Annotated in this window: 190 protein-coding genes and 5 pseudogenes (2 of these 195 only partly in view); 96 read left to right on the forward strand and 99 right to left on the reverse strand. The window is 74.7% G+C overall.

The genetic code is table 11. The features are described 5' to 3' along the window. On the forward strand, positions 1-1,081 hold the 3' portion of the coding sequence (locus ACGH2B_RS25330) for an aminotransferase class I/II-fold pyridoxal phosphate-dependent enzyme (protein WP_399094294.1). It extends 431 nt beyond the left edge of the window; the window shows 1,081 of its 1,512 coding nt (coding positions 432-1,512); the start codon falls outside the window, past its left edge; its stop codon occupies positions 1,079-1,081. A gap of 64 nt (positions 1,082-1,145) precedes the next feature. After that, positions 1,146-2,141, forward strand: coding sequence for an SDR family NAD(P)-dependent oxidoreductase (locus tag ACGH2B_RS25335; protein ID WP_399094297.1), 996 nt, complete (start codon positions 1,146-1,148; stop codon positions 2,139-2,141). 133 nt (positions 2,142-2,274) lie between these two features. Here ACGH2B_RS25335 and ACGH2B_RS25340 read toward each other — a convergent pair whose 3' ends face one another. The 5 genes from ACGH2B_RS25340 to ACGH2B_RS25360 all read right to left on the reverse strand — a co-directional run bounded on the left by ACGH2B_RS25340 (position 2,275) and on the right by ACGH2B_RS25360 (position 6,177). Further along, positions 2,275-2,769, reverse strand: coding sequence for a peptidylprolyl isomerase (locus tag ACGH2B_RS25340; protein WP_399094300.1), 495 nt, complete (start codon positions 2,767-2,769; stop codon positions 2,275-2,277). A gap of 69 nt (positions 2,770-2,838) precedes the next feature. Continuing rightward, positions 2,839-3,186 (reverse strand): ArsR/SmtB family transcription factor, encoded by a 348-nt coding sequence (locus ACGH2B_RS25345; RefSeq protein ID WP_399094303.1) that lies wholly within the window; start codon positions 3,184-3,186, stop codon positions 2,839-2,841. A 253-nt stretch (positions 3,187-3,439) separates the two neighbouring features. After that, on the reverse strand, positions 3,440-3,889 hold the full coding sequence (locus ACGH2B_RS25350; RefSeq protein ID WP_399094306.1) for an ATP-binding protein: 450 nt from the start codon (positions 3,887-3,889) through the stop codon (positions 3,440-3,442). A 114-nt stretch (positions 3,890-4,003) separates the two neighbouring features. Further along, the gene (locus ACGH2B_RS25355) at positions 4,004-4,879 is read right to left on the reverse strand and encodes a RimK family alpha-L-glutamate ligase (RefSeq protein WP_399094310.1); all 876 of its coding nucleotides are present in this window, start codon (positions 4,877-4,879) and stop codon (positions 4,004-4,006) included. Between the two features lie 221 nt (positions 4,880-5,100). Further along, positions 5,101-6,177 carry a TerD family protein gene (locus ACGH2B_RS25360; RefSeq protein WP_399094313.1) on the reverse strand — a complete coding sequence of 359 codons (1,077 nt, stop codon included), beginning with the start codon at positions 6,175-6,177 and terminating at the stop codon, positions 5,101-5,103. A 208-nt stretch (positions 6,178-6,385) separates the two neighbouring features. On the opposite strand from ACGH2B_RS25360, the gene ACGH2B_RS25365 reads away from it, so the two are divergent. The 3 genes and pseudogenes from ACGH2B_RS25365 (at position 6,386) to ACGH2B_RS25375 (ending at position 8,147) form a co-directional block, all read left to right on the forward strand. Beyond that, complete coding sequence (locus ACGH2B_RS25365) at positions 6,386-7,042, forward strand: cytosine permease (protein WP_399094316.1); 657 nt, start codon at positions 6,386-6,388, stop codon at positions 7,040-7,042. A 65-nt stretch (positions 7,043-7,107) separates the two neighbouring features. Further along, a pseudogene (locus ACGH2B_RS25370) lies at positions 7,108-7,239 on the forward strand (Asp/Glu/hydantoin racemase); the annotation flags it as partial. Between the two features lie 191 nt (positions 7,240-7,430). Next, complete coding sequence (locus ACGH2B_RS25375) at positions 7,431-8,147, forward strand: hypothetical protein (protein WP_399094319.1); 717 nt, start codon at positions 7,431-7,433, stop codon at positions 8,145-8,147. A gap of 215 nt (positions 8,148-8,362) precedes the next feature. On the opposite strand, the gene ACGH2B_RS25380 is transcribed toward ACGH2B_RS25375, so the two are convergent. Further along, on the reverse strand, positions 8,363-9,820 hold the full coding sequence (locus ACGH2B_RS25380; RefSeq protein WP_399094322.1) for an APC family permease: 1,458 nt from the start codon (positions 9,818-9,820) through the stop codon (positions 8,363-8,365). Positions 9,821-10,594: 774 nt separating this feature from the next. Here ACGH2B_RS25380 and crcB (ACGH2B_RS25385) point away from each other — a divergent pair. Genes crcB (ACGH2B_RS25385) through crcB (ACGH2B_RS25395) form a run of 3 tightly spaced genes read left to right on the forward strand, consistent with a single transcriptional unit; the run spans position 10,595 to position 11,795 of the window. Next, positions 10,595-11,080 carry a fluoride efflux transporter CrcB gene (crcB, locus tag ACGH2B_RS25385; protein ID WP_399094325.1) on the forward strand — a complete coding sequence of 162 codons (486 nt, stop codon included), beginning with the start codon at positions 10,595-10,597 and terminating at the stop codon, positions 11,078-11,080. Then, complete coding sequence (locus ACGH2B_RS25390) at positions 11,077-11,421, forward strand: DUF190 domain-containing protein (RefSeq protein ID WP_399094328.1); 345 nt, start codon at positions 11,077-11,079, stop codon at positions 11,419-11,421. Before crcB (ACGH2B_RS25385) ends, ACGH2B_RS25390 begins: the two co-directional genes overlap by 4 nt. Continuing rightward, positions 11,418-11,795 carry a fluoride efflux transporter CrcB gene (crcB, locus tag ACGH2B_RS25395; RefSeq protein WP_399094331.1) on the forward strand — a complete coding sequence of 126 codons (378 nt, stop codon included), beginning with the start codon at positions 11,418-11,420 and terminating at the stop codon, positions 11,793-11,795. The genes ACGH2B_RS25390 and crcB (ACGH2B_RS25395) overlap by 4 nt, the downstream gene beginning before the upstream one ends. Positions 11,796-11,876: 81 nt before the next feature. Here crcB (ACGH2B_RS25395) and ACGH2B_RS25400 read toward each other — a convergent pair whose 3' ends face one another. The 13 genes from ACGH2B_RS25400 to ACGH2B_RS25460 form a co-directional block, all read right to left on the reverse strand. Beyond that, entirely contained in the window at positions 11,877-12,458 is a 582-nt protein-coding gene (locus ACGH2B_RS25400; RefSeq protein ID WP_399094334.1) for a TerD family protein, read from the reverse strand. Between the two features lie 196 nt (positions 12,459-12,654). Then, positions 12,655-13,986: an NADase-type glycan-binding domain-containing protein gene (locus ACGH2B_RS25405; protein WP_399094337.1), complete on the reverse strand. Its 1,332-nt coding sequence runs from the start codon at positions 13,984-13,986 to the stop codon at positions 12,655-12,657. Then, positions 13,983-14,555, reverse strand: a complete 573-nt coding sequence (locus ACGH2B_RS25410) for a phage tail protein (protein ID WP_399094340.1) — start codon at positions 14,553-14,555, stop codon at positions 13,983-13,985. The genes ACGH2B_RS25405 and ACGH2B_RS25410 overlap by 4 nt, the downstream gene beginning before the upstream one ends. Then, positions 14,552-16,510 (reverse strand): putative baseplate assembly protein, encoded by a 1,959-nt coding sequence (locus ACGH2B_RS25415; RefSeq protein ID WP_399094343.1) that lies wholly within the window; start codon positions 16,508-16,510, stop codon positions 14,552-14,554. Before ACGH2B_RS25415 ends, ACGH2B_RS25410 begins: the two co-directional genes overlap by 4 nt. After that, positions 16,510-16,968: a GPW/gp25 family protein gene (locus ACGH2B_RS25420; RefSeq protein ID WP_399094346.1), complete on the reverse strand. Its 459-nt coding sequence runs from the start codon at positions 16,966-16,968 to the stop codon at positions 16,510-16,512. Before ACGH2B_RS25420 ends, ACGH2B_RS25415 begins: the two co-directional genes overlap by 1 nt. After that, positions 16,968-18,905, reverse strand: coding sequence for a VgrG-related protein (locus tag ACGH2B_RS25425; protein WP_399094349.1), 1,938 nt, complete (start codon positions 18,903-18,905; stop codon positions 16,968-16,970). The genes ACGH2B_RS25420 and ACGH2B_RS25425 overlap by 1 nt, the downstream gene beginning before the upstream one ends. Beyond that, entirely contained in the window at positions 18,902-19,633 is a 732-nt protein-coding gene (locus ACGH2B_RS25430) for a peptidase M23 (protein WP_399094352.1), read from the reverse strand. Before ACGH2B_RS25430 ends, ACGH2B_RS25425 begins: the two co-directional genes overlap by 4 nt. Further along, entirely contained in the window at positions 19,633-20,070 is a 438-nt protein-coding gene (locus tag ACGH2B_RS25435; RefSeq protein WP_399094354.1) for a phage tail protein, read from the reverse strand. Before ACGH2B_RS25435 ends, ACGH2B_RS25430 begins: the two co-directional genes overlap by 1 nt. A 51-nt stretch (positions 20,071-20,121) precedes the next feature. Then, the gene (locus ACGH2B_RS25440; RefSeq protein ID WP_399094357.1) at positions 20,122-21,108 is read right to left on the reverse strand and encodes a hypothetical protein; all 987 of its coding nucleotides are present in this window, start codon (positions 21,106-21,108) and stop codon (positions 20,122-20,124) included. Positions 21,109-23,843: 2,735 nt separating this feature from the next. Next, the gene (locus ACGH2B_RS25445; RefSeq protein WP_345091290.1) at positions 23,844-24,002 is read right to left on the reverse strand and encodes a DUF6760 family protein; all 159 of its coding nucleotides are present in this window, start codon (positions 24,000-24,002) and stop codon (positions 23,844-23,846) included. Beyond that, a complete protein-coding gene (locus ACGH2B_RS25450) occupies positions 23,999-24,499 on the reverse strand; it encodes a hypothetical protein (protein WP_399094360.1) in 501 nt (166 codons plus the stop codon). Before ACGH2B_RS25450 ends, ACGH2B_RS25445 begins: the two co-directional genes overlap by 4 nt. After that, complete coding sequence (locus ACGH2B_RS25455; RefSeq protein ID WP_143944641.1) at positions 24,499-24,942, reverse strand: phage tail protein; 444 nt, start codon at positions 24,940-24,942, stop codon at positions 24,499-24,501. Before ACGH2B_RS25455 ends, ACGH2B_RS25450 begins: the two co-directional genes overlap by 1 nt. Positions 24,943-25,063: 121 nt before the next feature. After that, on the reverse strand, positions 25,064-26,665 hold the full coding sequence (locus ACGH2B_RS25460; protein ID WP_399094363.1) for a phage tail sheath family protein: 1,602 nt from the start codon (positions 26,663-26,665) through the stop codon (positions 25,064-25,066). A 322-nt stretch (positions 26,666-26,987) separates the two neighbouring features. On the opposite strand from ACGH2B_RS25460, the gene ACGH2B_RS25465 reads away from it, so the two are divergent. After that, positions 26,988-28,379 carry an RICIN domain-containing protein gene (locus ACGH2B_RS25465; RefSeq protein ID WP_399094366.1) on the forward strand — a complete coding sequence of 464 codons (1,392 nt, stop codon included), beginning with the start codon at positions 26,988-26,990 and terminating at the stop codon, positions 28,377-28,379. A 79-nt stretch (positions 28,380-28,458) separates the two neighbouring features. Here ACGH2B_RS25465 and ACGH2B_RS25470 read toward each other — a convergent pair whose 3' ends face one another. From ACGH2B_RS25470 to ACGH2B_RS25480, 3 genes are read right to left on the reverse strand one after another with little or no spacing between them, the layout of a single operon-like run. After that, the gene (locus ACGH2B_RS25470) at positions 28,459-30,522 is read right to left on the reverse strand and encodes an ATP-binding protein (protein WP_399094369.1); all 2,064 of its coding nucleotides are present in this window, start codon (positions 30,520-30,522) and stop codon (positions 28,459-28,461) included. Then, the gene (locus ACGH2B_RS25475) at positions 30,512-31,210 is read right to left on the reverse strand and encodes a DUF4255 domain-containing protein (RefSeq protein WP_399094372.1); all 699 of its coding nucleotides are present in this window, start codon (positions 31,208-31,210) and stop codon (positions 30,512-30,514) included. The genes ACGH2B_RS25470 and ACGH2B_RS25475 overlap by 11 nt, the downstream gene beginning before the upstream one ends. 32 nt (positions 31,211-31,242) lie before the next feature. After that, complete coding sequence (locus tag ACGH2B_RS25480; protein WP_399094374.1) at positions 31,243-31,908, reverse strand: response regulator transcription factor; 666 nt, start codon at positions 31,906-31,908, stop codon at positions 31,243-31,245. 552 nt (positions 31,909-32,460) lie between these two features. Between ACGH2B_RS25480 and ACGH2B_RS25485 the strand changes: the two genes are divergently transcribed. Then, positions 32,461-32,973 carry a hypothetical protein gene (locus tag ACGH2B_RS25485; RefSeq protein ID WP_399094377.1) on the forward strand — a complete coding sequence of 171 codons (513 nt, stop codon included), beginning with the start codon at positions 32,461-32,463 and terminating at the stop codon, positions 32,971-32,973. A gap of 284 nt (positions 32,974-33,257) precedes the next feature. Here ACGH2B_RS25485 and ACGH2B_RS25490 read toward each other — a convergent pair whose 3' ends face one another. The 4 genes from ACGH2B_RS25490 to ACGH2B_RS25505 form a co-directional block, all read right to left on the reverse strand. After that, on the reverse strand, positions 33,258-34,004 hold the full coding sequence (locus tag ACGH2B_RS25490) for a phosphatase PAP2 family protein (RefSeq protein WP_399094380.1): 747 nt from the start codon (positions 34,002-34,004) through the stop codon (positions 33,258-33,260). Positions 34,005-34,185: 181 nt separating this feature from the next. Continuing rightward, the gene (locus ACGH2B_RS25495) at positions 34,186-35,121 is read right to left on the reverse strand and encodes a M56 family metallopeptidase (RefSeq protein WP_399094383.1); all 936 of its coding nucleotides are present in this window, start codon (positions 35,119-35,121) and stop codon (positions 34,186-34,188) included. Between the two features lie 244 nt (positions 35,122-35,365). After that, on the reverse strand, positions 35,366-36,145 hold the full coding sequence (locus tag ACGH2B_RS25500) for a DUF5134 domain-containing protein (RefSeq protein ID WP_399094385.1): 780 nt from the start codon (positions 36,143-36,145) through the stop codon (positions 35,366-35,368). Positions 36,146-36,354: 209 nt separating this feature from the next. Beyond that, the gene (locus ACGH2B_RS25505) at positions 36,355-36,741 is read right to left on the reverse strand and encodes a VOC family protein (protein ID WP_399094388.1); all 387 of its coding nucleotides are present in this window, start codon (positions 36,739-36,741) and stop codon (positions 36,355-36,357) included. Between the two features lie 267 nt (positions 36,742-37,008). On the opposite strand from ACGH2B_RS25505, the gene ACGH2B_RS25510 reads away from it, so the two are divergent. Continuing rightward, positions 37,009-37,542 (forward strand): GNAT family N-acetyltransferase, encoded by a 534-nt coding sequence (locus ACGH2B_RS25510; protein ID WP_399094391.1) that lies wholly within the window; start codon positions 37,009-37,011, stop codon positions 37,540-37,542. Positions 37,543-37,733: 191 nt separating this feature from the next. On the opposite strand, the gene ACGH2B_RS25515 is transcribed toward ACGH2B_RS25510, so the two are convergent. From ACGH2B_RS25515 to ACGH2B_RS25530, 4 genes are all read right to left on the reverse strand, one after another. Further along, positions 37,734-38,498, reverse strand: coding sequence for an amino acid ABC transporter ATP-binding protein (locus tag ACGH2B_RS25515; protein ID WP_399094394.1), 765 nt, complete (start codon positions 38,496-38,498; stop codon positions 37,734-37,736). After that, positions 38,495-39,382, reverse strand: coding sequence for an amino acid ABC transporter permease (locus ACGH2B_RS25520; RefSeq protein ID WP_399094397.1), 888 nt, complete (start codon positions 39,380-39,382; stop codon positions 38,495-38,497). The genes ACGH2B_RS25515 and ACGH2B_RS25520 overlap by 4 nt, the downstream gene beginning before the upstream one ends. Beyond that, positions 39,379-40,236 (reverse strand): ABC transporter substrate-binding protein, encoded by an 858-nt coding sequence (locus ACGH2B_RS25525; protein ID WP_399094400.1) that lies wholly within the window; start codon positions 40,234-40,236, stop codon positions 39,379-39,381. Before ACGH2B_RS25525 ends, ACGH2B_RS25520 begins: the two co-directional genes overlap by 4 nt. A gap of 266 nt (positions 40,237-40,502) precedes the next feature. Further along, the gene (locus tag ACGH2B_RS25530; RefSeq protein WP_399094403.1) at positions 40,503-41,186 is read right to left on the reverse strand and encodes a glycerophosphodiester phosphodiesterase; all 684 of its coding nucleotides are present in this window, start codon (positions 41,184-41,186) and stop codon (positions 40,503-40,505) included. Positions 41,187-41,782: 596 nt separating this feature from the next. Here ACGH2B_RS25530 and ACGH2B_RS25535 point away from each other — a divergent pair. The 4 genes from ACGH2B_RS25535 (at position 41,783) to ACGH2B_RS25550 (ending at position 45,734) form a co-directional block, all read left to right on the forward strand. After that, the gene (locus ACGH2B_RS25535) at positions 41,783-43,180 is read left to right on the forward strand and encodes a DUF6421 family protein (RefSeq protein ID WP_399094406.1); all 1,398 of its coding nucleotides are present in this window, start codon (positions 41,783-41,785) and stop codon (positions 43,178-43,180) included. Between the two features lie 68 nt (positions 43,181-43,248). Further along, complete coding sequence (locus ACGH2B_RS25540; RefSeq protein ID WP_399094409.1) at positions 43,249-44,010, forward strand: SDR family NAD(P)-dependent oxidoreductase; 762 nt, start codon at positions 43,249-43,251, stop codon at positions 44,008-44,010. Further along, the gene (locus tag ACGH2B_RS25545) at positions 43,989-45,080 is read left to right on the forward strand and encodes a threonine aldolase family protein (RefSeq protein WP_399094412.1); all 1,092 of its coding nucleotides are present in this window, start codon (positions 43,989-43,991) and stop codon (positions 45,078-45,080) included. Before ACGH2B_RS25540 ends, ACGH2B_RS25545 begins: the two co-directional genes overlap by 22 nt. Before the next feature lie 78 nt (positions 45,081-45,158). Then, complete coding sequence (locus ACGH2B_RS25550) at positions 45,159-45,734, forward strand: transglutaminase family protein (protein WP_399094415.1); 576 nt, start codon at positions 45,159-45,161, stop codon at positions 45,732-45,734. 40 nt (positions 45,735-45,774) lie between these two features. On the opposite strand, the gene ACGH2B_RS25555 is transcribed toward ACGH2B_RS25550, so the two are convergent. Then, complete coding sequence (locus ACGH2B_RS25555; RefSeq protein ID WP_399097316.1) at positions 45,775-46,491, reverse strand: lysophospholipid acyltransferase family protein; 717 nt, start codon at positions 46,489-46,491, stop codon at positions 45,775-45,777. 305 nt (positions 46,492-46,796) lie between these two features. Here ACGH2B_RS25555 and ACGH2B_RS25560 point away from each other — a divergent pair, with 305 nt between their 5' ends. The 4 genes from ACGH2B_RS25560 to ACGH2B_RS25575 all read left to right on the forward strand — a co-directional run bounded on the left by ACGH2B_RS25560 (position 46,797) and on the right by ACGH2B_RS25575 (position 49,890). Continuing rightward, complete coding sequence (locus ACGH2B_RS25560; RefSeq protein WP_399094418.1) at positions 46,797-47,129, forward strand: TlpA family protein disulfide reductase; 333 nt, start codon at positions 46,797-46,799, stop codon at positions 47,127-47,129. Positions 47,130-47,354: 225 nt separating this feature from the next. After that, the gene (locus tag ACGH2B_RS25565) at positions 47,355-47,861 is read left to right on the forward strand and encodes a flavin reductase family protein (RefSeq protein WP_399094421.1); all 507 of its coding nucleotides are present in this window, start codon (positions 47,355-47,357) and stop codon (positions 47,859-47,861) included. A gap of 212 nt (positions 47,862-48,073) precedes the next feature. Then, the gene (locus ACGH2B_RS25570) at positions 48,074-48,859 is read left to right on the forward strand and encodes an electron transfer flavoprotein subunit beta/FixA family protein (protein ID WP_345091219.1); all 786 of its coding nucleotides are present in this window, start codon (positions 48,074-48,076) and stop codon (positions 48,857-48,859) included. A 68-nt stretch (positions 48,860-48,927) separates the two neighbouring features. Continuing rightward, on the forward strand, positions 48,928-49,890 hold the full coding sequence (locus ACGH2B_RS25575; RefSeq protein WP_399094424.1) for an electron transfer flavoprotein subunit alpha/FixB family protein: 963 nt from the start codon (positions 48,928-48,930) through the stop codon (positions 49,888-49,890). 79 nt (positions 49,891-49,969) lie between these two features. Here the strand turns inward: ACGH2B_RS25575 and ACGH2B_RS25580 are convergent, their stop codons facing one another. Continuing rightward, a complete protein-coding gene (locus ACGH2B_RS25580) occupies positions 49,970-50,491 on the reverse strand; it encodes a DinB family protein (RefSeq protein ID WP_399094427.1) in 522 nt (173 codons plus the stop codon). A gap of 273 nt (positions 50,492-50,764) precedes the next feature. Here ACGH2B_RS25580 and ACGH2B_RS25585 point away from each other — a divergent pair, with 273 nt between their 5' ends. Further along, a complete protein-coding gene (locus tag ACGH2B_RS25585; RefSeq protein WP_399094430.1) occupies positions 50,765-52,048 on the forward strand; it encodes a DUF6986 family protein in 1,284 nt (427 codons plus the stop codon). Positions 52,049-52,196: 148 nt separating this feature from the next. On the opposite strand, the gene ACGH2B_RS25590 is transcribed toward ACGH2B_RS25585, so the two are convergent. After that, positions 52,197-53,141 (reverse strand): LysR family transcriptional regulator, encoded by a 945-nt coding sequence (locus ACGH2B_RS25590; RefSeq protein ID WP_399094433.1) that lies wholly within the window; start codon positions 53,139-53,141, stop codon positions 52,197-52,199. 170 nt (positions 53,142-53,311) lie between these two features. Here ACGH2B_RS25590 and ACGH2B_RS25595 point away from each other — a divergent pair, with 170 nt between their 5' ends. After that, complete coding sequence (locus tag ACGH2B_RS25595; protein ID WP_399094436.1) at positions 53,312-53,758, forward strand: tautomerase family protein; 447 nt, start codon at positions 53,312-53,314, stop codon at positions 53,756-53,758. Between the two features lie 3 nt (positions 53,759-53,761). Here the strand turns inward: ACGH2B_RS25595 and ACGH2B_RS25600 are convergent, their stop codons facing one another. Further along, positions 53,762-54,805 (reverse strand): LacI family DNA-binding transcriptional regulator, encoded by a 1,044-nt coding sequence (locus ACGH2B_RS25600; RefSeq protein ID WP_399094439.1) that lies wholly within the window; start codon positions 54,803-54,805, stop codon positions 53,762-53,764. A 144-nt stretch (positions 54,806-54,949) separates the two neighbouring features. On the opposite strand from ACGH2B_RS25600, the gene ACGH2B_RS25605 reads away from it, so the two are divergent. Both ACGH2B_RS25605 and ACGH2B_RS25610 read left to right on the forward strand, forming a co-directional pair. After that, the gene (locus ACGH2B_RS25605; RefSeq protein WP_399094442.1) at positions 54,950-55,918 is read left to right on the forward strand and encodes an ROK family protein; all 969 of its coding nucleotides are present in this window, start codon (positions 54,950-54,952) and stop codon (positions 55,916-55,918) included. A 398-nt stretch (positions 55,919-56,316) separates the two neighbouring features. Continuing rightward, entirely contained in the window at positions 56,317-58,164 is a 1,848-nt protein-coding gene (locus ACGH2B_RS25610; RefSeq protein WP_399097319.1) for a protein kinase, read from the forward strand. Between the two features lie 48 nt (positions 58,165-58,212). Here ACGH2B_RS25610 and ACGH2B_RS25615 read toward each other — a convergent pair whose 3' ends face one another. Both ACGH2B_RS25615 and ACGH2B_RS25620 read right to left on the reverse strand, forming a co-directional pair. Continuing rightward, entirely contained in the window at positions 58,213-58,542 is a 330-nt protein-coding gene (locus tag ACGH2B_RS25615; protein ID WP_399097322.1) for a hypothetical protein, read from the reverse strand. A 128-nt stretch (positions 58,543-58,670) separates the two neighbouring features. Continuing rightward, positions 58,671-59,024: pseudogene (locus ACGH2B_RS25620) on the reverse strand (alpha-galactosidase); the annotation flags it as partial. 607 nt (positions 59,025-59,631) lie between these two features. Here ACGH2B_RS25620 and ACGH2B_RS25625 point away from each other — a divergent pair. Beyond that, complete coding sequence (locus tag ACGH2B_RS25625; RefSeq protein ID WP_399094445.1) at positions 59,632-60,669, forward strand: NUDIX domain-containing protein; 1,038 nt, start codon at positions 59,632-59,634, stop codon at positions 60,667-60,669. Positions 60,670-60,840: 171 nt separating this feature from the next. On the opposite strand, the gene ACGH2B_RS25630 is transcribed toward ACGH2B_RS25625, so the two are convergent. Further along, positions 60,841-62,202 (reverse strand): dipeptidase, encoded by a 1,362-nt coding sequence (locus tag ACGH2B_RS25630; RefSeq protein ID WP_399094448.1) that lies wholly within the window; start codon positions 62,200-62,202, stop codon positions 60,841-60,843. Between the two features lie 185 nt (positions 62,203-62,387). On the opposite strand from ACGH2B_RS25630, the gene ACGH2B_RS25635 reads away from it, so the two are divergent. Then, entirely contained in the window at positions 62,388-63,608 is a 1,221-nt protein-coding gene (locus tag ACGH2B_RS25635) for a geranylgeranyl reductase family protein (protein WP_399094451.1), read from the forward strand. Between the two features lie 377 nt (positions 63,609-63,985). On the opposite strand, the gene ACGH2B_RS25640 is transcribed toward ACGH2B_RS25635, so the two are convergent. Continuing rightward, the gene (locus ACGH2B_RS25640; RefSeq protein ID WP_399094454.1) at positions 63,986-64,426 is read right to left on the reverse strand and encodes a nitroreductase family deazaflavin-dependent oxidoreductase; all 441 of its coding nucleotides are present in this window, start codon (positions 64,424-64,426) and stop codon (positions 63,986-63,988) included. Positions 64,427-64,671: 245 nt separating this feature from the next. Here ACGH2B_RS25640 and ACGH2B_RS25645 point away from each other — a divergent pair, with 245 nt between their 5' ends. After that, a complete protein-coding gene (locus ACGH2B_RS25645) occupies positions 64,672-65,418 on the forward strand; it encodes a TetR/AcrR family transcriptional regulator (RefSeq protein WP_399094457.1) in 747 nt (248 codons plus the stop codon). 88 nt (positions 65,419-65,506) lie between these two features. On the opposite strand, the gene ACGH2B_RS25650 is transcribed toward ACGH2B_RS25645, so the two are convergent. Next, positions 65,507-66,109 (reverse strand): LysE family translocator, encoded by a 603-nt coding sequence (locus ACGH2B_RS25650; RefSeq protein ID WP_399094460.1) that lies wholly within the window; start codon positions 66,107-66,109, stop codon positions 65,507-65,509. 436 nt (positions 66,110-66,545) lie between these two features. Beyond that, entirely contained in the window at positions 66,546-67,298 is a 753-nt protein-coding gene (locus tag ACGH2B_RS25655; protein ID WP_399094463.1) for a maleylpyruvate isomerase family mycothiol-dependent enzyme, read from the reverse strand. A gap of 403 nt (positions 67,299-67,701) precedes the next feature. Here ACGH2B_RS25655 and ACGH2B_RS25660 point away from each other — a divergent pair, with 403 nt between their 5' ends. After that, entirely contained in the window at positions 67,702-68,931 is a 1,230-nt protein-coding gene (locus ACGH2B_RS25660) for an ROK family protein (RefSeq protein ID WP_399094466.1), read from the forward strand. 510 nt (positions 68,932-69,441) lie between these two features. Beyond that, positions 69,442-69,831 carry a PPOX class F420-dependent oxidoreductase gene (locus ACGH2B_RS25665; protein WP_399094469.1) on the forward strand — a complete coding sequence of 130 codons (390 nt, stop codon included), beginning with the start codon at positions 69,442-69,444 and terminating at the stop codon, positions 69,829-69,831. A 65-nt stretch (positions 69,832-69,896) separates the two neighbouring features. On the opposite strand, the gene ACGH2B_RS25670 is transcribed toward ACGH2B_RS25665, so the two are convergent. From ACGH2B_RS25670 to ACGH2B_RS25690, 5 genes are all read right to left on the reverse strand, one after another. Continuing rightward, a complete protein-coding gene (locus ACGH2B_RS25670; RefSeq protein WP_399094472.1) occupies positions 69,897-70,871 on the reverse strand; it encodes a phosphotriesterase in 975 nt (324 codons plus the stop codon). Next, on the reverse strand, positions 70,868-71,452 hold the full coding sequence (locus ACGH2B_RS25675; RefSeq protein ID WP_399094475.1) for a DUF4865 family protein: 585 nt from the start codon (positions 71,450-71,452) through the stop codon (positions 70,868-70,870). Before ACGH2B_RS25675 ends, ACGH2B_RS25670 begins: the two co-directional genes overlap by 4 nt. A gap of 50 nt (positions 71,453-71,502) precedes the next feature. Further along, positions 71,503-72,147, reverse strand: a complete 645-nt coding sequence (locus tag ACGH2B_RS25680; RefSeq protein ID WP_399094478.1) for a TetR/AcrR family transcriptional regulator — start codon at positions 72,145-72,147, stop codon at positions 71,503-71,505. Between the two features lie 118 nt (positions 72,148-72,265). Further along, positions 72,266-72,772: an ATP-binding protein gene (locus ACGH2B_RS25685; protein WP_399094481.1), complete on the reverse strand. Its 507-nt coding sequence runs from the start codon at positions 72,770-72,772 to the stop codon at positions 72,266-72,268. Between the two features lie 357 nt (positions 72,773-73,129). After that, the gene (locus ACGH2B_RS25690) at positions 73,130-73,417 is read right to left on the reverse strand and encodes a hypothetical protein (protein ID WP_399097325.1); all 288 of its coding nucleotides are present in this window, start codon (positions 73,415-73,417) and stop codon (positions 73,130-73,132) included. A gap of 241 nt (positions 73,418-73,658) precedes the next feature. Between ACGH2B_RS25690 and ACGH2B_RS25695 the strand changes: the two genes are divergently transcribed. Next, positions 73,659-74,834, forward strand: coding sequence for a PLP-dependent cysteine synthase family protein (locus ACGH2B_RS25695; RefSeq protein ID WP_399094484.1), 1,176 nt, complete (start codon positions 73,659-73,661; stop codon positions 74,832-74,834). A 176-nt stretch (positions 74,835-75,010) separates the two neighbouring features. Here the strand turns inward: ACGH2B_RS25695 and ACGH2B_RS25700 are convergent, their stop codons facing one another. The 3 genes from ACGH2B_RS25700 to ACGH2B_RS25710 form a co-directional block, all read right to left on the reverse strand. Next, on the reverse strand, positions 75,011-75,493 hold the full coding sequence (locus ACGH2B_RS25700; protein WP_399094487.1) for an SRPBCC family protein: 483 nt from the start codon (positions 75,491-75,493) through the stop codon (positions 75,011-75,013). A gap of 337 nt (positions 75,494-75,830) precedes the next feature. Further along, positions 75,831-76,676: a DeoR/GlpR family DNA-binding transcription regulator gene (locus tag ACGH2B_RS25705; protein WP_399094490.1), complete on the reverse strand. Its 846-nt coding sequence runs from the start codon at positions 76,674-76,676 to the stop codon at positions 75,831-75,833. A 185-nt stretch (positions 76,677-76,861) separates the two neighbouring features. Continuing rightward, complete coding sequence (locus ACGH2B_RS25710; protein ID WP_399094493.1) at positions 76,862-77,494, reverse strand: AAA family ATPase; 633 nt, start codon at positions 77,492-77,494, stop codon at positions 76,862-76,864. Positions 77,495-77,757: 263 nt separating this feature from the next. Here ACGH2B_RS25710 and ACGH2B_RS25715 point away from each other — a divergent pair, with 263 nt between their 5' ends. Continuing rightward, positions 77,758-80,211: a hypothetical protein gene (locus ACGH2B_RS25715; protein ID WP_399094496.1), complete on the forward strand. Its 2,454-nt coding sequence runs from the start codon at positions 77,758-77,760 to the stop codon at positions 80,209-80,211. On the opposite strand, the gene ACGH2B_RS25720 is transcribed toward ACGH2B_RS25715, so the two are convergent. From ACGH2B_RS25720 to ACGH2B_RS25735, 4 genes are all read right to left on the reverse strand, one after another. After that, complete coding sequence (locus ACGH2B_RS25720; RefSeq protein ID WP_399094499.1) at positions 80,181-82,622, reverse strand: right-handed parallel beta-helix repeat-containing protein; 2,442 nt, start codon at positions 82,620-82,622, stop codon at positions 80,181-80,183. The genes ACGH2B_RS25715 and ACGH2B_RS25720 overlap by 31 nt on opposite strands. 232 nt (positions 82,623-82,854) lie before the next feature. Beyond that, positions 82,855-83,460 (reverse strand): hypothetical protein, encoded by a 606-nt coding sequence (locus ACGH2B_RS25725; protein ID WP_399094502.1) that lies wholly within the window; start codon positions 83,458-83,460, stop codon positions 82,855-82,857. Between the two features lie 258 nt (positions 83,461-83,718). Beyond that, entirely contained in the window at positions 83,719-84,543 is an 825-nt protein-coding gene (locus ACGH2B_RS25730) for an MOSC domain-containing protein (RefSeq protein ID WP_399094505.1), read from the reverse strand. A 65-nt stretch (positions 84,544-84,608) separates the two neighbouring features. Then, the gene (locus ACGH2B_RS25735; protein ID WP_399094508.1) at positions 84,609-85,052 is read right to left on the reverse strand and encodes a DUF6643 family protein; all 444 of its coding nucleotides are present in this window, start codon (positions 85,050-85,052) and stop codon (positions 84,609-84,611) included. A gap of 285 nt (positions 85,053-85,337) precedes the next feature. Here ACGH2B_RS25735 and ACGH2B_RS25740 point away from each other — a divergent pair, with 285 nt between their 5' ends. Continuing rightward, positions 85,338-86,762: a TerD family protein gene (locus ACGH2B_RS25740; RefSeq protein WP_399094511.1), complete on the forward strand. Its 1,425-nt coding sequence runs from the start codon at positions 85,338-85,340 to the stop codon at positions 86,760-86,762. A 15-nt stretch (positions 86,763-86,777) separates the two neighbouring features. Here ACGH2B_RS25740 and ACGH2B_RS25745 read toward each other — a convergent pair whose 3' ends face one another. Then, the gene (locus ACGH2B_RS25745; RefSeq protein ID WP_399097328.1) at positions 86,778-87,926 is read right to left on the reverse strand and encodes a glycosyltransferase; all 1,149 of its coding nucleotides are present in this window, start codon (positions 87,924-87,926) and stop codon (positions 86,778-86,780) included. A gap of 138 nt (positions 87,927-88,064) precedes the next feature. Here ACGH2B_RS25745 and ACGH2B_RS25750 point away from each other — a divergent pair, with 138 nt between their 5' ends. The 3 genes from ACGH2B_RS25750 to ACGH2B_RS25760 all read left to right on the forward strand — a co-directional run bounded on the left by ACGH2B_RS25750 (position 88,065) and on the right by ACGH2B_RS25760 (position 90,101). Continuing rightward, on the forward strand, positions 88,065-88,862 hold the full coding sequence (locus tag ACGH2B_RS25750) for a glutamate racemase (protein ID WP_399094514.1): 798 nt from the start codon (positions 88,065-88,067) through the stop codon (positions 88,860-88,862). Between the two features lie 90 nt (positions 88,863-88,952). Beyond that, a complete protein-coding gene (locus ACGH2B_RS25755; RefSeq protein ID WP_399094517.1) occupies positions 88,953-89,558 on the forward strand; it encodes a hypothetical protein in 606 nt (201 codons plus the stop codon). A 51-nt stretch (positions 89,559-89,609) separates the two neighbouring features. Then, positions 89,610-90,101, forward strand: a complete 492-nt coding sequence (locus ACGH2B_RS25760; RefSeq protein WP_399094520.1) for an NUDIX hydrolase — start codon at positions 89,610-89,612, stop codon at positions 90,099-90,101. A gap of 321 nt (positions 90,102-90,422) precedes the next feature. Here ACGH2B_RS25760 and ACGH2B_RS25765 read toward each other — a convergent pair whose 3' ends face one another. Then, positions 90,423-90,857, reverse strand: a complete 435-nt coding sequence (locus ACGH2B_RS25765) for a VOC family protein (RefSeq protein WP_399094523.1) — start codon at positions 90,855-90,857, stop codon at positions 90,423-90,425. Between the two features lie 352 nt (positions 90,858-91,209). On the opposite strand from ACGH2B_RS25765, the gene ACGH2B_RS25770 reads away from it, so the two are divergent. Beyond that, positions 91,210-92,442, forward strand: coding sequence for a glycoside hydrolase family 43 protein (locus tag ACGH2B_RS25770; RefSeq protein ID WP_399094526.1), 1,233 nt, complete (start codon positions 91,210-91,212; stop codon positions 92,440-92,442). Between the two features lie 72 nt (positions 92,443-92,514). Here ACGH2B_RS25770 and ACGH2B_RS25775 read toward each other — a convergent pair whose 3' ends face one another. Continuing rightward, positions 92,515-93,066: a hypothetical protein gene (locus ACGH2B_RS25775; RefSeq protein WP_399094529.1), complete on the reverse strand. Its 552-nt coding sequence runs from the start codon at positions 93,064-93,066 to the stop codon at positions 92,515-92,517. Positions 93,067-93,380: 314 nt separating this feature from the next. On the opposite strand from ACGH2B_RS25775, the gene ACGH2B_RS25780 reads away from it, so the two are divergent. Continuing rightward, a complete protein-coding gene (locus ACGH2B_RS25780; RefSeq protein WP_399094532.1) occupies positions 93,381-93,575 on the forward strand; it encodes a CsbD family protein in 195 nt (64 codons plus the stop codon). A gap of 102 nt (positions 93,576-93,677) precedes the next feature. Here ACGH2B_RS25780 and proP read toward each other — a convergent pair whose 3' ends face one another. From proP to ACGH2B_RS25795, 3 genes are all read right to left on the reverse strand, one after another. After that, positions 93,678-95,186, reverse strand: a complete 1,509-nt coding sequence (proP, locus tag ACGH2B_RS25785) for a glycine betaine/L-proline transporter ProP (RefSeq protein WP_399097331.1) — start codon at positions 95,184-95,186, stop codon at positions 93,678-93,680. 291 nt (positions 95,187-95,477) lie between these two features. Further along, a complete protein-coding gene (locus tag ACGH2B_RS25790; RefSeq protein WP_399094535.1) occupies positions 95,478-95,708 on the reverse strand; it encodes a hypothetical protein in 231 nt (76 codons plus the stop codon). 121 nt (positions 95,709-95,829) lie between these two features. Further along, on the reverse strand, positions 95,830-97,368 hold the full coding sequence (locus ACGH2B_RS25795) for an AMP-binding protein (RefSeq protein ID WP_399094538.1): 1,539 nt from the start codon (positions 97,366-97,368) through the stop codon (positions 95,830-95,832). Between the two features lie 322 nt (positions 97,369-97,690). On the opposite strand from ACGH2B_RS25795, the gene ACGH2B_RS25800 reads away from it, so the two are divergent. Further along, positions 97,691-99,781 (forward strand): SpoIIE family protein phosphatase, encoded by a 2,091-nt coding sequence (locus ACGH2B_RS25800; protein WP_399094541.1) that lies wholly within the window; start codon positions 97,691-97,693, stop codon positions 99,779-99,781. A gap of 18 nt (positions 99,782-99,799) precedes the next feature. Here the strand turns inward: ACGH2B_RS25800 and ACGH2B_RS25805 are convergent, their stop codons facing one another. The 4 genes from ACGH2B_RS25805 to ACGH2B_RS25820 form a co-directional block, all read right to left on the reverse strand. Next, complete coding sequence (locus ACGH2B_RS25805) at positions 99,800-100,660, reverse strand: carbohydrate ABC transporter permease (RefSeq protein WP_399094544.1); 861 nt, start codon at positions 100,658-100,660, stop codon at positions 99,800-99,802. Then, entirely contained in the window at positions 100,657-101,631 is a 975-nt protein-coding gene (locus tag ACGH2B_RS25810; protein WP_399094547.1) for a carbohydrate ABC transporter permease, read from the reverse strand. The genes ACGH2B_RS25805 and ACGH2B_RS25810 overlap by 4 nt, the downstream gene beginning before the upstream one ends. Continuing rightward, positions 101,612-102,991 (reverse strand): ABC transporter substrate-binding protein, encoded by a 1,380-nt coding sequence (locus ACGH2B_RS25815; protein WP_399094550.1) that lies wholly within the window; start codon positions 102,989-102,991, stop codon positions 101,612-101,614. The genes ACGH2B_RS25810 and ACGH2B_RS25815 overlap by 20 nt, the downstream gene beginning before the upstream one ends. 114 nt (positions 102,992-103,105) lie before the next feature. Continuing rightward, a complete protein-coding gene (locus ACGH2B_RS25820; protein ID WP_399094553.1) occupies positions 103,106-103,867 on the reverse strand; it encodes a DeoR/GlpR family DNA-binding transcription regulator in 762 nt (253 codons plus the stop codon). A gap of 494 nt (positions 103,868-104,361) precedes the next feature. Between ACGH2B_RS25820 and ACGH2B_RS25825 the strand changes: the two genes are divergently transcribed. Together ACGH2B_RS25825 and ACGH2B_RS25830 are read left to right on the forward strand one after the other, a co-directional pair. Continuing rightward, positions 104,362-104,790: an STAS domain-containing protein gene (locus tag ACGH2B_RS25825; RefSeq protein WP_399094556.1), complete on the forward strand. Its 429-nt coding sequence runs from the start codon at positions 104,362-104,364 to the stop codon at positions 104,788-104,790. Between the two features lie 98 nt (positions 104,791-104,888). Further along, positions 104,889-105,614: a FadR/GntR family transcriptional regulator gene (locus tag ACGH2B_RS25830; RefSeq protein WP_399097334.1), complete on the forward strand. Its 726-nt coding sequence runs from the start codon at positions 104,889-104,891 to the stop codon at positions 105,612-105,614. Between the two features lie 260 nt (positions 105,615-105,874). Here the strand turns inward: ACGH2B_RS25830 and ACGH2B_RS25835 are convergent, their stop codons facing one another. Next, on the reverse strand, positions 105,875-107,026 hold the full coding sequence (locus tag ACGH2B_RS25835; RefSeq protein ID WP_399094559.1) for a LysR substrate-binding domain-containing protein: 1,152 nt from the start codon (positions 107,024-107,026) through the stop codon (positions 105,875-105,877). A 471-nt stretch (positions 107,027-107,497) separates the two neighbouring features. Here ACGH2B_RS25835 and ACGH2B_RS25840 point away from each other — a divergent pair, with 471 nt between their 5' ends. From ACGH2B_RS25840 to ACGH2B_RS25850, 3 genes are read left to right on the forward strand one after another with little or no spacing between them, the layout of a single operon-like run. Then, positions 107,498-108,811, forward strand: coding sequence for an NAD(P)/FAD-dependent oxidoreductase (locus tag ACGH2B_RS25840; RefSeq protein WP_399094562.1), 1,314 nt, complete (start codon positions 107,498-107,500; stop codon positions 108,809-108,811). 21 nt (positions 108,812-108,832) lie between these two features. Further along, positions 108,833-110,233 carry a 2-oxoadipate dioxygenase/decarboxylase family protein gene (locus ACGH2B_RS25845; RefSeq protein WP_399094565.1) on the forward strand — a complete coding sequence of 467 codons (1,401 nt, stop codon included), beginning with the start codon at positions 108,833-108,835 and terminating at the stop codon, positions 110,231-110,233. Next, complete coding sequence (locus ACGH2B_RS25850) at positions 110,230-111,771, forward strand: aldehyde dehydrogenase family protein (protein ID WP_399094568.1); 1,542 nt, start codon at positions 110,230-110,232, stop codon at positions 111,769-111,771. Before ACGH2B_RS25845 ends, ACGH2B_RS25850 begins: the two co-directional genes overlap by 4 nt. A 114-nt stretch (positions 111,772-111,885) precedes the next feature. Here ACGH2B_RS25850 and ACGH2B_RS25855 read toward each other — a convergent pair whose 3' ends face one another. Both ACGH2B_RS25855 and ACGH2B_RS25860 read right to left on the reverse strand, forming a co-directional pair. Continuing rightward, positions 111,886-112,641, reverse strand: a complete 756-nt coding sequence (locus tag ACGH2B_RS25855; protein ID WP_399094570.1) for a hypothetical protein — start codon at positions 112,639-112,641, stop codon at positions 111,886-111,888. Further along, positions 112,638-113,258 (reverse strand): RNA polymerase sigma factor, encoded by a 621-nt coding sequence (locus ACGH2B_RS25860; RefSeq protein ID WP_399094573.1) that lies wholly within the window; start codon positions 113,256-113,258, stop codon positions 112,638-112,640. The genes ACGH2B_RS25855 and ACGH2B_RS25860 overlap by 4 nt, the downstream gene beginning before the upstream one ends. Before the next feature lie 559 nt (positions 113,259-113,817). Between ACGH2B_RS25860 and ACGH2B_RS25865 the strand changes: the two genes are divergently transcribed. Continuing rightward, a complete protein-coding gene (locus ACGH2B_RS25865; RefSeq protein WP_399094576.1) occupies positions 113,818-114,639 on the forward strand; it encodes an SAM-dependent methyltransferase in 822 nt (273 codons plus the stop codon). 64 nt (positions 114,640-114,703) lie between these two features. Here ACGH2B_RS25865 and ACGH2B_RS25870 read toward each other — a convergent pair whose 3' ends face one another. Beyond that, positions 114,704-115,327, reverse strand: a complete 624-nt coding sequence (locus ACGH2B_RS25870; protein ID WP_399094579.1) for a TetR/AcrR family transcriptional regulator — start codon at positions 115,325-115,327, stop codon at positions 114,704-114,706. Positions 115,328-115,391: 64 nt separating this feature from the next. Between ACGH2B_RS25870 and ACGH2B_RS25875 the strand changes: the two genes are divergently transcribed. The 3 genes from ACGH2B_RS25875 to ACGH2B_RS25885 are packed head-to-tail and all read left to right on the forward strand — an operon-like array spanning position 115,392 to position 116,873. Then, entirely contained in the window at positions 115,392-115,568 is a 177-nt protein-coding gene (locus ACGH2B_RS25875; RefSeq protein ID WP_399094582.1) for a hypothetical protein, read from the forward strand. A gap of 34 nt (positions 115,569-115,602) precedes the next feature. Then, the gene (locus ACGH2B_RS25880; RefSeq protein ID WP_399094585.1) at positions 115,603-116,379 is read left to right on the forward strand and encodes an SDR family oxidoreductase; all 777 of its coding nucleotides are present in this window, start codon (positions 115,603-115,605) and stop codon (positions 116,377-116,379) included. Between the two features lie 41 nt (positions 116,380-116,420). Next, positions 116,421-116,873, forward strand: coding sequence for an SRPBCC family protein (locus ACGH2B_RS25885; protein ID WP_399094588.1), 453 nt, complete (start codon positions 116,421-116,423; stop codon positions 116,871-116,873). 135 nt (positions 116,874-117,008) lie between these two features. Here ACGH2B_RS25885 and ACGH2B_RS25890 read toward each other — a convergent pair whose 3' ends face one another. From ACGH2B_RS25890 to ACGH2B_RS25945, 12 genes and pseudogenes are all read right to left on the reverse strand, one after another. Beyond that, the gene (locus ACGH2B_RS25890) at positions 117,009-117,428 is read right to left on the reverse strand and encodes a PTS-dependent dihydroxyacetone kinase phosphotransferase subunit DhaM (RefSeq protein ID WP_399094591.1); all 420 of its coding nucleotides are present in this window, start codon (positions 117,426-117,428) and stop codon (positions 117,009-117,011) included. Then, the gene (gene dhaL, locus ACGH2B_RS25895; RefSeq protein WP_399094594.1) at positions 117,425-118,033 is read right to left on the reverse strand and encodes a dihydroxyacetone kinase subunit DhaL; all 609 of its coding nucleotides are present in this window, start codon (positions 118,031-118,033) and stop codon (positions 117,425-117,427) included. The genes ACGH2B_RS25890 and dhaL overlap by 4 nt, the downstream gene beginning before the upstream one ends. A 92-nt stretch (positions 118,034-118,125) precedes the next feature. Then, the gene (gene dhaK, locus ACGH2B_RS25900; RefSeq protein WP_399094597.1) at positions 118,126-119,118 is read right to left on the reverse strand and encodes a dihydroxyacetone kinase subunit DhaK; all 993 of its coding nucleotides are present in this window, start codon (positions 119,116-119,118) and stop codon (positions 118,126-118,128) included. Between the two features lie 180 nt (positions 119,119-119,298). After that, positions 119,299-120,063, reverse strand: coding sequence for an SDR family oxidoreductase (locus ACGH2B_RS25905; protein WP_399094600.1), 765 nt, complete (start codon positions 120,061-120,063; stop codon positions 119,299-119,301). A gap of 131 nt (positions 120,064-120,194) precedes the next feature. After that, positions 120,195-121,064 carry a helix-turn-helix transcriptional regulator gene (locus ACGH2B_RS25910; RefSeq protein WP_399094603.1) on the reverse strand — a complete coding sequence of 290 codons (870 nt, stop codon included), beginning with the start codon at positions 121,062-121,064 and terminating at the stop codon, positions 120,195-120,197. Positions 121,065-121,264: 200 nt separating this feature from the next. Beyond that, the gene (locus tag ACGH2B_RS25915; RefSeq protein WP_399094606.1) at positions 121,265-121,591 is read right to left on the reverse strand and encodes a hypothetical protein; all 327 of its coding nucleotides are present in this window, start codon (positions 121,589-121,591) and stop codon (positions 121,265-121,267) included. A gap of 294 nt (positions 121,592-121,885) precedes the next feature. Continuing rightward, positions 121,886-122,215, reverse strand: coding sequence for a hypothetical protein (locus tag ACGH2B_RS25920; RefSeq protein ID WP_399094609.1), 330 nt, complete (start codon positions 122,213-122,215; stop codon positions 121,886-121,888). A 206-nt stretch (positions 122,216-122,421) separates the two neighbouring features. Beyond that, positions 122,422-123,492 (reverse strand): acyl-CoA dehydrogenase family protein, encoded by a 1,071-nt coding sequence (locus ACGH2B_RS25925; protein WP_399094612.1) that lies wholly within the window; start codon positions 123,490-123,492, stop codon positions 122,422-122,424. An 80-nt stretch (positions 123,493-123,572) separates the two neighbouring features. Then, positions 123,573-124,592 (reverse strand): acyl-CoA dehydrogenase family protein, encoded by a 1,020-nt coding sequence (locus tag ACGH2B_RS25930; RefSeq protein WP_399097337.1) that lies wholly within the window; start codon positions 124,590-124,592, stop codon positions 123,573-123,575. Between the two features lie 42 nt (positions 124,593-124,634). Then, positions 124,635-124,877, reverse strand: a pseudogene (locus ACGH2B_RS25935) (acyl-CoA dehydrogenase family protein); the annotation flags it as partial. Beyond that, positions 124,877-126,043: an acyl-CoA dehydrogenase family protein gene (locus ACGH2B_RS25940; protein WP_399094615.1), complete on the reverse strand. Its 1,167-nt coding sequence runs from the start codon at positions 126,041-126,043 to the stop codon at positions 124,877-124,879. The gene ACGH2B_RS25940 and the pseudogene ACGH2B_RS25935, both read right to left, overlap by 1 nt. Beyond that, entirely contained in the window at positions 126,043-126,891 is an 849-nt protein-coding gene (locus tag ACGH2B_RS25945; RefSeq protein WP_399094618.1) for an enoyl-CoA hydratase, read from the reverse strand. Before ACGH2B_RS25945 ends, ACGH2B_RS25940 begins: the two co-directional genes overlap by 1 nt. Positions 126,892-126,970: 79 nt before the next feature. Here ACGH2B_RS25945 and ACGH2B_RS25950 point away from each other — a divergent pair, with 79 nt between their 5' ends. The 3 genes from ACGH2B_RS25950 (at position 126,971) to ACGH2B_RS25960 (ending at position 130,057) form a co-directional block, all read left to right on the forward strand. After that, entirely contained in the window at positions 126,971-128,137 is a 1,167-nt protein-coding gene (locus tag ACGH2B_RS25950) for an acyl-CoA dehydrogenase family protein (protein WP_399094621.1), read from the forward strand. A 142-nt stretch (positions 128,138-128,279) separates the two neighbouring features. Next, entirely contained in the window at positions 128,280-128,876 is a 597-nt protein-coding gene (locus ACGH2B_RS25955; protein ID WP_399097340.1) for a TetR/AcrR family transcriptional regulator, read from the forward strand. Positions 128,877-128,899: 23 nt separating this feature from the next. Continuing rightward, positions 128,900-130,057 (forward strand): acetyl-CoA C-acetyltransferase, encoded by a 1,158-nt coding sequence (locus tag ACGH2B_RS25960; RefSeq protein ID WP_399094624.1) that lies wholly within the window; start codon positions 128,900-128,902, stop codon positions 130,055-130,057. An 83-nt stretch (positions 130,058-130,140) separates the two neighbouring features. On the opposite strand, the gene ACGH2B_RS25965 is transcribed toward ACGH2B_RS25960, so the two are convergent. Continuing rightward, positions 130,141-130,923, reverse strand: a complete 783-nt coding sequence (locus tag ACGH2B_RS25965) for an enoyl-CoA hydratase family protein (protein WP_399094627.1) — start codon at positions 130,921-130,923, stop codon at positions 130,141-130,143. 119 nt (positions 130,924-131,042) lie between these two features. On the opposite strand from ACGH2B_RS25965, the gene ACGH2B_RS25970 reads away from it, so the two are divergent. Then, a complete protein-coding gene (locus tag ACGH2B_RS25970) occupies positions 131,043-131,951 on the forward strand; it encodes an SDR family oxidoreductase (RefSeq protein WP_399094630.1) in 909 nt (302 codons plus the stop codon). Between the two features lie 7 nt (positions 131,952-131,958). On the opposite strand, the gene ACGH2B_RS25975 is transcribed toward ACGH2B_RS25970, so the two are convergent. Further along, entirely contained in the window at positions 131,959-132,726 is a 768-nt protein-coding gene (locus tag ACGH2B_RS25975; RefSeq protein WP_399094633.1) for an SDR family oxidoreductase, read from the reverse strand. Between the two features lie 166 nt (positions 132,727-132,892). Here ACGH2B_RS25975 and ACGH2B_RS25980 point away from each other — a divergent pair, with 166 nt between their 5' ends. The 4 genes from ACGH2B_RS25980 to ACGH2B_RS25995 are packed head-to-tail and all read left to right on the forward strand — an operon-like array spanning position 132,893 to position 136,549. Next, entirely contained in the window at positions 132,893-133,750 is an 858-nt protein-coding gene (locus ACGH2B_RS25980) for a CoA transferase subunit A (RefSeq protein ID WP_399094636.1), read from the forward strand. After that, on the forward strand, positions 133,747-134,502 hold the full coding sequence (locus ACGH2B_RS25985) for a CoA-transferase subunit beta (protein WP_399094638.1): 756 nt from the start codon (positions 133,747-133,749) through the stop codon (positions 134,500-134,502). The genes ACGH2B_RS25980 and ACGH2B_RS25985 overlap by 4 nt, the downstream gene beginning before the upstream one ends. After that, positions 134,499-135,605 carry an NAD(P)H-dependent flavin oxidoreductase gene (locus ACGH2B_RS25990; RefSeq protein WP_399094641.1) on the forward strand — a complete coding sequence of 369 codons (1,107 nt, stop codon included), beginning with the start codon at positions 134,499-134,501 and terminating at the stop codon, positions 135,603-135,605. Before ACGH2B_RS25985 ends, ACGH2B_RS25990 begins: the two co-directional genes overlap by 4 nt. Beyond that, positions 135,602-136,549: an SDR family oxidoreductase gene (locus ACGH2B_RS25995; RefSeq protein WP_399094644.1), complete on the forward strand. Its 948-nt coding sequence runs from the start codon at positions 135,602-135,604 to the stop codon at positions 136,547-136,549. The genes ACGH2B_RS25990 and ACGH2B_RS25995 overlap by 4 nt, the downstream gene beginning before the upstream one ends. A 13-nt stretch (positions 136,550-136,562) precedes the next feature. Here the strand turns inward: ACGH2B_RS25995 and ACGH2B_RS26000 are convergent, their stop codons facing one another. Beyond that, positions 136,563-137,306 (reverse strand): M24 family metallopeptidase, encoded by a 744-nt coding sequence (locus ACGH2B_RS26000; protein ID WP_399094647.1) that lies wholly within the window; start codon positions 137,304-137,306, stop codon positions 136,563-136,565. Positions 137,307-137,636: 330 nt separating this feature from the next. Between ACGH2B_RS26000 and ACGH2B_RS26005 the strand changes: the two genes are divergently transcribed. The 12 genes from ACGH2B_RS26005 (at position 137,637) to ACGH2B_RS26060 (ending at position 150,787) form a co-directional block, all read left to right on the forward strand. Next, positions 137,637-139,076, forward strand: coding sequence for an MFS transporter (locus ACGH2B_RS26005; RefSeq protein ID WP_399094650.1), 1,440 nt, complete (start codon positions 137,637-137,639; stop codon positions 139,074-139,076). A gap of 79 nt (positions 139,077-139,155) precedes the next feature. After that, the gene (locus ACGH2B_RS26010; RefSeq protein WP_399094653.1) at positions 139,156-140,709 is read left to right on the forward strand and encodes an FGGY family carbohydrate kinase; all 1,554 of its coding nucleotides are present in this window, start codon (positions 139,156-139,158) and stop codon (positions 140,707-140,709) included. Positions 140,710-140,783: 74 nt separating this feature from the next. Continuing rightward, positions 140,784-142,457 carry an FAD-dependent oxidoreductase gene (locus ACGH2B_RS26015; RefSeq protein ID WP_399094656.1) on the forward strand — a complete coding sequence of 558 codons (1,674 nt, stop codon included), beginning with the start codon at positions 140,784-140,786 and terminating at the stop codon, positions 142,455-142,457. Next, the gene (locus ACGH2B_RS26020) at positions 142,454-144,007 is read left to right on the forward strand and encodes an FAD-binding oxidoreductase (protein WP_399094659.1); all 1,554 of its coding nucleotides are present in this window, start codon (positions 142,454-142,456) and stop codon (positions 144,005-144,007) included. The genes ACGH2B_RS26015 and ACGH2B_RS26020 overlap by 4 nt, the downstream gene beginning before the upstream one ends. A 101-nt stretch (positions 144,008-144,108) precedes the next feature. Then, complete coding sequence (locus tag ACGH2B_RS26025) at positions 144,109-144,768, forward strand: glycerol-3-phosphate responsive antiterminator (protein ID WP_399094662.1); 660 nt, start codon at positions 144,109-144,111, stop codon at positions 144,766-144,768. 149 nt (positions 144,769-144,917) lie between these two features. Beyond that, positions 144,918-145,220 (forward strand): putative quinol monooxygenase, encoded by a 303-nt coding sequence (locus ACGH2B_RS26030; protein ID WP_399094665.1) that lies wholly within the window; start codon positions 144,918-144,920, stop codon positions 145,218-145,220. After that, a complete protein-coding gene (locus ACGH2B_RS26035; RefSeq protein WP_399094668.1) occupies positions 145,217-146,356 on the forward strand; it encodes a zinc-binding dehydrogenase in 1,140 nt (379 codons plus the stop codon). Before ACGH2B_RS26030 ends, ACGH2B_RS26035 begins: the two co-directional genes overlap by 4 nt. A 613-nt stretch (positions 146,357-146,969) precedes the next feature. Next, positions 146,970-148,169, forward strand: coding sequence for an acyl-CoA dehydrogenase family protein (locus ACGH2B_RS26040; protein ID WP_399094671.1), 1,200 nt, complete (start codon positions 146,970-146,972; stop codon positions 148,167-148,169). A gap of 100 nt (positions 148,170-148,269) precedes the next feature. Continuing rightward, the gene (locus ACGH2B_RS26045; RefSeq protein WP_399094673.1) at positions 148,270-148,746 is read left to right on the forward strand and encodes an ATPase; all 477 of its coding nucleotides are present in this window, start codon (positions 148,270-148,272) and stop codon (positions 148,744-148,746) included. Beyond that, positions 148,743-149,096 carry an ArsR/SmtB family transcription factor gene (locus ACGH2B_RS26050; protein ID WP_399094675.1) on the forward strand — a complete coding sequence of 118 codons (354 nt, stop codon included), beginning with the start codon at positions 148,743-148,745 and terminating at the stop codon, positions 149,094-149,096. Before ACGH2B_RS26045 ends, ACGH2B_RS26050 begins: the two co-directional genes overlap by 4 nt. Next, positions 149,089-149,835: a DUF899 family protein gene (locus ACGH2B_RS26055; RefSeq protein ID WP_399094677.1), complete on the forward strand. Its 747-nt coding sequence runs from the start codon at positions 149,089-149,091 to the stop codon at positions 149,833-149,835. Before ACGH2B_RS26050 ends, ACGH2B_RS26055 begins: the two co-directional genes overlap by 8 nt. Before the next feature lie 106 nt (positions 149,836-149,941). After that, positions 149,942-150,787 (forward strand): class I SAM-dependent methyltransferase, encoded by an 846-nt coding sequence (locus tag ACGH2B_RS26060; RefSeq protein ID WP_399094680.1) that lies wholly within the window; start codon positions 149,942-149,944, stop codon positions 150,785-150,787. A gap of 213 nt (positions 150,788-151,000) precedes the next feature. Here ACGH2B_RS26060 and ACGH2B_RS26065 read toward each other — a convergent pair whose 3' ends face one another. Continuing rightward, a complete protein-coding gene (locus ACGH2B_RS26065) occupies positions 151,001-152,296 on the reverse strand; it encodes a glycoside hydrolase family 27 protein (RefSeq protein ID WP_399094683.1) in 1,296 nt (431 codons plus the stop codon). Between the two features lie 261 nt (positions 152,297-152,557). Here ACGH2B_RS26065 and ACGH2B_RS26070 point away from each other — a divergent pair. From ACGH2B_RS26070 to ACGH2B_RS26080, 3 genes and pseudogenes are all read left to right on the forward strand, one after another. Next, a pseudogene (locus ACGH2B_RS26070) lies at positions 152,558-153,190 on the forward strand (DUF4157 domain-containing protein); the annotation flags it as partial. Positions 153,191-153,280: 90 nt separating this feature from the next. Continuing rightward, positions 153,281-154,384 carry an NAD(P)H-dependent flavin oxidoreductase gene (locus ACGH2B_RS26075; protein WP_399094686.1) on the forward strand — a complete coding sequence of 368 codons (1,104 nt, stop codon included), beginning with the start codon at positions 153,281-153,283 and terminating at the stop codon, positions 154,382-154,384. 58 nt (positions 154,385-154,442) lie between these two features. After that, complete coding sequence (locus ACGH2B_RS26080; RefSeq protein WP_399094688.1) at positions 154,443-156,002, forward strand: acyl-CoA synthetase; 1,560 nt, start codon at positions 154,443-154,445, stop codon at positions 156,000-156,002. A gap of 32 nt (positions 156,003-156,034) precedes the next feature. Here ACGH2B_RS26080 and ACGH2B_RS26085 read toward each other — a convergent pair whose 3' ends face one another. Beyond that, a complete protein-coding gene (locus tag ACGH2B_RS26085) occupies positions 156,035-156,475 on the reverse strand; it encodes a hypothetical protein (protein ID WP_399094691.1) in 441 nt (146 codons plus the stop codon). Between the two features lie 374 nt (positions 156,476-156,849). On the opposite strand from ACGH2B_RS26085, the gene ACGH2B_RS26090 reads away from it, so the two are divergent. Both ACGH2B_RS26090 and ACGH2B_RS26095 read left to right on the forward strand, forming a co-directional pair. Continuing rightward, positions 156,850-158,394: an acyl-CoA synthetase gene (locus ACGH2B_RS26090; protein ID WP_399094694.1), complete on the forward strand. Its 1,545-nt coding sequence runs from the start codon at positions 156,850-156,852 to the stop codon at positions 158,392-158,394. A gap of 246 nt (positions 158,395-158,640) precedes the next feature. Next, positions 158,641-159,441: a VOC family protein gene (locus ACGH2B_RS26095; RefSeq protein ID WP_399094697.1), complete on the forward strand. Its 801-nt coding sequence runs from the start codon at positions 158,641-158,643 to the stop codon at positions 159,439-159,441. Positions 159,442-159,552: 111 nt separating this feature from the next. Here ACGH2B_RS26095 and ACGH2B_RS26100 read toward each other — a convergent pair whose 3' ends face one another. Then, positions 159,553-160,389: a class I SAM-dependent methyltransferase gene (locus ACGH2B_RS26100; protein ID WP_399094700.1), complete on the reverse strand. Its 837-nt coding sequence runs from the start codon at positions 160,387-160,389 to the stop codon at positions 159,553-159,555. Between the two features lie 192 nt (positions 160,390-160,581). Between ACGH2B_RS26100 and aroQ the strand changes: the two genes are divergently transcribed. Together aroQ and ACGH2B_RS26110 are read left to right on the forward strand one after the other, a co-directional pair. After that, the gene (gene aroQ / locus ACGH2B_RS26105; RefSeq protein WP_399094703.1) at positions 160,582-161,325 is read left to right on the forward strand and encodes a gamma subclass chorismate mutase AroQ; all 744 of its coding nucleotides are present in this window, start codon (positions 160,582-160,584) and stop codon (positions 161,323-161,325) included. A gap of 123 nt (positions 161,326-161,448) precedes the next feature. Further along, positions 161,449-161,913 (forward strand): hypothetical protein, encoded by a 465-nt coding sequence (locus tag ACGH2B_RS26110; RefSeq protein WP_399094706.1) that lies wholly within the window; start codon positions 161,449-161,451, stop codon positions 161,911-161,913. Positions 161,914-161,947: 34 nt separating this feature from the next. Here ACGH2B_RS26110 and ACGH2B_RS26115 read toward each other — a convergent pair whose 3' ends face one another. Then, entirely contained in the window at positions 161,948-163,576 is a 1,629-nt protein-coding gene (locus ACGH2B_RS26115) for an acyl-CoA synthetase (RefSeq protein WP_399094709.1), read from the reverse strand. A gap of 164 nt (positions 163,577-163,740) precedes the next feature. On the opposite strand from ACGH2B_RS26115, the gene ACGH2B_RS26120 reads away from it, so the two are divergent. The 5 genes from ACGH2B_RS26120 to ACGH2B_RS26140 all read left to right on the forward strand — a co-directional run bounded on the left by ACGH2B_RS26120 (position 163,741) and on the right by ACGH2B_RS26140 (position 168,734). Then, positions 163,741-164,541 (forward strand): crotonase/enoyl-CoA hydratase family protein, encoded by an 801-nt coding sequence (locus tag ACGH2B_RS26120; RefSeq protein WP_399094712.1) that lies wholly within the window; start codon positions 163,741-163,743, stop codon positions 164,539-164,541. 89 nt (positions 164,542-164,630) lie between these two features. Beyond that, positions 164,631-165,611 (forward strand): Zn-ribbon domain-containing OB-fold protein, encoded by a 981-nt coding sequence (locus ACGH2B_RS26125; RefSeq protein ID WP_399094715.1) that lies wholly within the window; start codon positions 164,631-164,633, stop codon positions 165,609-165,611. Further along, a complete protein-coding gene (locus tag ACGH2B_RS26130) occupies positions 165,611-166,666 on the forward strand; it encodes a thiolase domain-containing protein (protein ID WP_399094718.1) in 1,056 nt (351 codons plus the stop codon). Before ACGH2B_RS26125 ends, ACGH2B_RS26130 begins: the two co-directional genes overlap by 1 nt. Continuing rightward, positions 166,663-167,826, forward strand: coding sequence for a thiolase domain-containing protein (locus tag ACGH2B_RS26135; RefSeq protein ID WP_399094722.1), 1,164 nt, complete (start codon positions 166,663-166,665; stop codon positions 167,824-167,826). The genes ACGH2B_RS26130 and ACGH2B_RS26135 overlap by 4 nt, the downstream gene beginning before the upstream one ends. A gap of 407 nt (positions 167,827-168,233) precedes the next feature. Beyond that, on the forward strand, positions 168,234-168,734 hold the full coding sequence (locus ACGH2B_RS26140) for a hypothetical protein (protein WP_399094725.1): 501 nt from the start codon (positions 168,234-168,236) through the stop codon (positions 168,732-168,734). 50 nt (positions 168,735-168,784) lie between these two features. On the opposite strand, the gene ACGH2B_RS26145 is transcribed toward ACGH2B_RS26140, so the two are convergent. Continuing rightward, complete coding sequence (locus tag ACGH2B_RS26145) at positions 168,785-170,797, reverse strand: N-acetylmuramoyl-L-alanine amidase (RefSeq protein ID WP_399097343.1); 2,013 nt, start codon at positions 170,795-170,797, stop codon at positions 168,785-168,787. Between the two features lie 334 nt (positions 170,798-171,131). Next, positions 171,132-172,262, reverse strand: coding sequence for an aminoglycoside phosphotransferase family protein (locus tag ACGH2B_RS26150; protein ID WP_399094729.1), 1,131 nt, complete (start codon positions 172,260-172,262; stop codon positions 171,132-171,134). A gap of 286 nt (positions 172,263-172,548) precedes the next feature. Between ACGH2B_RS26150 and ACGH2B_RS26155 the strand changes: the two genes are divergently transcribed. Beyond that, entirely contained in the window at positions 172,549-174,096 is a 1,548-nt protein-coding gene (locus ACGH2B_RS26155) for a hypothetical protein (RefSeq protein WP_399094732.1), read from the forward strand. Between the two features lie 137 nt (positions 174,097-174,233). On the opposite strand, the gene ACGH2B_RS26160 is transcribed toward ACGH2B_RS26155, so the two are convergent. Next, positions 174,234-175,688, reverse strand: a complete 1,455-nt coding sequence (locus tag ACGH2B_RS26160) for a PP2C family protein-serine/threonine phosphatase (RefSeq protein ID WP_399094735.1) — start codon at positions 175,686-175,688, stop codon at positions 174,234-174,236. A gap of 357 nt (positions 175,689-176,045) precedes the next feature. On the opposite strand from ACGH2B_RS26160, the gene ACGH2B_RS26165 reads away from it, so the two are divergent. Next, positions 176,046-177,470 carry a HEAT repeat domain-containing protein gene (locus ACGH2B_RS26165; protein WP_399094738.1) on the forward strand — a complete coding sequence of 475 codons (1,425 nt, stop codon included), beginning with the start codon at positions 176,046-176,048 and terminating at the stop codon, positions 177,468-177,470. Between the two features lie 383 nt (positions 177,471-177,853). Further along, a complete protein-coding gene (locus tag ACGH2B_RS26170) occupies positions 177,854-181,477 on the forward strand; it encodes a hydantoinase B/oxoprolinase family protein (protein ID WP_399094741.1) in 3,624 nt (1,207 codons plus the stop codon). 148 nt (positions 181,478-181,625) lie between these two features. On the opposite strand, the gene ACGH2B_RS26175 is transcribed toward ACGH2B_RS26170, so the two are convergent. The 3 genes from ACGH2B_RS26175 to ACGH2B_RS26185 are packed head-to-tail and all read right to left on the reverse strand — an operon-like array spanning position 181,626 to position 183,903. After that, positions 181,626-182,495: a biotin-dependent carboxyltransferase family protein gene (locus ACGH2B_RS26175; protein WP_399094744.1), complete on the reverse strand. Its 870-nt coding sequence runs from the start codon at positions 182,493-182,495 to the stop codon at positions 181,626-181,628. After that, positions 182,492-183,127 (reverse strand): 5-oxoprolinase subunit PxpB, encoded by a 636-nt coding sequence (pxpB, locus tag ACGH2B_RS26180; RefSeq protein WP_399094747.1) that lies wholly within the window; start codon positions 183,125-183,127, stop codon positions 182,492-182,494. The genes ACGH2B_RS26175 and pxpB overlap by 4 nt, the downstream gene beginning before the upstream one ends. Further along, complete coding sequence (locus ACGH2B_RS26185) at positions 183,124-183,903, reverse strand: LamB/YcsF family protein (protein WP_399094750.1); 780 nt, start codon at positions 183,901-183,903, stop codon at positions 183,124-183,126. Before ACGH2B_RS26185 ends, pxpB begins: the two co-directional genes overlap by 4 nt. A 254-nt stretch (positions 183,904-184,157) precedes the next feature. Here ACGH2B_RS26185 and ACGH2B_RS26190 point away from each other — a divergent pair, with 254 nt between their 5' ends. The 7 genes from ACGH2B_RS26190 (at position 184,158) to ACGH2B_RS26220 (ending at position 195,163) form a co-directional block, all read left to right on the forward strand. Next, positions 184,158-184,901: a GntR family transcriptional regulator gene (locus ACGH2B_RS26190; protein ID WP_399094753.1), complete on the forward strand. Its 744-nt coding sequence runs from the start codon at positions 184,158-184,160 to the stop codon at positions 184,899-184,901. A 174-nt stretch (positions 184,902-185,075) separates the two neighbouring features. Continuing rightward, positions 185,076-185,831: a DUF969 domain-containing protein gene (locus ACGH2B_RS26195; RefSeq protein WP_399094756.1), complete on the forward strand. Its 756-nt coding sequence runs from the start codon at positions 185,076-185,078 to the stop codon at positions 185,829-185,831. Further along, entirely contained in the window at positions 185,828-186,796 is a 969-nt protein-coding gene (locus ACGH2B_RS26200) for a DUF979 domain-containing protein (RefSeq protein WP_399094759.1), read from the forward strand. The genes ACGH2B_RS26195 and ACGH2B_RS26200 overlap by 4 nt, the downstream gene beginning before the upstream one ends. 87 nt (positions 186,797-186,883) lie before the next feature. Then, entirely contained in the window at positions 186,884-187,528 is a 645-nt protein-coding gene (gene pcp, locus ACGH2B_RS26205) for a pyroglutamyl-peptidase I (RefSeq protein ID WP_399094762.1), read from the forward strand. Between the two features lie 184 nt (positions 187,529-187,712). After that, positions 187,713-189,239: a hypothetical protein gene (locus ACGH2B_RS26210; protein WP_399094765.1), complete on the forward strand. Its 1,527-nt coding sequence runs from the start codon at positions 187,713-187,715 to the stop codon at positions 189,237-189,239. Between the two features lie 319 nt (positions 189,240-189,558). Beyond that, positions 189,559-190,473 carry a hypothetical protein gene (locus tag ACGH2B_RS26215; protein WP_399094768.1) on the forward strand — a complete coding sequence of 305 codons (915 nt, stop codon included), beginning with the start codon at positions 189,559-189,561 and terminating at the stop codon, positions 190,471-190,473. Positions 190,474-190,519: 46 nt separating this feature from the next. Then, complete coding sequence (locus ACGH2B_RS26220) at positions 190,520-195,163, forward strand: hypothetical protein (protein WP_399094770.1); 4,644 nt, start codon at positions 190,520-190,522, stop codon at positions 195,161-195,163. A gap of 177 nt (positions 195,164-195,340) precedes the next feature. Here ACGH2B_RS26220 and ACGH2B_RS26225 read toward each other — a convergent pair whose 3' ends face one another. Together ACGH2B_RS26225 and ACGH2B_RS26230 are read right to left on the reverse strand one after the other, a co-directional pair. Continuing rightward, entirely contained in the window at positions 195,341-196,426 is a 1,086-nt protein-coding gene (locus ACGH2B_RS26225) for an S-(hydroxymethyl)mycothiol dehydrogenase (protein WP_399094773.1), read from the reverse strand. Positions 196,427-197,528: 1,102 nt separating this feature from the next. After that, positions 197,529-198,335 (reverse strand): IclR family transcriptional regulator, encoded by an 807-nt coding sequence (locus ACGH2B_RS26230; protein ID WP_399094775.1) that lies wholly within the window; start codon positions 198,333-198,335, stop codon positions 197,529-197,531. 215 nt (positions 198,336-198,550) lie between these two features. Here ACGH2B_RS26230 and ACGH2B_RS26235 point away from each other — a divergent pair. Then, positions 198,551-198,882 (forward strand): annotated as a pseudogene (locus ACGH2B_RS26235) (bifunctional 3-phenylpropionate/cinnamic acid dioxygenase ferredoxin subunit). A gap of 34 nt (positions 198,883-198,916) precedes the next feature. Here ACGH2B_RS26235 and ACGH2B_RS26240 read toward each other — a convergent pair. After that, a complete protein-coding gene (locus tag ACGH2B_RS26240) occupies positions 198,917-199,384 on the reverse strand; it encodes a hypothetical protein (protein ID WP_399097346.1) in 468 nt (155 codons plus the stop codon). 264 nt (positions 199,385-199,648) lie between these two features. Here ACGH2B_RS26240 and ACGH2B_RS26245 point away from each other — a divergent pair, with 264 nt between their 5' ends. From ACGH2B_RS26245 to ACGH2B_RS26265, 5 genes are all read left to right on the forward strand, one after another. After that, positions 199,649-202,342, forward strand: a complete 2,694-nt coding sequence (locus ACGH2B_RS26245) for a nitrate- and nitrite sensing domain-containing protein (protein ID WP_399094778.1) — start codon at positions 199,649-199,651, stop codon at positions 202,340-202,342. Beyond that, on the forward strand, positions 202,339-202,785 hold the full coding sequence (locus ACGH2B_RS26250; protein ID WP_399094781.1) for a roadblock/LC7 domain-containing protein: 447 nt from the start codon (positions 202,339-202,341) through the stop codon (positions 202,783-202,785). The genes ACGH2B_RS26245 and ACGH2B_RS26250 overlap by 4 nt, the downstream gene beginning before the upstream one ends. Before the next feature lie 13 nt (positions 202,786-202,798). After that, on the forward strand, positions 202,799-203,212 hold the full coding sequence (locus ACGH2B_RS26255; RefSeq protein WP_399094784.1) for a DUF742 domain-containing protein: 414 nt from the start codon (positions 202,799-202,801) through the stop codon (positions 203,210-203,212). A gap of 124 nt (positions 203,213-203,336) precedes the next feature. Continuing rightward, positions 203,337-204,203 carry an alpha/beta fold hydrolase gene (locus ACGH2B_RS26260; RefSeq protein WP_399094787.1) on the forward strand — a complete coding sequence of 289 codons (867 nt, stop codon included), beginning with the start codon at positions 203,337-203,339 and terminating at the stop codon, positions 204,201-204,203. Between the two features lie 232 nt (positions 204,204-204,435). After that, complete coding sequence (locus ACGH2B_RS26265) at positions 204,436-205,047, forward strand: GTP-binding protein (protein WP_399094790.1); 612 nt, start codon at positions 204,436-204,438, stop codon at positions 205,045-205,047. Positions 205,048-205,076: 29 nt separating this feature from the next. Here ACGH2B_RS26265 and ACGH2B_RS26270 read toward each other — a convergent pair whose 3' ends face one another. The 4 genes from ACGH2B_RS26270 to ACGH2B_RS26285 form a co-directional block, all read right to left on the reverse strand. Continuing rightward, positions 205,077-206,732 carry an EAL domain-containing protein gene (locus tag ACGH2B_RS26270; RefSeq protein ID WP_399094793.1) on the reverse strand — a complete coding sequence of 552 codons (1,656 nt, stop codon included), beginning with the start codon at positions 206,730-206,732 and terminating at the stop codon, positions 205,077-205,079. Between the two features lie 101 nt (positions 206,733-206,833). Next, complete coding sequence (locus ACGH2B_RS26275; RefSeq protein WP_399094796.1) at positions 206,834-207,235, reverse strand: Mpo1-like protein; 402 nt, start codon at positions 207,233-207,235, stop codon at positions 206,834-206,836. Between the two features lie 61 nt (positions 207,236-207,296). After that, positions 207,297-208,163, reverse strand: a complete 867-nt coding sequence (locus tag ACGH2B_RS26280) for a M15 family metallopeptidase (RefSeq protein WP_399094799.1) — start codon at positions 208,161-208,163, stop codon at positions 207,297-207,299. A gap of 383 nt (positions 208,164-208,546) precedes the next feature. Continuing rightward, positions 208,547-210,955 (reverse strand): glycoside hydrolase family 31 protein, encoded by a 2,409-nt coding sequence (locus tag ACGH2B_RS26285; RefSeq protein ID WP_399094802.1) that lies wholly within the window; start codon positions 210,953-210,955, stop codon positions 208,547-208,549. A 275-nt stretch (positions 210,956-211,230) separates the two neighbouring features. On the opposite strand from ACGH2B_RS26285, the gene ACGH2B_RS26290 reads away from it, so the two are divergent. Both ACGH2B_RS26290 and ACGH2B_RS26295 read left to right on the forward strand, forming a co-directional pair. Beyond that, entirely contained in the window at positions 211,231-213,261 is a 2,031-nt protein-coding gene (locus tag ACGH2B_RS26290; RefSeq protein WP_399094805.1) for an acetoacetate--CoA ligase, read from the forward strand. A gap of 111 nt (positions 213,262-213,372) precedes the next feature. Beyond that, positions 213,373-214,290: a hypothetical protein gene (locus tag ACGH2B_RS26295; RefSeq protein WP_399094808.1), complete on the forward strand. Its 918-nt coding sequence runs from the start codon at positions 213,373-213,375 to the stop codon at positions 214,288-214,290. A 96-nt stretch (positions 214,291-214,386) separates the two neighbouring features. Here ACGH2B_RS26295 and ptsP read toward each other — a convergent pair whose 3' ends face one another. Further along, positions 214,387-216,004, reverse strand: partial view of a phosphoenolpyruvate--protein phosphotransferase gene (ptsP, locus tag ACGH2B_RS26300; RefSeq protein WP_399094811.1) — the 3' portion only. The gene runs 53 nt beyond the window's last position; the window shows 1,618 of its 1,671 coding nt (coding positions 54-1,671); the start codon falls outside the window, past its right edge; the stop codon is at positions 214,387-214,389.

A 216,004-nucleotide genomic window follows, 5' to 3' on the forward strand; every position in this document is an offset into this window, starting at 1 on the left:
CGCGCACCCGCCGTCCGCACCGGACGTCGCCGCCGCCTTCGCCGCCCACCCCGACGCCAAGGGCGCGCTGATCACCAGCCCCACCCCGTACGGGAGCTGCGCCGACCTCGCCGCGCTCGCCGCCGTCTGCCACGAACGCGGCCGCCCGCTGATCGTGGACGAGGCGTGGGGCGCCCACCTGCCGTTCCACCCCGACCTGCCGTCCTGGGCGATGGACGCGGGCGCCGACATCTGCGTCACCAGCATCCACAAGATGGGCAGCGGTCTGGAACAGGGCTCCGTCTTCCACCTCGGCGGCGATCTCGTCGAACCGGCGCTGCTCAAGACCCGCGCCGACCTCCTCGGCACCACCAGCCCCGCCGTCCCGATCTACGCCGGTCTCGACGGCTGGCGCCGCCAGATGGCCCGCCACGGCCGTGAGCTGATGGGCCGGGCCCTCGCCCTCGCCGACCGCGTCCGCACGGAGATCGAGGCGATCGACGGTCTGCACGTCAACGACCGCGCCGATTTCTGCGGCCCCGGCCTCGCGGCCGATCTCGACCCGCTGCCCGTCGTCATCGACGTCTCCGGCCTCGGCGTCAGCGGCTACCAGATCGCCGACTGGCTGCGCGCCCACCGCCGGGTCGACGCCCACCTCGCCGACCACCGGCGGATCAACACCCAGCTCACCCACGCCGACGACGAGGAGACCGCGGGCGCGCTGCTCGCCGCCGTACGCGCCGCCGCCGCTGCCGCACCGGACCTGCCCGCCGCCCCGGCCGTACAGGTCCCGGACCCGGCCGCGCTCCGGCTGGAGCAGGCGTGCCTGCCGCGCGACGCCTTCTTCGGCCCGACCGAGGACATCCCCGCCGCGGCGGCCGCCGGACGCGTCGCCGCCGAGATGCTGACGCCCTACCCGCCCGGCATCCCCGCCGTCCTGCCGGGCGAATGCCTCACCGAGCCCGTCCTCACCTATCTGCGCACCGGCGTCGCCGCGGGGATGAACGTCCCCGACGCCGTCGACCCGGAGCTGAGAACCCTGCGCGTCCTCAGGGACCGCCCCGCCCGCCGCGCGCCCGGACCCCCGGCGGCGTACCGTTGACGCGGACCTCTCCGCTCCTGACACGCCCCCGCCGACGCGCCGCCGCACGGCCGGAAGGTGAGCCATGACCCGAGCCCTCGACGCCCTGCGCCCCGTACCGGACATCGGCGGTCTCACCGCCGTCGTCACCGGCGGCTCCCGGGGGCTGGGCCTCCTCCTCGGCCGCCGGCTCGCGCAGCACGGCTGCCGGGTGGTGCTGCTCGCCCGGGACGCGGCCGAACTCGACCGGGCCGTTCTCCTCGCCGGGCGCGCCGCCGGGGGACCGGTGCGCGGGCTGGTCTGCGACGTCCGCGACGAGGCGGCGGTGTACGACCGGTTCGCGGAGATCGCCGCCGCCGAGGGCGGTATCGACCTGACCATCGCCAACGCGGGCATCATCCAGGTCGGCCCCGCCACGGCGCTCGGCCCGGACGGCTTCCGGGCGGCGCTGGACTCCGTCTTCACCGGCGCGCTGCACACCTCCCTCGCCGCCCTGCCCTACCTGCGGCGCAGCCCCGTCGGCGGCCGTCTCGGGCTGATCGGGTCGGTGGGCGCGCTGGTGCCCGTACCGCATCTGGTGCCGTACGCGTGCGCGAAGTCCGCCGTCGCCTCCCTCGCGGCGGGGCTGCACGCGGAGGAGTCGCCGCACGGCGTCACCGTCACCGCGGTGCACCCGGGGCTGATGCGGACCGGCTCGCACCTCCAGGCGTACTTCGGCGGGGACCGGCGGCGGGAGTACGCGTGGTTCTCGGCGCTGGCCGGGCTGCCGCTGCTGTCCATGGACGCCGAACGGGCCGCGGACCGGATCGTCGGCGGGATGCGGCGGCGCCGCCCGCGGATCGTCCTCACCCCGGCCGCCAGGATCGGCGCCAAGCTCAACGGCGTCGCCCCGGTGACCACCACCCGCCTGATGTCCGCCGCCGCCCGCGCGCTGCCGCGGGGCGACGCCCCGGCGACGGTGACCGGCGCCGAGGTCGCGGCCGGTGACCAGCCGCCCGCGCCCCGGCTGCGCGCCGTCCTCGGCGTCCTCAACGAACGCGCCGCCGACCGCTTCAACGAACGCGCCCGTAAGGCGAGGTGACGCGGCCGCCCCGGCGGGATCCGGCCGGAGATTGACGTGTTCCGCGCGCCGGGAACGGCCGAGCGCGCCGCCCGGCGTGGTGCCGGGGGCGCGCTCGGCAAGCGGGGCGCGGGCCCCGCCGGTGGTGCGGGTGTTACTCGACGATGCCGGACTTCTCGATGGTGATCTTGCCCTTGGGGGTGCCGCTCTGCGAGCCGAGGCCCTCGATCTTCGTCACCAGGTCCTGGCCCTCGACGACCTCGCCGAAGACGACGTGCTTGCCGTCGAGCCAGGAGGTGACGACGGTGGTGATGAAGAACTGCGAGCCGTTGGTGTTCTTGCCGGCGTTCGCCATCGACAGCAGGAACGGACGGTCGTGCTTGAGCTGGAAGTTCTCATCGGCGAACTTCTCGCCGTAGATGCTCTTGCCGCCCGTGCCGTTGTGGTTGGTGAAGTCACCGCCCTGGAGCATGAACTGCGGGATCACGCGGTGGAAGCCGGAACCGGCGTAACCGAAGCCGTTCTGGCCGGTGGCCAGCTCACGGAAGTTGCGGGCGGTCTGCGGGACGACGTCGTCGTACAGCTTGAAAACGATGCGGCCGGCGTTCTGGCCGTCGATGGTGATGTCGAAAAATACGTTGTTGCTCATGGAAGCATTGTGGCACCCGGTGCCCACCGCCCCGTGCGCACCCTCGGCCCGTGGTCCGGTGGCGGCGCGCTACGGCTTCGGCGCCTCGTCCGTGGTCGCCCGCAGGTCGGCGAGGAGTTCCGCCTGCCCGGCGAGGACCCCCGTCAAGATCGTCCGGGCGACCCTGAGCAACTCCGCGACCTGCGGGTTGGCCAGGGAGTAGTGGACGGTCGAGCCCTCTTTGCGGGTGGTGACCAGCTTCGCCCGGCGCAGGACCGCGAGCTGCTGCGACAGGTGCGCCGGTTCGAGTCCGATCTCCGGCAGCAGCTCCGCCACCGCGTGCTCGCGCCGGCTCAGCAGCTCCAGTACCCGGATGCGCGCCGGGTGCCCCAGCGTCTTGAAGAACTCGGCCTTGAGTTGGTACAGCGGCGTACTCATCACGCCCCCACTTCCCCGGCGCGGCGGGACGGCCCGGCCGGACCGTCCGCGGCGTACCGCGTCCATCCGCTCGTCGACGACATCGGCGCTCCTCCTCCCGCGCGCTGACGGGCGGCCGACGTGCGCGGGAACCGAAGCCACCGGAGGCCGACGGTGGTGACCTCGGCGATCGCCAAGATTATCAACTCCGCCGGTCACCGGAGGCGGGCCCGTGCGGGGGCCGGGCCGCCCGCGAGGCGGCCTCCGGACCGGCTCACAGCGGCAGGCAGACCCGGATCGTCTTGCCCCGGCCGTCCGGATCCGGGAGCACTCCGGCGGTGCCGCCCAGGCCGAGGGTGAGCTCCATGACGGTGGCCAGCCCGCCGTCGGCGCTGCCGACCGCCGAGCCGTACAGCGTCGGCTGGTAGGGGTGCCGGTCGTGGACCGCGAGGGCCAGGCGGTCCCGGCGCGCCGCGTAGACCACGGTGAGCTGGGCGGAGACCGGGGCCGCGTGCCGGACGCTGTTGGTGACCAGCTCGGCGAGGATCAGCAGCGCCGGGCCGACGGAGGGGTGGTGCGGGCCGATGTGCCACTCGGCGAGGACCTGCTCGGCGGTCTCCCGGGCCACCCGGACCGCTGCCGGGAGGGTGGGGAGGGTCAGCACATGCCGCTGCCGCAGCGATTCGAGCCCCCCGATCACTGCTTCCCCCGGTGGCCGCGCCACGATGCGAACGTCATCACCACAGCATCTAATCAATTGCCAACTTTCGCAATTCAGCAGATCGTGAGGGTGGTGTGACCTCATCGGTGTGGTCCGGCGGCGCGGCCGGACGGGCCGTCAGCGGGCCGCGGGCTGCGCCGGAACGGCGAGGGAGACCGGGAGCCGCGGGGGCGTCAGGGCGCCGGAGCCGCGCCGGGCGAGGCGGAGGACGGCGGCGGACACCCGGGCGACGGCGTCCGGGACCTGACGGAAGCTGGGGAAGTCGTTGATGTCGACGATCACCGGGCCGTCGGGGCCGTACAGCACATCGACGCCGTAGAGATCGAGGCCGAAGGCGGCGCCGGTCTCGGCGGTCATCCGGGCGACCTCGGCGGGGAGCGGTACGCACCGCTCGCGGACCGCGTGCCCGGGGTGGAGCGGCGAGCGGCGTTCGGTGGCGAAGAGTTCCCCGGCGACGCTGTAGACCTTCAGGTCGGTACCGGAGTTGGGGACGTAGGGCTGGGCGATCAGCAGCCCGGGGGAGGGCTCGTGGTCGGCGCCGGTCAGCTCGTCCGGGGTGCGGACCAGGCGGACGGCGCGGCCGGAGCTGCCGTCGGCGGGCTTGACGACGAGCGGGAACTCCGCCTCGGGTATCCGCGCGAACTCCTCGGCGCGGGCGGCCGCGTACGTCACGGGTACGGGCAGCCCGTGGGTGCGGGCGATGACCGCGGCGAGCGCCTTGTCGCGGACGCCGCGGATGGCCCGGACGTCGTTGACCGTCGTCAGGCCGGTGTGCGCGGCGGCCTCCAGCAAGGTGAGGCCGGGGCCGCCGGAGACGGTCTTGAGGACCCAGGCGTCGTGGTCGCCCGCGGTGACGGCGGAGGTCAGGGGCAGCAGGGCGCGGCCGGGCCGGATGATGTCCACCGTGTGGCCCCAGGCGCCGAGTTGGGCGATCACCTCCCGGGGCATCCCGTCGTGACGGTACTGCTCCTCCACCAGGAAGCAGAGCTTCATCGATCCCACCCCGATCGCCGCACGTCCACCGTCCGCCCGGCAGATCCTTGACCTTGACATGCGGATCTTACGCGGGCATTCGGGGCGGGGCCGCCGCGTTGCCGGAGGGGGTCACGGGCGGACGGACCGGCGCCCGGCCGGGGGAGCGGCGGGGCGCCGGCGCCGGGCCGGAGGGCGGTGCGGGCGCGGTGGTCCGGGGTGCCGCGCGGCCCTCCGGAGGCTCAGTCCTCGTAGTAGTTGTTGACGATCACGTCGGGCTCGTCGTCGTCGAACGCCTCGTTGAGGAGGGCGCCGCCGACCAGGCCGGCCGCACCGGCGCCGATGAGCGCGCCGGTACCGAACCGGCGGCCCTGCTGCGGCTGTTCGGGCTGCGCGGGCGCCGCCTGCGGGTACCCCGGCTGCGTGGGCTGCTGCGGGTAGCCGGGCTGGGGGTAGCCCTGCTGCGGTGCGGTGTAGTACGGCGGCGGGGTGGTCCGGACGCGCTGGGCGCATCCCGGGCACGAGGTGATCTGGCGCGGCACGCCCCACTGCGGCGACCACAGGACGGGCGTCGTGCCGGGGCCGTGCGCGGGGTCGAAGAAGCAGGTCATGTCGGTGGCTCCGATCGTTTCGGGGTGGGGCGCGGGGGCCGGGACGGTGTGTCCTGCCGGGAGGAAGGCGGCGGGCTCCGGGGGGAGCGGGGGCACGGGGGGTGCGGGCGGTGCCGCGGGCGGCTGCGGGGCGGCCGGTTCGGGGCGCAATACGTCGACGCCGTAGTCCTGGGCGATACCGGCGAGCCCGGAGGCGTACCCCTGGCCGATGGCGCGGAACTTCCAGTCCGCGCCGTGGCGGTACAGCTCACCGAAGACCATGGCGGTCTCGGCGCCGCCCGCGCCGCGCAGGTCGTAACGGGCGAGGTCGGCGCCGTCCGGGGTGGCGACCCGGATGTGGGCGGTGGTGACCTGCGCGAAGCTCTGGCCTCGGGTCTCGGCGTCGTAGAGCGAGACCGGGAAGACGATCTTGTTGATGGCGGCGGGCACGGCATCGAGGTCGATGTCGAGCCGCGCGTCGTCGCCGCTGCCGTCGGACGGGGCGCCGGGGGAGAGGACCACGGAGCCCTCGGGGCTGCGGAGGTTGTTGAAGAAGACGAAGTGCGCCTCGGACGGGACCTTTCCGGAGGCGTCGCAGAGCAGCGCGCTCGCGTCCAGGTCGCAGCCGGTGTCTGCGGTCCGCCAGCCCAGCCCCACCCGCACGGTGGTCAGGCCGGGGGCCTGTTTGCCGAGCGATACGTTGCCGCCCTTGGTCAGGGCCACCGTCATCTCTTCCTCCACAACTGCCGCACCTCACGGCGTTCTTCGGGCCCCGAGATCCTATGGTTCCCGGATTGCGCAATGCATGAAGTATGCCTGCTCGGTGCGGGTGCCACGGCGCCGACCGGCGCCTTTTCGGCCAGGCGGCGGGGTGGGTGACCGATACCGCCCGGCCGGGCGCCGGCGTCCGGCCCGGGTTGCCGGGGGTGGCCGTGAGATGGGCCTCGCGGGCGTCGTGGTCGTGCTCAGCGGCGCGCAGTTCCGGATCGACGGCCGGGTCATCGCCGGCTCCGACGACCTCGTGCGGGCGATCCCCCACACCTTCCCGCTGGCGGCGGCCTCGCCGGCGCTCATCGTGCTGACCGTCGCGGTCAACCTCATGGCCAACTTCGTCGCGCCCGTCCACGCGCTGGTCAACCTCTTCCCGCAGCGGCTCGACTTCCGCCGCGCGGCCGTCGTCAGCGCCGTCGCCGGCCTGGTGATCCTGCCGTGGAACCTCTACGACAGCCCGGTCGTCGTCGAGTTCTTCCTCGGCGGGCTCGGTGCGCTGCTCGGCCCGGTCTTCGGCATCGTGATGGCCGACTACTGGCTGATCCGCCGCACCCGCGTCCACGTCCCGCACCTCTACACCGAGGACCCCGGGGCGGGTTACGCCTACCGCTCGGGCGTCAACCCGCGCGCGGTGGCCGCGCTCCTCCCCGCCGCCGCCGTCGCCGTCGTGATCGCGCTCGTCCGGTACTTCTCGGCCCTCTCCGGCTTCTCGTGGTTTCTCGGCGCGGCGCTCGCCGGCGTCCTCTGCGTGGTGATGCCGGGCCGGGCGCGCCACCCCCACGAGGACGTGGACGGCGAGGAGATCGCCGTGCCCGGCGCGTGACGGTGCCCGGACCGCGGGCCGGTGCGTCCGGACGTACCGGCCCGCACGGGGCCCGGCCCGCGCCCGTCGCGGCGGCGGTCACCATCGCCGAATCCCTCGTCCGCCTCGGCCTGCGGACGTCCAAGGTCCGCACCTACGCCCCACCGCGCCCGAAGCGCTTCCGCGCCTGGCCCCCGGCCGCGGACGGGCGCGGCTGAGGCGTCCGGGGCGGCCCGGGGCGCCGTCCGCCCGGCCCGTCCGGCCTCTTCGGGTGCGGGCCTCGGCCGGACGGGCGAGCGCCTGGTGACGCCCCCGCGATAAGGAGAAAAACTGCAAATCGGGACATAAGGTCTCCGGTGTGCCGTGGCGATCACGGCGCCCGATCCCACCGCACCGCGAAGGGGACCTCATGCCCGTCCCGGAGCTGACCGTCACCGCCCTCGACCGGGCCGCCGCCCGCCTGGTGGACCCCGGTCCGTACGCCCCGCGGCCCGTACGGCCGGACGGCGGCGGGCCGGGGCCGTGCGGCGGGGCGGACCCTGTGCGTCCGCACGGCGTCGGCGCCCCGGACCCGGTACGCCCGGACCTCCGGGAGCGGGCCGCGTGGGAGGGGATCGCCGCGGGCTGGGGACGTACCGCGCCCGCCGATCCGGTGGCGCGGCGGCTGGTCCGCGCCACCGTCGGTGAGCTGGTCGAGGAGGCGCTGCGTGCGGTGCCCCGGCACGGGACCCGGCCGGATGTGGAGGTCCGGTTGCCCGGCCGGTTCGCCCGGGCGCTGCCGGACTGGGCGCACCGCCGCCGGCCCGGCCTGTCGTACCCGCCCAGCACCCAGCTCGCCGTCACCGCCGAGATCCTCCGGAGCTGGGGCTGGCAGCAGCGCCCCCACCGGCTGCGCGACCGCCGCGGGCGCCGGTGCGTCTGCGGGGCGCTCCTCGGCGCGGTGGCGCTCGGCATCGGCTCCGAGGACGCCGCCGCCCGCGCCGCCGCCCACATCCTCGGCGAACTCCGCCACCGCGGCTGGCAGGCGCTGATCGGCGACTGGAACGCGGTCCCCGGCCGCACCCGGGAACAGGCCGTCGAGCTGGTGACGGCGGCACGGGGGCGGGCCCTGGCCGCGGGGGAGTGAGGGACGGCCGACCGCCGGAGCGCCGACGGGGTCGAGCGGCCGGATGGAGCCGGAGAACGAGACCGGATGGAGCCGCAGAACGAGAACGGGGCGCCGGGGTCCGGACGGCGCCGGAGAACGGGGCGGCGGGGCCCGGGCCGCGCGGCCCGGACGCCGGAGAAACGGCCGGGGCCCCGCCGCCCGGCAGGCGGTCCGGGGCCCGGCGGTGGCGTCGGTCAGGCCGCTTCCCCGGCCTCCTCCTCCGGGACCGAGATGACCCAGTGGGTGTCCTGGCGCGGGCGCAGGTAGCACGCCCAGTACAGGGCCGCCGCCGCGACGATGCCCCCGGTGATCGCCAGACTCTCGGTGCTCTGCTGCCACAGCACCCACACCAGGACCAGGACGAGCAGCGCCGGGATCACCGGCCACAGCGGCATCCGCCAGGCCGCCCGGTGCTTGTGCGCGCCCCGGCGGGAGACCAGCGCGCCCAGCGCCACGAAGACGTACATCGCCGCGACGGCGACACCGGTGACCTCGCTCAGGGTGTCCAGGTTGACGAAGCACAGGGCCGCCCCCGGCACGCCCACGGCGAGCGTCGCCACCCACGGGGAGCCGAAGCGCCGCCCGAGGTGGGACAGGGCGCGGTTGACGCCGCCCGGCCAGGCCGCGTCGCGCGCCGAGGCGAACACCACCCGGGAGTTCTGGATCACCATCACGATCGCCGCGTTGATGATCGCCAGCGCGATGCAGAGGCTGACGAACGTCCCGACCGCCGAATTGCTCCAGGACTCCACCATGCCCGCGACATCACCGGAGGTCAGCGTCGCCAGATCCGGTGCGCCCAGCGTGATCGCGACGACCGGTACGAGGACGACCGCCGCACCGATGCCCAGCGTCCACAGGACCGTGCGGGAGACGTTGCGCCGCGGGTTCTCCATCTCCTCGGCGAGGTACACCGCCGTCGAGAAGCCCTGGAGGATGAAGAGCGCGGTGGCCAGGCCGGTCACCACCAGGCCCGCGGTCAGCGCGGTGGTGTGCCCGTCGGGCGCCGCGATCACGGGGTGGACCAGGACGGACGCGGAGCGGCTGGTGTGGCTGAAGCCGAGGAAGGCGACGACCGCGGCGGCCACCACCTCCAGGACGAGGAAGATCCCGGTGATCCAGGCGTTGGCCCGCAGATCGAGCAGGCCCATCGCGGTGGCCAGCAGCATCACGCCCGCGGCGGTCCACTGCGGATCGAGATGGGCCAGCGGCGCCAGGTAGTCGGCGGTGCCCAGCGCGATGATCGGCGGCACGATCATGACGACGATCAGCGACAGCACGAAGACCAGCCAGCCGGCCAGCCGCCCCATCAACGTGCCGACCATCGCGTACTCGCCGCCGGAACTGGGGATCAGCGTGCCCAGCTCGGAGTAGGTGAAGGCGACGCCGATACAGAGCACGGCGGCGATGGCGATGGTGAGCGCGGCGCCGGTGCCCAGCGTCGCGAAGGAGTCCGGCACGATCACGAAGAGTGAGGAGGCCGGTGTCAGACAGGAGAGGGTGAGCAGGGTGCCGCCCACCACGCCGATCGAGCGGTTGAGCTTCGGCGCTCCGCCGGTCGCGGCGTCCGTGCCCGCCCCGGCGGCGGGCGCCGGATGCGGATCCGCCGCGGGGGTCGCGGAGGCAACGGGTGTGGAGGGCGTAGTGGTCATCCGTGTCCCATCGTGCGAGCGGCCGAGGAGCGTGCCGAAGAGGTGGTGCCACGAAGCGGTGCGGCCCGGAAAGCGCGGAAGAGACGCGGCAGGGACGCGGTCGCCGTTTCGGTGACCGAATGAAACCCCCGTCCCGCAGGCGCGTCAAGGTTTCATAGGGAATTCACTGGACGACGAAATCCGTTGCGGGGAAGGGGCACGGGGGAGGTATTGGCGTCGCGTGGATGACCGTGGAACGGAATCGGTGGCCACATGGGGCGCGGGTCATGCGTCGGGCGGAGGCGGCCCGGTGACCGCGGAGCCGGGGCCGTGAACGGCCGGTACGGCTCCGGCGCGACGGGCCCCGGCCCCGCGGGAAGGCGCCCCGGCCGCGCCTGCCCCGACGCCTGTGGAATCCGTCGCCCGACTCCACCCGCCTCCGCGAAAGAGCGCCTGGGAACGCCGTTGACCTGCTGAAGGAAGCGGGACCGGCCGCCCCCGGCCGACGGCGCCGCCCCCTGCCCGGGAGGCCGCGCCCGCCTGCCGTCCGCGTCGCGGGACGGGGGTGTGCCGGTGCGGCGCGCGGCACGGATCCGCCTCCTCCCTCATGGCCGCTTTTCGGCCATCCCGGGTGCGGATGCCCGGCGCACCGGAGGTACCGTGGAGCGACGCGGCGCCCGCGGGCGCCGCACGGCGGTGGGGCCCGCCGTACCCAACCGCGGCAGTACGCCGCCAACGGTCCCTACTTGCGATGACGTGCGCCCGGCGACGGTGCGCCGCGAGTAGGAGAGGCAGATGGTGAAGGCACAGGAACCCGTGTGTGACGATCCGGTCGACCCCGGTACCGGCGTCCCCCCGCCCGCGCGGCGCCGCACCCCGCGCAGCGGTCAGGGCGCCGTCGTCGGTGCGGTCGCCCTCGGCGGTGCCCTCGGCGCCTGCGCCCGCTACGGCGCCACCCTGCTGTGGCCCACCCCGGACGGCGGCTTCCCCTGGACCACGCTGGTGGTCAACTCCGCCGGCTGCGCCGTCATCGGCGTCTTCATGGTGATCATCACCGAGGTATGGGCCGCCCACCGCCTGGTACGGCCGTTCTTCGGCACCGGCGTCCTCGGCGGCTTCACCACCTTCTCCACCTACGCCGTGGAGATCCAGCGACTGGTGGCCGACGGCCGGGCCCGCGCCGGGCTCGCCTACCTGGCGCTGACCCTGGTGGCGGCGCTGGTCTCCGTGACGCTCGCGGCGACGGTCACCCGCCGCCTCGTCGAGAGGAGGCAGAAGTGAGGATCACCGGTTCCGCGCTGCGGGCGACCGTCTACGTCGGGGAGCACGACACCTGGCACCACAAGCCGGTCTTCGTCGAGATCGTCCACCGCGCCCGCGCCGCCGGGCTCGCGGGTGCCTCCGTCTTCCACGGCATCGAGGGCTTCGGCTCCTCGTCCGTCATCCACACCAGCCGTCTGCTGTCGCTCAGCGAGGACCTGCCCGTCGCCGTCGTCCTCATCGACACCGAGGAACGCATCCGCGGCTTCCTGCCCCAACTCGACGAGGTGATGGGCGACGGCCTGGTCACCCTGGACGTCTGCGAGACGCTGCGGTACACGCGGAGCGAGGTGCGCCGGTGAACTGGCTGCTCGTCGTCGTCGGCGCCGCGGTCGGCGCCCCGCTGCGCTACCTCACCGACCGCGCCGTCCAGTCCCGGCACGACTCGGTGTTCCCCTGGGGCACCTTCACCGTCAACATCTCGGCGTGCGTGATCCTCGGGCTGGTCACCGGCGCGGCGTCGGCCGGCGCGGCCTCGTCCCAGGTGCGGCTGGCACTGGGCACCGGGCTCTGCGGGGCGCTGTCGACGTACTCGACGTTCTCGTACGAGACGCTGCGGCTGGCCGAGGACGGTGCGCGGTTCCTCGCGCTGGCCAATGTCGTCGCGCAGCTCGTCGCGGGACTCGGCGCGGCCTTCCTGGGCGTGACGCTCGCCGGGGCGCTCTGGGGCACCTGACCGCACCCGGCCCGACCGCACCGCGCCCGACCGCACCGCGTCCGGGGCGCCGCACCCGGCGTACCGGGTGCGGCGCGCGGGTCACAGGTGCGAGGCGATGGCCGGGATCAGGTCCTGGAAGGTGCGGCCGTGGGCGGGGGAGCCGAGGGCGGCCATCTGCCAGCCCTGGTCCGAGCGGTACACCTTGGCCATGATCTGCGCGGTGTGCTCACCGCCGCCGTCGAGGGTGTAGCGCGCCAGCTCCTGACCGGTGGTCTCGTCGACCAGGCGGCAGAAGGCGTTCCGCACCTCCTGGAACGTCTGCCCGGTGAAGGAGTTGACGGTGAAGACGATCTGGTCGACGTTGGCCGGCACCTGCCCCAGGTCCACCAGGATCGACTCGTCGTCACCGCCCTGCCCGGCGCCGCCCACGCGGTTGTCACCGGTGTGCCGCACCGAACCGTCGTCGCTGATCAGATGCTGGAAGAAGACGACGTCGACGGGCTGCTGACCGGCGAAGAGGACCGCCGAGGCGTCCAGGTCGATCTCCTTGGCGGTGAGCTTGGCCCAGAACCCCTTGCGGCCCGCGGCCTGCCAGCCCAGGCCCATGCGCACGAGGGTGAGCGCGCCGCCGTCGGACTTGCTCAGGCTGATCTTCTGGCCCTTGCTCAGGTTTACGGACATCTGATGTTCCTCTGTCGTGGCGGTGGGCCGGGCGGTGCCCACCGGACGACGGGCGTGCCGCGGGCGCGCCGGCCCGGCTGCGGAAACCCAGAATCTACAGCACTGTAGAGAAAGCGGGGACGGTGCGCACGGGCCCGGCGACGGAGCGGCGCGCGGGGCCCGCCCGTTCCCGGACGGACCCCGCGCGCCGCCGCCGTCACCTCTGGCTGTTCGACGGGCCGAAGAACTCGACCGCGGCGATCGCCACCTGCTTGTCCGGACCGGTCCCGTACGCCGTGTCCACGGTGAGCCGCACCTTGATCACGTTCCCGTACCGGAACGCCTGGTGCTGGAAACCGCTGCCCTGGTCGAGGTTGATGACCCGGGTCTCGGTGTGGCCGTTGTCCATGGTGATCAGCGCCGTGATCTTGTGCGGCTGCGCCGACTTGGTGAGCGCCTCGGCGTGGCCGGACTCACCGGGCGTGATGCCGATGTCCAGCAGCCGCACCGGGTCGGAGAACTTCGCCTCCAGCCAGTTCCCGGTCCCCGGCGAGACCCCGGGGCCCCACCAGGTGTTGCTGAACGGGTCGAACGCCTGGTCCGGGCCGTGCTTGGCGAACGAACGGGACGCGGTGGAGGTCGCCGGGTTCACCAGCGCCCGCTTGGCGAAGTGGTCCTTGACCGCCTGGACGCCCTCGTCGACGTGGAACAGCCCGAACACGACGAGGCCGGCCGCCGCGGCCATGACCAGCCACCGCAGGATGCGCCCGAGCTGCCAGCGCAGCCGCGGCCGGTCCCCGGCCCACGGCTGCTCACGGTTGCGGCGGTCGAACAGCCGCCGCCACCACGGCAGCCGCACCGGGCCCTCCGGGGACGACGCCATCCGCATCGCACAGCGGCAGCAGAAGTGCCGGTCCGGCCGGTTGGGCGTACCGCACCAGGGACAGGCCACCCCGTCCACGGTCTGGTACTCACCCGGTGCCCGGACCTGCGGCCGCTGCGCGACCGGCTGCCCCGGCAACACCGGCGCCACGGACGACCGCTCCTGCTCACCCTGCGGATCGTCGACCGGCACGAGCAACGCGCGGGCACGCGCCCGCTCGTCCTCGGACGCATCACCGGTACCGGAGGCGGAACCGGACTCGGACCCCGTGGTGCCGCCGGTCCCGGAGGAACCCGCTGTACCGCCGGTCCCTGCCGTGCCGCCGGTGCCGCCGGTGCCGGCGGAACCCGCCGTACCACCGGTGCCGGAGGACCCGGCGCTCCCGGCCGTCCGCTCGCGTCCGGAACCGGAGGTGCCGGACGAACGGTCGGGTGCGGCCGGGCCGCCCGGGGCGGGCGGCAGGTCCGCGGTGTCCTCTTCCGGGCCGCTCGGCGCCCGGCCCGCGGCGGTGGACGGTGCCGGGCGGGCGCCGCCGGGCGTCCAGCGCAGGACGGCGCCGCAGGTGTCGCAGAACGGCTGTCCCGCCTCGTGCGGCGTACCGCACTGTTCGCAGGCCGAGGGGCGCGCGTCCTGGCCGGAGGCTCCGGAGGACGGGCTGTTGCTCATGTCGGTGAGGTCCTTTCCGCCGTCAGCACCTCGACGGTGTACGGCATGTGGGCGGGGCGGGCGGCCGCCACGAGGGCGTCCAGCCGGTGGGTGTCCGCGGCGGTCGGCGCGGGCAGCCGGAGCGTGACGTGCAACCGGGGGCGGCGCTCGCCCGGGGCCGGGCCGCGCGGGCGGGCGCTCCACGCCGCCGCGCCGCTCTCGGAGATCTCCGGTACGACGCCGAACGCCAGCCGCACCGTCTCCGCCAGCCCGCGGCGGGTACCGCGTATCCGGTGCAGATGGGCCGCCGCGGCCACCGCGGCCCGCAGCAACGCCTCCCCGGCGGCGTCACTCTCGTCGATGCCGTCGGTGTCGGCCCCCACCCACCAGCCCAGCCAGCGGGTGAAGTCGGCCGGCGCCAGCGAGGGCCGGAAGTAGGTGTCCAGGCAGTCCAGGACGTTGACGATCGGGGCCACCACCTCGTCCAGACCCGCGACGAAGTGCTGTGCCAGCACGTCCTCCGCGAAGACCGCCGGCAGCATCGGGCCCAGCGGCAGCGACGACTCAAGGCCGTCGACCGAGCCCCTCACGACGCGTCCCCGATGACCCGGACCCGGTGGTCGAAGGAGAACACCAGCGACGAGGGGTCGAGATCGATACGGTCCGACTGGTCGCCGCGCCGGCCGGTCAGCGGGTCGGCGGGGTGCAGCAGCACCTCGTCCACCAGCTCCACGCCCGGCACCCGCTGGAGCACCGCGAACACCTCACCGGCCTGCACCGGACGCCCGAACGGCCAGCCGGTGCCGTCCGCGCCGCCGGTCAGCGGATCGAGGTGGCGGTAGAGCGCGTCGTGCGCCTCCCGCCGCACCCGGTCCACGTCCACACCCCGGAACGCGTGCAGCGTCGAGACGACCGTGACGCCCTGGTAGAAGGGCGGGCCCACCGCGAGCCGGGTGCCGATCAGCCGCCGGTCGTCCAGATACCGCGTCACCCGCTCCAGCAGCGAGTCCGCGGGCACCAGTTGCTCGAACCGCAGCCGCCCGCCCGGGTCCGGCACCGCCTGCGGCACCACCAGCACCCGCACCGCGTACGCCCCGTGCTCCTGCTCGTCCCCCGCCAGGCAGGTGATCCGGGCCGTCTCCGGCGCCGCCCGCCGGGCCAGCTCCTCGTAGTCCCGCAGCGTCACCGCGCGGTCCTGCGCCCGCAGGGTGATCGGCGCGCGGGCCCGCGCCTCCTCGACGGTCTCGCCGTCCACCCCGCCGTGCGCCGCCTCCCGGTTGATCACCTCGGCGACGTACGGGACGGAGTCCCGCAGCGCGCGCACCGCGCCCCGGGCGACGTTGCCGGTGCGGCCACCGCCGGTGCGGTAGCGGCGGGCCCGGATCACGGCGCTCTTGGGCGGCACCATGCCGTAGTGGCGCAGCGTCCCGTCGGGCTGGCGCACCGACGGGCCGAACGCGATCTCCCCGGTGGTGGCGTCCAGCGTCACATGCCGGTCGCCGGGGCCGGACGCCGCGAAGTGCGGTACCACCTCCCAGTCCGCCCAGCCGTCGTACTCGGCGACCTGGAGGTGGAGCGGCGGGGTGTCGCCGACGACGGGCGTGTGGGCCAGCCGCAGCCGCTGTCCGGGCAGTCCGGTGGACTCACCGAGCGTCTCGTCGCGCACCGTCTCGGCGTGCACCGCCGGGACGGTGCCGCCGATCGTGAACGCCTCCGCCGACCGCACGGTGGGGGAGAGGGTGTAGAAGGGCTGGCCGGACGCCGGTTCGGTGACGCGGCAGCGTATCCAGCCCGCCTCGTGCCGCCCCGAACGCGACAGCACATGGCCGCCGGGTACGTGCAGCACCACGTCACCGGGGCGGTTGAGACCACCGGTGGTGTCCTGGTCGACCTCGCACGCCGCCCAGCCGTCGGCGGTCCACGCCTCCCACACCAGCGGCGGCTGCCGCGGGTCGACACCGACACCGTCGACCCTGCTGTCGAGGCGCAGCGCCACCGCGCAGTGCGGCACCGCGGCGCTCAGCCCGAGCAGCATGCAGTCGCCCGGACGCGGCGCCTCGGTGAAGCAGAACAGGTCCTGGCCCTCTTCGAGGTCGTCGGTCCGGTCGGTGACCGGCTGCCCCTCGTTCTGCACCGCGAGGTGGGCGAGCGAGGACGGCACCACCGTCAGCTCCCGCTCGGTCGCGAAGGTCACCGCGTCCTCGCTGTCCGCCCGCACCGTCGCGCTCTCCGTGCCCAGCGGCACGATCACCGGCTCGTCCTGCGCCGCGGACAGCCAGAACGTCAGGTCCGTCCGCGCCGCCGACGGCGGGAAGAGCGTGATGCCGACGAGGTCGAGGAAGGCGAGGTGGTTCTTCTCCGGGACGCGGTTGAGCCGGTAGACGATCTGGTCGGCCATGTGCGCGACGGTCTCCACCAGCGTCACACCGGGGTCGGACACGTTGTGGTCGGTCCACTCCGGGGCGCGCTGCTGGATGTAGCGCTTGGCGTCGTCGACGAACTGCTGGAAGCGCCGGTCGTCGAGGTTGGGGGAAGGCAGGGCCATCAGCGGTCGCTTTCGGAGGACGGGCCGCCGGAGCCGGGGCCGGAGGCGGAGTCGGACTCGGGGCCGTCGTGGGTGGGGATGACGTAGAAGGGGAAGACGAGGTTGCGGGGGTTGTTGGTGCCACGGATCGTGTAGCGCACGTCGATGAAGAGGACGCCCGGCTCGTCACCGGCGGAGACCTCCACGTCGTGCACCTCGATCCGCGGCTCCCACCGGTCGAGGCTGGTGTGCACCTCGTGCTGGATACGGCCGGCGGTCGCCTCGTTGATCGGCGCGAAGACCATGTCGTGGATGGCGCAGCCGAACTCCGGCCGCATCGGCCGTTCACCGGGCGCCGTCGCCAGCACCAGATGGATGGCCTCCTCCACCTCCCGCTCCCCGGTGACCAGGGCGATCCCCCCGGTGGGACTGATCCGCAGCGGGAACGACCAGCCGGATCCGACGAATTGTTCAGGCATCAGATCACCGGTACCCCGTCGACGGTCACGTAGCCCGCGAGCATGACCTGGGCCGCCCCGATCGTCATGTTGCCGGTCGCGACGATCTGCATGAGCGCGCCGGCCATCAGGTTCACGTCGGCGCCGCCGGCCATGTGCAGCATCCCTCCGGCGTCGATCGTGCCCATCCCGCCCGCGTGCAGGTTGAACATGCCGCCGCCCTGGAGTGCCAGGTCGGCGCCGCCCTTGACGGACATCGCGCCGCCCGCCGTGAGGCTCATCGCCCCGCCGGCGAACAGGTTCATCGCCCCGCCCGCCCGCAGGGACAGACTGCCCTTGGACTCCACGGACACCGTCGTGTTGCCCGTGATGCTGACGCTGCCCTTGCTGTCGACCGTGATCCGTGTCTTGGTGCGGTCGAGTTCGACGGTCAGCCGGTCATCCCCGGTCCGCAGCCGTACCCCGCGTTTGCGCAGCCCGGTCTTCTGGCTGAGCAGATCGACGCGGTTGTTCTCCCGGTCGGCGACGGTGTGCCGGCTCGCCTTCCCGCTGAGCCGGTCGTGCAGCGGCACATCGCCCCTGGCCGGCTCGTCCTTGCCGTTGTACAGCCCGCCGATGACGTACGGGTGGTCCAGCGCCCCCCGGTCGAACGCCACCAGCACCTCGTCCTTGACGTCCAGCGGCACGATGCTGCCGCCCTTCACACCGCCCCACTGCACGGTGCGCGTCCAGTCGCTGACGTACTTGTCGTCCAGCCACGGGAACCGCAGCTTGACCCGGCCCTGCTTCTTCGGGTCCTTCACGTCCGTGACGACCGCGTTGGCGACGGACGGCAGCCGGGAGGAGACGGTGCCGCCGCCGGACGCCACGCCGTACAGCGACCGCCACTGGCGCCCGCTGACGGTCACCCACGTCTCGTAGTGCCGCCCGGAGGCGAAGACGTGCCGCACGCCCGTCGCCGTGTACTTGCCCTCGAAGGGCTCGCCGACGTCGGTGAGGGTCACCGGGGTGTCCGGCCGCAGCTTCGGCGCGCCGCGCACGGTGACCTCCAGCTCCGCGAAGGACGCCGTGACGTCGTCGGCCAGCGCGTCCGCCGCCCGCTTGACCTGCGCCTGCTGGTCGTAGGGCGTACTGGTCTCGACGAGCGGGGAGGTCGGGAACGCCGAGGCGGCCTTGCCCGGGGTGGTGCCGATGGCGAAGCCGGGGTTGTCCTTCGCGTTCGTCCGCTCCCGCAGCGCCTTCTTGCCCTGCACGTCCCAGCCGCGCGCCTCCGTCCGCGGCACCTGGTCGGCGGCGGCGACGGCAGAGCGGCACCGCAGGATGTCGACGCCCGCCTGGAGGACGTACGGGCTCTTGTCGCCCGGTGTGCTCTCCGGCGGGGCGCCCGACGCCCGGTCAGGGGTGACGAACTGGAAGCGCCCCTTCGGGTCGAGGAACATCACCTTCTCGTTCTCGTCCGCGAGGCGGGAGAGGAAGTCCCAGTCGGAGACGTTGTCCTGGGTGAGGAAGTCGTACGTCCCCTTCGTGGACTCGATCTTGCCGATGGTGATGCCGCTCTTGGTGACGAGCTTGCGGGCGATGGCCGCCGCCGTCATCCGGGTGTAGCCCGCGACGCGGTGCTGGCGCAGCATCCGGTGGCCGAGGTCGTAGCCGCGCACGAGGGTGAACGTACCGGTGCCGTCGTACTCCGTCTCCAGGGCGGTCACCTCGCCGGTGAGCAGCGGGTCCTGGGCGCCCTTGCCGTCGGCGACGGGCGCCAGGACGACCTTGGTGCCGATCTTGATGCCGGCCGCCCCGAGCAGTTTGCGGTACGGGTCGCGGAAGGTGAGCTGGAAGGCGCCGGGCACCCCGGAGCCGAGGTCCACCCAGGCGTCCGAGAGGTACGGCAGCAGTTTCTTCGGCAGCGGGGAGCCGCCGATCTTGACGTGGATGACGCTGGAGTAGGCGAGTTTCGTCATGCGCCGGTCACCTCCTCGACGGCGGGCAGCATCAGTTCCACGCCGGGCGACAGCCGCGACGGGTCGTCGATGCCGTTGGCCGTGGCGATGGCCCGCCAGGCACCGGCGTTGCCGTACTCCCGCCACGCCAGCGACTGCAGCGAGTCACCGGCCACCAGCCGGTGCACCCGCCGGGCGGTGAGCGCACCCGAGGTGGGGTTCTGCCCCGCCGTCTCCGTGGGGATCTCGCTCAACTGCACCTGGCAGGTGGCCCGGATGGGCAGCCCGGTGGTGCCGAACAGCGTGTACGAGACGTTGACGGAGGAGACGTACGCGGTGAAACGCGCGGTGGAGAACCCGCCCCACTGGAAGATCACCCACGGCGTCGACGGCTGCTTCGCGGCGATGCTCGCCTTCGTCACCTCACAGCAGAAGAGCAGCGAATCGGCCTTCTTCAGCACCTCGTTGCTGTCCGGCTTGTCCGAACAGTCCAGGAAGATGTCCAGGTTCAGGTCCCGGGGGTAGGAGCCGATGAACTCCGGGAGCGCGCCGTCGCGCACGGCGGGCGCGGGCGTCGTCTTCCAGTCGGTGCGCTGACTGAGCGCCAGTTGCGAGGGGTTGAAGTCGAAGTTGAACGTCTTGATCAGCGCGCCGGGTGCCCGGCTCTCGCCGACCGGCGGTTCATGGATCGCGAGGGAGGCGCGGACCAGGCTCTTGCCCGCGCCCTTGCCGCCGGACCGCGGTGCCATCACGCACCTCCCGCATCGGTGAAGCCGTGGTGGGTGATCTCCAGGACCTCGGTGGCCACGCTCGGGCTCGCCGGGTCCAGGGACGGGCCCTGCCAGCGGACCGGCAGCACGTCGATGAGGCCCCAGCGGGCGACGACCGAACCGTCCGCCCGCAACGCCGCGATCTGTGCCGTGGGCCGCCGCACCCCGGTGGTCACCGACGAGATCCACGCGGCGACCTTCGAGGTGTCCGGGGTCAGCGGGCGGGTCAGCCGGATGCTGGAGAACGTGACACGCGACGGCAGTTGCCAGACGAAGCCGTTGTTGCCGCCCTCCTGGTGGTGTTCGATCTCCACCTCGGAGGCGAGCCCTTCACAGCCGTTGAAGTACCCCAGACTCTCGCCGTCGATGGTCAGGGTGAAGAAGATGGTGGATCCCGGATCGAGATCGCTGGGCATCGAGGCGGCCTTTCTGGTACGGACGTGAGGGCGAAGCGGGGGTGCGCCGGGTCAGCGGCGCGGATCGCGGAGTCTGCCGATGCGCTCCCGGTCGTGGCGGAACTCGGCCTTCAGGCGGGGGATCAGCAGCCCGACCAGCCGGTGCACCAGCTCGTCGACCTGCCCGTCGGTGAGGTTGCGGGCGTCGAATCCGCCACCTTCCTGCTTGGCGGACCGCTTCGCGGACTTCTCCTTCGGCAGATGACGGTTGCGCGCGGAGGTCCGCAGCGGCTGCTGCTCGCGGCCCTGCTCCCGTTCCGGCTCGGCGGGCGCGCTCTTCGCGGTGACGGCCAGGGCCTTCGCCGCGTCGTGCGCGTCGGAACCGCCCTTCTCCAGCCGCGCCCGCTGCGAGGACCCGTCCTGTTCCGGGGCGCGTTGGACGGTCGCGGGGAACGGGGCCGGGACGGGCGGCGCGGCGGGCACGGCACCGGTCCGCGGCTGCGCCGGTGCCCGCACCACGGGCGCCGGTCCGGCAGCGGACGGTACGACGGGCGGCACCGGCGCCACGACGGGCGCGGGCCGCGGCGTCACCGGCGCGGCCTTCCGCTGCACGGCGGGCACGGCGGGCGGCCGTCCACCGGACGCGGCCGGGAGCGGCACCGGCGGCCGACGCGGCGCGTCGCCCGGACCGTCCGGTGCCGCACGCAGCGGCACGGCCTGCCGGGCGGCGGGCTCCGGCCCGGCGGATCGCACCGCGGCCCGCGGCCCGGCGAGCGCCGTGCTGACGGCCGGGACCTGCGGCGCCGCGCCGCCCGGGAGCTGCCGAAGCTGTACGGGCGCGGCGGGCGCGCCCCCCGGCGCCGGGGCACCGGGCACGGGCGCCGGGGCGCCGGGCGGCGGGACCGGTCCGCCGGTGGGCCGCGCCGACGGTGTCCGGCCCGCCGTCGGCTGCGGCAGCGGCGCGGTGGGCGCGCCCGGGACCGGGCCGTTCCGCAGCGGCGCGGCCGCCGGAGCGGTACGGCGCTGCACCGGGGCGGCGAGCGGAGCGGCAGCGGCCATGGCCGAGGTCAGCGGACGTGAGGACGCCAGCGGCAGGGCCGCGGCCGGACGGGTCGCCACCGGACCGGCGGGCGTGGCGGACGGGCCGGAAGCGGCTGCCGGGCCCGGACGGGAAGCGGCCGCCGCGTCCGGACGCACGACAGGCGCGGTCGGCTCCGCGGGCGCCGTCACCGGTGCCGCCGGGCCCACCGGCTCCGACGGCGCGGTGCGGACGGCGGGCGGCGTCGTGCCGGACACGGCGCGGGCGACCGGCGCCGTCACCGAGGAACGCGACGCGTCCCCCGGGGGCCGCCCGCTCTCCATGGGCACCGGGCCCGCGCCGGACGGCCGGGCCGCCTCGGGCCGCCCCACGGGGACGGCACGCTGCACCGGCGCGGAGCCGCTCCCCGGACGGGCCGGAGACGTGGCCGCGGAGCCCGGGGCCCCGGGTGCGCGGTGCGGTACGGCAGGGGTACCCGTCGTCGGGCCGGTCAGCTTCGTCCCGGCCTTCGGCGGAGTGGTCAGCGGGGCACCCAGCAGCGGGCGCCGCCGGGACTCCCCGGCTCCGGACGGCGACGGCGCGGTACGCCGGGACACCGGCAGGACCGGACCCGCGGAGGCGGACGCCCCCGGCGCGGGCGGCGAAGAGGCGGTCGGGGAAGCGGAGTTGCCGGAGGCCGGGCGGGCCTGCGCCGAGGGGGCCACCGCATCCGGAGCAGCGGCCGTACGCGGCGCCGGGCGTGCGGACGCCGGTGCCGCCGGAGTCACGGGCGGTGCCCCGGCGGACGGTGCGGACGGCGCCGGAGCGGCCGGTGCCGCGGGTGCCTGCGGCGCCGGTGCGCCGGACGGGTCCGGCCGCTTCTGCACGGGAGCGCCGGACGGCGCCGGTGCGGCGGGTGTACCGGAGGCGGCCGACGGCCGCGTGGCACGGGGCGCGCCCAGTCCCGGGCGCGGGGTGCCGCTCGCTGCGCTGCGCTGCACCACGGGCGTACCGGTACCGGAGGAGACCGGTCCGGCGGCGGGGGTCACGGGCGTACCGGAAGCCGCCCGGCCCGACGGGGCGCCGGGACCCGACGGGGCGGACGGGGACGCGGACGCCGCGGGCCGGGAAGACGGCGCGGCCGGGCCGCCGGGTGCCCGGGCAGCCGGGCCCGCTCCGGAGCCCTCCGGAGTGCGGGGCATCGTGGACGCGGCGTTCCCCGTCGTACGCGACGCGTCGGGCGCGGCCAGGGCGCGGGCGACCGTCAGCGGACGGTCGCCGCCCGCCGCCGGTCCGCCGGTCGGTCGCGTACCGGGGTCACGGGGCACTCCCGTGGCACGGGAGACGGGAACGGCATCGGACGCCCCGGTGCTCACCGGCGCCCCGAGCCCCTTCCGCGCCCCGGCATCCGACGCCGGGGCGGAACCGGACGGAGGCGAGGACGGCGACGGGGCGGACGCGGGACCGGCGGCGGAGGCCGCACCCGGTGCCGCACCCCGGTCGGAGCCGGAGCCGGAGCCGGAGCCGGACGCCGGAGCACCCGGACGCGCGGACGCGCCGGAACGCGCCGCACCGCCCGGCGTACCGGACGTACCGCCGGCCCCGGGCCGGAGGGGCGCGCCGACAGGGCCGGTGGCGCGGGCAGGCCGCGGCGTTCCGGCGTCGGAAGGTGTGGTGGGGGCGGCCGGGGCCCTCTGCACGACGGGCAGCGGGCGGGCGAGCCCGGCCGGACGGTCACCCGCGGGGCGCGCGGCGGCGTCACCGGACGGGACCGGAGCGTCCGGGGTGCGGGACGTACCGGACGCGGGGGAGCCCGTGGCACGGGCGGGAGCCGGGGCGGCCGGAGACGGCGCGGGGCCGGCCGGGGGAGCCACCGGACCGGCCGGTGCGCCGGGCGCCGTCCGGTCGGCGCGCGCCGACCGCTGGACCGCCGGCGGCGCACCGGCCGCGGACGACGGAGCGGCGGGCGGCGGGGCGGCAGCGGCGGGCGGGAGCGGAGCGTGTGCCCCGCCCGCCGGGGAACCGCCGCGGTCCGCACCCGTGGCGGACGCGCCGGGCCCCGGTACGGAGTCCGTACCGGAACGGGGCGCGGCCGCCGGGCGGTTCGCGGGCACAGGCGTGGACCGGGGCGCCGGTGCGGGCCGGGCAGCCGGAGCGGCCGCCGCACCGGGCGGGGCCACCGGCAGTTGCCGGCGCTGCACCGCGGTGCGCGGAGCGGGGCCGGCGGCGCCCGCCCGCGCGCGGGGCGCCGACGTCAGCGACGCCGGGCGGGTGGCGGCGGGGGCCACCGGGCGGACCTGGGGGCCCGTCGCCCGTGCCACCGCGACCGGGGCCGCCGGAGCGTCGTCGTACGCCGCGCCGTCCGTGCCGGACGGCGCGCCCGCGGGCGCCGGACGCGGGCCCGCGACGGGCAACTCCGGTACCTCGGCGGCCGGTTCACCGGCGGCGCGGACCGGGGCGGCGGAGAGCTGCGAGATCCGTCCGCCGGGCCCGCCGTCGAGCACCGCGTGGGTGAGGGTGCCGGTGAACGACGGGTTCTGCCACGTCGTCAGCGACGGGCCGAACCCGCGGTCGGCGACGGTGTCCGCCCGGTCGGCGAAGGCGCGCTGGATCGGCGGCAGCGCCGACCAGCCGGCCGTGGCGGGCCGCCCGGTGTCCGCGGCGGCGTCCGCCGGAGCCGGTGCCGCGGCGGTGGGGCCGGCGGACGCGGTGGACGCGGCGGCAGCGCCGTCCGTGAGATCCGCGCGGCGGCCGCGCAGCCTGTCGAGAAGTCCCATCAGCCCTCCGCCGCCGCGCGGTTGACCAGCGCGGCGATCTCGTCGGCGTACCGGCGGCGGTCCCCGTGTTCGAGGTCCAGGATGTCCTCCAGGCTCCAGTGGAAGTGGTAGGCGACGTACGCGATCTCCGCGTGGATACGGTCGGCCGCGTACGTCACGATTCCCCCAGGCGGCTCCCGCCCAGCTCCACCTCGAACGGCTGCTCGCAGTGCGGGCAGGTCACCCCGGCCCGGGTGTGCCCCTCCGCGTTGACCTGCCGGTAGAAGTCCTGGAGGAACGCCAGGTCGGAGGCGAACATGTTCTCCACGATCCCGTCGTGCACCTGGTGCAGCGTGCCGAGCCGGGTGATGACGCGGCCCAGCAGCACCACCGACAGATACGCCGGGTTCTCCTGGACCCTGATGTCCCGCAGCGGCACCAGTTCGTCGCGGGCCGTCGCCAGCCGCATCGAACCGGTGCGGTGCACCACACCCGCGTCGTCGACGTAACCGCGCGGCAGCTCGAACTCGAACTCGGTGCGCAGCGGTGCCCGTTCGGCGGCGGGCGCGGGGGCCGGTGCCGCGGTGGGGGCGGGCGCCGCGGGGTCCCCGCCCGGCGCCGCGGGTGCGGCGGCCGGGTCGGGAACGGCCGCGGGCCGGGAGGCCGTACGGCGCATTACTCGATGACCAGTTCTTCGAAGGTGATGGTCACGGTCTCGGTCAGCGCGGACGCCTCACCGGCCTTGACGGTGGAGGTGTCGACCTTGCTGCACCAGGCGTTGCGCATGTTGTAGCGCTTGACCGGGGTGTTCATGTAGTCCATGACCATGATCGTGGCGTTCTTCCGCGCCGTCGACATCTGACCGTTGACGGACTGGGTGATCCACTGGTTGAACGCCGCGGACTGCGTCATACCGCGCACGACCGTGCAGGTGCCGGCCTTCTTCACGCCCGGCAGCTTCTTCGTGACGGGCTTGCCCTGGCTGGAGACCTGCTGGTACTCGATCACGTCCTGCTCGATGCTCAGGCCGCTGACCTCCTGGAGGTACTCGACCATGACGCCGTCGATCTGGAGGCCGAAATTGTGTGAGGTGAGGGAATCACCGGGCTGCAGACTCATGGGTCGCTCTCTGTGCTGGGCCGGGGGACACCGGCGCGGATGCCGGACCCCCGGAAAACGGAACGGTCAGGTGTGAACGGGGCGGGGCGTGGCCCGGGGCCACGCCCCGCCCCCGGCGGCCCTACTCCTCCAGCTCGCCGCTGCCGCTGGAGAACTGCGCCAGCCGGAAGATCACGAACTCGGCGGGCTTGACCGGCGCGATGCCGATCTCGCAGATGACCCGGCCGAGGTCGACCGACTCGGTGGTGTTGGTCTCGGCGTCACACTTCACGTAGAAGGCGTCCTCCGGCCGGGAGCCGAACAGGGCGCCGTTACGCCACTCGTTGACGAGGAACGCGGAGACGTTCCGCCGGATCCGGGCCCACAGCGCCTCGTCGTTGGGCTCGAACACCACCCACTGGGTGCCGATCAGGATCGACTCCTCCAGGTAGTTGAAGTACCGGCGGATGTTGATGTAGCGCCAGGCCGGGTCGGAGGAGAGGGTGCGGGCACCCCACACGCGGATACCGCGGCCGGGGAACGCCCGGATGCAGTTGACGCCGACCGGGTTGAGCAGGTCCTGCTCACCGCGGGTGATCTGGGTCTCCAGATCGACGGCGCCGCGCACGACCTCGTTGGCCGGGGCCTTGTGCACACCGCGCTCGAAGTCGTTGCGCGCCCAGATGCCGGAGACGTGACCGCTCGGCGGAACCATCCGCGCCTGACCGGACGCCGGGTCGAAGACCTTGATCCACGGGTAGTACACCGCGGCGTACTTCGAGTCGTAGCCCGCCGTGTCCTGGCGCCACACCCGGATGTCCCGGGCGTTGAGGCCGGGCGGCGGGTCGATGACGGCGACGCGGTCACCCATCAGCTCGCAGTGGGCGATCAGACCGAGCTGAACGGCCTTGACCTCCTCCAGGCCGATGGCGCCCCGCTGGTAGGCGGCCATCAGGTCGGGAACGGCGACCATCGAGATCTCGTCGACCGCCTCCAGACCACCGAAGCCGGTGCGGTCGGCGGAGTCACCGAGGTACTCGGCGGGGCCGGGGTGGACGGCCGGGACCGCGCCCGGGGCGGCGGGCGCCGGAGCCGCCGGCGTCTGGACGGGCCGCGCCAGCTCCACCGTCTGGTTGTCGGGCCGCGCGAGCTGGGACGAGGGCGCCGCCTCCAGCACGGTGATCAGCTTGGAGCGTTCCTTGACCTGCGTGACGACGTAGTTGCGGGTGCTCTTCTTGGCACTGACGTCGAAGGTCTCGGCGACCTTGTCGCCGTCCTTGACCAGCAGCCGGAACCGCTCGGCGGGTCCCTCACCCTCCGGGTCGGCGACCTCGACGCTGAGCGCGCCGCCACCGGTGCCGGACGCCAGCGCCCGGACCGCGAAGGTGCCCAGGGCGGTGGGCTCACCCGGCGTCAGCTCGGCGGGCGCGGCGGCGGCCGGCACCGCGGCGGGCGCGGCGGAGCCCTGCGCGCCGTCAGCGGCGCCGCCGACCCGCACCACGTAGGCGGCCGAACCGCCGTTGTTGAAGAACCCGTACACCGAGTGGGCGAGGTAGTAGCCGTCGGTGAACTCGCCGAAGGCGGCCACGTACTGGGACCAGTTGGTGACCAGAGTCGGTTCGTTCAAAGGCCCCGTGGGCGCCAGGCCCACGAAGGCCGCCACGGACGTCCCGACCCCCTCGATCGGGCGGGAGCCACTGGCGACCTCCTCGACGTAGACGCCGGGCGACAGATACGACGGCATGCGCTGGTTCTCCTCGGGGTACGACAACCGTATGACGGTGGAGTACGCCACTGTTGCCGTGGCCTCGCGGAGTCCGGAAGGTCCGTCGGGGCCGTAGCGGGGGCAGCGCCGATGCCCCAACGGGCAGCCGGGGCCCGCACATCGGGTCGTCGGACGCGGCGTGAGGCCCCCGTTGACCTGCGGTGGGCCCGCTTCCCGGGCAGCCCCGGGGCGCGGGTGCACCCCGTGCGGGCCCCGAGGGCAGCCGACCCGGTCCCTAGGGGCAGCCGACCGTGCCCCCAGTCCTGCGACACGCCCCCCGGCCTCGCCATACGGTCGCCGTATGAGCCTGTGGACCTCTCTCGAACCCGCCTCGACCACCGTGGACCCGGGCGGCAGCACCACCGTGCGGCTACGGCTGCGCAACACCGGCGACGTCGTCGACGAATACCGTTGCGTACCGGTGGGCGATCTGGCGCCCTGGACGACCGTCGAGCCCGGGACCCTGCGGCTCTACCCGGGCACCACGGGCACCGTGGAGCTGACCTTCGCTCCGCCGCGCACCCCCGACGCCGCCGCGGGCCCCCACCCGTACGGTGTGCAGATCATCCCGACGGAGTTCCCCGAGGCCACCACCGTCCCCGAGGGCAACATCACCGTCACCCCGTTCAGCGAGGTCCGCGCCGAACTCGTCCCCACGAACGTCACCGGCCGGTTCCGCGGCCGTCCGCGGCTCGCCATCGACAACCTCGGCAACGTCAAGCTCACCGCGTCCGTCAGCGGACACGACAACAGCGATCAGTTGTCGTACGAGATCAACCCGGCGAACGTGCAGATCGAGCCGGGGCGCGCGGCGTTCTTGAAGACCACGCTCAAGCCGCGGCAGATCATCTGGGCCGGCGCGGCGCAGTCCCGGCCCTACACCCTTTCGGTGCAGCGCTCCGGCGCCGAACCGCTGCCGGTACGCGGTACGTACCTCCAGCCCGGGCTGCTGCCGCGCTGGCTCGGCGTGCTGTTCAGCCTGCTGCTGGGGCTCGCCATCGCGTTCGTGATGATCTGGCTGACGTACAAGCCGGAGGTGCTCACCAAGGCGCAGGACAAGACCCCCGACCAGACGGGGCACACCATCCAGCCGTCGGCGCCCGCCCAGCCGACGCCGCAGCAGCCCACGGAGGATCCGAAGAAGGACCAGGGCGGCGACGGTGGCGGCGGGAACAAGCCGAAGCCGGACCCGAACGCGCGGTTCCGCAATGTGCTGCTGCGCAACGGCGCCACGCAGAAATGCGCCGACCTGCCCGACGCCGGGCGGGGGAAGCTGGGCGGCCCGGTCTGGCAGTTCACCTGCAACAACGTGCCCGCCGATGACAACCAGATCTGGAGCTTCGAGCTGCTGCCGGGTGGCAAGGGCGCGGGCCCCGACGGGCACAACCTCTTCCAGCTCCGCAACGTCAAGGACGGCTACTGCATGGATCTGCCGGGCCGGGACGCGGCGGGCAAGGGCACGAAGCTGATCGAGTCCGCCTGCCGGGGGTCGCGGGACGGCAACCAGGGCTGGTGGTTGGAGCAGATCGAGGGCACCCGCCTGTGGTGGGTCCACAACTACAACAGCGGCGGCCTCTGCCTGGACGTCTACGGCTACCACAACAAGGGCGAGGACATGGCCGACCGGCTGCCGCTCACCCTCTTCGACTGCTCCAAGGACGACGACCAGGGCTGGATCATCGACAAGCCGTGAGCCGTGAGTTCTGAGCCGTGGACGGAAGGGCCCGCAGTTCCCCGGGAACTGCGGGCCCTTCCGTAGGGGGCGGGCGTCCTCACCAGCCGGCGTCGTCCAGCACCAGCCGCCCGCCCTTGCGGTACTCACGGCGGGCGCCGGTCAGCAGATCGGCGTCGGTGACCGGTTCACCGCGCCCGGCGGCGGCGTACGCGGCGGTGACCACCGCGCTGCGGATCGAACCGCCGGACAGCTCGAACTCCCGGGCGCACCGCCCCGGATCGATGCCGTCCGCGCACGGTACGTGCGCCAGGCTGTGCCGCCACAGCGCCAGCCGCTGGTCGGCGTCCGGGAACGGGAAGTCGACCACCAGGTCCAGACGCCGGGTGAACGCGTCGTCGATGTTGGCCCGCAGGTTGGTGGTCAGCAGGGCGATGCCGTCGAACGCCTCCAGCCGCTGGAGCAGATAGGCGCTCTCCATGTTGGCGTACCGGTCGTGCGCGTCCTTCACCTCCGACCGCTTGCCGAAGACGGCGTCGGCCTCGTCGAAGAGCAGCACCGCGTCGGTGCGGTCCGCCTCGGTGAAGATCCGCTCCAGGTTCTTCTCGGTCTCGCCGACGAACTTGTCGACGACGGAGGAGAGTTGGACGACGTAGAGGTCCAGGCCGAGATCGGCGGCGACCACCTCCGCCGACAGCGTCTTGCCGGTACCGGAGTCCCCGGCGAAGAGTGCCAGCACACCCCGGCCCCGGCCGCCGCCCGCGCTCAGCCGCCAGTCGCCCAGGACCCGGTCACGGTGGCGGGCGCGCAGCGCCAGCTCCCGCAGTTGTCCGAGCGGGCCGTCCGGCAGCACCAGATCGCCCCAGCCGACGTCCGGACGGATCCGCCGGGCGTGCCGCTCCAGACCGGACGCCGACTGCTGCCGGGCGGCGTGCCGCAGATGCGCGGCGCTCAGCGCGGTGCCCTCCAGCGCGGCCAGCGCCCGCGCGGCGGCGGCCGCCCGCCGGATCCGGTCCTCGTCGAGGTGGTACGGGGCGACCGTCACCGCCAGGTCGAGGTCCGGCGCGGCGGCGTCCGCGCCGAGCGCCGCCTCCCAGGCGTCCACCGCGCCCGCCCGGGTCCGCGGCGCCTGGAGCACCAGCGGATCGTGCGCGCACCACAGCGGGTCGTACGGCCGCTTCCCGCACAGCAGCACCGGGACGTCAACCGCCGTCAACTCCCTGATCAGCGGCCCCGGTTCGTCCGGCAGCGGGGAGACGACGACGGCGTGGTCCCGCAGCCGGGCCTCCCGCAGGAGCGCCGCCACCGGGCCCCGGCCGTCCGGCGCCGCGCCGGGCTCGGACGGCTGCTGCCCGCGCGGCGCGGCGGGCGGCGTGTAGTGCAGCGCCGCACGGCCCGCGGCCCGCAGTGCGGCCACGGCGCGCGCCAGCCCGTCGCCCTCGCGGTGCTCGCGCAGATAGACGGTGGCCGGGCCCGCCGCGAGCAGCGCGCCGAGCTGATCGGCCGGATCGGGCGCCGCGTCGGCCGCGTCGCCGGGCAGCTCCGTGACGTACCCGGCGAGCGCGGCGTCCGGGGTGGCGTCGCCCAGCAGATGGGCGGCGACCCGGTCCGGGACGCGGAGCGACCGGCCGAGGAACGGCCGGTCGGTCTCCTCGATGTGCAGCAGGCCGTACGCGGACAGCGGCGCCGAGGGGTGGAAGCGGGCCCGCGCGGCGGCGCCCGCGGCGTCCGGCGCGAGCAGCCCGCACAGGTCGAGGGCGAGCCCCGTGGTGGCGCGCCGCCGGCTGACGTCGTCGTTGAGGTACGCGTACAGCGGCTCGAAACCGCGGTCAAGGTCGGGGGCGAGGGCGATGAGCAGGACGGTGGCGTCCAGCGGGGTCAGCCCCAGGCGCCGGGCGAGGACCGCCAGCCGGTCGCCGGGCTCCGCGCCGTCCGCCGGCTCCGGCTCCGCCCACTCCGCTGACGGGACATCGGCCCCGTCCGCGCGGTGCAGCCGGTGCCGCACCGCGTCGTCGGAGAGGTACAGGCCGCGCAGCGGGTCGTCGGCCGTCGGGTCGTCGGCGCTGCGCCGGGTGACCAGCGCGGCGGTCCGCTCGTGCAGCGCGGCCAGCCGCCCGGCCAGCGTCCGCGCCGGGCCGCCGCCGGCGGGGATGTCACCGCTCACCGGGCGCCTCCGCGGCGTCGGCGCCGGCGTCGGGCCGTGCGGCGGGGGACGCGGGCCGCGCCACGTCCTTGAGGTGGCGTTCCTGGTGTGCGCGGGGCGCGTCCGCGAGGGGACCGTCCAGCTCCCGTGCGGAGACCACCGCGCCCTCGGTGACCGGCGGTCCCGCGTCGTACTCGGGGAAGCCTGGGAACGGCACGGTCAGCATGAGGTCGACGGAGGGTTTCAGCTCCCCGCCGAGCGCGGAGAACAGTTCGGCGCGGGAGCGGGCGTCGCCCGGTGTGGCGCCGACGACGAGCGGCACGCTCAGCCCGAGCGCCGCCAGCGCGCGCGGCAGCCGATCGGGCGGCAGCAGCTCGTGCGGGAGCATCGAGGCGAGGGCCGCCGACAGCAGCCGGTGTTCGTCCTGCGGCCGCTTCGTCCAGGCGGTGACGAGGTACGACAGCCGGAACCAGCGCGGCGGGCGCCGGCGGCGGACCACGGCGCCCCGCTCGTCCCGTACCGGCATGGTGCCGCCCTCACGCCGCCCGGTGTCCTCGCGGATGTCGTACAGGTAGGCGTTGAGGGTGGGGGAGTTGCGCCGGGACGCCCAGGTGCGGGTCGGCGCGTCGAAGGCTATCTCGATGCCGGTGCCGGCGAGCACCCCGCCGGTCAGCAGCCCTTCGATGACCTCGTCCACTTCGTGGATCATTCAGTGTCGCTCCAGTCGGCCGCGTACGGCCCTCACGAGATGTAGCCCTCGCGCAGCGCGTAGGCCACGGCGTGCGCGCGGTTGCGCAGGTTCAGACGGGTCGTCAGCCCCTGCATGATGTTCTTGACGGTGCGTTCGGAGTACGCCAGCTTCCGGGCGATCTCGCCGGTGTCCATCCCCTCCGCGACCAGCCGCAGCGCGTCGACCTCGCGCTGGGAGAGCCCCGAGGGACGGACGCCGGGGACACCGAGCGTGCCCGGACGGAGCGAACCCACCTGGCTCAGCAGCCGTCCGAGCAGATCGGCGGGGAGGTCACCGTCGCCCCGGGAGGCGGCGATGACCGCCTGGAGGAGCCGGTTGCCGGTGGCCTCCCGGCGCCAGACGATGGCGCCGACCCCGCATTCGATGATGTCCAGCAGCTCCGCCTCGCGGATCAGACTCACCACGAGGACGGCGTGCAGTCCGTCGCTGCGCACCAGCCGCCGCAGCCAGCCGAGCATGGTCTCGTCGAGGGACTCGGTGAGCAGCACCGCGACGCCGCCCGACTGCTGCGCGGTCGCCTCGTCGACGAGGTCGATCATGGCGTGGCGGCGCAGTTGGCTGATGGTCCCTTCCCGGGAGATGGGATCCGGTGCGTGCACCACAACGGGAATGCGCTGTGCGGGTTCCTCCACGGCTGTCCTGAATGAGCCGCGCAATTGCTGTCCTCCCGTGCCGATCGCCGCGCCGGTACGGAGGTATTTCCGCAGCGGCCGATCCGTGTCCTCACGATGACGTCACTTGATGTGGTATCAGACGGAGAGATGAAGGGGGAGACGGGGATGGTTGCACACGCGATCCACCTGTGACGCAATTGTCGAAGAAAAGTACGGCCCGACAGTGAACCGATCACGTTTCCGCAGGTGTCGGCGGTGCGCGGGCGACGGTAACGGCCCTGAACCATTGGGTTAAATTAGGTCATCTGGCGAATTGTGACCCCGGCGCACAGGGAGCACTCCGGGGTTTCCGGCAGGAGATGTGCCCCGTGCGACCTCCCGTTCCCTCCGGACGCGGAATTGCGTTTTCGAGGGAAAGGTGATCGTGCTGCCGAAGGTGTGCACGCCTTCACTTTTTGTCCGAAGTTTGCGGTGAATCGGTGAACCGGCGGGGAAATGCCGCCCCGCCGCGCCCCGCGTCCCGGCGGCGGGACCGGGGCGGACGGCCCCGGGGAGCGCTCGCGTCCGCCCGGCCCGGGGAGGAGCATCGGACGGGTGAGTGCCCCGTGCCCGATCCTCTTCCTCGACGTCGACGGCCCGCTCAACCCGTGGCAGGCCCCCATCGGGCGGGCCCCGGCCGGATACACCACCCTGCCGATGCGCCCCACCGGCTGGGCGGAGCCGCACCCACCGCTGCCCGTACGCCTCGACCCCCGGCACGGCCCGCTGCTGCTGGGCCTCGGCTACCGCCTGGTGTGGGCCAGCACCTGGGGAGCCGAGGCCAACACCTGGATCGCCCCCGTCCTGGGCCTCCCCGCCCTCCCGTACGTGGACTGGCCCCGGCCCCCGCACCGCGCCCGCGACGGCGTGCACTGGAAGACCCGCCGGCTGGTCGCCGTCGCCGACGACCACCCGTTCGCCTGGGTCGACGACGAGATCGCCGACCCCGACCGCGCCTGGATCGCCCACCACCACCGTGGCGAGTCCCTGCTGCGCCGCGTCGACCCGGCGACCGGCCTGCTCGACGAAGACTTCGCCGCCCTACGGGCCTGGGCACGGGGGGAGTGAGGGGCGGCCGGGGGCGGTGGCGCGGGGCGGTGCCCCCTCTCAGCCGACCGGGCCCGTTCCGGCGCCGGGCCATGCCGTGCGGAGGTGCCTGGTCCGCCGCGGTACCGGCCGCCGACCGCGCTTCCGTACGGCGGTATCCGGCGGCGATGCCGGCGGTGCGTGACGGGGGACCGTACGGGGCCGGGCGGTCACCGTCGCGGCGCGTGACGGAGGGCCCCGTACGGCGCTCGACGGTCACGGTCGTGGTGCGTGACGAGGGCCGTGCGGGCCCCGCCCCGTGGCCCTCAGCGGCCCGGCCCGGCGCCCGCTCCCGCGTCGCGCCCGTCCCTCCGGCGCCGCTCGTACGCCCCGTGGGCCGCCACCGACGCCGCGACCACCGTGGCGCCGATCAGCCAGCCGCCGACGACGTCCGACAGCCAGTGCACGCCCAGGAGCACCCGGGTGAAGCCGACACCGGCCATCGAGACCGCCACCACCGCGACGGCGGCCCGCCGCACGGCCGGACGGCACGCGTGGCGCCACAGCAGCCAGAGCACCAGCCCGCCCGCGACCGTCACCGACAGCGCGTGTCCGGAGGGGAACGCCTGATAGTGCGCGGAGTCGACGGGGTCCGGCCACACCGGACGGTCCCGGTCCACCGCCGCCTTCAGCCCCTGCTGGAGGGCGGTGCCCGCAAGCGCGGTGGCGGCCACCCAGACCGCGAGCGGCCACGCACCGCGGCGGACGAGCACCCCGGCCACCACCGCCAGCAGTGCCCGCATCGTCCAGGGATCCCACACCCAGTCGGTGAGGATCCGGTTGACGTGCGTCCAGCCGGGCGCGCCGACGGCCGTGGCGTGCAGCGTGTCCGCGACGCTCCGGTCGAGCCCGACGAGCGGCGCCCAGCCCGCCGTGACCAGCAGGGTCAGTACGACGGCCGGCACGGCACAGCCCACCAGGACGGCCGACGCCGAACCCGGGGACGGACGACGGGACGGGGAGGTGCCGAGGGGGCGCGGAGCCGGCGCCGCGCGCCGTTCTGACGAAGCCATGCGCAGATCTTCGCGGACACCCGCCGCCCGGCACCACGTTCCGCCCCGACGCCGGCCCCGTCCCGCCACGCCCCGGCCTCCCCGCCCGGAGTCGGCCGCCACACCCCGTCACTTCCCTTACGGGTACGGCACGATGGCGCGATCCCTCCCGGGGCACACCGCCCGGCCCCGGGCCGCCCGGTCACGTCAGGGCGTGCAGCCCCGGGACGAATGTGATCAGCAGCGGTACGGCCGGGACCAGCGCGGCGTACGCGGTGATCCGCAGCCGGCGCGCGGGCGAGAAGCGGACACCGGGCGCCAGCAGCCGGTCCACCCGCTGCGGCACCTGCCCCAACTGCTCCGGGCACGGCCCGAAGACCCCGCGGTCCTCGTTCATCCCGACCAGCGCCAGCGCCGTCGTCAGCCGGCCGAAGCGGCGCGACGCCACATCGTCCGCCGCCAGTTCGACCAGCCGGTGCACCTGGTCCCGGAACGCGGCGAACACCGGGACCTGCGGAAAACCGGCCGCGAGCGCCGAGGCGCAGTGCAGCAGCAGATCGTGCCGGGCCCGGGCGTGGCCCTGCTCATGGGCGAGCAGCGCATCGAGCTGACGGCCCTTCAGTCGCCGCAACGCGGCCGTGGTGACGACGAGTTGGGGCGCACTGCGCTGGAGCCACCACGCCTCGGGGCGGTCGCTCTCCAGGACCACGAGACGGTCACCGGAGCGTTCCTCACCGGGCAGCAGCGGCGCCCGGCGCAGCAGATCCGCGCGGCGCTGCCGGCGGCGGGCCCGCGCGGCGCGCACCTCACGGGTCAGCGCCACCGCCGTCCACACCCCGCCCCCGGCGAGCAGCAGCGCCAGCGAACCGGCCCACGGCCCGTAGGTGTTGAGCGCGTACGCCTCGACGACGACCCGGGGCGCGAAGCCGAACACCGGGCCGCGGACGGCCTCCCAGGCGGCCGCCGCGCTCAGCGCCATCGCCAGCCCGCAGCAGAGCAGCACGGCGGCGACCACGCACTGCCAGACCCACAGGGCGAGCACCGGTTCCCGGTCGGGCCAGTCCGAACGGGCCATCAGCCGCGGCGCCGTCGACGCGGCCAGCACGCCGAGGATCATCAGCGTGAGGGGGACCATCATGCGGTCAGCCTATGAGCGCCCCGCTCGCGGACGGTACGGCGGCGTTCCGGAAGTGACGCATGCCACCCTCACCACAGGTGTGACACCACCGCTCCCGGCCACGGCCCCCACGGGCCGACGGACGGCGCCCACCGGAGACGCGCTGCGCCGTAACGCCTCCCTCGGAGACCTGCCGCGCCGCCCCGCCTCTCGGCACAGCCCCGCCTCCCGGCGGACCGCGGCACCGTGCGGGCGGGCCCCGCGGTCAGAGGGCCAGTAGCATCACGAACATGCCGAGGCTCATCGCCAACCGGCAGGCGCCGAACGCCTCGGCCCGCCGGAGCACGGGAGTGGCCAGGGCGGCACGGGAGCCGGCACCGCTCTCCGGGAGACCGGCCGGAGAGCCCTCCGCGGGGCGGCCGGAGGCGTCTACCGGGAGCGCCGCGCCGCCGTCCGCCGGGCCGGGACCCGTAGCCGCAGCCCCCGCGGAGGCTGGGCTCACGGGCGCCGCTCCCGCGGGCACCGCGACGGTCTCCCCGCGCTCCGCCCCGGCGTCCGGTATCAGCCGGGACCCGGCGAGGAGGACGGACCCCGCGTAGTAGACGAGCAGCGCACCCGTGACCAGGGGCGGGCCGCCCATGGCACCGTGCCCGGTGTGGTCCATGGCCGACGCGCCGCCGTGCCCGCCCGGCATCGTCATCGGCGCCGTACCGGACACCGCCGGGTCCGCGGCCAGGAGCGGGGTCATCGCCAGCGCCATGTAGACCATCGCCAGCGCGTCGACGGCGTGGTGCGCGTGCCGCAGCCGTACGGCCCGGACGGCCGCGGCGGTGAAGACGGCGGCGTACCCCCACGGCAGCCACGGCGGCGGCGTGACCAGCGTGGCGGGCACCGCCATCACCGCCATCGCCAGCCCCATCAGCGCCTGGGCGCGCGCCCGGTACCGTTGCGCCGCCGTGCCGTGGCGCGCCCGCGACAGGCAGTACCCGCCCGCCACCGCGCACACCACCACCAGCAGCCAACTCGTCAGCGACGGCCCGTGCACCCCGACCTCCCCCCAGGTCCGGTACGACGCGGCCACCCCGCGGCCGGCCGGACGCCGATCACGTACGCCCGCAGGATGCCCAGGCCACCGGGGGCGCAAGGGAGCGCACGGGGGCAGGCGGGGAGCGCGGGACCGGGTGCCCCGGGGAGGCCCGGAAAGCCGGTGCCACCGGGCGGACCGGCGTCGGCCCCGATGCCCGGAACCGCAGGTCAGGGCCGGTAGCGCAGGGGGTGGTCGGCGGGTACCTCGACGAGGACGAGGCGGTGTCCGTCCGGGTCGGCGATCCACATCTCGACCAGGCCCCACGGCTCCCGGACCGGCGGCCGCAGGACCTCCACGCCCCGCGTCACCAGCGTCTCGTGCGCCGCGGCCACGTCCGCCACCTGGAGCCATAGCTGAAGCGTCCGTCCGGGCGGGGTGTCCGACCGGCCGGAGACCTCCAGGAAGCCGCCGCCCAGGAAGTACACCGTGCCGCGCTCGGGGCCGGTGCCGAACTCCCGGTAGATCTCCAGCCCCAGCGTCTCGCCGTAGAAGGCCCGGGAGCGCTCGGGATCCGCGGGCCGCACCAGCACTCTGCTGCTCAGTACCTGCACCATGCGCCGGACCCTACGCGCCGGGGACGTACGGCCGCGGGCTCCCCGTCCGCCGGGCGGGTCCCGGACCGGCCGGGCGCCGCCCGCACCGCGGCGGGCGGACACCAGGAGTCCGTCGGCCGGGCGCCGCGGACGGCCCGGCCACGGTGTCCGCCCGGCTCGTCACCGGGACGGAAGGCCCTGATGAACCGGCGTGTCGCCTTGCTAGTCTCGCTGCGCGCCCGGCCCCGGCCGCCGCATCGCCACCGCCCGCCCGAGAGGACCCGCACCATGCCCACCGGCGAACTCGTCTTCCGTTCCGCCACCGACGCCGACATCCCCGCGCTCGTCGCGCTGATCGAGTCGGCCTACCGGGGCGACGCGAGCCGGGCGGGCTGGACCACCGAGGCGGACCTGCTGGAGGGGCAGCGCACCGACCCCGAGGGCGTCGCCGCCGTGGTGCGGCAGAAGGACGGCCGGCTGCTGGTCGCCGAGCGCGACGGTGAGCCGATCGCCTGCTGCCAGCTCGAACACCGCGGTGATCACGTCTACTTCGGTATGTTCGCGGTTCGCCCGGCGCTCCAGGGCGGCGGCCTCGGCAAGGTGATCCTCGCCGAGGCGGAGCGCGCCGCCCGCGCCGCATGGGGCGCCCGGGAGATGCGGATGACCGTCATCCGGCAGCGCACCGAGCTGATCGCCTGGTACGAGCGGCGCGGCTACCGGCGCACCGGAGAGCTGAGCCCGTTCCCCTACGGCGACGAACGGTTCGGCATCCCGCAGCGCGCCGACCTCGCCTTCGAACTGCTGGTCAAGCCCCTCGGCTGAGCCCCGCGCCGCCGGGCGGTCCGGCGCCGGACCCGCCGTGCACCGCCCGCGGGCCCGGCGCCGGACCCGCGGTGCACCGCCCCGCCCCACCGGCGCCTCACGCCCCGGGACCGCAGTCCACGGCCCGTCCGGCGCGGTCCCACCGGCGCTCCGTGCTGCTGTACGGAGCCTTTCCCGGCGCGGTCGGTCTCCTACCAGCGCCCCGTACCGACGACCCGCTCCAGGAACTGCCGGGTGCGCGGCTCGCGCGCCGCGCCGAACAGCTCCTTCGGGGTGCCACGCTCCCGCACCACCCCGCCGTCCAGGAAACACACCTGATCGGCGACGTCCCGGGCGAACCCCATCTCATGGGTGGCGAGCACCATCGTCATGCCCTCGTCCTTCAGCCCGCGTACCACCGACAGCACCTCGCCCACCAGCTCCGGGTCGAGCGCCGCGGTGATCTCGTCGAGCAGCAGCAGCCGGGGGCGGCAGGCCAGCGCCCGGACGATGGCGACGCGCTGCTGCTGACCGCCGCTGAGCCGGTCCGGATAGGCGTCCGCCCGTCCGCCGAGCCCCAGCCGCTCCAGCAGCTCGCGGGCGCGGGCCTCCGCCTCGTCCCGCGCCACGCCGTGGACCCGGCGCGGCGCCAGCGTGATGTTGTCCAGCACCGTCATGTGCGGGAAGAGGTTGTACGCCTGGAAGACCACGCCGATACGGCGGCGCACCGCGTCCGCGTCGGCGCGCGGGTCGGTGATCTCCTCGCCGTCCAGGAAGATCGCCCCGTCGTCGATCTCCTCCAGCAGATTCGCGCACCGCAGCAGCGTCGACTTGCCGGAGCCGGATGCCCCGATCAGCGCCGTGACGGTGTGCGGCGCCACCTCCAGATCGACGTCCCGCAGCACGACCGTGCCCCGCCCGTACGTCTTGCGGACGGCCTCCAGCCGCAGCACCGGCGCGGCACCCGGCTCGCTCATACGGTCCCTCCCTGGGCGCGGCGCCGGTCCATCCGGGCGGTCACCCAGTCCGTCAGCCGGGTCATCGGGATCGTCAGGGCGACGAAGACCAGCCCGGCGACCACGTACGGCGTGTAGTTGAAGTCCTTGCCCGCGATGATCTGCGCCGCGTACACCGCGTCGACCGCCCCGGCGATCGATACCAGACCGGTGTCCTTCTGGAGCGAGACCAGATCGTTCAGCAGCGGCGGCACCACCCGCCGTACCGCCTGCGGCAGCACCACGAACCGCAGCGCCTGCCCGCTCGACAGGCCCAAAGACCGCGCCGCGGCCCGCTGCGAGGGGTGCACCGATTCGATCCCGGCGCGGAAGACCTCGGCCACGTACGCGGAGTACGTCAGGACCAGCGCCGCCCCGCCGAGCAGCACCGGATCGGTGGTGACGCCCTGGAGCCGCAGCGCCGGGACGCCGAAGACCACCATCAGCAGGCAGATGATCAGCGGCAGCCCGCGGAAGAAGTCGGTGTACGCGGTGGCCAGCGCCCGCAGCGGGAAGAACACCGGGCCGCGCAGCGTCCGCGCCACCGCCAGCGCCATCCCCAATATCAGCACCGCCGCGCCGCACACCACCAGCAGTTGCAGATTGAGCAGCAGCCCCTCCAGCACCTTCGGCAGCGCCTTACGGGCGTACGCGGCGCTGAAGAAGGTCTCGCGGGTGCGCTGCCAGCCGGGCGATCCGGTGATCACGACGTACAGCACGGCGGCGGTGACCAGCGTGCTCAGCGCGGCGACGGCGGTGGCGCGGTGGGTCCGGGTCCGCTTGTACCGCTCCCGCGCCAGTCGCCGCGCGGACGGGACGTAGCCGTCGTCCCCGGCGGTGTCCGGCGGGCTTTTCGTGAGGTTCATTTGAGCACCGGTGCGTGGGCGGCGTCGGCCAGCCACTTCTTCTCCAGGGCGGCGAGGGTGCCGTCCTTCCGCAGCGCGTCGACGGCCTTCCGCACGCAGCCGGTGATCCGGCTCGCCTTGTCGAGGACCAGGCCGAACTGCTCGTCACCGGTGTCCGCGAACTGCCCGACCACCTTGGCGTCCTTCACCTCGGCGGAGGTGATGTAGAACGCCGTCGGCAGATCGGTGAGGATCGCGTCGACCTGGCCGTTCTTCAGCGCGGACTTGGCGAAGTCGTTCTTCTGGTAGACCGCGGGCCGCCGATCGGGGCGGATGGTGTCGTTGATGACGTCGAGGCTGGTGGTGCCGACCTGTGCCCCGAGCCGTACGCCCTTGAGATCGGCGATGCTCTTCGCCCCTGCCGCCTTCGAGCCCTTGAGCGCGACGACCGCCTGCCGCACGTCGTAGTAGCCGGAGGAGAAGGCGACGGCCTGCTTCCGGGAGGCGCTGATCGAGATCTGGTTGATGTCGAAGTCGAACTTCTTCTCACCGGGCGCGAACGCGTTGTTGAACGGCACGGTCTGCCAGCCGACCGCGGACCGCGGGTAGCCGAGCCGGTCGGCGACCGCGTAGGCGACGGCCGATTCGAACCCCTTGCCGTTCGCCGGATCGTCGCCCTGGAACCACGGCGCGTACGCGGGCTTGTCGGTGCCGACGGTCAGCTTCCCGGCCCGCACGGTGTCGAGCTTGCCGGGCGCACAACTCGCCGGGGCCGCCGCGTCGGACGAGGCGTCCTGCGGCGCACAGCCGACGGCGGCGGCCCCCGACAGGGCGGCACATACGGCGAGCAGGACGGGTCGGTTGGCGAGGCGCATGGCGGGAGAGTGACAGGACGAGCGGCCATCTGTCGAGATCATTGCGGAAAACGTCCGGATGCCGGGACGAGATTGCACGCCCGTGAACTGCGGATTTCGCACGGAGACGCGCCGTCGCGGCGGGGGTCGCCACCCGTAGGCGCGCCCCCGCCCCGCCGCGAACCGCCCGCCCGCACACCCCGCTCCGGACGCGAACCACCCCGCGAGCGACGAGGCGCACGCCCCGCGAGCCACGCGGCGCACGCCTCGTCCCAAGGCAGCCCGTCCTACGCCGTGAACCGCACCGCCCGCCGGATCTCCGGCCGGTCGGTCACCACGCCGTCCAGGCCGAGCCCGCGGGCCAGCCGCAGGTGGTCGTGGGTGTTGACCGTCCAGGCCACCACCCGCAGCCCCGCATGGTGGGCCCGCTCCGTCAACTCCAGTGTGAGACGGCGGATGTTGAGCGAGAGCATCGTCGCGCCGACCGCCAGCGCCCGGTCCACCACATCGGTGCCGTACCGGCTCGCGACCAGCGCGGTACGGATGCCCGGCACCAGTGTCCGGATGGCGGCCAGCGCCTCGTCGTGGAAGGAGATCACCTCGACCCGGCCGGTCAGATCGCGCGCCCGCAGCACCTCGGCGAGCGCCCGCGCCGCCGCCACGTCCTTGATCTCGGCCTGCAACGGCGCCCGGACCGCGTCCACCACCTCCTCGAACACCGGGATCCGCTCGCCCCGCCCGGCGTCCAGTTCCCGCAGCTCCGCGAGGGTCTGTTCGGCGATCGGCCCGCTGCCGTCGGTGGTCCGGGACACGTCTGCGTCGTGCATCACCACGAGCGCGCCGTCCTTGCTCAGATGCAGGTCCAGCTCGACGATGTCGAGCCCTTCACGCTCGGCGCGGACGAACGACCGGAGGGTGTTCTCCGGCTCCACGCCCATCATTCCGCGGTGTCCGATGGTGAGAAAGGACAAGGCTGCCTCGCTTCTGTCGGCTCGGTACTGCTCTGACATCGCCACGCGCTCCGCGGCGGCGCCGTGGCCCCGCACCCGGAACGCCCCGGGCGCCCGGCCCCGGCGACGGCCCGCACCGGCATCCGTCCCCACCACGATCCCGAGCACAAAGCCGTACGAAATGGCGCACATCCTAACGGCTCAACCGGGCCCCGTAAGCGGCGTGGACCGGCCGTCGCGCGCCCCGCCGGGCGCCCCGCGATCCGTCCGCCGGGCCGCCGGCCGAAGCCGTCCGCCGGGCCCCGCAACGGACGGTGCCCCCGGCCCGCCGGCCCCGAGCACCCGCCCAGGGGTATCTGTCCGCCCCGGCCGTACGCGAACCCGCTCACCCGCGCGTGGGCGCGTCCCCGCCGGGCTGACGCCGCCCCGGGATGGCCCGCTCGCGGGGCGACGAGACGGTGAACACGGTGAGAACATGTCGCTCCGCCCGGCAGGGACAGGAAAAATCCTCGTGATCTGGGGGTGCGGACGAAATAATTTTCACCGCCCCCTCTTGAGTGGAAGAACCTGGCTGGTTACGGTGGGTGCACCACACGATCTACCGCCGGAGGGCAGTCATGACGGAAATCCTTTCGCCTGTGGGTGCTCGGGCGAGTGCCGCGACCACGGAGCCGGTGACCGCGCACCCGGCATGGCCCGCCCTGAAGGACGCGGTCGAGACCATCCGGCCGTGGCAGTCCAAGGACGGCTCGATCGATCTGAGCGCCGAGGGCGCACCCACCGCAGAAACGGTTCGCCGCGAGGTCGACCGGATGATCGCCGCCGTCGGCGAGCTGGCCCCGCTGCTCCCGCACGACGCCGCCTACCACGAGGCGCTCGCCGCCGACCTGCGCCGCTGGGCGGACGGCGGCTTCGGCGTGCCGGACTTCCTCGACTCCCTGCTGGCCTTCCAGCCCGCGCGGCAGCGCGCCGACGGCCTCCAGCACCTCGTGCTCTTCCCCATGTACACGCAGAACGGCAACCCGGACCGCAACTTCGAGGCCGTCGTGCTGCGCATGGTCTGGCCCGACTGGCTCGCCGAGCTGGAGCGCACCCGCTACGACAACCCGCTCTTCTGCGGCATCACCTTCGAGGACTTCACCGCCGGGTACGACACCAACTCCGCGGTGCTCTTCCCGGAGACCATCGCGGTGCGCAAGGCCCCCGAGCGGTTCAGTTGGGGCGGCATCTTCTGCGACCGCGAGGCCGCGCGCTTCCGCCGCGTCAGCGAGGCGGCCGTCGCCACGCTCGGCATCGAGCTGCCCGACGACATCCGCGCGCTCCTCGCCGACCAGGACCGCTGCCAGCAGGCGTTCGTCCTGTGGGACATGGTCCACGACCGCACCCACAGCCACGGCGACCTGCCGTTCGACCCGTTCATGATCAAGCAGCGCCAGCCGTTCTGGATGTACGGCCTGGAGGAGCTGCGCTGCGACCTCACCGCCTTCCGTGAGGCCGTGAAGCTGGAGGCCGAGGGGTACCCGCAGGCCCGCGACGTGCAGTACGCGGTGATCTTCGACCGGATGTTCCGCTTCCCGGTCACCGGCGACCGCAACCGCAACTACGACGGTCTCGGCGGCCAGCTCCTCTTCGCGTACCTCCACAAGCACTCCGTCGTACGCTGGACGGACAACACTCTCCACATCGACTGGGAGCGGGCGCCGAAGGTCGTGGGCCGGCTCTGCGGAGAGATCGAGCAGCTCTACCGCGACGGCATCGACCGGCCCAAGCTGGTCCACTGGTTCGCCGCCTACGACCTCGTCTCGACCTACCTCGCCCCGCACCCGGGTTCGGTCTGGGCGAAGGGCCCCGACGCCCTCGACCTCGACCAGCCGCCGCGCAAGCTGGTGGACGACGTGCTGCCCGACGAGTTCCCGCTCAGCATGTTCTACGAGGCCCTTGCCAAGAAGCTGCGTACGGTGATCGCTTCCACCAAGGGCATCACGGCCGGCCACGAGATGCCGGCGGCGGCGTGAGCTTGCCCCACGCCACCACCGAAACCGCAGGTCAGCCAGGTGTCCAGAAGGATGAGGAGGCGACGGAGATGAGCACTTCGACGGGCGGCCAGGGGTCGCTGGAGGGCGCGGTCATCGCGGTGGCGGGCGCCGCCGGGCCCGCCGGGCGGGCCACCCTGCTGCGGCTGGCCGAGGCGGGTGCCACGGTCGTCGGCTGTGACGCGGACGCCCAGCGGCTGGCCGAGGCGGTCGACGCCGCCCGGTACGCCCACGGCGGCGCCACGGTCATCGGTGACACGGTCGATCTGCTCGACCCGGAGCAGACCCGGGAGTGGGCGGGCCGTACGGAGAAGGAGTTCGGCCGCATCGACGGGCTGGTCCACCTCGTGGGCGGCTGGCGCGGCTCGAAGACCTTCGGCGAGACCGACCTGCACGACTGGGACCTGCTGCACAACCTCCTCGTCCGCACCGTTCAGCACACCTCCCTCGCCTTCCACGAGGCGCTCCAGCGCTCCGGGAACGGCCGGTACCTGCTGACCAGCGCCGCCGGGGCGAGCAAGCCCACGGGCGGGAACGCCGCGTACGCCGCGTCCAAGGCGGCGGCCGAGGCATGGACGCTGGCGCTGGCCGACGGCTTCCGTAAGGCGGGGGGCGAGGAGGGCCCGCGGGCCGCGGCTGCGATCCTGGTCGTCAAGGCGCTCGTCAACGACCAGATGCGCGCCGAGCGACCGAACGCCAAGTTCGCGGGCTTCACCGACGTCACGGAGCTGGCCGAGGCCATCGCCGGGGTCTGGGGCCGGCCCGCCCGGGAAGTGAATGGAAAGCGTCTGTGGCTGACCCCCGAGCCGTGAGCGCCGGCAAGACCGACGCCCGGCAGCACCACGACACCCAGGTACGCGGCTTCGCCAGCGACAACTACGCGGGCGCGCACCCGGAGGTCCTGGCCGCCCTCGCCCTCGCCAACGGCGGTCATCAGATCGCCTACGGCGAGGACGAGTACACCGCCCACCTCCAGCGGGTGATACGCAGCCACTTCGGGCAGCGGGCCGAGGCGTTCCCCGTCTTCAACGGCACCGGTGCCAACGTCGTCGCGCTCCAGTCGGTCACCGACCGCTGGGGCGCGGTGATCGCCGCCGAATCGGCCCACATCAACGTCGACGAGTGCGGCGCCCCGGAGCGGGTCGGCGGCCTCAAGCTGCTGACCGTGCCGACCGAGGACGGCAAGCTCACCCCCGAGCTGATCGACCGCGAGGCGTACGGCTGGGACGACGAGCACCGCGCCATGCCGCAGGTCGTCTCGATCACCCAGAGCACCGAACTGGGCACGCTCTACACCCCGGACGAGATCCGGGCGATCTGCGAACACGCCCACGAGCGCAACATGGTGGTGCACCTCGACGGCTCGCGGATCGCCAACGCCGCCGCCTCCCTGGACGTACCGATGCGGGCGTTCACCAACGCGGTGGGCGTCGATCTCCTCTCCCTGGGCGGTACGAAGAACGGCGCCGTCTTCGGTGAGGCGGTCGTCGTCCTCAACCCCGACGCGGTGCGGGGCATGAAGCACCTGCGGAAGCTGTCGATGCAACTGGCGTCCAAGATGCGCTTCGTATCGGTGCAGTTGGAGGCGCTGCTCGCCAAGGATCTGTGGCTGCGCAACGCCCGGCACGCCAACACCATGGCGCAGCGGCTGGCGGCGGGGGTGCGGGAGGTCGCCGGGGTGGAGATCCTCCACCCCGTGCAGGCCAACGCGGTCTTCGCCCGGCTGCCGCACGCCGTCAGCGAACGCCTCCAGAAGCGCTACCGCTTCTACTTCTGGGACGAGGCGGCCGGCGATGTGCGGTGGATGTGCGCCTTCGACACCACCGAGGAGGACGTCGACGGTTTCCTCGCCGCCCTCCGTGAGGAGATCGGCGCCGCCTGACGGCACTGTCTGAATAGCTATGCACCCGGCCGGAAAGTCATTGACTGCTGGCCGGGTGCGTCGTTACGCTCCCGGCGCATGGAGCTGATCCAGGACACCCCGGAAATCTCGGCCTACTTGGCGGTCAGTGAGGCCATCGACCACGACCACCCGCTGGTCCGGGCCACCGCGACACTGCTGCGCGCCGAAGCCGCCGACGCATACACATACGCCAAGGCCGCCTTCGAATTCCTCCGCGACACCGTCCCGCACTCCCACGACGCCGACGATCCGCGCGTCACCTGGCGCGCCTCCGACGTCCTGGCGCGGCGCACCGGCATCTGCTTCGCCAAGTCCCACGCCCTTGCCGCCCTGCTGCGCGCCGAGGGCATCCCCGCCGCGCTCTGCTACCAGAAGCTCGACACCCTCCACGGGCTGATCGCGCTCAAGCTCCCCGGCGGCGAATGGGCGCGCCAGGACCCGCGCGGCAACAAACCGGGTGTGGACGCGCAGTTCCGCACCGACCAAGAACAGCTCGCCTGGACCGTCCGCCCGGAGCGGGGCGAGGCCGACTCCCCGGTGCTGTACGCCGAACCGCTGCCCGCCGTCCTCCGGTGCCTGCGGCAGGCGGCCGACCGGGCCGAACTGTGGCGCACGCTCCCCACCGACTTCTGAGACGGGAGGCCCGGGAAGTCGTACGCCCCGGGCGGAGCCGTCAGGCGGGCGACCCCGGCGCCGCCGGTGCCGTGCCGCCCAGGTGGGCCGGGATCCACCAGGTGTCGTCCGGACCCTTGGGGCGCACCGGATAGGCGCGCTGCGCCGCCTCCAGCAGATCCTGGACGCGCGAGCGCAGCCGGTCGGTGATCTTCTCCGCCTGCTCGTCCGGGTCCGCCGCCATCGGCTCGCCCACCCGGATCGTGATCGGGAAGTGGTTGCGCCCAAGGTCCCGCTTGTGCCCCTTGGTCCACAGCCGCTGGGTGCCCCACAGCGCCATCGGCAACAGCGGGACGCCCGCCTCCTGCGCCAGGCGCACCGCGCCCGACTTGAAGCCCTTCAGCGTGAACGACTCCGAGATCGTCGCCTCCGGGAAGACGCCGATCACCTCGCCCGACCGCAGCGCCGTCAGCGCGTGCCGGTAGGCGTGCACACCCTGCGCGCGGTCCACCGGGATGTGCTTCATCGCCCGCATCAGCGGCCCCGACACCTTGTGCCGGAAGACCGACTCCTTGGCCATGAACCGCACCAGCCGCTTCGCCGGACGGGCCGCGAGACCCGCGAAGACGAAGTCGAGGTATCCGATGTGATTGCTCACCAGCACCGCGCCGCCGCGCTGCGGAATGTTCTCCGCCCCCGCGATGTCGAATTTCAGGTCGAGCGACTTGAAGAGGGTGCGCGCGGCACCGATCACCGGCGGATAGACCAGTTCGGCCATGTCGGGGGACCCCATTTCTGTGCCCGGGGAGGGTTCTCCCGGCGGAAACCTACGCAGCCGTAAGAAGCGGCTTCCGCCAGATCGTGCCCGATCACAGGCGTCGCGGCTACCACGGGGGCCGCCCGGACCGGGAGATTCTCGTCACGTACGCCCCGTCCGCCTCGCGCCCCGTGCGCCCGGGGCGTACCGTCCGCGCCCCCGCGGCGGGGAGAATCGCGGACGCGGCGACGGGAATCATTCCGGTGCCGCGGGCGCTGCACTGCAACGACGAGTGTCCGCACCACCCCACACCCAGGAGGCCGACGGTGCCCCAGCAGGACGACGGCGTACGGCTCGGTGCGGAGAGCCTGGGCGCCGAGCTCGGTGAGCGGGCCACGCTGGTGCAGTTCTCCAGCGTCTTCTGCCAGCCCTGCCGCGCCACGCGCCGCACCCTCGCCGAGGTCGCCGCCATGGTCGACGGCGTCACCCATACCGAGATCGACGCCGAGTCCCGGCTCGGTCTCGTCCGGCGGCTGCGCATCACGGGCACCCCGACCGTCCTGGTGCTCGACGCGGAGGGGGCGATCGTGCGCCGCGCCGCCGGTCAGCCCCGTAAGGCCGATGTCATCGCGGCACTGGGCGAGGCGGTCCGTGATTGATCTCCCACAAGCCCGGGGCCCCTTGACGCTGTGTACCGCACATCGTCACTCTGACGTTATGCGGCGAGGAACCCTTCTGTACGGACGCGCCCACGTGGATCTGCTGCGGACCGCGAGCGCACGCTGTCCGGGCGTGTGAGCAGCGACGACACCTCAGCCACCGGTCCCGCCACGGCGGCCGGCGGCTCTGCCACGGCTCGTACACCTCAGCAGAAGGACAATTCCATGACGGCATCGCCCGATCTCGGCACGCCCCGCACCGCCTCCCCCGACCTGTTGCGTTCCGTCTTCCGGCAGCACGCCGCGGGCGTCGCGGTGATCACCGCGCGGGGCGAGCGTCCCGTCGGCTTCACGGCGACCTCGCTGACCTCCGTCGCCGCCGAACCGCCGCTGCTCTCCTTCGGCGTCGCCACCACCGCCTCCTCCTGGCCGGTGCTGGCCGAGACCGACCACCTGGGCGTCCACATACTCGGCGAGCATCAGCGGGAGCTGGCCGCCACCTTCGCCCGCAGCGGTGCCGACCGCTTCGGCCCCGCCACCTCCTGGCGTACCGGCCCCGAGGGCGTACCGCTGCTCGACGGCGTCCTCGCCTGGCTGGTCTGCCGGGTCGTCGCGCGCGTCCCGGCCGGTGATCACCGCATCGTCCTCGCCCAGCCGCTGCTCGGCGACCCGGCGGGGCCGGGCCGTCCGCTCCTGTACCACCAGGGGCGCTTCAACGCGCTGCGTGACTGACCGGTTCCCGTAACGCTTCGTCGTCCCCGGGTCGGGGCCGTTGGCTAGGTCACAGTTCAGCGGCCTTGATTCCGGGGACGACACTGTATGTACTGGTGAGTAATATCGGGGTCGGCGCGGGGATTCCGAACCGACCCGGAGCCGCCCCCACAGGCGCCTATGCTGCCAGCACAAGGCAGTTCTGAAGAGACGAAGCAGGTAGGAGAGCCGGCGTGAGCTTGAGGATCGTTGTCTGTGTGAAGTACGTGCCCGACGCCACCGGCGACCGGCACTTCGCCGAGGACCTGACCGTCGACCGGGACGACGTGGACGGCCTCCTCTCGGAGCTGGACGAGTACGCCGTCGAGCAGGCCCTCCAGATCAAGGAAGCGGCCGACGACGCCGAGGTCACCGTCCTCACCGTCGGTCCGGAGGACGCCAACGACGCGCTGCGCAAGGCGCTGTCGATGGGCGCCGACAAGGGCATCCACGTCGAGGACGACGACCTGCACGGCACCGACGCGCTGGGCACCTCCCTCGTGCTCGCCAAGGCCATCGAGAAGGCCGGCTACGACCTGGTCGTCTGCGGTATGGCCTCCACCGACGGCACCATGGGTGTGCTGCCCGCCCTGCTCGCCGAGCGGCTGAACGTCCCGCAGGTCACCCAGCTCTCCGAGGTCGCCGTCGACGGCGGCAAGGTGACCGGCCGCCGTGACGGCGACACCGCCAGCGAGCAGCTCGAGGCGTCGCTCCCGGCCGTCGTGTCCGTCACCGACCAGTCCGGTGAGGCGCGTTACCCCTCTTTCAAGGGCATCATGGCCGCCAAGAAGAAGCCGGTGGAGTCCTGGGAGCTGGACGACCTCGACATCGACGCGGACGAGGTCGGTCTGGAGGGCGCCTGGACCGCGGTCGACGGCGCCGCGGAGCGCCCGGCCCGTACGGCCGGCACGATCGTCACGGACGAGGGCGAGGGCGGCAAGCAGCTCGCCGAGTTCCTCGCGGGCCAGAAGTTCATCTGAGGCCCCGGCCGGGCACCGGATCCGGCCACCCGTAACCGCCCTCATTCTTCCCGCAGGAGAGTCACCCCATGGCTGAAGTCCTTGTCTACGTCGACCACGTGGACGGCGCCGTCCGCAAGCCCACCCTCGAACTGCTCACCCTCGCCCGCCGCATCGGCGAGCCCGTGGCCGTGCACCTCGGCGCCGGTGCGGACACCGCCGCCGCCACCCTCGCCGAGCACGGCGCGGTGAAGGTGCTGGCCGCCGACGCCCCCGAGTTCGCCGAGTACCTCGTCGCCCCCAAGGTCGACGCGCTCCAGGCCGCGTACGAGGCGGTGTCCCCGGCCGCGGTGCTGCTGCCGTCCTCCGCCGAGGGCAAGGAGATCGGCGCCCGCCTCGCGGTGCGCATCGGCTCCGGCATCATCACCGACGCCGTCGACCTGGAGGCCGGTGACGAGGGCCCGGTGGCGACGCAGTCCGTCTTCGCCGCGTCCTTCACCACCAAGTCGCGCGTCACCACCGGCACGCCGGTCATCACCGTCAAGCCCAACTCCGCCGCGCCCGAGGCCGCTCCGGCCGCGGGGACGGTCGAGCAGCTCGACGTGACGATCTCCGACGCCTCCAAGGGTACGAAGATCGTCTCGCGCACCCCGCGCGAGTCGACCGGCCGCCCGGAGCTGACCGAGGCCGCGATCGTGGTCTCCGGTGGCCGTGGCGTCAACGGTGCCGAGAACTTCCCGGTCATCGAGGCGCTCGCCGACTCGCTCGGTGCCGCCGTCGGCGCCTCGCGTGCCGCGGTCGACGCCGGTTGGTACCCGCACACCAACCAGGTCGGCCAGACCGGTAAGTCGGTCTCGCCGCAGCTTTACATCGCCGCCGGTATCTCCGGCGCGATCCAGCACCGCGCCGGTATGCAGACCTCCAAGACGATCGTCGCCATCAACAAGGACGCCGAGGCCCCGATCTTCGATCTGGTCGACTACGGCGTCGTCGGCGACCTCTTCGACGTCGTCCCGGCCCTGACCGACGAGGTCAAGACCCGCAAGGGCTGAGCCGTCACGGGCCGGCCGGTCCGCCCTCACGGCGAAGGCCCCGTACGCACCATGCGTACGGGGCCTTCGCCGTGCGCCTTCAGTAGCCGGCGGCGCCGTCGATCCGCTCGCGCAGCAGGTCGGCGTGGCCGTTGTGGCGGGCGTACTCCTCGATCATGTGGGTGTATATCCAGCGGAGGTTCAGCTCCCGGCCGCGCGGGGCCGAGAAGGTCTCGTCGAGGCCGCGGCCGGCCACCGCCGCGTCGCACGCCGCGGTCTCCGCGCGGAACGCCGCGAGGTCGGCCTCCGCGCCGTGCGGGGTGCCCTCGTCGTGGTCGGCGTCGATGTTCTCGTCCGTGATGTGGAGCGAGGGGAGCAGCTCACGGTTGAAGCGCTGGCGGAACCAGGCGCGTTCGACATCGGTGAGATGGCGGACCAGCCCGAGGAGGCTGAGGGTGGAGGGCGCCGCGCTGCGCAGGGTCAGTTGTTCACCGGTCAGGCCCGCGCATTTGGCCAGCAGGGTGTCGCGGTGCCAGTCGAGCCAGCCCTGCAGCATCTCGCGCTCGCCGACGGCGGCGGGCATCGGGCGGCGTTCCACGGAGGGTGCGATCCAGGTCGTCATGGGGTGAGTCTGCCGGGGTGCGCCGTACCGTGCCAGGCACTTTGCGGCGTCATGGACCGGCGCTCCGGACGGCCCTGCCGCCGGGAACCGGGTTGCCGGTGTTCCGGCGGCGTCATCCGTGACCGCGGCGCCCGGGGCCGTGCGGCCCGTGATGTGCGAAAAGAGGTGTTGACCTTGCCACCTGCCACGGCTAGCTTCGCTATACGGATTGTTGATTCCGTAACGCGGAAGTGCTCGTCTCGTGGGCGGGCGTAACCCTCGGGAGGATGTCGAATGGGGCAGCAGGAGACCGTGGCGACCAGCCTGGCGGACACCGTACGCGAGGGCATCGGGGCCTTGCTCGCCGACGTCGACGCGGACCTCGCCCGCCGGTACCCGGGCGACCCCGGCACCCGCCAGCCGGTCCACACCGTCTACGTGCCCGGTGACGCCTTCACCGCCACCACTCTGCGGACCTGGGGCGACGAGGCGCTGGCCGCCCTCGACGCGCACGCCCCGGACGCCGGCGCGCTCGCCCGCGTCCTCGGTATCCCCGACGACCTCGCGGGCCCCGTCCACGACCGCGTCCGCGCCAAGCTCAGCCGCGAGCCGGTCGAGGATCTGCGGATCGACTTCGAGGACGGCTACGGCAACCGTCCCGACGCCGAGGAGGACGAGGCCGCCGCCCGCGCCGCCGCCCTCGTCGCCGCCGCGTACCGGGACGGGAGCGCCGCCCCCTGCATGGGCATCCGCATGAAGTGCATGGAAGCCGCTGTCCGTGACCGCGGCATCCGCACCCTCGACATCTTCCTCACCGGACTGATGAACGCCGGCGGACTGCCCGAAGGCCTGGTCCTCACCCTGCCCAAGGTGACCTACGCCGAGCAGGTCACCGCGATGGCGCGGCTCCTGGAGGCGTTCGAGCGGGCACACGGCCTCGCCGACGGCTGCATCGGCTTCGAGATCCAGATCGAGACCACCCAGTCCATCCTCGGCGCCGACGGCCGCGCCACCGTCGCCCGCATGATCGAGGCCGCGGAGGGCCGGGCCACCTCGCTGCACTACGGCACCTTCGACTACAGCGCCTCCTGCGGCGTCAGCGCCGCCCACCAGTCGCTGGACCATCCGGCCGCCGACCACGCCAAGGCCGTCATGCAGGTCGCCGCCGCCGGCACCGGCGTCCGCCTCTCCGACGGCTCCACCAATGTCCTGCCCATCGGCACCACCGAGCAGGTCCACGCCGCCTGGCGGCTGCACCACAAACTCGTCCGCCGCTCCCTCGCCCGCGCCTACTACCAAGGCTGGGACATGCACCCGGGCCACCTCCCGACCCGCTACGCCGCGGTCTACGCCTTCTACCGCGAGGGCCTGGAGCAGGCCGCCGCCCGGCTCGCCGCCTACGTGAGCAAGGCCGGCGGCGCGGTCATGGACGAGCCCGCCACCGCCAAGGCGCTCAGCTCCTACCTGCTGCGCGGTCTGGACTGCGGCGCCCTCGACACCGACGAGGTCGCCCGCCTCACCGGACTGGCCCGCGCCGAACTGGACGCGCTCGCCGGCCGCCCGGCCCGCACGGCGTGAGACGACGAGCCGCCGCCGCGGGGGAGCGGCGGCCCGCCCGGAAGTCTCAGGCGAGCGGTGGTCCGCCCCGGCGGTGAACGGCGGCCCGCCCCGGGGTGAGCGGCGACCCGCCCGGGAGGCCGCTCACCCGGGGGAAGGACCGCCCCCCTCACCCCGCCAGTTCCGCGGCCTCCTGCCGCAAGGCCTGTACGACCGCCGCGACCGGCGGCGTCACCGGACCCGGCAGCCGCACCACGGCCACCCGCCGCACCTCCTCGGCGACGCCCTCGACCGCCACCAGCCGCACGCCCGGCGGCAGCGCCGGACGCAGCGCCTCCGGAACCGTCGTCACGCCCGCGCCCGCCGCGACGAGGTGCAGCTTCGTCAGCCAGTCCCGTGCGCTGTGCGCGGCCCGGGGCCGCCCCGGCAGGCCGGGCCAGATCCCGAACAGCGCGCCGTCCGCCCCGGGCGGCCCGGTGATCCACGCCGCCCCGGCCAGCTCCCGCGCCGTCACCGAGGCGCGTCCGGCGAACGGCCCGTGCGCCGCCACCGCCACCCGCAGCCGTACCTCCAGCAGCGGTTCGACCCGCAGTGCGGGCGCGTCCGTGTCGGGGGAGCGGTGCGGTGGGCGCGAGGAGAGCAGCGCCAGATCGAGCCGTCCGCTGCGCAGCGCGCGGACCAGTGCCGGGGTGCCCGCCTCCCGTGTCACCGTCCGCAGCCGCGGCCGGCCTCGCCGGAGCGCACCCAGCGCGCGGGCCACGAGCACCGGCCCGGCGGACGGGAAGTACCCGAGCCGCACCTCGCCCTCGCCCGCCGCCGCGCCGCGCAGCTCCCGTCCGGCCGCGTCCACGGCGTCCAGCGCGACGACGGCGTGCCGCAGCAGCGCGCGCCCGGCGGAGGTCGGCCGCACCCCGTCGCGGCGCCGGTCGAAGAGCCGCGCCCCGGTGGCCCGTTCCACCGCGGCCACCTGCCGTGACACCGCCGACTGTGTGAAGCCGAGCGCCTCCGCCGCGGCGGTGAAGGTGCCCCGCTCGGCGACCTCCCGCACCACCCGCAGCCCGGCCAGTGTCACGTCCAGGCCCTCGCCCGGGCGTTCGTCCTCGCTCTCATCCATGCGCGGTGAGCATAGCCGCCATGCTCATCATGCGCTGGTGGAAGGGGAGTTGGCGGCCGTAGCGTACGAGGCGTACGGGCGGCCCGGCGCCGGCGCCGCGCCCGTACGGCCCCGGCGTACGAAACGCCCGGCCACCCCTGCCACCACCACGACCCGGACGGGATACCGCCATGCCTCTGGTCAACATCTTTCTCCGCGAAGGCACCACCCCCGCGTTCCGCCGCGATGTCTCGCTGGCCGTCCACCGCTCGATGGTGGCGGTGCTGGGGATACCGGAGGACGACCGCTTCCACCACATCCACGAACTGAGCCCGGACAACGTCCAGACCGAGCCGATCGCCTTCGGCATCCCGCGCGGCGAGCGGACCCTGGCGGTGCAGATGTTCTTCAACCCCCGGCCGCCGGAGGTGAAGGCGGCCCTCTTCGCCGCCGTCCGCGACCGCCTCCGCGACACGGCGGGCGTCCCGGAGGAGGACCTCTTCCTCTGCGTCGTCGAGACCGCCGCGGAGAACTGGTGGGCCGCCGGCCGCACCGTCGACCCGGCCACGGGGTACGACGTACGGATGAGCGCCGCCTTCACGGGGGGCGTCAACTCCCTCGCGGAACAAGGAAGTTGACGGCTATCGGCCTTGCGGCGGTCGTATCTCGCCCGAGCCGCGGGCGATCAGCCGGGTCGGGATCTCCTCGCGGCGGGGCGGCTCGTCGGCGCCTTCCAGGCGGCGGAAGAGCAGTCCGGCGGCGGTCCGCCCCATCCGGGCCGCGTCCTGCGCGACGACGGTGACCGCCGGGCTCACCAGATCGGCCAGCTCGAAATCGTCGAACCCGACCAGCGCCACCGGGGCGGTGCGCTGCCGCAGGACCCGGACGAGGGTGACGGTGACGCGGTTGTTCCCGGCGAACAGGGCGGTGACCGGCTCCGGAGCGTCCAGCATCGCGCGCGCCGCGTGGTGCACCCGCTCCGGGCCGGTGGTCCCGAGCGAGACCCACGCGCCGTCCACCGGCAGCCCGGCGGCGGCCATCGCGGTGCGGTAGCCGCGCAGCCGCTCCTTCGCGGTGTGGATCCGCGGCTGGTCGCCGATGAAGCCGATCCGGCGGTGGCCGTGCGCGATGAGATGGGCGACCGCGTCCCGCGAGCCGCCGAAGCTGTCCGACAGGACGGCATCCGCCTCGATCCGCCCGGCCGGACGGTCCACGAAGACGGTGGCGACGCCCGCGGCGATCTCCGGGGCGAGATAGCGGTGGTCGTCGCCCGCCGGGATCACCACGAGCCCGTCGACCCGCCGCGCGCACAGCGCCAGCACCAACTCCTGCTCCCGGGCCGGGTCCTCGGCACTGGAGCCGTTGATCAGCAGCGCGCCGTGGTGGCGGGCGACCTCCTCCACGGCGCGGCTGAGCGGGCCGTAGAAGGGATCGGCGAGATCCTCCAGGACCAGGCCGACGCTGGCGGTGCGGCCCTTGCGCAGGATCCGGGCGGAGTCGTTGCGCCGGAAGCCCAGCGCGGTGATCGCTTCCTGGACGCGGCGCTCGGTGTCCGGGGTGACGCCCGGCTCGCCGTTGACCACCCGGGAGACGGTCTTCAGTCCCACCCCGGCGCGCGCCGCGACGTCCTTCATGGTGGGACGGGTGCCGTAGCGGCGGGAGGCGCCCCGGGCGGTATCGGTCACGTGCGGGGCTCCCTCGGGCGGCGGGGTGTCGGCGGGTCCGTCGATCATAGTCGCTGGACAACGTTGTCAGGTGGCGGAAGACTGACCTCTCCGCACACCGGACCGGCGCCGTCGGTCCCCGCGTCCACCAGGAGACCGACACCGATGCAGAAGGACCTCAGCGCAGCGCTGGACATCGGCGGCACCAAGATCGCCGGAGCCCTGGTGGACCGGCACGGCAGACTCCTCGTACGCGCCGCCCGGCCCACCCCCGCCGACCGGGACGGCGCCACGGTGATGCGTGCGGTCGCCGCGGTCACCGGCGAGCTGACCGCGGCGCCGCAGTGGGCCCGGGCGGGCGCGGTCGGCATCGGCAGCGCCGGGCCGGTGGACGCCGCGGCCGGTACGGTCAGCCCCGTCAACATCCCCGGCTGGCGCGGCTTCCCGCTGGTCGCGGGCGTCCGGGCGCTCACCGGTGACCTCCCCGTCGTGCTGATGGGCGACGGCGTGGCGATGGCAGCGGCCGAGCACTGGCAGGGCGCGGCGCGCGGCCGGTCCGACGCGCTGTGCATGGTGGTCTCCACCGGCGTCGGCGGCGGCCTGATCCTGGGCGGCCGCCCGCACCCCGGGCCCACCGGCAACGCCGGGCACATCGGCCACATCAGCGTCGACCTCGACGGGGACCTCTGCCCGTGCGGCGCCCGCGGCTGCGTCGAACGGATCGCCAGCGGCCCGAACATCGTCCGCCGCGCACGCGAGGACGGCTGGCGCCCGGGGCCCGGCGACGCGCCCGGCGCGGCGGCGGTCGCGGCCGCGGCGCGGGCCGGGGACCCGGTCGCCCGGCGCTCCTTCGAACGGGCCGCACAGGCACTGGCCGCCGGGATCGCCGCCACCGCGACGCTCGTGGAGGTCGAACTCGCCGTCGTCGGCGGCGGGGTGGCGGGCGCAGGCGAGGTGCTGTTCGCGCCGCTGCGCCGGGCGCTGCGGGAGTACGCGACGCTCTCCTTCACCGCCGGGCTGACCGTCGTCCCCGCCGGGACGGGCACCGACGCCGGTCTGGTGGGCGCCGCCGCCGTCGCCGCACAACAGTCCCGTCTCGATGTCTTCGCGGCCACGTTCCGACCCGCCCCGTGACGCCCCGTCCGGCCCCTGCGCCCGCCGGATAGCCGCCCTCGTCCCGGTACGTCCGGTACGGGGGCGGCCCTCCGTATGCGGATGTACGCACCGGGTGCCGGGGACTCCGGCCCGCCGGTGGGTGATTCGGGGCTCCGGAGGCGTCCCCGGCACTCCCCGGGCGCCTTACCCTGGTGCACGTCGGAAGAGGCGGGCAGTGAGGCGGCCGGCGATGTCGTCGGGCGGGCAGCGGGAGGAACGGCCACGTGACTTCGGGGGAGCGCGGACAGCGCGGTGCGGACGAGGGCAACGGCGCGGGCGGAGCGGGTTCCGCCCGGCCGGACGAGGTGACGGCGGGGCCACCGGGCCCGGACGCCGGGCAGAAGGGCGCGGGCGGGGCCCGTGCCGACGACGATCTGATGGGCCGTCTGCTCGGCGGCCGTTACCGCGTCACCGGCCGGATCGGCCGCGGCGGGATGGGCGTGGTCTGCCGCGCCGTGGACGAGGTGCTGGGCCGCGAGGTCGCCGTCAAGGTGCTGCGCGCCTACACCGACGCCTCCGCGCCGGAACTGGCCGATCTGCGCATCCGTATGCAGCGCGAGGCACGCGCCGCGGCGCGGATCCGGCACTCCGGCGTGATCACCGTCCATGACGTCATCGACGAGGGCGGGCGCCCCGTCATCGTCATGGAACTGGTCGACGGGCCGTCGCTGGACGACGCGGTCGGGCGGCGGGGCGGCATCGAGCCGCGCGAGATGGCCGCGATCGGCGCCCGGGTGATGGACGCGCTGGACGCCGCGCACCGCGCCGGGGTGCTGCACCGCGATGTGAAGCCCGGCAACGTCCTGCTGGACAGCAGCGGCCGGGTGGTCCTCACCGACTTCGGCATCGCCAGCATCGAGGGGCCGGGCGACGGCGCCGAGACCAACCTCACCCGCAGCGGCGAACTGGTCGGCTCGCTCGACTACCTCCCGCCCGAGCGCGCCCAGGGCATGGGCCCGAGCCCCGCCTCCGACATCTGGTCGCTGGGCATGACGCTCTACGCGGCGGTCGAGGGCGGCGGCGCGCCGTTCCGCCGTACGTCGGTGTACTCCACGCTGACCGCGATCGTCACCGAACCGCTGCCCGAGCCGCGGCGGGCCGGACCGCTCGCGCCCGTCCTGCACGCGCTGATGGCGAAGAACCCGGCGGAGCGGCCGGACGCGGCGCAGGCCCGGGAGATGCTCCAGGCGGTCGCCGACGGACGCGATCCGGGGGCCGTGCCGGTGCCCGGCGCTCCGCATCCGCCGACGGCGACGGACATCAAGCCGGTCGGCCCGCCTCCGCCGCCGCAGGCGGTCGAGACGGCCGCCGGATCCGCGGACACCGGCGGCAACGTCTCGGGCGCGCCCACCGGTTGGCTCTCCGGGCCGGGTGCGGCGAGCGCCGCCCCGCCGCCGTCCGGTGCTCCGGAGCCGGTGCACGATCAGCCGACGACGGTGGTCGGCGCGGTGGCGGCGTCCCGCTCCGCCCGGGACACGGCGTCGCTGCCGCGCCCCCGCCGCGGCGGACGGGTCGCGCTCGCCGTCGCCGCCGTGCTGGTGGTGCTCGCGACCGGCGCCGGTGTGACGTACGTGGCGCTCGGCGGCAAGAAGGAGAACGTCGCGAACGGCGGGGCGCCGACGCCGACCGACGGCAGCGCGAGCCGCGCCACCGAGCCCGGCGCGCCGGTGTCCCCGAACGCCGAGGAGAGCGGCAAGGGCGACGGCAAGGACGGCGGCGAGAAGAGCGGCGAGGACGCGGGCGAGGGCGACGCCGGGCAGGGCCCGAGCGGTGAGCCGTCGCGGTCGGGTGAACCGTCCGACGACGCCTCCTCCCCGAGCGGCGACCCGGGCAAGGGCCACGGCGGTCCGGGCCACCACGGCGGGGGTTCGGGCGGCGGTTCGCACGGCGGCGGTCCCGGCGGCGGATCGGGCGGTGGCGGCAACAGCACCCCGCCGCCGGAGACCTCGTGCACCCCCGGCGGCGCCGGGAAGACCAACTGCGTGGTGTGGCGCACCGCCGACTCGTACAACGCGTCCGGTCAGAAGGTGGGGGTGCTCAACAGCGGCACCAACTACTTCTACTGCCAGGCCAATCTGGGCCGCCGGGAGACCAGCGGCCGCTGGACCAACGTCTGGTGGGCCAAGACGGACGACGACAGCGGCAACACCGGCGTCTACATCAGCGTCGTCTACCTCAAGGGCGGCGCCAACGACCAGCCGATGCCGGGGCTGCCGACCTGCTGACCGCCGCCGTGCCGGGCGGGAGAGCCGCCCGGCACGGGGCGTCCGTACTCAGTCGCCCTGCCGCGGCGTCACCCGGTGGCGTCCACCGCCCGCCGTCGCTGCCCAGCAGGGCCGCCTGCCGGCCCAGCGGGTCCTGATCGAGCACCAGACGCCCTTACCGCGGAGGACCCCGTACGTCTGCGGGGAAGCGGGACGCAGATCGGTGCCGATGAGCAGTGGTGCGGCCCTCATCGCCCAGAGAGTGACGTGGCCGCGGTCCTCGGTGTCCGTCGCGCCGCCGGTGCCGGCCTCCGGCCTGCCCGGGTCGTTCCGGCCCCGGGGGCCGGCGTACGGGGCGAGCGGCGGAATGAACGGCGTGTTCGCCCAGTGGTCACCGATAGCACCGGTGCTCCGCCACGACCGCCCGAACTCCGCGGCCCATTCCCACGGTTGTTCTCACCCCTTTCGCAGGCGCTGTACGTGATCGGGCGGCCGGTGGCACGCGGTGCGTCACACATGGCGGTGTGGCGCTGCCGGGCGTCCACACCGTGGTTGTCGCAGTTGTCGTACCGGAGATGGTCGATTCCCCAGGAGGCGAACTGCCGGCCGTCGGATTCCTCATGGCCCAGCGCTCCGGGAAAACCGATGTCGCTACAGGCCCGGGTACCCGCACTGCTGTAGATGCCGAACTTCGGTCCTTTGCCGTGGACGTAGCCGGCGACCGCCGCGACGCCGTGCGGAAATCGGATCGGATCGGGGACGAGCCGGCCCTTCGGGGCGCGGGTGGGCATCGCCCAGCAGTCGTCGAGTTCGGCGTAGGTGTATCCGGCGTCGCCCTTGAGCCCTTCGGTCACGAAGAGATCGGCGATCTCCTTGCCCATTTTCTCGTTGAATCCCAGGCCGCAGTGGGAGAATTCCCGTTGCTGAATCCATCGGGGGAGTGGCCGCGAGGTCGTCCGCAGTCTTTCCGCCGGAGGACGGGAAGGACGGCGGGGCGGCTGCCGCGACGACGCGGAACGGCGCGGCGGACAGCGCGCCGAGGGCCGCGGTGCGCCCTCGTCGGGTGGCGGGTGAGGGCAGAAGCTGACGCCTGATCAGGTCTGCGTACTCGAAGACGGCGAGGGATGGGCCGGTCGCCAGGGGAAGGCGACGGCAGGGCGCGTGGAACTCCGGAATTCCGGTGCGATGGCCGCCGTCATATGCGGATGCGGGCGTTCCCCGCGCCCGTGCGCGGGCGGGGGTTTCGGTCCGGGAAGCGTTGGGGAGCGCTTGGTTGCCGAGGGCTTCGCGGGGCGGGATACGAGCTGGTGTCCCCACCGTGGCGCATTTCGCGACCGGCGCGTGCACGGGGGCCGCGCAGCGCCCCGCGTCCATGGCGCCGCCGCGCGTTGCGCACCGTCCCCGGATGTGCGCGCGGCCTGGAATCGAGCGTTTTCCGTGGCAGGCTGGTGCGGGCAACTCACCTGGTTCCAGAGAAGAGGGGACACCGTGATCGTCTGGCTGAACGGCACGTTCGGTGCGGGCAAGACCACAGCGGCGCAGGAATTGCTCGACCTGCTTCCCGGGAGCACGCTCTACGACCCCGAACTCCTCGGTCAGGGCCTGCGGATGATGCTGCCCGCCAAGCGTCTGGAGGAAATCGACGACCTCCAGGACCTGCCCGCCTGGCGCCGGTTGGTCGTGGACACCGCGGCGGCGCTGCTGACCGAGGTTCCCGGCCCCTTGGTGACCCCGATGACGTTGTTGCGTCAGGAATACCGCGACGAAATCTTCGGCGCGCTCGCCGCCCGCCGTATTCCGGTCCGGCATTTTCTGCTGGATGCGGAGGAAACGATCCTGCGGGAGCGGATCGCCCACCGCGAGGAAACCGCCGCCGACCGGGCGAGCGCGGCACAGGTCCGCCGCTGGGGCCTGGACGCCCTCACCTCGTACGCCGAGGCGCGCAGCTGGCTCAAGGACGACGCGTACGTCGTGGACACCGGCCGGCTGACGCCCCGGCGGGCCGCGGCGGAGATAGCCGAGGCGGTGCGCTCCGGCACGGCCGACTGCGGCATCGTGCAGACACCGGAGCCCACCGCCGAAACCCTCGCCGCCGGGGTCCTGCTCTTCGACGACGCCGACCGCGTCCTCCTCGTCGACCCCACCTACAAACCGGGCTGGGAGTTCCCCGGCGGCATCGTCGAGCACGGCGAACCGCCCACCCAGGCGGGGCTGCGCGAGGTCGTGGAGGAGCTGGGGCTCCAACTGCCGCGCACCCCGCGCCTGCTCGTCCTGGACTGGGAGGCGCCCGAACCGCCCGGGTTCGGCGGGCTGCGGCTGCTCTTCGACGGCGGTCACCTCACCGACCAGCAGACCCGCGGGCTGACGCTGCCCGGCGCCGAGCTGCGCGAGTGGCGGTTCGTCACCGAGTCCGAGGCGGAGGAGATGCTGCCGCCGGTCCGCTTCCGCCGCCTGCGCTGGGCGCTGCGGGCCCGCGAACGCGGCTGCCCGATGCTCCTGGAACGGGGCGTCCCGGCGGGCGGCTGACGCGGCGGGCCGGGGGAGCGGCGGCCCCGGCGGACGGGCGCGCGGCGGTGCGGTGACCGGCGCGCGGCGGTGCGGTGCGCGCCGGTCCGGGAGCCGCCGGGCGCCCGGAGCCGAACCGCCCCGGGCGCCCGCACCGTTCACGGCCGCCCGGGGCCGTGCGTTCCCCGGCCGTCAGCCGCGCTCGGCCGCGTACCGCTGGAGGAACAGCGCCTCGGCGAGCGACAGCCGCTCCAGCTCCTCGGGCGAGACGCTCTCGTTGACCGCGTGGATCTGCGCGTCCGGCTCGCTCAGCCCGATCAGCAGGATCTCCGTCTCCGGGTAGAGCGACGCCAGGGTGTTGCACAGCGGGATGGAGCCGCCCATACCGGCGATCTGCATCTCCTGGCCGTCGTACGCCTCCCGCAGCGCCGCGGCCATCGACGCGTACGCCGGGCTGCCGGTGTCGGCGCGGAACGCCTGGCCCTGGCCGACCTGCTCGACGGCGATCCGCGCGCCCCAGGGCGCGGCGTTCTCCAGATGGGCGGTGAGCAGCCGCGTCGCCTCGGCGGCGTCGGTGCCCGGCGGCACCCGCAGGCTGATCAGGGCCCGGGCGCCCGCGTGGACGGACGGGGTGGCGCCGACGACCGGCGGGCAGTCGATGCCGAGGACGGTCACGGCGGGGCGGGCCCAGAGCTGATCGGCGATGGTGCCGTCGCCGATCAGCCCGACACCGTCCAGCACCTTCGCGTCCTTGCGGAACTCCTCCTCCGGGTACTGCAGCCCCTCCCACGTGGCGTCCGCGGCGAGACCGTCCACGGTGGTGGAGCCGTCCTCGGCGCGCAGCGAGTCCAGGACGCGGATCAGCGCGGCCAGCGCGTCGGGCGCGGCGCCGCCGAACTGGCCGGAGTGCAGATTGCCGGCCAGGGTGTCGACGGAGACCCGCACCAGCGTCATCCCGCGCAGCGTCGCGGTCGCCGTGGGCAGCCCGACGCGGAAGTTCCCGGCGTCCCCGATGACGATGGTGTCCGCGGCCAGCAGCTCCGGGTGCGCCTCGGCGTACCGCTCCAGGCCACCGGTGCCCTGCTCCTCCGAACCCTCCACGATGACCTTGACGTTCACCGGCACACCGCCGTGCTCCCGCAGCGCCCGCAACGCCGTCAGGTGCAGGATCACCCCGCCCTTGCAGTCCGCCGCGCCCCGCCCGTACCAGCGGCCGTCCCGCTCGGTCAGGGTGAACGGCGGAGAGTCCCAGGCGGCCTCGTCCAGCGGCGGCTGCACGTCGTAGTGCGCGTACAGCAGCACCGTCGGCGCGCCCTCGGGGCCGGGCAGGAAGCCGTAGACCGACTGCGTACCGTCCGGGGTGTCCAGCAGCGCCACGTCCTGGAAGCCGTCGGCCCGCAGCGCGCCGGCGACCCAGCCGGCCGCCGCCTCGCACTCGCTCTTCGGGAACTGCTCCGGATCCGCGACCGACCGGAAGGCCACCAGCTCGGCCAGTTCGGTACGGGCGCGGGGCTGCAACGCGGCGACGGTGCGGGCCAGCGGGCTGTCAGACATGGACGCTCCTTGTGGGCGCGGTGTGTTCCTCCGGACCCGTGATCCGCCGGGTTCGCGGGGCCGCGGGCGACCCGGAGGTACGGGTGTGAATCCTCCCGATCTTCCCACAGGCGTTCGAGCCGAGCGCGGCCCGTAGGATGCGGGCGGTAGGCCCGGCACGGAATCGAACAGGAGCAGACGCACAGGTGAGCAGCGAGCAGGCAGCCCAGGACAACGAGCAGGTGTGGGACGTCGTGGTGGTGGGCGCCGGACCCGCGGGCGCCTCGGCGGCCCACGCGGCGGCGTGCGCGGGGCGCCGGGTGCTGCTCCTGGAGAAAGCGGAACTGCCCCGTTACAAGACGTGCGGCGGCGGCATCATCGGCCCCTCCCGGGACTCCCTGCCGCCCGGCTTCACGCTGCCGCTGCGCGACCGGGTGCACGCGGTGACCTTCTCCCTCAACGGCAAGCTGACCCGCACCCGCCGCTCCCGGAGCATGCTGTTCGGGCTGATCAACCGGCCCGAGTTCGACGAGGGCCTGGTCAAGGCGGCCAAGGACGCGGGCGCCGAGATCCGTACCGGCGTCGCGGTCTCCCGCGTCGAGCAGCACGGTACGGAGGTGCCCGACCGCCGGACGGTCGCCGTGGTGCTCAGCGGCGGCGAGGTGATCCTGGCGCGCGCGGTGGTCGGCGCGGACGGCAGCGCGAGCCGGATAGGCGCGCACGTCGGCGTCAAACTCGATCAGGTCGACCTCGGTCTGGAGGCGGAGATCCCGGTGCCGCCGACCGTCGCCGAGGACTGGAAGGGCCGCGTCCTCATCGACTGGGGCCCGCTGCCCGGCAGTTACGGCTGGGTCTTCCCCAAGGGCGACACCCTCACCGTCGGCGTGATCTCGGCCCGCGGCGAGGGCGCCGCGACCAAGCGGTACCTGGAGGACTTCATCGCCCGGCTCGGCCTCGCGGGCTTCGAACCGGCGATCTCGTCCGGGCATCTCACGCGGTGCCGCACCGACGACTCGCCGCTCTCCCGCGGCCGCGTCCTGGTCGCCGGGGACGCCGCGGGCCTGCTGGAGCCGTGGACGCGTGAGGGCATCTCCTTCGCGCTGCGCTCGGGGCGGCTGGCGGGGGAGTGGGCGGCCCGCGTCGCCGAGGCGCACGACGCCGTGGACGCCCGCCGTCAGGCCCTCAACTACGCCTTCGCCATCAAGGCGGGCCTCGGCGTCGAGATGAGCGTCGGCCGCCGGATGCACGCCGTCTTCGCCCGCCGCCCCGGACTGCTGCACGCCGTCCTCACCGGCTTCCGCCCCGCCTGGAAGGCGTTCGCCGACATCACCCGCGGGACGACCACCCTCGGCGAACTGGTCCGCAGCCACCCGATGGCCCGCCGCGCCCTGGACGTCATGGACCGCCGGACGGCCAAGGAAGGGTGAGCGGGGCGCCGCCGCCGGGCCGGGAGCTGCGGACGGGGCGCGGGCGTTGACCTGCCTTGGGGGTGTCCTGGTCGGAGGGGGCGTCCTGGTCGGAGCGTTGCGGGGTGGTCGTTCCGGTCCGGTGGTCGCGGCGGGGCCGTCGGCCCGGTGGTGGTCGTTCCGGTCCGGTGGTCGCGGCGGGTCCGCCGGCCCGGTGGTGGTGGTCTGCCGTTTCGCCGGGCCGCGGAGTCGTTCATGCCGCCGTTGTCCCCGTCGCCGGGCCGTCACGCCGCGGTCTGTACCGGCGGCCCGTCGTTCTGCTGTCCGCCGTCCGCTGTCCGCAGTCCGTAGTCCGCTGTCTGCCGCTCCGCCGCTTTCGTCGTGCCTGGCCAGGCGGTTCACGACTCCGTGATGCGGAAGACGGGGTGCCGTGGGGCCGCGGTGCGCAGCGCCGCGTCGGAGGAGTCGGCGGTGATCTCGCCGAAGTACGACTTGACCTCCCAGCCCCAGCGCCGCAGGTAGGCCCGCAGCAGCTCCGGCGTCTCGCCCGGCGGCACCTCCACGGCGGTGAACGGGCGGGTGCGGCGGCCGACCCGCGGTTGCCCGCCACCGGCCGCGCGCATGTTGCGCACCCAGTCGGACTCCCCGCGCGCGGAGACGAGATAGCGCGCGCCGCCGTACGTCATCGGGTTGACGGGGACCCGCCGCCAGGCGCCGCTCCGGCGGCCCCGGACCGACAGGTCCGCCGCACCGGCGAGGCTGATGCCGCGGCGGGCCAGCCAGCCGACGGCGGCGTTGAAACGGGCGGCCGTACGGCCGGGCTCGAGGTAGCGGGACATCTGACCCTCCAGGGTGCTCAGAACTCTTCCGACGCGGCGACAGGGCTCTTCCGACGCGGCGATGAAGCGCGGGCCGGCTCGTCACCACAGGTCGGCACCACGGGGGTGGCCACGGAAGTGTGAGCACTGCTCTCGCTTGAGATCAGTGTGCACGGCTGGGCTGTGTCCGCGCAAGAGCAGTGCTCTCGTTCTGGCGCGGTGTTCGCTTTCTGGTGCGGTGATCCGAGGGATGACAGACTCCTGCCATGACGGCGATCCGAGGGGCCAGGGAACGGGCCCGCAGCGAAATCACCACGGCCATCAAGGACGAGGCCCGCAGCCAACTCGCGGCCGAGGGCGCCACCAAGCTCTCCCTGCGCGCCGTGGCCCGCGCTCTGGGAATGGCCTCCTCCGCGCTCTACCGCTACTTCCCGAGCCGCGACGACCTGCTCACCGCCCTGATCCTCGACGCGTACCACGCGATCGGCGCGGCGGCGGAGGCTGCGGACCCCGGGGCGGGGGGCGCCGGGGCGAGGAACGCCGACGCGGCGGGTGCGGCCGAGTGCGTCGAGCGCTGGGTCGCGGTCTGCGGCGGGGTCCGGGCCTGGGCGCTGGCCCACCCGCACGAATACGCTCTGCTCTACGGCACGCCCGTCCCCGGCTACCACGCCCCGCGGACGACGGCGGCGCCCGCCGGACGGGTCGCCCGCGTGCTGATCGCGGTGATCGCCGACGCCCACGCGGCCGGTGCACTCCGCACGCCGCCCGTACCGCTGCCCGAGGCGGTCGCGACCGAGGCGCGCACCCTGATGGCGGAGCTGGATGTCGACCTGCCCGCGCCCGCCATGGCGGCCCTGGTCGCCACCTGGGCCCAGCTCTTCGGCCTGCTCAGCTTCGAGGTGTTCGGCCAGTTCAACCGGGTGATCGAGGACCGCGACGCCTTTTTCGCCCATACGGCCCGGAGGCTCGCGGAGGGCGTGGGGCTGAGCGCCGGGCCGGGCGGCACGGCCTGACCCGGCGGCCCCGCCCTTACGAGGCGACCTGCGCCTCCCTGCGTTGACGACTGACGACTGACGACTGACGGGTAACGGGTGACGGCTGTCAGCGCAGGGCGACCGCCGCCTCCGTGCGTTCGGTGGCGATCTTGACGGCGAAGCCCGCGAGCGCGGTGCCCATCACGTAGCGGTGCAGGCGCTGCCAGAGGGGGTGCCGGGCGAAGAACCCGGCGACGGAGCCGGCGGTCACGATGAAGAACGCGTTGCCCGCGACGCCCACCGCGATCTGGACCAGCCCCAACAGCAGCCCCTGGGCACCGACATGGCCACGCTCCGGATCGACGAACTGTGGCAGCAGCGAGATGTAGAGGATGGCCACCTTGGGGTTGAGCAGGCAGGTGAGGAAGCCCACCAGGAAGAGCTTACGGGGCCCGTCCGGCGTCAACTCCTCGGTGGCCAGGGGAGACCAGCCGCCCGGCCGGACGGCTTTCCAGGCCAGCCGGAGCAGATAGCCCGCACCGGCCAGCTTGATCGCCAGGTAGATCTCCGGCACCAGCGCGAAAACGGTGGCGATCCCGGCGGACACCGCGACGAGATAGACCAGGAAGCCGAGGAAGACCCCGGCCAGCGAGATCAGCCCCGCCCGGCGTCCCTGGGAAATCGACCGGGAGACCAGATAGATCATGTTCGGCCCCGGCGTCAGCACCATGCCGAACTCCACAGCCGCGATCCCCGCCACCGCTTCCGGCCCGATCACCGCACACCCCCGTACGCACGTTCGCCTGGACGCAACCTAGCAGCCTGAGGGCGTGCGCCCGGTCCCCGTTCCTTCCGCCGCAGGGCCCCGGGGCCCTGCGCGCGCCGCGTGGCCTCGCGTCCGAAGTGCGCCGTACGCCCCAGTGGTTCAGGGCGTACCGCGCGACCTGGCCCGCGGCTCCGTCCGGCAGACCGCCGGGTGGACGGACGCCCGGATCCGCGTCTTCCGGCGCCCGCGGATCAGTTCCGGCACCCGGGACGAGGCGGCCACGAGGTGTTCCTCGGACAGGACTGCTGCGTGACCTGCGTGACCTCCTGCCGGCCCGTCCGCACCACGCGGCTTCTCCTCACCGGTCCTCCCGAGGCCCGGCTCCCGCCCCGTCAACCCGTCAGATTCCGCCGTGTTCCTCCCAGAGCCGTACGAGGGCCTCGTCACCCTTCACCGTCAGGGCGTCCCACGGTGCGCGGTTCCACAGGGTGAGGTAGAGCGCCTCGGCGGGCCCCTCGACGCTCAGGTCGGCGGGCTCGTCCGCTCCCACGCCGCCGGGGGTCCGCAGGGTGCGTGCCGGGGCCTCGGACAGGTGGACCGTCCACCCGGCGTCGGCCGCGTCCGTCGCCCGCACCCGCAGGGTCTTCGGCTCCGTGGTGCGTACCCGGCTGCGCTCCTGGCTGTGGATCCCGGTCAGTATTTCGTCGACACCGTCCGCGGCGAAGGCGGGCGGCAGCGGTGTGAGGGGGGCGCCGAGCGCCTGCTGGGCATCGGCGCGGTGGATGGCCGTCTCGTGCGCCTGCCGCCGGGCCCAGAAGGTGAGCGGCGACGAGGCGGGCAGGAACGTCCACGCGTCGAGGGACTCCGGCGCCTCGTGCAGCGCCAGCACCAGACGGTGGTGGCCCTCCCGCAACCACGGCACCAACTCCTGATCGGCGAGATCGGGAGCCTCGTCCGGCCTCGACGGATGCTCCAGCCCCTCGGTCACGTACCCCGTGGCCCAGCGGTGGACCCGGCCCACATGGACGACCAGATCGCGCATCCGCCATTCCGGACACGCCGGAATCGGGGCGTCGGGCCCGGCCTCCTCCGCGGCGGCGGCCAGCAGGGCTCCGTCCAGCCGCAGTGCTTCGACGAATTCGGTGATCTCCATGCGTCCGAGTCTGCCAGCCACCACTGACAACGGACCCGGGCGCCCCTTGCCCGCTCGACCGCGTGCCACCCTCGGACTGCCCCTGACCTCTGCCTTCGTCCATCTCGTCCGCTCTCACTTCCGTGCCCTCCCGCCCCGCTCGTGCTGTGCGGGGCCGGCCTCCTCACCGGCCCGGCGGGGGCGGGGCGTTGACGGTTTCCGAGGCTCGCGCGCGTGGGGTGACGAGCCTTGCCGGGCGCCGATACGTCCGCTGCCCGCTGCCCGCGGTCCGGTCGCTCCGGCCGGTGCCGTCGGCCGTGTGACGCCCGGCGGCGAGCGGGTCCGGCGGGTGCGCACCCACCGGAATCGGGCGCGGGACCCCACCGTGTTTTGTTCCGATGCGGTACAAAGCCAGAATGGGGGCGTGACCCAGACTCGGACAACCAGGCTGGAGCGGGGCCGTGCCTCCCTCGGACCCGCACTGGAGCTCGTACACACCGGACGCGCGCCCACCCGCGCGGTCCTCACCGCGGAACTCGGCGTGACCCGCGCGACCGCCGGAGCCGTCGCGGCGGAGCTGGAAGCCCTCGGCCTGATCATCGTCGACTCCCGGCCGACCGCCTCGGCGGGCTCCCAAGGGCGGCCGTCCCACCGCCTGTTCGTCAACGAGCGCGGCCCCGTGGTGCTCGCCGCGCAGATCCACGCCGACGGCTTCCGCGTCGCCCTGGTGGGGCTCGGCGGACGCATCGTGGCCACCACGACCGGAAGCGGCACCATCCCCGCCGACCCGGCCCATGTCCTCGCCGAGGCGGTCGGCGCGGGCGCCGGACTGCTGCGGAAGACCGGCCGCCGCTGCCTGGGCGCGGGCCTCGCCGTACCGTCGGCCGTCGCCGAACCGGACGGCGAGGCGCTGAACCCGCTCCACCTCGCCTGGCCCGCCGGCGCCCCCGTACGGGAACTCTTCCAGCGCGCGCTCGCCGACGCCGCGATCCCGGGCGTCACCGAGGCGCTCGGCTTCAGCGGCAACGACGTCAACCTCATGGCGCTCGCCGAACACCGGCACGGCGCCGGACGAGGCGCCCGCGACCTGCTGTGCGTCGCCTCCGGGCACCGCGGGGTCGGCGGCGCCCTGGTCATCGACGGCCGCCTGCACAGCGGCAGTTCGGGGCTCGCCCTGGAGGTGGGCCACCTCACGGTGCACCCCGAGGGAGCCCCCTGCCACTGCGGCAGCCGGGGCTGCCTGGACGTCGAGGCCGATCCGCTGGCCTTCCTGAACGCGGCCGGGCGCCCCCCGGGCCCCGAGGGCTCGCTGCTCCACCAGTCCGCCGACCTGCTGCGCACCGCGTACGACGACCCCGCCGTCCGTGCCGCCGCCGACCTCCTCATCGACCGGCTCGGCCTGGGCCTGGCCGGGCTGGTGAACATCCTCAACCCGGACCGCATCATCCTCGGTGGCCTGCACCGCGCCCTCCTGGAGGCCGACCCGGAACGGCTCCGTGCCGTCGTCGCCGACCGCAGTCTGTGGGGCCGCAGCGGCGGCGTCCCGATCCTGCCCTGCGGCCTCGACCACAACAGCCTCGTCGGCGCGGCGGAACTCGCCTGGCAACCGGTGCTGGACGACCCGCTGATCATCCAGGAGAGCCGGAAGGCGTAGACGGAGCCGGTCATCGCCTACGGAGAGTGCTGCGCGGCGCCCACGTATGCCGACGGGGTTCTCCACCTGCGACAGAGCAGGTGGGCGGGCATATACGTGCGCCAACCGCCCTCTCCGCCAAGGCGGTTGCCGATGCCCGTCCCGCCGCGTTGTCAGTGGCTTCGGTTACGTTGTGTGACATGACGAACGAGCAGTCGAAGCGGATGCGGCCGCTGAAGCATCAGAAGCGGTCGGGACCGCCGGGGTGGCGGAAGCGGCCGGAGCCGCCGGGGCCGGATACGGGGCGTACGGATCGGCCATTCCGGTCGAACGCCCCTGGCGGGCCGGGGAGTCGGAGCCGCCGCGCGGGCACGGGGCCGCAGCTCCTGCGCGGCGGCGCTCCGGACCGTGCCGGTGGAGCGGGGGTGGCCAGGGGCGGGCGCGGGCCTGCCGTGCCGACCGCCGCGACCCGGCCGTCCCCCGGGCGCACGGCGCCGCCGCATCGCCGTCGCCCGGCCGTAGGCTTCCGCCATGATCGCCGAAGCCCTGGCCCGCAGCCCTTACGTCAGCCTCGTCACCTATCGGCGCAGTGGTGCCCCGGTGGCGACCCCGGTGTGGGCCGTCGCGCAGGGGGACGAGCTGCTGGTGTGGACGCGGAGCGACAGCGGGAAGGTCAAACGGCTGCGCCGCGACGCCCGGGTGACGCTCACCCCGTGCGATGTGCGGGGCAACCTCACCGAGGGCGCCGACACCCTGGAGGGCACCGCCCGCCTCTTGGAGGGGCCCGACGGCCTGGCCCGGGTACGCCGTGCGATGGCCGGCAAGTACGGACTGCGCTTCCGTGTCCTCGACACCGGAGGCGCCCTGCTCCGCCGCGGGAAGCGACCCCATGTGGGCATCGCCGTCACCTTCCCCCGCTGAGCCCGGGGCGCGCCCGGCCGGCGCCCGCCTTCCGGGCTCCCGCCCGGCCGCCCGCCGGGCCCCCGTCAGCAACCGGCAGCCCCGCGCCCGTCATCCTCCGGCGGCCACACCGCCGCGAACGCCCGAGCCGCATTGACGGTCAGCATCCGCGTCACCAGCTCCGCACCCAACACCTCTGCCAGCCAAGGGCGCTGGCGCCGCAGCAGATGCGGCATACCGGGCCCGCCGTTCACCGACCGGGCACCGGCCGTCGTGGTGTCACCGCCCAGCAGGAGCTGAGCGCCGTACCCCGCGTCGGCCAGCTCCCGGAGCGCTCCTGGCAGCCGCCAGTCGGTGGCGTGATGGGCCCGCGAGGGCCCGTCGAACGCCAGGAACGCACCCGTCTCCGCGGCCCGGCGCAGAGTGCCGGGGGCGGGGGAGCGGTTCAGGTGCCCCAGGATCACCCGCCCCGGCGGGACGTTCCGCTCGCCGCAGAGCAGCTCGATGACGTCCTCCGCCGCGGTGCCTGCCTCCAGATGGACGCCGATCACGGCGCCGGTCGCGTGCTGCGCCTCGGCGGCCGCGGTCATCGTGCGGCGGGCGTGCGCGTCCAGCCCGTGGAAACCGCCCGCCACCTTGATCATCCCGGCGCGTACCCCGGTGTCCCCGATCCCCTCGGTCAGCTCGGCCACGAACAGCCCCGCGAGATCCGTGCTCGCCCGCGTCGGCAGCTCCGGCGCATAGTGCACGGCCTGGTGCAATCCCGTCGCCGCCACGATGTGCACCCCCGATTCCCGCGCCAGGCGCGGCAGCCCGGCGGCCCCGCGCCCCATGCCGTACGGTGTCCACTGGACCACCGCCGCACCACCCGCCGCCCGGAACGCCGCGAGTTCGGCGGCCGCCGCCTCCGGATCGGACAGCTCCTGCCCCGGCAACTGCGGACTGCGGAGGAAGAGATGGTCGTGCGCGTCGCACACACCCAGAGCCTCGGGCGTGATGTCACCCAGCACCGTACGGACCGCGGCGGCGCGCCCCCCGGCCTCGGAAACCGTCCGCGTCACCACAGCCGCCCTTCGTCCAGCGCGCCGATATCCGGCGCGGAGAGATGCAGCACCTGATAGCGGTCGCCCGCATCGTCCGGTGCTTCGCCCGCCCAGAGGGTGAAGTGCGCGACCTCCCAGCTCGCGGGGGAGTACGCCATCGCCGTCGTGTGCACCTCGGCGGTCCGCGCCAGCCTCTCGTGCCCGGCCAGCGCCTCGGTGAAGGACGTGTCCGGGTCGGCGTCCTCGGGCAGCGGGACGGTCCGCAGGGTGTAGGAGCGCGGCGCGGTGCCCGCCGCGGGCCCCGGCCGGTGGAAGAGCCCCTGCCAGTGCCGGACCGGTGGCCGCCCGAAGTCCCGGATCACACCGCGGAACCCGTCGCCGGTCAGGAACCGGTTCATCGCCCGCGGATCCACCCAGAGGTAGAACGGCGCGTACGCGTTCACCGGTGAGCCGCCGGTGCCCCGCACCCGCATCCCGTACGCCTTCAGACCGAGCCCCGGGAGGTCGTCCAGCAGGTGGCCCCGCGTGCGCACCCGCTGCCGGATGATCTCCATGTCGTAGTCGGCGGGGAGGGTGCGGGTGTACTGCATGGCATACATGAACGGGCTCCCGGAGTTGGAGGAAGGAGGTGTCAGCGGACGGGCCGGTGTCAGCGGACGGGCCAGTGTCCGGCGGCACCGGTCGGGGAGGCGGCCGGGTCCGTGGTGACCTGCGCGGCGAGGAGGGAGAGGAGGCCCTGGACGGAGGCGTCGAAGGGCGCCGGATCGTCGGCGGCGCGGGCCAGGACATAACCGCCCTGGACGGTGGCCGCGACGGTCGCCGCGATGGCTGACGGCTCGGTGCCGGCGGCCAGTTCACCGGTCCGTACGCCCTCGGCGACCACCTCGGTGATCCGGGCGCGCAGCCGGTCGAAGAGCGCGTCGAGCGGGCGGCGCAGCTCGGCGCTGCCGACCACGTCGCGGTCCTGCGTCAGCCGGCCGATCGGGCATCCGCGCAGGACCTGCCGCTCGCGCAGCAGATAGGCGGCGATCCGGTCGTAGGCCGTCCCGGGGCCGGACAGGCAGGCGTCGGCCGACGCCCACAGCTCCTCGGCGCTCCGCTCGACGGCGGCCAGCGCCAGCTCCGCCTTGCCGTCGAAGTGGTGGTACATGCTCCCCTGGCCGACCCCGGCGCGCTCCAGGATGGCCTTCGGGCTGGTGCCCACATAGCCGCGCTCCCACAGCAGTTCCTGGGTGCTGCGTACGAGCCGCTCACGGGCGCTGACGGCGCTGTCGCCGGTACCGGACTTCCTCATGCCGCGAATGTACATACCAGTAGTTACAGAAACAAGTGCGGGCAGCGGTCGCACCTGCCGTATCGCCCGGGGGTTCGCACGGTCGGCCGCCGGGGCCCGCCCCGCGCCCGGAAGGCGGTCAGCCGACCCCCGCGCCCCGTATCCAGGTGCGTGGGCCGGCCGCCGTCCAGGTGTGCTCCAGGGGGGCGCGGGTCCAGCGAGGTGGAACCGTCGGCGGCTCCTGGAGCGCGGGAGGCAGCGCGGGGAGCGTGAACCACACGACCTTTCCCGTGCCGTCCGGGCGGACTCCCCAGCTCTCGCTGAGCGCGGCGATCAGGGCGAGACCGCGACCGCAGGTCTCCCAGGTGTCCGCGGCGCGCAACTGGGGCAGCCGCGGATCGTGGTCGTGCACGGCGATCGTCAACTGGTCGACAAGGGAGCAGAGTTGGACGGTGCACCGTTTGCTGGGGCGGGCGTGCCGGTGCACGTTCGCGAGGAGTTCGGTGAGGCCGAGCGCGGCCGGATCGATGAGCGGATCGAGGCGCCAGTACCGCAGTTGGGCCGAGATGACGTGGCGCACCTGTCCGATGCGGGCCGGGAGGGCCTGGAGCTCCACCGTGCAGTGTCTGCTGGGTTGCCTGATCACGACGCGACTCCCTGATGAGGCCGGGCGTCCCGCGGGGCGGGGCGAAGACCGAACCCGGCGACGCCCGCGCACCGCAGCGTCATCGCCGGTGAACCCTCAGTGATACAGCTCCAGGTTCGGCCCGGAGCGGCCCGCCCGCAACCGCAGCCCCCTCGCGGTCGCCGCCCGTACGCGCCCCGGCGCGCGGTTGCCCCCGCACGCCCCTTACGGGTCGCGGTGCCCTACCCCGTATCCACTGACGTCGGCCCGTGCCCCGAACGGCGCAGTGGCCGACCGGAGGCCGGCTCTCACCGGGCCGGGCCCGACGGACGGCCGGGCTGGGAGGGGAGCCGTGACGGGGGCCGGTCGCCCGCGGTGTCAGGCGCGTGGTGCGTGCGCCGCCTGCACCGCGTCGAGGAAGCGGTCGGGCGCGCCCAGGGTCAGCGAGTAACGGTTGCCGTTCAGGCGGGCCAGTGCCCGGTCGCGGGCGGCGAACAGTGGCTTGTGCGCCTGGACGGCCCGGAGTGGCGCACTGTCGATCTCCTTGCCGTAACTCGTCAGCAACGCGAGCCTGCCGTCGCGGATCACCACCTGCCCGGCCCGGGTCAGGGATCGCAGCGACCGTTCGATGTGCACACCCGTCGCGTTGAACTCGGGCTCGGCCATGCCCCACCACCTTCTCGCCATGGGCAGGTGCCCCTCACCGCCCCCTATGGGGGCAGTGTGCACGGCCTTCGCGCCGCGCACCAGTGCCCTCGGGGCCGGACTGGCCGAACACCTGTGGTCCAGGCTCTCCTTGGGGCCTCTCAAAGATGCGTTTATGCAGGTGGGGAGCGTATGAGAGGTGGCTATAGTCGAATCCGGCCCGCCTTTTCGTCCGGGCTCACAACCCCTGAGGAGCGCTCCGGTGAGCACTGCACAGCAGCCGCACACACCCCACCACGCCGGCGCCGACGGCGCACCGCGCGAGGCCGCCCACGCCCCGATACCGACCGTCGACGTCGACCGCACGGACCCGGACTACCGGGAGTGGCTCAAGGAAGCCGTCCGCAAGGTCCAGGCGGACGCCAACCGCACCGCCGACACCCACCTGCTGCGCTTCCCGCTCCCCGAGGAATGGGGCATCGACCTCTACCTCAAGGACGAGTCCACCCACCCCACCGGCAGCCTCAAACACCGCCTCGCCCGCTCCCTCTTCCTCTACGGGCTGTGCAACGGCTGGGTCCGCCCGGGCAAACCCGTCATCGAATCGTCCAGCGGTTCCACCGCCGTCTCCGAGGCGTACTTCGCGTCGCTGATCGGGGTGCCCTTCATCGCGGTGATGCCGGCGACCACCAGCCGCGAGAAGACCCGGCTGATCGAATTCCACGGCGGCACCTGCCACCTCGTACAGGACCCGCGCACCGTCTACGAGGTCTCCGCGCGGCTCGCGGCGGAGTCCGGCGGCCACTACATGGACCAGTTCACCTATGCCGAGCGGGCGACGGACTGGCGCGGCAACAACAACATCGCCGAGTCGATCTACGAGCAACTGCGCCTGGAGCGCTACCCGGAACCTGCCTGGATCGTCGCGACCGCCGGCACCGGCGGCACCTCCGCGACCATCGCCCGCTACGTCCACTACATGCAGTACGACACCCGCATCTGCGTCCCCGACCCGGAGAACTCCTGTTTCTTCGACGGCTGGCTCACCGGCGACGCCACGGCGCACTGCACGACCCCCTCCCGGATCGAGGGCGTCGGCCGTCCCCGGATGGAGCCGAGCTTCGTGCCCGGCGCGATCGACCGGATGATGAAGGTCCCCGACGCCGCCAGCATCGCCGCCGTACGCGCCCTGGAAACGGCCATCGGCCGCAAGGCGGGCGGCTCGACCGGCACGGGGCTGTGGAGCGCCCTGCGGATCGTCGGCGAGATGCACGCCGCCGGGCGCACCGGCTCCGTCGTCACCCTGCTGTGCGACCCGGGCGACCGCTACCTCGACAAGTACTACTCGGACGACTGGCTCGCCGCACAGGGCCTGGACATCGAGCCGTACGCCCGCACCCTCGACACCTTCCTGACCACCGGCACCTGGCCCGCGTGAGCGCGCCGCCGTCCGGTGACGGGCGGCGGACGGGGCGTTCCCCGGCGCCGGGCGCGGCACCGGTCGGATCGGGTGCCGGCCCGGTGCCGGAGCGCCGGCCCGGTGAGTTTGGGCCGGGCCGCCCCGGCGGGAACAGCCCTGTGGGGGACGGCCCCGATGGGCCCCGACCGGAGCCGTCAGCCGTCGTTCTTCGCCCCGGCGAGCCGGTGATCGAGGGCTCGGGCCGAGGCCCGGAAGGCCCGGCCCAGCCCCGGCCGCGCCAGCAGCAGGGCCAGGCGCAGCGGTGCCGGGCCGTCGGCGGCGAACGTCCAGCGCAGCCGGGTGCCGCCGCCGTCGGGGGTGAGCCGCCACTCCTCCAGCAGGGCCCGGAGGCCCGGGGCGTTGGTGCGGTCCACGCGGTAGGCGTACCGCTCCTCCGGCCGGGCGGCCAGCACCGTTTCGACGAAGCGGGTGCCGCCCGCCAGGCGTACGTCCCGGCCCGCCCCTCCGTCCGCCGGTGCGGCCCGCGCGACCCCGGTGAACCAGCGGGCCCACCCTTCGGTGTCGTCCGCGAGCGCCGCGTACACCGCCGCGGGCGGCGCGTCGAGCCGGGCGGCGAACACCAACCGCAGCGGCGCGGACCGGGCGAAGTCCAGTTCTACGGGGCGGAGCTGACGCATGGAGCAGCCTCCCGGCGGGTGGAGCGGTGCGGCCGCACGGACACCCAGGGGCGCCCGCGCGCTCCGGCCCTCGGGCGGACCGGCGTCGCGGATCCTAAAGGCCCCGGCCGCAGATGTCTGCGGTGCCACGGGACCGGGTGGCCGCGCCCCTGCCCGCGAGCCGGGCGCGCACCTTCCTGCCGGGCCCGGTCGGACGGGCCCGCCCGTTCCCGGCCGCCGGGCGTGACCACCGGGGCGGTCGAGGTGAACGGGGCGGCGCCTGCGGTCAGTTGCCCTCCGGCTGCCGCCGCCCGCCTGCCGTCGCCCGGCTGCCCGCATCCACGGCCGGGTGCCGCTCCTACTCGTCGAGGTCCTGCCCCGGCTCGCCCGCCACCACCAGCTCCGGCGGCAGCTCGGCGAACCGCTCCCGCGCCTCGGGGGCGAGGCCGCCGTCGGTCACCAGGACATCGACCTCCTCCAGCGTCGCGAACGAACTCAGCGCCACCGTGCCCCACTTGGTGTGGTCGGCGACCACCACGACCCGCCGCGCCGAACGCACGAAGTGCCGGTTGGTCTCCGCCTCCGCGAGATTCGGGGTGGACAGCCCCGCCTCCACCGATATGCCGTGCACCCCGAGGAAGAGCACATCGAAGTGGAGGGACCGGATCGCGGCATCGGCGACCGGGCCGACCAGCGTGTCCGACGGGGTACGCACTCCGCCTGTCAGCACCACCGTCGCCGCACCGGCCCGCGGGCCGGTGCCACCGCTCGCCGTCGCCCGCTGCGCGGTGTAGAAGACATCGGCGACCCGCACGGAGTTGGTCACCACCGTCAGATCCGGTACGTCCACCAGCCGCTGGGCCAGGGCGTAGGCGGTGGTGCCGCCCGCCAGCGCGATCGCGCTGCCGGGGGCGGCCATCTGCGCCGCCGCCACCGCGATGTCCTCCTTGGCGCTCAGCTCCAGCGCCGACTTCGCCTCGAACCCCGGCTCGTGCGCGCTGGGCTCGCCGACCGGAACCGCGCCGCCGTGCACCTTCTCCACCATGCCCTGCCGGGCCAGCGCGTCCAGATCGCGGCGGACGGTCATGTCCGAGACGCTGAGCCTGCGGGTGAGCTCGTTGACCCGCGCGCCGCCGCGCCGCCTGACCTCTTCGAGGATCAGGGCCCGCCGCTGCTCGGCCAGCAGATTCTGGTTGTCACTCACCCCGGCCCGTCCCTTCCGCCCAGCTCACCGGCGCGCCACCTGCGCGGCACCGCCTGTTCTCGATCGTTTTCCTCATCCTCGCACGCGCCACCGACAACGCCGCCGGACCGCGGCCGCGCCCCCGCCGGGTGCCGGGGCGGGCGCGGCCCGCGCGCACCCCGGCCGGACGTGTCACCCGCCGCCCTTCAGTACAGCCGGATGTGCCGCACCCCCGTCCACGCCCGGCGCAGCCCGCCCCGCACCGGGCCGTCGGTGTTCGGCGCGAGGCGCAGACCCGCCGACGCGGCGACGTGATCGGCGACCTCCGGGACGGGGAGCCGGTCGGTCCACACGTGCTCGGCGAACTCCGGCTCCCGCAGCCGCTCCAGGCAGAGATCGAGCTTCCGCACCGCGAAACTCTCCCGCATGAGCTGCCGCTCCTCGCCGGTGACGAACCGCAGGACCTGCCCCGCGCCCCGCTCCCGCAGGCGCCGCAGCACCGTCCCGCGCTCCGCCAGCAGCGCGAAGTGCCGTACGTCGTGGCCGCGCTCGCGCAACCGGCCCACCGTCTCCTCGAAGTACGCCGGTTCGACGACCGTCATCGGGGCGATCACCGGACCCGGATGACGCGAGAGCACCAGGTCGAGCACCTCGTACACCCCCTGCCGCCAGGCCGGGAAGTCCTGGAAGTCGCCCCGTACGCCCGGCGGCGTCATCCGGTGCAGGCCGAACCCCACCTCCTCCGGATCGCAGACGACGCTGCCGGGCAGGCGCCGCTTCATCTCGAACGCCGTTTGCGTTTTGCCGCCCCCGAAAGGGCCGTTGAGCCACAGAAGCATGGGGCGACCTTAGGGCGCCGCGTGCCGCCGCGCCCGCCGCGCACGTGCGAACCGGCCGCCTCGCGGAACGGCCGGGGAGGCGGCCCCACGCGGCGATCATGGTGTCCGGACGGCCCCGGATCGCGCCTCCCCGGGGCCACGGGGGTATTTACCCGGACGAACGCCACCCTTTCGGGAGGGGAACACAACTCCGGGGCCGGGAAAGGTGATCCTTGTACCAGGACCCGGCGCCGCCGGCGCCGCTCGGACTACGGGGGGACACCATGGAGACCGCGGACACCACACCACACGCCCATCCGCCGCACACCCGCACCGCCGCGGAGACCACCGGCCACCGCCCACCGCAGCTCGCCCTGGAGCTGCTGGTGCACGGCGTCGGCGGCACCACACCGCAGGCCATGCTCGGCGAGCCGCGCACCACGCTGATCACCGGCGACGACACCGCCGCCTGCTACCGCCGCAGCGAGGACGCCGACGCGGAGGAGCGCCCCGAGGACTACCGCGACACACCGGTACGCGAGGCGTACTGCTGGTCCAACCTCACCTCCGGCAACGGCGCCCGCGCCCTCTGGCTCGTCCTGCTCCCCTTCATGGTCGCCAACCTCGCCCACTGGATGCGCCCCGCGGGCCCGCCCGGCCACCCCGCCCAGCGCGTCTACGACGTCCTCGTACGGGCCCTCGCGCTCAGCCTCACCGTCCTGCTGGCGGCCGCCGCCTGCGAGGTCGCCCTCGACCTCACCGCCTGGCAGTGCGCGGGAACGGCCTCCTGCGTCGCCGGCAAGTCCTGGATGGGCTTCGTCAGCCCGGCCCAGGGCGGCTGGTGGAGCCTGCCCGGCCGCCGCCTGGTCCTCGCCACCGCCCTGCCGCTCCTCGTCATCGCCCTGCTGACCTGGCTCTCGCACCGCACCTGGAGCGCCTACGAATCGGCGTCCCCGCCGCCCCGCCGCCCCGGCACCTCCCGCAACACCCCGCCCGACGAGCGCACCACCCTCAGCCTCGACGGCTTCTGGTACGGCCGCCGCGTCGTGGCCCGGCTGCGCACCGCCCACACCACGGCGGGCGTACTGACCGTGGCCGCCGCCGTGCTCTGCGCCGTCCGCACCACCGACGCCCGGAGCGGCGCCGCGGCCGCGCTCACCGCCACCGGCGACGCCCTCGCCGTCCTGCTCGCCCTGCTCGCCGCCGCCACCCTCGTCGTCGTCGCCCGCACCGCCCGCAGCGAGGCGGCGCCCGACGACACCCGGGACCGCGCCGTCGTCCGGGCCCTGCCCCACGCCGCCCTCGGCGCCTTCGCCCTCACCGCCGTGTACGCCGCCTGGCAGCGCCCGATGGCCCCGACCTCCGGCCCGCTGCCCGGCGCCGCCGCCTTCGGCGCCCTCACCGTCCTCCAGGGCGTTCTGGTCCTCGCGTTGGTACTCACCGCCCGGGTCCTGCACCGCACCGCCCGTGACGACGCCCGCGCCGCGCTGAACGGTATGGGCGGGCCCGCCGTCGCCCTGCTCGCCTGCGCGGTCGGCGGTGTGCTGTCCGGGGGAGCGGCGCAGCGGTTCGCCGACTGGATCGACGGCGACGCCACCCCGGGCGACATCGGCGCCCCCATGGCCGGGCCGCCGGTGCTGCTCTCCTGGCAGGCGTCGGTCATCCCCGTCCTGTTGCTCGTCGTGATCGCCGTCGCCCTGCTCGCCGCGCTACGGGTACGCGCCGTCAGCCGCCGTGTCGCCGCCGATGTACCCGGCCTCTACGACGCGCGGGCGAAGCCCGACGCCTGGCTCACCGGCAAGATCGCCGGGACCATCGCCCGCGCCGGACTCACCGACTCCGCGCCCGTCCTGGTCGCCGCCACCGCCGCGGTCACCCTGCTCCTGGGCGCCGGCGCGGTCCTCGGCGCCTGGTACACCGACCTCGCGCCCGGCCCCGCCACCGTGGGCGCCCCGCCCGCCGTCCACGCCGCCGCCGAGACCGCGTCCGCCCTCGGCTCCTGGCTGATGGGGGCCGGAGTGGTGCTCCTCCTCGCCACCGGACGGCGGGCCTACCGCGACCGCTCCGCCCGCCGCACGATCGGCATCCTCTGGGATGTCGGCACCTTCTGGCCGCGCGCCGCCCACCCCTTCGCGCCCCCCTGCTACGCCGAGCGCGCCGTCCCCGACCTCACCTGGCGGATGGCCACCTGGACCGAGCGGCACGACGGACGGCTGGTGATCTCGGGCCACTCCCAGGGCAGCGTGCTCGCCGCGGCGGCGGTCTGGCAGCTCGACCTCGTCACCCGCAGCCGCGTCGCCCTGCTCACGTACGGCTCCCCGCTGGAGCGCCTGTACGGGCGCTGGTTCCCCGCCTTCTTCGGCCCGCCGTTCCTCACCGGGCTGCACCGCGAGATGGACGACTGGCGCAACCTCTGGCGCTTCACCGACCCCATCGGCGGCCCGATCCGCCTGACCGGCGAGGAAGGGAAGCGGGTCGACGAGGGGCCGCTGCGCGACCCGCTGACCTTGGGGCGCACCCTCCAGCACCCGCTGCCCGCACAGATCCTCGGCCACGGTGACTACCAGGCCGATCCTGTCTTCGACCGGGTCCGCGGCGAACTCCTCGCCCGCCTCGCCACGGCCCTGCCGGGACAACGCGCCACGCCATCAGGCCCCGGGACGCCGGACCTGCCCGACGCCCCGGAGAAGGGCAACTCCCCAAAAGATCAGGGAAGTTCGGGGAGATCCTCGGGGTAGAGCAGGGTGAGGTCGTCGGTGCTCGGGTCGGTGAGCCGCGCGACCCGGCCCGCGTGCCGCTCGACCATCGCCTCGAACGTCTGCCGCGCCGTACGGCCGTTACCGAACGACGGCCCCTTCGGCAGCGCCGTGAAGTACTTCAGCAGCGCCTCGTCGGACCCCTCGCCGAGCTGGTACTCGTGCTCCTCGCCCTGCTGCTCGACGATCCGCAGCAGCTCCTCCGCCCCGTAGTCGCCGAAGGTGATCGTCCGCGAGAAGCGGGAGGCCACACCGGGGTTGACGGCCAGGAAGCGTTCCATCTCTGCGGTGTAGCCGGCGACGATCACCACCACGGCGTCCCGGTGGTCCTCCATCAGCTTCACCAGCGTGTCGATGGCCTCCCGTCCGAAGTCCCGCCCGGAGTCCTCGGGGGAGAGGGCGTACGCCTCGTCGATGAACAGCACCCCGCCGCGCGCCCGGTCGAACGCCTCCTGGGTACGTATCGCGGTCGAGCCGATGTGCTCGCCCACCAGATCCACCCGCGACACCTCGACCAGATGCCCGCGCTCCAGCACCCCCAGGGAGGCCAGGATCTCGCCGTACAGCCGGGCGACGGTCGTCTTGCCGGTGCCGGGGGAGCCGGTGAACACCAGATGGCGGCGGGCGGAGGCGGCCTTCAGCCCGGCCTGCTGCCGCCGGCGCCCGACCTCGATCATGTTGATCAGGCTGCGGACCTCCCGCTTGACGCTCTCCAGCCCCACCAGGGTGTCGAGTTCGCCGAGCACCTCGTCCGACGGCCGCCGCGGGGCCTCCGGCGCCGCCTCCGCGGACGCCGCCGCCGTACCCGCCGTGGCCTGCGCCGGGACCCCGCTCAGCAGTCCGGTGGTCTGCGTCGCCTGCCGCACCGCCGGCGTGGCCCCGGCGGACGGCGCGGGCGCCGTGGTCCGGCTCTCGTCGCTGGTGCAGTCCGTGACGGTCGGCCCGCCGGTGCCGTCCCCCGACGCCCCGTCGGCGAACTCGTAGCCGCCGCGCGCGCACCGCTCCGTACGGCAGCGGGTCAGCGTCGTCCGGCAGCCGTCGATGATGTGGAAGCCGAAGCCGGAGCTGCCGGTGACCCGGCAGCCCTGGAACGTGCCGCGGCCCTCGGCCGAGACGTAGAACCCGGCCTCGGTGGGCGAACCGACCGTGCAGCCCTCGATGGTGGGGTCGGCGCCCTTGGTGACGATGACGCCGGTCTGCGCGCCCTCGATGACGCAGTTGGCGAGGGTGCCGCCGCTGCCGTGGTCGCGGAACCACGCGCCCGTCGCGGCCTCGCGTATCCGGCAGTCGTCGAGCTGCACCGTCGCGCCGTCGCTGACCGACACCGCGGTGTTGCGCACCTGCGCCAGGTCGCAGTCGACGACGTCGGCGCGCGATCCCCGGTCGAGGACGAACAGCGCGTCGGGTACGTCGTGCACCCGGGTGGCGTCCAGTACGGCCGTCGCGCCGTCGCTCACCCAGACCGCCGGGTAGTCGCCCGTACTGTCATGGATCTCGCACTGGTTGGCGTCCACGCGGGTGCCCGGGTCCCACACCGACAGGCCGTTGCGGCCGAAGTGCCGCACCGTGGAGCGGGTCAGGGTCAAAACCGACCGGGAGCGCAGATCGACGGCGTTCTCCGGGATGTCGTGGATGTCGCAGTCGGCGAGGGTGAGGACCGCGTCGGTGTCGAGGGTGACGCCGTCGGCGGAGGTGCGGTGCACGGTGCAGTCCGTCAGATGCCCGGTCGCGCGCGAGGCCACCTGCACACCGGTGCCCTTGATCTCGTAGATCTCGCACCCCACCGCCTCCAGGGCGCTGCCCTCGCCGTGCAGCGACACACCGGCGCCGGAGGCGTGGTGGATCCGGCAGTTCTCCAGCCGCGGGTGCGCGCCGCCGCGCACCGCGATGCCCGCCTGCCCCGCGGCGACCACCTCGCACTCCTCGAAGACGCCGCCCGCACCGTCCAGCACGCTGAGGCCGACGCCCCCGGCGTTGTCGACCGTGCACCGCCGCACCGTCGGCCGGGCCCCGCCGCGCACCTCGACACCGGCCGCGGAGCGGGTCACCACCCGCAGCCCCACCAGCTCCGGCGCGCAGTCCTCCACCAGCACGGCGGGCGACGCCGAATCCGCCGCCTCCAGGTGCAGGTCGTGGACGATCGCGGAGGCCCGTACGGTCAGCGCGACACCGTCGGCCGGCACGATCCGCACCGAACCGCGCGCCCCGTCGGGACCGCGCAGCGTCACCGCGCGCTGCAACACCAGATTCTCGCGGTACGTCCCCGCCGGCACGGTCAGCACATCACCGTCCCCCGCGGCCTCCAGCGCTGCGGAGAGCGAGCTGTACTCGCCGGTGCGGCGTCGCCAGCGGGATGTTCCGGAGTGCGTCACCTGGACCGAGCCCTGTGCCATGGTGCTGTCGTGCCCCCACCTCGTGCGGCTGTTGACGGCCCGGCAGGTTCCGTCCGCTGATGTCCGCATACGGGTGCCGGGGCTCCAGCCGAGTGGCTGGCTGCACCACCGTAGCGCGCCCGGCGGGCGGTAGTTGACGTGGTCACAGGGCACCGGCCGGGCAGGGGGACGCACGGACGCACGGGCCCGGCGCAGAGGTCAGGGGCCGTGCGCCGCGGGCCGCGGAGAGCGGTCAGTTCCCGGCGTCCGCGCGGCCCCAGGTCTGGCCTGCGCGCGCCCAGGCTTCGTCCCAGCGGCGGTAGCGGCGCGCCATCAATCGCCGTACCGCCAGGCGCCGGGCGCCCTCGGTCAGCGCGCCGGCGCCGGCGGCGACGCCGAGGCCCGCCAGCGCCGCGTGGGTGGCGGCGGTGGACTCGTCCATCGGGCGGGGGACGACCAGACCCCGGTCGTCGGTCCAGATCCGGAAGCGGTCACCCGGCTCGACGGGCCGGGGCGCACCGATCCGGCCCGTACGCGGACTGCCGTCCCACGCCGTCCACCGGGCGATGACCCGCAGATGGGAGTCGCGCCGCGAGGACGTCTCCGGATCGGGGTCCATCGGGGTGCGGGTGGCCAGACGGTCGACGGTGGCCCACACCAGATGGCGGTGGGCGGCCTGGGTGCGGACCGTCACCAGCAACGTGTCGTGCACCGCGGCGCCGGCCTCCGCCCCCGCCACCGGGGCTCCCAGGCCGATCAGCAGCACGGTGAGGACGGTCAGCAGGGACTCGATGCGGTCGGTGCGGCGGTACAGGGGATTGCGCCACCGCGCACACAGACCGGGCTTCGCTCGCTTCACCGGGCCCCCTCTCCGACTCCTTGAATACCCCATCCGGCGCCGCTGGTGCGTGACTTCGGGCAACTGCGACCGGCGTCCCGGCTCATCCCAGTGGCCCGTCCGGGCGCCGGAGACCGGGCCACGCGCGGGCGCGCACCGCCGCGCGGCCCCCGCTCCGGAGCGCATCCGCGCCGCCCGTACGCACCGGCACGCTTCCGTACGGCCCGCCGTACGGCCGCACGGCGGGGCGGCCGCGCGCCGCCGGGGCCCGGGCGGGTGTCAGGCGAGTACGTCGAAGGGGTCGCCGACGCGGATGGTGCCGGTGGTGCGCGGGATGAGGTTCTGGCCGAAGACCGGGCGTTCCATGACGCGGTGGTGGCGCGCCAGAGTGCGCAGCGGCTCCTTGCCGCGCTCGGCGGTGCGCTGGTCGGTGGTGGTGACGACGCACCGGCCGCTGGGCTTGGCGACGTCGAGGACGACGGAGCCGATACGGACCGTGCGCCAGGTGTCCTCGGCCCACGGGGCGGTGCCGTCGATGACCGCGTTGGGACGGAAGCGGTCCATCGGCAAGGGGCCCTCGTCGGGGTGATCGCCCTGGGCGATGAGGGAGTTGAGGGCGTCCAGGGACGCGGTGGTGGTGAGCAGCAGCGGATAGCCGTCGGCGAAGGAGACGGTGTCGCCCGGCCGGGAGAACTGCGGATCGACCGGGCGCCGCTCGGCGGGCGCGTCGAGATGGACCAGCTCCACCGGCATTCCCAGATACCGGCTGCACCACGCGGCCGCGGCGGGGCCCGCCGGGACCGCCTCGACCTCGTCCCGCCAGATTCCGACCGTGACCGTCCGGCCGGGCTCCGGGACCTCGACGGTCAGCGGCTCCATCCCGGGCGCGGTGAGCCGCACCGCGCCGCCCGGCAGTCCCTCGGCGGCGGCCAGCGCCAGCCTCGGGTGCGGCCGCTGGGTCACCAGCCGCCGCTCGGCGTCGACCAGCATCCAGCGCCGGTCCCCGGCGAGCCCCCACGGCTCGACGACCGCTTCGCCGGGACCGGCCCCCGCAAGGGATTTGACCGGGTACAGATGGATGGCACGCAGCACTGGCTCGGGCATGGACCCATCCTGCCAGCCGCCACCGACAGCCGGGCGGGAGACCGCTCCCGTGCCCCCGCCCCGGGTCAGTAGCCCCGGGACTGGTAGGGGCGGCCGTACGGGTCGTCGTACGGCGACGGGCGCTGCGGGGCCGGGGCCACGGGGGCCGCCGGGCGCATCGCCTCGTAGCCGGTGCCCATGGGCGGGCGCGGCGGCTGCGGGGCGGCCGGATGCGGGCGGGTGAACGCCTGCTGCGGGATGTACGGCGCGGGCGTGTGCTGGAGCGGGGCGACCGGCGCCGCGGCTCCGGGATGGCCCTGCCCGGCCGACGGATGGGAGGGGGCGGCGGGGAGCGCCGCCGGGAGCGCCGGGAGGTACGACGATCCGGTGTCGTACGGCGCCGGGTTGACCCGGATCGGGGCGATCTGCGGCGTCCCGCGTTCGGCGACGAGACTGTCGTAGATGGGGGTGTCCGGGAAGGACGGCGAAGCGTAGTAGCCGCCGCCGTAGGTAGAGCGGGGGGAGGTCATGCCTCTTAAGTTAAGCCCACGATGTGCCGATTGGGGAGCCTGGAATGCGGGTTGTTTCGCGGGACGGTGGCGGCCTCCTGCCCGTAATACGGGAGAAATCGTAAAAATCGGTTGAGATCACCCGTAGAAAAGGCGTAAAGACCTCGCTTCTCGTACATGAAGAGGGACGTTCACACCTCCTTCCGGCCAAGTAGGTTGGGAACAGCCGTGACTGACGGGGTGACCGGCGGGGCGGGAGTGTCCGGTGGGGCCGGTGGGACGCGGAAGTGCGAGAAGGGTGCCGAGATGGCGATGCTCAAGGGCGGGAACGTTCCGGTGACGGCGGGGGCCGTCCGGATCGAGCTGGGACGGCGGGTCGCACCGGGGGCGCCCGACGTGGACGCCTCCGCCCTCCTCCTCACATCCGGACGGGTCCGTGACGACGGCGACTTCGTCTTCTACAACCAGCCGGTCCATGCCTCGGGGGCCGTCCGGTACGAGGGGAAGAGCCAGGTCGGGGACGTGCTGACCGACACGCTCGCCGCCGATCTCACGGCGGTGGAGGGAGCGGTGGACACGGTGGTGCTCGCCGCCTCGGCCGACGGTGGAACCTTCGGGCAGGTGCCGGGCCTGTGCGTCCGGGTGCTGGACGCGGCGGGCGGCGCCGAACTGGCCCGCTTCGACTGCGCCGACGCCACCACCGAGACGGCCTTCGTCCTCGGCGAGTTGTACCGCCGCCAGGGCGGATGGAAGTTCCGCGCCGTGGGCCAGGGGTACGCCACCGGCCTCGCGGGCCTCGCCACCGACTTCGGCATCAGCGTCGAGGCGGAGCCCGGACCGGCGGCCCCGGCCCCGGCTCCAGCGCCCGCGAACCCCGTGCCCGCGAACCCCGTGCCCGCAGTCGCCGCGCCGCCGGCTCCCGCATCCCCGCCGCCCGGCTCCTTCGGCGCGCCTCCGGCGGCCCCGCCCGTGCCCTTCGGGGCGCCGCCCGTACCGCCCGCCGCCCCCGCTCCGCGGCCGGGCCCCGCGCCGGTGGCGCCGCCCGCGGCCGCCGCCCCCGTCAGCCTCACCAAGGTCACCTTGACCAAGGAGGCGCCGTCCGTCTCGCTCACCAAGCAGGGCGGCACCGGCGGGGAGATGCGGGTCAACCTCAACTGGACCGGCGCCGGGGCCGCCAAGCGGTTCGGTAAGAAGCTCGGCCGCAAGGCCATGGAGGCGCTCGGGGCGCGCGGCGCGCTGCTGCCGCCCGACGGCGACCTCGACCTCGACCTGTGCGCCCTCTACGAACTCACCGACGGCCGCGCCGGAGTGGTCCATCCGCTCGGCGACAGCTTCGGCGCGCTGCACGCCCCGCCCTACATCCAGCTCGACGGCGACGACCGCACCGGCGCCGTGGCCACCGGCGAGAACCTCACCGTCAACCTCGACCACCAGAGCCGCATCCGCCGCATCCTGCTCTTCGTCACCGTCTACGCCGGTGCCCGCAGCTTCGAGGGGCTGAGCGCGTCCGTCACCCTCCAACCGCAGTACGGCGCGCCCGTCGAGTTCACCCTCGACGCCTGCACCGTGCCGTCGAAGGTCTGCGCCCTGGCCCTGATCACCCACACCGGCGGCGAACTCGTCGTCCGGCGCGAGGCCCGCTACCTCGTCCAGGAGCCGGGCGTCAGCCCGCAGCGCACCGTCGACCACGCGTACGGCTGGGGGCTGACGTGGTCGCCCGCCAAGAAGTGACGGGCGGCGCGGCCCTCACGGCGCGCCGTACGTCCGGCCCTTCCACGCCGCGCCGCGGCCCCGGTGGTGCCGCACCGCCGAGTCCACCGTCATCAGCAGGTACAGCAGCGCGGTGAACGGCAGCAGCGGCACCGTCCACCACGGCTGCCGGTAGTACCGCACCATCGGGAGGAACGTCCCGCACATCACCGCCCACGCGGCGCCGCCGCACCCCGCCGCCACGGCGCTGCCCGCCGCCGCGCCGGCCAGCAGCGTCACGGGCGGCGCCAGATAGACCAGGGCGAGGCCGCCCACCGTCCCGAGCAGCAGCGACGGCCGGTGGCGCAACTGGGCGTAGGCGCTGCGGGCGACCATCTGCCACAGCTCGGCCAGCCGCGGGTACGGCCGCACGCTGTCCACCCGCTCCGCCAGCCCCAGCCAGATCCGCCCGCCGGACGCCTTGACCGCACGGGCCAGCGTCACGTCGTCGATCACCGCGTGCCGGATCGCCTCCGGGACGCCCGCCCGCTCGGCCGCGTCCGCGCGGAGCAGGACGCAGCCGCCGGCCGCCGCCGCGGTCCTCGCGCCCGGCCGGTTCACCCACCGGAACGGATAGAGCTGCGCGAAGAAGTACACGAACGCCGGGACGATCAGCCGCTCCCAGAACGTGGCCACCCGCAGCCGCGCCATCTGCGACACCAGATCCAGCCCCGCCGACCGCGCCGCCGCCACCAACTCCCGCAGACTGTCCGGCTCATGGGCGATGTCCGCGTCCGTCAGCAGCAGGTACTCCGCGTCCGTCCGCTCCCGCGCCAGCGCGATGCCGTGGCGTACGGCCCAGAGCTTGCCGGTCCAGCCGGGCTCCACCGGGCCCGGGGAGGCGACCGTCAGGGGCAGTCCGCCGCGTTCGGCGGCGAGCGCGCGGGCCAGCGCGCCGGTGCCGTCCGTACTGCCGTCGTCGACGAGGAAGATCTCGGCGCGGCCCGGGTACTTCTGCGCCAGCAGCGACGGCAGGCTCTCCGGCAAGGCCGCCGCCTCGTCGCGGGCGGGCACCACCACGGCCACCGAAGGCCACCGCTCCGGCTCCGTACGGGCGGGCAGCCTCACGTCCGTACGCCAGAAGAACCCCTGGCCCAGCAGCAGCCACAGCCAGACCGCCAGCGATCCGGCACCGATCCACTCCATCGCTCCCACGGGCCGCAGTCTGCCGCACGAGGTGCGTGGTGGCGGGGTGCCGCGGACGCCCGGCGGGGCGGCGGCGCGCCCGCCCGGAGCGCCCGGTCCGGTATGACAAGTCGGGCACCCGCCGAGTAGGGTGCCCGGGTGAAGATCGCGCTGATGGACTCCGGTACCGGCCTGCTTCCCGCGGCCGCCGCGATGCGCCGGCTCCGGCCGGACGCCGATCTCGTCCTCTCCACCGACCCCGACGGCATGCCGTGGGGCCCGCGTACCCCCGATGACGTCACCGCGCACGCCCTGGCCTGCGCCCGCGCCGCCGCCGCGCACCGCCCGGACGCGCTGATCGTCGCCTGCAACACCGCCTCCGTGCACGCCCTCCCGGCGCTGCGCGCGGAGCTGGAGCCCGGCATCCCGGTCATCGGCACCGTCCCGGCGGTCAAGCCCGCCGCGGCCTCCGGCGGCCCGGTCGCCATCTGGGCGACGCCGGCCACCACCGGCAGCCCGTACCAGCGCGGACTGATCGAGCGGTTCGCCGCGGGCGTGGACGTCACCGGCGTGCCCTGCCCCGGTCTCGCCGACGCCGTCGAGGCGGCCGACGAGCGGGCCGTCGCCGACGCGGTCGCGGCCGCCGCCGCCCGCACCCCGCGCGAGGTCCGCGCCGTCGTCCTGGGCTGCACCCACTACGAGCTGGTCGCCGACGCCATCCGCGACGCCCTCCAGCAGCCCGGCGCGCCCGCCCTCACGCTGTACGGCTCGGCCGACGCGGTCGCCGCCCAGGCGCTGCGGCGGATCGGCGCCGAGCCCGCGCCGGACGCCGCGCCGACCGGTGGTCTGCACGTGATCGAGAGCGGCCGCCCCGGCGCGCTGCCGCCCGTCGCCCTGGCGTACGCCGCCGGCCGGCTGCTCGCCCAGGAAGCCGCCGCGCCGGCCGGACGCCGCTGACCGCACCGCCGCGCGGGGCCGTCCGCCGGACCCGCTGACGTGGCGGGCGACACGCTGCTCCCGGGCGGGAAGGCGCGTACGCTGCGTGGCATGAGGGACCACCCCCACGACGGGGCAGCCGCCCCCGACGCGCACTCCCGCCCCTCCGGCTCCGGCGACGACGCCCCGCGTTCCGGCGCGCACGCCGAGATCCCCGAGGTGTGGCACGGCAGCGCCACCAACCACGTCCAGTGGCTGCTGGCGGCGATCGGCCTGGCCTGTCTGGCGCTCGGTGTCCACCTGGCCGTCGACAGCCGGTGGACGTCGTCGGTGGTGCCGCTGGTGATGGCGGTGGTCGGCTGTGTCGCGGCCGGTCTGCTGGTCCTCTTCGGCACGCTCGCCTTCGTCCATGTCGCGGTACGGGTGGACCGCGAGCACATGGAGGTGCGCTGCGGGCACATCGGCGTGCCGCGCCGCCGCATCCCGCTCTCCGCCGTCGTCGGTGTCGAGACCGCGCCCTGGGTCACACCGCGTCACTGGGGCGGCTGGGGCTACCGCTGGCGTCCCGAGCAGGGCATGGCGATCGTGGTCCGCCGTGGCGAGGCGGTGGTCCTCACCCTCCGCGACGGCCGGACGTTCACGGTCACCGTCGACGACGCCGAGGGCGCCGCCCGCTGCATCCGCAGCCGCATCCCGGCCCCTACGGCCACGCTCTAGGGGACGCGGTCCGCCCGGTGGCGGGGCGTCCGTTTCCTCTACAGTTCAGGCATGGCAACCCCCGACTTCATCCGTGATCTGCGCTCCTCCATCGGCCATCGGCTGCTGTGGCTGCCCGGGGTGACCGCCGTGGTCTTCGACGACGACGGCCGGGTGCTGCTGGGCCGCCGCGCGGACACCGGCCGCTGGTCGGTGATCGGCGGTATCGCCGAGCCGGGCGAGCAGCCGGCCGAGGTCGCCGTCCGTGAGGTCTTCGAGGAGACGGCGGTCCGGGTCGTCCCCGAGCGCATCGTCCTGGTCGAGGCGCTGCCGTCGCTGACGTATCCGAACGGCGATGTGTGCCAGTTCATGGACACCACGCTGCGCTGCCGGGCGATCGGCGGCGAGGCACGGGTCAACGACGACGAGTCGCTGGACGTGGCCTGGTTCGCCCTGGACGCCCTGCCGGAGCTGGAGGAGTTCGCGCTGCACCGTATCCGCCGCGCGGCGGAGGACGGCGAGGCGTGGTTCGCGGGGAAGGACGAGGTGGGGGCGCTGTCTTAGGGGGCGCGGGGGCCGCGGGCCCCACGTGTGGGCACCGGTCCGCCCTCTCTCCAGGGCTCGTAACGCCTCTGCGGGTTCCGCGTCAGGGTGCCGCCCGAAGCTCTTCGGCGTGCGGGTCCCGGCGGCTCGGCAGGCGCTCCGGGTGGCGCACCGTCCCGCACAAGCTGAAATGACGAATCGCGGAAGCATGCGATTGCTTCCACGCTGTGTTCGTCGTGCCCGTAGGTAGCCGTGGCTCCGGCCCCCCGGGCGCCCCGTCCCCGCGGGGCCGACTGGCCGTGGCCTGGCGGGGAAGGGGGCCTGCTCGCGCCCCGAGGCCGCTCAGTCGAGGCAGAACTCGTTTCCCTCGACGTCCTGCATGACCAGGCACGACTCGTTGAATCCGTCGGCGCGGAGCAGGCGTACGCGGGTCGCGCCGAGTGCGGTCAGCCGGGCGCATTCGGCTTCGAGGGCGGCGAGCCGTTCCTCTCCCACGAGTCCGGTGCCGACCCGTACGTCGAGATGCAGCCGGTTCTTGACGGATTTGCCCTCGGGGACGCGCTGGAAGAACAGGCGCGGACCCGCGCCGGCGGGGTCGACGCAGGCGAATGCGGAGCCCTGGCGTTCGGGCGGGAGGGAGCGGTCGAATTCACCCCAGGTGGCGAATCCGGCCGGTGGGGGCGGGACGACGTACCCCAGTACCTCGCACCAGAAGCGGGCGACGCGCTCGGGGTCCGCGCAGTCGAAGGTGACTTGGAACTGCTTGGCCGATGACATCGGCGCACGATAACAGGGCGAGCCGCCCCTTTCCCGGCGCGGCCGGCGGCGGGGCCCGCGGGTGGCGCTGGTCAACCCCTCTTCTGTCACACGCCCGTTACGGGACGGTCTTCATCACGTCGGAGTAAGTGCCGTGCCGGAGGAGGACGTTGACACGGCTGTGGGCCCTCGGGACCCTGGAAGAACGTTCCGCCGCCGGGATGACCGATACGCCGGTGCGGGGGAACGGGCACGAAAGTCAGGGTCCCACCTCCACAGCCTCCCGTCGCCGTGCCCTGACCCGGCGTCGCTCGTTCGTCGGCGTCCCGTCGGCCGTGTGACGCCGAAGCGGAGGCATACCAGGAAAGAGCCCATGAAGCCTTTACACCTCTCCGCCGGAATCGTCGCCGTGGCGCTGGCAGGTGCGACCGCCTTCTCCCTCTCCTCCGCCTCGTCCTCGTCCGAGACCGCCCAGAGCGCCCCCGTCGCACACGGGGAAACGGAAGTCTCTCCCGCACAGGACGGAGCGGGCGCGCCCGCCGCACAGGAGAAAGCTAAGGAGAAGTCCGAGGGGAAAACCCGGGAGGGGGCACAGGGGAAAGGGCCGGGGGCGGCGCACGGGAAGACCACGCGGGCGCAGGGCGCTGTCCGGGGCGCCGACCCCAGCGTGTTGAGGGTCGGTAGCACCTATATCGCGGTGAAAGCGGCGGGCGGGGGCATCATCGTCCGGCAGTCCACGTCGCTGGAGAAACTCGCCTCGGCGCCCGCCAAGAAGGTCTGGTCGAATCCGAACGGTCTGAAGGACGTATGGGCCCCGGAGATCGTCCGGGACAACGGCCGTTATTACATCTATTTCACCGGCGGTCACAGCGCCGCCCACCGGATGTACGTCATCAGTTCCGCCCGCGCGGACGGCGGATACGGCGCCGAGAGGAAACTGGCTCTGCCGGACGACAAATGGGCCATCGACGGCACGCTGTTCACCTTCGGGGGAAAGCGCTGGTTCGTCTGGTCGGGCTGGTCCGGCGGTACCAACAACGAGCAGAATCTCTACATCGCCCGGATGAAGGACCCGGTGACGCCGACCGGTAAGCGGTACGTCATCTCGCAGCCCCGCGAGAAATGGGAACGTAAAGTCGGCAATCCCTACATCAACGAGGCGCCGGAGGCCATCAAGGATCCGAAGGGGCAACTGCACATCGTCTATTCCGCCAACGGGAGCTGGAGCAACCAGTACTGCCTGGCCGATCTGCGGCTGCGGGCGGGCGGCAATCCGACGTACGTCTGGGACTGGTACAAGTCCAACGGCTGCCTTTTCGGTTCGCACCGCGAGACGATGATGTCCGGCTGGGATCCGACACTGCATGTCGACGGTCCGGGACACCATACGTTCGTCCTGCTCAACGGTGATATCAACACGAGTCCGCCGTCGGGCAAGAAATTCCCCATGATGTTCCACGCGGTTCCCAAGGGGATGGAGTACAAGTGGTCCAACCGCTTCTGGTACACCGGATCGTTCGTCTGGTGGGGTAATACCACTTACCGGCGCGCCCATGTTCCCGGGCCGAATGCGGACAAGGGATTCAGTCTCAAGTTCTTCGAGTGAGGTGCGGCGGCGCCGCGCACCGGGCCGCGTTCCCGGACGCCGCGGGGGCGCGAACGGGACGGCTGTCCCGGATCACAGCTCCTCGGTCGACGGTTCGTCCACCGGTGTACTCGACTCGTCCGGCAGGGGCGGGAGCCGGGACTCGTCGGGGGAGCCGGGCTCGTCGGAGGGGGAGCCCGGCTCGTCGGACGGCGGGCTGTCGGGTTCCTCGGTGTGCATCTCCAGGCGGTCCTTGCGGCAACTGCTGACCCAGGTGCCGGTCGGGCCGCCCTCGTAGCGGCAGAGCCAGCCGCGGACCGCGAGGGACGCGGCGGTGTCCTCGCCGTCCTGGGGTGCGCGGCGGAAGAAATCGGCCATCACGTCGTGGGCCTCCTCGCAGCCCACCGTGCCGTCGGCGCCGGGGTCCGCGTAGAGGGCCACATCGTGCGCGGTGCCGAGCGCGTCGCGGATCTGCCCGCACTCCACCGACTGGCCCGGGACGGTCGGCGCGGTGCCGGACGGGGACGGTGCCTGGCCCGGCGCGCGGGTGCGGGCCGCAGCGGTGTCCGCGGACCGCTCGCCGCCGGAGCACGCGGCGGCGGCGAGGGCGAGCAGCACGGTCGGCACGGCGAGCAGTCGGCGCATGATCGAACCCCCTGGTGTCGGTGGCGTGCTGCACCTTCGGACGGTAGGAGCCCGGGCGCGCCGCGGCGATCCGGGGCGGGCGTCCGGGTGAGCGCGGCCGGGGGCGGGCCAGGTGCGCCGGTGGAGCCGGTGGAGGCGGCTGAGGCGGTGGCGTACCTCTGCCCGCCGGGCGCGGCGTTCGTCACCGGCGCGTCGCTGTCGCTGGACGGCGGCTGGACGGCGCACCGACCGGGCCCGGCGGTCTCCGGGTGCGGTCCGCCGCCGGCTGCGGGACGGTGGAGAGCGTTGTGTCCCCGCTATCCGAGGAGTGCGGCATGGGTGACAAGGGCGCCATGGACAAGATGAAGGGCAAGGCCAAGGAGGCCGCCGGGAAGGCCATGGGCAACGACCGGATGGCCGCCGAAGGCCGTACCGACCAGGCCAAGGGCGAGGCCAAGAAGGCGATGGGCGGCGCCAAGGAGAAGGCGGAGGGGATGAAGGACTCCCTGAAGGACCGCGGCGACTCCTGACCGCGCCGCCGGTGCCGGGTCCGCCCGGCACCTGGCCCCTGAGCCCCGCTCCCCGGCCTCCGGAGGGCGGGGCTCAGCGCGCCCGCTTCCGGAGGGCGGGGCTCAGCGCGCCCAGGGGTGGCGCAGCCGGATCCAGATGTCGCGGGCACGGCGTCCGGCCTGGGTCCGGCTGCGGGCGACGAGCTGCTGCGCCTGTTCCTGGGTCTCGACCATCGGGCCGGAGCCGCGCAGCGGCTTGCCCGCCGTCTCGTGCAGGAAGAACGTCGCCACCAGCCCGATGAGCCCCGCCACCATCAGGTAGTACGCCGGGACCATCGTGTCGCCGGTCGCCTGGACGAGCGCGGAGGCGACCAGCGGGGTCGTACCGCCGAAGAGTGAGACGGAGATGTTGAAGGCGATCGACAGGGCGCCGTACCGCAGCCGGGTCGGGAACAGCGCGGGCAGCGTGGCGGCCGAGGTCCCGGCGAAGCAGACCAGCAGCAGGCCCAGGATCAGGCAGCCGAAGGCGGGCAGCAGGATGCCGCCGGCGCGGATCAGCCAGAGCGCGGGCGCCGCCAGCAGGATCAGCGCGATGCTGCCCGCCATGAAGACCGGCCGCCGTCCCCAGCGGTCCGAGGTGCGGCCGACGGTGGTGATGGAGAGCACCACCACGATCATGGTGCCGAGCACCAGCAACTGTGCGGTGAGGTCGTCCTGGTGCAGCGTCTCGGACATGAAGGTCGGCAGGTACGACGTGACCATGTAGTTGGTGACGTTGTAGAGCAGCACCAGACCCATGCAGATGAGGACCGCCTGCCAGTGGCCGGTGAAGATCTCCTTCAGCCGGCCGTGACCGGACTGCCGGGCCACCTCGACGGGGTCGTCGCCGCCCTCGCTGCGGATCTTCTCCGCCTCCTCGTGCGCCGCCTCCGCCTCCTTCCGGAACGCGGGCGTCTCCTCCAGGTGCAGCCGCATGTACAGACCGATCAGCCCGAGCGGCCCGGCGACCAGGAACGGCAGCCGCCAGCCCCAGTCGGTCATCCCGCCGTCGCCGAGCAGCGCGGTGAGCACGGTGACCAGCCCGGAGCCGAGGGAGTAGCCGACGAAGGTGCCGAAGTCGAGCCAGCTACCGAGGAAGCCGCGCCGTTTGTCGGGCGCGTACTCCGCGATGTACGTCGTGGCGCCCGCGTACTCGCCGCCGGTGGAGAACCCCTGGACGAGGCGGCAGACCAGCAGCAGGAGCGGGGCGGCGAAGCCGATGGCCCCGTAGGTGGGCAGGAAGCCCACCGCGAAGGTGCTGATCGCCATCATGATCATGGTCGCGGCGAGGACGCGTTTACGGCCGATGCGGTCGCCGAGCGGCCCGAAGACCAGTCCGCCCAGCGGCCGGACGAGGAAGGCGGCGGCGAAGGTCGCGAACGCGGAGACCACCTGCGCGCCGGGGGAGCTGGCGGGGAAGAAGACCTTGCCCAGTGTCCCGGCGAGGTAGGCGTAGACGCCGAAGTCGAACCACTCCATGGTGTTGCCGAGTGCGGCGGCGGAGACCGCGCGGCGGACCTGGGGGCGGTCGGCGACGGTGACGTCCGCCGCGCTCAGAGCGTTCTTGCGGCGGCGCAGCAGGATGCGGAGCAGGCGGTCGTTGGTGGCGCTGCCGCCGCGGGCGCTCCGCTCCCGCCGGGGCTGCGGTGCACGGCGTCCAGGGGTCATGTCACCCCGTCCATGACGATGTCGAGAGGATCATTACGACGGATTATTGCCCGCAATGCCCCATTCCGGAGTGGTCTCATCGGCGCAGCGTGTCGCCCACCGGAGGGGCGCCGTACGGGAAGCGGGCCGCCGGAGGGGCGGCACGCGAACCGGCCGCCACCCGCGGGGGTGGCGGCCGGTTCCGTACCCGGTGCGCTCAGGGGGCCGGACGACGGGTTACTTCCACTCGTCCTTCCAGGCGATGCCACCGCCGTAGCAGCCCTCGCCGAAGATCGGGTTGCCGTTGATGATGGCGGCGCCGAGGCCGCAGGAGCCGAACCTGGCTTCGCCGCTGGAGTGGGTGGAGTGGTGGTCGTCGTTCCCGCCACCGGCCATGGCGGAACCGGCGCCCCCGAGGACGAGAGCGGCGGCGAGAGCGGTGGCGGAGAGGGCGGCGCGCATGCGCATGAAGACTCCTCGCGAGAGTGCGGTGGATGTGATCGCTTCACAGATCACCCCGGCCTGCCGCCCCCGAAACGTGACCGCACCCCGTGCTCGGCCGATCGCGTGGCCGATTCCCCCGGCGAGGTCAGCGCGCGGCCGCGGCCTCCTCCGCCGCCGTCCGCAGCAGCTTCTTGTCGGGCTTGCCCGCGTCGGTCAGCGGCAGCGCGTCCAGGAAGGTGATCCGCGCCGGTTCGTACATCGCGCCGCGGGTGTCGCGGACCAGGGCGCGCAGCCGCGCCTCGTCGACGTCCGCGCCGGGCGCCCGGACGACGGCGGCGTGCACCCGCTCCGTCCGGTCGCTGTCGCGGACGCCGAAGACCGCGCTCTGCAGGACCTGCGGGTGGGTGTTGAGCAGGTCCTCCAGCTCGGTGGTGTACACATGGCCGCCGACCACGACGATCATGTCCTTGATCCGGTCGACGATGGTGACGTAGCCGTCGGCGTCGACGAAGCCGACGTCACCGGTGCGCACCCAGCCGTCCCGCATGACCTCGGCGGTCAGCTCCGGCTGCTTCCAGTAGCCCTGCATGGTCATACCGGAGCGCACGCACAGTTCGCCCTGCTCGCCGGTGGGCAGGTCGCGGCCGTGCTCGTCGCGGACGGCGACCTCCACGCCGGGGATGATCCTTCCGGCCGAGCGGAGCCGCTCGGGGCGGGCCGGGTCGTGATCCTCGGGGGTGAGGATGCTGACGCCGCCGGCCTCGTTCTGGCCGTAGACCTGCATCAGTACGGGGCCGAAGCGCTCGATGGCGTCCGCGAGGCGGGCGGGCGACGCCTGGCAGCCGCCGTACGTCAGGTGGGTCAGGCTGCTGGTGTCGGTGGTCGCCGCGGCGGGGTCGTCGATGAGCTGGTACAGCAGCGGCGGCAGCAGGAAGAGGTGGGTGATCCGCTCGCGCTCGATGGCGGCGAGGGCCTCGGCGGGGTCGAAGTCGTCGAGGAGGACGACGGCGCCGCCCGCGTTCAGGACGGCGTCCGCCAGGTGCCCGGCGGCGTGCGCGAGGGTGGTGCAGACGAGCTGGCGGGGTGTGGTGTCGCCGAAGAAGGCGTCGCGGGACCAGCGGCCCTGGTCGAACGTGCTGCAGATGCCCTTGGGGTGGCCGGTGGTGCCGCCGGTGTGGCGGATGGCGCAGATGTCGTCGGGGCGGGCCTGGCTCGCCACCGGCTCGGCGCTCTGTGCGGCGGCCAGTTCCAGCAGGTCACTGCCGGTCTTGGCGGGGCCGAGCACCAGCACGTCCGGGCCCGGCGCCAGCTCCGTCAGCTCGGCGGCGCGTTCGGCCAGGCGCGGGTCGACGATCAGCGTCCGGGTCTCGACATCGCGGATGATGGCGGCCTGGGCGGCGGCGGAGAGCTTGTTGTAGAGGTGGTTGACGCAGCAGCCCAGGAGGCCGGCGGCGTAGCGGGCGGCGATGACCTCGGGGATGTTGCCGCTGAGCATGGTGACCGTGTCGCCGCGGGTCACGCCCCGGGCGCGCAGGGCGCGGGCGAGGCGGTGGACGAGGTCGCGCAGCTCACCGCCGGTGATCCGGCGGCCTTGGTGGATCAGGATTTCGCGCCCCGGGTCGGCGGCGAGGACATCGAGGTTCTCCTCGATGTGGGTACGGAACGGCGCGGCGGCTGCGGACATGGGGGGATCCTCCTGGGGCCGGCGCGAGGCGCGCGGGCGGGTGGCGAAGGCGGATAATTAGTTGCTAGAGGCAACTAAAAGGAGAGTAGTGGTTCGCCCGCCCCGCCTCCCAATCCGAGGGGCAAGATTCGGACGCCTTCCGCGGCGCCCCGCCCCCGGACGGCAAGGCGTCCGGAGCCCGCCGCGCGGCTCCACCGGGCCGCCGCCCCCGCCTGGCCATGGCCGACTCGGTGCCCGCGAGGGATGATGGTGCGCAGCGCAGCACGGCGGAAAACGGACGGTGCCCCGGGCGCCGCCCGTGCCCGGCGGAAGGAGTGCCTGGATGGGGGAGACCGACGCGTTCCCCGGCGACACGGGCCCCGCCGGGGAGGTACCGGCGGACGCGGGCGGCCTTCTCGACGCGCTGGGCGTGGCCGCGGTGGTGCTCGACGCCCGGGGCCGCATCACGCTGTGGAGCCCCCAGGCGGAAACCCTCTTCGGCTGGAGCGCCGCGGAGGCGCTGGGCCGCCCCGCCGCCCAACTGCTGGTACCGCCCGAACACACCGAGCTGGTTCTCCGCCTCTTCGCCCAGGTCATGGCCGAAGGCGCCACCTGGGCCGGCTCCTTCCCCGTCCGGCACAAGGACGGCAGCATCCGCCTCGTCGAATTCCGCAACATGCGCCTCACCGACGCCGAGGGCCGCTCCTACGCCCTCGGCATGGCCTGCGACCGCCAGTTGCTGCGCCGCACCGAACGCGACCTCGCGCTCTCCGTCCGGCTCGTCGCCCAGTCCCCGATCGGCCTCGCCGTCCTCGACACCGACCTGCGGTACGTCATGGTCAACCCGGCGCTGGAACGCCTCAACGGCCAGCCCGCGGGCGCCCAGCTCGGGCTGCGCCCCGACGCCTGCCTGAGCTTCCTGGACACCGGCATGCTGATGACCAGCATGCGCGAGGTCCTCGCCACCGGCGTCCCGCGCCTGGACCAGGTCACCGTCGGCCGCCCGCCCGACGACCCCGGCACCGAACACGCCTGGTCCGTCTCGCACTACCGGCTGGAGGGCCCCGGCGGGCAGGTCCTGGGCGTGGCCTCCTCGGTCCTCGACGTCACCGACCACCACCGCGTCACCACCGAAGCCGCCCGTGCCCGCCGCCGCCTCGCCGTCATCGCCGACGCCTCCGCCACCGTCGGCACCACCCTCGACGTGGACCGCACCGCCCGCGAACTCGCCGACGTCGTCGTCCCGGAGCTGGCCGACCTCGCCGCCGTCGACGTCCTCGACTCCGTCCTGGACGGCCGCCGCCCCCTCCCGCCCGTCCCCGACGGCCCCGTACGCTTCCGGGCGCTCGCCGTCGCCAGCGCCCGCCCCACCGAGGCGGAGCAGGCGCTCGACCCGGCCGGACAGCTCGCCGCCTACGACGCCGAGCGCGTCATCACCCGGTGCGTGACCACCGGCCGCCCGGTGCTCCTGGCCCGCGTCCGCCCCGCCGACCTGCCGCGGATCGCCGCCGACGCCCGCGGCGCCGCCGCCCTGGCGCGCGGCGGACTCCGCTCCTACCTCGGCGTCCCGCTGATCGCCCGCGGCGACGTCCTCGGCGCCCTGTCGCTCTACCGCGTCCGCAACGACGTCCCGTTCGACGAGGACGATGTGGTGCTCGCCGTCGAACTCGCCGCCCGCGCCGCCGTCTGCATCGACAACGCCCGCTCGTACCAGAGCGAACGCCGCACCGCGCTGACCCTCCAGCGCCATCTGATGAGCCAGGCGCCCGCCCGGCCCGCCGGGATGACCCTCGCCCACCGCTACCAGCCGGCCCACGCCGCCGGGGAGGTCGGCGGCGACTGGTTCGACGCCATCACGGTCGCCGGCGACAAGACCGCCCTCGTCGTCGGCGACGTCATGGGCAGCGGCATCAACGCGGCGGCCACCATGGGCCAGTTGCGCACCACCACCCGCGCCCTCGCCGACCTCGACCTGCCGCCCGCCGAGGTGCTGAGCCACCTCGACCACGCCGCCGCCGGACTCGACCCCGCCTTCGCCACCTGCGTCTACGCCGTCTACGACCCGCACGCCGGGGAGTGCCGGATGGCGAGCGCCGGGCATCTGCCGCCCGTCGTCGTCCGCCCCGGACCGCGGCCCGTCCTCATCGAGCTGCCGACCGGCGCCCCGCTCGGCGTCGGCGGCGTCCCCTTCGAGCAGACCACCGTCCCGCTGCACCCCGGCGACCGTCTGGTGCTCTACACCGACGGACTGGTGGAGACCCGCGACACCGCCATCGACCGCCGCATCGACCGCCTCACCGAACTGCTCACCACCCCGTACGAGGACCTGGAGGAGCTGTGCGACCAACTGCTGGCCCGGCTGCGTCATCCGCACGACCACGACGACGTCGCCCTGCTCGTCGCCCACGCCACGGGGCTGCCCCCGCGCGCCTGAACGCGCGGGGGCACGGCGCTACTTGACCGCGCCCAGGGACAGGCCCTGCACCAGCTTGTCCTGGGCGGCGAAACCGGCCGCCAGCACCGGCAGCGAGATCACCGTGGCCGCCGCGCAGACCTTCGCCAGGAACAGGCCCTGGCTGGTGACGAAGCCGGTCAGGAAGACCGGCGAGGTGCCCGCCACCACACCGGTCAGCACCCGCGCGAAGAGCAGTTCGTTCCAACTGAAGATGAACGAGATCAGCGCGGTCGCCGCCATCCCGGGCATGGCCACCGGGCCGACGATCCGCAGCAGCGTGGTGGCGAGCCCCGCGCCGTCCAGCGACGCCGCCTCCAGCATCTCCACCGGCACCTCCGCGAGGAACGACCGCATCATCCACACCGCGATCGGCAGGTTCATCGAGGTGTAGAGGAGGACCAGCAGCCAGATGTTGTCCAGCGTCCCGGTGTGCTGCGCGACGAGATAGACCGGCAGCAACCCGGCGACCAGCGGCAGCATCTTCGTCGACAGGAAGAAGAACAGCACATCGCTCCACTTGCGCACCGGCCGGATCGACAGCGCGTACGCCGCCGGGACGGCGAGCGCCAGCACCAGCAGGGTGGACACCACCGACGCGGTCAGCGAGTTGAGCAGCGGCGGCCAGGGGCTGAGCCCGCCGCCGCCCGCGCCGAAGAACTCCCGGTAGCCGTGGAGCGTCAGCGGGGCGGTGAGCGACGGCGGGTTGGTCGCCGCGTCCTGCTCGCCGTGCAGGGAGGTGAGCACCATCCAGGCGACCGGCAGGAAGAACGCGATCCCCGCGAGCCAGGCCACCAGCCCCAGCAGACCGTTGACGCGGCGCCGGCGCCGCAGGGGGACGGGCACGGTGGACGTGGTCATCGGGTGATCTCCTCGCGGAGCAGGGACGAGACGGTACGCAGTGCGAAGGTCGCGACCAGCAGCGAACACACCACGACCACCACCCCCTGCGCGGACGCCCGGCCGTAGTCATGGGCCTGGTAGAAGGTCTGATAGAGGGTGTACGGCAGGTTGGCGGTGCCCAGCCCGCCCGAGGTGATGGTGAACACCGCGTCGAAGTTCTGCACCACGTACACCGTGCCCAGCAGCGCCGCCAGCTCCAGATAGCGGCGCAGATGCGGCAGCGTCAGATGGCGGAAGATCGCGAACGCCCCGGCGCCGTCCATCCGCGCCGCCTCGATCGCGTCCGCCGGCCGGGACTGCAGCCCGGCCAGCAGGATCAGCATCATGAACGGCGTCCACTGCCAGATCAGCGCGGTCTCGACGGCGGCCAGCGGCGAGGACGTCATCCAGTCCGGCTGCGGCGCGCCGTCACTGCCGAACAGCCGCCACACCGCGGTCAGCACCCCGTTGAACAGGCCGTACGACGCGTTGTACAGCGCGTGCTTCCACAGCAGCGCGGCGGCCACCGGCACCACCAGGAACGGCGTGATCAGCAGCGTGCGGACCAGCCCGCGGCCGAAGAACTTCCGGTCCAGCAGCAGCGCCAGGCCCAGCCCCAGCACCAGGCTGACCAGGACCACCGTCACCGTCAGCAGCACGGTGGTCAGGACCGAGGCGCGCAGCGCCGGATCGGTGAAGACCGCGGCGTAGTTGTCGAAGGCGGCGAAGCCGCGGCGGTCGGGGGCGAGCGCGTTCCACCGGGTGAAGGAGAGCACCACCGTCGCCACGAACGGCAGTTGGGTCACGACGATCAGGAAGACCAGCGCGGGCAGCAGCGGCGCGCGCCGCGCCCACTCCTTCGCCCGCCGGGCGGCGGCGCCCCGTACGGGCGTCGCCCCGTCACCGGACGCGGCGGCCGGCCGCACGGTCTCAGCGGTCGGTGTAGGCATCGGACACCTCCTGGGCGAGCCGCCGGCTCTCGGCGAGGGCGGCGGCCACGCTCTGCTTGCCCGCGATGGCCGCGCTGATCTCCTGGGACACCTTCGTGCCCAGGTCGGAGAACTCGGGGATGCCGACGAACTGGATACCGGGCGCCGGACGCGGCTGCACCCCCGGATCGCGGGGCCGCGCGGTGCGGATCGCCTCCTCCGTCGCGGCGGCGAAGGCACCGGACTCCTTGCGGTAGGCCGGGTCGCGGTAGAGCGAGGCGCGTTTGCCGCCCGGCGTCCGCGACCAGCCCAACTCCTTTCCGGCCAGCCGCTCGTAGCCCTTGCCGGACGCCCAGGAGACGAACTTCCAGGCGGCGTCCTGATGACGGCTCGCCTTCTGCACGCCCCAGGCCCAGGTGTAGAGCCACCCCGAACTCTTCGTCCGCTCCACCGGCGCCGGTACGTAGCCAATCTTCCCGGCGACCTTGGAGCCCTCGCTCTCCAGCGACCCGGCACCGGCCGTCGCGTCGTACCACATGGCGACCTTGCCCTGCTGCATGTCGTTGAGGCACTCGGTGTAGCCGGCCTGCGGGGCGCCCGCCTCGCCGTGCTCACGTATCAGGCCGACGTAGAACTGTGCGGCGCGGGTGAACTCGGGGGAGTCGACGCGCGGCTTCCAGTCCTTGTCGAACCAGGTGCCGCCGAAGGTGTTGACGACGGTGGTCAGCGGCGCGGCCAACTGACCCCAACCGGGCTGGCCGCGCAGGCAGATGCCCTTCATGCCCTTGCGGGAGCCGTCCAGCTTCGCGGCGAGCGAGGCGACCTGACGCCACGTCGGGTGCGCGGGCATCGTCAGCCCCTCGGCCGCGAGGACGTCCTTGCGGTACATCAGGAACGACGACTCGCCGTAGAACGGCTCGGCGTAGATCTTCCCGTCGGCCGCGGTCAGCGAGGAGCGGACCGGCGCCAGGATGTCGTCCTGGTCGAACTCCGGGTCCTTCGCGGCGCGTTCGCCCAGCGGGGAGAGCCAGCCGTTGCGGGCGTAGATCGGCGTCTCGTAGTTGCTGAGGCTGGCGACGTCGTACTGGCCGGCCTGGCTGGAGAAGTCCTGGCTCATCTTGTCGCGCAGATCGTCCTCCGGCAGCAGCGTGAAGTGCACCTTGATGCCGGTTTCCGCGGTGAAGTGCCGGGCGGTCAGCCGCTGGAGGTCCACCATCTGCGGGTTGTTGACCATCAGGACGTTGATCGTGTCGCGGCCGTCGTTGCCGGTGTCACCGGCGCCGCGGTAACAGCCGGTGGTGGTGGCCGCCAGCGCCAGGGCGACGGCGGCCGGTGCCGCCGCCGTGCGGAGCCGGCGGATTCCGGGGGAGCGTGCTCTCACGTCGTACCTTTCTGGACGTGTCCGGGCGGCCGCGCCCGGGGACGCGGCGGCCCGCACGGGGGAGGGGCGGCCGGCGGGCCGCGGCGGGACGGGGTGAGGGCCGGGCGCTCGGGGTCAGACCCGGAGCACCTGGGGCCCCAGGAGGGAGTAGCGGTGGGCCTCCGGCGCGGACAGCCCCGCGTCGGTGACGACGGTGTGCACGTCCTCGATCTGACCGAACCGGCAGAAACTGCTCGCCCCGAACTTGCTGTGCACCCCCACCAGCACCCGCCGCCGAGAGGACCGCACGGCCTGCTCCTTGACCTCGGCGACCGCCGGATCGGGCGTGGTCAGACCGTGTTCGCGGGAGATGCCGTTGGCGCCGAGGAAGGCCAGGTCGATGACGAAGCGGGCGAGCATGTCCCGCGCCCAGGAGCCGACGGTCGCCTGCGTCCCGGCGCGGACCCGGCCGCCGGCCAGCAGGACGGTGGCGGACTCGTTCGCCGACACCAGGGAGGCGGTGCGCAGCGACGGGGTGATCACGGTCAGCGGCCGGTCGGCCGGGAGGAGCCCGGCGATCAGCTCCGGGGTGTACCCCTCGTCGACGAAGACCGTCTCCGCCTCCCCGAGAAGCTGCGCCGCGGCCGCCGCGATCCGGCGCTTCTCGGGGACCTGCTGGGTCTCCCGCCGCGCCAGCGTCGTCTCGAACCCGGCGCTCTCGACCGGATAGGCGGCGCCGTGGGTGCGCCGCACCAGGCCGCGCCGCTCCAGCTCGCTCAGGTCCCGCCGGACGGTCTCCCGGGCGACGCCGAACTCCTCGGCGGCGTCGGCCACCTCCACCCGGCCGGTCTGCCGGGCGAGCACGAGGATCCGGTGCTGGCGTTCCTCGGCCCTCATGGCTCACTCCTGCGCTGTACGTCGGCCCGCTCGGGCACGGATCAGGGGGGCGCGTGCCGATCCGTTCGGTCATGGACCTGCCCGTTTCTGCCCGCCCGAGGTTTATAGCAACCGTTCCGGGGCCTCTCGCTGCCCGTAGTGCGACAAAAGTTGCCCGTTTCTGCCCGTGCCGTTCCGCCCCACGGCGGCCTCGTCGGCCGGCCGCTGCCCGTTTGGCCGCTCCGGGCGGTCCGCGGACATCTGCGGGCGCACGGACCCCGGCGAATTCCGGCCGGACCGGCTGACCGAATCGCTCCCGAATGATCGTAAAAGATCATCGAAGGCGCTGAATGATCACTCATGTCAAAGGTTCGGTGCGCCCCGGGACAGGCTCTGAGCGGCGGCGGAACGCCCGCTCGCACCGCCGCCGCCCGGCCCGCCCGCCGGGGTACGCCCCGGGCGCCCCTCCGGCCGCGGCGGCGGGGCCCGCGGCCGGGCCGCTTACGCTGGACGGCATGAGTGCGGATATGCGGTCGCTGGCGGTCACGGCGCTCGTCCAGGGGGACGAGTGTGCGGTGCTGCGTGTCACGGGGGAGCTGGACCTCCGCACCGAACAGGCATTTCTCGCCGAGGCCCGGTCCGTCGTCTCCGCCGGGCACCGCTTCCTCGTGCTCGATCTGACCGCACTGCGCTTCTGCGACTCCCGCGGTCTGAGCTGCCTGCTCGCCCTGGAATGGCTCTGCCGCCGCCTGGAGGGCCGTCTCCTCCTCGCCTCCCTCGGTATGCGGATGCTGCGCCTGCTGGTGGGCACCCAGTCGCTCGGCGTCTTCTCCTGCTACCCGACCGTCGGCCACGCCCTCGCGGCCGTCCCGCAGGCCAGCCGCCCCGTCTGGCCCCCCGAGCCGGAGGGCCCGCAGACCCCCGAGGCCCCGGCCCCCGCCTGACCGGAGCCCCGGCTCCACGGCCCCGGCCGCGTCATGTCCGGTTGATACGCTGCGCCGGGCCGCAACGGGGAGAGGGGCATCAGGTGCCGGGTGCTGAGGTGGCGCAGGCGCGCCGCGGACGGTCGTCGCTCCGCGAGAAGGTCGCGGACGGGATCAAACGGCACATGCTCACCCACCGGATGCGCCCCGGCGATCCGCTGCCCACCGAGTCCGAACTCTGCGCCGCCCTCGGTGCCAGCCGCTCCAGCGTCCGCGAGGCGGTCAAATCGCTCGCCGCGCTCGACCTCGTCGAGGTCCGCCACGGCCACGGCACCTACGTCGGCGGACTGGGCCTGTCGGCGCTGGCCGAGAGCATGACCTTCCGCGGACTGCTCAGCCCCGACGACGCCTTCCGCGCCTACGCCGACCTCGTCGACGTCCGGGAACTCTTCGAACGCGGCAACGCCGACGGCATCGTCACCGCCCTGACCCCCGCCCACCTCGACACACTGGACGGTCTGGTCGCGGAGATGGCCCGCCACCCCGCCGGCACCGACGGCTTCGTCGCCGCCGACCGCGCCTTCCACGCCCTCCTCGCCGAGCCCCTCGGCAACGACCTCATCAGCCAGCTCACCCAGGTGCTCTGGGACAGCTACGCGACCGTCGGCCCGCAGCTCGACATGGCCACCCTCGACGACGAACGCCAGACCCTCGCCGCCCACCGCGCCATCGCCGACGCCGCCCGCTCCGGCGACGCGGGCGCCTTCGCCGCGGCGATCGGAGCGCACTACGCGCCGGTACGGGGACGGGTCGCCGCGGCGCGGTCGGCGGCGGGGCGCGCGTAGCGGCTGATGGCGGCGGTCGGCGCCTTACGGCGGTGAATGACGGTTGGCGCCTGACGGCGGGTGATTGACGGCCGGCGCCTGACCGCCGGTGGTCGCGGTTGCAGGGTGGAGCGCCCGTACGGGTCTTTGGATACCGGCCGCGCTCGGGTGGGGCGCCTGTCCGGCCTGCGGTGCCGGGCCTCGCTCCGGTGCGCCGCCCGCGCGGTCCGCGGTGCGGCCTCGCCCGGGCGCGGCGCCCGTCCGGTCGCCGGTGCCGGGCGTCACTTTGGTGCGTCGCCCGCGCGGTCCGCGGGCCCGGGCGGCCTCCGCGCCCCCTCCGGCCCCGGGGGATCCGCCGGGTCATCCGCGCCGTCCGTGCCGGGAGCCCCGGGGACGCCGTCCGTGCCGGGAGCCCCGGGGACGCTGTCCGCTCCGGCCGCGCCCGGGAACGCCGTGGCGCCGCCCGGCCCGGGGAGCGTCCCCGTACCGCCGTCCGGCCCGTCCGCTTCCCGCGGTCCCGCCCCGTCCGGCGGTGCCGTGCGGTCGCTCAACGCCGTGATCAGTGCGGCGACCGGTGGGCGGTGACGGGCCACCGCGTCCACGGCGACCACGAGGTGCCGCTCCAGGGCGTCCGCCAGCGGCACCACGGTGATGCCCGCCGACCGCAGCCGCAGCATCAGCTCCGTCACCGGGGCCACGCCGAGACCCGCCGCGACCATCGCCAGGGACACCGCCGTATCGGTCACCTCGTGCGCCACCCGCGGCTCGAACCCGGCGCGGCGGCACGCGGTGCGCACCGCCCGCCCGTAGTGCGACGCGGGCGCGGGCAGGATCCACGCCAGCTCCGCCGCCCGCGCCAGCCGCAGCGTGCCGTGCGCCGCCCCCGGGGGCGGGCACCGGGACGGCACCGCCAGCGCGAACCGCTCGGTGCGCAGCCGCACCAGCTCCACCTTGCCGTCGCGCGGCAGCGGCGCGTCCGGATAGTCCAGGCCCAGCGCCAGATCGACCCGGCCCGCGCCCACCTCCGCGTACGCCTGATCCACGTCCACCTCGCGGCTCACCACCCGTACCGCCGGATGGCGGGCGCGCAGCCGGTGCAGCGCCGGGGGCAGCAGCGCCGCCGCGGCGCTGCCGAAGACCCCCAGCACCAGCCGCCCGGCCACCTCGCCCCGGCCGCGCTCCAGCGCCGCCAGCGCCTCCGCCTGCGCCGCGAGGATCCGCCCGGCGTGCACCGCGAGGGTCCGCCCGGCGTCGGTCAGCTCCACCCGGCGGCCCGCCCGCCGCACCAGCCGCGCGCCGGTGGCCCGCTCCAGCGCGGCGATGTGCTGCGACACCGCCCCGGGCGTGTACCCCAGCGCCGCGGCCGCCGCCGTCATCGTGGCGCCGCGGGCCAGCTCCAGAAGCGTTCTGAGCTGCGGCCCCGGAAGTTCCATGGCGCCAATCTACGGGCGCGCGGTCCGCCGGGGGAGAGGGCACGGAGGCCACCGCGCCCCGGCCGCTCGGCACGGTTTCAAAGATCACCTGGACGCCGCCCGGGTACCGCCGGACGACCGCGCGGCACGGCTCCGAGGCCACATGGCCCCCGCCGCGTACCGTCCGGCCGACCTCTCGGCACGGCTCAAAGGCCATATGGGAACTGCCGCGTACCGTCCGGCCGACCTCTCGGCACGGCTCAAGGATCACGCGGCCGCCGCCGCATGCCGCCCGCACCGACCGCGCAGCACCGCTCAAAGATCACCTGGAGCAACTCTCCATGGACGTACGGCCGCCCGGGGCCCCACCATCGAGGCACCCGGGGCGCGCCACGGTGCCGCCCCGGACCCGCCGGGCGGCGCCACCCGGCGGCGCACCGCTCCCGCACCACCGCACCCCTCTCAGGTACCGGACGACGGGAAGGCGACCCGATGGCTCCCACCGCAGACCGGCCCCGGACCCCGGATCAGGAACCGGACCGGCGGCACGAACCGACGCCCCCTCAAGGCCCGGGGCCCGACGGCCCCACCGCTCCCGCCCGCCACCCGGCCGCCCCGCTCCCCGGGCCCGCCGGTCCCCTCCCCGACCAGGCCGACGTCGTCATCGTCGGCGGCGGCGTCATCGGCGCGGCCATCGCCTTCCACCTCGCCGAGGCGGGCGCCGGGTACGTCCTCCTCCTCGAACGCGACCACCCCGCCGCAGGGTCCTCCGGCAAACCCCTCGGCGGTGTCCGCGCACAGTTCTCCGATCCGCTCAACATCCGCCTCGGACAGCGCAGCCTCGACGCCTGGCGCGACTTCGCCCGCCGCCCCGGCGCCGACATCGGACTGGAACACACCGGCTACCTCTTCCTCCTCGGCGACGCCGCCGAACGCGACCTCTTCGCCGAGGGGATCGCCCTCCAGAACTCCCTCGGCGTCCCCAGCCGCCTGATCACCCCGCGCGAGGCCCACGCCCTGTGCCCGTACGCCGACCCGGACACCCTCGTCGCCGCCGCCTACTCACCCGCCGACGGCTACGCTCGCCCCGAGGCCGCCGTCACCGGCTATCTGCGCGCCGCCCGCCGCCTCGGCGCCCGCGTCCGCACCCACTGCCCGGTCACCGCCGTCGATCCCGCCGCCGCCCCCGGCCTCCAGGCGGTCCACACCCCGCACGGCACCGTCCGCACCCCCGTCCTGATCTGCTGCGCCGGCGCCTGGTCCGCCGCCGTCGGCGAGATGGCCGGGGCGCACCTGCCCGTCACCCCGCTGCGCCGCCAGATCGCCCTCACCGGACCGCTCGACCCGGCCCCGCCCCGTATCCCCTTCACCCTCGACTTCGGCTCCACCCTCTACTTCCACAACGACGCCGCCGGCGGTCTCCTCCTCGGCCTCTCCGACCCCGCCCAGCCCCCGGGCTTCGACCGCACCTTCACCCGCGAATGGCTCACCCCCTTCCGCGCCGCCGCGGCCCGCCGCGCCCCCGCCCTCGCCTCTCTCCCGGTCCGCGACGGCTGGGCCGGGCTCTACGAGATGACGCCGGACCGCAACGCCCTGATCGGCGAGGCCGAACGCGCCCCGGGCCACCAGGGACGGTTCCTCTACGCCACCGGCTTCTCCGGTCACGGCTTCCTCCAGGCACCCGCCGTCGGCGAGATCGTCCGCGATCTGTACCTGCGCCGCACCCCGTTCCTCGACGCCACCCCGCTCTCCGCCGCCCGCTTCGACGGCGCCGCACCCGTCCGCCCCGAGGCCCACATCATCTGACCGTCCCCTGGAGGCTCCCGTATGGTCCCCACCTGGCGGCTGCGCGCCGCCTTCGCCCGCCGCCTGTCCGCCATGTACGGCGCGGAGGTCCCCGCGTACACCACGCTCCTCGACGTGACCGCGCGGATCAACGAGGAGACCGTGCACCGCGACGGGCACCCCGGACACCTCGGCGGACTCGACCGCGTCACCGCCGAACGGCACGGCGCCATCCGCGTCGGCACCCCGGACGAACTCCGCCAGGCGGCCCGGATCTTCGCCGCGTTCGGCATGCACCCCGTCGGCTTCTACGACCTGCGCGACGGGCCCGGCGCCGTCCCCGTCGTCTCCACCGCCTTCCGCCCCCTCGACGCCGAGGAGCTGGAGCGCAACCCGTTCCGCGTCTTCACCTCCCTGCTCACCCCCGACGACCGCCGCTTCTTCGACGAGGACCTCGCCCGCCGCCTCGCCGCCTTCCTCGGCCACCGCACCCTCTTCCCGCCCGAACTCCTCACCCTGGCCGCCCGCGCCGAGGAAGCCCGCGGCCTGCCCGAAGCGGACGCCGACCGCTTCCTGACCCTCGCCACCGACGCGTTCGCGCTCTCCGCCGAGCCCGTCGACCGCGCCTGGTACGAGGAGCTGTCCGAGGTCAGCGCCGTCGCCGCGGACATCGGCGGGGTCACCACCACCCACCTCAACCACCTCACCCCGCGCGTGTTGGACATCGACGCGCTCTACCGGCGGATGACCGCCCACGGCATCACCATGATCGACCGCATCCAGGGCCCGCCCCGCTGGGACGGCCCCGACGTCCTGCTCCGCCAGACGTCCTTCCGGGCGCTCGCCGAACCCCGCGCCTTCCGCGAGATCGACGGCCGCGTCACCGACGGCACCCTCCGCGTCCGCTTCGGTGAGGTCGAGGCCCGCGGCATCGCCCTCACCCGCACCGGCCGCGCCCGCTACGACGCCCTCACCGCCTTGACCGACCGCCGCACGGCCGAGGCGGGCGGCACCGCCGCCGACCACGCCGCCACCGCCCGCGCCGTCTGGGAAGCCGGCTTCCCCCGCACCGAACGCCAACTCGCCGCCGACGGCCTGGCGTTCTTCACCTACGCCCCCGCCCCCGCCCGCCCCCGCGACGGCCGCCGCCCGCCCGACGGCCTCGCCGCCCTCCTCGACCAGGGCTGGCTGACCGCCCGCCCGATCGTCTACGAGGACTTCCTGCCGCGCTCCGCCGCCGGGATCTTCCGCTCCAACCTCACCCGCGACACCACCCGCACCGCCGACCGCACCGCCGCCCCCTACGACGCCGACCGCCTCGCCGCCGCCCTCGACCGCCCCGTCCACGACCCGTTCGCCCGCTACGCCGACCGCAGCCTCACCACCCTGCGCCGGGCCCGCCGCGCCCTGGGCCTCGACCCGACCCCCGAGGAGTCCGCATGAGCCACCCCACCACCGACGCCCTCCGCGACCGGGCCGCCGCCGCCCTCGCCCGCTGCGGCGCCCCCACCGCCCTCGACCCGGCCGCCACCGTGACCGGCGCCGCGCTCACCGCCCGTACGCCGCTGACCGGCGGTGCCCTCGGGACGCTGCCGGCCACCTCGGCCGACGCGGCCGAGGACGCGCTCGCCGCCGCCACCCGCGCCTTCCACATCTGGCGCACCGTCCCCGCGCCCCGCCGCGGCGCGCTCGTCAAACGGCTCGGCGCGCTGCTCGACGCCCACCGGGACGACCTCGCCGACCTGGTGACCGTCGAGGCGGGCAAGATCCGCTCCGAGGCGCTGGGCGAGGTCCGCGAGATGACCGACATCTGCGACTTCGCGGTGGGCCTCTCCCGCCAGCTCTACGGCCGCACCATCGCCGGGGAACGCCCCGGCCACCGCCTCACCGAGACCTGGCACCCGCTCGGCGTCACCGGCGTCATCTCCGCCTTCAACTTCCCCGTCGCCGTCTGGTCCTGGAACGTCGCCCTCGCCCTCGTCTGCGGCGACCCCGTCGTCTGGAAACCCTCCGAACTCACCCCGCTCACCGCCCTCGCCTGCACCGCCCTGCTGGAGCGGGCCGCCGCCGACACCGGCGCGCCGGATGGCCTGCACCATCTGCTGCTCGGCGGCCCCGACCTCGGCGCGCTCCTCGCCGACGACCCCCGGGTGGCGCTGCTCAGCGCGACCGGCTCGGTGCGGATGGGCCGCGCCGTCGCCCCCCGCGTCGCCGCCCGCTTCGGCCGGACCCTGCTGGAGCTGGGCGGCAACAACGCCGCCGTCGTCGCCCCCTCCGCCGACCTCGACCTCGCCGTCCGCGGCATCGTCTTCGCCGCCGCCGGCACCGCGGGCCAGCGCTGCACCACCCTGCGCCGCCTGATCGTCCACGAGGACGTCGCGGACAGCCTGCTGCCGCGGATCGCCGACGCCTACCGCGGCCTGACCGTCGGCGACCCGTTCGCCGCGGACACCCTCGTCGGACCGCTCGTCCACCGCGCCGCCCGCGACGCCATGGACGGGGCGCTGGCCGCCGCCCGCCGCGACGGCGGCACCGTCCTCGCCGGCGGCGAGCCGTGCCTGACCCGCGAGGCACCGGACGCCGCGTACGTCCGTCCCGCGCTCGTCCGGATGGACCGGCAGACCGACATCGTCCGCACCGAGACCTTCGCCCCGATCCTCTACGCGCTGACCTACCGCACCCTGGACGAGGCCATCGCGCTCAACAACGCCGTCCCGCAGGGCCTTTCGGCCGCGATCTTCACCCGTGACCAGCGGGAGGCCGAGCGTTTCCTCGCCGCCGACGGCTCCGACTGCGGCATCACCAACGTCAACCTCGGCACCTCGGGCGCCGAGGTCGGCGGCGCGTTCGGCGGCGAGAAGGAGACCGGCGGCGGCCGCGAATCGGGCTCCGACGCCTGGCGCGGCTACATGCGCCGCGCCACCACCACCGTCAACTACTCCGACGCGCTCCCGCTCGCCCAGGGCGTCACCTTCCTGTGACCCCGCCGCGCCCGGGCGGGAGCGCGGCGCCCCGCCCGGCACGCGACCGCCCGCCCGGGGCCCGCCGACGTGTGGCCGACAGACGGCGACGGCGGGCCCCGGGGCGCGGACCGCTCAGCGGGCTCCGCCCAGATCCCGTACCAGCGTCGGGGAGGGGTGCGGGATCTCCCCGAAGTCCTCGTCGTCGCAGTCCACCGTCAGCCGGTTGATGACGCTCTCCAGCGCGGGCGGCAGCGTCGGCGCCAGCCCGCTGTGCCACTGCACCAGGAGGTTGTGACGGGCGGCGTCCGGCAGCAACTGCCGGGTGTCGAACGCGGGGATCTGCCGCCGCTCCTCGTCGGGGGAGTGCACCGCCTGCTCCCGCCAGTACGCCGCGTCCCGGAACTCGCCGTTGCGGCGGTGCGCCAGATAGAGGCAGTACGCCGCGGTCCGGCTGCCCGCCCCGGCGCCGAAGTGCCACCAGAAGTGCGCCGCCTCGCTCCGCCCCGTGATGTGCAGCAGACACGCGAAGACCAGCGCGCCCTCCGGATCGATGCGGTGGTCGTCCACCAGCCGCTCCAGACTGGCCGCCGCCGCCGCGGCGTTCACCACCAGCGCGCAGGCCAGCTCCAGCTCGTGCGTCGCCTCGTCCCGCGCGCTGGGATACGCGCTGGGCGCGCCCCGCTCCGGGCGGACCGCCGGGAAGGTATCGGGCTCCGCCGCGCGCCCCGCCCCCGGGACATCGCCGTCCAGCAGCCCGAAACCGTCGAGGACGCCCCGGTCGTCCAGCTCCCCGAACCCCTCCAGACCGTCGATACCGGCGACCGCCGCGGCGGCGTCGAGCAGCGCCTCGACGGTGTCGCGCCGCCCGGTCCCGTAGGTGGATGTCATGGCCCGTTCCCCCTCGCGTTTCCCTGATCCATTCCGAGTGCCGTGGCGAGCCTGCGTCTGCCCCGGCTGGCGTGTGAGCGGACGGTGGCCTCGTCGACGTCCAGCAACGCCGCGATCTGCGCGTCGTCGTACCCGATCACATGCCGCAGCACGATCACGTCGCACTGCCGCTCCGGCAGCCTGGCGATGGCCGCGTACAGCCCCAACTGGCTCTCCAATAACGCGAACTGTGCCTGGAACTCCCGCAGCAGCGCCTTGGTGACGACCGCGAAGGCCGCGGTCTCGGTGAGCGCGGTGGGCTGCCGGTGGTCGTAGAGCCACTCCACGACGCACTCCTTGAGGAGCGCCCAGGCGAACGCCTCCACCGACGCCTGCCGCAGCGCGTGCGGCCACACGGCGGCCAGCCGGCGGAAGGCACCGCGCGTCACCTCGACGGCCGCGTCGCGTCCCCCGGTGTGCAGATAGGCGTACTTGATCCATTTGCGGGCGTGGGTGGCGTGGAACGCCTCGTAGGACAGCGAGAGCTGACGGTCCGTATCCGTGTCCGTGCCCGCTCCGCCGCCCGCGTCCGGCTCCTCCGTCGTCCCGGGTGCGCGCGGGGCGGTGTACCGGCTCATGTACGCCCCTCACGCGCGGGCCGGGGATGTCGCTTCCGGGCGCGGCGGCGCGCCCCGCGTGCGCCGGTGGCGGGAGGGGAGCGCACAAGGGGTGCGGCGGGGTCGGGGGCAGGGGACCGCCGGGCCCCGCGGGCCCTTCGCCGGGCCGCCGCCGGATGGGCGTGCGCCCCCGGATCTGCGGGCGGGAGCCGGTGCCGGTATGCGCTCACGAGCCGTCCTCGTTCCGTTGGCCGTGCACCGCCGTTCCCGGTGCGCCGGAGGGCGGGGGAGCGGCGGGAGGACGGTTGTCCTCCCTTCCAATCAACAGGAAAGCGCACCCATTTGTGGCACGGGGCCGGAAGAAATCCGTCCCCGGGTATTCATATGACCGCGGGTGCCCCTGTCATGGGCGCCGCGCGCCTCCGCGCGCCCCGCGCACACCGTCCGCCCCGGCGTGCGCCCCGGCCGGTCCGGGTGCCGCGGCCCGGTCCACATGAACGGTGACGGGGCCGCGGCACGGTGCCACAATCGATCTTGGCCGCCGGTGCGGCGGTCCGCCGACAGGGGAGGCTGGCACACGATGAGCGACCACAGCGCGTCCGGGGTGGACCTGCAGTTGGACCGGGCCCATTCGGCCCGTATCTACGACTACTTCCTCGGCGGCAAGACCAACTTCCTGGCCGACCGGATGGCGGCCGGAAGCGTCCTCGGGGTCTTCCCCGGCGCGCTGGTCGCCGCCCGCATCAACCGCGAGTTCATGCACCGTGCCACCCGCTTCCTCACCGAGTCGGGCATCCGCCAGTTCCTCGACATAGGGACCGGCATCCCCACCTCGCCCAACCTCCACGAGATCGCGCAGTCCGTGGCGCCCGACACCCGCGTCGTCTACACCGACAACGACCCGATCGTCCTCGCCCACGCCGCCGCCCTGCTCCACAGCACCCCCGAGGGCCGCACCGCCTACGTCCAGGCCGACGCCCACGACCCGGGCGGCATCATGGCGGCCCCCCAGCTCCTGGAGGCGCTGGACCTCACCCGCCCGGTGGGCCTGAGCCTGAACGCCCTGATGCACTTCGTCACCGACGACGGCCGGGGCCGGGCCCACGCCATCGTCGAGACCCTCAAGGACGCGGTGCCCAGCGGCTCCACCCTCGCCATGACCCACGCCACGCAGGACTTCGCCCCCGAGGTGATGGGCAAGGTCATCGAGATCTACGGCGAGGCCGGGACCGCTCTGCAGTTCCGTACGCGCGCGGAGTTCGCCCGCTTCTTCGACGGCTGGGAGCTGCTGGACCCGGGCATCACCCTCTCCCACCAGTGGCGCCCGGAGAGCCCCGAGGACGCCACCCATGTCACCGACGCCGAGGCGGCCTGCTACGCGGCCATCGCCCGCAAGCCGTGAGACGTGAGACGTAATCCGTGAGCCGCGAGCCACGGCCCGGTGGCCGCACCGCCGAGCGCGGTGGTCACCGGTCCGCGGCCGCGCCCCTGAGCTGGTCGAGCCGGAGGAACACCAGCGCGCGGCGCATCAGGTCGACGAGTTCCTCCGGCTCCTCCTGCCAGGCCCAGTGCTCCATGGTGACGGTGAACGCGTCGAGCACCGCGACCGTCAGCAGCCGGACCTCCAGACTGTCGGCGGGGGCGCCCACGCGCGGCGCCAGCGCGGGCGCGAGCCGTTCCTGCATCTCCCGTCCCGCGGCGAGCCAGCGCGCCTTCAGGGCGGGGACGGTGCCCAGGACCCGGACCAGCCGGCGGGCCCGGGCCGCGTCCTCCAGACGCCGCTCGGCCGTCGCCGTACCGAAGGACGCCTCGACGGCGGTGAGGAGCGGCTCGTCGGCCGGATGTGCCGTCAGGACGTCGACGAGCTGACCGACGCCGGAGGCGAAGAGGGGGGTGAGGGCGTCCTCCTTCGCCGGGCAGTAGCGGTAGAAGGTGCGCGGGGAGACGCCCGCGGCCGAGGCGATGTCCTCGACCGTCGTCGCGTCGTAGCCGCGGTCGGCGAACAGGGCCGCCGCGGCCTCCGCGATCTCGATCCGGGTCCGAAGACGCCGCTGTTCCGTCAGGGACGGACGGCCCCGCGCTGCCGCCATGGTGTGTGCTCCTCGCCGTGTTCCACCCGGCCCTCATTGTCCCAGAACAAATTATTGGCACGCCATGCCAAAAAAGCGTATGTTCCTCGACGACCCATCAGCGGCCGGGTGCGGCGGCCCGCTCGTCCGCCGCGCCCGGCTGCCGCGCCACGCCCTCAACGCCACCCCGCACGCCCAGGTGCCCGGCGACGCCGCGTCGCTCGGGGACGGCCGGCGGCGTGCGGTGACCGGCGGTCGGTGAACGTACGACGTCAGCGTCAGCGAAGGAGCCGTCCATGTCCCGCACCTACCTCATCACCGGAGCCGCCTCCGGCATCGGCGAGGCCACCGCCACCTGGCTCAGGGAGCGGGGGAACACCGTCATCGGCGCCGACCTCCGGGACGCCGACATCGTCGCCGACCTCGCCACCCCCGAGGGCCGGGACCATCTGGTCCGCAGGGCGGGCGAGTTGAGCGGGGGGCGGCTCGACGCCGTGATCGCCGGTGCCGGCCTCGGCGCCTTCGAACCGCGCACCGTCAGCGTCAACTACTTCGGCGCGGTCGCCACCTTGGAAGGGCTGCGCCCCCTGCTGGCCGCCGGAACGGACCCGCGCGCCGTCACCATCGCCTCGATCGCCGCCGTCCACCCGCACGACCCGGCCATCGCCGACGCGGCGCTCGCCGGTGACGAGGAAGCGGCGCTGGCCGCCGCCCGTGCGGCGGTCGACCGGGGCGAGGAATACGCGATCTACGGCTCGACCAAGGCCGCCCTCGCCCGGTGGGTCCGCCGCACCGCGGTGACCGCCGACTGGGCGGGCGCCGGCATCCCCCTCAACGCCATCGCCCCCGGCACCGTCGTCACCCCCATGACCGAACCCATGCTGGCCCGCCCCGACCTGCGCGAGGTCATCGACCGGACCGTCCCCATGCCGCTCCACGGCCACGCCCGCCCGGACCGGATCGCGCCCCTCCTGGCCTGGCTCACCTCCTCCGAGAACGAGCTGGTCACCGGCCAGGTCGTCTTCATCGACGGCGGCGCCGACGCCGTACTGCGCGGCGACAGCGCGTGGTGAGCCGGGGAGACCGGCCGGCCGCGGCCACCGGAGGGCCCGCCGTGCGCACCCTCGCCCGTACGGCCGTCGTGACCGCCGGGCCCGATGACGTCTGGCGGGTCGTCGGAGAGTTCGGCGGCCTCGCCGACTGGCATCCGCTGCTGCCGCCTTCGGTGATCGAGGACGGCGCCGACCCCGAGACGCCGGGGGCGGTGCAGGCGTTCTCCGTCGACGGCCGGGTGGTCATCCGCGAACGGCTTCTGGCGAAGGACGACGCGCGCCGGATGCTCCGCTACACCATCGAGGAATCCGCCGTCCCCGTCTCCCGCTACGTCGCCACCCTCTCCGTGCACCCGCACGCCGCGGGCGCCGTGATCCGCTGGGCCGCGACGTACGAGGCCGCCGACGCCGTCGTCCCCGAGATCGAGCGGCACTTCGGCGACGTCATCTACGCCACCGGCCTGGAAGCCCTCCGGGCACGCTTCGCCCGGCCCGCCCGAGTCCCGCCCGCCTGAGTCCCGGCAGGTCCCGCGCGAGGCCGAAGACGCGGGGCCGCGACGGGCACGGGCCCGCGAAGGGCGTACGCCCGCGCGCCGCCGCTCCCGCCCGGACCCCGGCGGCCGCCGACGCGGGCGGCCGCCGGGCCCGGCTCACTCCTTGCGGTAGCCGTACGCCTCGCCGGCCGCGGCCGCCACCGCCGTCAGGTCGGCGCCCGCCGACGCGGTGACCACCGCGGCCACCGCGCCCTCCAGGAACGGCGCGTCCACCAACCGCGCCCCGTCGGGCAGTTCGTCGCCCTCCGCCAGCATCGCCTTCACCGTCAGCACCGCGCTGCCCAGATCGACGAGGACCGCGACGCCCGCGCCGCCGTCCACCGAACGCGCCGCCTCGGCGATCAGCTCCGAGCTGGTGCCCAGCCCGCCGTCGGGGGTGCCGCCCGCCGGGGCCACGGGCGCCGTCGTCCCGCCGCCCGCAAGCCCCGTGGCGAGCGCCGCCACCGCCTCCGCCACCGGCCCGCTGTGCGACACCAGCACGACGCCGACCGTCCCGGCCACCGCCCGCCCCGTCACCGCGCCACCTCCGCGAACGCCGCGAACAGCAGCGCCGACGACGCCGCCCCGGGATCCTCATGACCGATGCTGCGCTCCCCGAGATAGCTGGCGCGTCCCTTACGGGCCTGGAGCGGTACGGTCGCCCGCGCGCCCTCCGCGGCCGCGTCGGACGCCGCCGCGAAGCCGTCCGCCAGCGCGGTGACCGCCGGGTCCAGCGCGTCCAGCATCGTCTTGTCGCCCGGCGCCGAGGAGCCGAGCTGACCGACCGCGTCCACCCCGGCGCGCAGCGCGTCCCGCAACTGCCCCGGATCCACCCGCTCCGCGTCGCCGAGCGTCTTGCCGGTCCGCCGCAGCAGGGTGCCGAACAGCGGACCGGACGCGCCGCCGACGGTGGAGACCAGCGTCTTCCCCGCCGCGACGAGGACGGCGCCGGGCGTCGCCGGCGCCTCCTTCTCCAGCAGGGCGCGTACGGCGGTGAAGCCGCGCTTGAGGTTGCTGCCGTGGTCGGCATCGCCGATCGCGGAGTCCAGCTCGGTGAGGCGATCGGCCTCCCGGTCGACGGCGGCGGCGACCGCCGCCAGCCACCGGACGAAGAACGCGGCATCCAGGGCCGTTTCGGACACGTGACTCTCCTCTGCTCGTGGCGCTGCGCGCACCACGGACGGTACGGGCCCCCGGGCGTCCCCCGGGCGCGGGGCGGTGGTCGCGGCGCGGATCAGCGGCCCCACCGCAGCCCCGCGGTCTGCACCGGCGCGTCCCACAGCCGCAGCAGCTCCTCGTCCACCTGACAGAGCGTCACCGACGCGCCCGCCATGTCCAGCGAGGTCACGTAGTTGCCGACGAGGGTGCGGGCCACCGCCACCTTGCGGTCGGCCAGCCGCTGGTGCACCTCGGCCGCGAAGCCGTACAGCTCCAGCAGCGGCGTCGCCCCCGCGCCGTTGACCAGCACCAGCACCGGCCGCTCCGGCCGCAGATCGTCGAGGACGGCGTCCACCGTGACCTCGGCGATCTCCCGGGCCGTCATCATCGCGCGCCGCTCCCGCCCCGGCTCGCCGTGGATGCCGACCCCCAACTCCAGTTGCCCGGCGGGCAGATCGAAGGTCGGGCTGCCCTTGGCCGGGGTGCTGCAGGCGGTGAGCGCCACCCCGAAGCTGCGGGACGCCGCGACGACCTGACGGGCGAGCGCCTCGACCCGCTCCAGCGGCGCGCCCTCCTCGGCCGCCGCCCCGGCGATCTTCTCGACGAAGAGGGTGGCGCCGGTGCCGCGGCGGCCCGCGGTGAACGTCGAGTCGGTCACCGCCACGTCGTCGTCGATCAGCACGCTGGCGACCGCGATGCCCTCGTCCTCCGCCAGCTCCGCCGCCATCCGGAAGTTCAGCACGTCACCGGTGTAGTTCTTCACGAGGAAGAGCACGCCCGCCCCGCTGTCCACGGCGGCGGCCGCCCGCACCATCTGATCGGGCACCGGCGAGGTGAACACCTCCCCGGGGCACGCCGCGTCCAGCATGCCCGGACCGACGAACCCGCCGTGCAGCGGTTCGTGGCCGCTGCCGCCGCCCGAGACCAGCGCGACCTTCCCGGCCACCGGCGCGTCCCGCCGCACCACCACCCGGTTGTCGACGTCCACGACCAGCTCGGGATGGGCCGCGGCCATCCCGCGCAGCGCGTCCGCCACGACGGTCTCGGCGACGTTGATGAGCATCTTCAACGGTTCCTCCTGCGGTGGTTCCCGGCCGCCCCTCACAGGGCCCGGCCCGTCCAGTATCGAAGAGCCGGGCCCGATCGGAGGGGCGACGCGGGGAATCCGTCGCTCCGGACGGCCCGGAAGCGCGCGCCGGGCGGCCGCACCGCGCGACGGCCCGGCGCGTGCCCGGGCCCCGGAACCCGTTCAGCGGGTGGTGTACCCGCCGTTCAGGAAGAGCGTCTGGCCGTTGGCCCACCAGCCGTCGGTCAGCAGCATCCGCACCCACGGCACGATGTCCTCGATCTTGGTCAGCTCGCCGTTCATCGCCGACGCCTTGTGGAACGCGACCGAGTCGTCGTCCTCCGCCGGATAGAAGAACGAGGTGTCCATCGGCCCCGGCGCGAGGTTGTTGACCGAGACGTTCCGCCCGAACAGCTCCTTCGACAGCGCCCGCGCGAAGTGCTCCACGGGCGCCTTGCTCCCCGCGTACGAGGAGTACAGCCCGGTGTAGGCGGCGAGCAGCGAGGTCACGATGGTGACGATCTTCCCGCCGTCCTCGATCCGCCGGGCGGCCTCCTTCATCACGAAGAACGCGGCCTTGGAGTTGACCGCGAACATCCGGTCGTACTCCTCCTCCGTGATCTCCGTCATCGGCTTCTTCAGCACCATCCCGGCCGTGTTGACGCTGATGTCGAGCTTGCCGAAGCGGTCGACGGTCTCGTCGAAGGCGCGCGCCGCCTCCGCGGGCCGCGTCAGGTCCGCCTGGAGCGCGAACGCCTCACCGGGCCCGGCGTTGATCTGCGCGACGACGTCCTCGGCCTTGGCCCGGGAGGAATCGCTGTTGTAGTGGACCGCGACCCGGGCGCCCTCCGCGCCGAGCGTGGTGGCGATCAGTCCGCCGAGGTTGCGTGACGCACCCCCGATGAAGGCGGCTTTCCCCTGGAGCGCGGTCTCCGGCTTGCTGACCATGTCGGCCTCCTGCGTGTGGTGGCGAACGGTGCGGCACGGCCCGGCCGTGCCCTGTCCCCCCACCCTCACCGGCCCCGCCCCCACAGGTCTTGAACGATCCGCTCGCCGGTGGAACGGACCGCTCACTTCCGTCAGCGCCCGCTCTCGCGCAGCACCCGCGGGGTGGCCCCTTCGTAGCGTCGCATCATCCGCGTCAGATGGCTCTGGTCGGCGAATCCGGCCTCCGCCGCGATCTCGGTGATCGGCCGGTCGGTACGGAGCAGCTCCCGCCGCGCGTGCGCCAGCCGCCGCCGCAGGACGTAGCGGTGCGGCGGCTCACCGGTCGACACCTTGAACAGCCGGACGAAGTGGGACTCGCTGACGCCCGCCACGGCGGCCAGCTCCGCCAGCGTGATCCGCCGCCCCAGATGCGCGTGGACGAAGTCGGTCACCCGGGCCAGGGCGCGCGGCGGCAGCCCGCCCGGCCGCCCCGGCACGGCGCCGTCCGGCCCCGCGAGCCGCAGCAGCGACGCGGCGGCCGTCTGCACCAGCGACTGTGCGTACAGGGTGTCCGCCGGGCCGGGCCCGGAGCACTCCGCGACCAGCCGTTCGACGACCATCGCCAGCAGCGGATCGGAGAAGTGGAAGCGCGGGACCAGTACGGCGCGGCTCGGGGCGCCGCCCTCGTCCGCCAGTTTCTCCAGCCACACCGGATCGATGCCCAGGAGCAGCAGCTCCACCTCGTCCTGCCAGCGCGGCCGCGCCGCCCAGCCGACCGGATTGATCAGCGCCTCGCCCGGCAGGAACCGCTCGCGCCGCGCGGTGCCCTCCGCCGACCAGCGCAGCTCCGCCGACCGTCCGGTGTGCACCACCAGGACGTGCAGCGGCGGCCCGCCCGGCGGCGGCGCGGTGTCCGCCGTCCCCGCGGCCCGCTCCACCGCCCGCTCCGCCACCGCGTGGCCGAGCAGCTCCGCGCTGCTGTGCAGACACCGCAGATGCGGCTTGATGTACGACACGCTCACCCGGCCAGTATCCGCCTCCCGGCGGCCGTCGGCCGTCCGTGCCCGCACCGCCGGGGGAGCCCCCGCCGCACTGCTCCGAACGGGTGAGGGCCGGGGTGCGGTGCGGCCCGCGAAGGGGTCCGCACACGGAAAGCGGCGGTCCGGGGCGTCCCCGGACCGCCGCCGCGGCCCGCCGGTGGCGGCGCGGGCCTGCCCGCGGGTCAGCCCTGGCAGCGCGCCGCCTGGTCGAGGTAGCTCGCCGCCTGCCGGCGGTACGACTGCGCCTTCTGCTTGTACGCGTCGGCCCGCTGCTGGTCGCCCCGGTCCGCCGCGTTCCGCGCGGCGGCCTCGGCCTCGTCGGCCAGCCTCTGGGCCTGCTGCGCCTTCTGCAGCAGCTCCTGCTTGTTGCAGGAGAACTTCGCGGCGGGGGCGGATGCCGCGGTGGCGGGCTGCGCCGCGTTCGCCGAGGCGGCGCCGAGAGCGACCGGTGCCGCGGCCGCCACCGTGATGACGGCGGCGGAGACGAGAACGCGCTGGAACTTACGCATGGAACGCACCTTTCGAGAGCGGTGTGCCGTGAGGGCCCGTGCTGGAGCCGGCCCCCTCGGGGCGACCGTAGCGAGACGGCGGGGTACGGGGGTGCCGGATGACGTGTGGAGGCGCGTCCGGAGCCGGAAGTCCGATCTGCGGGATGGCCAAGGGCGTTGACGTACCGTCCGCCCGGGGCGCCGGGGGGCGCCCCCGAGGGTGTCCGCCCGTACGGCGACGGCGGGCCGGGGCACCCTCGGCCCCGGCCCGCCGTCCTCGCCCGCCGTCCCCGGCGGGCCCGTACGCGACACACGTCAGTCGTGGCAGCGCTTCGCCTTCGCGAGGTAGTGGTCCGCCTTCTTGTCGTACGCCCGCGCCTTCTTCTTGTACGCGATCGCCTTCTTCTTGTGGCCGAGCCCCGCCTCGTGGCGGGCGCGGGCCTCGGCCTTGTCGGAAAGCTGCCGGTACTCGGCCGCCTTGTGCCGCAGCTTCTGGGGGTTGCAGGAGATCGGACCGGCGGCGACGACGGCCGGGCCGGCGGCGGGCTGCGCCGCGCTCGCCGTGGCCGCCCCGGCGGCGACGGGCCCCGTGGCCGCCACCGCGACGACGGCCGCGGAGACGAGGAAACGCCTGAACTCACGCATGGAACGCACCTTCCGTTGGCGGTGTGCCGTGACGGCCCGCCCGTCCCGGCGGCCCCCGTCGGGGCGAGGGCCACCGGGCGGCGGACCGCCGAGAACGCTAGGCGCGGACGGTGCGGCACGCCTGGCGGCATGACCTCAACCGGGTTGAGTAGCAGGGCTCTTGACGGGCCATCGGAAGAGGTGCACCGGGCGTCTGCCCGTACCCCTCACCCCGTCAGCCCCAGTTCCGCCGCCAGGCGCCCCCGGTGCCAGGACGCCGAGCCGAAGAGGTGGGCCGCGGCGTAGGCGCGTTTGAGGTAGTGGTGGGCCTGGTGTTCCCAGGTGAGGGCGATGCCGCCGTGGAGCTGGACCATCTCGCCGGCCACCGCGGTGAACGCCTCCGAACAGGCGGACTTGGCGGCGGCGGCCAGGCGGGGCAGCGCGGGCGAGCCGTCGTCGGCGGCGCAGGCGGCGGCGAGGGCGGCGGTGCGGGCGGCCTCGACCTGGACGTACGCGTCGGCCAGCCGGTGTTTGACCGCCTGGAAGGAGCCGATCGGGCGGCCGAACTGCTCGCGGGTGCCGACGTGGGCGACGGTGCGCTCCAGGCAGGACGCGGCGGCGCCGGTCTGTTCGGCGGCGAGCGCGGTGGCGGCCAGGTCCAGGAGACGGGTCAGCGTCCGTGCGCCGTCGCCGTCGGCGCCGAGCAGCCGTCCCTCCGCGTCGTCGAGGACGATCCGGGCCTGGGCCCGTGTGGAGTCGACCGGGACCAGGGCCTCGCGCCGGGTCCGCGGCTCACCGGCGGGGACCTCGAAGAGCGCGAGACCGCGGGCGGTGCGCGCCGCCACCAGCAGCAGCCCGGCGTCTGCGCCGTGGAGGACGTGCTCCTTGACGCCGCTCAGCCGCCAGCCGCCGTCCGGCCCGGCGACCGCCTCCGTCCGGATCCGCGCCGGATCCCAGGAGCCGCCCTCCGCCCAGGCCAGCGCGCCCGTGACCGCACCGGAGGCGAGGCCGGGCAGCAGCCGGCCGCGGGCCGCCTCATCCCCGCTCGCCAGAATCGCCTGGGCGGTCAGGACCACCGAGCCGAGGAACGGCACCGGGCTCAGCGCACGGCCCAACTCGCCCAGAACGACGTGGAGTTCACGGAATCCGCCGCCCGCTCCGCCGTACGCCTCGGGGATGGCGAGACCCGCGGCGCCGATCTGTCCGGTCAGCGGCTGCCAGGCGGCCGCCCCGTCGTACCGGGCGAGCACCGCGCGTACCGCGTCCCCCAACTCCCGCTGCTCCGCCGTCAGCCGCACCGCTCACTCCTCCGTCGACGTACCGGTATGGGCTTTCCGTCCCGTCCCCGCCGCCTTCGCCGTCCGTGCCGCCCGGGCCGTCACGGGGCCAGGACGCGGGCCCGGTGTGCGGCGGGGGTGCCCCAGGCGTCGCGCAGCGGCCGGGCCTTGCGGATCCACAGGGACAGGTCCGGCTCCTCGGTGTAGCCGAGGGCGCCGTGCAGGTGGAGCGCGGTGCGCGCCGCCGCGTACGCCGCCTCACCGGCCGCGACCTTGGCCGCCGAAACGGCGCGGCCGTCCGCCGTGCCCCGCGCCAGGGCGAGCGCCGCCCCGTACACCAGCGGCTCGGCGAACTCCAGGCCCAGCAGCGTGTCGGCCAGCCGGTGCTTGACGGCCTGGAACGACCCGACGGGCACCCCGAACTGCGTCCGCTCGCGGACGTACCGGACGGTCGCGTCGAGCAGGGCGCGGCCCAGCCCCAGTGCCTGGGTGGCGGTGGCCAGCGCCGCCATGTCGTACGCCCGCGCCGCGGCGGCGGCCACCCCCGGCCCGCGCGCGAGGACCGGCCCCGGACCCGGCCGCACGAGCCGCCGCGCCGGATCGGCGGAGCGCCGCACCGGCCCCACCGGCTCCGCCCGCCGCAGCACCTCCCCCTCGACGACCAGCACCACGTCGGCGGCATCGGCGTCCAGCGCGTACGGCTGCGCGGGGGAGAGCAGGCAGAGCGAGACGAGGGCGTCCCCGGCGGCGATACGGGACAGCAGGCCCTCCGCGAGGCCGCCGGGCGGGACGGATTCCGGCGCGGCATCGCCGGGCCGGGCGGTCTCCGGCGCGGCATCGGTGCGGGCCGGGCCGCCGTGGGCCGGGCCTCCGGGGGGCAGAGCGCCGGAGCCGGAGCCGCCAGGGGCGGACGCGGGCGGGCCCGGCTCGACGGCGGCGGCGCCCCGCCCCGGTTCGACCGGAGCGGGCGCCCGCCCCGGCCCGGCGGTGGAGGCGTCCCCCTCCGGCGCCGCGCCGGAGCCGCCCCGCCCCGGCTCGACGGCAGCGCCCGCCCGCCCCGGACCGGCGAGGACGGCACCCCGTACCGCCCCGTCCGCCACCCCGTCCACCCCGGCCAGCAATGTCGCCGCCGCGACCGTCTCCACCAGCGGACCCGGCACCGCGTGCCGCCCCAACTCCTGGAAGATCACGGCAAGTTCGACCGGATGGAGCCCCGCCCCGCCGTGCCGTTCCGGGACCGCCAGGGCGAACAGGCCGACGTCGGCGAGCCTCTTCCACAGGGCGCGGCCGGGGCCCGGGTCCCCGGACGCCCAGGCGCGTACCGCCGCGGGGGTGCCGGCCGCGCCGAGCAGGGCATCCAGCGTGCGGGCGAACTCCCGCTGCTCGCGGTCGAGGAGGAACCGCATCAGCGTCGTCCCTTCGGCAGGCCGAGCAGCCGCTCGGCGATGATGTCGCGCTGGATCTCGTTGGTGCCCGCGTAGAGCGGCCCGGCGAGCGCGAAGACGTACCCTTCCGCCCACCGGCCGTACGCGGGCGCCTGGCCGGCGTCGTCGGCGAGTTCGCCGTACGGGCCGAGCAGATCGAGCGCGGTCTCGTGCAGCGCCAGATCCAGCTCCGACCAGAAGACCTTGTTCAGGCTGGACTCCGCGCCGATCGGCTCCCCGGCGGTGAGCCGGGCGGCGGCCGCGTGGGTGAACAGGCGGTACGCCTCGGCGCCGATCACCGCGTCGGCGACCCGGTCGCGCAGCGCCGTGTCCTGCGGCCGGCCGCGCTCACGCCACAGCGCGGCCAGCCGTCCGGCGGCGGCGGTGAACCGGCCGGGGCTGCGCAGCGTCAGCCCGCGTTCGTTGCCCGCGGTGGACATCGCGACGCGCCAGCCGTCGCCCGGCGTCCCGATGACGTCCTCGTCCGGGACGAAGACACCGTCCAGGAAGATTTCGGCGAAGGCGGGCTTGCCGTCCAGGCGGCCGATCGGCCGGACCGTCACACCGGGCGCGTCCAGCGGGAACATCAGATACGTCAGGCCGTGGTGCGGGCGGTCGCCGCGCCCGCTGCGGAAGAGCCCGAAGGCGCGGTCGGCGAAGGCGGCCCGCGACGACCAGGTCTTCTGGCCGTCGAGCAGCCAGCCGCCGTCGGTGGGGGTCGCCGTCGAGCGCAGTGCGGCCAGGTCCGATCCGGCCTCCGGCTCCGACCACGCCTGCGCCCAGATCACCTCACCGCGCGCCATCGGCGGCAGGATCCGGGCGCGCTGCGCGTCGGTGCCGTGCTCCAGCAGCGTGGGCGCGAGGAGGTTCACGCCGTTCTGCGCGACCCGGCCGGGGGCGCCCGCCGCGTGGTACTCCTCCTCGAAGAGCAGCCACTCGGTGATACCGGCGCCCCGGCCCCCGTACCGCTCGGGCCAGGACACCGCCGACCAGCGGGCGGCGCCGAGCGTGCGCTCCCAGGCGCGGTGGGCGGCGAACCCCTCGGCCGTCTCCAGGGACGGCAGCGGCGCGGCGGGGACGTGGGCGGCGAGCCAGGCGCGGGCCTCGTCGCGGAACGCGCGCCGGGCCGCGGTGAGATCGAGGTCCATCAGGAGCCGGCCTCCTTCATGGCGCGGATGTCCATCCCGCCGAGCGCGTCCCGCGAGGTCTCCGCGTTGTGCGCGTGCGCGAGGTGGTGCAGGCCGAAGACGGAGTCGAGGCCGGTGTGCAGGCCCTGGAGGTCCTCGGCCTGGTTGACCGCGCGTTTGGTCAGCGCCAGGCCCATCCGGGGCTGACCGGCGATCTTCGTCGCCAGCTCCAGGGTGTGGTCGAGGAGTCGCTCGCGCGGGACGACGCGGTTGACCATGCCCAGCGCGTGGGCGCGGGCGGCGCTCATCCGGTCGCCGGTGTAGAGGAACTCCTTGGCGATCCGCGGCGGCATCACCCAGGGGTGGGCGAAGTACTCGACGCCGGGGATGCCCATCCGCACCACCGGGTCGGCGAAGAACGCGTCCTCGGCGGCGATGATCAGGTCGCAGATCCAGGCGAGCATCAGCCCGCCCGCCACACAGGCGCCCTGGACGCTGGCGAGCACCGGTTTGGGCAGCTCCCGCCAGCGGCGGCACATCCCGAGGTAGACCTCGGACTCGCGGGCGTAGCGGCTCTCGGCTCCCTCCTTGTCCGAGTGGTCCCACCACAGTCCGGCCGTGCGGTCGAACGGGAGGTGGGCGTCGCGTTCGGGGGTGCCGATGTCGTGACCGGCCGAGAAGTGCGCGCCCGCGCCCGCGAGGACGACGGTCTTGACGGCGTCGTCGGCCGCGGCGCGGGAGAAGGCCCGGTCCAGTGCGTAGGTCATCGCGGAGTTCTGGGCGTTGCGGTAGGCGGGGCGGTCCATGGTGATCAGGGCCACCGGGCCCCGCGTCTCGTAGCGGACCGGCTCCGTCGGGGCAGTGGACATCCGCCCTCCTTCCCTAACAAGTGTTTGGTAGGTTAACGTACCGGCCGGTGACCGTCGAGATCCGTGGGGGAGCCGGCAGATGGACACGGTGCGGGAGTTCCGAAAGCGGGCGCGGGCCTGGCTGGACGCGCAGCTCAGCGGCGAGTTCGGGCGGCTGCGCGGCCTCGGCGGACCGGGCCGGGAGCACGAGGAGTTCGTCGCCCGCCTCGCCTGGGAGCGCCATATGGCCGCCGCCGGATGGACCTGCGTCGGCTGGCCCGTCGAGTACGGCGGCCGCGGCGCCACCTTGGAGGAACAGGTCGCCTTCCACGAGGAGTACGCGGAGTCCGGCGCCCCCGCCCGGGTCGGTCACATCGGCGAACAGCTCGTCGGCCCGACCCTCATGGCGTACGGCACCCCGGAGCAGCGCGCCCGTTTCCTCCCCGCCATCGCCGCCGTCCGCGATCTGTGGTGCCAGGGCTACAGCGAACCGGACGCCGGGTCCGACCTCGCCGCCGTCCGCACCCGCGCCGCACGCGACGGCGACTCCTGGGTGCTCACCGGCCGCAAGATCTGGACGTCACTGGCCCGCGAATCCCGGTGGTGCTTCGTCCTCGCCCGTACGCGGCCGGGCTCCACCCGGCACCGGGGGCTGTCCTACCTGCTGGTGCCGCTGGATCAGGACGGGGTGGAGATCCGGCCGATCACCCAGCTCACCGGCACCGCCGAGTTCAACGAGGTGTTGTTCGACGGCGCCCGTACCGACGCCGGGAACCTCGTCGGCGAGGAGGGCGGCGGCTGGGCCGTGGCGATGGCCACCCTCGGCTTCGAACGTGGTGTCTCCACCCTCGGGCAGCAGGTCGGCTTCCGCCGCGAATGGGAGGCGCTGGCCGCCCTCGCGGTCCGCAACGGCGCCGCCCGCGACCCGCTGATCCGCGACCGGCTCACCCGCTCCTGGATCGGCCTGGAGACCGTCCGCGGCAACGCCCTGCGGATGCTGGAGGGCGCCGCCGCCGGGGCACCGGGCCCGGAGGCGTCCATCGGCAAGATCTACTGGGCGACCTTCCACCGTGAGCTGGGCGAACTCGCCATGGAGATCCGCGGCGCGGACGGCATGCTGACCGCCGGGGAGCCGTACGAGCTGGACGAGTGGCAGCGGCTGTTCCTCTTCTCCCGCGCCGACACGCTCTACGGCGGCTCCAACGAGATCCAGCGGAACATCATCGCCGAGCGGGTGCTCGGACTGCCCCGGGAGCCCCGGCCGTGACGGGCGCCCCGGGCCCGCCGCCCGCCGCGCGCGGCGGCCCGTACGGCGGCGGGCCCGGCCCGGTCCCGCCGCCGTACGGGCGGGGGACGACAATGGCGGTGTGCCGAAAAGCAACGCGCCCGACAGCGGCAAGAAGAAGACGATGACCCCCTCGCCCGAGCGGCGCCGGGAACTGCTCGGCGTCGCCGCCGAGGTGTTCGCCGCGCAGGGGTACAACGCCACCACCGTCCGCAAGATCGCCGACGCGGCCGGAATGCTGGCGGGGAGCCTCTACTACCACTTCGACTCCAAGGAGTCGATGCTCGACGAGATCCTCTCCACCTTCCTCGATGAGCTGTGGGCCGGCTACGACGCCGTCCTCGCCGCCGGGCTCGGCCCCCGGGAGACCATCGAGGCGCTGGTCACCGAGTCGTTCCGGGAGATCGACCGGCACCACGCGGCGGTCGCGATCTACCAGAAGGAGTCCCGCCACCTCTCCGTCCAGCCCCGGTTCACCTATCTCGCCGACTCCCAGCGGAAGTTCGAGAAGGCGTGGCTGGGCACCCTGGAGCGCGGCGTCGCCGACGGCGTCTTCCGCGCCGACCTGGACATCCGCCTCACCTACCGCTTCGTCCGCGACACCGTCTGGGTCGCCGCGTCGTGGTACCGGCCGGGCGGCCTGCACAGCCCCGACGAGATCGCCCGGCAGTACCTCTCGATGGTGCTCGACGGCATCGCCCTCGGGGAGCGCACCCCCTGACGCCACCGTCGTAAGGAGTCCCGATGCCCGAGGCGTATCTCGTCGAAGCGGTCCGCACCCCCGTCGGCCGGCGCGGCGGCGCTCTGGCCGCCGTCCACCCGGCGGACCTCGGGGCACATGTGCTGACGGCCCTGATGACCCGCTCGGGCATCGACCCGGCCGCCGTGGAGGACGTGGTCTTCGGCTGCGTGGACACCGTCGGACCGCAGGCGGCGGACATCGCCCGCACCTGCTGGCTGGCGGCCGGACTGCCCGAGGAGGTGCCGGGTGTGACCGTCGACCGGCAGTGCGGCTCCTCCCAGCAGGCACTCCACTTCGCCGCCCAAGGCGTGCTCTCCGGCACCCAGGACCTGGTCGTCGCCGGCGGCGTGCAGAGCATGTCGCAGATCCCGATCGCCTTCGCGAGCCGCCGGGCCGCCGAACCGCTCGGCTTCACCGAAGGCCCGTACGCCGGGTCGGAGGGCTGGCGGAAGCGGTACGGGGACCGGCCCGTCGACCAGTTCCACGGCGCCGAACTCATCGCCGCGCAGTGGGACATCGGCCGCGCGGAGATGGAGGAGTTCGCGCTCGGCTCGCACCGGCGCGCCGTCCGCGCCCTCGACGAGGGCCGCTTCACCTGCGAGACGGTGCCCTACGGCGCCGTCACCGCCGACGAGGGACCGCGCCGCGACACCGGCTTGGCGAAGATGGCCGCGCTGGCGCCGCTGACCGAGGGCGGCCGCCTCACCGCCGCCCTCGCCTCCCAGATCTCCGACGGCGCCGCCGCCCTCCTCATCGCCTCCGAACGCGCCGTCCGCGACCACGGGCTGACCCCGCGCGCCCGTGTCCACCACCTCTCGGTACGCGGCGAGGACCCGGTCCGGATGCTCTCCGCCCCGATCCCGGCGACCGCGTACGCACTGCGCAGGACCGGCCTGACCATGGACGACATCGATCTGGTGGAGATCAACGAGGCGTTCGCCTCCGTGGTCCTGGCCTGGCTGCGCGCGACCGGCACCGACCCGGCGAAGGTCAACGTCAACGGCGGCGCCATCGCCCTCGGCCACCCCCTCGGCGCCACCGGCGCCAAACTGATGACCACCCTCCTGCACGAACTGGAGCGCACCGGCGGCCGCTTCGGCCTCCAGACCATGTGCGAGGGCGGCGGCCAGGCCAATGTGACGATCATCGAACGGCTGTGAGGGCGGCGGGGTGACGGGGCGGACGGCGCCCGGCCCATGTCCGTCGGCCTCGCGGCCGTACGCCCCGGCCCGCCGTCCGTCTGTCAGTCCCTCCGCCGGTCCGTCCGCTCCCGTGACGCCACGAACGCCTCCCGGTGCCGGTCGGCGATGCCGCTGAGGTTCGCCTCGAAGGTGAAGCCCTGCTCGAAGCGGTAGCTGCGGCGGACATCGACCGGGTCGATGCCGTTGAGCGCCGCCTTGGCCAGCCGCAGCAGGGCACCGTCCTTAGCGGCGATCTCCCGCGCCAGCTCCAGCGCCGCCGCGCGCAGTTCCTCCCGCGGCACCACCCGCCACACCGAACCGTGCGCCCGCAACTCCTCGGCGGTGACGGTCCGGGAGGTGTAGTACAGCGTCCGCATCAGATGCGCCGGGACCAGCCGGGCGAGGTGGGTGGCGGCGCCGAGCGCCCCGCGGTCCAGCTCCGGCAGGCCGAACACCGCGTCGTCGCTCGCCACGATCGCGTCGGCGTTCCCGGCCAGCCCGATGCCGCCGCCCAGGCAGAACCCCTGGACCGCGGCGATGACCGGCACCTCGCAGTCGTAGACCGCGGCGAACGCCTCGTAGCAGCCGCGGTTGGCGCCGAGCAGCGCGGTGTGGCCGGGCGTGCGCTGCATCTCCTTGATGTCGACGCCCGCGTTGAACCCGCGCCCCTCGGCGGCGAGCACCACACACCGCGCCCCCGGGTCGGCGCCCGCGCTGCGCACCGCGCCGGCGAGGTCGTACCAGCCCTGTACGGGAAGGGCGTTGACCGGCGGGACGTCGACGGTGACGACGCGGACGCCCTCCTCGGGGCGGGAGACGGAGATACCCGTGAGGCGTTCGGTCACCTTTTTCCACCACCTTTCCATCTAACGTTTGTTAGGTACGCTAGCAGTTCGACGGACGGCGGCAGAGGGCTCGGCGCCCCCGGATTCCCCGCCGTCATCAGCGGACGGAAGGGAAGGCCATGGCCGGACTGTGCGCGCAGCGCGTCGTCGCGATCACCGGAGCCGGACGCGGACTGGGCCGCGCCCACGCGCTCGCCTTCGCCGCCGAGGGCGCCCGGGTCGTCGTCAACGACCTCGGCGTCCAACCCGACGGCACCGGCGCGGTCACCGGACCCGCGCGGCGGGTCGCCGAGGAGATCCGCGCCCTCGGCGGCGAGGCGGTGGTGCACAACGGCGACATCGCCACCCCCGAGGGCGCCGCCTCCCTCGTCACCACCGCGCTGGAGACCTTCGGCCGCCTCGACACCCTCGTCAACAACGCCGGATTCCTCCGCGACCGGATGCTGGTCAACCTCGGCGAGGACGACTGGGACGCCGTCGTCCGCGTCCACCTCAAGGGCCACTTCCTCACCCTCCGGTACGCCGCCGCGCACTGGCGTGCCGAGGCCAAGGCGGGCCGCACCCCGCAGGCCAGGATCGTCAACACCAGCTCCGGAGCCGGGCTGCTGGGCAGCGTCGGACAGGGCAACTACGCCGCCGCCAAGGCCGGGATCATCGGGCTGACGCTCGTCGCCGCCGCCGAACTCGCCCGCTACGGCGTCCAGGTCAACGCCCTCGCCCCGGCCGCCCGCACCCGTATGACGGAGCAGACCTTCGCCGAGGCGATGGCGGCGCCGAGGGCGGGGGAGTTCGACGCGATGGCGCCGGAGAACGTCTCCCCGCTCGTGGTCTGGCTCGGCTCCGCCGACTCGGCGGGCGTGACCGGCCACGTCTTCGAGGCGGAGGCCGGCCGGATCACCGTCATGGAGGGCTGGCACCCCGGCCCGAGCGACGACTCGGGCGCCCGCCGCACCCCCGCCGAGGCCGGTGCCGCGGCCCGCCGGCTGCTCGCCGCGGCCCGCTCACCGCTCCCGGTGTACGGGACATGAGGGCCCGTCAGCCCGCGGGCCCCGGGCGCCCGGCCAGGTAGCGGGCGGGCGGTTCGCCGCCGCCGTGGACGGCCAGATCCGCGCCGTTGACGTACCCGGCCGCCGGGCCCGCGAGATACCGGCAGGCGGCGGCGACATCGGAGGGCAGCGCCAGACGGCCCAGCGGGACGATCCCGGCGAGGGCCGCCTCCCGCTCCGCGCCCGGGGCCCGTACCGGCCCGACGCTGAGGTGGTTGACCCGGACCGCCGGGCCCCACTCCAGCGCCAGCGCCCGGGTGAGCGTCAGCAGACCGGCCTTGGCGGCGGAGTAGGCGGCCGTGCCGGGCTGCGGCTGGTGCGCCGAGACGCTGCCGATGTTGAGGATGCAGCCGCCGCCGTCCTGGCCGCGCATATGGCGGTGGGCGGCCTGGGACACGTAGAAGGGCGCGAGCAGGTTGAGCGCCACCACCTTCTCGACGAAGCGCGGGGAGACGGTGGCCGCGTCGGCGTCCGGGGAGCCGCCCGCGTTGTTGACGAGGACATCGAGCCGCCCCGAGCGGCGGGCCGCGGCGTCGGCGAACTCCCGCGCCGCCGCCGGGTCGCGGACGTCGGCGCACACCACGTGCGCGGTGCGCCCGCCCGCGCGCGGCGGGTCCGGGGGAGCGGTGCGCCCGCAGACCGTGACCTCCGCGCCGGCCGCGAGGAACGCCTCGGCGACGGCCCGTCCGATGCCCTTGGTGCCGCCGGTGACGGCCACCGCCCGGCCGGTGAACTCCCGTGAACCGCCGCCGTCCATGGCCCGCCCCTCTCCGTCCGCACCCCGGTGCCGCCGCGTGCCGCGGCCCCTTGACACCCGGCCGCGCGGCCACCGTAATCTATCTACCAAACGTTTGCTAGGTAGTGTGGCGCCGCCCGGCGCCCGGCACGGGACCGTCCACGGCACACCCCGTCAGGAGCTGCGTATGGCCGACAAGACGATGACCGCGCCGGAGGTGGCCGCCCGGCTCCGCTCCGGGATGACCCTCGGCATCGGCGGCTGGGGCTCGCGCCGCAAACCGCTCGCCCTCATCCGCGAGATCCTCCGCTCCGACCTGCGCGACCTCACCGTCGTCTCCTACGGCGGCCCCGACGTCGGCCTCCTCTGCGCCGCCGGGAAGGTCCGCAAACTGGTCTTCGGCTTCGTCTCGCTCGACTCCATCCCCCTCGACCCGCACTTCCGCGCCGCCCGCCAGAACGGCCGCATCGAGGTCGCGGAGTACGACGAGGGGATGCTCCAGTGGGGCCTGTACGCCGCATCGCTGCGGCTGCCGTTCCTGCCCACCCGCGCCGGAGTCGGCTCCGCCGTCCCGGTCGTCAACCCCCATCTGCGCACCGTCGCCGATCCGTACGGCGGCGACGAACTCCTCGCCATGCCCGCGCTGCCGCTGGACGCCGCGCTCGTCCACCTCAGCCGCGCCGACGCGGCGGGCAACGCCCAGTGCCTGGGCCCCGACCCGTACTTCGACGACCTCTTCTGCGGCGCCGCCGAGCACGCCTTCGTCTCCTGCGAACGGATCGTGCCCACCGCCGCCCTCACCGAGGACGCCCACCCCGCCACCCTCGTCGTCCGCCGCCACACCGTCGAAGGCGTCGTCGAGGCGCCCGGCGGCGCCCACTTCACCTCCTGCGCGCCCGACTACCCGCGCGACGAGGCGTACCAGAAGGAGTACGCCGACGCCGCCCGCTCGCCGCAAGCGTGGGAGACGTTCCGCCACCGCTATCTCACCGGCGCCGGGCACCACCGCACGCCGGGCCACCCCGGAGAGGAGCAGCCGGTATGAGCGACGCGACCCGGGCCGAGATCTGCGCCGTCGCCTGCGCCGAGGCGTTCCGCGGCAGCGGTGAGATCCTGGCCAGTGCCTTCGGCACCGCCCCCGCCATCGGCGTCCGGCTGGCCCGCGCCACCTTCGCCCCCGATCTGCTGCTCACCGACGGCGAATCCCGTCTCGTGCGGGGGATCTGGCCGCTCGGCGCCGCGCCCGACGGGCCGGTCGAGGGGTACCTGCCCTTCCGCGCCATCTTCGACCTGGTGTGGAGCGGGCGGCGGCACGCGATGATGATGCCCACCCAGATCGACGCCCACGGCAACGTCAACATCTCCGCCATCGGCCCGTACGACGCGCCCACGGTCCAGCTCGTCGGGGTGCGCGGCGCGCCGGGCAACACCGTCTGCCATCCGGTGAGTTACTGGATCCCGCGCCACTCCACCCGGGTCTTCGTCCCCCGGGTCGACCTGGTCTGCGGCGTCGGTACGGACGCCGCGGCGGCCGCCGGGCCCGCCGCCCGCCACCACGACCTGCGCCGCGTCGTCACCGACCTCGCCGTCCTGGACTTCGCGCCCGCCACCGGCACGCTCCGGCTGCGCTCGGTCCACCCCGGCGTCCGCCCCGAGGACGTCACCGCCCGCACCGGCTGCCCGCTCGTCATCGACGGCGACGTCCCCGCGACCCGGCTGCCCACCGCCGCCGAACTCCGCCTGATCCGCGAAGACATCGACCCGGCGGGCCTGCGCCACGAGGAGATCCCGGCATGACGCATCCGGCGCTGCGCACCCGGATCTGCGACCTGTTCGGCGTCGCGTACCCGGTCGTCCAGACCGGGATGGGCTACGTCTCCGACGCCACCCTCACCGCCGCCACCGCCGAGGCCGGGGGCCTGGGCATCCTCTCCGCCGGACTGCTCGACCTGGACGGGCTGCGCCGCGCACTCGACGCGGTCCGCGCCGCCACCGACCGGCCCTTCGGCGTCAACCTCCGCGCCGACCAGCCCGACGCCGAGGACCGCGTCGACCTGCTGATCCGCTCCGGCGTGCGCGTCGCCTCGTTCGCCCTCGCGCCCCGCCGCGACCTCATCGCCCGCTGCAAGGACGGCGGACTGCTCGTCGTGCCGTCCATCGGCGCCCGCCGCCACGCCGAGAAGGTCGCCGCCTGGGGCGCCGACGCGGTGATCGTCCAGGGCGGCGAGGGGGGTGGCCACACCGGTGGCGTCCCCACGAGCCTGCTGCTGCCGCAGGTCCGTGACGCCGTGGACCTGCCGGTGATCGCCGCCGGCGGCTACCGCGACGGCCGCGGACTGGTCGCCGCCCTCGCCCACGGCGCCGACGGCATCGCCATGGGTACCCGCTTCCTGCTCACCCGGGACTCACCCGTCGCCCCCGCCGTCAAACAGGTCTACCTGGACAAAGGCGTCCACGACACCGTGCTGACCCGCGAGATCGACGGCGTCCCGCAGCGCGTCCTGCGCACCGGGCCCGTCGCCCGCCTGGAGAACACCTCCCGTCCCGGCCGGCTGCTGCGCGCCGCCCGCAACGCCACCGCCTTCCGGAAACTCTCCGGCACCCCCTGGCCCGACCTGGTCCGCGAGGGCCTGGCGCTGCGCCGCCGCCACGGCCTGACCTGGAGCCAGGTCGTCATGGCGGCCAACGCCCCGCTGCTCTACCGCACCGGACTCCTCGACGGCCGCCCCGACCTCGGCGTCCTCGCCACCGGCCAGGTCGTCGGCCTCATCGACGACCTGCCCAGTTGCCGGGAGCTGATCGACCGGATCATGACGCAGGCCGACGAGGTCCTGCACCGCCTGACGGACCCGCCCGCCGGGGGAGCCCACCCCGCCGCACTCGACGAGGGAGCCGTGTGACCGTGCCCGACACCCCCGGGGCGCCCGCCCCGCAGCCCGACACCCCCGGGGCGCCCGCTCCGCGGCCGGCGCCCGCCGGGACGCCCGTAGCCCGGTCCGATGGCCCGCGGCCGGCCTCCGCCGGGACGCCCGCCGCCCCGCCCGGCACGGCCGGGGTACCCGCCCCGCGGCCCGCGCCCGACCGGCCCGTCTCCCACCAGCTCCTCGCCGGCCGCACCGTCGTCGTCACCGCCGCCGCCGGCACCGGCATCGGCTTCGCCGCCGCCCGGCGGTGCGCCGAGGAGGGCGCCCATCTCGTCATCAGCGACCGCCACACCCGCCGCTTGGCCGAGGCCGCCGACCGCCTCGCCGAGCACACGGGCACCCGCCCGCTCGCCGTGCCCTGCGACGTCACCGACGGTGACCAGCTCGACCACCTCATGGACACCGCGGCGCGCGAATGCGGCGCCCTCGACGTACTGATCAACAACGCCGGGCTCGGCGGCACCGCCTCCGTCGCCGAGATGACCGACGCCCAGTGGGACACCGTCCTCGCCACCACGCTGACCAGCACTTTCAAAGCCACCCGCGCCGCACTGCGGCATATGATCCCGGCCGGGCGCGGCACCATCGTCAACAACGCCTCGGTCGTCGGCTGGCGCGCCCAGCGCGGCCAGGCCCACTACGCCGCCGCCAAGGCCGGGGTGATGGCGCTGACCCGGTGCAGCGCCCTCGACGTCGCCGCCCACGGCATCCGCGTCAACGCCGTCGCCCCCAGCCTCGCGATGCACCCGCACCTCGCCAAGGTCGCCGGGGCCGAACTCCTCGCCGAGCTGCGCACCCGTGAGGCGTTCGGCCGCGCCGCCGAGCCCTGGGAGGTCGCCAACGTCATGGTCTTCCTCGCCAGCGACTACGCCTCGTACCTCACCGGCGAGGTGGTGTCCGTCAGCAGCCAGCACCCCTGACCGGCGCCCGGTGTCAGGCCGCGCCGCCGTGCCCGAGGTCCAGCAGCTCCTCGTGGAAGCCGCCGAACCCCCGCTCCCGGTCGACGAGATGGATCTCCAGGATCCAGTGGCAGCGCCGCCCGAGCCCGTCGTCCCGCCGCATCGGGCGGGCGCTGCCCGGCGCGATGTACGAGTCGATCTCGGCGCCGTCCACCTTCTCGTGCGGGAACTCGCCCAGCAGATGGCCCGAGTGCGGCCCGCCGAATCCCCAGCCCGCCGCCTCGGCCAGCCGCACCACCTCGGCGTACAGCTCCTCGCCGGTGATGTCCGGACGTGTCTCGAAGTGGCGGCGCCCCGCGTCGAAGAGCACCGGCAGATCGTCGCGGAGCCGGTGCTTGACGGGATCGTCGCCGAGGACGAAGGTCCGGCCGAAATCCGCCTCCCACTCCTCGAAGAGCGGGCCGAAGTCGCAGAAGACGATGTCGTCCTCGCCGATGATCCGGTCCGGCGGGTTCTGCCGGTAGGGCTGGAGGGTGTTGGGGCCGGAGCGGACGATCCGCTTGTGCCAGTACCGCCGGATGCCGAACAGCTCGCGGGCCAGGTCCCGTACCGCGTCGCTGACCTCGCGCTCACCGCGCCCGGGGGCGACCAGCCCGCGGGCGCCGATCTCCGCGAAGAGCGCGGCCGCCTGTCCCTGGGCCGCCAGCAGCGCCGCCGTACGGGCGGACTCCCCGGCCGTGCCGGCTTCCGGATCCTGTGTGCCCGCATCCTGGGTCATGCCGCACAGGCTAGGAGAGATCGGCACATCCGGCACGGCGGGCTCCGCATCCAGGGGACGCAACAGGCCAGGTCGGAGCGGCTTTGGCGGAGCCCCGCGGCCACTTTGCGCAGCCTGACCGTCACATTCAGGTAACCCCGGTGAAACTCTTGACGGCTTTCTGATCCGTTCTTAATCTCGCTCGTAGTTCGTACTTTGCAGTAAACGTGCTGCGGCGCTTTCCGCAGATTTTTGGACAGGCACAGACATAGACCACCTGTCGGTGGTTTCGTCATGCCTGTCTTCTGTCTTTCCCCGCCACCGATGGGTCCTTCCTTCAGAGGCGGATTCATGGCACAACGTCCGAGCGTCAACGGCGTCGCCGACGTCGTCGGCCTCATCGATGGCCTGGGAAAGATCACCGGCCGTGCGCAGGTCGTCTGGTTCCTCGTCTTCGGCGGGCTCTTCCTCGACGCCTACTCCAACGCCGCGCTCAGCGCAGGTCTGGGCCCGATGACGACCCAGATGCACCTGACCAGCACCCAGGTCTCGGTCCTCACCGCCACCGCCCCGGCGCTGGCCATCCTCTTCAACCCGGCCGGTGGCTGGCTCGCCACCCGCTTCGGCCGGGTCCCCCCGCTGCTGCTCGCCAAGGTCTTCGCCATCGCCGGCGCCCTGCTCGCCGCGTTCGCCGGGGACTTCACCACCGTCTGGCTCGGCCGCGTCCTCGTCGGCGTCGCGTACGGCATCGACTTCGCGGTGGCGATGGCGCTGCTCGCCGAGTACACGCCCGCGAAGCAGGGCGGCCGCCTCAACCTCTGGCAGGCCGTCTGGTACGTCGCCACCACCAGCAATCTCGCCCTCGCGCTGCTCTTCTTCCACCTGGACGTCGGTGCGGACATCTGGCGCTGGTCCGTCGGCTCCGCCGCGGTCGTCGCCGTCGCGCTGCTGATCGGCCAGTGGGCGATGCTGAAGGAGAGCCCGACCTGGCTGGCGGGCAAGGGACGCCTGGACGACGCCGTCGCCAACCTCGGCAAGCTCTACGGCATCGAGGCCGTCGCCGGACGCCCCGACGAGGCCACCCGCGCCGCCACCGCCGCCCCGGCGCCCGGCTTCCGTCAGGCCGGAGTCCTCTTCAAGGGCGCCTATCTGCCGCGTACCGTCCTGTCCTCGGTGATCTCCCTGGGGCAGTCGATGCAGTACTTCGCGGTCGGCTGGTACCTGCCGGTCATCAGCCTGTCGATCTTCGGTGAGAGCTTCGAGAAGGCCACCGTCGGCTCCATGGTCTTCAACGCCTTCGGCATCGTCGGCGGTCTCCTCTCCGCCTACGCCGGGCGCCGCCTGGGCCTGCGGCTCAGCTCCGCCGCCGGGTTCGCCGGGGTCTTCGTCGCCCTCGTCGCGATGGGCCTGACCTTCGGAAAGGTCCCGCTGGCCGTCGCCTTCCTGCTGCCCGTGGTCTTCATCCTCTGCCACGCGGCCGGCCCCGGCGCCAACGGCAAGTCCATCGCCGCGCTCTCGTACCGCAGCGACGTACGGGCCCTGGGCACCGGCGTCACCGGCATGGTCGGCAGCTTCGGCAGCGTCGTCGGGCTGTACGTCTTCCCGCAGATCAAGGACGGGCTCGGGCTCGCCGGCACCTTCCTGGTGCTCTCCGTCGTCCCGCTGCTCGGCCTGATCACCTGCCTGGTCATCAAGTGGGACCCGACCAAGGCCGGGATCTCCCCCGACGAGGCCGCGGCGCAGGATCTGGCCGCCGCCCCGGAATCCGCCCCCGCCGCCCCCGCGCGCTGACCCGGGCCGGGCACCCGCCCCGGCACACGATGGTCCCCGCTCGCCCCCGTACCGCACGCTCGTAAGTGAAAGGGCCGCTATGACGCAGACGTTCACCGGCGCCGCCGGCCGGCGCGGTGTGCTGGCCATCGACGAAGGCACCACGGGCACCCGGGCCGGCGTCGTCCTCGACTCCGGCGCCGCCCACCAGGTGTTCTACCGCTCGATCGCGGTCAGCCACCCGGACGACCTGGCCGTCGAGCAGGACCCGGCCGAGATCTGGACCGCCACCCTCGACGTGGCCCGGCGCGCCGTCGCCGCCGCCCGCGAGGACTCCATCGGCATCACCGCGGTCGCCCTCTCCACCCAGCGGGCCACCGCGATGCTGTGGGACGCCGCCACCGGCGAACCGCTGCTGCCCGCCGTGGTGTGGCAGGACCGCCGCTACGCCCACGAGCTGACCGGCTACGAGGCCGAGTGGGACGCCCGGCTGCTGGCCCGCCAGGGCCGGCCGGTCGGCGCCCGCGCCCCGTTCCTCTGGGCCGCCCGGCAGATCGCCGCGCACCCCCGGGTCGCCGCCGCCCACCGCGCCGGACGCCTCCGCTTCGGCACCGTCGACACCTGGCTCATCTGGCGGCTGACCGGCGGCGCCGTCCACGCCACCACCCCCACCAACGCCGCGTCCAGCGGCGGCTACCTGCTCGGCGCGCACGCCTGGGACGAGGAGTGGATCGGCCATCTCGGCTTCCCCCTCGACCTGCTGCCCGAACTCCGCTCCGACGACGCCGGGTTCGGCACCACCGACCCGGCGGCCCTCGGCATCGCCGTCCCCGTCGCCGCGTCCATGGGCGACCAGCACGCCGCCCTCATCGCCCTCGGCGGACTCGAAGCCGGCCAGGGCATGTGCATGTACGGGACCGGCGCCTTCGTCGACGCCGCGACCGGCACCGAACCCGCCCTGCCCCGGCCCGACATCTCCGGGGTGCTCGCCCAACCGGGCCGGCGGCAGGGCGACACCAGCCACTTCAGCCTGGAGGCGTACACCTCCACCGCCGGCTCCGCGCTGCGCTGGCTCTGCGACGACCTCGGCCTCTTCGCCTCCCCGAAGGAGCTGGGGGAGGAGGCCGGGCGGGTGCCGTCCCGGCCCGGCCGCACCCCGCGCTTCGTCCCCGCGCTCGCCGGGGTCCGTACGCCCGTATGGCACCCGGAGGCCACCGCGGCGCTCACCGGACTCACCCTCGCCACCACCCGCGCCGACCTCGCCCGCGCCGTCCTGGAAGGCATCGCCCACTCCGTCTGCGACCTCATCGACGGCGTCGCCGACACCATGGGCGCGCCCTTCACCCGGCTGCGGGTCGGCGGCGGCGTCTCCGGCAGCGACCCGCTGATGCAGATCCAGGCCGATCTGACCGGACTGCCGCTGGAGCGCGCCGCCGACTCCGCCACCGCCAGCCTGCGCGGCACCGCCTACCTCGCGGGCGTCGCCCAGGGCCTGTGGTCCTCGCTCGGCGAGGTCGTGGAGGCCCAGCCGCGCGGCCGGATCTTCACCCCCGCCCTCGGCGCCGCCGACCGCGACCGCAGCCGCGCCGACTGGTACGACCTGCTCGCCACCCACCTGCACGAACGCGCCCTGCCCCCGCACGCCCCCCACTGACGGCCCGCGCGCCGTCGCCCGGACGGTCCGGCCGACCCCCGGACCGTCGCCCAGGAACACCAGGAGTTGATGTTGTGATCACCATGCCCGCCCGGAAGCCGCGGCGCAGCGCCGCGGCCACCCGCCGCTCGGCCCTGCTGCTCGACCGCGCGGCCATCAAGCGCGACCTCGCCGACGAGACCTACGACGTCCTCGTCATCGGCGGCGGCGTCACCGGGGCGTACGCCGTGCTCGACGCCGCCTCCCGCGGACTGCGCGCGGCGCTGATCGAGAAGGACGACTTCGCCTCCGGCACCTCCTCCAAGTCCTCGAAGATGATCCACGGCGGTCTGCGCTACATCGAGCAGGGCAACGTCAACCTCGTCCGCCACTCCCTCCTGGAGCGCCACCGCTTCCGCAAGAACGCCCCGCACCTGGTGCACCGGCTGCCGTTCCTCTTCCCGATCCTGGAGAAGGAAGGGGTGTTCGACGCTCGCCTCGCCAAGGGCTTCGAGGGCCTGCTGTGGACGTACGACCTGGTCGGCGGCTGGCGCATCGGCAAGCTCCACCAGCGCCTGACCGTCCCCGAGGTCCTGGCGCAGGCACCGACGCTGCGCGCCGAGAACCTCAAGGGCGGCCTGGTCTACTTCGACGCCCGCACCGACGACGCCCGCCTCGTCCTGACCCTCGTCCGCACCGCCGCCGCCCTCGGCGCGAAGGTCCTCAACGGCGCCGCGGCCACCGCGCTGCTGATGCGCGGGGGCAAGGCGTCCGGCGCCCGGGTCACCGCCGACGGCGACACGTTCGACGTGCGCGCCCGCGCCGTCGTCAACGCCACGGGCGTCTGGGCCGATCAGGTCGACGCGATGGCCGACGAGCACCACGCCCCGCAGGTCCGCCCCGCCAAGGGCGTCCACATCGTCGTGCCGTGGGAGAAGGTCCGTATCAACTGCACCGTCACGGTGCCGATCCCGGGCCGCGCCCGCCGGGCCACCTGCACCCGCTGGGGCGACCGCGTCGTCCTCGGCACCACCGACGAGGACTACCAGGGCTCGCCGGACGACGTGCACTGCACCCGGCAGGAGATGGAGTTCCTGCTGGAGGGCGCCAACACCGCCTTCGAGGGCAAGCTCACCCCGGACGACGTCGTCGGCTCCATCGGCGGGCTGCGCCCGCTGGTCGGCGGCAAGGAGGGCGCCACCCTCGACATGCGCCGCGACCACCACATCACCGTCGGCACCGGCGGCATGGTCACCGTCACCGGCGGCAAGCTCACCACCAGCCGCCACATGGGCGAGCTGGTCATCGACAAGGTGATGACCGTCCTCGGCCGCAAGGCCCCCAGCCGCACCGTCAAGCTGCCGCTGCTCGGCGGCGCCGGCTACGACGCCGAGGCGGTCGCCGCCTCCGGTGGCCTCGCCGCCCACCTCGGCGAGCGCTACGGCACCGAGGCCCGCTTCGTCGGTGACCTGATCCAGGACGACCCCGCGCTCGCCGCACCCGTCGTCGCCGGACTGCCCTACACCAAGGCCGAGGTCGTCTACGCGGCCCGCGCCGAACTGGCCCGCTCCGTCGACGACGTCCTCTCCCGCCGCACCCGCGCCCGGCTCTTCGACCGCGACGCCTCCGCCGCGGCGGCGCCCGCCGTCGGCGCCCTGCTCGGGCAGGAACTGGGCCTCACCCAGGACGAGGTGGACCGCTCGGTCGCCGCGTACCTCGACTCCGTCCGCCACGAAAAGACCGTCCTCCTCGAAGGAGCAGCAGCATGATCAGCCGTCAGACCATCACCCACCCCTTCAACCGCGGCAACTACACGGTCGGCGCCCCCAGCTTCGCCAAGTGGGCCAAGGACCGGCCGGTCGGCGACGGCCCGGCCGCGCTCCAGAACGACCCGGTCGAGGTCCCCGAGGCCGTCATAGCGGCGCTGCGCGGCGCCGCCCGCGCGGTGCACACCGCCCGCGACGAGGTCGTCACCCGCACCCGCGACTGGTGGGCCGGTTCGATGATCGGCGAGACCGAGGGGCGCCCGGCGACCCCCGACGCCGTGATCGTCGAGGCCGCCGACGCCGACCAGATCGCCGCCGTGCTGCGCATCTGCCACGAGGCCGGCATCCCCGTCACCCCGTCCGCCGGACGCTCCAACGTCACCGGCGCGGCGCTGCCCGTCTTCGGCGGCGTCGTCCTGGACGTCTGCGGTCTCGACGCCATCACCGGCTTCGACGCCGAGTCCAACATCGTCGACGTCCAGGCCGGCATGTTCGGCGACCTCTTCGAGAAGCAGCTCCAGGAGGAGTACGGCGTCACCACCGGCCACTGGCCGTCCGCGTTCGCCGTCTCCACCGTCGGCGGCTGGATCGCCTGCCGCGGCGCCGGCCAGCTCTCCACCCGCTACGGCAAGATCGAGGACATGGTCGTCGGTCTCGACGTCATCCACGCCGACGGCACCCGCGCCACCTACGGCGACTACGCCCGCGCCGCCGTCGGCCCGGACCTGCGCCAGCTCTTCATCGGCTCCGAGGGCACCCTCGGCGTCATCGTCGGCGCCCGGCTGCGCGTCCACCCGCTGCCCGCCTACGCCAAGGCCGTCGCCTACGGCTTCGCCACCTTCGCCGAGGGCCTCGACGCCTGCCGCAAGATCATGCAGCGCGGCGCGACCCCCGCCGTCCTGCGCCTGTACGACACCCTGGAGTCGGGCACCCACTTCGGCCACCCCGAGACCAACCTGCTGCTCATCGCCGACGAGGGCGACCCCGTGATCGTCGACGCCTCGATCGCGGTGGCCGCCGACGTCTGCGCCGCGTACGGCCCCGAGCTGGACAGCGACGCGGTCTTCGCGCGCTGGCTGGACGAGCGGATGCTGGTCGGCAAGTCCGCGGACGGCTTCACCCCCGGGCCCGGCTTCGTCGCCGACACCCTGGAGATGGCCGCGTCCTGGACCGACCTGCCGGTCATCTACGACGAGGTGGTCGCCGCCATCCAGTCCGTCGAGGGCACCCTCGCCGCCTCCGCCCACCAGTCCCACGCCTACACCGACGGCGCCTGCGTCTACTTCTCGCTCCGCGGCGACGTCGCGCCCGAGAGCCGCCGCGACTGGTACCGCGCGGTGTGGGACGCCGCCAACGCCGTCCTCATCAAGCACCGCGCGGCGCTCAGCCACCACCACGGCTGCGGACTGCTGCGCGGCCCCTACCTGGAGGAATCGCTCGGCGCCGGCTTCGCGACGTTCACCGCTGTCAAGCAGGCCCTGGACCCTGCGGGCATCCTCAACCCTGGCAAACTGGGTCTGCCCAGCCGCTTCGGGACGTCCCCGCTGAGCTGACCGAAGTACGTCCGGGCGGCCCGGCTCCACCGGGCCGCCCGGCGGCCCCGCCCCTCCGTCCTTTCCCGATGGGGATGGCCCCCGCACCGGAAGGCTCCGCCATGGCCCCCTCTCCCCGGTCCGGCGCCCCGCTCGACCCCCGGCTCACCTCGGTCCTCGCCGAGGTCCCGGTCGTCGCGTCGGTCGTCGGCAGCCAGCCGCTGCGCCAGTTCCTGACGGCACCGGCCAGGATGTGCATCCTCGCGTCGTTCGCCGTGGGGCAGTTGCCCCAGGTCGTCCCGGCGCTGGGCCGGGCGGGGAAGGCCGTGTTCGTCAACGTCGACTCCAGTCCGGGCCTCGCCCAGGACCGGGGCGCGCTGGAATTCCTCAAGGACCTCGGCGCGCACGGCGTGGTGAGCACCCGGCTCTCCCTCATAGAGAAGGGCCGCCCGCTCGGCCTGCTGACCGTCATGAAGGTCTTCGTCACCGACCGGTCCAACCTGCGCCGCTCCCTGGACGCCGTCTCGCGCGGCGCCCCCGACCTGGTCGAGGTCATGCCCGCCCCGATCATCGGCCGGATGAACGCCACCTCCCGCCGCGCCATGTCCCCGTCGATCGCCGCGGGCTTCGTGGAGTCCCCGGCGGACGTGGCGCTGGCCCTGGCCCAGGGCGCGAGCGCCGCCGCCACCTCCGACCCCCGCCTCTGGCATCTGCGCCGCGACCAGCTCCCGCCGGTCCCGCCGTCCGCCCTCAAGAGGCCCGTCGCACCCCCGGAGGGGTGAGTCGGGGGCCGTGCCCGCCCGGTGGGGTCCGGCACGGCCCCTCGCGGCGCCGCCGACGCTCCGCCGACTCCCCCCTCCGCCTCGCGATCGCCCGCACCGGACCCCACCGGGCCCGCCCTCGAACTCACCCTTCCAGGAGTAAGCACCCCATGACTTACGTGGTCATCGCCCGCTACCGCACCCTGCCGGACGCCCAGGACACCGTCCTGCCGCTCCTCGACGCCATGGCCACCGCCTCCCGCGCCGAGGAGGGCTGCCTGGGCTACCGCGTCCACCAGGGCACCGAGGACCCCCGCGACCTCGCGCTCTACGAGGAGTACCGCACCGAGGCCGACTTCACCGCGCACTGCGCCTCCGCGCACTTCCACGACCTCGTCCTCGGCAGGATCGTCCCGCTGCTGGAGAGCCGCGAGGTGCTGCGCTGCGCGCCGCGGGCGGAGGTGGCCGCGTGAAAACCCGTGCCGCCGTCCTGCGCGCCGTCTCCACCGACCGCCCCTACGCCACCACCGCGCCGGTCGCCGTCGAGGAGCTGACCCTCGGCGCACCCCGCGAGGGCGAGGTCCTGGTCAAGATAGCCGCGGCCTCGCTGTGCCACTCGGACCTCTCCGTCGTCAACGGTGACCGGGTCCGCCCGCTGCCCATGGCGCTCGGCCACGAGGCGGTCGGCGTCGTCGTCGGCACCGGCCCCGGGGTCCGCCGGGTCGCCGCGGGCGACCACGTCGCGCTGGTCTTCGTACCGAGCTGCGGCTCCTGCGCCGACTGCGCCCAGGGCCGTCCCGCGCTCTGCGCCGCCGCCGCTGCCGCCAACGGCTCCGGCGGGCTGCTGCACGGCCCGTCGCTGCTGACCGACGCGGCGGGGGAGCGGGTCAACCACCAGCTCGGCGTCTCCGCCTTCGCCGAGCACGCCGTCGTCGCCCAGGAATCCCTCGTCCCGATCCCGCGCGACGTGCCGTTCGCCGTGGCCTCGATGTTCGGCTGCGCGGTTCTCACCGGCGCGGGCGCGGTCATCAACACCGCGGCGCTGCGCCCCGGCCAGTCCGCCGTCGTCTACGGGCTCGGCGGCGTCGGCCTGTCCGCGGTGCTCGGCGCCCGCGCCGCCGGGGCGTACCCGATCGTCGCCGTCGACCCGGTCGCCGGCAAGCGCGACCTGGCGCTGCGGCTGGGCGCCTCGCACGCGTACGCCCCCGACGAGGCGCCGGCCGCGATCCGCGAGCTGACCGGCGGCGGCGCGGAGATCGCCGTCGAGGCGGTCGGCTCGCCCGCGGTGATGGCCGCCTGCCTGGACGCGGTCGGCCGCGGCGGCAAGGTCGTCTCGGTGGGGCTGCCCGCGCCCGGCCGCACGCTGGAGGTCCCGGCGCTGGCCTTCGCCGGGGAGGGCAAGTCGCTGCTCGGCTCGTACATGGGGGACGCGGTGCCCAGCCGGGACATCCCGCGCTTCCTCGACCTGTGGCGGGCCGGTCTGATGCCGGTCGAGCTGATGCACACCGGCACCCTGCCGCTGACCGGCATCAACGACGCCCTGGAGGAGCTGGCCTCCGGCCGCGCCATCCGCCAGGTCCTCGACACCAACGGCCTCCTCGACGGCTGACCCGCCCCCGTACGCGCGCCCGGCACGGTATTCCCCCGAACCTGCCGGGCGCGCCCCTTTTCCCGCCCGGTCGCGGCGCGCCCCGGAGCGGCGCACGGTGAGAGGGAGGGGCCGCACGCGGCGGACGGGCCGCCCCTCGGGGCGCCGGGTGTACGGAGCGGCGGGAGTGAGCAGGCGCCCGTGTGAAGGACCACACGCCGAGCCGCGAGGAGGAGCCGTCATGACCGTCCCGCAGCCGCCCGGGCCGACCCGCCCCGACCCCGTGCCGCCCACACCGGGCCCGGGTCCCGGACCGCCCGGTCCGACCCCGGGCCCAGGGCCGGGACCGGTACCCGCACCGGGACCGGATCCCGTGCCCGGCCCCGTCCCGGCGCCCGAGCCCGACCCCGTCCCGCCGAATCCGGCCCCGCCGACCCCGGGCCCGGCGCCCGGCCCGGCCCCCGACCCCGTCCCGGCGCCGCACACGCCCTGAGCCGGGCCGCGCACTCCCTTCCGTATTCCTGTAACGCGTTCTACTGTGCCCACGGCTCCGGTATCCGACGGACCGTCAGAAACCGTCGGACCGGCCGCCGTTGACGGAACGTACGCGGTTACGGGACGAAGGGGAGGGGCCGTGCACCTCGCATACACCCCCGCACAGCAGCGGTTGCGCGCCGAACTGCGCGGCTACTTCGCCGCGCTGATGCCCGAGAACACCTACGCCCAGGACGCCGACCCCGCCGCCCGCAAACGCTTCTACCGCGACACCGTGCGGCGGCTGGGCGCCGACGGCTGGCTCGGCGTCGGCTGGCCGAAGGAGTACGGCGGCCGCGGGATGACGCCGATGGAGCAGTTCGTCTTCTTCGACGAGGCGGCCCAGGCGGGCGTACCGCTGCCGCTGATGGCGCTCAACACCGTCGGCCCCACCCTCATGAAGTACGGCACCGGCGAGCAGAAGGCGTACTTCCTGCCCCGTATCCTCGCCGGCGAGATCGACTTCGCCATCGGCTACAGCGAACCGGACGCCGGCACCGACCTCGCCGCACTGCGCACCCGTGCCGTCCGGGTCGGCGACGAGGACAGTGGCCACTACGTCGTCGACGGCCAGAAGATCTGGACCACCAACGGCGACACCGCCGACTGGGTCTGGCTCGCCGTCCGCACCCGCGCCGCCGACGACGCCACCCCGCCGCACAAGGGCATCACCCTGCTCCTCGTCCCGACCGACGACCCCGGCTACTCCTGCACCCTCATCAACACCCTCGCCTCGCACGACACCACCGCCAGTCACTACGACCGCGTCACCGTGCCCGCCACCCGCCGCGTCGGCCGGGAGAACGAGGGCTGGCGGATCATCACCAACCAGCTCAACCACGAACGCGTCACCCTCGCCGCCCACGGCACCATGGCCATCCGCGCCCTCCACGACGTCCGGCGCTGGGCCGCCGCCACCCGTCTGGCCGACGGCCGCCGCGTCATCGACCTCGGCTGGGTCCGCAACCGCCTGGCCCGCACCCACGTCGCGCTCGGCGCGATGAAACTCCTCAACTGGCAGATGGTCGACGCCCTCGAACGCGCCGCCCTCACCCCGCAGGACGCCTCCGCCGTCAAGGTCCACGGCTCCGAGGCCCGCCGCGACGCCTACGCCTGGCTGATGGAGATCCTCGCCGCCGCGGGCCCTCTCAAGGAAGGCTCCGCCGGCGCCGCCCTCCACGGCGACCTGGAACGCGGCTACCGCTCCGCCGTCATCTTCACCTTCGGCGGCGGCAACAACGAGATCCAGCGCGAGATCATCACCTGGATCGGGCTGGGGATGCCACGGGTACGGCGGTGAGACGGGGCGCCCTCTCCGCCCACCGGTGCAACCCGGTGGTTGCACCCCCGCGCGACATGTGCAACCTTTGAGTTGCAGCAAATGTCGCGAGGAGGACCCCATGACCGACGCCACCCCCACCGCCGGGCAACTCGCCGAGCTGGACCGGATCGCCCGGCAGATCGACATCGACGCCCCCGCCGAACGCGTCTGGGAGCTGGTCGCACGCCCCGGCTGGTACATCAACGACGGCACCGTCGAGGCCGAGCCCGACCTGCGGTACGAGGGTGACGTCGCCGTCGTACGCCACCCCACGCTCGGCGAGTTCCGCTTCACCACCGTCGCCCTCGACAAACCGCGCTACGCCGCCTTCCGCTGGATCGGCACGCCGTACCGGGACGGGGCGACGGCCTCGACCCTCGTCGAGTTCCGGATCGACGAGCGCGACGAGGGCGGGGTGACGCTGCGCGTCGTGGAGAGCGGGTTCTCCGGCCTCTCCGACGACCCCGCCACCTGGCTGAAGGAGCGCGAGGGCAACGACAAGGGCTGGCTCACCGAACTCGCCGCGGCGAAGACGTACGTCGAGGCCCGGGCATGACCGCCGCGCCCCCCGCCATATGCGCCGCGCTGGGCGACCCGACGCGCTGGGAGATCCTCACCCGGCTCGGACAGGGACCGAAGTCGGCGTCGGCGCTGGCCCGGGAGCTGCCCGTGAGCCGGCAGGCGATCGGCAAACACCTCGACGTGCTGCGTGAGGTCGGCCTCGTCGAGTCCGAACAGCGCGGCCGTGAGGTCGTCCACCTCGCGGTGGGCGCCCGGCTCGGCGCACTCGCCCGGGAGCTGGACCGGATCGGCCGCTCGTGGGAGAGCCGCCTGCTGAGCGTCAAACGACTCGCGGAAGAGACGAACGGACAGGAACGCATGAAAGAGGCGGACGGACATGACTGACCGCGCCCCGGCACTGCCGCCGGTGACCGACCGGACCACCTTCGAGGCCGCACTCGGCAGACTGCGGGAGCGGGAGAAGGCCCACACCCACGAGGGCGACGCGATCGCCGCGGCCCGGCGGCGCCTGCCCATGACCGAGGTGGACGCCGGCCTCGAACTGACCGGGCCGGACGGGCCGCTCACCCTCCTCGACGCCTTCGAGGGCCGCCGGCAGCTCCTCGCGTACTACTTCATGTGGCGCCCCGGCCATCCGGCCGCCGAGCAGTGCGAGGGCTGCACCTGGTGCGCCGGACAGGTCCGCGAACTGTCGTATCTGCACTCACGCGACATCACCTACGCGGTCCTCTGCCAGGGCCCGTACGACGAGAGCAGGCGCTACCGCGACTTCCTGGGCTGGGAGATGCCCTGGTACTCCGCGCTGCCCTCCGCCGACCGGCTGCTGGCCGGCCGCACCGTCGGCATGATGCACCTGGTGAGCTACCTGCGGGACGGCGACCGGGTCTTCGAGACCTGGTGGACGACGCTGCGCGGTGTGGAGGTGATGGACAACAACTACCACCTCATGGACCTCACCGCCTACGGCCGTCAGGAGCTGTGGGAGGACTCCCCGGAAGGCTGGCCCCGGTACCAGGGCGAACCGGTCGGCGACATCCGGCTGCGCCGCGACGGCCGCCCCATCCCGCACTGGCCCCGCCTGGCGGCCGGGCACTCCGACGACCTGAGCGGTGCGGAGCGCTGAGGCTCTCCGGCGCCCGCCCGGCCGTCACCCCGGGCCCGCCCCGCCCGTTGTCCCGGCCGGGCGGCGACCGCCGCCCGCGGCGCGGATTCCAGGAGGTGCGGCACGGATGACGGACGGTGCGCGGGAGACGGGGCCGGCGATGCGGCCCGTGGTGCGGGAGACCTACGGCCCGGGCGATCTGGCCGGGCAGCCGATCTTCGGCGGCGGGTTCATCAACTTCGGGTACTGGCGCGCTCCCGACCCGGCCCGCCCGCCCGGCACGGCGGACCGCATCCGCAGCCAGGAAGACCTCTACCGGCACGTCCTGACCACCGCCGGACCACGGCCGGGCGCGGACATCCTCGAAGTGGGCTGCGGACTCGGCATGGGCTGCGCGCTGACCCTGCGGGAGTACGGGCCCGCCGCCGTCACCGGTATGGACATCCATCCGCGCCAGCTCGACCGGGCGCGGGCGGCGCAGGCGGAGCTGCTGCGGGACGCGCCCGAGCGGTTGCGGTTCGTCCGGGGCGCCGCCGAGCGGATGCCGTTCGAGGACGGCCGGTTCGACGTGGTCCTCTGCGTGGAGGCGGCCCAGCACTTCCCGGACCTCGACGCCTTCGCCGCGCAGACCGCGCGGGTACTGCGCCCCGGCGGCCGGGCGGTGGTCGCCGGTTTCTTCACGGTGGACGACGCGCCCGGCCACCCCGCACGCCTCGCCCGGCTGCTGGAGACCTTCGCCACCGGCCTCGACATCGCCCGCCCGGTGACCGCCCTCACCGGCGCGTTCACCGCCGCCGGACTCACCCACACCTCCGCCGCGTCGATCGGACGGTACGTCTGGCCGGGCTGGGACCGCTGGCTCGCCCGCTGGTGGGCCCCGGACACCTGGCCGCGCAACTTCCTGCGCGCCTACGAGGAAGGCGTCCTCGACTACTACGTGGTGACGGCCGACCGGCCGCGGCAGGGCCCGTGAGAGGGGGCCGCGGTGCGGGACGGACCCTCCGGGCGCCACCCGCCGTACGGTCCGCCCGCCGGCCGACCGGTGGCCTCGGCCCTCCGGTGGCGCGCTTTCGCGGTGGCCGGGGGCCGACAGCCCGGGCCGGGCCGCCGCCCGGAGCCGTACGGAACGGCCCGGCGCACGGCACCGGCGGCCGGGCCCGTCCCGCCCGCCGGTGCCGTGCCCGTCTCACCCCGCGCTCACCCGGTACAGCGCCGTCGCGTGCGGCGCCAGCGTGGTGGCGGTGAGGGGGCCGGTGGTGCGGGTGGTGCGGCCGGTGGTCAGATCGCGGACCCGGTAGGAACGGGCGGCGGGCAGTCCGGCGGCGGACGCCGTGGTGGACACCGTCCGGGGCGTGTCACCGGCGTTGAACAGTGCCACGGCCCGGTCGCCGCCGCGCAGCGGCTTCGACAGCACCGCGGTGTCCTCGTCGTGGTGGACCAGCTTCCCCTGGACGCCCAGCGGGTCCTGGTCGACGGCGATGATCTCCTCGTTGCCGAGGACCTCCAGCGCGGCGGGGGAGAGCCGGGTCAGATCGGTGCTGGAGATCAGCGGGGCGGCCATCACCGCCCACAGCGCCATCTGACTGTGGATCTCCGTCTCGGTCAGCCCCGAGTCCCCGGCCAGCAGGAAGTCCGGGTCGTTCCACCGGCCCGGCCGCTGGAGCGCCGCCAGTTGCGCGTTGTAGTCGAAGTTGTAGCGGATCGAGGACCACTTCGCGGCCGGGCTGTGCTTCTCCACCGCGATGTCGCGCCCCTCCCGCCAGAGATTGCCGACCTCCGATGACCAGCCGATGACTTGGTGCCAGAGCGCGTCGCCGTCGTACTGGAAGTACGCCGGGGCGGACACCGAGAAGACCATGGGGCGGCCGGTGGCGCGCAGCGCCCGGCTCATCTGCCCGTAGACGTCGCGGTAGGTCTCCTCCTTGGTGCGGCCCGGCGCCGTCGGCACGTTGCAGCCGTCGAACTTGACGTAGTCGACCTTCCAGCTCGCGAACAGATCGGCGTCCTGCTGGAAGTGGCCCAGGCTGCCCGGGTACTTCTCGCAGGTCAGCGTCCCCGCGTCCCCGTAGATGCCGAACTTCAGGCCCATCCGGTGCAGTTGACGCCCGACGTACGCCATGCCGTGCGGGAACTTCTCCGGATCGGTCACCAACTCGCCCCGCGGGCCGCGCTGTCTGAGCGTCCAGCAGTCGTCGACGGTGACGGTGTCGTACCCCTTCGCCGCGAGCCCGGTGCGCACCAGCGCCCGCGCGTTGTCGAGGATCACCTTCTCGTTGACGTCGCACATGTAGTACGACCAGTTGTTCCAGCCCATCGGCGGGGTCGGCGCCAGATCGGGGTACCGCTCCACGCCGCTCCGGGCGGCGGGCGCCGGGTCCGCCGACGCCGGGGCGGTGGCCGCCAGGAGGCCGGCCGTGCAGGCCGCCGCGGCGGTCAGCGCGGCGGTGGCACGGCCGGGACGGGAAAGCGGAGGAATACGCACAGGGCACCTCACGAGGGGACGAAGCGGGGGCGGGGTCGGCCGGAGGCTAGGACCGGGCCGGGGGGCGGTCAAGACACCCCGCCGCATGTCGCGGGGGATTCAGCCGCCGGTGTCCGGCGGCCGGCCGGGGCGCGGCGTTGCCCGTCCGGCCCGCCGGACGCTGCCTGTCCGGTCGCCGGTGCTGCCCCGGCGGCCATGGCGTTCCGGCGCGCCGCCCGGTATCCAGGAGGTTCACCCGACCCCGCTCCGTAGAGGGATCCCATGCACGCCCGCGACGCTGCCGACCGGCCCGCCCCCACCGTCTCTCCCGCCCGTCCGGCGGCCGTCCGGCCCCCCGTGGTGCCGGAACGGGGCGCCGCCGCCTCGCCCCAGGCGCTGGCGGCCCTCCAGCGTTCCGCGGGGAACGCCGCCGTCGTCCAGATGCTCCGGGCGGACGGCCATGCCTGGGCCCAGGAGGAGCACAGTCACGGTCCCGGCTGCGGGCACCCCGCCGTGCAGCGCTCCGCCGTCCACGAGGTGCTGCGGACCTCGGGCAAGCCGCTGGACGAGGAGACCCGTACCGATATGGAGTCGCGGCTCGGCGCCGACTTCTCCGACGTGCGCGTCCACACCGACCCGGCGGCCCGCAGCTCCGCAGCCGAGGTCGGTGCCCGTGCCTTCACCTCCGGCAACCACATCGTCATCGGGGACGGCGGCGGCGACCGCCACACCCTCGCCCACGAACTCACCCATGTCATCCAGCAGCGCCAGGGCCCGGTCGCCGGTACCGACAACGGCCAGGGCCTGAGCATCAGCGACCCGGGCGACCGCTTCGAACGCGCCGCGGAGGAGAACGCCCACCGGGTCCTGTCGGGTCCGGCGCCGGAGCGGGAGGAGGACGCCGGGTCCGGGCCGGCCGAGTAGGCGCGGCGCCGGACCGAGCAGAACTGACGCTGCGTCAGAAAAGCTCTTCCCTCCTCCGCCGCCCTGCGGCATCCTGCGCCCATGCAGACCGAGTTGAGCACCACGCTGGGCGTCGAGCACGCCGTCTTCGGGTTCACACCGTTCCCCGCCGTCGCCGCCGCGATCACCCGCGCCGGCGGCTTCGGCGTCCTCGGCGCGGTCCGCTACACCGCGCCCGGCGAACTCGCCCGCGACCTGGACTGGATGGCGGCCCACACCGACGGACTTCCGTACGGACTCGACGTCGTCATGCCCGCCCGCAAGGTCGAGGGCGTCACCGAGGCGGACGTCGAGGCGATGATCCCGGACGGCCACCGCGAGCACGTCGCCCGGCTCCTCGCCGCGTACGACGTGCCGCCGCTGCCCGAGGGCGAGGCGTCCGGCTGGCGGATCACCGGCTGGATGGAGGAGGTCGCCCGCGGTCAGCTCGACGTCGCCTTCGACTACCCGATCAAGCTCCTCGCCAACGCGCTCGGCTCCCCGCCGCCCGACGTCATCGCCCGCGCCCACGACCGCGGCATCCGCGTCGCCGCGCTGGCCGGGAGCCCCCGCCACGCCCGCCACCACCGGGACGCCGGCATCGACATCGTCGTCGCCCAGGGCTACGAGGCCGGCGGCCACACCGGCGAGATCGCCACGATGGTGCTCACCCCCGAGGTCGTCGCCGCCGTCGATCCGCTGCCGGTGCTCGCCGCCGGCGGCATCGGCACCGGCGAACAGATCGCCGCCGGACTCGCTCTCGGCGCCCAGGGCGTCTGGCTCGGCTCGCTCTGGCTCACCACCGAGGAGGCCGAACTCCACTCCCGGCGGCTGACCGCCAAACTCCTCGCCGCCGGCCCCGGCGACACCGTCCGCTCCCGCGCCCTGACCGGCAAACCCGCCCGCCAGCTCCGCACCGCCTGGACCGACGCCTGGGACGCCGCCGACGGACCCGGCACCCTGCCGATGCCGCTCCAGGGACTGCTGGTCGCCGAGGCCAACTCCCGTATCCAGCGCCACGAGGTCGAACCGCTGCTGGGGACGCCGGTCGGCCAGATCGTCGGCCGGATGAACAGCGAACGCAGTGTGCAAGCCGTCTTCGACGACCTCACCCGCGGCTTCGAGAAGGCCATCGACCGCATCAACCGCATCGCGGGCCGCGCCTAGGGGCGCGCATTCCGCCCTCCGCGACCCCCTGGAACCCGCCCGCCGAGGAGGCAGCACGATGACGGACCGCCCCGCACCGCCCACCGGCTTCTGGGCCCAGGCCACCGCCGACCCGGGCCGCACCGTACTGATCGCCCCCGACGGCGAGGAGTGGACCGCGGGCCGCCTGCACGCCGCGGGCAACCGCCTCGTCCACGGACTGCGCGCCGCCGGACTGACCCGCGGTGACGCCTTCGCCGCCGTCCTCCCCAACGGCGTGGAGTTCCTGACCGCCTACCTCGCCGCGTCCCAGGCCGGTTTCTACTTCGTGCCCGTCAACCACCATCTGGTGGGGCCCGAGATCGCCTGGATCGTCGCGGACTCCGGCGCCAAGGTGCTGATCGCCCACGAGCGGTTCGCCGACGCCGCCCGCGCCGCCGCCGACGAGGCGGCGCTGCCCGCCGACCGGCGCTACGCCGTCGGCACCGCCGAGGGCTTCCGCCCCTACGCCGACCTCCTCGACGGACAGCCCGACGCCCCGCCCGACGACCGCACCCTGGGCTGGGTCATGAACTACACCTCCGGCACCACCGGCCGCCCCCGCGGCATCCGCCGCCCGCTGCCCGGCACCCCGCCCGAGGAGAGCCATCTCGGCGGTTTCCTCGGCATCTTCGGTATCCGGCCGTTCGACGACAACGTCCACCTGGTCTGCTCGCCGCTCTACCACACGGCCGTCCTCCAGTTCGCCGGCGCCTCCCTGCACATCGGCCACCGGCTGGTCCTGATGGACCGCTGGCGGCCCGAGGAGATGCTGCGGCTCATCGACACCCACCGCGCCACCCACACCCATATGGTCCCCACCCAGTTCCACCGGCTGCTGGCGCTGCCCGACGAGGTCCGCGCCCGGTACGACGTGACCTCGATGCGGCACGCCATCCACGGGGCGGCGCCCTGCCCCGACCACGTCAAACGCGCCATGATCGACTGGTGGGGCGGCTGCGTCGAGGAGTACTACGCGGCGAGCGAGGGCGGCGGCGCGTTCGCCACCGCCGACGACTGGCTCAAGAAGCCCGGCACCGTCGGCAAGGCATGGCCGATCAGCGAACTCGCCGTCCTCGACGACGACGGCAACCGCCTGCCCCCGGGCGAGCTGGGCACCGTCTACCTGAAGATGCGCACCGGCGGCTTCCGCTACCACAAGGACGACGCCAAGACCCGGCGCAGCCGCGTCGGCGACTTCTTCACCGTCGGTGACCTGGGCTATCTGGACGAGGACGGCTATCTCTTCCTCCGCGACCGCAAGATCGACATGATCATCTCCGGGGGCGTCAACATCTACCCCGCCGAGATCGAGTCCGTCCTCCTCGCCCACCCCGCCGTCGCCGACGCCGCCGCCTTCGGCATCCCGCACGACGACTGGGGCGAGGAGGTCAAGGCCGTCGTCGAACCGGCCGAAGGTCACCCGGCGGGACCGGAACTCGCCGCCTCGGTCCTGGAGTTCTGCGCCCGGCGACTGGCCGGATACAAACTCCCCAAGTCCGTCGACTTCATCGCCGCCATGCCCCGCGACCCCAACGGCAAGCTCTACAAGCGACGGCTGCGCGCACCGTACTGGGCGGACCGGGAACCGACCGAGTAGGGCCGCGCCCGGTGGCGCCCCGCACCGCCCCGCTACCGGGCGGCGAACGCGGCCCGCAGCCGCCCGCCGTTCGCCAGGGCCACCACCCCGGCCAGCAGCACACCGCATCCGGCCTGCTCCCACCGCAGCCACCCGGGGAACGCCCCGGGCAGCGCCACGACCACCGCCACCGCCACCAGCATCACCCCGGAGGCCATGCGCAGCCGCAGATACGCCCGGCGGTCGCCCCGGGCCGCCCCCGCGGCGAAGGAGGCCATCAGCAGCGAGGTGGCGGCGACGATGACGACCCGCACCCATACGGCATCGGTCACCGCCGCCGGATCGTCACGCAGCACGATGACGCCACCGAGCGTCAGCAGACTGAGGACGACGTACCAGCCGACGAGCCCCCGGACGCGCCGCAGACTCCGCCGCACCTCCGGCCGCCGGCCGGCCTCGTCCGCCCCACCGCCGCGCGGACCGCTCCTGACCATGAGTTCTCTCCCCTTCCCCGGCTACGGCGCCACCGCCGCCCCGCCCATCGCGGTCCCGGCGGTCGCCGGGACTCGTCCCAGCATCCGGCCCGCACACCGCCGGGACGTCCGCCGGCGGGATGAGCCGCACCCTGACCGCTCCCGGACGCCGCGCCGGGCGGCCCCTTAAGGGGCCGGGCCGCCGAAACCACCTCATCCGGGCGGCAGTTGAGCGGGGCGCAGACGGTACGGCCTGTTCGGGCGGCGATGCGGCGGCCCGGCGTACCCGTAGGGGTTCCGGGGCCGGGGCGGGAACCTCCGGCCGGGCCCGCGCCCGCCGCGGCGCCTCTGCCCGCTGCCTTGACCAGGGCCGGGCCGGAGCCGAGTATCGCGCCATGACGGCAGCGCGGAGCAACACGGTCGACGGGGTCCTGCGGCGCAGCGCACGGCGGGTGCCCGGGCGGACGGCGGTGCGGTACGCCGACCGCGCCTGGACCTACCGGGCACTGGACGACGCGGTGACCGCCGCGGCGCGGGTGCTGCGCGGCCTCGGCCTCGCCCCGGGCGACCGGGTCGCCGCCTACGGGCGCAACTCCGACGCGTACCTCATCGGCTTCCTGGCCTGCTCCCGCGCGGGGCTGGTGCACGTCCCCGTCAACCACGCCCTCACCGGCGAGGACCTGCGCTACCTCCTCGACCAGTCCGGCAGCTCCCTCGTCCTGACCGACCCCGCCCTCGCCGCGCGGCTCCCGGAGGGCCTGCCCGCCCTGCCGCTGCGCGACGCCCCGGACGGACTGCTCGCCCGGATCGCGGCGGCACGGCGGGACGCCCCGCAGGCGGACCCCGACGACCTCCCCGGGGACGACGGCGACACGCTCGTCCAGCTCCTCTACACCTCCGGGACCACCGCGCTCCCCAAGGGCGCGATGATGACGCACCGTGCCCTGGTGCACGAATACACCAGCGCCGTCGTCGCCCTCGACCTGGAGGAGACCGACCGGCCGCTGCACGCGCTGCCGCTCTACCACTCGGCGCAGCTACACGTCTTCCTGATGCCCTATCTGGCGGTCGGCGCCGAGAACACGCTCGTGGACGGGCCCGACGCCGAGCAGCTCTTCTCCCTGGTGGAGACCGGCCGGGTGGACAGCCTGTTCGCGCCGCCCACGGTGTGGATCGGCCTGGCCCGCCACCCGGACTTCACCGTCCGTGACCTGCGCGGACTGCGCAAGGCGTACTACGGCGCGTCGATCATGCCGGTACCGGTCCTGGAGCAGTTGCGCTCCCGGCTGCCCAAACTCGCCTTCTACAACTGCTTCGGACAGAGCGAGATCGGCCCGCTCGCCACCGTCCTCGGCCCCCGGGAACACGCCGGACGGATGGACTCCTGCGGCCGCCCGGTCCTCTTCGTCGAGGCGAAGGTGGTCGACGAGAACGGCCGCGAGGTGCCCGACGGCGAACGCGGTGAGATCGTCTACCGCTCCCCGCAGCTCTGCAGCGGCTACTGGGACAAACCGCAGGAGACCGCCGAGGCGTTCCGCGGCGGCTGGTTCCACTCCGGTGACCTGGCCGTACGCGACGCCGACGGGTACTTCGCCGTCGTCGACCGGGTCAAGGACGTCATCAACTCCGGCGGTGTGCTGGTCGCCTCCCGCCAGGTCGAGGACGCCCTGTACACGCATCCGCAGGTGGCGGAGGCGGCGGTGATCGGCCTGCCCGACGAGCGGTGGATCGAGGCGGTCACCGCCGTCGTCGTGCGCGCGCCCGTACCGGACGGCGCGGCGGACGGACCGGTCGGGGAGCGGGAGCTGATCGACGCGGTACGGTCCCGGCTCGCCGGGTTCAAGGTGCCCAAGCGCGTCCTGTTCGTCGACGCGCTGCCGCGCAACGCCAGCGGAAAGATCCTCAAAAGGGAGCTGCGCTCCCGCTTCGGGGCCCGCTGACCGCCGTCGCTCCGGGCCCCGGAATCACGGGCCACCGCGTGTACGGAGGGCGACTGTCAGTGCCCCCTGCCATGCTGGGAACCGGCCGGAACTCCCCGCGCGGTGACGGTGTGTCATCACTGTGCGGGGCGTCGGCCATGGTCGTCGCCGTGCGCCGTCCGCGCAGGTCACGGCAGGCCGACCGCAACGCCGTCCCGGCACCGCACCGTCACCCGTACGCGCAAGGCGAAGGACCCCGGAGGACCCATGCTGACCACCGACTACGTACCGGGCACGCCCAACTGGATCGACCTCGGTACCCCTGACGTGGAGCGCGCCGCCGCGTTCTACTGCGCCGTCTTCGGCTGGACGCACCAATCCGCGGGCCCGCAGGCCGGAGGGTACGGCTTCTTCCAGCGCGACGGCCGCACCGTCGGCGCGATCGGGCCGCTGACCGAGCCGGGCGCCTCGTCGTCCTGGACGGTCTACTTCCACACCGCCGACGCGGACGCCACCGCCCGCGCCGTCGTGGCGGCCGGGGGAGAGGTGCGGATGGAGCCCGGGGACGTCTTCACCGCCGGCCGCATGGCCGCCTTCACCGACCCGACCGGCGCCGACTTCGGCGTCTGGCAGCCCCGGGAGACCCTGGGCCTCCAGACCGTCATGGAGCCCGACTCCCTGTGCTGGACGGAGCTGTACACCACCGACAGCGCGGCGGCCGAGGAGTTCTACCGCACGGTCTTCTCCTGGAGCTACCGGTCCATGCCGATGGGCGGCGGGGCGGTCTACGACATCGTGTCCGCGCCCGCCGCCGGCCGCGGCGAGGACACCGGCCAGGGCGGTGTGATGCAGCTCGGCAGCGAGCATCTGGAGGCCGGCGCCGTCTCCGAATGGCACCCGTACTTCGGCGTCACCGACTGCGACGCGACCTTCGAGATGGCCACCGAGCTGGGCGCCCGGGTGCAGATCCCGCCGACCGACGTCCCGAGCGTCGGCCGCCTCGCCGCGTTGCAGGACCCGTGGGGCGCCCCGTTCGCACTGATCAAGGGGGACCCGACGATGAGTTGAGGACGGGGCGCCGGGGGCGGCCGGGTCCGGCCGGCCGTCGGCTTCGTGCGGTGGCGGGGCGCCCGGCCGGGCGCCCCCGGGGCCGCCCCGCCCCGCGTCACCCGCCCCGCGTCACTCCGCCCGGATCGCCCTGCCCAGCAGCGCCACGGCGGGCAGGGCCACGAAGCCGTCGCCCACCGCGTGGGCGGCCACCTTCCGGTCGTAGATCCGGCGTACCGCCGCGCGGGAGGCGGCGTCGAGGCGGCTCATGACCGTCCCGGTCATCGGGGTGCCGGCCGTGACGTCGTCCCACCACCGGCCGGGGTCGACGCGGTGCAGCAGCCGTACGGTCTCGACGTCGGTGTCCGCGAAACCGGCCGCGTCCAGCAACCGGAGGAAGGCCGCGGGCCGTTCGGCGGCGTCGTACCCGGCGAGGAACGGCGCGGTCTCGGGCGCCTCGGCGGGCCGCGGCACCCCCGACTCCGCCAGCGCCTCCCCGAACAGCGCCAGCGCCCGCATCGCCTCCTGGTTCCAGCAAGTCAGCGCGGCCCGCCCGCCCGGTGCCAGCACCCGGTGCGCCTCCGCGAGGCCCGCGGCCGGATCCCCCAGGTGGTTGATGACGAAGTTGCCGGTCACGGCGGTGAACTCCCCGTCGGCGAACGGCAGCGCGTCGAGGAGGGCGACGCGGACGTCGAGCCCGGGGACCGCGGCCGCCGCGAGCGTGGCCATCTCCGGGGAGGCGTCCACCGCCGTCACCTCCGCGCCGCGCCCCAGCGCCGCGGCCGCCACCGGGCCGGGACCGCACCCCACGTCCAGCAGCCGGGTGCCGGGCCCGACACCCGCGGCGTCCAGCAACGGCGTGACGAACCGGGCGCTGAGCCGGGCGAACCCCTCGCGGTACGCCGCGCCGCGCCCGGCCCACCCCTCCCGCTCGAACCGGTCGAACGACTCCGCGTCCCAGGTGACCATGGCCGCTCCCGCCTCTCCTCGATGGCCGTTCATCGTGGCAGCCGGTGCGGCCCGACGGCCACCGGGCACCCCCTGTGACCGGCCGGGCGGAACGGTGCCCGGCCGGTCCGGCGGGCCCGTAAGCTCATCGCCCCGGTCCGGGTGCGGTCGCCGGTGCGGCCCCCGGCACCATCCTCCGAGAAAGGCCGAAAGGTGCGACTGACCCCCTCGACGCGTCGCCTCCTGCCCGCCGCCGCGAGCGCGGCGCTCCTCCTCGCCGGGGCGGGCGGCGCCCAGGCAGCCCCCGCGACGACCCCCGCGACGGCGGGAGCGCACACCGCCCCGTCGCACGCCGTCCGGGCCCCGGGCGCGCCGTCCGCGGCGACCTCCACCGGAGCCCCGGCCCAGGATGCGCCCGCTCGGACGGCGTCCGCCTCCGCGATGCCGGTCCAGGGCATGGCCGCCCCCGCCCCGTACCGCCGACTCCGGTCGCTCGCCGCGCTGTCCGCCGAGCGGGCCGCGCTCGGCGATCTGGTCGCGGCGGCCAAGTGGGGCACCGGCGGGCCGATCGACGATCCGGCGCGGGAGCGGGAGGTGCTGGACGCCGTCGCCGCGCAGGCCGAGCGGCTCGGCGCCGATCCGGCGGCCACCCGGCGGATCTTCCGCGACCAGATCGAGGCGAGCAAGGTGGTGCAGCGCGGGCTGTACCGCGTCTGGACGGCGGACCCGGCGCGGGTCCCGCAGGAGCGGCCCGATCTGGCGAAGGTCCGCGGCGAGATCAACCGCGTCAACGAGGCGCTGGTCCGCGCCGTCGCCGCCTCCCCGGAAGCCCGCTCCGCGCCGTACTGCCCGGTGTTTCTGGGCGTGGCCGCCACCGAGGTGCGGTACGAGCAGCGGCTGGACGCCCTGCACACCCGGGCGTTGGGGCGCGCGGTGCGTTCGGTGTGCGGGGGCTGACGGGCCGAGGCCCGAGAGCCGGGGGGCGTGCCGAGGCGGCGCCGGCACCCTCGTGCGCAGGGGGCTGACGGGTACGCACCCACCGGGCTTCCGGCGCCCCGCTGCCCGGGGAGGTTCCGCCCCATGAGCTGGATGACCTTGCTGACGACCGTACTGGGAGCGGCGATCGCGAGGGGGAGCGCGCTGCTGGTCGAGCACCGGCGCGGGCGGCGGGAACGGGCCGACGAGTGGGACATGACGCGGCGGCAGCTCCACCGCGACTTCCTCGCGGTGTCGGCCCGGGCGAGAAACGATCTCCGCGTGCCCGCCCGGGAGGCCGACCGGCCGCCTGCCGAACGGGGACACCGGGCGCGGGAGGCGTGCGCCGACGCCCACGGCCCGCGCCACGAGATGGAGATCATGGCGCCGCCCGCGGGCGCCGTCGCCGTCTTCCGCGCCCTGCGGGACCTCCGGGACGGCACAGCCGACGGTGCCGTGGCGGGCGACGCCGCCTACGAACGGCTCACCGGCGCCTACAACGACGCCTTCGGCGCCCTCCGCGCGGCGATGCGGCGCGATCTGGCCCCGGACGGCGTACCGGCCCCGTGACCCGGCCGGTCCGGGCACGGCCCGCCGAGGCCCCTCATCCCTCGCCGCCTTCCGCCGCCACCGCCTTCGCCCACCGGTAGTCCGCCTTGCCGCTGGGGGAGCGCCGGATCCGCTCGGTGACGACCACGGTGCGGGGGATCTTGTACCCGGCGAGGCGGGAGCGGCAGTGGGCGCGTACCGCATCGGTGTCCAGGGGAGCCGCGCCCGGCCGGAGTTGGACGACGGCCGCGACCCGGCTGCCCCAGCGGGCGTCGGGAACGCCCGCCACCAGCGCGTCGTAGACGTCCGGGTGGGCCTTGAGCGCCTGCTCGACCTCCTCCGGATAGATCTTCTCGCCGCCGGAGTTGATGCACTGCGAACCGCGGCCCAGGACGGTGACGACGCCGTCCGCGTCGACGGTGGCCATGTCGCCGAGCAGCACCCAGCGGTCGCCGTCCGCCTCGAAGAACGTCTCGGCGCTCTTGACCGGGTCGTTGTAGTAGCCCAGCGGCACATGGCCGCGCAGCGCGATCCGGCCCACCTCACCGGGCGCGACCGGCCGCCGCGTCGCCGGATCGACCACCGCCGTCCGCGGGTTGACCCGGACCCGGAAGCCCCGGTCGGGCCCGGAGTCGTCGGTCGCCGTGCCGTTGAAACCGGACTCCGACGAGCCGAAGTTGTTGAGCAGCGTCGCCTGCGGTACCAGCGCGGTGAACTGCGCGCGGACCGTCTCCGACAGCACCGCGCCGGAGCTGGAGACGCTGAACAGCGAGGAGCAGTCGGTGCCGCGCAGCGGACCGGCGAGCGCGTCGGTCAGCGGCCGCAGCATCGCGTCACCGACCAGCGAGACGCTGGTGACCTTCTCCCGCGCCACGGTCCGCAGCACCTCCTCGGGTACGAACTTGCGGTGCAGGACGACCTTCTGGCCGAAGTGGAAGGCGATGAATGCGGTCAGCGTGGACGTGCCGTGCATCAGCGGCGGCGTCGGGAAGAAGACGATGCCCTCACCCCCGGCGGCCACCCGCTCCGCGACCTCCTCCGGCCGCGTCACCGGCTCACCCGTGGGGGCGCCGCCGCCCATGCCGGAGAAGAACAGGTCCTCATGGCGCCAGAGCACGCCCTTGGGCATCCCGGTGGTGCCGCCGGTGTAGATGATGAACCGGTCGTCGCCGGAGCGCGGGGCGAACCCGCGCTCCGGCGACCCGGCCGCCTCCGCGTCGGCGAGCGCCACCGGCACCGGCTCCGGCACCGGCGCCCCCGCGGGCGCCTGCCCGACCCGTACGAGATGGCGCAGTCCGGGCGCGTGCGGGGCGGCGGCGGCCACCCGCGCGGTGAACTCGCCGTCGAAGACCAGCGCCGCCAGGTCGGCGTCCCGGTAGAGGTAGGCCAACTCGTCCGCCACGTAGCGGTAGTTGACGTTGACGGGCGTGGCGCGGATCTTCAGGCAGGCGTAGAGGGTCTGGAGGTACTCGACGCCGTTGTAGAGGTGGAGCCCGACGTGGTCGCCGGGGCCGACTCCCTGACCGGCGAGGTGGTGGGCGAGGCGGTTGGCCGCGCGGTCCAGCTCCGTGTAGGTCAGCCGCCGTTCGGCGCCGCTGCCGGGGTGGTCGATGTAGACCAGCGCCTCGCGGCCGGGGACCGCGTCGGTGATCGATTCGAAGAGGTCGGCCAGGTTGTACTCCACGTCTCCTCCAGACCGTGCCGGGCGGCGGCTCGGCGGCCATTAGAGCGGCGCCCGCGGCAGCAGGGAAGGGCTCCGGCCAAGAAATCTGACTGGGTGTCAGAAAACTCTTGAAGTCGCCGTACCGCTCCTGCACCCTGTTCTGCGTCCACAGACGGGAGACGGACATGGGCGGGACGGAACACCTCACCGTGCACCGCGAAGGGGCGACCCTGGTGCTCACCCTCGACCGGCCGGAGGCGAAGAACGCGCTCTCCCTGCCGATGCTGGTCGGCCTGTACGACGGCTGGCGCGCCGCCGACGAGGACGACACGATCCGCTCGATCGTGCTCACCGGCGCCGGCGGCACCTTCTGCGCGGGCATGGACCTCAAGGCCCTCGCCGGCGACGGCATGACCGGCGAGCACTACCGCGAACGGCTCCGCGAAGACCCCGACCTGCACTGGAAGGCGATGCTGCGCCACCACCGCCCCCGCAAACCGGTCATCGCCGCCGTCGAGGGCCACTGCGTCGCCGGCGGCACCGAGATCCTCCAGGGCACCGACATCCGCGTCGCCGGGGAGAGCGCCGTCTTCGGCCTCTTCGAGGTCGCCCGGGGACTCTTCCCGATCGGCGGCTCCACCGTCCGCCTGCCGCGCCAGATCTCCCGCACCCACGCCCTGGAGATGCTGCTCACGGGCCGCCCCTACCCGGCGTCCGAGGCCGCCCGGATCGGCCTGATCGGCCATGTCGTCCCCGACGGCGGGGCACTGGCGAAAGCCCTGGAGATCGCCGGACGGATCAACGCCTGCGGCCCGCTCGCCGTGGAGGCGGTCAAGGCGTCCGTGTACGAGAGCGCCGACCTGTCCGAGGCGGACGGCCTCGCCGCCGAACTCGCCCGGGGCCGGCCGGTCTTCGACACCGCCGACGCCAAGGAGGGCGCGCGGGCCTTCGCCGAGAAGCGCCCGCCCGTCTTCCGGCGCGCCTGACCGCACCGCGCACCCGGCCCGCGCCCCACCGCCGGAAGCACCCGCCGCACCCCGCGCGCCCCGGCCCCGCGCCCACCCAAGGAGCCCGCATGCCAGAGGTCACGCCCGAGCCCGCCGCACCCGCGGACACCCTCACCGCACCCCTCGTCGTGGAGTTCCCCTTCACCCGCTCCCTCGGCCCCGTCCGCGGCGCCTTCCTGACCGGGCTGCGCGAACGCACCGTCCTCGGCATCCGCACCGCCGGCGGCCGCACGCTCGTCCCGCCCACCGAGTACGACCCGGAGACCGGCGACGAACTGCGCGACCTCGTCGAGGTCGCCCCCACCGGCACCGTCACCACCTGGGCCTGGAACCCCGCCCCGCGCCGCGGCCAGCCGCTGGCCACGCCCTTCGCCTGGGTCCTCGTCCGCCTCGACGGCGCCGACACCGCCCTGCTGCACGCCCTGGACGTCCCCGGACCCGACGCCGTCCGCACCGGGATGCGCGTCCGCATCCGCTGGGCCGCCGAACGCACCGGAGCCGTCACCGACATCGCCTGCTTCACCCCGGACGACGGGCCCGCGCCCGAACCCGCCGAACCGGCCCCGCACAGCGGCGAGTTCACCGACCCCGTCACCGGCGTCACCCTTCCCGCCCGGCTCGACTACACCTACGCGCCCGGCCGCGCCCACTCCCGCTACCTGAGCGGCCTCGCCGAACGCCGCACCCTCGGCGAGCGCTGCCCGGCCTGCCGCAAGGTCTACGTCCCGCCCCGGGGCGCCTGCCCCACCTGCGGCGTCGCCACCACCGAGCAGGTCGAGGCCGGCCCCCGCGGCACCGTCACCACCTTCTGCATCGTCAACATCAAGGCCCGCAACCTCGACATCGAGGTCCCCTACGTCTACGCCCACATCGCCCTCGACGGCGCCGGACTGCCGCTCCACGCCCGCATCGGCGGCATCCCGTACGACCAGGTCCGCATGGGCCTGCGCGTCGAACCGGTCTGGCGCGACGGCAGCCGCTACCCCGACCACTACCGGCCCACCGGCGAACCCGACGCCGCCTACGACAGCTACAAGGAGCTGATCTGATGCCGGCCCCGGCCCGCGACATCGCCGTCGTCGCCTTCGCCCAGAGCGACCACACCGCCGACAGCCGCGAGGTCTCCGAGGCGGAGATGGTCCTGCCCGTCCTCCACGACGTCCTGACCGCCACCGGCCTCAAGGCCCGCGACATCGGCTTCACCTGCTCCGGCTCCTGCGACTACCTCGCCGGCCGCGCCTTCTCCTTCACCATGGCCCTCGACGCCGTCGGCGCCTGGCCGCCGATCGCCGAATCCCACGTCGAGGCGGACGGCGCCTGGGCGCTGTACGAGGCATGGGTCGCCCTCCTCACCGGCGAGGCCGACACCGCCCTCGTCTACGCCTACGGCAAGTCCTCCCCGGGCGATCTGCGCGAGGTCCTCACCCGCCAGCTCGACCCGTACTACCTCGCCCCGCTGTGGCCCGACTCCGTCGCCCTCGCCGCCCTCCAGGCCCAAGCCCTCCTCGACGCGGGCTTGACCTGCGACGACGAACTGGCCGCCGTCGCCGCCCGGTCCCGCGCCGCCGCCGCGGACAACCCGCACGCCCAACTGCGCGGCGCCCGCCCGCAGGGCGACCACATCGTCGCCCCGCTGCGCCGCGGCGACTGCGCGCCCATCGGCGACGGCGCCGCCGCCGTGATCCTCGCCGCCGGCGACCGGGCCCGCGAACTGTGCGCACGTCCCGCCTGGATCCGCGGCATCGACCACCGCGTCGAGGCGCACTCCCTCGGCGTCCGCGACCTCACCGCCTCGCCCTCCACCCGCCTCGCCGCCGAGCGCGCCGGCGCCTTCGACCGCCCCGCCGACCTCGCCGAACTGCACGCCCCGTTCACCTCCCAGGAGGTGATCCTGCGCCGCGCCCTGCGGCTCGGCGACGACACCGCCGTCAACCCCTCCGGCGGCGCGCTCGCCGCCAACCCCGTCATGGCCGCCGGCCTGATCCGCATCGGCGAGGCCGCCGCCCGCATCCAGCGCGGCGAATCCGCCCGCGCCCTCGCCCACGCCACCTCGGGCCCGTGCCTGCAACAGAACCTCGTCGCCGTCCTGGAGGGGGAGTCATGAGCAAGGAGCCCGTGGCCGTCGTCGGCATCGGCCAGACCGCCCACGTCGCCGCCCGCCGCGATGTCTCGCTCGCCGGACTCGTCCGGGAGGCCGCCCGCCGCGCCCTCGACGACGCCGCCCTCGACTGGCGCGACATCGACGCCGTCGTCCTCGGCAAGGCCCCCGACTTCTTCGAGGGCGTCATGATGCCGGAACTCTTCCTCGCCGACGCGCTGGGCGCCACCGGGAAACCCCTGATCCGGGTGCACACCGCCGGCTCCGTCGGCGGCTCCACCGCACTGGTCGCTGCGGGCCTCGTCGCCGCCCGCGTCCACCGCACTGTCCTCACCCTCGCCTTCGAGAAACAGTCCGAGTCCAACGCCATGTGGGGCCTGTCCCTGCCCGTCCCCTTCCAGCAGCCGCTGCTCGCCGGCGCGGGCGGCTTCTTCGCCCCGCACGTCCGCGCCTACATGCGCCGCAGCAAGGCCCCCGACACCATCGGCTCCCTCGTCGCGTACAAGGACCGCCGCAACGCCCTGAAGAACCCCTACGCCCACCTCCACGAGGCCGATCTCACCCTGGAGAAGGTCCAGGCGTCCCCCATGCTCTGGGACCCCATCCGCTACTCCGAGACCTGCCCCTCGTCCGACGGCGCCTGCGCGATGGTCCTCACCGACCGCACCGGCGCCGCCCGCTCCCCGCACCCGCCCGCCTGGCTGCACGGCGGGGCGATGCGCAGCGAGCCCACCCTCTTCGCCGGCAAGGACTTCGTCTCCCCGCGCGCCGGCCGCGACTGCGCCGCCGACGTCTACCGCCAGGCCGGCATCACCGACCCGCGCCGCGAGATCGACGCCGTCGAGATGTACGTACCGTTCTCCTGGTACGAGCCGATGTGGCTGGAGAACCTCGGCTTCGCCGCCGAGGGCGAGGGCTGGAAACTCACCGAGTCCGGCGTCACCGCCCTCGACGGCGACCTGCCCGTCAACCCCTCCGGCGGCGTCCTCTCCACCAACCCCATCGGCGCCTCCGGCATGCTCCGCTTCGCCGAGGCCGCCCTCCAGGTACGCGGCCGCGCCGGGGAGCACCAGATCGACGGCGCCCGCCGCGCCCTGGGCCACGCCTACGGCGGCGGCGCCCAGTTCTTCTCGATGTGGCTGGTCGGCGACGAGCCACCGGGATGAGCGGGGGCGGGAGGACGGCACCCGGGCCCTCCTGCCCCCGCAGCCGCAGCCGCAGCCGCAGCCCCGCCCGGCCGGGCCGCCGGGACTCGGCCGCACCCGCCCGGCCGGGACCGGCGCACCCCTCCGGCCCGGAGCCCGGCCGGTGTACCGCCCGGGGCCCGGCCCGTGTACCGCCCGGGGCCCGCCGCCCGGCCCGTGTGCCGCCCGGGGCCCGCCGCCCGGCCCGTGTGCCGCCCGGGGCCCGCCGCCCGGCCCGTGTGCCGCCCGGGGCCCGCCGCCCGGCCCGTGTGCCGCCCGGGGCCCGCCGCCCGGCCCGCGCGCCGCCCCGCACCCGAGGCCCCCGCCCGGCCCGCCGGGGGCCCGCCTCCGGGTCCGCCCACCGCTGTCCGGACACGTACGATGGCGGCATGTCCTTCCTCCGCCGCCGCAGCGCAGCCACGCCCGCCGGGCCTGACTTCGACGTCCTCGCCATGGATCCCGGGGACTGGCCGGGCAACCTCGGAGCCGGGCTGCTGCCCGCCCCCGACGGCACCTGCCAGGGCGTCTTCCTCCGCTACGACCTGTTCGGCGGCCGCGGCCCCGCGATGATCATCGGGAATCTCCCGGAGGGCTCCCCGGCCCGCGAGCTGGACGACGGCGAGGTGCCGTTCGAGGTCGCCCAGCTCCTGGCGGCGCTCGGCAACGACGAGCCGGTGGAGGTCGTCGAGAGCGAGGACACCCCCGTCATGCACGACGACAACCTCCTCATCGTCAAGCGCATCAAGTGCTCCGAAAGCCGCATCTCCTGCGCCCAGTTCGACCGCAGCGACGGCGTGCTGGTCACCATCGCGAGCTGGGACCGTCCGATCACCGACGACCTCTACGCCCTCCTCAAGCCGCTGCCGGCCGAACTCTTCCAGCAGCACTGAACGGCGAAGGGCCGGGAGCGGACCACCGCCCCCGGCCCCCGTGCGGGTGCCTACGCCCCGCCCCGCCGCACGTCCACATCCGCGGCCCGCACATACCCGATCCGGTGCCCCACCTGGATCACGTAGTACCGGTCCTCGCCCCGCACCACGGCGTGGGTGGCCGTGTCGAAGCCGGGCGCGAAGAAGTAGTCCCCGCGCACACTCCCGCCGGTCGCGTACCGCTCCCCGGCGTGCAGCAGGTACGGCAGCGGCGACACCTCCTGCACCGGCACGCCCGCCGGATACGCCGCCTTCTCCGGGTACGCCCGCCCGTAGACCGGGATCGTCGCCCGCCCCGCCTTCGGCGTCACCGTCGCCCCCGCCGTACGGAAGGCCGTGGGGCGCTTCGCCGGGTTCTCGAACCACGCCCGCTGCCCGAGGTACCAGATCGCCGTCCAGTCGCCCCGCTGCCCGGCGAACGCGAACCGCTGACCGGTGCTGGCCCGCGCCCCCACATCGTTGACATCGGTCGTCGACGCACTGCCGTCCGGCCGCAGCCCCACGTCCTTGACCAGCGCCGCGTCCGCGTCCGGCGCGACGCGCAGCCGCACCGCCTCCGACCCGTGCGCGGCACACGGCGCGCCCGCCTTCTCACACCCCGTGTACGGCGGCCGGTTCGCCGCGTAGTCCGGCCGGATCAGGACGAGATCGCCCGCCGCCCGCTTCTGCGCCGCGAACGGCTTGCCCAGCAGCGTGAAGTAGTGCGCCCAGTCCCAGTACGGACCGGGGTCGGTGTGCATCCCCGGGATCGCCGACGTCTGTGTCCCCGGCACGTTGTCGTGCCCCAGGATGTGCTGCCGGTCCAGCGGCACCCCGTACTTCCGGCTCAGATACGTCACCAGCCGCGCCGAGCTGCGGTACATCGCCTCCGTGTACCAGGCGTCGGGAGCCGCCAGGAACCCCTCGTGCTCGATGCCGACGGAGTGGGAGTTGATGTACCAGTTCCCGGCCTGCCAGGCGACGTCCTTCGTCGGCACGTGCTGGGCGATCAGCCCGTCCGCCGAGCGGACCGTGTAGTGCCACGACACATACGTCGGATCCTGGACCAGCTTCAGCGACGTCTCCCACGACCCCTCGGTGTCATGGATGACGATCGTGTCGACCTCGATATCCCTCGGCCGGTCGGCCTTGTCGTGGTTGCCGTAGTCGTCGTCCCCGAACCTCTCGTACGGCGCCGGGACCGACTCGCACGCCACCGACGCCGGGCACTCGGGCCGCGCCGCCGGTACGGCCGCCCGCCGCCCCGCCGAGGCGATACGTTCCGCCTGCGCGGCGTCCGGGCGCAGCGCGGGCTGCGCCGCCAGCGTCACCCGCTGCCCCGCGTCCGTCGTCCGCGCCTGCCCCCGCCGCAGCGTGTCGAAGACCTCGTCGGCGAAGACCCGCCCGCCGGACGCGTCGCCCGCCCCGGCGTACCGCGCCACCGCCGCGTACCAGCCCGCCGGACCGGCGTCGCGCGCGGCCCCCTGCGCACGCTGCTCCGCGGCGAGCAGCGCCGCGCCGCCGAGCACGTTCGCCGCCGGATCGCTGCGCAGCTTCGCCGCCGGGATGCCGGTCAGCTCCGCCGCCCGCGGCAGCGTCCGCAGCCGCGCGGGCAGTTCGGCGGGCAGCCGCCGCGGCGCGGCCGCCCGGCGCCCGGCGGCGACCGGCCGCGCGGCGTCGCCCCGCGGATCACCGTCCGCCTCGCCGCCGCGCGCCACCGTCCGGGCCACCGCCGCGCGGGCGTCCGTCAGATGCATCGGCCCGTACCCGCCGTCCACGCTGGGCGTCCCGCCGTGCGCGTCCCAGCGGGACTCCAGATAGGCGACGCCCAGCAGCACGCTGCTCGGTACGTGGTAACGGGCGGCGGCCTCGGTGAAGGCCCGCTGGAGGCTGTCCGCCGCGGGCTCGGCGGCCCCGGCCGGTCCGGTGGCGGACACCAGCGGCAGCAGCAGCGCCCCGGCGGCGAGGGCCGTCGCGGTGCGGCGTGCGGCCGGGCGGGAGGCGCGCCGCCCGCCCTCCGGCCCGTCGCTCCGGTCTCTTCGCAGTCTTCGCAAGGCAACCTCCTGGGACCGGCCCCGGCCGGGGCGTTGTGACGGGTGATGCGCAGACGTCCGAACGGGACGGGACTCGCTCCGCGAGCCCGACCGGCCTAGAGGTATCGGCTGTCCGACCATCCGTCAATCACCCGGCCACCGCGGGATTTCGCATGTCAGCGCGGTACGGAGGCAGTCTTCCCGGGATCGGCCCGCGGCCTGCGGGGCGTCAGTGGAATGGACCAGTGACGGCCGCGTCACCGGCGCCGGAGCCCGCGCGCCCTCAACCCCGCACGGCGGAGGGGCGGCGCACCCTTCCGGATGCGCCGCCCCTCCGTCCGACCGCTCAGCGGGTGCCGACCGCCGCCCGTACCGCCCGCCGGGCCATCTGGGAGTCGTCGTGCAACCGCCGCAGCAACAGCCGCTGTTCCTCCCCCGCCGACAGGGCGCCGGGCACGCCCGCCGCCGGTGTGCCCTCCGGCACCGGCTCCCGCATCGTGCGCTGCACCGCGCTCTCGTACCGCTGGATCTCCCGCGTCAGCACCAGCATCAGATTGACCAGGAACGCGTCCCGCGCCGCCGGGCCCGCCGCCTGCGCCAGTTGACTGATCTGCCGGCGCGCCCCGGGCGCCTCACCGAGCTGCGCCCACAGCGTCGCCAGGTCGTAGCCCGGCAGGTACCACCCGGCGCTGTCCCAGTCGAGGAGCACCGGGCCCATCGGCGACAGCAGGACGTTGTTGAGCAGCGCGTCGCCGTGCGAGAACTGGCCCTGACCGTGCGGGATACCGCGCAGCAGCTTGTGCAGATCGTCCAGGTCCCGGTCGGTCAGCAGCCCCGACGCGTGGTGCCGGGCGATCCGGCGCCCGTAGTCCAGCGGCGCGTCGAAGAGTCCGGGCGGCGGCCGCCAGAGGTTGACCCGGCAGATCGCGCCGAGCGCCGCGCGCACGTCCCCGCGCGCCGGAGCCTCGGAGGGGTGGCGCTGGAGGGCGGCGACGCGGCCCGGCATCCGCTCCACCACCAGCGTGCAGTTGTCCGGGTCGGCGGCGACCAGCCGCGGCACCCGCACCGGGGGACGGTGCCGGACGAACGCCCGGTACGCCACTATTTCCTGCCGGAACCGCTCGACCCAGGCCGGGGAGTGGTCCAGTAAACACTTCGCGACCGCCGTGGTCCGCCCCGTCGTGCCGACCAGTAGCACCGACCGGCCGCCGCGCCGCAGCACCTGCACCGGGTGGAACTCCGGGCAGATGCGGTGCACCGAGGCGACGGCGGCACGCAGCGGGGCGCCCTGCGGGCCGGACAGATCGAGCCTCCCGCTCAGCGGCTGGGCGACCACACCCGCCCGCCGGACCCGGCCGCCCGCGAGCCCGGGCACCGTCTGCGCACCGGCGGCCGGATCGGGGTACGGCCGGCCGCCCGCGGGCTGGTGACGGTACGTCCGGACGGTGGCGGTCACGGCGGACGATGCTGCGTACATGGGTGAGACGGATCCCTTCGTGCGCCGACGAGTGGTGCGCTCCCGGCCCGGTGGCCGGAGCCGCCGTACGGACCTCGTGCAGAAGGCCGGTTCGGCGTGCCCCTGAAGCAGGGCTCGCACCCTGGGGAATGCGGCCTGACCACCGGGCCGGGGGCGGCACACCTACACAACACACGGGCGCGGGTGGCAGACCATGTGGCGCACCCTGGCGAACCCCTGGCGAATGCTCGCGGCCCATGTCAACGGCGGTTACTGTCAACGCAGTCGAGGAACCTGGGGGCTTGACGTGGGCAGGGAGCCGAACACCCGTCTCGCGGACCTTTTCGGACTGGCCGGCTGGTCCAAGGGCGAACTGGCGAGACTGGTCAACCGGCAGGCGGCGGCCATGGGCCATCCGCAGTTGGCGACCGACACCTCGCGGGTGCGGCGCTGGATCGACATGGGGGAGACCCCCAGAGATCCGGTGCCGAAGGTGCTGGCCTCCTTGTTCACCGAGCGCCTCGGCCGTGTCGTAACCACCGAGGATCTCGGGTTCGCCCGGAGCGGCCGTACGGGGAGACGGCAGTCCGACGACGGGCTGCCGTGGGCTCCCGAGCGGACCGCCGCGGTCCTCACGGAATTCACGGGAATGGACCTCATGCTCAACCGACGCGGTCTGGTGGGCGCGGGCGCGGCGCTCGCCGCGGGCTCCGCGCTGACCGGCGCCATGGACAACTGGCTGCACACCGACCCGGCACCGCGCTCCGGTGCCGCGGCACAACCCGACCCCCATCCCCTCACCGCCTCCGGCTTCGACTCCTCCCACCACTACGACCAGACCGGCCTCGACCGCTACGAGGCGGCGCCCGTCGGCTCCCAGGAGATCGACGCGCTGGAACGCTCCGTGGAGGTGTTCCGCGCCTGGGACGCCTCCCGCGGCGGCGGACTCCAGCGCAAGGCCGTCGTCGGCCAGCTCAACGAGGTCGGCGGCATGCTCGCCTACCACCACCCCGAACACCTCCAGCGCAGGCTGTGGGGGGTGGCGGCCAACCTCGCCGTACTGGCCGGCTGGATGTCCCACGACGTGGGTCTGGAGCCCACGGCGCAGAAGTACTTCGTCATCGCCGCACACGCCGCGCGCGAGGGCGGCGACCGGCCCCGCGCCGGTGAGGCGCTCTCCCGCGCCGCCCGCCAGATGGTCCACCTGGGCCGTCCGGACGACGCGCTCGACCTGATGCAACTGGCCTCCTCCGGCTCCGGCGAACAGGCGCTGCCCCGCACCCGCGCCATGCTGCGCACCATCGAGGCATGGGCCCACGCGGCCAAGGGCAACGGCCACGCCGTCCGCCACACCCTGGGCGAGGCCGAGGAACTGTTCGTCTCCGACAAGGGCGATGTGCCGCCGCCCAGTTGGATGCAGATGTTCGACGAGGCAGATCTGCACGGCATGGAGGCGCTGACCTACCGCACCCTCGCCGAACACGACCCGTCGGTCGCCGCCCTCGCGCAGTGCCACGCCAAACAGGCCCTCCAGCTACGGGAGAACGGCCGCCGCCGGGCGCAGATCTTCGACTACCTCTCGATGGCATCGGCCTGCTTCATCGGCGACGACCCCGAACAGGCCGACCGCTACGCCCGGTTGGCGCTGGCCGCCATCGGCGAGAACTCCTCGCACCGCACCTGGGACCGGCTCCGCGAGATGTACCGCCTCGCCGGGCAGTACGCCGGCAACGGCCGGATCAAGGAGCTGCGCGCGGAGATCGACGAGGTGATGCCGAAGCCGCGGGGCAAGGCGAAGGTGCCCGCCCCCGCGACCGCGCTCGACGCCCGTCTCGGCACGAACTTCTCGGTCTGAGCCGGTGAGGTACGCCGAGGGCTCCGCTACGGCCCGTACGCACCGGAGCAGACCGACGGCCGGGAGAGGCCGGGTGACCGCACCGCCGGATCCGGTCACCGCACACCGGCCCTCCCGGCCGGCCGTTCACGCCCGGCTCAACTGACCCGGGCGATCAGCAGACAGGCGTCGTCCTCCCGTGCGGTGGTGCCGAACTCCTCGACGGTGAGCCGGACGCACTCCTGGGCGTCCCGCGCCGCGGTGAAGCGCGGCGCCAGGCCGAGCAGCCGCTCGGTCGCCTCGTGCGCCGCGTCCGGGCCGTGCGCACGGCGCGGCAGCAGGCCGTCGGTGTGCAGCACCAGCAGATCGCCGGGGGCCAGCCGCTCGGTGCGCTGACCGTAGGCGGCGCCCGGGGTCGCCCCGAGGAGGACGCCCTCCGGCGGGTCCAGGGCGCGCCCCGCGCCGCCGCGGAACAGCAGCGGCGCGGGGTGGCCGGCCTGCGCCCACTCCAGCTCCCGGGTGGCCGGGTCGAACCGGCAGCAGACCGCGCTGCCCAGCGCGGGCTGGACGGCGGAGTCCAGGAGTTGGTTGAGGAAGCCCATCAGCGGCCCCGGGCGGTTCCCGGCCACCGCCATCCCGCGCAGCGCGCCCAGCACCATCGCCATCCCGGACGTCGCGCCGGCGCCGTGTCCGGTCAGATCGCCGACGCTCAACAGCGTGGTGGCGTCGGGGAGTTGCAGGGCGTCGAACCAGTCGCCGCCGATCAGGGCGCTGGTGTCGGCGGGGAGGTAGTGCCCGGCCAGATCGAGGGCGACCGGGCCGCCCTGCGGGAAGCGGAGCGGCCCGCGCCACGGCGGCAGCACCGCCTCCTGCAACTCGACCGCGAGCCGGTGCTCCGTCCGCGCCGCGTGCCGCCTGCGCTGGAGCGAGTCCCGGCTCTCGCGCACCGCCCGCTCACTGCGCCGCAGCTCGCTGACGTCCCGCAGCACCGCCCACATGCACGCCGTGGAGCCGTCCGCGTCCAGCACCGGCTCGCCGGTCATGTGCACCGTACGGACCCGGGTGTCGGGGCGTACGACGCGGAACTCGCCGTCGATGGGGCGGCCGTCCACCAGGCAGTCGGTGACCATCGTGGCCAGCCGCTGCTGGTCCTCGGCGAAGACCAGGGAGGGCAGCTCGTCGAGGGTCAGCGGGCCGTCGGAAGGCTCCCGGCCGAGGATGGCGAACAGCTCGCCGGACCAGTTGACCTCGTCGGTGAGGAGGTTCCACTCCGCGCTGCCCACCCGGCTCAGCAGCGAACCGCGCGGCGGCTCCTCCTCGGCGGGCGGCGCGAGCGGCCCGGCGTACCCGGTGCCGTCGGTCTCCTCCGGGGGCAGTCCCTCTCTGAGCTGGTCGAGGTGGCCGCCGAGATCGTCGAGGTGGTGGACGGCGAGGTCGCACAGCGCGCGCTGCCAGCGCCGCTGCGGATCGACGGGCGCGTCGTCGGTCGCCGACGACGCGCGGACGGCGTCGAGGCCACCGCGCAGCCGGCGGGCCTGGCTGATCAGGGCCTCGACCGTGTCACGCTCGGGTGGCTGGGCGGACGGGCGGTCCGCGAAGAGGGGGGACGGCATCGATTCTCCGAGATATGGCGGCGCCGGCCACGGCGGTCCTGTCCTGGCCGACAGAGCGCGCCCGGGGGCTGGTGTGAGGGCCGGGTAACGACTCTTGCACAGGCTGCGACGGTCTGTAAGTGATTTGGCATGACCCGATACGGCGTTGCGGTCGGCATATGCCCCCGGACCCGCTCGGGGGTCCCACCGGCCGAATCGGCGGAATGACAGATTCCGAGCTAGGCTGCGCCCGCCGTCGCGCTGCCGCGCCCACCGATCCACGCTGGGAACGACGCATACGGCCCGCGGTCACCGGCAAGAATGCCGGTCGGCGGAAATCCCGTTGCCAGCCAGTCCCCCGCACCGGATGCTGACCTCATGTTCGATCCAGACATAGCGCCCAGTGGCACCCTGCTCGGCCTCCTCCAGCGAGGCCGCGGCGACGGGACCCTGCACGCCCTCGCGGCGCCGCGGGCCGAGGCGCTCGCGGCGCTCGACGACTGCGTGCGGCGCGACGCCCGCCGCGACTGGCAGGTGGAGAACCGCTCCCTCTACTACGCGCGCCTCTACATGCAGCTCGACGGCGGACTCGACGCGATCGAACGGCACCTCTTCCACCCGGACGACGGCGTCGACACCGCCGAGGAGCGCACCGGCCTCGCCCTCTCCGTCCTCGGCCACCTCGCCGCGTACGGCCGGGACGCCGCCCGTCTGCTGCTGCGCGCCTACGCCGCCACGGGCAGCAACTGGCGGTGGGCCCTGGACGAGCTGGCACTCCGTGACGACGACGCGGGTCTGGCGGCCCTCGCCCCCGCCGTGCTCGCCCGCTTCCCCGCCACCGCCGAGGGCGACGCCGCGCTGGCCGCCGCCGTCCGCGACGCCTTCGAACCCCGCCCCTGGCGGCTGTGGGCCGAGGACCCGCGCCACGCGGCGCGCCTGGCCGCCGCCGGGGAGCAGGGCTCCTTCGACCGCTGGCAGCGGCAGTTGCGCCCGCGCGGACCGCGCCCCGGCTGGAGCGTCGCCGATGTCCTGCGCTGGGCGGAGGAGGGCGCGCCCGGCGCCGTGGAGCAGCGGTATCTCGCCGCCGCCCGCTGCCTGGGCGCCGTCGCCGTTCCCGAGGACCGCCCCGCGCTGCTGAGCGCCGCGCGGACCGGCCCGGACGCGGCCCGCGCCGCGGTCCTGCACCACCTCGCCGAGCGCGGTGACCCCGACGCCCTCGACCTCGTCGAGGCCACCGCCGGTGATCCGGCCGCGGGCGAGGTGCCCGTCGCCGCCGCGCTCACCGCCTTCGCCCGGATGCGTACCTCCGACGCCGTTCTCGCCCGCGCCCGCGGCTGGGCCCGCCGTGACGACCGGCTGGGCGCCGCCGCCGCGGCGGTCCTCGCCCGCCGCGGGGACGCCCGCGACGCCACGGCGGTGCTCGCCGCGCTGCGCCGTACGGTCCGCGCCGACGGCCCGGACGCCGGGGCGCTGCGGGATCTCGTCGACGGTGTCGGGCGGCTCGGTGTCGGCTGTGCGGCGCCGGTGCTGCGCCACGTCTACCGCGAGACCGCCTCCTCCGAGCTGCGGGGCCACGCCGCCGCCGCGCTCGCCGTGACCGACCCCGGCTTCGCCGCCGGGTTCGCCGTGGAATGCCTCTGGGACTGCGAGGAGACCACCCGGGAGCTGGCCGCCCGGCACGCCGCGACCGGCGACGCCCGGGTCGTCGAACAGCTCCGCCGCCTCGCCGCCGATCCGGCCGAGGAGGCCGAGGTGCAGACCGCCGTCCGCAGCCGGTTCGGACCGGACGCCTCCGCGGTCTGACCGGCCGTCTCCGTGGTTTCACCGGATGTCGCCGTGGTGTGAGGGGGTGGGCGCGGCGCCCCGGGCGTAGGCGGCCCGCGTACCGGTCTGTGCGCCGGGTCCGGTCCGTACGCCGGGTCCGGTCAGGTACGGAGCGGTGCGGTGCCGGTCGGCCGGTGGGTGTGGGGCCAGGAGCGCGGTGGGCGCCACGTCCGGGCGGTCTTCACCCGTGCGGTGTGCGGGCGGCGTGCCGCGCCCCTGGCGGTACGGGGCCGGCGCGCCGTGCCCCGGCCATGGCCCGCCCCGTCCTTCCGGCCCGTGTGGCCCGCCTCGCGCTTCCGCACTGGGGCGGCGCGCCCGCGGCGTCCCCCGGTATGTCCGATTTCCGCTGCCACAATGGCCGGATGACCGGGCGCTGGGAGTTCTGGATCGATCGCGGGGGCACCTTCACGGACGTCATCGGGCGTCGGCCGGACGGGCGGCTGGTCACCGCGAAGCTGCTCTCGCACCACCCCGAGCGGTACCGCGACGCGGCCGTCGAGGGCATCCGGCGGATGCTGGGGCTCGCGCCGGGGGAGCCGGTCCCCGCCGAGCGGGTCGCCGTCGTCAAGATGGGCACCACCGTCGCCACCAACGCCCTGCTGGAGCGGACCGGTGAGCCGACCGTCCTCCTCGTCACCGAGGGTTTCCGCGACGCGCTGCGCATCGGGTACCAGAACCGTCCCCGGATCTTCGACCGGCACATCGTGCTGCCCGAGCCGCTGTACGAGCGGGTGATCGAGGTGCCCGAGCGGCTGGACGCGCACGGCGCGGTGGTGCGGCCGCTGGAGACCGGGGCGCTGCGCGAGGAACTGGCGCGGGCCCGCGCCGGCGGGCTGCGCGCCGCCGCCGTCGTCCTGCTGCACGGCTACCGCCACCCCGCCCACGAACGGGCCGTCGCCGCGCTCGCCGCCGACGCCGGGTTCGCGCAGATCAGTTGCTCGCACGAGGTCAGTCCGCTGATGAAGCTGGTGCCGCGCGGGGAGACCACCGTCGTCGACGCGTATCTCTCGCCGGTGCTGCGCCGGTACGTCGACGAGGTGGCCGAGCGGCTGCCGGGCATCCGGCTGATGTTTTTGCAGTCCAACGGCGGGCTGCGGCGGGCCGCGCACTTCCGGGGGAAGGACGCGGTGCTGTCGGGTCCGGCGGGCGGCGTGGTCGGGATGGTCCGCGCCGCCGCCGAGGCGGGGCCCGGCCACGACCGGGTCATCGGCTTCGACATGGGCGGCACCTCCACCGATGTCTCGCACTACGCGGGCGAGTTCGAGCGGGCCCTGGACAGCGAGGTGGCCGGGGTGCGGTTGCGCGCGCCGATGATGAACATCCACACCGTCGCGGCGGGCGGCGGCTCCGTCCTCCACTTCGACGGGCGCCGCTACCGCGTCGGCCCCGACTCGGCGGGCGCCGACCCCGGGCCCGCCTGCTACCGCCGCGGCGGCCCGCTCACCGTCACCGACGCCAACGTCATGCTCGGCCGGATCCAGCCCGGCCACTTCCCGGCGGTCTTCGGGCCGGACGGCGACCGGCCGCTCGACGCGGACGTGGTCCGCGCCCGCTTCGCCGAGCTGGCCGCGCGGGCCGCCCGGGAGAGCGGCGACGACCGCGGGCCGGAGGAGGTCGCCGCCGGGTTCCTGGACATCGCCGTGCTCAACATGGCCAACGCGGTCAAGAAGATCTCCGTCCAGCGCGGCCACGACCTCACCCGCTACGCGCTGACCAGCTTCGGCGGCGCCGGCGGTCAGCACGCCTGTGCCGTCGCCGACGCCCTCGGCATCGGCACGGTCCTGATCCCGCCGCTCGCCGGGGTGCTCTCCGCGTACGGCATCGGTGTCGCGGACGCCACCGCGATGCGCGAGCGCGCCGTCGAGACGGAGCTGGACGGCGCGGCGGCCGCGGAGCGGGTCCGGGCCGTCTGCGACGAACTGGCCGAGCTGACGCGCCGCGAACTCACCGACGAGGGGGTGCCCGCCGACAGCGTCACCACCCGCGCCCGGGTGCTGATCCGCTACGCCGGGACCGACACCGCACTCGGCGTCCCGCTCGCCCCGGTGGAGGAGATGACCGCCGCCTTCACCCGCCTGCACCGCGCCCGCTATGCCTTCACCATGGACAAACCGCTGGTCGCGGAGGCGGTGACGGTCGAGGCGACGGGAGCCGCGGGCGGTGCGGGCTCCGGCGCCGAGCGGCCCGGTCCCCGTACGGGCGGGATGCGGCCCGCCACCACGGTCCGGATGTACGCGGGCGGCGCCTGGCGCGAGACGCCGCTGTTCGCGCGGGGCGGGCTGCGGCCCGGGGACGCCGTCACCGGGCCCGCGCTGGTCACCGAGGAGGACGCGACGACGGTCGTCGAGCCGGGCTGGCGGGCGGTGGTCGGCGACGCCGGGCATCTGGTGCTGCGCCGTGCGGAGCCCCGCCCGGAGCGGGCGGCCGTCGGCACCGCGGCGGATCCGGTGCTGCTGGAGGTGTTCAACAGCCTCTTCATGGCCATCGCCGAGCAGATGGGCGTCCGCCTTGAGCACACCGCGCACTCCGTCAACATCAAGGAACGCCTCGACTTCTCCTGCGCGCTCTTCGACGCGGACGGCAACCTCATCGCCAACGCCCCGCACATCCCGGTGCATCTGGGCTCGATGGGCGAGTCGATCAAGGAGGTGCTGCGGCGGCGTGGCGCCTCTCTGCGGCCGGGCGACGTCTACGCGGTCAACGACCCGTACCACGGCGGCACCCATCTGCCGGACGTCACCGTCGTGACCCCGGTCTTCGACGACGCCGGGCGGGAGCTGCTGTTCCTGGTGGCCTCGCGCGGGCACCACGCGGAGATCGGCGGGATCACGCCCGGCTCGATGCCCGCGTTCAGCCGGACCGTCGACGAGGAGGGCGTCCTCTTCGACACCTGGCTGCTGGTCCGCGACGGGACGCTGCGGGAGACGGAGACCCGCGCGCTGCTGACGTCCGGCCCGTACCCTTCGCGGGCGCCGGACGCCAACCTCGCCGATCTGCGCGCCCAGATCGCCGCCAACGAGAAGGGCATCGCCGAACTCCGCCGGATGACCGCGCAGTTCGGCCTGGACGTGGTCCGCGCCTACATGGGGCACGTCCAGGACAACGCCGAGGAGTCGGTCCGCCGGATCATCGCCACGCTCTCCGACGGCGGCTGCGACTACGTCACCGACAGCGGCGCGCACATCAAGGTGACGCTGACCGTCGACCGGGCCGCCCGCACCGCGGTACTGGACTTCACCGGCACCTCACCGCAGCAGCCGGGCAACGACAACGCCCCGCGCTCGGTGGTGATGGCCGCGGTCCTCTATGTCTTCCGCACCCTGGTCGCCGAGGACATCCCGCTGAACAGCGGCTGTCTGAAACCGGTCGAGGTCCGCATCCCGGACGGCTGCATGCTGGCGCCGGAGCACCCCGCGGCGACGGTCGCCGGAAACGTCGAGACCTCCCAGGCGGTCACCGGCGCCCTCTACGCGGCCCTGGGCGTCCAGGCCGAGGGCTCGGGCACGATGAACAACCTGACCTTCGGCAACGACCGGGTGCAGTACTACGAGACCCTCGCCTCCGGTTCCGGCGCGGGCCCCGGCTTCGACGGCACCGACGCCGTCCAGACCCATATGACCAACTCCCGCCTCACCGACCCCGAGGTGCTGGAGTGGCGCTACCCGGTACGCGTCGACGCCTTCGCGGTGCGGCGCGGCAGCGGCGGCGCCGGGGCCCACCACGGCGGCGACGGCGTCGAGCGGCGGCTGCGGTTCCTGGAACCGATGACCGTCGCCCTGCTGACCGGCCACCGCCGCGTCCCGCCGTACGGCATGGCGGGCGGCGCCCCGGGGGCGCTCGGCGAGAACGTCCTGCGGCGCGCCGACGGCACCGTCGAGGAGCTGCGCGGCCGTGACACCGCCGAGGTGGGGCCGGACGATGTGCTGGTGGTGCGGACGCCGGGCGGCGGCGGGTACGGGGAGCCGACCGGGGCGGGCGGGGCGTGAGCGGGGGGCGTGCGGCCCGGGGCGCACGCCGGTCGGCGCGTTCCCGGGAGGCCGGTCGTGGCGCGGCCTCGCACCCGGCGCGGCTTCGCACCTGGCGCGGCCTCGCACCCGGCGCGGCGGCCCGCGCGTACGCCGGTGTGACCCGCCCTCACCCCCGGCGCAGCGGCAGGAAGCGGATCGGGGTGCCCGGTACGGCCTGGGCGGCGGCGGCCAGGTGGCGGGCGGGGACGACGCCGATCACCGGGTAGCCGCCGGTCGTCGGATGATCGTGCAGGAAGAGCACCGGCAGTCCGTCCGGCGGCACCTGGAGGGCGCCCAACGGCATGCCCTCGCTGGGCAGTTCGCCGGTCATGGCGCGCTCCAGGGGCGGGCCCTCGGTGCGCAGACCGATGCGGTTGCTCGCCGCCGAGACGCGGAAGCGGCCGGTGGCCAGGGTGCGGTGGCCGTGCGCGGTGAACCAGTCGTCGCGCGGGCCGGGCCGGTAGGGCAGCAGCAGTTCGGCGGGCGGGGCCGGCTGCGGGACCGCGTCCGCCCAGGCAGGGGCGGCGGGCGCGGCGCCGAGCGGCAGCGTCGTGCCGTCGGTGAGCGGGTCGCCGCCCAGCCCGGAGAGCAGATCGGTGGCGCGGCTGCCGAGCACCGGCCCGGTGGCGATACCGCCGCCGAACGCCAGGTACGAGCGCAGCCCCCGGGCGGCGGGCCCGGCGTCGAGGACCGCACCGGCCGGGACCCGGACCGGGGCGCCCCAGGCGGCGGGCCGCCCGTCGACGGTCACCGGGCAGGGCGCGCCGGTCACCGCGACGGTGACGGCGCGGCGCGTCCGGACGGCGCACCCGGTGAGCGTGGTCTCCAAGGTGGCGGCCGATTCCGGGTTGCCGACGAGGCGGTTGGCGAGGCGGTGCGCCGGGGCGTCGAGGGCGCCCGAGAGCGGAACGCCCAGATGCGCGTGGCCCGGGCGCCCGAGGTCCTGAACGGTGGTGAGGGCACCGGCGCGCACCACGAGGCAGGAGTGATCGGTCATCGGGCGGCCTCCGGGTCGCGGGCCAGGGGGACGAACCGGACCTGGGTACCGGGCGTGAGCAGGGCGGCGTCCTCCCGCGCCGGGTCCCACAACGCCGCGTCGGTGCGGCCGATGAGCTGCCAGCCGCCGGGGGAGGAGCGCGGGTAGACGCCGGTGTACGGCCCGGCGAGCGCGACCGCGCCGACGGGGACCCGGGTGCGCGGGGTGGCCCGGCGCGGGACGTGCCACTCCTCGGGCAGCCCGGTGAGGTAGCCGAAGCCGGGCGAGAACCCGCAGAACGCCACATGGAAGACGGTGGCGGTGTGCCGGCGGACGACCTCGTCCGGGGTGGTGCCCCACAGCGCGGCGACGTCGGCCAGGTCCGGGCCGTCGTAGACCACCGGTATCTCCACCCGCGGCCGGTCGGCGCCGGTGAGTGGCGGGATGTCCCAGGTGGCGAGGGCGGCGGCGAAGCCGCGGGGGTCGTCGAGCCCGTCCAGGAAGACGGTGCGGGCGGCGGGCACGATCTCGGTGACGGGCGGCAGTTCTCCGGCGGCGGCGCGCCGCAGCAGCTCGGCGTGGAGCGCGCCGACCTCGCCGTCGGTGTCCAGCTCCAGGAGGAGCCCGTGCGCGCCGACGGGCAGCGGCCTCATACGAAGCTCCGCACCACCACGCCGGCGGCGCCGAGTTCGGCCTTCACCCGGCGGGCGATCGCGGCGGCGCCGGGGGTGTCACCGTGCAGACAGAGCGACCGGGCGCGGACCGTGACCGGATGGCCGTCGCGGGAGCGGACGGTGCCGTCGCGGGCGATGTCCAGGGCGCGCCGCACGACCTCCTCCGGGTCCTGGACGACCGCGCCGGGCTCGCCGCGCGGGACGAGGGTGCCCTCGGCGGTGTAGGCGCGGTCGGCGAACGCCTCGTCGACGACGGGCAGTCCGGCCGCGCGCGCCGCCGCGTGCAGTTGGGAGCCGGGCAGGCCCAGGACCGGCAGCGATTCGCCCGCGGCGCGGATCCCGGCGACGACACCGGCGGCCTGTTCGGCGTCGTGGACGCAGCGGTTGTAGAGCGCGCCGTGCGGTTTGACGTAGGCGACGCGGGCCCCGGCCATCTTGGCGAAGACCTCCAGCGCGCCTATCTGGTACGCGATCTCGTCGGCCAGTTCGTCCGCGGGGACGTCCATGGCGCGGCGGCCGAATCCGGCCAGATCGCGGTAGGAGACCTGGGCGCCGATGACGACGTCGCCGGCGGCGGCGCGCTCGCAGACCCGGCGCATCGTGCCGGGGTCCCCGGCGTGGAAGCCGCAGGCGACGTTGGCGCTGGTGACGACGGACAGCAGGGCGTCGTCGTCGGTCAGTTGCCAGCGTCCGAAGCCCTCGCCGAGGTCGGCGTTGAGGTCGATGACGGCGGGCTGGACGGCGAGGTCACTCATGGGTGTCCGCTCCAGGGCTCGGTGGCAGGGGGCGCGGCGGCCGTCGGGGGAGCGGGGCGGGCCGGCGGTCCGGGGCCACGGGGCGCTCCCGGAGGGCACGGGCCGACCGGCGTCGCGCCCAAGGTAGCGATCGTTGAACGATCCGACAAGAGGTGTGTTGTTCCGATCCGGCTTCTGGGATTGACTTCCGACGGGAGAACGATCGAGGCGGCGCCCGGCACGACCGGCGCCACGGCGGAAGCGGGGTGGGCCGGATGGCCGGCGGAGCGGCGAAGACGGAGCGGCGGCGGCCGGTCGACATCGAGGCGCTGGCGGACGACCGGGCGCTGCTCGGCCGCTCCGGCACCGCCGAGCGGGTCGCGGACATCCTCCGCGACCGCATCACCGAGGGCTATTTCCCGCCCGGCGCCCGCCTCTCCGAGGAGAGCATCGGCGGCGCCCTCGGCGTCTCGCGCAACACCCTGCGCGAGGCGTTCCGCCTGCTCACCCACGAACGGCTGCTGGTCCACCGCCTCAACCGCGGCGTCTTCGTCCGCGTCGTGACCGTCGAGGACCTGGCCGACATCTACCGGGTCCGCCTGCTCATCGAGTGCGCCGCCGTCCGCGGTCTGGGCCAGGGGCCGTACGACGAGGGGGCGCGGGCGGCGATCGGGGCGATCGAGGCGGCGGTGCGCTCCGGCGAGACGGCGGTGCGCGAGCGCGCCTGGCAGGAGCTGTCCACCGCCAACATCCGCTTCCACCAGGGCGTCGCGGCGCTGGCGGGCAGCCCCCGCACCGATGAGCTGATGCGCGGGGTGCTCGCCGAACTCCGTCTGGTCTTCCACGTGATGGACGACCCGCGCCGCTTCCACGCGCCGTATCTGACCCGTAACCGGCAGATCGTCGAGGCGCTGGAGGAGGGCGACGCCACCGCCGCCGAACAGTTGCTCCGCTCGTACCTGGAGGATTCGCTGCTCCAGCTCTCCGGGGCGTACGCGCGGCTCATCGCCGAGGGGTGAGTGCGCGGGCGGGGGCGGCGGTGCCCGGGTCCGGTGGGTGACGGGGCCGGAGGCCGCCGGAAGTTCCCGCCCCCGAACCCCTTGTCGGATCGTTGAACAATCGCCTAGCCTCCGCTGCAATCCATTCAACGATCCTCACGGTCACGTGGGGTCCTGTACGCGGAAGGCGGGCCCATGATCGTGCTCCTCGGCGTGCTCGTGGTCGTGATCGGCTTCGCCACGAAACGCCACCCCCTGCTGGTCGTCGGCGCCGCGGGCATCGTCGCCGGACTCCTCGGCGGCCTCTCCCCCCAGGAGGTGCTGGCCGCCTTCGGCAAGGGCTTCGCCGACAGCAGGTCGGTGACGATCTTCGCCATCACCCTCCCGGTCATCGGCCTCCTGGAGCGCTACGGCCTCCAGGAACAGGCCCGCAACCTGATCGCCCGCTTCGCCAAGCTCACCACCGGGCGGTTCCTCGCCCTCTACCTCGGTATGCGGCAGATCGGCGCGGCCCTGGGCCTCACCGACGTCTTCGGACACGCCCAGACCGTCCGCCCGCTGGCCGCCCCGATGGCCGAGGGCGCCGCCGAGCGCCGCCACGGCACGCTGACCGACGCCGCCCGCGAACGGATCCGCTCGTGCGCCGCCGCGGCGGACAACGTCGGCCGGTTCTTCGGTGAGGACGTCTTCCTCGCCGTCGGCTCGATCCTGCTGATCACCGGCTTTGTCAACACCACCTACGGGACCCACCTCGAACCGCTCCACCTCGCGCTGTGGGCCATCCCCACCGCCGTCTGCGCGTTCGTCGTCCACGGCTGGCAGATGCTCCGCCTCGACCGCCGTCTGGAGCGCGAACTGCGCACCGCCGGCCTCGGGGGCGGCCGCCCCGCCGAGCCCGTCCACCCCACCGGCGACGCCGGGAAGCCCACCACGGCGGAGGCCACCGAATGATCAAGGCAGAGTGGTTCTACTGGCTGGTCGGCCTCAGCTTCCTGGCGATGGCCGGGCAGATGCTCACCGACCGCAGCAACGCCAAACGCGTGGGCACCGCCGCCTTCTGGGGCCTGATCGGCGCCGGATTCATCTACAGCGGCTGGGTCGTCGACGACCGTGCGCCCGCCGAGCCCCTGGGCGCCGCCGTCCTGGTCATGGTCCTGCTCGCCGGTTTCGGCTTCACCGGACGCGGCGCACCGCGCACCACCACCTCCGCCGAACGCACCGCCCACGCCGCCCGCTTCGGCAGCCGCCTCTTCGTCCCGGCGCTCACCATCCCGGTGGTCGCGCTGGTCTGCGCCGTCGGCGTCGCCCGGCTGCGCATCGGCGGTGAGCCCGTCCTCCAGGAGGGCAGCGAGACCATCCTCGGGCTGGGCATCGGCTCCGCCGTCGCACTCGTCGTCGCCATGGTCATGCTGCGCGAGAAGCGGCTGTCGGTGCCGGTCACCTCCGGCCGCTCGATGCTGGAGTCCATGGGCTGGGCGATGCTGCTGCCGCAGATGCTCGCCACACTCGGCGCCATCTTCCAGGTCTCCGGCGTCGGCACCCAGGTCGGGAAGATCACCACCGCGGTGCTGCCCGACGACTCCCTCTACATCGCCGTCGTCGTCTACTGCCTCGGCATGTTCGGCTTCACCCTGATCATGGGCAACGCCTTCGCCGCGTTCCCCGTCATGACCGCCGCCGTCGGCTGGCCCGTCCTCGTCGAGCACTTCCACGGCAACGCGCCCGCCGTCCTGGCCCTCGGCATGCTCGCCGGTTTCTGCGGCACCCTGGTGACCCCGATGGCCGCCAACTTCAACATCGTCCCGGCCGCCCTCCTGGAGCTGAAGGACCAGTACGGGCCGATCAAGGCACAACTGCCCACCGCGGGCGTCCTGCTCGGCTGCAACATCGTGATCATGGCGCTCTTCGCCTTCTGACCGAGCCGCCACCGGCCGGGCCGCCCCACGGCCCGGCCACCCGGCCGCCCGCCGCACCGGGCGGCCGCCCCCACCGAGGAGAACCGCATGACCCGGGTCCTGCTGACCGGCTTCGAACCGTTCGACGGCGAGAAGACCAACCCGTCCTGGCAGGCGGTCCGCGCCGCCGCCGCGCAGCCGCCCGCCGGGCTGGAGCTGCGCACCGCCGAACTCCCCTGCGTCTTCGGCGAGGCCGCCCGCGTGCTGCGCGCCGCCGTCGCCGAGCACCGGCCCGACGTCGTCATCTGCGTCGGCCAGGCCGGCGGCCGCCCCGACATCACCGTCGAACGCGTCGCCATCAACCTCGACGACGCCCGCATCCCCGACAACGCGGGCGCCGCCCCGATCGACGAACCCGTGGTCGCGGACGGCCCCGCCGCCTACTTCGCCACCCTCCCGGTCAAGGCGTGCGTGGCCGCCGTCCGCGCCGCGGGGCTGCCTGCCTCCGTCTCGCACACCGCCGGCACCTTCGTCTGCAACCACGTCTTCTACGCCCTCGCCCACCTCATCGCCACCGAGCTGCCCGCCGTGCGCGGCGGCTTCGTCCACGTCCCCTACGCCCCCGAGCAGGTCACCGGCCGGGCGCAGCCGTCGCTGCCGGTCGAGACCGCCGCCCGCGCGCTGCGCGAGATCGCGGCGACCGCCGCCACCACCCGCGAGGACCTGCGGCTGCCGGGCGGCGCCACCCACTGACCCCGGCCCGGTCGCGGCCCGGCGGACCGTGGGCGGGGCCGCCCGCCGGTGCTGTACGGGTACGCGCGGTCACCGGCCGTGGGCGGCCCGTCCACACCTGCTGACCGGCCGGAACGCGCCCCCGCGGGAGCCCGGAGCAGCGCCGTTTCGTCCGTTGTCAGTGCGAGCGCTTACTCTGTGCGACGTGACTTTTCCAGCTCCGGGGGCCGCCGCGCCCCAGCCGGCCGGGACCCACCGGCCCGCGCCGGGCCCCGCCGCCGACGAGGGCCTGGCCCGCCGCCTGCGCGCCCTCGCGTGCACCGCGCCGCTGCACGACCTCGACGCGCGCAAGGCCAACCTCGCGGGCGAGTACGGCGGGTACGCCATGGCGGAGGTGGCGCTCGCCGTCATCGACCTGGTCACGCTCCACATGGACTTCGACACCGGCGCGGACCACGAGGAGATAGTGGCCCGGGTGCTGCCCCGCATCGCCGCCCAGGCCCCCGGCCGCCCCGCCGCCGAGCACGAGCGCGTCGCCCGCTGGGTGCTGGAGAACCTCCTCAACGTCGGCAGTGTCGACCGCGGCTTCCGCGCCGTCTACGGCACGTTCGACACCACCGGCACCTACGTCCGCCGCGACTACGACTTCAAGCTGATCGAAGAGGTCCCCGGCGCCGGCGGCGCGGTCTTCCTGCGCGCCACCGACGAAGCGGTCAACGTCCTCGTCGGCGCCCTCGACACCGACGTCACCAGCGCCCAGATCGCCGCCGAGGTCAAGCTGGAGGTGCTGATCAGCCGCGGCCGCCTCGCCGACGCCCAGCTCGCCGCCGAGCAGGCCCGCTACCGCACCGTCCAGTACGCCGAGACGCTGCGCCGCACCCTCGACGCCACCCGGCGCAACGTCCGCGCCGTCGACTGGCTGGAGACGGTCCCCGACATGATCGCCGAAGCGCTCGATCACGTCGCCGACCGCTACCGCCACGAGAACGCCATCCTCACCAACATCCGCAAGGCCCGCGACGAGACCGAGGAGCCCGAGCACAAGCGCCGCGCCGCCGAGCTGGTCGACATCGTCAAGGACTGCATCCGGCGCCACACCCAGCTCCAGTCCCGGCTGCTGGAGGCCGGGCCGCTCTTCCGCGCCGAGCAGGACCGCCAGGCGTTCGCCGCGCCCACCGCCCGCTCCGGTCTCGACCTCTACGGCCAGCTCGTCGCCCCGCTGCTGCCGCTCCCCACCGAGCAGGCCCGCCGCGTCACCGACGCCTTCTTCACCCACGGCACCGGGCTGCGCACCCCCGCCGCCGTCCGCGTCACCGACCTCGTCGAGACCCTGCTCACCCCGCCCGCCGAGCGGGAGCACCTCGGCGCCGAGATGCCCGAGCCCGATCTCGTCGCCACGCCCGACGACAGCCGCTTCAGCGAGGCGCAGCTCGACGCCGCCATGGCCCTGCTGGACCTGCCCGCCGACGCCCCGCGCCGCCTCTCCGGTCTGCTCGCCGACGCCCGCCGCACCGGCGATCCGGACCTCGCCTACCTCGTCGCCCTCCTCGCGGTGCACGCCGCCAGCCCCCCGGTCGGCACCGCCTACCGCCAGGGCGAGGCCCAGCTCCTCTTCGCCGTCGACGACGGCGAAGAGCTGACCGACCCCGAGTTCGGCGGCGCCGACCTCATCGTCGGCACCGCCCTCCTGGACGCCGCGGGCATGGCCGCCGACCGCTCGGAGGTGGCCTGATGCCCGCGCCCCTGCCCGTACGGGACCGCCACCGCCCACCCGCCGGACGGCCCGTGTCCGCCGCGGCCCGCGGCTCCCGGGCATCCGCCCCGCGCGGCCCGGCCCGCCCGGTGCCGGGCGCCGATCCGGTGGCGGGCGCCCCCGCCCCGTACGCGACGGCCCTGAGTACACCGGCGCTCGCCCCGTACGCGACGGCCTCGTACACGGCGTCCCCGTACGCGCCGCCCCCGGCCCGCCCGTCCGCCGTTCGCCGTACCCGTCACACCCGTACGGTGTCCGCCCGCCCCGCCCCGTCCGTCCCCCGCAAGGAGCCCCGACCGTGACCGAGTACGCCGCCGACGAGGCGCCGCAGCCGGAGCAGGCGCCCGCGCCCGGGCGGGGCGCCACCGCGGACGGGGCCGCCGCGGCGCCGGTCACCCCCGCCGACGCCGCCGACGCGGCCCGGCTCGTCGCCTTCGGCCTCCAGCCCAAGCTGCTGCCCGCCCGCGACGCCGAATACGCCGAACTGCTGCGCCGCCACCGCGACGACCCGGCCTTCGCCCGGCTCGCCGACGCCGTCGCCGCCGGGCTCGGCCTCGTCGTCCTGGAGGTCTCCACCCGCGCCGGGATGGCCGTCACCGCCGCCGAGGACTCCGTCTTCGCGGTCCGTATGGGCGACTACGCCCGCCGTGCCTCCGCCGACTCCGCCGACCGCTTCCTGCACGGACTGGCCCACCTCGCCGTCGCCGCCCTCGCCTTCCCCCGGCCCGAGGACCTCGCCGACGACGGCTACATCGGCCGCCTCACCGTCAACGGCGTCGACGCCTTCGTCCGCCAGGCATGCCGCCGTCTGGAGGAGCGCGCCGCCGAGAGCGGCGAGAACACCGACCCGGCCACCGGCGCCCCCGGTCTGGAGGCCGCCTGGCGCGTCTACGCCCGCCGCAGCGCCACCGGCGCCACCAAGGACGCCCGGCGGCTGGCCGGTTCCACCACCGGCATCATCGCCAAGGCCGTCACCTTCCTCGTCGACTCCGGCTTCCTCCAGCGCACCGGCGACGACGCCGGCGGCACCTACCGCACCACCGCCCGCTACCAACTCCAGGTCCGCGACCTGGCCGGCGGCGCCGCGATGAGCGAACTGCTTCAGCTGGGCGTCGTCCCCGTCGCCGACGGCACCGCCTCCCTGCTGCCCGGCGAGGAGAGCGACGCCCTCGACCTGGTGGCCGACGCCGGCCTCCCGTTCCACACCCCCTGACCGTCCGCCCGCCGCCTCCCGCCCACCCCGACAACGAAAGTCCGCCATGTACGAGCTGTCCCGGGTCCGCCTCTACTCCATCGGACCGGCCGGCGCACGCTACGCCGACACCGTGCTGGACCTGCGCGGCGTCGGCGCCCCCGTACCGCAGCCCGCGCCGACCCAGGCGGACTTCTTCGAGGACGAACCGACCGGCCCGCCGCGCCGCCCGGCCCCCGCGGGCGTTCTCTTCCTGGAGAACGGCGGCGGCAAGTCCGTCCTGCTCAAGCTGATCTTCTCGGTGATGCTGCCGGGCCACCGCAACACCCTCGGCGGCGCCAGCTCCGGCGTGCTGCGCAAGTTCCTGCTCGCCGACGACTGCGGCCACGTCGCCCTGGAGTGGCAGCACACCGTCACCGGCGAGTCCGTCGTCGTCGGCAAGGTCAGCGAATGGCGCGGCCGCCAGGTCTCCAACGACCCGCGGAAGTTCGCCGAGGCGTGGTACAGCTTCCGTCCCGGTCCCGGGATGAGCCTGGACGCGCTGCCCGTCGCCGAGGCCACCGTCGTCCGGCCGCGTACCGAGGACGGCGACGGCGCCTCCGGCGCCCGCGGCCGCCGCCGCACCATGAAGGGCTTCCGCGACGTCCTCACCGAGGCGGGCAAGAACTACCCGGGCCTCGACGTCGTCTGGGAGGAGATCCACGAACGCTGGAACGAACACCTCGGCGACCTCGGCCTGGACCCCGAACTCTTCCGCTACCAGCGCGAGATGAACGCCGACGAGGGCGAGGCCGCCGGCCTCTTCGCGGTGAAGAACGACTCCGACTTCACCGACCTGCTGCTGCGCGCCGTCACCGACACCCGCGACACCGACGGCCTCGCCGACCTCGTCCACGGCTTCGCCCACAAGCTCGGCCGCCGCGCCGAGCTGACCGCCGAGCGCGAGTTCACCGCCGGCTCCCTCGACCTGCTCACCACCATCGCCGAGGCCGCCGAACGCCGCGAGCAGGCCCGCCAGGTGCACACCGGCGCCGAACGCCGTACCCGCGCCCTCGCCCGGCAACTGCACGCCCGCGCCGCCGAGGAGCACGGCCGCGCCGCCGAACTGGCCGAACAGGTCGCCGCCGCGGCCCACCGCACCACCGACGCCGAACGCACCCGCGACCGCCGCGCCCTGGTCTCCGCCGAACTCGCCTACCGCCACGCCTCGTTGGCGCTGGCCGCCGCCGAGAAGGGCGCCGCCGCCCAGCGCCGCGAACTGAACGACGCCCGTACGCTCCACAGCGCCTGGCAGGCCGCCGAGACGGTGCTCCGCCACCGCGCCGCCGCCGACCGCTCCGCCCGCGTCGCCGCCGCCATCCGCGAGGCCGAACGCGACGCCGCCCCGGCCCTGGCCGCCCGCGCCACCGCCGCCGCCGACCTCGTCCGCGCCCTGCACACCGCCGCCGAGGCGGGCGAACGCCTCGCGGCCGAGGAGGAGGAGCGCTCCGCCGCCCTCCAGGAGGCCGGGGAGAGCGCCCACCGCGACGCCACCGCCGCCGCCACCCACGCCCAGCGCGCCCGCAGCGAGGCCGACCACCTCGGGCAGCGGCTCGCCGAGGTCGCCGAGGAGACCGCCGAGGCGGTCCGCGCCGGCTGGCTCGACGACACCGCCCCGGACGCCGACCCGGCCCGCGCGGCCCTCGCCGCCGCCGACGCCGAGAAGGACGCCGTCGCCGCCTGGGACACCGCCCGCGAGGCCGCCCGCACCGCCACCGACCACGCCCGCCGCGCCACCACCCGGCACACCACCGCCGAACTCGCCGCCGCCCGCGCCCAGGACGCCGCCACCGCCGCGGCCCGCGCCTGGGAGGCGGAGCGTGCCACCGCCACCGCCCTCGGCGCCGAACAGCGCCTCGCCGACCTCCTCGGCCTGCCGCAGACCGGCCTCGCGGACACCCCGGCCGACGGCGCTGCGCCCGACGGCGCCCCGTCCGGCCCGCTCACCGCCGAGGAGCTGGACCGCAACGCCGACGCCCTGCGCGAGCTGCTGGAGGACGGCGTCGCCTCCGCCGAGCGCCACCTCTTCGACCTGCGCACCGCCGCCGCCGACGACGCCCGCATCCTCGGCGCCCTCGGCGACGGCGGTCTGCTGCCCCCGGGCCCCGACGTCCTGGCCGCCGTCGAATACCTCGGCGAACACGGTGTCCCCGCCCTGCCCGGCTGGCGCTATCTGGCCCAGTCCGTCGACCCCGCCGACCACGCCCGGGTGCTCGCCGCCCGGCCCGAGCTGGTCGACGGCGTGATCATCACCGATCCGGACACCCACGCGCGGGCCCGGGAGATCCTCGCCGCCGCCGCGCTGCTGCCCCGCTCCGCCGTCGCCGTCGGTACCTCCGAAGCCCTCCTCGCGCCCGCCCCCGAGTCCTCCGCCGCCGACTCCGGTGTCTTCCTCGTCCCGCCGAACCCGGCGATGCACGACGAGTCCGCCGCCGACGAGGAGCGCCGCGCCCTGCGCGCCCGCGCCGTCGGACGCGACGACGAGATCCGCGCCCTCGCCGCCCGCCTCGCCGCCGACCGTGCCCTCGCCGCCCGCCTCACCTCCTGGCGCGCCGGCTGCCCGGCCGGTCACCTCGCCGAGCTGGCCGAGAACGCCGAGCGGACCCGTACGGCGGCGGCGGAGGCGGCCGCCGAGCTGACCGAGGCCCGCGCCGCCCGCACCGAGGCCGATGAGGCCGCCGCCGAGGCGAGCGCCGTCCGCGACGAGCGGCAGGACGCCGCCCAGCGCGCCCGCCGCTCCGCCGACCTCCTCGCGGGCCTCGCCCACCGGCTGCGCGAGCGCGCCGGCTGGCAGTCCCGGATGCGGGAACTCGCCGACGAGGCCGCCGAGTTCGAGGCCCGCGCCGAGGAGTGCGTGGACCGCGCCCGCGCCGCCGACGAGGACCGCAGGGCCGCCCAGCGCGCCGCCGACGACGCCCACCGCACCGCCCGCGCGCTGCGCGCCGAACGCGCCGAGATCGCCGGTGTCCCCGACGACCTCGGCCCCGCCGCGGAGGGTGCCCCCACCTCCCTGCCCGCACTGCGCGAGGCGTACCGCGCCGCCTCCCAGCTCTACGAGAAGGTCGGCGTCGGCGCCGACCTCCGCGCCGAACAGGCCCGCGCCGAGGGCGACGAATCCGCCGCCCTCGCCGAGCTGAACCGCCTGACCAACAAGGTCCGCACCCGCGCCGAGGCGCTGCTGGAGAGCCCGGACGCCGCCGACGGCCCGTCCCGGCAGGCCGCCGCCGGCCGCGCCGAGGCGCTGGTGGCGATGTTGGAGACGCGCGCCTCGACCGCCAGCGAACAACTGGGCCGGCTGCGCGGTGAGGCCGAACGGCTGGCGCCCGCCGAGGGCACGGCCCACACCGACCTCCCCGAGGAGCAGGTGCCCGCCGACGCGGAGCGCGCCAAGGAACTGCTGCGCACCGCCGCCGGCGAACTGGCCACCGCCACCGAGGCCCTGGAGTCCGCCCGCGCCCACCACGACGAACTGCTGCGCGGCCACCGCGCCGCCGAGGAGGCGGCCGGCGGTTTCGAGGAGACCGCGGCGCTCCTGCGCGATCTGCTGCGCGAGGCCCAGCCCGCCGACGACCCCGCGGAGGAGCCCGCCCGGCCGTACGCCGGACGGCTGGAGGAGGGCCGCCGCGCCGCGGCCGAGTCCCGCCGCTCGCTGCGCGGCTGCGCCCAGGACCTCTCCGCCGCCGACGCCGCCGTCCGCGACGCGAGCGACGTCCTCGTCCGGCACGCCAACGCCACCCGCTTCGAGCAGGTCCGCACCCCGGCGCGGCAGCAGATCCGGGAGCTGCCCGCGGCGGCGCTGCCGGAGCACGCCGCGAAGTGGGCGGAGGCGTTCGCGCCCCGGCTGCGGGTCCTCACCGACGAGCTGGACCAACTGGAGCGCAACCGCGACTCCATCGTGGACCGGCTGCGCGGTCTGGTGGAGTCCTCGCTGACCACGCTCCGCTCCGCCCAGCGCCTGTCCCGGCTGCCGGAGGGGCTGGGGGAGTGGTCGGGCCAGGAGTTCCTGCGCATCCGCTTCGACGACCCGGACCAGGCCACCCTCACCGAGCGGCTGGGCGAGGTCATCGACGAGGCGACCCGCGCCGCCGTCCGCAAGAACAGCGACCTGCGGCGCGACGGGATGTCCCTGCTGCTGCGCGGGGTGGCCGCCGCACTGGCGCCGCGCGGCGTGGCCGTGGAGATCCTCAAGCCGGACGCGGTGCTGCGCGCCGAGCGGGTGCCGGTCGGGCAGATGGGCGACGTCTTCTCCGGCGGCCAGCTACTGACCGCCGCCATCGCGCTGTACTGCACGATGGCCGCGCTGCGCAGCAACGACCGCGGCCGCGACAAGCAGCGCCACGCGGGCACGCTCTTCCTGGACAACCCCATCGGCCGCGCCAACGCCACGTATCTGCTGGAGCTCCAGCGGGCCGTCGCGGACGCGCTCGGCGTCCAGCTCCTCTACACCACCGGCCTCTTCGACACCACCGCGCTGGCGGAGTTCCCGCTGGTCATCAGGTTGCGCAACGACGCGGACCTGCGGGCGGGCCTGAAGTACATCAGCGTCGAGGAGCACCTGCGCCCCGGCCTGCCGCAGCCCGACCCGTCCGGCGAGGCGGTGCACGGCCAGATCACCGCGACCCGGATGTACAAGCGCCCGGAGGAGTCCCCGGAGCCGGCCCCGGGCGGCTGACCCGACGGGCGGGAGGCCCGGCACCTCCCGCCCGGCCCGATCGCCTTCTCCCGCAAGGCCGTTCAGCCGCGCGCCCGGCCCCGTACGACCGGGCCGCCCGCATCCGTACGGACCCGGACACCTCGCACGGCACCACGGCCCCTCACCGCACCACGAGCCCTCACCGCTCCCGACCGGTCACAGCACCACGACCGACCGCAGCACCTCGCCGCGCCGCATCGTGGCGAAGGCGGGCTCGACGCCGCTGAGGCCGATGGTCTCGGTGACGAAGCGGTCCAGGTCGAGTTTGCCGCTGAGGTGGAGGTCGATCAGGACGGGGAAGTCGCGGCTGGGCAGGCAGTCGCCGTACCACGACGCCTTGAGGGCGCCGCCGCGCGCGAAGAGGTCGGCCAGCGGCAGTTCGACGCGCATGTCCGGCTCCGGTACGCCGACCTGGACCAGCGTCCCGGCCAGATCGCGCATGTAGAACGCCTGCCGGTAGGTCTCCGGACGGCCGACCGCGTCGATGACGACATCCGCGCCGAACCCGGCGGTGAGCGCGCGGACCGCCTCGACGGGGTCGGTGCCACGGGAGTTGACGGTGTCGGTGGCGCCGAAGCGTTCGGCGGCGTCCAGTTTCCGGTCGTCGATGTCGACGGCGATGACGCGGCGCGCCCCGGCCCGGGAGGCACCGGCGATGGCGGCGTTGCCGACGCCGCCGCAGCCGATGACCGCGACGGTGTCGCCGCTGCCGACGCCGCCGGTGTGCACGGCGGCGCCGTACCCGGCCATCACCCCGCAGCCGATCAGGCCCGCCGCCTCCGGTGTCGCCGCCGGATCGACCTTCACCGCCTGACCTGCGGCGACCAGGGTCTTCTCGGCGAACGCCCCGATGCCGAGGGCCGGGGTGAGCACAGTGCCGTCGCGCAGCGTCATCGGCTGGGCGGCGTTGCGGGAGTCGAAGCAGTACCACGGGCGGCCACGGCGGCAGGAGCGGCACCGGCCGCAGGGCGCCCGCCAGGCGAGGACGACGAAGTCGCCGGGGACGAGATCGGCGACGTCCGGTCCGGCCGCCTCGACGATCCCGGCCGCCTCGTGGCCGAGCAGATAGGGGAAGGCGCCGCCGGCGGTGCCCTCGCGGTGGTGCAGGTCGGTGTGGCAGACCCCACACGCCTGGACGGAGATCAGGACCTCGCCGGGGCCGGGATCGGGCACCAGGATCGGCAGCACCTCGACGGGTGCGCCCGGGGCGACGGCGACGGCGGCGCGGACTTCGTGCGGCATGTCTCACTCCTAAACAGCGCCTGCCGGCGCGGGCAGGGCGGGTGCACGAGAGAGTCGGCACGGATGCCTGGGAGGGTGGTGCGCTGCGCAGGCGTGGGGGAGTGCGGGGACCGGCGGACCGCCCCCGCCCCGATGTTGCCCATCGCGCGTCGAGTTGCGCGATAGGAGACATGCTGGAAGTCCGCCCCCGATCCGTCAAGAGCCGTCTTGCGCCACCCGGAAGAGGCCGGCCGCCCGGCCCGCTCCGGCCCGCGCCCCCGGCTTCGCCCGGCCTTCCGGCGCCGCCTCGATCCGCCCCACGCGATGACCTTCGCCGGGCTGTGCGACGGAACCGGGGACCGGACCGGCGCCCCACGTCGCCCCGGCCCGCACCCCCGGCCCTCCCGGCTTTCCGACGCTGCCCCGGCCCGCACCCCCGGCCCTCCCGGCTTTCCGACGCTGCCCCGGCCCGCACCCCTGGCCCTCCCGGCTTTCCGACGTTGCCCCGGCCCGCACCCCTGGCCCTCCCGGCTTTCCGACGTTGCCCCGGCCCGGCCCCGCGCGTCACCGCTCCGGCCCGGCGCCCTGCGCTTCGCCGGGCTGTTCGACGGTGCCGGTGCCGGTGCCGCGTCGCGGCCGACCCGGCTCTCCCGCGTCCCGCCGGTTCCGGCCCCGCGCCGCCCGGTCGGCCCGGCTTTCCGACGGCGCCCGGTTCCGGCCCCGCGCCCGCGGACCGCCGCCCCGGACCGGCGCCATGCGCTTCGCCGGGCGGTTCGACGGTGCCAGTGCCGCGTCCCGCAGCCGACCCGGCTCTCCCGCGTCCCCCCGGCCCGCCCCCGAGCCGCCCGGACAGCCCGGTCTTCCGACAGCGCCCGGTTCCGGCCCCCCGCGGACCACCGCCCCAGACCGGCCCCGCGCTCGCGGTCCCGGACCGCCGCCCCGCTCCCGGACCGCCGCCCCCGCCTTCGACGCCACCCCGGACCGGGCAGGCCCCCGCCGCGCCTCGGTGACCGTGCCCGCCCAGGCCGTACGGCCTTACGCCCCGCGCGCTCCCGCCGGGCGCGCTCGCCACGGAACCGTTCCCGGGCGAAGGGCTACCGCGCCCTCCGACCCTGATGCGCCGTCAGCCCGTGTGCCCCATCCGCCGCGAGAGGTCCGCCGCCGCCTCGACCACGCGCTCGGCCAGCTCCGGCAGGAGGGCGCGGCGCATCCGGTACGCCGGTCCGGAGACGCCGATCGCGCCGATCACCGCGCCGTCGTGCGCCCGTACCGGCGCCGCCACCGCGTTCAGCCCGATCTCCAACTCCTCGGTGGAGCAGGCGAATCCGTCCTCGAACGCACCGGTGAGCTGCGCGCGCAGCGCGGCGGCGGAGGTCAGCGTGTGCTCCGTGAACCGGGCCAGTTTCCGTCCCGCCAGCCGTTCCCGGCGCTCGCGCGGCAGATGGGCCAGCAGCACCTTGCCGCTCGCGGTGGCGTGCAGCGGGGTACGGCGGCCCAGCCAGTTGTACGCGGTGACCGCGGCGGCGCCCCGCGCCTGCATGATGTTGACCGCCGCGTCACCGTCCAGCACCGCGATGTTGGCGGTCTCCCCGGTACCGTTCGCCAGCGCCCGGCACACCGGCTGCCCCTCCTGCGAGATGTCCAGCCGGATGGCGGCGGCGCCCGCCAGCCGCAGCACCCCCGCGCCGAGGAAGTACTTGCCGCGCTCCTTCTCCTGCTCGACCAGCCCGCGGTTCTCCAGTACGCCCAGGATCCGGAACGCGGTGGACTTGTGGACGCCCAACTCCTCGGACAGCTCGGTCACTCCGGCCTCGCCGAGGCGGGCGAGCAGCTCCAGCACGCTCACCGCGCGGTCCACGGACTGGACCGAACCCGCCCCGCCGCGCCGCTCGTCGGGCCGCTCCGCTGCGGTATCGCTCGTGTTCGACATGGGACTTCCTGTCACCGCCCGTTGGCCCCTGAAGGGCGCGTCGGAGGGAGCCCGTGGGGCGCGTGAGGGGCCCGGGATCCCTGGCGAGCCGGGGGCCGGGAGAAACGGCCCGAAGACCTTGACGGCCCGCCCCACGGCCTGGATTCTGTTGCGCATCGTGCTCCACGATGCGTTATTCACAACGCCATGATACCGATCAGCGCGAGGGGGACCAGATGATTCCCGTCTGCCGCACCGACGATCTTCCCGAGGGCGAAGCCGTCCGGATCACCGTCGGCGACCACGCACCCGCCATCGCCGTCTTCCACGCCGAGGACGGCGCCTTCTACGCCGTCGACGACCTCTGCAGCCACCAGGCGCCTCACTCTCCGAGGGGTACGTCGAGGGCTGCCTCGTCGAATGCCCGCTGCACGCCGCCCTGTTCGACCTGCGTACCGGCGCCGCGACCTGCCTGCCGGCCCGCCGCCCGGTCCGCACCCACGAGGTCGCCGTCATCGACGGTGTCCTCCACGTACGCCCCGCCGTGCCCGACGGCGCCGTCGCCTGAACCGGCGGAAGGGGCGGCGGCCCGGCACCGCCCGTCAGCGGACGGCGTCCCCGGACCGCCGCTCCTCCCGCCGCGCCCGCCGCCGCTCCCGCCGCAACTGCCGCGCCGTACTGCTGGGCCGGGACTGCACGCCGTACCGCTGCGTCCAGACCTGACGGGTCACCCAGACGTCGAGCACCGCCCAGGTCGCCACCACCGTGCTGGCTATCGAGCAGATCACCGCAGGGAACGCCAGCCACGTCCCGGCCAGCGTCCCCAGGAACGCGATCATGGCCTGGATCAGGGTGAGCGCCACGATGATCACCGCCCGCACCGCCGCCGTCCGTACCGGATCGGCCATCCGCCGCCGGGCCGCGGGCTCTTCCTGCCACAACGGGCGCCTGCCGGTGTCCCTCAACGCCTCACCCTCCCCGTACGGACCGCCGCCCCGGACTCCGCCCGGCGCGCGGGGCGCCCGCCGGTGACGGCCGCGTGCCGCCCGGACGCCCGGCGCCGCCGCCATCGTCACCCACGCCGCCACGCGAGAGTGACCCGGGGTGGGGCAATTCCGGCCACGGCGCGGGGCGGTGGCCGTGGGTACCGGGCGGCACACGGGTGCTCCGCGGGCGCCTTGTCCGGGAATCGACGGACAAGACCGGGCGATCCCCGCCCGGACTTTCCTCCCAGGTCCGGCCGGGTCTTCGGGTTGGCCGCCGTGCAGTAGTAGGCTCGCGCCGTTTGCTGACGGAACACCACCCCCGGCCGCCGGGGCTGACTGGGGGAGGCCATGCGCTTTCGCGGGAAGTCGATCCGCCGGAAGATCGTGGCGTTGCTGCTCGTACCGATGGTGTCCCTGACAGCCATGTGGGCGTTCGCGACGTACGTCACCGGGCGCGAGGCGGACCAGTTGCTCACCGTGGGACGGGTGATCCGGAGCCTCGGCCGCCCCACCAAGAACCTCGTCGAGGATCTTCAGCGGGAGCGGCGGCAGAGCCTGATGTACCTCGCCGACCGGCGGCAGGCCGACGCCCTGCCCCAACTCCAGCAGCAGACACGGGCCACCGACGAATCCCTCGCCCGGCTCCGCGCCCAGGCCGAGGCGCCCGCCGTCCGCGACGATCTCCGCCGCGCCACCGCCACCGCCCTGCGGGACGCGGTCGGGGCACTCTCCCCGCTCGCCTCCCTGCGCCACCAGGTCGAGGACAACACCACCTCGCGCGACGAGGCGTTCGAGGCGTACGCCTCGATGATCGACGCGCAGTACGACCTGATCGTCGCGTTGCGCGTGCTGGACGACGTCGATCTGGAGAAGCAGGGCCGCGCGCTGGTCACCCTCGACCGCGCCCGGGAGGCGTTCGCCCGCGAGGACGCGCTGCTGTCCGCCGCGCTCGCCTCCGGCCGGATGACCAAGATCGACCTGCGGACCGTCTCCGACGAGATCGCCGAACGCCGCGTCCTGATGCGCACCGGCCTGCCCCTCATGCCGCCCCGCGAACGCGCCGCCTACGAGGACTACTGGCACTCCGCCAAGACCCGCGAACTGGAGACGGCGGAGGACGCCGTGGTGGCCGCGGGCGCGGACGCCGCCCCCGAGGCCGTCAACGCCGAACGCTGGGACGTCCTCGCCTCCACCGTCCTCGACGACCTCCAGCGCATGGGCCAGGAGTCCGGGGAGCACTACCGCGAGCGGGTCCGGCCGGTCGCCCTGGCCGTCGTCGCCAAGGCGGCCATCGCCGGCGTCCTCGGCTTCGTCGCCCTGCTGGTCTCCCTGATCGTCTCCGCCCGCATCGGCCGCCGGCACGTCAAGGACCTCACCGAACTGCGCCGGACCGCCCACGAGGTGTCCGGTGTCCGGCTGCCCGCCGTGATGCGGCGCCTCGCCGCGGGCGAGCGGGTCGACATCGAGGCGGAGGTCCCCCGGCGCGAGTTCGGCCCGGACGAGACCGGCCAGGTCGGCCAGGCGCTCCACACCCTCCAGCGGGCCGCCGTCGAAGCCGCGGTGAAACAGGCCGACATGCGCCGCGGCGTCTCCGAGGTCTTCGTCAACCTCGCCCGCCGCAGCCAGGTGCTGCTCCACCGTCAGCTCACCCTGCTGGACGCCATGGAGCGCCGCACCGAGAACACCGACGAACTCGCCGACCTCTTCCGCCTCGACCACCTCACCACCCGCATGCGCCGCCACGCCGAGGGCCTGGTGATCCTCTCCGGCGCGGCCCCCTCCCGGCAGTGGCGCAACCCCATCCGGCTGATGGACGTGGTCCGCGCCGCCGTCGCCGAGGTCGAGGACTACGAGCGCATCGAGGTACGCCGGCTGCCCCGGCTCGCCGTCGAGGGCCCCGCCGTCTCCGACCTCACCCACCTCATCGCCGAACTCCTGGAGAACGCCACGGTGTTCTCCCCGCCGCACACCGCCGTCCAGGTCGTCGGCGAACGCGTCGCCAACGGCTTCACCCTGGAGATCCACGACCGCGGCCTCGGCATGCCCCCCGACCAGCTCCTCGAAGCCAACCTCCGGCTCGCCGAGACCGCCGAGTTCGAGCTGTCCGACACCGACCGGCTGGGCCTGTTCGTCGTCAGCCGCCTCGCCCAGCGCCAGGGCGTCCGCGTCTCCCTCCAGCCCTCGCCGTACGGCGGCACCACCGCGGTGGTCCTCCTGCCCGGCGCGCTGCTGACCGAGGCCGAGGAGGGCGAGGACACCGGCAGCATCCTCCTGGAGAAGGGCCCCGTCCTGCCCCGGCTGGAGCCGGTCACCGGCGAGCCGTCCGCCCTGGCCGAGGCCCGCGCCCACGGCCCCCGCGCCGTGGCGGACGGACGGCCGGAAACCGCCGACGCCCCGCATCCGCTCGACGACGAGGACGGCGTCTTCCGCGCCCGCACCCGCGGCCGCCGCACCGCGCCCACCGGCCCGACCCCGTCGCCCGCCCTGGTCCCGCGGCCCCGGCTGGCCCCCGCCGAGCACCAGGCCCCCGACGACGGCCCGGCCCCGCTCCCGCGCCGCCGCCCGCGCCCGCCGGTGCTCGTCTCCGACCACGGCCGCACCGTCGACGACGGCGAGCCGCGCGCCCACGCGGGCGGCCCCGGCGACCCCGGCCCGGAGCCGTCCGGCCACCCCCGCCCCGCCGACGGGGATCCCCCGGCACCGCCCGGCGGCGACGGCCCGGCGGACCGCCCCGCGGCCCCCGGGAACACCGTCGGCGGACTGCCCCGCCGGGTACGGCAGGCCAGCCTCGCCCCGCAGTTGCGGGGCGACCCGGACCGCCGCGCCGGTGACGGACCGCCGGCCGCGGCCGACGACGACCGCGACGCCGAGGAGGTCCGCAGCCGGATGGCCGCGCTCCAGAGCGGCTGGCGGCGCGGCCGCCGCGACACCGGCGAGGACCACGAGCCCGACGACCCCGCGTCCCGGGACACCACCGGCCGCGACGGGGACGACGGGGACACAACAGCATCCAGAACCACACCGGGAGGGGACGGTCCATGACCGCACCGCAGGCAGCAGCCACCACCGCACCGCTCACGCCGCAGGGCTCGGGCGAGCTGAACTGGCTCCTCGACGAACTCGTCGAGCGGGTCGGCAGCATCCGCAAGGCCCTCATCCTCTCCAGCGACGGCCTCGCCACCGGCGCCTCCAAGGACCTCACCCGCGAGGACGGTGAACACCTCGCCGCCGTCGCCTCCGGCTTCCACAGCCTGGCCAAGGGCGTCGGCCGCCACTTCGACGCGGGCCGGGTCCGCCAGACCCTCGTCGAACTGGACGACGCCTTCCTCTTCGTCAGCGCGGCGGGCGACGGCAGTTGCCTCGCCGTCCTCGCCGACGCCGAGTCCGACGTCGGCCTGATCGCCTACGAGATGACGCTCCTCGTCAAGCGGGTGGGAACGCACCTGGCCACCGCCGCGCGCGATGGTGCGCCCACCGGCAGGTGACAGCGGTGAGGACATGACCGGACAGTCCGACCCGGCCGCCCGCCACGGCGAAGCGGCACGCTGGTACGACGACGAGGCGGGCCCCGTCGTCCGCCCGTACGCGATGACGCGCGGGCGCACCCGCACGGAGTCCGAGGACCGCCTCGACCTGATCGCCCTGGTGATCGCGGAGAGCCGGTACGACGCGCCGGACGGCGATCACACGCTGACGCCCGAGCAGCTCGACATCGTCGAATGGTGCCGCGCGACGCCGCAGTCGGTCGCCGAGCTCGCCGCCGACCTCGATCTTCCGGTCGGCGTGGTGCGGGTGCTCATCGGTGATCTGCTGGACGCCGGGCTGGTCCACCTCACCCGCCCGGTGCCGCCCGCCGAACTCCCCGACGAACAGGTGCTGCGCGAGGTGATAGACGGGCTGCGCGCCCTGTGAACGGCCGTGTGACGGACGGCCCGGGCCCGGCCGCGGCCCGGAGCCGTCCCGTCGGAGACCCCTTGTTACCGTCCTCCTGACGTGCCATCACCCCGGTCGGGGTCCTACGAAGAAGAGAGCCGACATGACCGCGGACACCTCGCCGTACCCTCTTGAGCGCCTGGAGATCCAGGTCGGCCCGCACACCCACGGCGCGCTCGCCGCCGGTCCGGCCGACGGCGAACTGGTGCTGCTGCTGCACGGCTGGCCCCAGTTCGCCGACTCCTGGTCCGAGGTGCTGCCCGGCCTCGCCGCCGCCGGCTACCGCGCCCTCGCCGTCGACCAGCGCGGCTACGCCCCCGGTGCCCGCCCCGAAGGCGTCGCCGCCTACGCCGTCACCGAACTCGTCGCCGACGCCCTGGCGTTCGCCGACTCCCAGGGCGCCGACCGTTTCCACCTCGTCGGCCACGACTGGGGCGGACTGCTCGCCTGGGTGCTGGCCGGCGCCCACCCCGACCGCCTCCGCTCGGTGACCTCGCTGGCCACCCCGCACCCCGGCGCGCTGCGGCGCGCGGTGACCGAGGACCCCGACCAGCAGAGCCGCTCCGAGTACGTCGCGCTCTTCCGCACCCCCGGCACCGCCGAGGAGAGCCTGCTCGCCGACGGCGCCTCCCTGATGCGGCAGGCGTTCGGCGGCCACGTGCCGGACGCCCTCGTCGAGGCCAACATCGCCCGCCTCCGCGAACCGGGCGCGCTGACCGCCTCCCTCAACTGGTACCGCGAGCCCGCGGAGACCTTCGCGCTGCCCGCCGCCCGGATCACCGTGCCCACCCTCTACGTCTGGGGCACCGAGGACATCGCCCTCGGCCGCCGGGCCACCGAGCTGACCGCCGAGTGGGTGGACGGGCCCTACCACTTCGAGGCGCTGGACGGCGCCAGCCACTGGCTGCCCGAGGAACTGCCCGGGAAGGTCACCGCGCTCCTCGTCGAGCACCTGGGCCGCCACTCCTGACCCTCCGGGCGGCGGACACCGGTTTCCGGCCGTCCGCCGCCCGGCGCGGGGCACGCCTTTCGGGACACTTACGGACGTCCGGCCCGCACGGGCGAACCGCACCGGCCGCACAAGTGGGCGTGGCCGGGCGGACGTTGTACCGTTCCTCACCACCGCAGGCCGCGCACCGGCCCCCACGGCCGGGAGCTGTGGGTCTCAGCGGCATCATCGGCACATTCGGGAGAAGCAACCCATGGTCCTCGGGCGTTCTGAGCGTCGCCGCCGGTCGTCAGCCGTCGATCCGACGACCCTGAAGATCCTCGTCGCGGGCGGATTCGGCGTCGGCAAGACCACGCTGGTCGGCGCGGTCAGCGAGATCAAACCGCTGCGCACCGAGGAACGGCTCACGGAGGCGGGCCGCCCGGTCGACGACCTCGACGGCGTGGAGTCCAAGACCACCACCACCGTCGCCATGGACTTCGGCCGTATCACCGTCAACGACGCCCTGGTCCTGTACCTGTTCGGCACGCCGGGCCAGGACCGCTTCTGGTTCCTCTGGGACGAGCTGGCGCTCGGCGCGCTCGGCGCGGTGGTCCTCGCCGACACCCGGCGGCTCGCCGACTCCTTCGCCGCCATCGACTACTTCGAGCGCCGCGGACTGCCGTTCACCGTCGCCGTCAACTGCTTCGACGACGCGGAGCAGCACCCGCCGCACACCATCCGCGAGGCGCTGGACCTCGATGACGAGGTGCCGGTCCTGCTCTGCGACGCGCGGAGCAAGGAATCCGTCCGGGACGTGCTGATCACCGTCGTCCGGCACGCCATGCGGACCGGCGCCCAGCAGCGCGAGCCCGCCCTGTCCTGAGGGGCGCCGTCCGCCCGGGCGGCCCGGACTCAGTCGCCCGGGCGCGCCGCGGGGACGCCGCGCCGCGTCTCGGTGTGTTCGGTGTCCGGGCGGCCCACCACCCAGCTCGCGCCGGTCAGCGCCTTCGCCGCCTTCTTCAGCGGGGCCAGCGCCGCCGCGGCCTGACCGTGGCCGGTGACGCTGCCCGGCGGGCACACCACCGTCGCCAGCGACAGCGTCACCGGCGCACCCCCCGCCGACCAGCCGACGTCGAGCAGCGCGGCGGCGAACGGCTCCAGGCCGCCCGGCTCTGCCAGCACCAGGAAGTCGTCGCCGCCGATATGCCCCACCCGCGCGTCCGGCTCCCGCCCGGCGACCTCGGCCAGCGCCCGGCCCACCGACCGGATCAGCTCATCGCCCGCGGCGAACCCGGCACCGTCGTTGACCTGCTTGAAACCGTCCACGTCCAGCCAGCTCAGCGCGAACGGCCGGCCCTCCGCGATCCGCCGGTCCACCTCGCAGTTGACGGCGTCGGAGCCCGGCAGCCGGGTCAGCGGATTGAGCCGCGCCGCCTCCTCCACCCGGCTCTCGGCCAGCGCCCGGAGGATGTCGGCCAGATGCACCACCCCGACACACCGGCCGTGCCCGTCAACCACCGCCACATCGTCCCCGGTCCGCGACCGGTCGCCGTCCGTGATCACGTTCAGCACCTCCCAGGCGGTCGCGTCCGCCCGGACCGTACGGGGCCGGTCGGCCAGCCGCAGCGCCGGGCGGTCCGCGTAGAGCGCGTGGCCGTACCGTCCCGACAGCGACAGCAGGAACCGGTCCCGGTCGACGGCCCGCACCGGCACCCCGCCGGCGTCCACCAGGAGGATGCCGGAGACGTCGGGGAAGGCGGTGAGGTGGTCGCGGACCGCGCCCGCCGACGCGGAGACCGGCAACAGCGCCGCCGGTTGCAGGAACTGCGCGATCGGCGGGCCCGTCCGGGCGTCGTGCGGCGGCACCGGGGCGGGCGCGGACGGCGGCAGGTACACCTCGGCGGCCGGGCGGCGGGCCGGCGGTGCGAAGAGGTGGCCCTGCGCGAGCTGCACCCCGGCCTCGCGCACCGCCGCGTACTGCCGCTCCGTCTCCACCCCTTCGATCGCCAGCAACCCGCCGAGCTGCGCGCACAGTTGCCGCATCGCCGCCACCGCGGCCCGCGCGCCGGGTGCGGACACCAGCTCCGCGCAGAGCGGCACATCGAGCTTGACGAGATCGGGGGCGAGCGCGCCCAGCAGCCGCAGCGGCGGATCGCCGTCCCCCACACCGTCGACGCAGATCCGGTACCCCTCCTCCCGCAGCCGCGCCACCCCGTCGCCCAGCGCCGGATGCGGCAGTCCGGAGAACGGGCCGCCGATGTCGAGCGTGATCTCCCACGGCCGGCGGCCCGTGTCGTGCACCGCTTTGCTCAGCGGGGTCAGCCCCGCCGCCGCGGCGACCGTCGTCGCGTACACGTTGAGGTGCAGCGGCAGCGGTACCTCCTGCCGGGCCGCGGCGCGGACGGCGAGCGCGGCGAGTTCGGCGTCCAGCTCGGGGGAGCGGCGCGCGGCGGCCAGCACGTCACCGCTTTCGGGGCGGGCGAGTATCTCCAGCGCGACGACCGTGCCGGTCGCCAGGTTCACGACGGGTTGGTACGCGAATCGGAGCTGGTCCGTCCAGGCAGGCACGGCAGCAGCATGCCGCCCCCGGGGCACCGACCGGGCCCGGTTCACGCGCTGTTCACGCAGGATTCCGGAGGGTGGGGAAGACGTGACCGTGCGGCCAGGGGTCAGCGGCCGTGTGCGGCGAGCCAGCCGGCGGCGATCCGGCCCAGCTCCGCGTCCCGCCCGGCGAGCATCATCCGGATCATCTGCGCGTCGCCCCGCAGCGACCACGCCGGATGCCCGAACGTGGCCGGATTGTTCCGCTCGATGAGGAAGTGCGCGGGCCAGGCGGTGCCGTAGCCGATGACCGGCAGCCCGAGCAGCAGCCGGGGCCGGCGCCGCACCGCCCCGTAGGCGGTGACCGCGAGCCCGGTGAGCGTCCCCGCGAGATGCACCCACCGGGTCACGGCCTTCGCGTGCATCGCGACGTAGTACGGCCAGAACTCCTCGTACGACGCGAACGTCCGCGCCGGGCCGGAGAGTCCGCCCCGGGCCGGTACGGCGTCGCGCTCCGTCGTGTCCGTCATGCCCGCACGGTAGCCGCGGGGCCGGAGCGGTGTCAGTACCCGCCCCGGGCGGCCCGGCGGCTCAGCGCCGTCCGGTGACCGAACGCCACGCCACCGGGAAGTCGAAGTAGGTGTCCGGGAACGTCTCCGGGGTGAGCGTGTAGTGCCACCACTCGGCGGCGTAATTGGTGAAACCGGCCCGCTCCATGCCCCGCTTCAGCAGCAGCCGGTTCGCCCGCTGCTCCCCCTTGATCCGCGGATCGAGGGTGTGCGCGAGCGTGTCGAAGCAGTCGAAGCCGGTGCCCATGTCCAGGGAGTTGTCGGGGAACCGCGCCTCCTGGGGCCCGTAGCACGGCGACAGCGGCTCACCGGGTACGTACGGCCGGGTGGGGAGTGCGGGCAGCTTCACCAGCGTCAGGTCGACGGTGCTGCCCCGGCTGTGCCCCGACTTCTCGGCGATGTACCCGTCCCGGAAGAGCGTCGACTTGTCGATACGGGGGTAGAACTCGCCCTTCATCCGCTGGTCGCCGAGGTCCTTCGCCCAGGTCATGAAGTGGTTCACGGCCCGCTGCGGCCGGTAGCAGTCGTACACCTTCAGCGAGTAGCCGCGCCGCAGGAACGCCCGCTGCGCCCGGTGCAGCCCCCGCGCGGTGTCCCGGGTGACCAGACACGTCGGCGCGCGGTATCCGGTGACCCGCACCCCCATGAAGTCGTGGGGTGTGAAGTACCGCATCTCCTGCATGATCGTCGGGTCCACCGCCCGCAGCGCGACGAACTCCTCAGGGGCGCGCGGCTCCCCGCCCCGCGCCCCGCCCGCCACCGGGGAGGCCACCGCCCCGCCCGGAACCACGGCCGCCACCGCTGCGGCGGCCAGCCCCACGGCGAGCCCCCGGACCAGCGGCCTCAACCGCCGCCCGGCCCCGGAACCCCGCCCGACGCGTCGGGTCACTCCGGACACCTCTGCCTCACGTACCTCATGTGTCTTCCGCATGGAGACCGTCTACCAGCACGGGGACGGGGAGGGAAGCCTTGGCGGGGAACGCCGGGGGAGGACGGAAGCGGGGGAGGAGGGCCCGTCGGCCCGGGGGCGCTGTTCTTGTTCAGGGGTGCGGCTCACCTGCCGGGAATCGCGGGGGAGTCGGGCGCCCGGCAAGCCGGAGTCCGGTATCGGAGCCCGGTGCCGGAGTGCCCGGGGGCCGGGGGCCCGGAGTCCGGCTTCGGGAGTCCGGGGAGGCCAGGACTGCGCGAGTGCCCGGGCGCCTCACGGCCGCACCCGCCTTGCCCGTGTGGGCCGCGAGGCACCTGCCCCGCCCCGCCCCCACGGGCCCGCCCTCACCCCTCCGCCGCCCCCGCCCCGCGTACCCGTACGCGGTACCCCACCGGGCCGCCGTCCTGACGCTCCACCACCACCCGGCCCCGCTCCAGCCAGGAGACGAACCGGGCCGCCTCCGGCCGCTCACCGTCGGTGTCCGGCACGACCAGCCCGCCGCCGCCGCGCCCGGCGACCGGCGCCCAGACCTCCAGCTCCGTGGTGCCGTCCGCGCCCGCCACCGGCAGCACCGCCCCGGCCCGCGCCAGCACCGGTATTCGCGACAGCGGCGCCGCGAGACGCACCGGGCCGGGCCCGTCGTACGCCCGCCCCGACGCCGTGTCGTACCACCGCCCGCGCGGCAGCCGCACCACCCGCGCCCGCACCCCCGGCTCCAGCACCGGCGCCACCAGCAGCGCGTCCCCCAGCAGAAATGCGTCCTCGCAGTCCCGCAGCGCCCGGTCGTGCGGCGTCCGCCACCACACCGGCCGCACACAGGGCGCGCCGGTCAGCCGCGCCAACTGCCCCAGGGTCGCGAGGTACGGCACCAGCCGCTCCCGCTCCGCCAGCGCCGCCCGCGCATGCGCCAGCACCTCCGCCCCGAAGCCCCACGGCTCCGCGTCGCTCCGGGTGCGGAACAGCGGCAGATACGCCGCCAGTTGACACCACCGCAGATACAGCTCCGCGCCCGCCGCGCCCCGGCCGCCCACCTCCGGACCGCTGTGGGGCACCCCGCACAGCCCGAGGCCCAGCACCAGCGCCAGCGACGCCCGCAGCCCCGGCCAGTCGGCCGCCGCGTCCGCCGACCACACCCCGCCGTACCGCTGGAGCCCCGCCCATCCCGTACGGGAGAAGGCGAACGGCCGCTCCCCGGGGCCGTTTGGCACACCCTCGTACCCGGCGCGCGCCATCTGGAGCGCGTACACGTTGTGCGCCTCCCGGTGATCCCCGCCGCGCCCCTCCAGCGCATGGCGCGCCGACCGCTCCAGCGCCACCTCCCCGAACGCCGCGAACGGCACCGGAGCCGCCAGCTCGTGCCCCGCCCCGGCGAAACCCTGCGCCCACCGCTCCGCCGACCGCCCGCCCCACCAGGCACGCGTCGCCGGATCCGTGAAATCCGGGAACACCGCCTCACCCGGCCCCGCCACCCCGCGCACCTCCCGGCCCCGCGCATCGCGCACGAACGCCCCGGTGGCCACCCCCTCGTCGTACTCCCGCGCCCCCGCGCGCACCGGGACCGCCGGCCCCTCGACCGCCACGGCCCGCACCCCGTCGGCCCGCAACTCCCGGGTCAGATCGGGAAGTTCCGCACCGTCGGGCCGCTCACCCGCACGCTCCCGGCGCCGCGCCCCGGGCCCCAGCTCCAGATGGACGGCGGCCAGCGGCAGACCGTGCTCCCGGTGGGCGGCCACCGCCCGCCGCACCTGAGGGGCGCCGCCCCGCAGCGCGTGCTGCGGGCCCAGCGCCCAGCGCGGCGGCGGCAACGCCGCACCGGTCAGCGACGCCCAGCCCATCAGCACCCGGGCCGGCGTGCCCACCAATACCCAGTACCGCAGCGGCCCGCCGTCCATCCGCAGCGCGCACGCCCCCCGGCGGTCGTGCCCCGACCCCGCGCCCTCCCGGCCCTCCCGCAACGTCACCCGGCCGTCCCAGGAGTTGTCGTGGAACACCAGATGCGTCCCGGCGTCCGCCACCACCAACTGCACCGGCATCGCGAGGCGGTCCTCCCCGGCGCCGCCCGGCCCACCGGGCGCGGCGTTCCACAGCCGGTAGACGCCGTCCCGCAGCCGCGGCCCGGCGGCCCGTCCCCCCAGCCCGAAGAACCGCGCGTCCGCCGCCACCTCCGACCGCTGCACCCACCGCGAACGACCACCCGCCCCGGGGCCGTCACCCCCGTCACCCCCGGGGCCCGCCGGGTCCGTACCCGCCCCGCCGCCGTCCGCACCGTTCGTGCCCGGTGCCGTACCGGTGTCCGTACGGTCCCACCACCGCGGCGGCAGCTCCCGCCGCAGCAGCACCCCGCCCGGCGTCCGCACCTCCACCGCGCCGTGCCGCGACACCACCACCGTCACCCGCTCCGACACCACCCGCCAGCCGCCCTCGGTGTCCGGCTCCAGTGCCGCCCGCGCATCCGCCTGCGGGCACCCGGCCAGCGCGTACGACGGCTCCGGCGCCGCCCCGTCCCAGCCGCAGAACACCGCACCGCCCGCCGCCACCCGCACCCGCAGCGACGACCGGGCGAACCGGATCACGCCACCGCCCGGCTGCGGTTCGGCCCCCTCGGCCTCCCCGGGGACCCGCGCCCGCTCCCGCCCGCCCCGGGGCAGCGCCGCCGCGTCCGCCCTCCGCCGCCGCCACGCGGCCCGTACCGACCGCAGCCCCTGCGCCGCACCGACGGTCCGCACCGACCGCACCAGATCACGCCCGTTCATGCTGCTCAGACTGTCATTCCCGGAGATCACCCCGAGGGGCGTTCAACTTCCGTTCACCTGAGCGTCCACCGGGCGCCGTCCGACGGCCGAACCCCCCACACCCCAGGGCCGCCACCCGCCCCACCGGCCCGCCCGGCACCCCGGACGACCACCGCCCCACCGGGCGACCCTGGTGCACAGGACGATCACATGGCATCGTCCAGGAGGGCCGCCACCCCCGCACCCGCGCCGGGCGCGGCCGACGCCCACCACGCGTACCGTCCGGGAGCCTCGACATGACCACCGCACCGCCCCCCGCCCAGCAGCCGACGCCCCTCTGGCAGCCCGGCCCGGACCGCATCGACGGCGCGCAGATCACCCGCTTCCAGACCTGGGCCGCCACCCACCACGGCGCGCCCGCCGCCACCCCCGGCGACCCGCAGCGCAGCTACGCCGACCTGCACCGCTGGTCCACCGAGGACCTCCCCGCCTTCTGGCAGGCGGTCGCGGAGTGGTTCGACGTCCGCTTCACCGCCCCGTACGACACCGTGCTCGCCGACCGCGCCATGCCCGGGGCCCGCTGGTTCCCCGGCGCCACCCTCAACTACGCCGAGCACGCCCTGCGCACCGCCGACGACCCGGACCGCGCCGACACCCCCGCCCTGCTCTGCACCGACGAGCGCCAGGAGATCGCCCCCGTCAGTTGGGCCGACCTCCGCGACCAGGTCGCCTCGCTCGCCGCCGCCCTGCGTGACCTCGGCGTCCGCCCCGGCGACCGGATCAGCGGCTACCTCCCCAACATCCCGCAGGCCGCCGCGGCCCTCCTCGCCACCGCCGCCGTCGGCGCCGTCTGGACCTCCTGCGCCCCCGACTTCGGCGCCCGCAGCGTCCTCGACCGCTTCCAGCAGGTCGAGCCCGTCGTCCTGTTCACCGTCGACGGCTACCGCTACGGCGGCAAGGAGCACGACCGCCGCGCCACCGTCGCCGAACTCCGCGCCGAACTCCCCACCCTCCGCGCCGTCGTCCACATCCCGCTGCTCGGCACCGAAGCGCCCGAGGGAGCCCTGAACTGGTCGGACCTGACCACGAACGGTGCCGAACCGGTCTACGAACAGGTCCCGTTCGACCATCCGCTCTGGGTCCTGTACTCCTCCGGCACCACCGGCCTGCCCAAGGCCATCGTCCAGTCCCAGGGCGGCATCCTCCTCGAACACCTCAAGCAGATCGGCCTCCACTGCGACCTCGGCCCCGGTGACCGCTTCTTCTGGTACACCTCCACCGGCTGGATGATGTGGAACTTCCTCGTCGGCGGCCTGCTGACCGGCACCACGATCGTCCTGTACGACGGCAGCCCCGGCCACCCCGACGTCGCCGCCCAGTGGCGCATCGCCGAAGCCACCCGCGCCACCCTCTTCGGCACCTCCGCCGCCTACGTCATGGCCTGCCGCAAAGCCGGTATCCACCCCGCCCGCGACCTCGACCTCTCCTCGATCGGCTGCGTCGCCACCACCGGCTCCCCACTGCCCCCCGACGGCTTCCGCTGGCTCCACGACACCTTCCGGGAGGGCGGCGGCGACCTCTGGATCGCCTCCGTCAGCGGCGGCACCGACGTCTGCAGTTGCTTCGCGGGCGCCGTCCCCACCCTCCCCGTCCACATCGGTGAACTCCAGGCCCCCAGCCTCGGCACCGACCTCCAGGCATGGGATCCCCAGGGCCACCCGGTCACCGACGAGGTCGGCGAACTCGTCGTCACCAACCCGATGCCCTCCATGCCGGTCCGCTTCTGGAACGACCCCGACGGCAGCCGCTACCACGACAGCTACTTCGACACCTACCCCGGCGTCTGGCGCCACGGCGACTGGATCACCCGCACCGCCCGGGGCGGCGTCATCATCCACGGCCGCTCCGACTCCACCCTCAACCGCCAGGGCGTCCGCATGGGCTCCGCCGACATCTACGAAGCCGTCGAACGCCTCCCCGAGATCCGCGAATCCCTCGTCATCGGCCTCGAACTCCCCGACGGCGGCTACTGGATGCCCCTCTTCGTCCACCTCGCCCCGGGCGCCGTCCTCGACGACGCCCTCCGCGACCGCGTCAAGCGGACCCTGCGCACCGAACTCTCCCCGCGCCACGTCCCCGACGACATCATCGAGGCCCCCGGCATCCCCCACACCCTCACCGGCAAGCGCATCGAGGTCCCCGTCAAACGCCTCCTCCAGGGCACCCCCCTCGACAAGGCCGTCAACCCCGGCTCCGTCGACGACGTCACCCTCCTCACCTTCTACGAACGCATCGCCGCCGACCGCCGCGCCGATCGCGGAAAGTGACCGGAGGGCCCGAGCCACCGCCGTTGTCAGACCCCCCGATTACTCTCAGTGACGAATGAAGTCCGCGGCGGTACCTCACCGCCGCGGACGTCCGACTCACCAGGGGGAGCCATGACATCCGCGTCCCGTACCACCCGCCGCGCCCGGGAACAGCTTCGCCGCGAAATCCCCGGCACCGCCGCCGTGCTCGCCGACCCCGACGCCTTCGCCGCCATGCGCGGCTACCGCACCTTCCCGTTCGACGACCACACCCGCTACCTCCGCCACCTGGAGGACCACCTGCGCACCCGGACCGCCCAGGGCGTGCGCACCACCCTCACCCTCTTCGACCCCGCCGGCTACGCCGAGTACTGCCAGGAGCTCGGCATCGACCCGGACAGCACGGACAGCCGCGCCCGCTACACCGCCGAACTCGCCTGCACCGCCGCCACGGTCCCGTACGCCGGCGAGCCGCTGGCCCAACTCCTGCCGCTGCTGGCCGAGGAGACCGGCCGACGGACCATCTGGGACCTGGCCGCCACCCGGCTCACCCAGGCAGGCACCTGCCGGGAGTGCGGCGAAGACCTCTCCCACGCCGCCTTCGTCCTCGCCACCCAGGCACTGAAGGAACTCCTCGACGGTCTCGGCGACGGCACCCACCACCTGGTCTGCAGCATCCCCGCCGGCCCTCCGCCCCTCCTGGCGGCCCTCCGCGTCACCTCACAGGAGGGCCGCCACCACCTCTCGGAATCCGAGTCCCTGACCTTCTGCACGGTTCTGGCCGCCGGCATCGCCCACCGCACCCCGGGCGGCATCGTCTCCCGCAGCACCCGCCCGCAACCACGGCCGGACGACACCACCGGGACCGCACACGACACCGTCCGCGGCTGGACCCTGCGCGACGGCTGGCCCGAACCGCTCACCGCCGCCCAGGTCTTCACCGCCTACTGCACCGACGCCGAGACCGGCGAGCCCATCCCGCCCGAGCACCAGGTCGATCACGCCGAGGGCTTCCCCCTCACCCGCCCACCGGCACCCCACGACTGCTGACCCACGGCGGCACACACCGATACGCCGGACGGCCGCCCCGCCACAGGGGCGGGACGGCCGTCCGGTACGGCACACGCGGCAGGGCGCCGCCGGGTATCACTCCCCGGAGAGCACCGCCTGCGCGGCGATCCGCGCCTCCTCGGCGGTGTCCGCCGCCCGCGCCGCGGCCGCCGCCCGCTCACACTGCGCCAGCGTGTGCTTGGCCAGCGTCGCCCGCACATACGGAAGGGAGGCCGCGCCCATCGACAGCGACGTCACCCCGAGCCCGGTCAGCACACAGGCCAGCAGCGGATCGGACGCCGCCTCACCGCACACCCCGCAGCTCTTGCCCTCCGCCTTCGCGGACTCCGCCGACAGCGCCACCAGATCCAGCAGCGCCGGCTGCCACGGGTCCTGCAACCGCGACACCGCACCGACCTGACGGTCCGCCGCGAAGGTGTACTGCGCCAGGTCGTTGGTCCCCAGCGAAAGGAACTCCACCTCCTGCAGAATCGACCGCGCCCGCAGCGCCGCCGACGGAATCTCCACCATCGCCCCGAACTTCGCCTGCAGCCCCGCCTCCCGGCACGCGTCCGCGAACGCCTTCGCGTCCGTACGGTCCGCCACCATCGGCGCCATGACCTCCAGGTAGACGGGCAGCCCCTCGGCCGCCTTCGCCAGCGCGGTCAACTGCGTCCGCAGCACCTCCGGGTGGTCGAGCAGGGTACGCAGCCCCCGCACGCCCAGCGCCGGGTTCGGCTCATCCGCCGGCGTCAGGAAGTCCAGCGGCTTGTCGGCGCCGGCATCCAGCACCCGCACCACGACCCGGCCCTCCGGAAACGCCTCCAGCACCGTCCGGTACGCCTCGACCTGCTTCTCCTCGGACGGCGCCTGCTCGCTGTCGTCCAGGAAGAGGAACTCCGTACGGAACAGCCCCACGCCCTCCGCACCGGCCTCCACCGCCGCCGGCACGTCCGCGGGCCCGCCGACGTTCGCCAGCAACGGCACCTTGTGACCGTCGGAGGTGGCACCGGGCCCGGTCGACGCGGCCAGCGCCGCCTTCCGCGCCGCGGCGTCCGTCTCCAGCTCCTCCCGCTTCGCGGCGCTCGGCTCGACGAAGATCTCGCCGGTGCTCCCGTCCACCGCGATGACGGTGCCCTCGGCCAGCTCACCCGCGCCCGGCAGCGCCACCACCGCGGGCACCCCGAGCGCCCGCGCCAGAATCGCGCTGTGGCTGGTGGGCCCGCCCTCCTCGGTCACGAACCCGAGCACCAGCGTCGGGTCGAGCAGCGCCGTGTCGGCCGGCGCCAGATCCCGCGCGATGAGGACGTACGGCTCGTCGCTGTCCGGCACCCCCGGCATCGGCACACCCAGCAGCCGCGCCACGATCCGGTTCCGCACATCGTCCAGGTCGGCGACCCGGCCCGCCAGGTACTCACCCGCACCCGCGAGCAGCGCCCGGTACGCCGCGAACGCGTCGTACACCCCACGCTCGGCGGTGCTCCCGACGGCGATCCGCCGCTCCACGTCGGCGATCAGCTCCGGGTCCTGGGCCATCATGGCCTGGGCTTCCAGCACGGCCTGCGCCTCACCGCCGGCCAGGTTGCCCCGCGCGATCAGATCGGCCGCGACCGCCTCCACCGCCTGGCGGGCCCGCCCCTGCTCACGCTCCGCCTCCTCGGCCGGAATCTGCTTGGCCGGCGGCTCCAGCACCGCCGTCCCCATGTGCCGCACC

This window comes from Streptomyces sp. BBFR2 (assembly GCF_044497305.1).
Classification (GTDB): domain Bacteria; phylum Actinomycetota; class Actinomycetes; order Streptomycetales; family Streptomycetaceae; genus Streptomyces.

Coding starts and splice junctions, on each gene's coding strand:
- ACGH2B_RS25665 (WP_399094469.1), top strand. CDS start 69,442: ATGATCGCCGAAGCCCTGGCCCGCAGCCCTTACGTCAGCCTCGTCACC.
- pcp (WP_399094762.1), top strand. CDS start 186,884: ATGACCCGGGTCCTGCTGACCGGCTTCGAACCGTTCGACGGCGAGAAG.
- ACGH2B_RS26140 (WP_399094725.1), top strand. CDS start 168,234: ATGTCCTTCCTCCGCCGCCGCAGCGCAGCCACGCCCGCCGGGCCTGAC.
- ACGH2B_RS25980 (WP_399094636.1), top strand. CDS start 132,893: ATGGCCGACAAGACGATGACCGCGCCGGAGGTGGCCGCCCGGCTCCGC.
- ACGH2B_RS26195 (WP_399094756.1), top strand. CDS start 185,076: ATGATCGTGCTCCTCGGCGTGCTCGTGGTCGTGATCGGCTTCGCCACG.
- pxpB (WP_399094747.1), bottom strand. CDS start 183,127: ATGAGGCCGCTGCCCGTCGGCGCGCACGGGCTCCTCCTGGAGCTGGAC.
- ACGH2B_RS25585 (WP_399094430.1), top strand. CDS start 50,765: ATGGGGCAGCAGGAGACCGTGGCGACCAGCCTGGCGGACACCGTACGC.
- ACGH2B_RS25850 (WP_399094568.1), top strand. CDS start 110,230: ATGAGCCACCCCACCACCGACGCCCTCCGCGACCGGGCCGCCGCCGCC.
- ACGH2B_RS25975 (WP_399094633.1), bottom strand. CDS start 132,726: ATGGACGGCGGCGGTTCACGGGAGTTCACCGGCCGGGCGGTGGCCGTC.
- ACGH2B_RS25800 (WP_399094541.1), top strand. CDS start 97,691: ATGGGGGAGACCGACGCGTTCCCCGGCGACACGGGCCCCGCCGGGGAG.
- ACGH2B_RS25550 (WP_399094415.1), top strand. CDS start 45,159: ATGGAGCTGATCCAGGACACCCCGGAAATCTCGGCCTACTTGGCGGTC.
- ACGH2B_RS25435 (WP_399094354.1), bottom strand. CDS start 20,070: ATGCCCAGCGATCTCGATCCGGGATCCACCATCTTCTTCACCCTGACC.
- ACGH2B_RS25495 (WP_399094383.1), bottom strand. CDS start 35,121: ATGATGGTCCCCCTCACGCTGATGATCCTCGGCGTGCTGGCCGCGTCG.
- ACGH2B_RS26200 (WP_399094759.1), top strand. CDS start 185,828: ATGATCAAGGCAGAGTGGTTCTACTGGCTGGTCGGCCTCAGCTTCCTG.
- ACGH2B_RS26060 (WP_399094680.1), top strand. CDS start 149,942: ATGACGGACGGTGCGCGGGAGACGGGGCCGGCGATGCGGCCCGTGGTG.
- ACGH2B_RS26010 (WP_399094653.1), top strand. CDS start 139,156: ATGACGCAGACGTTCACCGGCGCCGCCGGCCGGCGCGGTGTGCTGGCC.
- ACGH2B_RS26190 (WP_399094753.1), top strand. CDS start 184,158: ATGGCCGGCGGAGCGGCGAAGACGGAGCGGCGGCGGCCGGTCGACATC.
- ACGH2B_RS25465 (WP_399094366.1), top strand. CDS start 26,988: ATGAGCCTGTGGACCTCTCTCGAACCCGCCTCGACCACCGTGGACCCG.
- ACGH2B_RS26100 (WP_399094700.1), bottom strand. CDS start 160,389: ATGGTCACCTGGGACGCGGAGTCGTTCGACCGGTTCGAGCGGGAGGGG.
- ACGH2B_RS25835 (WP_399094559.1), bottom strand. CDS start 107,026: ATGGAACTTCCGGGGCCGCAGCTCAGAACGCTTCTGGAGCTGGCCCGC.
- ACGH2B_RS25680 (WP_399094478.1), bottom strand. CDS start 72,147: ATGAGGAAGTCCGGTACCGGCGACAGCGCCGTCAGCGCCCGTGAGCGG.
- ACGH2B_RS26265 (WP_399094790.1), top strand. CDS start 204,436: ATGGTCCTCGGGCGTTCTGAGCGTCGCCGCCGGTCGTCAGCCGTCGAT.
- ACGH2B_RS26275 (WP_399094796.1), bottom strand. CDS start 207,235: ATGACGGACACGACGGAGCGCGACGCCGTACCGGCCCGGGGCGGACTC.
- ACGH2B_RS26295 (WP_399094808.1), top strand. CDS start 213,373: ATGACATCCGCGTCCCGTACCACCCGCCGCGCCCGGGAACAGCTTCGC.
- ACGH2B_RS25970 (WP_399094630.1), top strand. CDS start 131,043: ATGGCCGGACTGTGCGCGCAGCGCGTCGTCGCGATCACCGGAGCCGGA.
- ACGH2B_RS25440 (WP_399094357.1), bottom strand. CDS start 21,108: ATGGCCGCTGCCGCTCCGCTCGCCGCCCCGGTGCAGCGCCGTACCGCT.
- ACGH2B_RS25555 (WP_399097316.1), bottom strand. CDS start 46,491: ATGGCCGAACTGGTCTATCCGCCGGTGATCGGTGCCGCGCGCACCCTC.
- ACGH2B_RS25540 (WP_399094409.1), top strand. CDS start 43,249: ATGAGCACTTCGACGGGCGGCCAGGGGTCGCTGGAGGGCGCGGTCATC.
- ACGH2B_RS25855 (WP_399094570.1), bottom strand. CDS start 112,641: ATGACATCCACCTACGGGACCGGGCGGCGCGACACCGTCGAGGCGCTG.
- ACGH2B_RS25575 (WP_399094424.1), top strand. CDS start 48,928: ATGGCTGAAGTCCTTGTCTACGTCGACCACGTGGACGGCGCCGTCCGC.
- ACGH2B_RS25810 (WP_399094547.1), bottom strand. CDS start 101,631: ATGCCTACACCGACCGCTGAGACCGTGCGGCCGGCCGCCGCGTCCGGT.
- ACGH2B_RS25905 (WP_399094600.1), bottom strand. CDS start 120,063: ATGGTCAGCAAGCCGGAGACCGCGCTCCAGGGGAAAGCCGCCTTCATC.
- ACGH2B_RS25640 (WP_399094454.1), bottom strand. CDS start 64,426: ATGTCCCGCTACCTCGAGCCCGGCCGTACGGCCGCCCGTTTCAACGCC.
- ACGH2B_RS25735 (WP_399094508.1), bottom strand. CDS start 85,052: ATGACCTCCCCCCGCTCTACCTACGGCGGCGGCTACTACGCTTCGCCG.
- ACGH2B_RS25535 (WP_399094406.1), top strand. CDS start 41,783: ATGACGGAAATCCTTTCGCCTGTGGGTGCTCGGGCGAGTGCCGCGACC.
- ACGH2B_RS25335 (WP_399094297.1), top strand. CDS start 1,146: ATGACCCGAGCCCTCGACGCCCTGCGCCCCGTACCGGACATCGGCGGT.
- ACGH2B_RS26170 (WP_399094741.1), top strand. CDS start 177,854: ATGACCGGGCGCTGGGAGTTCTGGATCGATCGCGGGGGCACCTTCACG.
- ACGH2B_RS26230 (WP_399094775.1), bottom strand. CDS start 198,335: ATGTCGAACACGAGCGATACCGCAGCGGAGCGGCCCGACGAGCGGCGC.
- ACGH2B_RS25490 (WP_399094380.1), bottom strand. CDS start 34,004: ATGGCTTCGTCAGAACGGCGCGCGGCGCCGGCTCCGCGCCCCCTCGGC.
- ACGH2B_RS25780 (WP_399094532.1), top strand. CDS start 93,381: ATGGGTGACAAGGGCGCCATGGACAAGATGAAGGGCAAGGCCAAGGAG.
- ACGH2B_RS25745 (WP_399097328.1), bottom strand. CDS start 87,926: ATGGAGTGGATCGGTGCCGGATCGCTGGCGGTCTGGCTGTGGCTGCTG.
- ACGH2B_RS25565 (WP_399094421.1), top strand. CDS start 47,355: ATGACGGCATCGCCCGATCTCGGCACGCCCCGCACCGCCTCCCCCGAC.
- ACGH2B_RS25950 (WP_399094621.1), top strand. CDS start 126,971: ATGGACACGGTGCGGGAGTTCCGAAAGCGGGCGCGGGCCTGGCTGGAC.
- ACGH2B_RS25345 (WP_399094303.1), bottom strand. CDS start 3,186: ATGAGTACGCCGCTGTACCAACTCAAGGCCGAGTTCTTCAAGACGCTG.
- ACGH2B_RS25355 (WP_399094310.1), bottom strand. CDS start 4,879: ATGAAGCTCTGCTTCCTGGTGGAGGAGCAGTACCGTCACGACGGGATG.
- ACGH2B_RS25610 (WP_399097319.1), top strand. CDS start 56,317: ATGGGCCGTCTGCTCGGCGGCCGTTACCGCGTCACCGGCCGGATCGGC.
- ACGH2B_RS25505 (WP_399094388.1), bottom strand. CDS start 36,741: ATGGTGCAGGTACTGAGCAGCAGAGTGCTGGTGCGGCCCGCGGATCCC.
- ACGH2B_RS26240 (WP_399097346.1), bottom strand. CDS start 199,384: ATGGCGGCGGCGCCGGGCGTCCGGGCGGCACGCGGCCGTCACCGGCGG.
- ACGH2B_RS25760 (WP_399094520.1), top strand. CDS start 89,610: ATGGCAACCCCCGACTTCATCCGTGATCTGCGCTCCTCCATCGGCCAT.
- ACGH2B_RS25825 (WP_399094556.1), top strand. CDS start 104,362: ATGAGTGCGGATATGCGGTCGCTGGCGGTCACGGCGCTCGTCCAGGGG.
- ACGH2B_RS25795 (WP_399094538.1), bottom strand. CDS start 97,368: ATGTCCGCAGCCGCCGCGCCGTTCCGTACCCACATCGAGGAGAACCTC.
- ACGH2B_RS25375 (WP_399094319.1), top strand. CDS start 7,431: ATGCCCGTCCCGGAGCTGACCGTCACCGCCCTCGACCGGGCCGCCGCC.
- ACGH2B_RS25875 (WP_399094582.1), top strand. CDS start 115,392: ATGCCAAAAAAGCGTATGTTCCTCGACGACCCATCAGCGGCCGGGTGC.
- ACGH2B_RS25880 (WP_399094585.1), top strand. CDS start 115,603: ATGTCCCGCACCTACCTCATCACCGGAGCCGCCTCCGGCATCGGCGAG.
- ACGH2B_RS26130 (WP_399094718.1), top strand. CDS start 165,611: ATGCCGGCCCCGGCCCGCGACATCGCCGTCGTCGCCTTCGCCCAGAGC.
- ACGH2B_RS26175 (WP_399094744.1), bottom strand. CDS start 182,495: ATGACCGATCACTCCTGCCTCGTGGTGCGCGCCGGTGCCCTCACCACC.
- ACGH2B_RS26125 (WP_399094715.1), top strand. CDS start 164,631: ATGCCAGAGGTCACGCCCGAGCCCGCCGCACCCGCGGACACCCTCACC.
- ACGH2B_RS25425 (WP_399094349.1), bottom strand. CDS start 18,905: ATGACGAAACTCGCCTACTCCAGCGTCATCCACGTCAAGATCGGCGGC.
- ACGH2B_RS26090 (WP_399094694.1), top strand. CDS start 156,850: ATGACGGCAGCGCGGAGCAACACGGTCGACGGGGTCCTGCGGCGCAGC.
- ACGH2B_RS26260 (WP_399094787.1), top strand. CDS start 203,337: ATGACCGCGGACACCTCGCCGTACCCTCTTGAGCGCCTGGAGATCCAG.
- ACGH2B_RS25515 (WP_399094394.1), bottom strand. CDS start 38,498: ATGAGCGAGCCGGGTGCCGCGCCGGTGCTGCGGCTGGAGGCCGTCCGC.
- ACGH2B_RS26285 (WP_399094802.1), bottom strand. CDS start 210,955: ATGAACGGGCGTGATCTGGTGCGGTCGGTGCGGACCGTCGGTGCGGCG.
- ACGH2B_RS25770 (WP_399094526.1), top strand. CDS start 91,210: ATGAAGCCTTTACACCTCTCCGCCGGAATCGTCGCCGTGGCGCTGGCA.
- ACGH2B_RS25415 (WP_399094343.1), bottom strand. CDS start 16,510: ATGGCCCTGCCTTCCCCCAACCTCGACGACCGGCGCTTCCAGCAGTTC.
- ACGH2B_RS26000 (WP_399094647.1), bottom strand. CDS start 137,306: ATGACCCAGGATGCGGGCACACAGGATCCGGAAGCCGGCACGGCCGGG.
- ACGH2B_RS26075 (WP_399094686.1), top strand. CDS start 153,281: ATGCAGACCGAGTTGAGCACCACGCTGGGCGTCGAGCACGCCGTCTTC.
- ACGH2B_RS25840 (WP_399094562.1), top strand. CDS start 107,498: ATGGCTCCCACCGCAGACCGGCCCCGGACCCCGGATCAGGAACCGGAC.
- ACGH2B_RS25915 (WP_399094606.1), bottom strand. CDS start 121,591: ATGCGTAAGTTCCAGCGCGTTCTCGTCTCCGCCGCCGTCATCACGGTG.
- ACGH2B_RS26055 (WP_399094677.1), top strand. CDS start 149,089: ATGACTGACCGCGCCCCGGCACTGCCGCCGGTGACCGACCGGACCACC.
- ACGH2B_RS26160 (WP_399094735.1), bottom strand. CDS start 175,688: ATGCCGTCCCCCCTCTTCGCGGACCGCCCGTCCGCCCAGCCACCCGAG.
- ACGH2B_RS25715 (WP_399094496.1), top strand. CDS start 77,758: ATGGAGACCGCGGACACCACACCACACGCCCATCCGCCGCACACCCGC.
- ACGH2B_RS25645 (WP_399094457.1), top strand. CDS start 64,672: ATGACGGCGATCCGAGGGGCCAGGGAACGGGCCCGCAGCGAAATCACC.
- ACGH2B_RS25765 (WP_399094523.1), bottom strand. CDS start 90,857: ATGTCATCGGCCAAGCAGTTCCAAGTCACCTTCGACTGCGCGGACCCC.
- ACGH2B_RS26150 (WP_399094729.1), bottom strand. CDS start 172,262: ATGTACGCAGCATCGTCCGCCGTGACCGCCACCGTCCGGACGTACCGT.
- ACGH2B_RS25650 (WP_399094460.1), bottom strand. CDS start 66,109: ATGGTGCTGACGCCGGGGCCGAACATGATCTATCTGGTCTCCCGGTCG.
- ACGH2B_RS25920 (WP_399094609.1), bottom strand. CDS start 122,215: ATGCGTGAGTTCAGGCGTTTCCTCGTCTCCGCGGCCGTCGTCGCGGTG.
- ACGH2B_RS25430 (WP_399094352.1), bottom strand. CDS start 19,633: ATGGCACCGCGGTCCGGCGGCAAGGGCGCGGGCAAGAGCCTGGTCCGC.
- ACGH2B_RS25630 (WP_399094448.1), bottom strand. CDS start 62,202: ATGTCTGACAGCCCGCTGGCCCGCACCGTCGCCGCGTTGCAGCCCCGC.
- ACGH2B_RS26050 (WP_399094675.1), top strand. CDS start 148,743: ATGACCGCCGCGCCCCCCGCCATATGCGCCGCGCTGGGCGACCCGACG.
- ACGH2B_RS26250 (WP_399094781.1), top strand. CDS start 202,339: ATGACCGCACCGCAGGCAGCAGCCACCACCGCACCGCTCACGCCGCAG.
- ACGH2B_RS25730 (WP_399094505.1), bottom strand. CDS start 84,543: ATGCCCGAGCCAGTGCTGCGTGCCATCCATCTGTACCCGGTCAAATCC.
- ACGH2B_RS25955 (WP_399097340.1), top strand. CDS start 128,280: ATGACCCCCTCGCCCGAGCGGCGCCGGGAACTGCTCGGCGTCGCCGCC.
- ACGH2B_RS25805 (WP_399094544.1), bottom strand. CDS start 100,660: ATGACCACGTCCACCGTGCCCGTCCCCCTGCGGCGCCGGCGCCGCGTC.
- ACGH2B_RS25940 (WP_399094615.1), bottom strand. CDS start 126,043: ATGGACCTCGATCTCACCGCGGCCCGGCGCGCGTTCCGCGACGAGGCC.
- ACGH2B_RS25870 (WP_399094579.1), bottom strand. CDS start 115,327: ATGGCGGCAGCGCGGGGCCGTCCGTCCCTGACGGAACAGCGGCGTCTT.
- ACGH2B_RS25710 (WP_399094493.1), bottom strand. CDS start 77,494: ATGCTTCTGTGGCTCAACGGCCCTTTCGGGGGCGGCAAAACGCAAACG.
- ACGH2B_RS25420 (WP_399094346.1), bottom strand. CDS start 16,968: ATGCCTGAACAATTCGTCGGATCCGGCTGGTCGTTCCCGCTGCGGATC.
- ACGH2B_RS26080 (WP_399094688.1), top strand. CDS start 154,443: ATGACGGACCGCCCCGCACCGCCCACCGGCTTCTGGGCCCAGGCCACC.
- ACGH2B_RS25525 (WP_399094400.1), bottom strand. CDS start 40,236: ATGCGCCTCGCCAACCGACCCGTCCTGCTCGCCGTATGTGCCGCCCTG.
- ACGH2B_RS26135 (WP_399094722.1), top strand. CDS start 166,663: ATGAGCAAGGAGCCCGTGGCCGTCGTCGGCATCGGCCAGACCGCCCAC.
- ACGH2B_RS26220 (WP_399094770.1), top strand. CDS start 190,520: ATGTACGAGCTGTCCCGGGTCCGCCTCTACTCCATCGGACCGGCCGGC.
- ACGH2B_RS26165 (WP_399094738.1), top strand. CDS start 176,046: ATGTTCGATCCAGACATAGCGCCCAGTGGCACCCTGCTCGGCCTCCTC.
- crcB (WP_399094325.1), top strand. CDS start 10,595: ATGGTGAAGGCACAGGAACCCGTGTGTGACGATCCGGTCGACCCCGGT.
- ACGH2B_RS25820 (WP_399094553.1), bottom strand. CDS start 103,867: ATGAGGGCCGAGGAACGCCAGCACCGGATCCTCGTGCTCGCCCGGCAG.
- ACGH2B_RS26005 (WP_399094650.1), top strand. CDS start 137,637: ATGGCACAACGTCCGAGCGTCAACGGCGTCGCCGACGTCGTCGGCCTC.
- ACGH2B_RS25595 (WP_399094436.1), top strand. CDS start 53,312: ATGCCTCTGGTCAACATCTTTCTCCGCGAAGGCACCACCCCCGCGTTC.
- ACGH2B_RS25720 (WP_399094499.1), bottom strand. CDS start 82,622: ATGGCACAGGGCTCGGTCCAGGTGACGCACTCCGGAACATCCCGCTGG.
- ACGH2B_RS25755 (WP_399094517.1), top strand. CDS start 88,953: ATGAGGGACCACCCCCACGACGGGGCAGCCGCCCCCGACGCGCACTCC.
- ACGH2B_RS25860 (WP_399094573.1), bottom strand. CDS start 113,258: ATGAGCCGGTACACCGCCCCGCGCGCACCCGGGACGACGGAGGAGCCG.
- ACGH2B_RS25475 (WP_399094372.1), bottom strand. CDS start 31,210: ATGATCCACGAAGTGGACGAGGTCATCGAAGGGCTGCTGACCGGCGGG.
- ACGH2B_RS25845 (WP_399094565.1), top strand. CDS start 108,833: ATGGTCCCCACCTGGCGGCTGCGCGCCGCCTTCGCCCGCCGCCTGTCC.
- ACGH2B_RS26255 (WP_399094784.1), top strand. CDS start 202,799: ATGACCGGACAGTCCGACCCGGCCGCCCGCCACGGCGAAGCGGCACGC.
- ACGH2B_RS25740 (WP_399094511.1), top strand. CDS start 85,338: ATGGCGATGCTCAAGGGCGGGAACGTTCCGGTGACGGCGGGGGCCGTC.
- ACGH2B_RS25605 (WP_399094442.1), top strand. CDS start 54,950: ATGCAGAAGGACCTCAGCGCAGCGCTGGACATCGGCGGCACCAAGATC.
- ACGH2B_RS26120 (WP_399094712.1), top strand. CDS start 163,741: ATGGGCGGGACGGAACACCTCACCGTGCACCGCGAAGGGGCGACCCTG.
- ACGH2B_RS25380 (WP_399094322.1), bottom strand. CDS start 9,820: ATGACCACTACGCCCTCCACACCCGTTGCCTCCGCGACCCCCGCGGCG.
- ACGH2B_RS25365 (WP_399094316.1), top strand. CDS start 6,386: ATGGGCCTCGCGGGCGTCGTGGTCGTGCTCAGCGGCGCGCAGTTCCGG.
- ACGH2B_RS25455 (WP_143944641.1), bottom strand. CDS start 24,942: ATGAGTCTGCAGCCCGGTGATTCCCTCACCTCACACAATTTCGGCCTC.
- ACGH2B_RS25990 (WP_399094641.1), top strand. CDS start 134,499: ATGACGCATCCGGCGCTGCGCACCCGGATCTGCGACCTGTTCGGCGTC.
- ACGH2B_RS25510 (WP_399094391.1), top strand. CDS start 37,009: ATGCCCACCGGCGAACTCGTCTTCCGTTCCGCCACCGACGCCGACATC.
- ACGH2B_RS25960 (WP_399094624.1), top strand. CDS start 128,900: ATGCCCGAGGCGTATCTCGTCGAAGCGGTCCGCACCCCCGTCGGCCGG.
- ACGH2B_RS25340 (WP_399094300.1), bottom strand. CDS start 2,769: ATGAGCAACAACGTATTTTTCGACATCACCATCGACGGCCAGAACGCC.
- ACGH2B_RS26225 (WP_399094773.1), bottom strand. CDS start 196,426: ATGCCGCACGAAGTCCGCGCCGCCGTCGCCGTCGCCCCGGGCGCACCC.
- ACGH2B_RS26030 (WP_399094665.1), top strand. CDS start 144,918: ATGACTTACGTGGTCATCGCCCGCTACCGCACCCTGCCGGACGCCCAG.
- ACGH2B_RS26085 (WP_399094691.1), bottom strand. CDS start 156,475: ATGGTCAGGAGCGGTCCGCGCGGCGGTGGGGCGGACGAGGCCGGCCGG.
- ACGH2B_RS26110 (WP_399094706.1), top strand. CDS start 161,449: ATGAGCTGGATGACCTTGCTGACGACCGTACTGGGAGCGGCGATCGCG.
- ACGH2B_RS25400 (WP_399094334.1), bottom strand. CDS start 12,458: ATGTCCGTAAACCTGAGCAAGGGCCAGAAGATCAGCCTGAGCAAGTCC.
- ACGH2B_RS26290 (WP_399094805.1), top strand. CDS start 211,231: ATGACCACCGCACCGCCCCCCGCCCAGCAGCCGACGCCCCTCTGGCAG.
- ACGH2B_RS25985 (WP_399094638.1), top strand. CDS start 133,747: ATGAGCGACGCGACCCGGGCCGAGATCTGCGCCGTCGCCTGCGCCGAG.
- ACGH2B_RS25580 (WP_399094427.1), bottom strand. CDS start 50,491: ATGACGACCTGGATCGCACCCTCCGTGGAACGCCGCCCGATGCCCGCC.
- ACGH2B_RS26025 (WP_399094662.1), top strand. CDS start 144,109: ATGGCCCCCTCTCCCCGGTCCGGCGCCCCGCTCGACCCCCGGCTCACC.
- ACGH2B_RS25405 (WP_399094337.1), bottom strand. CDS start 13,986: ATGAGCAACAGCCCGTCCTCCGGAGCCTCCGGCCAGGACGCGCGCCCC.
- ACGH2B_RS25450 (WP_399094360.1), bottom strand. CDS start 24,499: ATGCGCCGTACGGCCTCCCGGCCCGCGGCCGTTCCCGACCCGGCCGCC.
- ACGH2B_RS26185 (WP_399094750.1), bottom strand. CDS start 183,903: ATGAGTGACCTCGCCGTCCAGCCCGCCGTCATCGACCTCAACGCCGAC.
- ACGH2B_RS25460 (WP_399094363.1), bottom strand. CDS start 26,665: ATGCCGTCGTATCTGTCGCCCGGCGTCTACGTCGAGGAGGTCGCCAGT.
- ACGH2B_RS25675 (WP_399094475.1), bottom strand. CDS start 71,452: ATGTATGCCATGCAGTACACCCGCACCCTCCCCGCCGACTACGACATG.
- ACGH2B_RS26245 (WP_399094778.1), top strand. CDS start 199,649: ATGCGCTTTCGCGGGAAGTCGATCCGCCGGAAGATCGTGGCGTTGCTG.
- ACGH2B_RS25690 (WP_399097325.1), bottom strand. CDS start 73,417: ATGGCCGAGCCCGAGTTCAACGCGACGGGTGTGCACATCGAACGGTCG.
- ACGH2B_RS25360 (WP_399094313.1), bottom strand. CDS start 6,177: ATGACGGTGGCCCTGACCAAGGGCGGCAACGTATCGCTCGGCAAACAG.
- ACGH2B_RS25520 (WP_399094397.1), bottom strand. CDS start 39,382: ATGAACCTCACGAAAAGCCCGCCGGACACCGCCGGGGACGACGGCTAC.
- ACGH2B_RS25865 (WP_399094576.1), top strand. CDS start 113,818: ATGAGCGACCACAGCGCGTCCGGGGTGGACCTGCAGTTGGACCGGGCC.
- ACGH2B_RS25790 (WP_399094535.1), bottom strand. CDS start 95,708: ATGCGCATGCGCGCCGCCCTCTCCGCCACCGCTCTCGCCGCCGCTCTC.
- ACGH2B_RS26020 (WP_399094659.1), top strand. CDS start 142,454: ATGATCAGCCGTCAGACCATCACCCACCCCTTCAACCGCGGCAACTAC.
- ACGH2B_RS26045 (WP_399094673.1), top strand. CDS start 148,270: ATGACCGACGCCACCCCCACCGCCGGGCAACTCGCCGAGCTGGACCGG.
- ACGH2B_RS25700 (WP_399094487.1), bottom strand. CDS start 75,493: ATGCGTCAGCTCCGCCCCGTAGAACTGGACTTCGCCCGGTCCGCGCCG.
- ACGH2B_RS25655 (WP_399094463.1), bottom strand. CDS start 67,298: ATGGAGATCACCGAATTCGTCGAAGCACTGCGGCTGGACGGAGCCCTG.
- ACGH2B_RS25590 (WP_399094433.1), bottom strand. CDS start 53,141: ATGGATGAGAGCGAGGACGAACGCCCGGGCGAGGGCCTGGACGTGACA.
- ACGH2B_RS25945 (WP_399094618.1), bottom strand. CDS start 126,891: ATGTCCACTGCCCCGACGGAGCCGGTCCGCTACGAGACGCGGGGCCCG.
- ACGH2B_RS26095 (WP_399094697.1), top strand. CDS start 158,641: ATGCTGACCACCGACTACGTACCGGGCACGCCCAACTGGATCGACCTC.
- ACGH2B_RS25775 (WP_399094529.1), bottom strand. CDS start 93,066: ATGCGCCGACTGCTCGCCGTGCCGACCGTGCTGCTCGCCCTCGCCGCC.